Annotated in this window: 194 protein-coding genes (2 of these 194 only partly in view); 98 read left to right on the top strand and 96 right to left on the bottom strand. The window is 53.0% G+C overall.

The features are described from left to right. Both dusB and prmA read right to left on the bottom strand, forming a co-directional pair. A protein-coding gene (gene dusB, locus OCL06_RS02610) for a tRNA dihydrouridine synthase DusB (protein WP_262992341.1) crosses the window boundary here: on the bottom strand, positions 1–792 show its 5' portion. It extends 207 nt beyond the left edge of the window; the window shows 792 of its 999 coding nt (coding positions 1–792); it begins with the start codon at positions 790–792; its stop codon lies off the left edge, out of view. A 240-nt stretch (positions 793–1,032) separates the two neighbouring features. Beyond that, on the bottom strand, positions 1,033–1,917 hold the full coding sequence (gene prmA, locus OCL06_RS02605) for a 50S ribosomal protein L11 methyltransferase (protein WP_262992179.1): 885 nt from the start codon (positions 1,915–1,917) through the stop codon (positions 1,033–1,035). Positions 1,918–2,097: 180 nt separating this feature from the next. On the opposite strand from prmA, the gene OCL06_RS02600 reads away from it, so the two are divergent. Continuing rightward, complete coding sequence (locus OCL06_RS02600; protein WP_262992178.1) at positions 2,098–2,865, top strand: substrate-binding periplasmic protein; 768 nt, start codon at positions 2,098–2,100, stop codon at positions 2,863–2,865. Here OCL06_RS02600 and OCL06_RS02595 read toward each other — a convergent pair. Next, positions 2,849–4,366 carry a S10 family peptidase gene (locus OCL06_RS02595; protein WP_262992177.1) on the bottom strand — a complete coding sequence of 506 codons (1,518 nt, stop codon included), beginning with the start codon at positions 4,364–4,366 and terminating at the stop codon, positions 2,849–2,851. The two genes, OCL06_RS02600 and OCL06_RS02595, sit on opposite strands and share 17 nt — an antisense overlap. Before the next feature lie 208 nt (positions 4,367–4,574). Here OCL06_RS02595 and OCL06_RS02590 point away from each other — a divergent pair, with 208 nt between their 5' ends. Continuing rightward, positions 4,575–6,236 carry an amidase gene (locus tag OCL06_RS02590; RefSeq protein WP_262992176.1) on the top strand — a complete coding sequence of 554 codons (1,662 nt, stop codon included), beginning with the start codon at positions 4,575–4,577 and terminating at the stop codon, positions 6,234–6,236. Between the two features lie 27 nt (positions 6,237–6,263). Here the strand turns inward: OCL06_RS02590 and OCL06_RS02585 are convergent, their stop codons facing one another. From OCL06_RS02585 to OCL06_RS02575, 3 genes are all read right to left on the bottom strand, one after another. Continuing rightward, on the bottom strand, positions 6,264–6,557 hold the full coding sequence (locus OCL06_RS02585; protein WP_262992175.1) for a high-potential iron-sulfur protein: 294 nt from the start codon (positions 6,555–6,557) through the stop codon (positions 6,264–6,266). 201 nt (positions 6,558–6,758) lie between these two features. After that, positions 6,759–7,391, bottom strand: a complete 633-nt coding sequence (locus OCL06_RS02580; RefSeq protein WP_373318429.1) for a flavin reductase family protein — start codon at positions 7,389–7,391, stop codon at positions 6,759–6,761. 1 nt (position 7,392) lies between these two features. Then, complete coding sequence (locus OCL06_RS02575) at positions 7,393–7,584, bottom strand: zinc ribbon domain-containing protein (protein ID WP_262992174.1); 192 nt, start codon at positions 7,582–7,584, stop codon at positions 7,393–7,395. Between the two features lie 87 nt (positions 7,585–7,671). Here OCL06_RS02575 and OCL06_RS02570 point away from each other — a divergent pair, with 87 nt between their 5' ends. Together OCL06_RS02570 and OCL06_RS02565 are read left to right on the top strand one after the other, a co-directional pair. Beyond that, the gene (locus tag OCL06_RS02570) at positions 7,672–7,968 is read left to right on the top strand and encodes a hypothetical protein (RefSeq protein WP_262992173.1); all 297 of its coding nucleotides are present in this window, start codon (positions 7,672–7,674) and stop codon (positions 7,966–7,968) included. A gap of 51 nt (positions 7,969–8,019) precedes the next feature. Next, complete coding sequence (locus OCL06_RS02565) at positions 8,020–10,158, top strand: exonuclease domain-containing protein (RefSeq protein ID WP_262992172.1); 2,139 nt, start codon at positions 8,020–8,022, stop codon at positions 10,156–10,158. A gap of 106 nt (positions 10,159–10,264) precedes the next feature. Here OCL06_RS02565 and OCL06_RS02560 read toward each other — a convergent pair whose 3' ends face one another. Next, positions 10,265–10,702, bottom strand: a complete 438-nt coding sequence (locus OCL06_RS02560) for a hypothetical protein (protein ID WP_262992171.1) — start codon at positions 10,700–10,702, stop codon at positions 10,265–10,267. A gap of 228 nt (positions 10,703–10,930) precedes the next feature. Next, positions 10,931–11,875, bottom strand: a complete 945-nt coding sequence (locus tag OCL06_RS02555) for a hypothetical protein (protein ID WP_262992170.1) — start codon at positions 11,873–11,875, stop codon at positions 10,931–10,933. Between the two features lie 360 nt (positions 11,876–12,235). On the opposite strand from OCL06_RS02555, the gene OCL06_RS02550 reads away from it, so the two are divergent. Then, complete coding sequence (locus OCL06_RS02550) at positions 12,236–14,956, top strand: cation-transporting P-type ATPase (protein ID WP_262992169.1); 2,721 nt, start codon at positions 12,236–12,238, stop codon at positions 14,954–14,956. A 64-nt stretch (positions 14,957–15,020) separates the two neighbouring features. Here the strand turns inward: OCL06_RS02550 and accC are convergent, their stop codons facing one another. The 6 genes from accC to cutA all read right to left on the bottom strand — a co-directional run bounded on the left by accC (position 15,021) and on the right by cutA (position 20,615). Continuing rightward, positions 15,021–16,364, bottom strand: a complete 1,344-nt coding sequence (gene accC, locus OCL06_RS02545) for an acetyl-CoA carboxylase biotin carboxylase subunit (protein WP_262992168.1) — start codon at positions 16,362–16,364, stop codon at positions 15,021–15,023. Between the two features lie 14 nt (positions 16,365–16,378). Next, the gene (gene accB, locus OCL06_RS02540) at positions 16,379–16,843 is read right to left on the bottom strand and encodes an acetyl-CoA carboxylase biotin carboxyl carrier protein (RefSeq protein WP_262992167.1); all 465 of its coding nucleotides are present in this window, start codon (positions 16,841–16,843) and stop codon (positions 16,379–16,381) included. A gap of 13 nt (positions 16,844–16,856) precedes the next feature. Further along, a complete protein-coding gene (gene aroQ, locus OCL06_RS02535) occupies positions 16,857–17,297 on the bottom strand; it encodes a type II 3-dehydroquinate dehydratase (RefSeq protein WP_262992166.1) in 441 nt (146 codons plus the stop codon). A 202-nt stretch (positions 17,298–17,499) separates the two neighbouring features. Continuing rightward, on the bottom strand, positions 17,500–18,306 hold the full coding sequence (locus OCL06_RS02530) for a M23 family metallopeptidase (protein ID WP_262992165.1): 807 nt from the start codon (positions 18,304–18,306) through the stop codon (positions 17,500–17,502). A 122-nt stretch (positions 18,307–18,428) separates the two neighbouring features. Further along, a complete protein-coding gene (locus OCL06_RS02525) occupies positions 18,429–20,240 on the bottom strand; it encodes a protein-disulfide reductase DsbD (protein ID WP_262992339.1) in 1,812 nt (603 codons plus the stop codon). Between the two features lie 51 nt (positions 20,241–20,291). Further along, on the bottom strand, positions 20,292–20,615 hold the full coding sequence (gene cutA / locus OCL06_RS02520; protein ID WP_262992164.1) for a divalent-cation tolerance protein CutA: 324 nt from the start codon (positions 20,613–20,615) through the stop codon (positions 20,292–20,294). Positions 20,616–20,786: 171 nt separating this feature from the next. On the opposite strand from cutA, the gene OCL06_RS02515 reads away from it, so the two are divergent. The 4 genes from OCL06_RS02515 (at position 20,787) to OCL06_RS02500 (ending at position 24,470) form a co-directional block, all read left to right on the top strand. Then, on the top strand, positions 20,787–21,296 hold the full coding sequence (locus OCL06_RS02515; protein WP_262992163.1) for an FxsA family protein: 510 nt from the start codon (positions 20,787–20,789) through the stop codon (positions 21,294–21,296). Between the two features lie 265 nt (positions 21,297–21,561). Further along, positions 21,562–21,852 (top strand): co-chaperone GroES, encoded by a 291-nt coding sequence (locus OCL06_RS02510; RefSeq protein WP_262992162.1) that lies wholly within the window; start codon positions 21,562–21,564, stop codon positions 21,850–21,852. A gap of 42 nt (positions 21,853–21,894) precedes the next feature. Continuing rightward, on the top strand, positions 21,895–23,535 hold the full coding sequence (gene groL, locus OCL06_RS02505; protein ID WP_262992161.1) for a chaperonin GroEL: 1,641 nt from the start codon (positions 21,895–21,897) through the stop codon (positions 23,533–23,535). 374 nt (positions 23,536–23,909) lie between these two features. Beyond that, positions 23,910–24,470, top strand: a complete 561-nt coding sequence (locus tag OCL06_RS02500; RefSeq protein ID WP_262992160.1) for a hypothetical protein — start codon at positions 23,910–23,912, stop codon at positions 24,468–24,470. A gap of 184 nt (positions 24,471–24,654) precedes the next feature. Here the strand turns inward: OCL06_RS02500 and OCL06_RS02495 are convergent, their stop codons facing one another. The 3 genes from OCL06_RS02495 to OCL06_RS02485 are packed head-to-tail and all read right to left on the bottom strand — an operon-like array spanning position 24,655 to position 28,380. Beyond that, the gene (locus tag OCL06_RS02495; protein ID WP_262992159.1) at positions 24,655–26,871 is read right to left on the bottom strand and encodes a xanthine dehydrogenase family protein molybdopterin-binding subunit; all 2,217 of its coding nucleotides are present in this window, start codon (positions 26,869–26,871) and stop codon (positions 24,655–24,657) included. Continuing rightward, the gene (locus OCL06_RS02490; protein ID WP_262992158.1) at positions 26,861–27,883 is read right to left on the bottom strand and encodes an FAD binding domain-containing protein; all 1,023 of its coding nucleotides are present in this window, start codon (positions 27,881–27,883) and stop codon (positions 26,861–26,863) included. Before OCL06_RS02490 ends, OCL06_RS02495 begins: the two co-directional genes overlap by 11 nt. Continuing rightward, the gene (locus OCL06_RS02485; RefSeq protein WP_262992157.1) at positions 27,883–28,380 is read right to left on the bottom strand and encodes a (2Fe-2S)-binding protein; all 498 of its coding nucleotides are present in this window, start codon (positions 28,378–28,380) and stop codon (positions 27,883–27,885) included. The genes OCL06_RS02490 and OCL06_RS02485 overlap by 1 nt, the downstream gene beginning before the upstream one ends. Positions 28,381–28,746: 366 nt before the next feature. Between OCL06_RS02485 and OCL06_RS02480 the strand changes: the two genes are divergently transcribed. From OCL06_RS02480 to ppiC, 3 genes are read left to right on the top strand one after another with little or no spacing between them, the layout of a single operon-like run. After that, on the top strand, positions 28,747–29,184 hold the full coding sequence (locus OCL06_RS02480; protein ID WP_262992156.1) for a DUF2177 family protein: 438 nt from the start codon (positions 28,747–28,749) through the stop codon (positions 29,182–29,184). A gap of 56 nt (positions 29,185–29,240) precedes the next feature. After that, positions 29,241–29,792 (top strand): cupin domain-containing protein, encoded by a 552-nt coding sequence (locus tag OCL06_RS02475; RefSeq protein WP_262992155.1) that lies wholly within the window; start codon positions 29,241–29,243, stop codon positions 29,790–29,792. 41 nt (positions 29,793–29,833) lie between these two features. Beyond that, entirely contained in the window at positions 29,834–30,112 is a 279-nt protein-coding gene (gene ppiC, locus OCL06_RS02470) for a peptidylprolyl isomerase PpiC (RefSeq protein WP_262992154.1), read from the top strand. On the opposite strand, the gene OCL06_RS02465 is transcribed toward ppiC, so the two are convergent. After that, entirely contained in the window at positions 30,109–30,804 is a 696-nt protein-coding gene (locus tag OCL06_RS02465) for a hypothetical protein (RefSeq protein WP_262992153.1), read from the bottom strand. The genes ppiC and OCL06_RS02465 overlap by 4 nt on opposite strands. A gap of 343 nt (positions 30,805–31,147) precedes the next feature. Between OCL06_RS02465 and speA the strand changes: the two genes are divergently transcribed. Then, complete coding sequence (gene speA / locus OCL06_RS02460) at positions 31,148–33,058, top strand: biosynthetic arginine decarboxylase (protein ID WP_262992152.1); 1,911 nt, start codon at positions 31,148–31,150, stop codon at positions 33,056–33,058. 66 nt (positions 33,059–33,124) lie between these two features. Here speA and OCL06_RS02455 read toward each other — a convergent pair whose 3' ends face one another. After that, positions 33,125–34,219, bottom strand: coding sequence for a serine hydrolase domain-containing protein (locus OCL06_RS02455; protein ID WP_262992338.1), 1,095 nt, complete (start codon positions 34,217–34,219; stop codon positions 33,125–33,127). Between the two features lie 270 nt (positions 34,220–34,489). Between OCL06_RS02455 and OCL06_RS02450 the strand changes: the two genes are divergently transcribed. From OCL06_RS02450 to OCL06_RS02440, 3 genes are read left to right on the top strand one after another with little or no spacing between them, the layout of a single operon-like run. After that, on the top strand, positions 34,490–35,866 hold the full coding sequence (locus OCL06_RS02450; protein WP_262992151.1) for a DNA-3-methyladenine glycosylase 2 family protein: 1,377 nt from the start codon (positions 34,490–34,492) through the stop codon (positions 35,864–35,866). A 20-nt stretch (positions 35,867–35,886) separates the two neighbouring features. Further along, positions 35,887–36,342, top strand: a complete 456-nt coding sequence (locus OCL06_RS02445; protein ID WP_262992150.1) for a methylated-DNA--[protein]-cysteine S-methyltransferase — start codon at positions 35,887–35,889, stop codon at positions 36,340–36,342. Position 36,343: 1 nt separating this feature from the next. Continuing rightward, positions 36,344–37,237, top strand: a complete 894-nt coding sequence (locus tag OCL06_RS02440) for a DMT family transporter (protein ID WP_262992149.1) — start codon at positions 36,344–36,346, stop codon at positions 37,235–37,237. Here the strand turns inward: OCL06_RS02440 and OCL06_RS02435 are convergent. Beyond that, the gene (locus OCL06_RS02435) at positions 37,227–38,648 is read right to left on the bottom strand and encodes a sensor domain-containing diguanylate cyclase (protein ID WP_262992148.1); all 1,422 of its coding nucleotides are present in this window, start codon (positions 38,646–38,648) and stop codon (positions 37,227–37,229) included. The two genes, OCL06_RS02440 and OCL06_RS02435, sit on opposite strands and share 11 nt — an antisense overlap. Positions 38,649–38,856: 208 nt before the next feature. Between OCL06_RS02435 and glmU the strand changes: the two genes are divergently transcribed. The 4 genes from glmU to glmS all read left to right on the top strand — a co-directional run bounded on the left by glmU (position 38,857) and on the right by glmS (position 44,025). Beyond that, a complete protein-coding gene (gene glmU, locus OCL06_RS02430; RefSeq protein ID WP_262992147.1) occupies positions 38,857–40,218 on the top strand; it encodes a bifunctional UDP-N-acetylglucosamine diphosphorylase/glucosamine-1-phosphate N-acetyltransferase GlmU in 1,362 nt (453 codons plus the stop codon). A 102-nt stretch (positions 40,219–40,320) separates the two neighbouring features. After that, positions 40,321–41,349 (top strand): Gfo/Idh/MocA family oxidoreductase, encoded by a 1,029-nt coding sequence (locus OCL06_RS02425; protein ID WP_262992146.1) that lies wholly within the window; start codon positions 40,321–40,323, stop codon positions 41,347–41,349. Positions 41,350–41,422: 73 nt separating this feature from the next. Continuing rightward, positions 41,423–42,190: a DeoR/GlpR family DNA-binding transcription regulator gene (locus OCL06_RS02420; RefSeq protein WP_262992145.1), complete on the top strand. Its 768-nt coding sequence runs from the start codon at positions 41,423–41,425 to the stop codon at positions 42,188–42,190. A 2-nt stretch (positions 42,191–42,192) separates the two neighbouring features. Beyond that, positions 42,193–44,025, top strand: a complete 1,833-nt coding sequence (glmS, locus tag OCL06_RS02415) for a glutamine--fructose-6-phosphate transaminase (isomerizing) (protein WP_262992144.1) — start codon at positions 42,193–42,195, stop codon at positions 44,023–44,025. A 163-nt stretch (positions 44,026–44,188) separates the two neighbouring features. On the opposite strand, the gene OCL06_RS02410 is transcribed toward glmS, so the two are convergent. Together OCL06_RS02410 and OCL06_RS02405 are read right to left on the bottom strand one after the other, a co-directional pair. Further along, positions 44,189–44,869, bottom strand: a complete 681-nt coding sequence (locus OCL06_RS02410; protein WP_262992143.1) for a Fe2+-dependent dioxygenase — start codon at positions 44,867–44,869, stop codon at positions 44,189–44,191. 28 nt (positions 44,870–44,897) lie between these two features. Further along, positions 44,898–47,192 (bottom strand): TonB-dependent receptor, encoded by a 2,295-nt coding sequence (locus tag OCL06_RS02405; protein ID WP_262992142.1) that lies wholly within the window; start codon positions 47,190–47,192, stop codon positions 44,898–44,900. 303 nt (positions 47,193–47,495) lie between these two features. On the opposite strand from OCL06_RS02405, the gene OCL06_RS02400 reads away from it, so the two are divergent. Further along, a complete protein-coding gene (locus OCL06_RS02400; protein ID WP_262992141.1) occupies positions 47,496–47,891 on the top strand; it encodes a hypothetical protein in 396 nt (131 codons plus the stop codon). 177 nt (positions 47,892–48,068) lie between these two features. Here the strand turns inward: OCL06_RS02400 and OCL06_RS02395 are convergent, their stop codons facing one another. The 4 genes from OCL06_RS02395 to OCL06_RS02380 form a co-directional block, all read right to left on the bottom strand. After that, on the bottom strand, positions 48,069–49,961 hold the full coding sequence (locus OCL06_RS02395) for a family 16 glycosylhydrolase (protein ID WP_262992140.1): 1,893 nt from the start codon (positions 49,959–49,961) through the stop codon (positions 48,069–48,071). A gap of 230 nt (positions 49,962–50,191) precedes the next feature. Next, complete coding sequence (locus tag OCL06_RS02390) at positions 50,192–51,817, bottom strand: endonuclease (protein ID WP_262992139.1); 1,626 nt, start codon at positions 51,815–51,817, stop codon at positions 50,192–50,194. Between the two features lie 330 nt (positions 51,818–52,147). Further along, complete coding sequence (locus OCL06_RS02385) at positions 52,148–55,708, bottom strand: ABC transporter permease/M1 family aminopeptidase (RefSeq protein WP_262992138.1); 3,561 nt, start codon at positions 55,706–55,708, stop codon at positions 52,148–52,150. A gap of 12 nt (positions 55,709–55,720) precedes the next feature. Next, the gene (locus OCL06_RS02380) at positions 55,721–56,605 is read right to left on the bottom strand and encodes an ABC transporter ATP-binding protein (RefSeq protein WP_262992137.1); all 885 of its coding nucleotides are present in this window, start codon (positions 56,603–56,605) and stop codon (positions 55,721–55,723) included. A gap of 342 nt (positions 56,606–56,947) precedes the next feature. Between OCL06_RS02380 and OCL06_RS02375 the strand changes: the two genes are divergently transcribed. The 4 genes from OCL06_RS02375 (at position 56,948) to OCL06_RS02360 (ending at position 61,970) form a co-directional block, all read left to right on the top strand. Beyond that, positions 56,948–58,243 (top strand): OmpP1/FadL family transporter, encoded by a 1,296-nt coding sequence (locus tag OCL06_RS02375; protein ID WP_262992136.1) that lies wholly within the window; start codon positions 56,948–56,950, stop codon positions 58,241–58,243. Positions 58,244–58,489: 246 nt separating this feature from the next. After that, positions 58,490–59,569 (top strand): Gfo/Idh/MocA family protein, encoded by a 1,080-nt coding sequence (locus OCL06_RS02370; RefSeq protein WP_262992135.1) that lies wholly within the window; start codon positions 58,490–58,492, stop codon positions 59,567–59,569. 115 nt (positions 59,570–59,684) lie between these two features. Continuing rightward, positions 59,685–59,906: a hypothetical protein gene (locus OCL06_RS02365; RefSeq protein ID WP_262992134.1), complete on the top strand. Its 222-nt coding sequence runs from the start codon at positions 59,685–59,687 to the stop codon at positions 59,904–59,906. A gap of 165 nt (positions 59,907–60,071) precedes the next feature. Next, positions 60,072–61,970 carry an extracellular catalytic domain type 1 short-chain-length polyhydroxyalkanoate depolymerase gene (locus OCL06_RS02360; RefSeq protein WP_262992133.1) on the top strand — a complete coding sequence of 633 codons (1,899 nt, stop codon included), beginning with the start codon at positions 60,072–60,074 and terminating at the stop codon, positions 61,968–61,970. 172 nt (positions 61,971–62,142) lie between these two features. Here OCL06_RS02360 and OCL06_RS02355 read toward each other — a convergent pair whose 3' ends face one another. After that, positions 62,143–63,027 (bottom strand): LysR family transcriptional regulator, encoded by an 885-nt coding sequence (locus OCL06_RS02355; protein ID WP_262992132.1) that lies wholly within the window; start codon positions 63,025–63,027, stop codon positions 62,143–62,145. Between the two features lie 408 nt (positions 63,028–63,435). Between OCL06_RS02355 and OCL06_RS02350 the strand changes: the two genes are divergently transcribed. Beyond that, positions 63,436–64,056: a flavin reductase family protein gene (locus tag OCL06_RS02350; RefSeq protein ID WP_262992337.1), complete on the top strand. Its 621-nt coding sequence runs from the start codon at positions 63,436–63,438 to the stop codon at positions 64,054–64,056. A gap of 62 nt (positions 64,057–64,118) precedes the next feature. Here OCL06_RS02350 and OCL06_RS02345 read toward each other — a convergent pair whose 3' ends face one another. After that, the gene (locus OCL06_RS02345) at positions 64,119–64,565 is read right to left on the bottom strand and encodes a DUF2721 domain-containing protein (protein WP_262992131.1); all 447 of its coding nucleotides are present in this window, start codon (positions 64,563–64,565) and stop codon (positions 64,119–64,121) included. Positions 64,566–64,918: 353 nt separating this feature from the next. Between OCL06_RS02345 and OCL06_RS02340 the strand changes: the two genes are divergently transcribed. The 3 genes from OCL06_RS02340 to OCL06_RS02330 all read left to right on the top strand — a co-directional run bounded on the left by OCL06_RS02340 (position 64,919) and on the right by OCL06_RS02330 (position 68,828). Then, on the top strand, positions 64,919–66,940 hold the full coding sequence (locus OCL06_RS02340) for a TonB-dependent receptor (RefSeq protein WP_262992336.1): 2,022 nt from the start codon (positions 64,919–64,921) through the stop codon (positions 66,938–66,940). Between the two features lie 219 nt (positions 66,941–67,159). Then, complete coding sequence (locus OCL06_RS02335) at positions 67,160–68,452, top strand: NAD(P)/FAD-dependent oxidoreductase (protein ID WP_262992130.1); 1,293 nt, start codon at positions 67,160–67,162, stop codon at positions 68,450–68,452. 46 nt (positions 68,453–68,498) lie between these two features. Continuing rightward, positions 68,499–68,828 carry a DMT family transporter gene (locus tag OCL06_RS02330; RefSeq protein WP_262992129.1) on the top strand — a complete coding sequence of 110 codons (330 nt, stop codon included), beginning with the start codon at positions 68,499–68,501 and terminating at the stop codon, positions 68,826–68,828. On the opposite strand, the gene OCL06_RS02325 is transcribed toward OCL06_RS02330, so the two are convergent. Then, the gene (locus tag OCL06_RS02325) at positions 68,825–69,754 is read right to left on the bottom strand and encodes a LysR family transcriptional regulator (protein ID WP_262992128.1); all 930 of its coding nucleotides are present in this window, start codon (positions 69,752–69,754) and stop codon (positions 68,825–68,827) included. The two genes, OCL06_RS02330 and OCL06_RS02325, sit on opposite strands and share 4 nt — an antisense overlap. 106 nt (positions 69,755–69,860) lie before the next feature. On the opposite strand from OCL06_RS02325, the gene OCL06_RS02320 reads away from it, so the two are divergent. The 5 genes from OCL06_RS02320 (at position 69,861) to OCL06_RS02300 (ending at position 78,036) form a co-directional block, all read left to right on the top strand. Beyond that, the gene (locus OCL06_RS02320; RefSeq protein WP_262992127.1) at positions 69,861–70,361 is read left to right on the top strand and encodes a lactoylglutathione lyase family protein; all 501 of its coding nucleotides are present in this window, start codon (positions 69,861–69,863) and stop codon (positions 70,359–70,361) included. A gap of 191 nt (positions 70,362–70,552) precedes the next feature. Then, entirely contained in the window at positions 70,553–70,990 is a 438-nt protein-coding gene (locus OCL06_RS02315) for a hypothetical protein (RefSeq protein ID WP_262992126.1), read from the top strand. Between the two features lie 163 nt (positions 70,991–71,153). Next, on the top strand, positions 71,154–71,579 hold the full coding sequence (locus OCL06_RS02310) for an antitoxin Xre/MbcA/ParS toxin-binding domain-containing protein (protein ID WP_262992125.1): 426 nt from the start codon (positions 71,154–71,156) through the stop codon (positions 71,577–71,579). A 243-nt stretch (positions 71,580–71,822) separates the two neighbouring features. Next, positions 71,823–74,999 carry a family 16 glycosylhydrolase gene (locus tag OCL06_RS02305; protein ID WP_308445987.1) on the top strand — a complete coding sequence of 1,059 codons (3,177 nt, stop codon included), beginning with the start codon at positions 71,823–71,825 and terminating at the stop codon, positions 74,997–74,999. Positions 75,000–75,072: 73 nt separating this feature from the next. After that, on the top strand, positions 75,073–78,036 hold the full coding sequence (locus OCL06_RS02300; RefSeq protein ID WP_262992124.1) for a TonB-dependent receptor: 2,964 nt from the start codon (positions 75,073–75,075) through the stop codon (positions 78,034–78,036). Between the two features lie 229 nt (positions 78,037–78,265). On the opposite strand, the gene OCL06_RS02295 is transcribed toward OCL06_RS02300, so the two are convergent. The 3 genes from OCL06_RS02295 to OCL06_RS02285 all read right to left on the bottom strand — a co-directional run bounded on the left by OCL06_RS02295 (position 78,266) and on the right by OCL06_RS02285 (position 86,606). After that, entirely contained in the window at positions 78,266–80,338 is a 2,073-nt protein-coding gene (locus OCL06_RS02295) for a S8 family peptidase (RefSeq protein ID WP_262992123.1), read from the bottom strand. Positions 80,339–80,502: 164 nt separating this feature from the next. Further along, entirely contained in the window at positions 80,503–85,377 is a 4,875-nt protein-coding gene (locus OCL06_RS02290; RefSeq protein WP_262992122.1) for a PAS domain S-box protein, read from the bottom strand. Positions 85,378–85,643: 266 nt separating this feature from the next. Next, a complete protein-coding gene (locus tag OCL06_RS02285) occupies positions 85,644–86,606 on the bottom strand; it encodes an alpha/beta fold hydrolase (RefSeq protein ID WP_262992121.1) in 963 nt (320 codons plus the stop codon). Between the two features lie 98 nt (positions 86,607–86,704). Here OCL06_RS02285 and arfB point away from each other — a divergent pair, with 98 nt between their 5' ends. The 4 genes from arfB to OCL06_RS02265 all read left to right on the top strand — a co-directional run bounded on the left by arfB (position 86,705) and on the right by OCL06_RS02265 (position 89,521). Next, complete coding sequence (arfB, locus tag OCL06_RS02280) at positions 86,705–87,118, top strand: alternative ribosome rescue aminoacyl-tRNA hydrolase ArfB (protein ID WP_262992120.1); 414 nt, start codon at positions 86,705–86,707, stop codon at positions 87,116–87,118. Between the two features lie 193 nt (positions 87,119–87,311). Beyond that, positions 87,312–87,602, top strand: a complete 291-nt coding sequence (locus OCL06_RS02275; RefSeq protein ID WP_262992119.1) for a hypothetical protein — start codon at positions 87,312–87,314, stop codon at positions 87,600–87,602. Between the two features lie 83 nt (positions 87,603–87,685). Next, complete coding sequence (locus tag OCL06_RS02270) at positions 87,686–88,492, top strand: hypothetical protein (RefSeq protein ID WP_262992118.1); 807 nt, start codon at positions 87,686–87,688, stop codon at positions 88,490–88,492. Positions 88,493–88,618: 126 nt separating this feature from the next. Further along, complete coding sequence (locus OCL06_RS02265) at positions 88,619–89,521, top strand: hypothetical protein (RefSeq protein ID WP_262992117.1); 903 nt, start codon at positions 88,619–88,621, stop codon at positions 89,519–89,521. Here the strand turns inward: OCL06_RS02265 and OCL06_RS02260 are convergent. After that, complete coding sequence (locus tag OCL06_RS02260) at positions 89,518–90,792, bottom strand: S8 family serine peptidase (protein WP_262992116.1); 1,275 nt, start codon at positions 90,790–90,792, stop codon at positions 89,518–89,520. The two genes, OCL06_RS02265 and OCL06_RS02260, sit on opposite strands and share 4 nt — an antisense overlap. A 121-nt stretch (positions 90,793–90,913) precedes the next feature. Between OCL06_RS02260 and OCL06_RS02255 the strand changes: the two genes are divergently transcribed. From OCL06_RS02255 to OCL06_RS02245, 3 genes are read left to right on the top strand one after another with little or no spacing between them, the layout of a single operon-like run. Beyond that, positions 90,914–91,399, top strand: a complete 486-nt coding sequence (locus OCL06_RS02255) for an RNA polymerase sigma factor (RefSeq protein WP_262992115.1) — start codon at positions 90,914–90,916, stop codon at positions 91,397–91,399. After that, positions 91,396–92,136: an anti-sigma factor family protein gene (locus tag OCL06_RS02250; RefSeq protein WP_262992114.1), complete on the top strand. Its 741-nt coding sequence runs from the start codon at positions 91,396–91,398 to the stop codon at positions 92,134–92,136. The genes OCL06_RS02255 and OCL06_RS02250 overlap by 4 nt, the downstream gene beginning before the upstream one ends. 4 nt (positions 92,137–92,140) lie before the next feature. Next, positions 92,141–92,665, top strand: a complete 525-nt coding sequence (locus OCL06_RS02245; RefSeq protein WP_262992113.1) for a CC0125/CC1285 family lipoprotein — start codon at positions 92,141–92,143, stop codon at positions 92,663–92,665. Between the two features lie 57 nt (positions 92,666–92,722). Here the strand turns inward: OCL06_RS02245 and OCL06_RS02240 are convergent, their stop codons facing one another. Beyond that, a complete protein-coding gene (locus tag OCL06_RS02240; RefSeq protein WP_262992112.1) occupies positions 92,723–92,914 on the bottom strand; it encodes a CsbD family protein in 192 nt (63 codons plus the stop codon). Positions 92,915–93,596: 682 nt separating this feature from the next. Between OCL06_RS02240 and OCL06_RS02235 the strand changes: the two genes are divergently transcribed. Beyond that, a complete protein-coding gene (locus OCL06_RS02235; protein WP_262992111.1) occupies positions 93,597–94,085 on the top strand; it encodes a hypothetical protein in 489 nt (162 codons plus the stop codon). Between the two features lie 14 nt (positions 94,086–94,099). Here OCL06_RS02235 and OCL06_RS02230 read toward each other — a convergent pair whose 3' ends face one another. The 3 genes from OCL06_RS02230 to OCL06_RS02220 form a co-directional block, all read right to left on the bottom strand. Next, on the bottom strand, positions 94,100–94,618 hold the full coding sequence (locus tag OCL06_RS02230; protein WP_262992110.1) for an ankyrin repeat domain-containing protein: 519 nt from the start codon (positions 94,616–94,618) through the stop codon (positions 94,100–94,102). A 146-nt stretch (positions 94,619–94,764) separates the two neighbouring features. Beyond that, positions 94,765–95,955: an MFS transporter gene (locus tag OCL06_RS02225; protein ID WP_262992109.1), complete on the bottom strand. Its 1,191-nt coding sequence runs from the start codon at positions 95,953–95,955 to the stop codon at positions 94,765–94,767. A gap of 171 nt (positions 95,956–96,126) precedes the next feature. Further along, complete coding sequence (locus OCL06_RS02220; RefSeq protein WP_262992108.1) at positions 96,127–96,687, bottom strand: BON domain-containing protein; 561 nt, start codon at positions 96,685–96,687, stop codon at positions 96,127–96,129. Between the two features lie 403 nt (positions 96,688–97,090). Here OCL06_RS02220 and OCL06_RS02215 point away from each other — a divergent pair, with 403 nt between their 5' ends. The 3 genes from OCL06_RS02215 to OCL06_RS02205 all read left to right on the top strand — a co-directional run bounded on the left by OCL06_RS02215 (position 97,091) and on the right by OCL06_RS02205 (position 99,158). Continuing rightward, the gene (locus OCL06_RS02215) at positions 97,091–97,276 is read left to right on the top strand and encodes a hypothetical protein (protein WP_262992107.1); all 186 of its coding nucleotides are present in this window, start codon (positions 97,091–97,093) and stop codon (positions 97,274–97,276) included. 67 nt (positions 97,277–97,343) lie between these two features. Beyond that, a complete protein-coding gene (locus OCL06_RS02210) occupies positions 97,344–98,111 on the top strand; it encodes a sulfite exporter TauE/SafE family protein (RefSeq protein ID WP_262992106.1) in 768 nt (255 codons plus the stop codon). A 93-nt stretch (positions 98,112–98,204) separates the two neighbouring features. Then, entirely contained in the window at positions 98,205–99,158 is a 954-nt protein-coding gene (locus OCL06_RS02205) for a cation diffusion facilitator family transporter (RefSeq protein ID WP_262992105.1), read from the top strand. 48 nt (positions 99,159–99,206) lie between these two features. On the opposite strand, the gene OCL06_RS02200 is transcribed toward OCL06_RS02205, so the two are convergent. Then, on the bottom strand, positions 99,207–101,786 hold the full coding sequence (locus OCL06_RS02200; RefSeq protein ID WP_262992104.1) for a glycoside hydrolase family 3 protein: 2,580 nt from the start codon (positions 101,784–101,786) through the stop codon (positions 99,207–99,209). After that, a complete protein-coding gene (locus tag OCL06_RS02195) occupies positions 101,783–103,030 on the bottom strand; it encodes a sugar MFS transporter (protein ID WP_262992103.1) in 1,248 nt (415 codons plus the stop codon). Before OCL06_RS02195 ends, OCL06_RS02200 begins: the two co-directional genes overlap by 4 nt. A gap of 651 nt (positions 103,031–103,681) precedes the next feature. Between OCL06_RS02195 and OCL06_RS02190 the strand changes: the two genes are divergently transcribed. The 9 genes from OCL06_RS02190 to OCL06_RS02150 all read left to right on the top strand — a co-directional run bounded on the left by OCL06_RS02190 (position 103,682) and on the right by OCL06_RS02150 (position 116,737). After that, a complete protein-coding gene (locus tag OCL06_RS02190; RefSeq protein ID WP_262992102.1) occupies positions 103,682–106,636 on the top strand; it encodes a TonB-dependent receptor in 2,955 nt (984 codons plus the stop codon). Positions 106,637–106,798: 162 nt separating this feature from the next. Beyond that, complete coding sequence (locus OCL06_RS02185) at positions 106,799–108,370, top strand: tryptophan 7-halogenase (protein WP_262992101.1); 1,572 nt, start codon at positions 106,799–106,801, stop codon at positions 108,368–108,370. A gap of 11 nt (positions 108,371–108,381) precedes the next feature. Continuing rightward, on the top strand, positions 108,382–109,095 hold the full coding sequence (locus OCL06_RS02180; protein ID WP_262992100.1) for a SapC family protein: 714 nt from the start codon (positions 108,382–108,384) through the stop codon (positions 109,093–109,095). Beyond that, on the top strand, positions 109,095–110,099 hold the full coding sequence (locus OCL06_RS02175; protein ID WP_262992099.1) for a cupin-like domain-containing protein: 1,005 nt from the start codon (positions 109,095–109,097) through the stop codon (positions 110,097–110,099). The genes OCL06_RS02180 and OCL06_RS02175 overlap by 1 nt, the downstream gene beginning before the upstream one ends. 19 nt (positions 110,100–110,118) lie before the next feature. Next, the gene (locus OCL06_RS02170; RefSeq protein WP_262992098.1) at positions 110,119–111,594 is read left to right on the top strand and encodes a tryptophan halogenase family protein; all 1,476 of its coding nucleotides are present in this window, start codon (positions 110,119–110,121) and stop codon (positions 111,592–111,594) included. A 218-nt stretch (positions 111,595–111,812) separates the two neighbouring features. Continuing rightward, entirely contained in the window at positions 111,813–113,156 is a 1,344-nt protein-coding gene (locus OCL06_RS02165; RefSeq protein ID WP_262992097.1) for a GH1 family beta-glucosidase, read from the top strand. A gap of 18 nt (positions 113,157–113,174) precedes the next feature. Then, positions 113,175–114,500 carry a glycoside-pentoside-hexuronide (GPH):cation symporter gene (locus OCL06_RS02160; protein ID WP_262992096.1) on the top strand — a complete coding sequence of 442 codons (1,326 nt, stop codon included), beginning with the start codon at positions 113,175–113,177 and terminating at the stop codon, positions 114,498–114,500. A 60-nt stretch (positions 114,501–114,560) separates the two neighbouring features. Continuing rightward, positions 114,561–115,562 carry a LacI family DNA-binding transcriptional regulator gene (locus tag OCL06_RS02155; protein ID WP_262992095.1) on the top strand — a complete coding sequence of 334 codons (1,002 nt, stop codon included), beginning with the start codon at positions 114,561–114,563 and terminating at the stop codon, positions 115,560–115,562. A gap of 86 nt (positions 115,563–115,648) precedes the next feature. Further along, the gene (locus OCL06_RS02150; RefSeq protein ID WP_262992094.1) at positions 115,649–116,737 is read left to right on the top strand and encodes a methyl-accepting chemotaxis protein; all 1,089 of its coding nucleotides are present in this window, start codon (positions 115,649–115,651) and stop codon (positions 116,735–116,737) included. A 252-nt stretch (positions 116,738–116,989) separates the two neighbouring features. On the opposite strand, the gene OCL06_RS02145 is transcribed toward OCL06_RS02150, so the two are convergent. From OCL06_RS02145 to OCL06_RS02135, 3 genes are all read right to left on the bottom strand, one after another. Then, positions 116,990–118,318: an ABC transporter permease gene (locus OCL06_RS02145; RefSeq protein WP_262992093.1), complete on the bottom strand. Its 1,329-nt coding sequence runs from the start codon at positions 118,316–118,318 to the stop codon at positions 116,990–116,992. Continuing rightward, positions 118,315–119,013: an ABC transporter ATP-binding protein gene (locus OCL06_RS02140; RefSeq protein ID WP_262992092.1), complete on the bottom strand. Its 699-nt coding sequence runs from the start codon at positions 119,011–119,013 to the stop codon at positions 118,315–118,317. The genes OCL06_RS02145 and OCL06_RS02140 overlap by 4 nt, the downstream gene beginning before the upstream one ends. A 203-nt stretch (positions 119,014–119,216) precedes the next feature. Continuing rightward, complete coding sequence (locus OCL06_RS02135; protein WP_262992091.1) at positions 119,217–119,504, bottom strand: YebG family protein; 288 nt, start codon at positions 119,502–119,504, stop codon at positions 119,217–119,219. A gap of 98 nt (positions 119,505–119,602) precedes the next feature. Between OCL06_RS02135 and OCL06_RS02130 the strand changes: the two genes are divergently transcribed. Genes OCL06_RS02130 through OCL06_RS02120 form a run of 3 tightly spaced genes read left to right on the top strand, consistent with a single transcriptional unit; the run spans position 119,603 to position 121,822 of the window. Continuing rightward, positions 119,603–120,019: a S24 family peptidase gene (locus OCL06_RS02130; protein WP_262992090.1), complete on the top strand. Its 417-nt coding sequence runs from the start codon at positions 119,603–119,605 to the stop codon at positions 120,017–120,019. Then, on the top strand, positions 120,007–121,266 hold the full coding sequence (locus OCL06_RS02125; protein WP_262992089.1) for a Y-family DNA polymerase: 1,260 nt from the start codon (positions 120,007–120,009) through the stop codon (positions 121,264–121,266). Before OCL06_RS02130 ends, OCL06_RS02125 begins: the two co-directional genes overlap by 13 nt. A 52-nt stretch (positions 121,267–121,318) precedes the next feature. Then, on the top strand, positions 121,319–121,822 hold the full coding sequence (locus OCL06_RS02120; RefSeq protein WP_262992088.1) for an HAD family hydrolase: 504 nt from the start codon (positions 121,319–121,321) through the stop codon (positions 121,820–121,822). On the opposite strand, the gene OCL06_RS02115 is transcribed toward OCL06_RS02120, so the two are convergent. Next, positions 121,819–121,980 carry a hypothetical protein gene (locus tag OCL06_RS02115; RefSeq protein WP_262992087.1) on the bottom strand — a complete coding sequence of 54 codons (162 nt, stop codon included), beginning with the start codon at positions 121,978–121,980 and terminating at the stop codon, positions 121,819–121,821. The genes OCL06_RS02120 and OCL06_RS02115 overlap by 4 nt on opposite strands. 118 nt (positions 121,981–122,098) lie before the next feature. Here OCL06_RS02115 and OCL06_RS02110 point away from each other — a divergent pair, with 118 nt between their 5' ends. Continuing rightward, positions 122,099–126,115 (top strand): hybrid sensor histidine kinase/response regulator transcription factor, encoded by a 4,017-nt coding sequence (locus OCL06_RS02110; RefSeq protein WP_262992086.1) that lies wholly within the window; start codon positions 122,099–122,101, stop codon positions 126,113–126,115. Positions 126,116–126,651: 536 nt separating this feature from the next. Here OCL06_RS02110 and OCL06_RS02105 read toward each other — a convergent pair. The 3 genes from OCL06_RS02105 to OCL06_RS02095 form a co-directional block, all read right to left on the bottom strand. Beyond that, positions 126,652–127,101 carry a type II toxin-antitoxin system YhaV family toxin gene (locus OCL06_RS02105; RefSeq protein WP_262992335.1) on the bottom strand — a complete coding sequence of 150 codons (450 nt, stop codon included), beginning with the start codon at positions 127,099–127,101 and terminating at the stop codon, positions 126,652–126,654. A 14-nt stretch (positions 127,102–127,115) separates the two neighbouring features. Beyond that, the gene (locus tag OCL06_RS02100; RefSeq protein WP_262992085.1) at positions 127,116–127,445 is read right to left on the bottom strand and encodes a type II toxin-antitoxin system PrlF family antitoxin; all 330 of its coding nucleotides are present in this window, start codon (positions 127,443–127,445) and stop codon (positions 127,116–127,118) included. 346 nt (positions 127,446–127,791) lie between these two features. Further along, positions 127,792–128,976: a coiled-coil domain-containing protein gene (locus OCL06_RS02095; RefSeq protein WP_262992084.1), complete on the bottom strand. Its 1,185-nt coding sequence runs from the start codon at positions 128,974–128,976 to the stop codon at positions 127,792–127,794. 273 nt (positions 128,977–129,249) lie between these two features. On the opposite strand from OCL06_RS02095, the gene OCL06_RS02090 reads away from it, so the two are divergent. Continuing rightward, on the top strand, positions 129,250–130,002 hold the full coding sequence (locus OCL06_RS02090; RefSeq protein ID WP_373318428.1) for a CBM9 family sugar-binding protein: 753 nt from the start codon (positions 129,250–129,252) through the stop codon (positions 130,000–130,002). A gap of 24 nt (positions 130,003–130,026) precedes the next feature. Here OCL06_RS02090 and OCL06_RS02085 read toward each other — a convergent pair whose 3' ends face one another. Continuing rightward, positions 130,027–132,243, bottom strand: a complete 2,217-nt coding sequence (locus OCL06_RS02085; protein ID WP_262992083.1) for a GspE/PulE family protein — start codon at positions 132,241–132,243, stop codon at positions 130,027–130,029. A gap of 296 nt (positions 132,244–132,539) precedes the next feature. Then, a complete protein-coding gene (locus OCL06_RS02080; protein ID WP_262992082.1) occupies positions 132,540–134,474 on the bottom strand; it encodes a methyl-accepting chemotaxis protein in 1,935 nt (644 codons plus the stop codon). 683 nt (positions 134,475–135,157) lie between these two features. On the opposite strand from OCL06_RS02080, the gene rpsJ reads away from it, so the two are divergent. From rpsJ to rpsQ, 11 genes are read left to right on the top strand one after another with little or no spacing between them, the layout of a single operon-like run. Continuing rightward, entirely contained in the window at positions 135,158–135,469 is a 312-nt protein-coding gene (rpsJ, locus tag OCL06_RS02075) for a 30S ribosomal protein S10 (protein WP_006012796.1), read from the top strand. Between the two features lie 18 nt (positions 135,470–135,487). Then, positions 135,488–136,126: a 50S ribosomal protein L3 gene (rplC, locus tag OCL06_RS02070; RefSeq protein ID WP_262992081.1), complete on the top strand. Its 639-nt coding sequence runs from the start codon at positions 135,488–135,490 to the stop codon at positions 136,124–136,126. 18 nt (positions 136,127–136,144) lie between these two features. Next, complete coding sequence (gene rplD, locus OCL06_RS02065) at positions 136,145–136,750, top strand: 50S ribosomal protein L4 (RefSeq protein ID WP_262992080.1); 606 nt, start codon at positions 136,145–136,147, stop codon at positions 136,748–136,750. Next, positions 136,747–137,046: a 50S ribosomal protein L23 gene (gene rplW / locus OCL06_RS02060; protein ID WP_262992079.1), complete on the top strand. Its 300-nt coding sequence runs from the start codon at positions 136,747–136,749 to the stop codon at positions 137,044–137,046. Before rplD ends, rplW begins: the two co-directional genes overlap by 4 nt. A gap of 14 nt (positions 137,047–137,060) precedes the next feature. Next, entirely contained in the window at positions 137,061–137,885 is an 825-nt protein-coding gene (gene rplB / locus OCL06_RS02055) for a 50S ribosomal protein L2 (RefSeq protein ID WP_262992078.1), read from the top strand. A gap of 15 nt (positions 137,886–137,900) precedes the next feature. Beyond that, entirely contained in the window at positions 137,901–138,176 is a 276-nt protein-coding gene (gene rpsS / locus OCL06_RS02050) for a 30S ribosomal protein S19 (RefSeq protein WP_013785731.1), read from the top strand. A gap of 11 nt (positions 138,177–138,187) precedes the next feature. Next, a complete protein-coding gene (gene rplV / locus OCL06_RS02045; protein WP_262992077.1) occupies positions 138,188–138,520 on the top strand; it encodes a 50S ribosomal protein L22 in 333 nt (110 codons plus the stop codon). Positions 138,521–138,529: 9 nt separating this feature from the next. Beyond that, complete coding sequence (gene rpsC, locus OCL06_RS02040) at positions 138,530–139,231, top strand: 30S ribosomal protein S3 (protein ID WP_262992076.1); 702 nt, start codon at positions 138,530–138,532, stop codon at positions 139,229–139,231. Positions 139,232–139,233: 2 nt separating this feature from the next. Next, entirely contained in the window at positions 139,234–139,647 is a 414-nt protein-coding gene (gene rplP / locus OCL06_RS02035; RefSeq protein ID WP_262992075.1) for a 50S ribosomal protein L16, read from the top strand. Beyond that, positions 139,647–139,838: a 50S ribosomal protein L29 gene (rpmC, locus tag OCL06_RS02030; RefSeq protein ID WP_130638407.1), complete on the top strand. Its 192-nt coding sequence runs from the start codon at positions 139,647–139,649 to the stop codon at positions 139,836–139,838. Before rplP ends, rpmC begins: the two co-directional genes overlap by 1 nt. After that, positions 139,838–140,095, top strand: coding sequence for a 30S ribosomal protein S17 (gene rpsQ, locus OCL06_RS02025; protein ID WP_262992074.1), 258 nt, complete (start codon positions 139,838–139,840; stop codon positions 140,093–140,095). The genes rpmC and rpsQ overlap by 1 nt, the downstream gene beginning before the upstream one ends. A gap of 170 nt (positions 140,096–140,265) precedes the next feature. Here rpsQ and OCL06_RS02020 read toward each other — a convergent pair whose 3' ends face one another. After that, positions 140,266–141,357, bottom strand: a complete 1,092-nt coding sequence (locus tag OCL06_RS02020; protein ID WP_262992073.1) for a GGDEF domain-containing protein — start codon at positions 141,355–141,357, stop codon at positions 140,266–140,268. A 195-nt stretch (positions 141,358–141,552) separates the two neighbouring features. After that, positions 141,553–142,659, bottom strand: coding sequence for a glycosyltransferase family 4 protein (locus OCL06_RS02015; RefSeq protein ID WP_262992072.1), 1,107 nt, complete (start codon positions 142,657–142,659; stop codon positions 141,553–141,555). Positions 142,660–143,123: 464 nt separating this feature from the next. Here OCL06_RS02015 and OCL06_RS02010 point away from each other — a divergent pair, with 464 nt between their 5' ends. Continuing rightward, a complete protein-coding gene (locus OCL06_RS02010; protein WP_262992071.1) occupies positions 143,124–144,431 on the top strand; it encodes a 3-deoxy-D-manno-octulosonic acid transferase in 1,308 nt (435 codons plus the stop codon). 289 nt (positions 144,432–144,720) lie between these two features. Here OCL06_RS02010 and OCL06_RS02005 read toward each other — a convergent pair whose 3' ends face one another. Further along, a complete protein-coding gene (locus OCL06_RS02005) occupies positions 144,721–146,520 on the bottom strand; it encodes a cation:proton antiporter (RefSeq protein WP_262992070.1) in 1,800 nt (599 codons plus the stop codon). 260 nt (positions 146,521–146,780) lie between these two features. Here OCL06_RS02005 and OCL06_RS02000 point away from each other — a divergent pair, with 260 nt between their 5' ends. The 3 genes from OCL06_RS02000 to OCL06_RS01990 all read left to right on the top strand — a co-directional run bounded on the left by OCL06_RS02000 (position 146,781) and on the right by OCL06_RS01990 (position 149,200). After that, complete coding sequence (locus tag OCL06_RS02000) at positions 146,781–147,605, top strand: vWA domain-containing protein (RefSeq protein ID WP_262992069.1); 825 nt, start codon at positions 146,781–146,783, stop codon at positions 147,603–147,605. Between the two features lie 190 nt (positions 147,606–147,795). Next, entirely contained in the window at positions 147,796–148,509 is a 714-nt protein-coding gene (locus OCL06_RS01995; RefSeq protein ID WP_262992068.1) for a hypothetical protein, read from the top strand. A 112-nt stretch (positions 148,510–148,621) separates the two neighbouring features. Next, entirely contained in the window at positions 148,622–149,200 is a 579-nt protein-coding gene (locus OCL06_RS01990) for a hypothetical protein (protein ID WP_262992067.1), read from the top strand. 23 nt (positions 149,201–149,223) lie between these two features. Here OCL06_RS01990 and OCL06_RS01985 read toward each other — a convergent pair whose 3' ends face one another. Then, positions 149,224–151,143: a methyl-accepting chemotaxis protein gene (locus OCL06_RS01985; RefSeq protein ID WP_262992066.1), complete on the bottom strand. Its 1,920-nt coding sequence runs from the start codon at positions 151,141–151,143 to the stop codon at positions 149,224–149,226. Between the two features lie 324 nt (positions 151,144–151,467). Beyond that, positions 151,468–153,654, bottom strand: coding sequence for a M3 family metallopeptidase (locus tag OCL06_RS01980; protein WP_262992065.1), 2,187 nt, complete (start codon positions 153,652–153,654; stop codon positions 151,468–151,470). Between the two features lie 233 nt (positions 153,655–153,887). Between OCL06_RS01980 and OCL06_RS01975 the strand changes: the two genes are divergently transcribed. Next, positions 153,888–154,406, top strand: a complete 519-nt coding sequence (locus tag OCL06_RS01975) for a YgjV family protein (RefSeq protein ID WP_262992064.1) — start codon at positions 153,888–153,890, stop codon at positions 154,404–154,406. 15 nt (positions 154,407–154,421) lie between these two features. Here the strand turns inward: OCL06_RS01975 and purU are convergent, their stop codons facing one another. Then, positions 154,422–155,276, bottom strand: a complete 855-nt coding sequence (gene purU / locus OCL06_RS01970) for a formyltetrahydrofolate deformylase (protein WP_262992063.1) — start codon at positions 155,274–155,276, stop codon at positions 154,422–154,424. Positions 155,277–155,388: 112 nt separating this feature from the next. Then, positions 155,389–156,021, bottom strand: a complete 633-nt coding sequence (thpR, locus tag OCL06_RS01965; RefSeq protein WP_262992062.1) for an RNA 2',3'-cyclic phosphodiesterase — start codon at positions 156,019–156,021, stop codon at positions 155,389–155,391. Between the two features lie 77 nt (positions 156,022–156,098). On the opposite strand from thpR, the gene hrpB reads away from it, so the two are divergent. Then, entirely contained in the window at positions 156,099–158,681 is a 2,583-nt protein-coding gene (hrpB, locus tag OCL06_RS01960; protein WP_262992061.1) for an ATP-dependent helicase HrpB, read from the top strand. 41 nt (positions 158,682–158,722) lie between these two features. On the opposite strand, the gene OCL06_RS01955 is transcribed toward hrpB, so the two are convergent. After that, a complete protein-coding gene (locus tag OCL06_RS01955) occupies positions 158,723–159,949 on the bottom strand; it encodes a lytic murein transglycosylase (protein WP_373318427.1) in 1,227 nt (408 codons plus the stop codon). 246 nt (positions 159,950–160,195) lie between these two features. Here OCL06_RS01955 and mrcB point away from each other — a divergent pair, with 246 nt between their 5' ends. Next, positions 160,196–162,517 (top strand): penicillin-binding protein 1B, encoded by a 2,322-nt coding sequence (gene mrcB, locus OCL06_RS01950; RefSeq protein ID WP_373318426.1) that lies wholly within the window; start codon positions 160,196–160,198, stop codon positions 162,515–162,517. Between the two features lie 117 nt (positions 162,518–162,634). Here the strand turns inward: mrcB and OCL06_RS01945 are convergent, their stop codons facing one another. The 5 genes from OCL06_RS01945 to OCL06_RS01925 form a co-directional block, all read right to left on the bottom strand. Beyond that, positions 162,635–162,784: a hypothetical protein gene (locus OCL06_RS01945; protein ID WP_262992060.1), complete on the bottom strand. Its 150-nt coding sequence runs from the start codon at positions 162,782–162,784 to the stop codon at positions 162,635–162,637. A gap of 11 nt (positions 162,785–162,795) precedes the next feature. Beyond that, positions 162,796–163,077 carry a hypothetical protein gene (locus OCL06_RS01940; protein ID WP_262992059.1) on the bottom strand — a complete coding sequence of 94 codons (282 nt, stop codon included), beginning with the start codon at positions 163,075–163,077 and terminating at the stop codon, positions 162,796–162,798. A gap of 249 nt (positions 163,078–163,326) precedes the next feature. After that, on the bottom strand, positions 163,327–164,238 hold the full coding sequence (locus tag OCL06_RS01935; RefSeq protein ID WP_262992058.1) for a DUF808 domain-containing protein: 912 nt from the start codon (positions 164,236–164,238) through the stop codon (positions 163,327–163,329). Positions 164,239–164,484: 246 nt separating this feature from the next. Continuing rightward, positions 164,485–164,730, bottom strand: a complete 246-nt coding sequence (locus tag OCL06_RS01930) for a DUF4235 domain-containing protein (protein WP_262992057.1) — start codon at positions 164,728–164,730, stop codon at positions 164,485–164,487. Positions 164,731–164,816: 86 nt separating this feature from the next. Further along, on the bottom strand, positions 164,817–165,119 hold the full coding sequence (locus OCL06_RS01925; protein WP_262992056.1) for a hypothetical protein: 303 nt from the start codon (positions 165,117–165,119) through the stop codon (positions 164,817–164,819). Between OCL06_RS01925 and OCL06_RS16195 the strand changes: the two genes are divergently transcribed. Further along, entirely contained in the window at positions 165,096–165,326 is a 231-nt protein-coding gene (locus tag OCL06_RS16195; protein WP_373318425.1) for an EAL domain-containing protein, read from the top strand. The two genes, OCL06_RS01925 and OCL06_RS16195, sit on opposite strands and share 24 nt — an antisense overlap. A gap of 97 nt (positions 165,327–165,423) precedes the next feature. After that, on the top strand, positions 165,424–166,242 hold the full coding sequence (locus OCL06_RS01920; protein WP_262992055.1) for a MipA/OmpV family protein: 819 nt from the start codon (positions 165,424–165,426) through the stop codon (positions 166,240–166,242). Between the two features lie 115 nt (positions 166,243–166,357). Here OCL06_RS01920 and OCL06_RS01915 read toward each other — a convergent pair whose 3' ends face one another. The 3 genes from OCL06_RS01915 to OCL06_RS01905 all read right to left on the bottom strand — a co-directional run bounded on the left by OCL06_RS01915 (position 166,358) and on the right by OCL06_RS01905 (position 168,853). Beyond that, complete coding sequence (locus OCL06_RS01915; protein WP_262992054.1) at positions 166,358–167,563, bottom strand: M56 family metallopeptidase; 1,206 nt, start codon at positions 167,561–167,563, stop codon at positions 166,358–166,360. Continuing rightward, a complete protein-coding gene (locus OCL06_RS01910) occupies positions 167,556–167,948 on the bottom strand; it encodes a BlaI/MecI/CopY family transcriptional regulator (protein ID WP_262992053.1) in 393 nt (130 codons plus the stop codon). The genes OCL06_RS01915 and OCL06_RS01910 overlap by 8 nt, the downstream gene beginning before the upstream one ends. Positions 167,949–168,121: 173 nt before the next feature. Then, on the bottom strand, positions 168,122–168,853 hold the full coding sequence (locus OCL06_RS01905; protein WP_262992052.1) for a hypothetical protein: 732 nt from the start codon (positions 168,851–168,853) through the stop codon (positions 168,122–168,124). A 256-nt stretch (positions 168,854–169,109) separates the two neighbouring features. Here OCL06_RS01905 and glnK point away from each other — a divergent pair, with 256 nt between their 5' ends. The 3 genes from glnK (at position 169,110) to OCL06_RS01890 (ending at position 173,053) form a co-directional block, all read left to right on the top strand. Beyond that, positions 169,110–169,448 carry a P-II family nitrogen regulator gene (gene glnK, locus OCL06_RS01900; protein ID WP_262992051.1) on the top strand — a complete coding sequence of 113 codons (339 nt, stop codon included), beginning with the start codon at positions 169,110–169,112 and terminating at the stop codon, positions 169,446–169,448. A 26-nt stretch (positions 169,449–169,474) separates the two neighbouring features. Next, entirely contained in the window at positions 169,475–170,722 is a 1,248-nt protein-coding gene (gene amtB, locus OCL06_RS01895; protein WP_262992050.1) for an ammonium transporter AmtB, read from the top strand. A 258-nt stretch (positions 170,723–170,980) separates the two neighbouring features. Next, on the top strand, positions 170,981–173,053 hold the full coding sequence (locus OCL06_RS01890; RefSeq protein WP_262992049.1) for a catalase: 2,073 nt from the start codon (positions 170,981–170,983) through the stop codon (positions 173,051–173,053). 107 nt (positions 173,054–173,160) lie between these two features. On the opposite strand, the gene OCL06_RS01885 is transcribed toward OCL06_RS01890, so the two are convergent. Further along, entirely contained in the window at positions 173,161–173,982 is an 822-nt protein-coding gene (locus OCL06_RS01885) for a glycosyltransferase family 2 protein (protein ID WP_262992048.1), read from the bottom strand. Positions 173,983–174,303: 321 nt separating this feature from the next. Here OCL06_RS01885 and ggt point away from each other — a divergent pair, with 321 nt between their 5' ends. Both ggt and OCL06_RS01875 read left to right on the top strand, forming a co-directional pair. Further along, positions 174,304–175,989, top strand: coding sequence for a gamma-glutamyltransferase (gene ggt, locus OCL06_RS01880; protein ID WP_262992047.1), 1,686 nt, complete (start codon positions 174,304–174,306; stop codon positions 175,987–175,989). Positions 175,990–176,120: 131 nt separating this feature from the next. Next, a complete protein-coding gene (locus OCL06_RS01875; protein ID WP_262992046.1) occupies positions 176,121–177,038 on the top strand; it encodes a Dyp-type peroxidase in 918 nt (305 codons plus the stop codon). A gap of 38 nt (positions 177,039–177,076) precedes the next feature. On the opposite strand, the gene OCL06_RS01870 is transcribed toward OCL06_RS01875, so the two are convergent. The 4 genes from OCL06_RS01870 to OCL06_RS01855 form a co-directional block, all read right to left on the bottom strand. Beyond that, positions 177,077–178,189, bottom strand: a complete 1,113-nt coding sequence (locus OCL06_RS01870; RefSeq protein ID WP_262992045.1) for an adenylate/guanylate cyclase domain-containing protein — start codon at positions 178,187–178,189, stop codon at positions 177,077–177,079. Positions 178,190–178,210: 21 nt separating this feature from the next. Further along, on the bottom strand, positions 178,211–179,491 hold the full coding sequence (hemL, locus tag OCL06_RS01865) for a glutamate-1-semialdehyde 2,1-aminomutase (RefSeq protein ID WP_262992044.1): 1,281 nt from the start codon (positions 179,489–179,491) through the stop codon (positions 178,211–178,213). A gap of 3 nt (positions 179,492–179,494) precedes the next feature. Next, positions 179,495–180,508 (bottom strand): aspartate carbamoyltransferase, encoded by a 1,014-nt coding sequence (locus OCL06_RS01860; RefSeq protein ID WP_262992043.1) that lies wholly within the window; start codon positions 180,506–180,508, stop codon positions 179,495–179,497. A gap of 147 nt (positions 180,509–180,655) precedes the next feature. Beyond that, positions 180,656–181,309, bottom strand: coding sequence for a TetR/AcrR family transcriptional regulator (locus OCL06_RS01855; RefSeq protein ID WP_262992042.1), 654 nt, complete (start codon positions 181,307–181,309; stop codon positions 180,656–180,658). Between the two features lie 176 nt (positions 181,310–181,485). On the opposite strand from OCL06_RS01855, the gene OCL06_RS01850 reads away from it, so the two are divergent. The 3 genes from OCL06_RS01850 to OCL06_RS01840 all read left to right on the top strand — a co-directional run bounded on the left by OCL06_RS01850 (position 181,486) and on the right by OCL06_RS01840 (position 186,713). Next, the gene (locus tag OCL06_RS01850) at positions 181,486–182,649 is read left to right on the top strand and encodes an efflux RND transporter periplasmic adaptor subunit (protein ID WP_262992041.1); all 1,164 of its coding nucleotides are present in this window, start codon (positions 181,486–181,488) and stop codon (positions 182,647–182,649) included. A 1-nt stretch (position 182,650) separates the two neighbouring features. Next, on the top strand, positions 182,651–185,812 hold the full coding sequence (locus OCL06_RS01845; protein WP_262992040.1) for an efflux RND transporter permease subunit: 3,162 nt from the start codon (positions 182,651–182,653) through the stop codon (positions 185,810–185,812). Between the two features lie 202 nt (positions 185,813–186,014). Next, positions 186,015–186,713: a DUF2982 domain-containing protein gene (locus OCL06_RS01840; RefSeq protein WP_262992039.1), complete on the top strand. Its 699-nt coding sequence runs from the start codon at positions 186,015–186,017 to the stop codon at positions 186,711–186,713. On the opposite strand, the gene OCL06_RS01835 is transcribed toward OCL06_RS01840, so the two are convergent. Beyond that, a complete protein-coding gene (locus OCL06_RS01835; RefSeq protein WP_373318435.1) occupies positions 186,702–189,791 on the bottom strand; it encodes a hybrid sensor histidine kinase/response regulator in 3,090 nt (1,029 codons plus the stop codon). The genes OCL06_RS01840 and OCL06_RS01835 overlap by 12 nt on opposite strands. A 324-nt stretch (positions 189,792–190,115) precedes the next feature. Between OCL06_RS01835 and parC the strand changes: the two genes are divergently transcribed. Together parC and OCL06_RS01825 are read left to right on the top strand one after the other, a co-directional pair. Further along, entirely contained in the window at positions 190,116–192,407 is a 2,292-nt protein-coding gene (parC, locus tag OCL06_RS01830; protein WP_262992037.1) for a DNA topoisomerase IV subunit A, read from the top strand. 52 nt (positions 192,408–192,459) lie between these two features. Beyond that, a complete protein-coding gene (locus OCL06_RS01825) occupies positions 192,460–193,002 on the top strand; it encodes a heme NO-binding domain-containing protein (RefSeq protein ID WP_262992036.1) in 543 nt (180 codons plus the stop codon). 79 nt (positions 193,003–193,081) lie between these two features. Here the strand turns inward: OCL06_RS01825 and OCL06_RS01820 are convergent, their stop codons facing one another. The 8 genes from OCL06_RS01820 to rpe all read right to left on the bottom strand — a co-directional run bounded on the left by OCL06_RS01820 (position 193,082) and on the right by rpe (position 201,584). Continuing rightward, positions 193,082–193,888: a DUF1338 domain-containing protein gene (locus tag OCL06_RS01820; protein WP_262992035.1), complete on the bottom strand. Its 807-nt coding sequence runs from the start codon at positions 193,886–193,888 to the stop codon at positions 193,082–193,084. A 20-nt stretch (positions 193,889–193,908) separates the two neighbouring features. Further along, entirely contained in the window at positions 193,909–195,378 is a 1,470-nt protein-coding gene (gene astD, locus OCL06_RS01815; RefSeq protein ID WP_262992034.1) for a succinylglutamate-semialdehyde dehydrogenase, read from the bottom strand. Positions 195,379–195,393: 15 nt separating this feature from the next. Beyond that, the gene (astA, locus tag OCL06_RS01810) at positions 195,394–196,428 is read right to left on the bottom strand and encodes an arginine N-succinyltransferase (protein WP_262992033.1); all 1,035 of its coding nucleotides are present in this window, start codon (positions 196,426–196,428) and stop codon (positions 195,394–195,396) included. Positions 196,429–196,453: 25 nt separating this feature from the next. Beyond that, on the bottom strand, positions 196,454–197,662 hold the full coding sequence (locus tag OCL06_RS01805) for an aspartate aminotransferase family protein (protein WP_262992032.1): 1,209 nt from the start codon (positions 197,660–197,662) through the stop codon (positions 196,454–196,456). A 293-nt stretch (positions 197,663–197,955) separates the two neighbouring features. Further along, positions 197,956–199,122 carry an HDOD domain-containing protein gene (locus tag OCL06_RS01800; protein WP_262992031.1) on the bottom strand — a complete coding sequence of 389 codons (1,167 nt, stop codon included), beginning with the start codon at positions 199,120–199,122 and terminating at the stop codon, positions 197,956–197,958. A gap of 119 nt (positions 199,123–199,241) precedes the next feature. Further along, the gene (locus OCL06_RS01795) at positions 199,242–199,841 is read right to left on the bottom strand and encodes an anthranilate synthase component II (protein ID WP_262992030.1); all 600 of its coding nucleotides are present in this window, start codon (positions 199,839–199,841) and stop codon (positions 199,242–199,244) included. Between the two features lie 19 nt (positions 199,842–199,860). Further along, positions 199,861–200,868 (bottom strand): tryptophan--tRNA ligase, encoded by a 1,008-nt coding sequence (gene trpS, locus OCL06_RS01790; RefSeq protein WP_262992029.1) that lies wholly within the window; start codon positions 200,866–200,868, stop codon positions 199,861–199,863. A gap of 38 nt (positions 200,869–200,906) precedes the next feature. Next, positions 200,907–201,584, bottom strand: a complete 678-nt coding sequence (rpe, locus tag OCL06_RS01785; protein WP_262992028.1) for a ribulose-phosphate 3-epimerase — start codon at positions 201,582–201,584, stop codon at positions 200,907–200,909. A 384-nt stretch (positions 201,585–201,968) separates the two neighbouring features. On the opposite strand from rpe, the gene OCL06_RS01780 reads away from it, so the two are divergent. The 3 genes from OCL06_RS01780 (at position 201,969) to OCL06_RS01770 (ending at position 203,326) form a co-directional block, all read left to right on the top strand. Further along, the gene (locus tag OCL06_RS01780; RefSeq protein WP_262992027.1) at positions 201,969–202,634 is read left to right on the top strand and encodes a TorF family putative porin; all 666 of its coding nucleotides are present in this window, start codon (positions 201,969–201,971) and stop codon (positions 202,632–202,634) included. 195 nt (positions 202,635–202,829) lie between these two features. Next, a complete protein-coding gene (locus OCL06_RS01775; protein WP_262992026.1) occupies positions 202,830–203,129 on the top strand; it encodes a hypothetical protein in 300 nt (99 codons plus the stop codon). Continuing rightward, entirely contained in the window at positions 203,129–203,326 is a 198-nt protein-coding gene (locus OCL06_RS01770) for a DUF2970 domain-containing protein (protein ID WP_262992025.1), read from the top strand. The genes OCL06_RS01775 and OCL06_RS01770 overlap by 1 nt, the downstream gene beginning before the upstream one ends. A gap of 110 nt (positions 203,327–203,436) precedes the next feature. On the opposite strand, the gene OCL06_RS01765 is transcribed toward OCL06_RS01770, so the two are convergent. From OCL06_RS01765 to pilM, 10 genes are all read right to left on the bottom strand, one after another. Next, positions 203,437–204,339 carry a Dam family site-specific DNA-(adenine-N6)-methyltransferase gene (locus OCL06_RS01765; RefSeq protein WP_262992024.1) on the bottom strand — a complete coding sequence of 301 codons (903 nt, stop codon included), beginning with the start codon at positions 204,337–204,339 and terminating at the stop codon, positions 203,437–203,439. Between the two features lie 242 nt (positions 204,340–204,581). Then, positions 204,582–205,985 carry a sensor domain-containing diguanylate cyclase gene (locus tag OCL06_RS01760; RefSeq protein WP_262992023.1) on the bottom strand — a complete coding sequence of 468 codons (1,404 nt, stop codon included), beginning with the start codon at positions 205,983–205,985 and terminating at the stop codon, positions 204,582–204,584. Between the two features lie 86 nt (positions 205,986–206,071). Beyond that, positions 206,072–207,538: an SPOR domain-containing protein gene (locus OCL06_RS01755; protein WP_262992022.1), complete on the bottom strand. Its 1,467-nt coding sequence runs from the start codon at positions 207,536–207,538 to the stop codon at positions 206,072–206,074. A 75-nt stretch (positions 207,539–207,613) separates the two neighbouring features. Next, positions 207,614–208,681 (bottom strand): 3-dehydroquinate synthase, encoded by a 1,068-nt coding sequence (aroB, locus tag OCL06_RS01750; protein WP_262992021.1) that lies wholly within the window; start codon positions 208,679–208,681, stop codon positions 207,614–207,616. A gap of 23 nt (positions 208,682–208,704) precedes the next feature. Beyond that, entirely contained in the window at positions 208,705–209,220 is a 516-nt protein-coding gene (gene aroK / locus OCL06_RS01745; RefSeq protein WP_262992020.1) for a shikimate kinase AroK, read from the bottom strand. A gap of 292 nt (positions 209,221–209,512) precedes the next feature. After that, on the bottom strand, positions 209,513–211,282 hold the full coding sequence (locus OCL06_RS01740) for a type IV pilus secretin PilQ (RefSeq protein ID WP_262992019.1): 1,770 nt from the start codon (positions 211,280–211,282) through the stop codon (positions 209,513–209,515). Further along, on the bottom strand, positions 211,275–211,823 hold the full coding sequence (locus OCL06_RS01735) for a pilus assembly protein PilP (protein ID WP_262992018.1): 549 nt from the start codon (positions 211,821–211,823) through the stop codon (positions 211,275–211,277). The genes OCL06_RS01740 and OCL06_RS01735 overlap by 8 nt, the downstream gene beginning before the upstream one ends. After that, positions 211,820–212,431: a type IV pilus inner membrane component PilO gene (locus tag OCL06_RS01730; RefSeq protein ID WP_262992017.1), complete on the bottom strand. Its 612-nt coding sequence runs from the start codon at positions 212,429–212,431 to the stop codon at positions 211,820–211,822. Before OCL06_RS01730 ends, OCL06_RS01735 begins: the two co-directional genes overlap by 4 nt. 1 nt (position 212,432) lies before the next feature. After that, positions 212,433–213,014 carry a PilN domain-containing protein gene (locus OCL06_RS01725; RefSeq protein WP_262992016.1) on the bottom strand — a complete coding sequence of 194 codons (582 nt, stop codon included), beginning with the start codon at positions 213,012–213,014 and terminating at the stop codon, positions 212,433–212,435. Continuing rightward, positions 213,002–214,069, bottom strand: coding sequence for a type IV pilus assembly protein PilM (gene pilM / locus OCL06_RS01720; protein ID WP_262992015.1), 1,068 nt, complete (start codon positions 214,067–214,069; stop codon positions 213,002–213,004). The genes OCL06_RS01725 and pilM overlap by 13 nt, the downstream gene beginning before the upstream one ends. 139 nt (positions 214,070–214,208) lie before the next feature. Here pilM and OCL06_RS01715 point away from each other — a divergent pair, with 139 nt between their 5' ends. The 3 genes from OCL06_RS01715 (at position 214,209) to yghU (ending at position 220,218) form a co-directional block, all read left to right on the top strand. Beyond that, on the top strand, positions 214,209–216,857 hold the full coding sequence (locus OCL06_RS01715) for a penicillin-binding protein 1A (RefSeq protein ID WP_262992014.1): 2,649 nt from the start codon (positions 214,209–214,211) through the stop codon (positions 216,855–216,857). Between the two features lie 56 nt (positions 216,858–216,913). After that, complete coding sequence (locus tag OCL06_RS01710; protein ID WP_262992013.1) at positions 216,914–218,605, top strand: NAD-dependent malic enzyme; 1,692 nt, start codon at positions 216,914–216,916, stop codon at positions 218,603–218,605. Positions 218,606–219,360: 755 nt separating this feature from the next. After that, entirely contained in the window at positions 219,361–220,218 is an 858-nt protein-coding gene (gene yghU / locus OCL06_RS01705; RefSeq protein WP_262992012.1) for a glutathione-dependent disulfide-bond oxidoreductase, read from the top strand. Positions 220,219–220,258: 40 nt separating this feature from the next. Here yghU and OCL06_RS01700 read toward each other — a convergent pair whose 3' ends face one another. The 7 genes from OCL06_RS01700 to argC form a co-directional block, all read right to left on the bottom strand. Further along, entirely contained in the window at positions 220,259–221,131 is an 873-nt protein-coding gene (locus OCL06_RS01700) for an alpha/beta hydrolase family protein (protein ID WP_262992011.1), read from the bottom strand. Positions 221,132–221,231: 100 nt separating this feature from the next. Continuing rightward, the gene (gene argA, locus OCL06_RS01695; protein ID WP_262992010.1) at positions 221,232–222,542 is read right to left on the bottom strand and encodes an amino-acid N-acetyltransferase; all 1,311 of its coding nucleotides are present in this window, start codon (positions 222,540–222,542) and stop codon (positions 221,232–221,234) included. Between the two features lie 8 nt (positions 222,543–222,550). Further along, positions 222,551–223,933: an argininosuccinate lyase gene (gene argH, locus OCL06_RS01690; protein ID WP_262992009.1), complete on the bottom strand. Its 1,383-nt coding sequence runs from the start codon at positions 223,931–223,933 to the stop codon at positions 222,551–222,553. A 10-nt stretch (positions 223,934–223,943) separates the two neighbouring features. Beyond that, on the bottom strand, positions 223,944–225,149 hold the full coding sequence (locus tag OCL06_RS01685) for an argininosuccinate synthase (RefSeq protein ID WP_262992008.1): 1,206 nt from the start codon (positions 225,147–225,149) through the stop codon (positions 223,944–223,946). Between the two features lie 14 nt (positions 225,150–225,163). Next, positions 225,164–226,075, bottom strand: a complete 912-nt coding sequence (locus OCL06_RS01680; protein ID WP_262992007.1) for an ornithine carbamoyltransferase — start codon at positions 226,073–226,075, stop codon at positions 225,164–225,166. Beyond that, a complete protein-coding gene (argB, locus tag OCL06_RS01675; protein ID WP_262992006.1) occupies positions 226,072–226,863 on the bottom strand; it encodes an acetylglutamate kinase in 792 nt (263 codons plus the stop codon). Before argB ends, OCL06_RS01680 begins: the two co-directional genes overlap by 4 nt. Beyond that, positions 226,860–227,876: an N-acetyl-gamma-glutamyl-phosphate reductase gene (argC, locus tag OCL06_RS01670; protein WP_262992005.1), complete on the bottom strand. Its 1,017-nt coding sequence runs from the start codon at positions 227,874–227,876 to the stop codon at positions 226,860–226,862. The genes argB and argC overlap by 4 nt, the downstream gene beginning before the upstream one ends. Before the next feature lie 521 nt (positions 227,877–228,397). On the opposite strand from argC, the gene OCL06_RS01665 reads away from it, so the two are divergent. Further along, a complete protein-coding gene (locus tag OCL06_RS01665; protein WP_262992004.1) occupies positions 228,398–228,808 on the top strand; it encodes a methylglyoxal synthase in 411 nt (136 codons plus the stop codon). Positions 228,809–228,857: 49 nt separating this feature from the next. Here OCL06_RS01665 and OCL06_RS01660 read toward each other — a convergent pair whose 3' ends face one another. Then, positions 228,858–229,631, bottom strand: a complete 774-nt coding sequence (locus OCL06_RS01660; RefSeq protein ID WP_262992003.1) for a Spy/CpxP family protein refolding chaperone — start codon at positions 229,629–229,631, stop codon at positions 228,858–228,860. Between the two features lie 192 nt (positions 229,632–229,823). Here OCL06_RS01660 and OCL06_RS01655 point away from each other — a divergent pair, with 192 nt between their 5' ends. Beyond that, a complete protein-coding gene (locus OCL06_RS01655) occupies positions 229,824–230,525 on the top strand; it encodes a response regulator transcription factor (RefSeq protein ID WP_262992002.1) in 702 nt (233 codons plus the stop codon). Further along, positions 230,522–230,686 carry the 5' end (the start) of an ATP-binding protein gene (locus tag OCL06_RS01650; protein WP_262992001.1) on the top strand. Its footprint extends 1,194 nt past the window's final position, so only the first 165 of its 1,359 coding nucleotides appear in the window; its start codon is at positions 230,522–230,524; its stop codon lies off the right edge, out of view. The genes OCL06_RS01655 and OCL06_RS01650 overlap by 4 nt, the downstream gene beginning before the upstream one ends.

Genomic DNA, 230,686 nt, shown 5'->3' with positions numbered 1-230,686 from the left:
CGCAACGTGTTCATGTAACACCTGATGTTGTTCAGACAATAATGGAGGCGCCAGGTTCTCGCCGGTTTCCAGAAAATGCAGGATTTGTTTAAAAATCCATGGATTTCCCTGGGCACCGCGACCAATCATCACTCCGTCTGCACCAGTGTACTCAAGCACATGTTGTGCCTTTTCCGGAGACGTTATATCGCCATTGGCAATAACAGGAATAGACACAGCACCTTTAATGTCTCGGATGGTGTGATACTCCGCGTCCCCTTTGTACATACAGGCTCGGGTTCTGCCATGAACCGCCAGCGATTGTATGCCGTTTTGCTCTGCAATCCGGGCAATCTCTACCCCATTGCGGTTATCGGTATTCCAGCCGGTGCGTATCTTCAGGGTGACAGGTACGTCTACTGCATTTACCACGGCCTTGATAATAGACTCTACCAGGTCGGGGTATTGCAGCAGGGCAGAACCTGCCAGCTTCTTATTCACTTTCTTGGCGGGGCAACCCATGTTGATATCGATGATTTGTGCACCGTTACCTACATTAAATTGCGCTGCCTGTGCCATAAGCTCGGGATCGGCCCCAGCAATTTGCACTGAGCGAATACCGTCCTCTCCCGTGTGGTCCATACGTGACATCGATTTCGCAGTCTTCCAGACCCGCGGATTACTCGACAGCATTTCTGATACCACTAGACCGGCACCCATTCTTCTGCACAGTTGTCGAAATGGACGATCTGTAACGCCAGCCATCGGGGCCAACATTAAATTGTTTGCCAATTTGTACGGTCCGATTTGCATACTCATAACGACTTATATTGAACAGAAATTAAACACCCGGCTAAAACGGGGCGCTAAGTGTACGTGTTTTCGCAAGCCTTGAAAAGGCTAAAAATCACACAAAATTTGCATTTCGGGGCTTGACAGAATGATTTTCAGGAAGATTTTCAGAGGTTGTTAGAAAAGATGTTAAACCCTTGTGTGGCATGGGCTGGCACCGGACCTGTCAGGCCCGGTTGTACAGAAAATGTCAAGTGAAACTCAGGCTAATTTACGTACGCCGGACACCCGCGCCCAGTCGCCATCAATCGCGCTGGTATCCAAATCAAAATCGCGGGCATACGCGGCTTCTATTCGTGCTACCTGCTCGGCCAGAATGCCTGACAGCACCAGTTTTCCGCCTGGCTTACAATACGCCGTAATCACATCTTGCAATTCCAGCAGCGGGCCGGACAGAATATTCGCCATGACCACATCGGCCTGCAAACTGGGCTGGTCGTCCGGCAGGTACACCGATAAGCGGTCAGCCACGTCATTGCGGCGGGCATTTTCCTGGGACGCCTGTAACGCCTGTGGGTCGATATCAATGCCGGTGACATGGCCGGCGCCCAGCTTCAGGGCAGCCAGCGCCAGAATGCCGGAGCCACACCCAAAGTCCACCACCTGCTTACCGGTCAGGGACAACCCATCCAGCCAGCGTAAACATAAAGAAGTGGTGGGGTGGGTGCCGGTACCAAACGCCAGACCAGGATCCAGCATTACGTTCACGGCCCCGGGGTCGGGCACCTCACGCCAGCTTGGACAAATCCACAACCGCTCGCCGAACTGCATGGGGTGAAAGTTATCCATCCACTCCCGCTCCCAGTCTTTGTCTTCCAACGGGTCGAGCTTATGGGTAAAGTTGTTACCCAGCAGCTTTGATTGTGCCAACCGGGCAATAATACTTGGCATGTCGTCACTGGCATCAAACAAACCCACCACCTGGGTATCGGGCCACAACATGGTTTCACCTGGCTTGGGCTCATACACGGGGGTATCTTTGGCATCCACAAAGGTTACCGCCTGGGCGCCGTTGGCCGAGAGCATCGTACCGATACTTTCAGCGTGTTCTGCGGTGGCATTGATGCGAAGTTGTAACCAGGCCATGGGGATACTCGTTTAGGAAATTAAAGTGCAAATTGTAGCAAGAGCGGATGACTGAGGAAACGACGCTGTGCCGTTTCCCATGTAAAGGAACATGTTCGCAGTTCGAACTAGCCGATAGTTTAATGGTGTTACCAGGAAGGGGTTAATATAATAGTGTTCTGGTTCTCTACCTTGCAGTTTATGAGGCAAATACTCTTAGGGTTAATCTTCGCGCTGATATGTGCACCCACGGTGGGACGACAGATAGATGTCGTGGTGGGCTGGGATAAGCCGCCTTATGTGATGGCTGACACCCATAGCGGCTTCGAATTAGAGCTGGTTCGCCAAATTCTGCATGAGATAGGGCACGAGATGTACCCCATTTATGTACCTTTTGGCAGAACCACCCGGCTGGTCAATGCCCGCAGCGCAGACATTGGTCTGACTATCAATCCCCGGCACAACGTCGACAGTAAAATTCTCAGCGATGTCTACGTGGTTTATCAGAACGTGGCCGTCACCTTAGCGTCCCGCGAACTCAAGTTGCACGCCATTGATGATCTGGAAGAACACACCATTGCCGCGTTTCAGACTGCCCGCTTGGTGCTGGGTGAAGAGTTTAATGCACTCACCGCGGCGCACCGCGGCTATCTGGAAATGCCCGAGCAGCAACGGCAGGTCAGCTTGTTACTGTTGGGCAGCGTGGATGTGGCGGTGATGGATCGCAATATTTTCATGATGCTGAAAAACCAGCTACCCGCTGGCCGCCAGGTTGAGGTGGATGTGCACCCGTTGTTTGGCATCAGTCCGTATCGGGCTGCAATAGCCGATGATGAGCTGCGCAAGCAGTTTAACCGAACCCTTGCGCAGTTTATTGATGACGGTCGCTATCAGGCGCTGATTGATGAGTTCAATCTGGTAAACCTGATAGACAACCTGCCGACCCGAACTCTTACCGGTTCTCCATAAACGCCCGAATATCCCCTACCAGCTGTGACAACGAAGGCTCATGGATGTACATCATGTGCCCGGCTTCGTAATAATGCATGGCCACCCGATCATTATCGATACCGTGATGCTGCATGGAATATTCTGTGGCGAAGAACGGCGTGGCTAAATCGTAGTAGCCGTTGGCAATAAATATGCGGAAATCTTTATTCTGACGCATGGCTCGCGACAACGTGGGTGTCATGGCCAGAAACCCCTGACTACGGGGACTGTTGCCAACCAGCCAGTTCCAGTTACTGAAGACTTCACCAGACAGTACGTTGTACTTTTCCTCGCGCAGGGTATCCAGCTCGGTGGCCATATAGTGCTGCAGCGCTGCCGTGTAGGCACCATCGATGGCGTAAGACGACGGATCGGCCTCAAAACGGCTGCTCACTTTTACTGCATCCTCGCCGAGATACCGGCTGTCCAGCCGGCCCACCACCTGACCGCGGTCACGCAGCAGTTCCTTCATAAACCTGAATTCATTAATTCGCAGATCGCTCTGGCGCAGATAGGTTTTGCTTAAACCGGTAAACGCATGCAAAGACTCCACCGCCGCATCGACTTCGGCGTCAGTTGCCAGCCCACCTTTCAGCAATACTGTCGCGTACTCCTCCAGTGCAAACGTACGCACCGCCTCGAGGAATGCAGGCAGACTGTCGTAGCTGGCTTTATTGGGTACGGCATCGTGATACCAGGCCGTGGCTGCATACGTGGGCAGGAAGGTGATGTAAGGTAAATCATTGCCCTCGGTAAAATCACCGGTCTGGAAGTCCAGAATGGAGGAAATCAGCAATACGCCGTTGAGATCAATACTGCCCCAGCCTTCCTGCAATGACTTCACCATGGCCGCCGCGCGGGTGGTGCCATAACTCTCGCCGGCTAAATATTTCGGTGAGTTCCAGCGCTTGTTCTTGGTGATATATACGCGCACGAACTCGGCAAGGATATCGGCATCTTCTTTTACGCCCCAAAATGCTTTGCCTTCGGTGTCGCCCAGCGGCTTGGAGTAGCCAGTGCCTACCGGGTCAATAAATACCAAATCGGCAATGTCTAACAGACTGTCAGGGTTGGTTTTAATAGGAAACGGTGGCGCACCTACCTGCTGTGCGTCACTGGGCAGCACCACCCGTTTCGGCCCGAACAGCCCCATGTGCATCCACACACTGGAGGAGCCTGGTCCGCCGTTAAACACAAACATCAGGGGGCGGGTACTGCGGTTATCCACATCTTCACGAATATAGGCAATGCTGAAAATACTCGCCTCAGGTTCGCCCTTGGCATTTTTCAGGTGCGTATCACCGGCATGAACCGAATACTTCACGGTTTTGCCGTTAATTTTAGCCTTATGTTTGGTCACCGACATCTGTGCTTCGGGCACGGGCTGGGCCTTGTCTTCTTCGGCCTGGGCCTGCACCAATACCAGTGCACTTAACAGCAGCCAGAGGCTGGCAGGAAAAAAGTAGCGGAGTCGTATCATTATTATGTTTCCGTGTTATTAACAAACCAGGGTTTACCTCACCATGCCAGAATTGGGCAGTGGCAACAATTGCGGTACGGTAAAGGTAGCAGGATTTCCGACTGACGGTTGCCTGTAACGAACTCACCCGGCGGTTTGTGCGTAGTAGCAATTGGCTGCAAAAGCGGCTACTTTGAATTGTTCAATTCGCCTGACACAAGGAAAATCCATGGTTTGGAATTTACAGCAGGCCCGCTATCCCGGGCTGGTAGCGATGTTATTTATATTGTTGAGTGCCTGCGCGGCCACCCCGCAAACAACGCAAACTGACGAGCCTCAGGAAGCCGCGCCGTCAACCTGGCTGGATCGTAATGCCACAGAACAGGCGGCGGCCATTTTAGCCGGCGAGATGACATCGGAAACGCTGGTGCGCGGCTATCTGCGCCGCATCGAGCAATTGGACCCTAAAATTAACAGTGTCCTGGCGGTCAATCCGGATGCCTTGGCTGAAGCCCGGGCGCGGGACCAGGCGCTGGCCAACGGCGAGGTGGCAGGTCCGTTACACGGGATCCCGGTGCTGTTGAAAGACAATATTGAAGCTACCGGTATGGCTACTACCGCCGGCTCTATGGCATTAATCAACAATGATACCGGCCGCGATGCCCCTGTGGTGGCGCGATTAAAGGCGGCAGGTGCCATAATTCTGGGCAAAACCAATCTATCGGAATGGGCGAATTTCCGTTCAGAGTCATCGATAAGTGGCTGGAGTGCGATGGGCGGCCTTACGCACAACCCGCACCTGCTCAACCGGTCGGCCTGCGGGTCCTCGTCAGGCTCAGGAGCTGCGATGGCGGTGCGGCTGGCATCACTGGCAGTAGGTACGGAAACAAATGGCTCTATTATTTGCCCGGCCTCGATGAACGGTGTCGTCGGCTTTAAGCCCTCTGTGGGCTTGCTGTCACGCCGCCATATTGTGCCTATCTCACATACCCAGGATACCGCAGGACCTATGACGCGGTCGGTGCTTGACGCAGCCGTAATGTTCCAGGCAATGGCAGGGACAGACGCAAAAGATCCGGCTACTGTCGCGGCGCCTGAGTATCTTCCGCCCGCCGATACGGTGACCGACGGTAATCTTGAAGGTATGCGCGTAGGCGTGGTGCGTTTTCGTCAGGGCGACAACCCTCATGTTCTCAAAGCCTATAATGCGGCGCTGGATACACTGAAAGCCAAAGGTGCGGTGCTGGTGGAGCTGAATGATTTTTCTCAGCCAGATGCGTTCTGGCCCAGCTCTTACAAAGTGCTGCTCAGTGAATTTCACCACAATATTAACGAGTATCTGGCGGACTCACCGGCCGAGTTGCCGGCGCGGGATCTGAAAGGCCTGATGGCGTTTAACAACCAGACCCCGCGGGAACTGGCACTGTTCGATCAGTCTATCTTTGTCAAGTCGCTGGCGGCGCCGGCTATTGACAGCGACGAGTACCAAGAGGCGCTCTCACTGGTGCGCACCACGGCCCGGGAGAAGGGTATTGACCAGTTTCTCAGTAGTCATAATCTGGATGTGATCGTAGCGCCGTCCAACAGTCCGGCTTTCATGATTGATGCCATTTACGGTGATCATTCGCCGGTGGGCTTTATCGGTATAGGCTATCTGGCAGCTGTTGCCGGCTACCCGCATCTCACCGTGCCGGTGGCCGAGGTGAAAGGGTTACCTGTAGGACTTAGCTTTATTGGCGGGCAGTGGCAGGATATGCAGGTACTGCGCGCCGGGTATTTGTTCGAGCAAGCGCACACGTTTACGCCGGAAGTGCAAATGGCGGAAAGCCGGCTGCAGGAGCCTGGTCTGAAAGCGTTATTTCAACCGCTGTCATCTTCTGCTGACAACTAGCGGAGATACCAGGATGAGGCGTGAGCCTTATCCTGGTTTTTTCACCCACGCACTGCACCAGCCTTCGGCATTGACCAGTTTGCCCGGGAAAATAGCGCAGGGACGGTGTTGCTCTCCATCGCTGCCCTGAATGTACATGCAATTGGCGCAGTTCGACCCTTCCGTAGTGGAGGACGGCGTGTAATTCAGCGCTTTGGCCGTGGGGTCATCCGCTTGTAATTGCTCCTGTGCATTTGCACGCAAGGCGGTGCCACCAAGAGTCAGACCAATCACTGACGTGCTGGCCAGCTTCAGAAAATGTCGACGGTTTACGGGTTTCATTCAGTGCTCCCTGGTAGTGAAACGATAATGATTCTTTTTTCTTACCGCTTTAAAAGAACAAAACCCGCCAACAAGCGGGTTAATCATTACCTTATACTTATACCCGTTTTTCACGGATCGCGCAAAGCTGTGTCTTATTTAAACATACCGGGTAATGCCATGTAGCAGTTAGAGCTGATCAGCGGCGAAAGGTTCCCTGCGTCACTTGACCGCTACCGGTGTATCGGGTTTGGCATATTCAAAGCGCGCCAAACGGGTAGTGCTATGATAGCTGTCCAGCCCGGTGATCGCAGCGCTGCCCAGCGCCTCAATATCCACATAACCGTCCTCCGCTACGGTATTGTTGGCCAGGATCACTTCCTGAATATGGCCAATCACCAACACCGTTTTGTTTTCCAGGGTCAGATGCTGAGACAGACGTAAGCCTATCTTCACCCGGCTTTCCTGTACGTAGGGCGCCGCATGTGACTCACTGTACCAGGAGGTCAGGCCGCATTGTGCGAACTCGCTCACATCTGCATCGAAGCGGGCTGAAGTGTGGTGCGCTTTATCCACCCACTCGCTGCCCACATGGTTGATCGTATAAACGCCACTTTGCAGAATGTTTTCCAGCGTGTCGCGGACTACCGTATGCGGGCGCATGAGCATGCCCAGTAACGGTGGGTTCGCCCCCACATGGAACACTGAACTGATGATGGCCAGGTTTTCTGCTGCCTCGCTACGGGTGCCAATGACATTAGCGGCTTTCACGCCGGATAAACTGTTGATGAAATTAGCGCGAAACCGTTGCGGCATAGCGTCAAAATTTTCGGGCATAAATCGTGACGATGCCACGTCAGTCGTTTTCCCGCTCAGCCATGACCTGCAAATCGTCACCACTGCCGGTCACCGTCAGTTCAATAGGCTGACAGCATATCTGACAGTCCAGCACCTGGGTCTGGTTAACGTCATTTACTTCATCGACTTCCACATCATTGGGTGCCATGCAGTAGGGGCACGAAAAGCCCATCGGCCGTGTTAAGCTCATTACTCACCTGAATTGTTGATAGGGTTTACACTCCTTTACGCAGCTGCGCCGTAAACAGTTTGAAAGTCACCCGGAACCACTGAGGTTATGCAGCAGTCACCCAAAGTAGGGATATGCCCGTGTTGCCACCGCCGCACCCGGCTCACGGTTCATCATTTGATTCCTAAAAAAATGCATCGTCGCAAGCGGTTTAAAAAGCAGTACAGTAAGGCTGCCCTGAACGAAGGCATCGCGGTGTGCCGACAGTGCCACAATGGGATCCATCGGTTCTATTCTGAAATGGAGCTGGCGCAACGCTTCGGTAGTCTGTCAGCATTGAAAAACGATCCGACACTGGCAAATTACTTTGCATGGGTGGCTAAACAACGGATCAGGGTTGAATAAAGGCGCTGTATAAATATACACTATATGGGTAAATAGGAATATGAGCCACGCATGCGAAAAACCCTGCCGGAAAAATACTACCTCAGCCACTTTCATGAGTTTTTGCGCTTTTTTGAGGGGCAGAGCAAACACCTTCTGCACGCCCGAAGTCAGCAATTTATCGGCGATTTCAAAGCGCTGCCGGAAGATCAGCAATGCATTGTAGCCCGCGCCGCTAACCGTAAGTACGCGGTAGTCAACCGTGCCCACTTCACCTATGAAGAAATTCATCAGCCGCAGCAGCAACTGGATGCGCTGGTGGATACCGGGTGGTTTGGCCCTTTGTCACGGGCCCCCCTGCACGATGTGGCCGCTGTACTCACGAAAGCCGATATCATTGAGCTGCTTGGCTGTTATCACTCTACCCGGGGGCTGGCCTCCGCTACCAAGCCCGCCCTGGCCAGTCAGCTAAATAGCTATATTGCCGAGCAGGGCTGGCCAGCCAGCTGGTCTTGCGACCATTATTTGTATTGTGAGTTTGACGAGCACCTGCGTTTCTTGTTGTTTCTGTACTTCGGCAATACCCGTGGCCGCCTTAATCAGTTTTCGATGCGCGACCTCGGGATCATGCGCACCCGCGACGATTCCGCCAGCGGCGAGGCAGTCGCACGATTTGATGATGCCGATGAAGCCAGTGCGGCCTGGTATTATGCAAAGGAGCTGCAGGCACTCCCGTACGCGACACCAGCGCACCGACAGGCGTTGGCCGGAGCCTGGTTCCCGCCGGTAAACAGTGCGGTAGGCCAGCAACTTCAGGATAAATACTGCCTGAAGCTGGGACAGTCGCTACTGGACGAAGCGCCCGGGTTAGCGCTGGACGTACTGGCGCAGGGGGAAGGTGATAATGCCCGTGAGAAATGGCTGCGAGAGCTGTATAAGAGCGGCGATAAAGATACCGTGAAAGCGGAGCTTGAAAGCATTATAGACAACCCCGCGTCTGACACACTGCTGGCGTTCGCGGAAGATTTCTATGCCCGCAAATACCATAAAAAGCGCACCAGCGCAGTTACCGACATGTTGCGCAATGCCAGCCGGGTGTTAGCGCTCGATGAGAGTCAGAACCAGCAAGTAGAGCGGGGCGTTATCGCCTGGTATAAGCGCCGTGGAATAGCTGCGTGGCGCACCGAAAACCGGTTGTGGCGGGTGTTATTCGGACTCACTTTCTGGGAGTTGCTATACAACCAGGGGGCGCTGGTTAATGAATTTGATCGCCGGCCTCAGCCGCTGCGGCACAACGACTTTTATGCCCGTTATGGTGATGAAATTGAAGCGTTGCTGGCGAAGCTCGCCACGCCCGCGGATATGTTGCGGCACGTGACGCAACAGGCTGCCGCCCACTTTGGTAAAGTAAACAGCCTGTTTATGTGGAGCCAGCAGCTGCTGGAAACACCCAAAGTGCTGCTCCAGCAAGGCGACTACCCGGCCACCCAACAACTGCTGCGGATGATGTGTAAAGATTTTGCGTCACTGCGGGATGGCTTTCCGGATATTATGGTCGCCGACAACGGCCTGCGCTTCGAAGAGATTAAAGCCCCCGGCGATCAATTGCGGCGCAACCAGCTGATTTCTATTCAACGTCTGCAGCAAGCCGGATTCGATGTCACGATCACGCAGGTGAACTGGGTGCGCGACCCGCAGCAGCCCTATGCAGTAGTGGATATTGAAACCACCGGCGGCAATGCCAGCTACCATCGTATTACTGAAGTGGGCATTGCCAAGGTGGTGAATGGCGAAATTGTCGACCGCTGGGAGTCGCTGATAAACCCGCAACGGCGTATTCCGTCATCCATAACCCGCCTTACGGGCATTTCCGATGACATGGTGGCCGATGCCCCGTTGTTTGCCGAGGTGGCTGACAGCATCGCGGCCTTCACCGAAGACTGTGTATTTGTGGCGCATAACGTAAATTTTGATTACGGGTTTATTAAGCAGGAGTTTGCCAGGCTGGAACAGCCTTACCGGCGACCCAAACTCTGCACGGTCAGAGAGATGCGAAAGGCCTTCCCTGGGCTGCCCTCCTATTCTCTTGCTGCGCTCACTCAGCACTTTGGGATTGGAATGGATCGCCATCACCGCGCCTTGTCCGATGCCAATGCTGCCGCCGCACTATTGCTTATGACGCAGGAGGCCACGCCGGCAGACGTTAACTGAACGGGTGGCCGCAACACTAAGCATGTGGCACGTCATCCGAACGATTTACTACGTGGTTAATGTCCGTCTCATTACGCCCCCGGCGGCGCCAAAAAAAAATCACCCGCTACTTGTCGCTGGGTAAAGTAATGGCCGGTAACAACAGGCCAGTCAGTTGCTTACGCAGTGGGCTGGGAAAAACGCTAGTGTTGTCAGAGGCAATAATCTTCTGCGCCTGGGTAATGTTTGGCATTAACGACAGAAAGCGTGGGTCTTGAGTGTGAATGTGATGCACCTGCGTCATGATATCGTCAATCACCTCCATCGCCGGGCGGTGTTGATTGTTCGACAATTGTTTAGCAAGTGCACGTTTTACGAAGGCTTCCCACTCCGCGCGATAGCTGCCTTGCAGCCGCTCGGGGAAATCAGCCAGTTCGGCAATGTCCTTACCGATATCCTGATCTGGCTCAGTTTCGTCATACAACAGGCGAAGTGCAAACAGCACGTCAATGGTAAGCCGGGATACAGGTAAATGTTGGGTCAGTAAATGCACCCGCGAAGTCATGCTTCCTCCGTTACATCAGTGAGTGGCTTGCGCGATCACCTGTTAATTATAGCGAAAGTTGCTGTTTTTTTCAGCGGGATTAAAAAAACGTAATCTGCCTAGCCTGAACTGGGGCGGGGCTTGGGGCGTATATCACTACGCACTGTTAAAGTGTGTACGCGTTCTTGCTGTTTGGCCCGTCTTTTTTGGCGGGCCTTTTTTTGTTCGCAGCAAAACAGCCCCGTGGCTTCAGGGGTAATCCAGTGAGATGGCCACCCCGGTAAGTAGCCGGGTGGTGCTGTCTACGACGTCGAGGCGTACAAACCACTCCGCATCGTCGTGAACCGGCAGTCCGCCGCTGAGTTCAGCCGATATCCCGTGGCCGGTGCCCAGAAAGTCTTCAGTAAGCTCGGCGCGCGGACCAAACCCCTCACTGACGTAATTGTAATGGGCAAAGTATTCTAAAGGGTGTGTGCCTAACGTGAATTCGCCTGACAATCCGGCGATGGTTTTGGTGTTAGGATCGTCCAGCCGCTGCACCAGCTCCAGAAACAGCGTTTGTGAGTCGCGAAACTTCCAGCGGTACTCGCCCCGCAGAAAGTTACCTTCTCTGATGCGCTCCACACTGACTTCATAACTATGCCGCTCATCCAGGCGCGCGGAATATTCCAGCTCACCATAATTCAGTTCATCAGGGGCATCCAGTGCGTGGGCCGGATCGGTATTGTCCAGTTGGCCTGCCACCCATTCCAGCGCTGCGTTATTTTCTAATTCGAAGACCTGCCGTACGCCTTTAATCCAACCGTCTTTCGATAACCCTGACGACGACACCCGACCCTTGTAGGTAGGGATAACGCCCACCTCGGTTTTGCCGTGATCGCCCTGATAGCGCACAAATGCACGGCGCACATAAATATGTTCGCTGCTGCCATCGGCCAGCGTGTTGTGGGAAGAGCCAAAGTCGTCACCGGTCACCACAAAACTATTGATGCTCCAGCGCTCGGCACTGTCAAAGGTCCAGCTGGGATAGTAGCGCAGACGATACTGGTTGCGGTGGTCGCGGTCGGAACGGTCATCAAACCGGGCCTGAAGATCGAGATCATGGGAATACCCGGTGTTTGCCCATACCGCGGTGGCGGGCAGAAAAAGCGAAACCAGGGAGCAAATAGCCGTTAAAGACCAAAAACGTTGCATGCAGTGATAAACCTTCCTTGAGACTATTCCTGCATTATACGCAAATTATTTAAAAATCGATGAAAAAAGCCGGTGCACAGGCACCGGCACAAGGGTGGAATGTCCACCTGAGAGGGATAAACCAGGGAGGCTTACACATGAAAAACTTACCGGTAGCTGCCGCTACCCCAGTGACAGGAATATTACGCGAGCCTGCGGCACAGGGATATCCGTTAAAACTGATAGGCTTAATCAGGTTTTTTGAATCTGCTTCGGGCTACTGCCAGTTACCTAAATAACCGCCGACCACGTAAAAACTGTCTATAGTTTGGATAGACATAAATCCACACTGATAGCTGCTGATAGCGGCGGAGAGTATGTATGACTACCCAACAAGCCCGGCATGAACAAACCTGTGAGCAGGTTCTTTCGAGTCTGGAGGTCACCCCGAGCACCGGGTTGTCGGCTACAGAAGTCAGTGCCCGCCAGGCGCAATACGGGCCAAACCGGCTGGAGCCGGCTAAACAGACTACGGCGCTGATGCGGTTTTTACTGCAGTTTCACCAGCCGCTGGTGTATATCCTGTTGGGCGCCTGTGCCGTAACCCTGGTATTGCAGGAGTGGGTAGATTCTGCCGTTATCTTTGGTGTGGTGATTGTGAATGCCATCGTGGGTTACGTGCAGGAAGCAAAAGCGCTGAATGCGCTAAATGCCTTACAGGGGAGTTTGAGTCAGCACGCACAGGTCCTGCGAGAGGGTAAAAAAGCCACCATTGCCGCCGAAGATCTGGTGCCCGGCGACATTGTCTTACTGACGGCGGGAGAGCGGGTGCCGGCTGATCTGCGGTTACTGAAAAGCAAAGATCTGAAAATAGACGAGTCGGCCCTGACCGGTGAGTCACTGCCGGTAGAAAAAACCACGGCCCCGCTGTCCGGGGACATCGGGTTGGGTGACCGGATCAACATGGGCTATAGCAGCAGTCTGGTAACCTACGGCTCCGGTATGGGTGTGGTGACCAGTACCGGCACCCACACTGAAATCGGCAAAATCTCCACCCTGTTGAACGAAACCGAGACGCTGGATACGCCGCTCACCCAGCGTATAAAAGAATTCAGTCATCTGCTGTTGTACGCGGTGCTGGCACTGGCCGCAGTAACATTTATTGCGGGCTGGCTGCATGGTAACCCGTTGGTCGACTCCTTTATGGCCGCCGTGGCGCTGGCAGTGGGCGCCATTCCGGAAGGGTTGCCCGCCGCAGTAACCATTATGCTGGCCATTGGTGTGTCCAGAATGGCCAAACGTCACGCTATTATTCGGCAGTTGCCGGCGGTAGAGACCCTGGGCAGTACCACGGTGATCTGCTCGGATAAAACCGGCACACTGACAAAAAATGAAATGACGGTCACTACGCTGTGGTGCCCCGGTCAGCAGGCGAGAGTCAGTGGTACAGGCTATGCCCCTATCGGAAAATTTACCGCCGACGGTAACTCCATCAGTGTGGAGGACTATGCGCAGCTGAATGAATTGCTCATTGCCGGGGCGGCCTGTAACGACGCCAGTCTGAACGCGCCGGAAGAGCCGGGTGGTGTGTGGAGTATTATTGGCGATCCTACTGAGGCGGCCCTGTTAGCCTCCGCCCGTAAAGCAGGTATCACCGAGGATACTCTGCCCCCACGCATTGATGAAATCCCGTTTCGGTCAGAAACCAAGTATATGGCCACGCTGCACCACAACGAGGCAGGCACCTGTGCGTATGTGAAAGGCAGTGTGGAAGCCGTCACCGCGCGCTGTACGTTCCCTGAGCACAGCACGCTGACCGCAGAGGCGGTGGTGGCCGCGGCGGAGTCACTAGCGCGGGAAGGGTTGCGGGTACTGGCATTCGGACGCAAGCGTCTGGCGCAGGATAAGGGTGAGCTGACCACCGTTGATATTGATACCGGTCTGACATTTGTGGGCTTGCAGGGAATGATCGACCCGCCCCGGGACGAAGCCATCGAAGCCGTCGCCCATTGCCGCGCGGCAGGTGTAGAAGTGAAAATGATCACCGGCGACCACGCCATTACGGCCAGTGTTATTGGACAGAGTCTGGGGATTACCCACGCTGATGAAAAGGGCGTCACTCACACCGGCACGCAGCTGGATAATTACAATGAAGAAGAGCTGGATCATGCGGCGCTTACCGGCAAAATCTTCGCCCGGGTCAGCCCGGAGAATAAACTGGCACTGGTAACCAGTTTGCAAAAGCAAAATCAGGTGGTGGCTATGACCGGCGACGGAGTGAACGATGCACCGGCACTGCGCCGGGCGGACGTGGGCGTGGCAATGGCCCTCACCGGCACTGATGTGGCCCGGGATGCGGCCGATATGATGCTGACCGATGATAACTTCGCCTCCGTAACGGCAGCCGTGGAAGAAGGCCGCGGGGTGTACGACAACCTCAAGAAATTTATGGTGTGGACCTTGCCCACTAATGGTGGCGAAGCGCTGGTTATCATGACAGCAGTGCTGCTGGGGGTCGCGTTACCGTTATTGCCGGTTCACATTCTGTGGGTGAATATGACCACGGCAGTGTGTCTGGGGTTGATGCTGGCCTTTGAGCCTAAAGAGCAGGGCATTATGGCCCGGCCACCCCATGCGCCCAACTCGCCGATGCTGGATGGGGTGCTGCTGGTGCGTATTCTGCTGGTGTCATGCCTGCTGACGCTGGCAGCGTTTGGCTTATACCGCTACGAACTGATGCTCGGGGCTGCCGAAACAGCAGCCCGGACTGTGGCGGTCACCATGTTCGTGGTGGGTGAAGCATTTTACCTGTTTAACTGCCGCTCGTTACGGGTGTCGGTGTTCAAGGTGGGGCTGTTTTCCAATCGCTGGATTTGGATAGGCATGGCCACCATGCTGGTGTTACAGCTGATTTTTATTTATGTGCCCTGGATGCAGAGCGCGTTTCAGACTACCGGTATTGGTGTGATGGCGTGGTTGCGTATTCTGGCCGCCGGATTTGCGTTGTCGTTGGTGGTGGGGCTTGAGAAAAAGTGGCGGCAGACCCAGCGCCGGACCGCGGTATCCAACCCCCAGCCGTCACCGTCTGAGGAAATGCACTAATAGTATTGCAATAAAAAAACAGGCGCCATAAGGCGCCTGTTTTACATGTATCGGAACGTGGCGATTATGCCAGGCCGAGTTTCTTTTCCAGATAGTGGATATTGGTACCACCGGCAAAGAAGTTTTCGTCGGCCATGATCTTGCGTTGCAACGGAATATTGGTCTTAATCCCGTCAATAACCAGCTCGTCCAGTGCGTGACGCATTCTGGCAATGGCTTCATCACGGCTTTCACCGTAGGTGATCAGTTTGCCAATCATAGAGTCATAGTAAGGGGGTACGGTGTAACCCGCATACACGTGTGACTCCCAGCGTACACCCAGGCCGCCTGGCGCATGGAACATATTAATTTTACCCGGGCTGGGCACGAAGGTCTCAGGATCTTCGGCATTAATACGACACTCAATGGCGTGGCCGCGGATTTGCACCTGCGATTGCTCAATAGACAAGGGCTGGCCGGCGGCAATGCGTAATTGCTCTTTGATCAGGTCCACATTGGTAATCATTTCAGAGACCGGGTGTTCAACCTGGATACGGGTGTTCATTTCAATGAAATAAAACTCGCCGTTTTCATACAGGAATTCAAACGTTCCGGCACCGCGGTAACCCAGTTCAATACAGGCGCGGCGGCAGCGGTCACCAATTTTTTCACGCATTTGCTCGGACACGCCTGGCGCCGGAGCTTCTTCCACCACTTTTTGGTGACGACGCTGCATCGAGCAGTCCCGCTCACCCAGGTGGATAGCGTTGCCCTGGCCATCGGCCAGCACCTGGATTTCCACATGACGAGGGTTTTCCAGGAACTTTTCCATGTACACGGTAGCGTTACCAAACGCCGCGCCGGCTTCTGCCTGCGTGGTTTGAATGGCTTTAACCAGCTCGGCTTCGCTGCGTACCACCCGCATTCCGCGACCACCACCGCCACCGGCGGCTTTAACGATAATCGGGTAGCCAATGCGCTTGGCAATGGCTTTGTTACGCTCTTCGTCATCGGTCAGCGGGCCATCAGAGCCAGGTACACAAGGTACGCCGGCTTTTTTCATGGCATTGATGGCAGACACTTTGTCACCCATCAGGTTGATGGTCTCAGCAGTCGGACCGATGAAAATGAAACCGCTTTTTTCTACAGCTTCGGCAAAGTCAGCATTTTCGGCCAGAAACCCGTAACCCGGGTGAATGGCAATAGAATTAGTGACTTCGGCTGCCGCAATAATGCGCGGAATGTTAAGGTAACTTTCCGTGGCCGACGCTTTGCCGATACAAATCGACTCGTCTGCCAACAACACATGTTTAAGATTCTGATCCGCGGTGGAATGAACCGCTACGGTTTTGATGCCCAGTTCTTTACAGGCACGCAAAATACGCAGGGCAATTTCGCCGCGGTTAGCAATGAGTACTTTATCTAACATGATAATGCGCCCACTTACTCAATGATGAACATAGGTTGATCGAATTCTACCGGTTCCTGGTTTTCAACCAGAATTTCCTTCACCACACCGGCTTTGTCAGTTTCGATCTGGTTCATCATTTTCATGGCTTCGACGATGCACAGGGTGTCGCCAACTTTTACGCTTTGGCCCACTTCCACAAATGATTTCGCGGTGGGAGAGGACGCGCGATAGAACGTACCTACCATCGGAGATTTCACAACGTGACCGGTAGGGGCCGGTGCTTCAGCAGGCGCTTCAGGTGCCGAAGCAGCCGGAGCCTGAGGTGCCGCTTGCTGCTGCGGGGCAGCCGGTGGCGCGAAGCTGTAGTTGACTGGTGCGGCGCCGCCAGTGGGGCCACGGTGAATGCGCACTGATTCTTCGCCTTCGGTGATCTCCAGTTCGGCCACGCCGGACTCTTCAACCAGTTCGATAAGCTTTTTAATTTTTCTAATATCCATGATCGGTCTCTGTCTACTTTGTATTAGTCGGTAAATTTATTGCGGCTGTCAGTGCCAGTGAATATCCAATGGGACCAAGTCCCAGGATGACGCCGGCAGCCACATCTGAAAAATAGGAATGATGACGAAACGATTCGCGGGCGTGCACATTAGACAGGTGCACTTCAATGAACGGGATAGTCACACTCAGTAAGGCATCGCGCAGCGCAATGCTGGTGTGCGTGAAGGCACCCGGATTAATGATGATAGCGTCGGTGTTACCCAGGGCAGCATGAATGCGGTCTATGAGCGCATGTTCGGCATTTGACTGAAAATGCTCAAGACTGACGCCCGCAGACTCGGCCTGCGCCGTCAGATCATCCACCAGCGTTTGCAGGTTTTGATGACCATACTGGTCTGGTTCGCGTTGGCCCAACATATTCAGGTTCGGCCCGTTGAGTAACAAAATATTCATTAAAAATGCTGCTATCTTTCGAAAAGTCTATGGATTATTGCCATCTCAACAAATAATGCCGCTTATTGCACGAAAAAAAGCCACTGATCGACTCGTCATTTACAATTAACGGTTGATTATAGTCGGACTCGCAGATTTAGCAGCAAAATACTGGTCTAATCAGGGGATATCGGCGCAAAGTTACCGCTCTGTTCAGCGGGGATCAGTCGGTCAGTCTGCGCTGAAGCTGGGATGGCTGAAAAGTAATCGGCACCGACTGGTACTTGCCATGGGGTTTGGCCACGTAGACGCCAAAATGGAGGTGGGGCATGGACGAAAACCCCGTGTTGCCGGAGTAGCCGATAAGTTGACCGCGGGCCACACTGTCACCCCGGCTAACCTCAACGCCCTGATATTTAAGATGATAGTACTCACCGGTAGTCCCGTCCTCATGCAAAATAGCCACATAGTTGGCATGTTTAGCAAGTTTACGGGACGGCCCGCCCTTACGGCCATCGGCCTTGGTGGCAATCACCACGCCGCCCCGAGCGGCGAAGACCGGCGTTCCCACCGGCGCAGCAAAATCCACCGCATACCGGGATGCGCCGCTGTGGCTGTAGTTTCCGTTAAACCCCTGCACAATCTTGTAGTCTCCGACAGGTTGTAGCGGACTGGCATAGTGCACGTCCGGGTTGTGCCGGGCGTCCAGCCGACCCGGTGTCCAGCGCACACGCATCGAGTTCCAGAATTTGTCCGCGTGAGTGACCGGCCCCAGGACCTGACTGGCTTTGCCGTGAAGCGCCGCCGTGACATGGTGGCCCTCGGCGAGTTTGTCTGAATATACGGTAAGTACCACCGGCAACGTACTGGTGTTGGTGACCTTCAGCTGCGGACGGTCGCTGTCGTTACTGACAGACAGACAAAAGCGGTTATCGAAGCAGCCTTCTGCTGCCACGCGGGGGCTTAATATAAGCAGTACGACTAACAGTGGGTGACGCACCGCAGACAATAGTGAGGTAAGTATCGTCATAGTGAATTACCTGTTGCTTCAGACCGAACCCGGATAACCGGAATATGCCGGTGGCAGCATCGTCAGGCAGGCAAACGACACCGGCACACTCTTTATTACGTGCGCCGGTGGGTTTGGGTTACTTAAGGCTGGTTAAGAAACTGGTTCACATGGTCGGCAAAAGGGCCGGCGCGCATAAAGCCGGTTACCCGCGAGCGGGGTATTTCTTCGCCCTCGGTATTGAAGAACAAGATAGTGGGTAACCCCAGCACGTTGAATTCACGCTGAAATGCCAGATTCGAGGCGGTGTTGTCGGTAAGATCGATTTGCATCCATACCGTGTTGTCCAGTGCGGTGACCACTTCAGGGGACGGGAAGGTGTATTTTTCAAACTCCTTACAGGCCACGCACCAGTCGGCGTAAAGATCGACCATCACGGTTTTTCCTTCCGCATTGGCCGTCGCGATCTTGCTTTCCAGATCGGCAAGGTTTTTCACGACCACAAACGGCGGATGGCTATTGGTTTGTTCACCGGCACCGTTTGGCCGGCTGTCAGATGTGGCCGGTTGCGCGGATGTCAGCGCCGCCTGGCGCTGCTGGTGGCCACTGAACAGCGTTTGATAGCCCACCATGGCGCTGGCAAATAACCCTAAAAAGATAATCAGTGTGCGCACCCCTTTGGCGATAGAGGGCGCGGTACTCTGATTCATCACGCTGAAATAGGTGAAAGCGGCCAGTCCCAGCACCGCCCACAGCAGGTTGGTATACGCACTGCTCCACAACCGCTCGATAAATAACACGGCCACCGCCAGCATCATAAAGCCAAAGGTGACTTTGATGATGTTCATCCAGTTGCCCGCTTTGGGCAGTAGCTTACCGCCGGTCATACCAAAGAGGATTAGCGGGATACCCATCCCCAGACTCAGCACATACAAAGACACAAAGCCCAGCGTCATGTCGCCGGTCTGTGCGATAAAGAGCAGAATGCCGGTCAGTGGCGCAGTGGTGCAGGGCGAGGCCACCAGTCCGGACAATACACCCATGGTGAAGACGCCAGCCACATTGCCGCGTTTTTGGTCATTACTGAGCTGGTTGAGCCGGGATTGCCATGAGCTGGGCAGCTGTAACTCGTAGGCACCGAACATGGCCAGGGCCAGCAACCCAAATACCACGATAAAGGCGATAAGAATGGCGGGGTGCTGCAGCGCCGCCTGGAACTGCATACCCGCAGAGGCGACAATAAGCCCTAGCAGGGAGTAGGTGATAGCCATTCCCTGTACATAAATAAAGGATAACCGGAACGCCCGCGAGAGCTTTATCGACTTACCCTGACCAATGACAATGCCGGATAAAATCGGGTACATAGGAAACACACAGGGCGTGAACGCCAGCCCTATCCCCAGCGCCAGAAACAGCAGCAGGGTCAGCGGCAGGTTGTCACCATCGATGAGCCGGTCGGCCAGCGAATACTGCTGTGACTGGGGGGCGGGGTTCTCTCCCTGGCTGTCTGCGTCAGCGGCGGCTTCAGCCGCGCTGCTCACCGCACTTAAATACACCACTTTGGTGGTGGGCGGGTAACACAGCCCGGCATCGGCGCAGCCCTGATAGCGTACCTTTACCATGCCATCGGCCACGGCCTCTTCAATGGGCACGGTAAACGTCACGGAGTCGTAAAACACTTGAGTGACCCCGAAGAATTCATCTTCGTGTTCCACGCCCGGCGGGTAAACCGGGTCGCCCAGGGTGACGTTCTTGGTGGCCAGCTTAAACTGCTTTTTATACAGGTAATAACCGTCGGCAATATCGAAGGTGACCGTCAGCGTGTTGTCCTGCTGGGTGAAGTCGAATTCAAAGGCCTGATCGACAGGCAGAAATTCGGGTTCATCACTGAATAAATCGCCGAATTCGCCGTTGCCGACCTGTGCATTACCCGGTGCCGGCAAGGCCAGGCACATCAGGGTAAATAGCAGCACAATAAAATGTGGCTTCATGGATTGCGTTCCTGTTTACTGCGTGGGGGTGACAGTCTGGTTTATCCACGTCAGGTATTCCTGACTGCCGTTCACCTCGTTAATAACCAGCCATTCCGGTACGTCATAGGGGTGCAGTTCGCACACACAGGCGTAAGCATCGTCCACTCGCTGCGCGGTGGTTTTGATGATCAGCTGGTACTCTTCATCTTCCTGCATTTTGCCGTCCCATAAATAATACGAGGACACCGGCCCGCCCATATTGGCGCACGCGGCAATTTGCGAGGTAATCAGTTTAGCGGCGATGGCCGCGCCGGTTTTTTTGTCCGGCACCGTACACAAAATAATTGTTGCAGTCATACTTGCTCCTACAGACCTGACAGTCCTACGTATTCTTTCAAAAAAGAGTGTATCACGATAACCATTTATCGATGCGATAGGCCTGTTGATCCTGTTCACACGTACGTATGATTGTGATTAGCGAATTCTCCCCCATGTATTGAGGGGAATAAGACACAGCGAGGTATCAGGTTGCGCGTACTATTTTTACTGTTTGCCATATTGCCCATTATCGAGATCGCTCTGCTGGTGCAGGTGGGCGGGCTGATTGGTGGCTGGAACACTATTGGCCTGGTGATCATCACCGCATTTGTGGGGGCATATCTGGTGCGCCGTGAGGGCTTTCAGACGCTCCAGGCCGCCCAAAGCAAAATGCAGCAACACGAACTGCCCGGCAAAGAGATGGTAGAAGGGTTGTTGTTGGTGATTGCCGGAGTGCTGCTGGTGACCCCCGGGTTTGTCACCGACATCATTGGCTTTTTATTTGTGGTTCCCGGCAGCCGGCATCTGTTGGCGGCGCAATTATCGAAACACCTGAAAATGCGGGTGGTCACTCCCGGACAGTTTGGTCAGACCGGTGGCTTCGGCCAAGGCCCCTCAGATCCCTTCGGGCAGCGTCACCAACCCGACGACGGCGACGTCTTTGAAGGCGAATATGATGATAAAACTCAGCAGGACGACCCAAACAAGCGGCTGAAATAGGTTACGGCGGGCGCCGATGCGCGCCCGGACTGCCAGCCCCCGCCTGCAACGATATTTATCTTTCAAATACTTACCCGCGATTGAAAAATTTTTTCATTTTTTTCACTAAAAACCCTTGAGTTTGTCAGGCCACTCCCCCATTTATCCTCGCAGAACAATTTAACGTCCGGCAACGGACATTCCTAGGTATTCGGCGAACAATATTGTGCGTCGACAAACACAACGAAACTTGACTTGAGTAGTTGAATTTTCAGGAGATTTGAAAATGGCAATTCGTCCTTTACACGATCGCGTCATCATTAAGCGCGCAGAGCAAGAAAGCAAGTCTGCTGGTGGAATCGTACTGACCGGTTCTGCTGCAGAAAAATCTACGCGCGGTGAGGTTATTGCTGTAGGTAATGGTCGCATCCTTGAAAACGGCGAAGTTAAAGCTCTGGATGTAAAAGTAGGCGACACCGTTATTTTCAACGACGGTTACGGCGTGAAAACAGAAAAGCTGGACGATCAGGAAGTACTCATCCTGAGCGAGAGCGACATTCTGGCGATTGTTGAATAATCCACCCCTTATCCGTTTAACGCATTTAGAGGAATATTAAAGATGGCAGCTAAAGAAGTACGTTTTGGTGACGACGCTCGCACAAAGATGCTGAAAGGCGTGAACACCCTTGCTAATGCAGTAAAAGTTACTCTTGGTCCTAAAGGCCGTAACGTGGTTCTGGACAAGTCGTTCGGCGCCCCTACTATCACTAAAGACGGTGTATCTGTAGCCAAAGAAATCGAGCTGGAAGACAAGTTCGAGAACATGGGCGCGCAGATGGTTAAAGAAGTAGCGTCTAAAGCAAACGACGAAGCCGGTGACGGTACCACGACTGCTACAGTACTGGCGCAGTCTATCGTAACTGAAGGTCTGAAGTCTGTTGCGGCAGGCATGAACCCAATGGATCTGAAGCGCGGTATCGACAAAGCAGTTATCGCTGCAGTTGAGCAACTGAAAGCCTTGTCTACTGACTGTGCAGACAGCAAGTCAATTGCCCAGGTAGGTACTATCTCCGCTAACTCTGACTCAGAAGTGGGTGAGATCATTGCGCAGGCAATGGAAAAAGTAGGCAAAGAAGGTGTTATCACTGTTGAAGAAGGCCAGGCCCTGCAAAACGAGCTGGACGTGGTTGAAGGTATGCAGTTCGACCGTGGTTACCTGTCTCCTTACTTCATCAACAACCAGGAAAACGGCACTGTAGAACTGGACAACCCGTTCATCCTGCTGGTTGATAAGAAGATCTCTAACATCCGCGAATTGCTGCCTACTCTGGAAAACGTAGCGAAAGCCGGTAAGCCTCTGCTTATCATGGCTGAAGACGTTGAAGGTGAAGCACTGGCAACGCTGGTTGTGAACAACATGCGTGGCATCGTGAAAGTAGCTGCGGTTAAAGCACCTGGTTTCGGCGACCGTCGTAAAGCCATGCTGCAGGACATCGCTACCCTGACTGGCGGTACTGTGATTTCTGAAGAAATCGGTCTGGAGCTGGAAAAAGTTCAGCTGGAAGACCTAGGTTCTGCTAAGCGCGTTGTCATCAACAAAGACAACACTACTGTGGTTGACGGTGTGGGCGACCAGCAAGCGATTGAAGGCCGTTGTGCACAAATCCGTGGCCAAATTGAAGAATCAACGTCTGACTACGATAAAGAGAAGCTTCAGGAGCGTCTGGCGAAACTGTCTGGCGGTGTAGCGGTTATTAAAGTAGGCGCTGCCACTGAAGTTGAAATGAAAGAGAAGAAAGACCGCGTAGAAGACGCGCTGCACGCGACCCGTGCTGCCGTTGAAGAAGGTGTAGTACCTGGTGGTGGTGTTGCGCTGGTACGTGCTGCCTCGAAACTGGCAGACCTGACCGGTGACAACGAAGATCAGACTGTAGGTATTAAGCTGGCTCTGCGTGCAATGGAATCTCCACTGCGTCAAATCTCTATCAACTCAGGTGCAGAAGCGTCTGTGGTAGTTAACGAAGTGAAGAACGGCGACGGCAACTACGGTTACAACGCAGCTAATGACACGTACGGCGACATGCTGGAAATGGGTATCCTTGACCCAACTAAAGTAACTCGCTCTGCGCTGCAATTCGCTGCCTCTATCGCTTCTCTGATGATCACCACAGAAGCTATGGTAGCTGAACTGCCAAAGGAAGAAGCAGCCCCGGCAATGCCTGATATGGGCGGCATGGGCGGCATGGGCGGCATGATGTAAGCCACCCAGGCATTTGCTTGAACGAAAAGGCGCTCTTAGGAGCGCCTTTTTTTGGTTCACTCGCCGCAGCAGCGTACTGTCATTTACCTTGCACTATTCAGTGCTCAGCAGCCGCACCAACAAACTAGGTGTCGTAACAATTATGCACTGCAGCAAGCCTGTCTGTTTACTAATCCATACGGTAGTCTGTCGCAGTGGTAACATATTAAAAGACTTATTCTTCCCATCGCTCATTGCAATATTCTTAATGTAAGTAATACTCTTACTTCCACCCACTATTAGCTCTTCGCAAAACGAAAAGTGTTGTGTAGGGGAGTATGCCGTCCTAGTACCTTTAATTGTGAATTGCCCATGCACGCTAGGAAGGAATAATCATGAAAAGCTTGTCTATAGTGCTGCCACTCGTCGTCACTGCTGTCTTGCCGGTATCCTCTATTGCTGACGAATCGAAACAAACAAAAATTGAACGCGCCATGTCTGCGGCGCCCTCATCAATAAGCGAAAACGCTACGATAATTGACACCGATGGTACGTTATTGAAACAAGGTACCAACGATTGGACCTGTCTACCCGATACCATGCCAGGTGATAAAGCACCCCTGTGCAACGATGAAACCTGGATGAAGATGATGCAAGCCATTGGCAGTAAGAGTGATTTTGTGGCTGACCGAATTGGTATTTCGTATATGTTGCAGGGGGAGCCTAAGGGCTCTGGCGTGAGTAATGCCACACCGCATCATGCAAACCATAAGCATGCCGAAGACTATGTGGAAACGGGGCCGCATCTCATGATTATTGTGCCGAAAAATTTGTTGCAAGGCATCCCTACCGACCCCAACTCCGGCGGACCTTATGTAATGTGGGGTGACACCCCCTACGCGCACATTATGTTGCCGGTGTCTTTAAAAGGAAAGCAGGTGGTTACCAATAAGTAGCGCTCTGATGCTATCTCTGTATTGCGTAAAGTAAACAATAATCAGGGCTAATTTGGCAGTCGGCTACGGCGCGCGACCAATCGCTTGCTGCCAACGCCCCGGTTTTTCCGAAAGCCCCCTTTTTCAATTCACAGGTAACAAGCTTACAAGGTCTATCGCCCGAGAATACTTTTTAACAACGATTTCAGCGAGTCTCTGATAGCTGTTTTACAATTTTATCCGGGGTGATGGGAAAATCTCTTACCCGTACGCCTACCGCGTCAAACACTGCATTGGCGATGGCGGCACCGGAACCCGTGATCCCCAGTTCACCAATGCCTTTGCTGCCCAGTTTACAGGCCTTGTAATCTGGCTCTTCAATCAACTGTAAAGTGATGTCACCGATATCCCGGTTAACCGCGATATGGTATTCGGCAAAATCACAGTTAACAAAGCTGCCGTCGCGGGGATCCTGTTGTAAATCTTCCAGCAAGGCATAGCTGGCGCCCCATATCATGCCGCCTTTTAGCTGCGATCCGGCGGTTTTACGGTTAAGTATCCTTCCGGCGGAAAAGGCACCATGCTGACGCAGGATCCTGACCTCGCCAGTAATGGTATCCACCTCCACCTCGGCAAAATGGGCGGCGCTGCTGTACTGGACATATTCGTCGTTACCTTCATCCGGCGCGACTGAGCCGGTGACTGTTAACGGGGAGTCACTGTTCAGTAAGTGGGGGACAGCATGCTGCTGTTGGGTTTGTCCCTCACCGAATATCACGTTGTCACCCGCCAGCTGCACCAGCGAATTACCCCGCGCGAGGCCGGCCAGTTCGCACAGTTTTTCTGATAAGGCTTCACAGGCATTGAGCACCGCCGTACCCGCACTGGAGGCGCCGAACGATCCCCCTGATCCGCTGGAGGTCGGCGAGTTACTGTCACCTAAATCAATGGTGATCCGGTTGGCGTCCACCTTTAAATGTTCCGCCACAATTTGGGTAAGAATGGTGTAGGTGCCGGTGCCAATATCCGTCATGTCAGTATGCACCACCAGCTCACCATTCGGATGCAGGGTGAGACTGGCTTCGCTTGGCACAATCATGTTCATACGCATTCCCAGCGCGACACCAAAGCCGTTCTTTCGGGTGCCGCGGGTACGGTAGGTGCGTTCGTCCCAGCCAAATTGTGCCGCGCCTTCCTGCAGGCAACGGTCAAGATTGTTGGTTGAGAAATCTGCACCGGTAATAGGGTGTACCGGTGCAATGTTATTGCGCCGGAAGGTCACCGGGTCGATATCCAGGGTGCGGGCCAGCTCGTCTACGGCTGATTCAAAGGCCAGCGAACCAATGGCGTCTCCCGGCGCCCGGACAGAATCAATCATGGGCGAGTCGACTACTTTTACCCGGTGCTGGCTGTCGATGGCGGCGGCCTGATAATTGATCCGTGCTGCGACACCTGTGCCTTCGGCGAACGCATAATCTTTGGCCATGGGCATGGCACTGTGATGTCGGACGCCGGCCAGTTGTCCCTCATCCGTAACGCTCAGCGCCATGTGCTGAATACTCTTGCCCCGGTGAGGCGCGTTATGAAACACCTGACGCCGGGTCATGGCGACTTTTACCGGCCGTTGCAGCTGCAAGGCGCCAATGCAGGCCAGAATCGCATCGTTATGTAGCCCCAGCTTCGAGCCAAAGCCACCACCCACGTACGGGCTTTTTATGCGAATTTTGTCAGCCGGCAACTTAAATGTGGAGGCCAGACAGTCTACGGCACTGGCCAGGATCTGAACGCTGGCCTGCACCTCAAGCTGCTCGCCATCATAACTGGCAATACAGGTATGCGGTTCCATTGCTGCCGACACCTGATTCGGCGTGGTATAGGTCATATCAAAACGCTGATGATCGGCCAGCGCGGCGTCAATATTGCCAATCCCTGCATCGGGGTCGTAACCGCCATCATCATCCTCAGGCACAACCTGGGCTTCCTGGTGCTCACTTAGCAGGCTAATGGGCGCCGGTGTGATGGTAAATTCTATAAGTTGTGCGGCGTAGCGGGCCTGCTCCAGGGTGTCTGCCACCACCATCGCTATTGGAAAACCTGCATAGCGTATGGTGGTGTCGTTGAGCATAGCCCGGCTCTGACCGAACCGGCCCATGTCCTCGGGGCTGCCAAACGGAGCCTGCTCAACAGAATTAAGGTGGGTGATGACGGCGTGCACACCTTCCTGAGATTCTGCCCCCGAGGTATCCAGGTGGGTCAGCGTGCCACTGGCAACGTCAGCGCCCACCACCCAACCAATTAATGGCGGGCTGGCAAACTGACTGTCGCCGGCATAATTCGCTTTGCCTGTTACTTTCAGCCGCCCATCGACCCGGTTCATTGCGGCACCTATTCCCTGTGACTTGTGTGTGACGTTAGCGGGCATACATAGCTCCTTCGTGACTGGGGTGGGCGCGCTGATGGTCGCTGGCCTGGTTTAGTACATGAGTCAGGGTGCGTCTGAGCACAGGAACTTTATAGTCGTTACCGCCATAGCTCCGGGCGTCTTTCAGTTCAGCCTCCGCGGCCTGAGCAAACAATTCGGGTGAGGGCGGATTGCCAAGCAGACACGCTTCCGCCTGGTGCGCATGCCAGGGGCGGGGGGCCACGCCGCCCAGTGCCAGGCTTACTTCGTCAATCACGCCCTCATTCACACGCAGGGTGCAGGCAACGGAAACCAGCGCAAACGCATACGAAGAACGGTCCCGCACCTTCTGATAAATATGTGTGCCGCGGGGGACGGTATCAATACTGACTGCGGTGATCAGGTCGTCGTCTGCCAATTGGGTTTCCACATGGGGCGTGTCGCCGGGCAACGTGTATAACTCACGCACCGGCAGTTCCCGGCGCACACCGGCGGCGTTACAGATATGCACCCGAGCATCCAGCGCGACCATGGCGGTGGCCATGTCCGACGGGTGGGTGGCAATACAGTGTTCAGAGGTGCCTAAAATGGCATGAATGCGGTTAAAGCCCTCTTTGGCGGCACAGCCACTGCCCGGCTCACGCTTGTTGCAGGCTTTGCTGGTGTCATAAAAGTAGTAGCAGCGGGTGCGCTGCAGCAGATTACCCGCCGTGGAAGCGCGGTTACGCAACTGCACGGTAGCCCCGGCCAGCAGCGCCTGGGCCAGCAGAGATAAACGGGGATGCTTATACGCATAATCGGCCAGCGCGGTGTTGGTCACCATGGCACCAATCACTACCCGTCCGTCATCCTCGGTAATCTGGTTGGCTTCATCAAAGCCGGATAAGTCGATAATGTGGTCAGGCCGCTCGATCTGATGTTTCATCAAATCTACCAGGTTGGTGCCACCCGCCAGAAACCGGCTATGTTTGAACGAAGCGACCTGGCTTAGATCCTCAGCGTGCTGTAAGGAAAATACACTAAACGGTTTCATCAGGCCTCCGGCGTGCTATCGGTACTGGTGACAGCCTCTATAATGTGTGGGTAAGCGCCGCAGCGACATAAATTGCCACTTAGTCGTTCTTTTACATCTTCCAGCCGGGTGTAGTAGGCATCAAACCATACCGCCGACGGACGCTGCTCCTGAAGTTCGCGCTGGGCGGCAATACCCGCACATATCTGCCCGCTGGTACAGAATCCGCACTGAAACGCATCATTATCAATGAAGGCCTGTTGTAACGGGTGGAGGTCATCGTTGTCTGCCACCCCTTCAATGGTCACCACGGCTTTGCCGGCTAACTGGAAAGTGAGTAACAAACACGCATTCATGCGCTCCCCGTCGACCAGCACCGTGCAGGCACCACACTGGCCGTGGTCACATCCCTTGCGGGCGCCGAACAATTGTAAATTTTGATGCAGAAAGTCGAGTAGCGTCGTGCGCGGATCGCTGGGGAGCGCGTACTCCTGCTGGTTGATCGTGATGCTGGACATGCTGAATTCCTTAATTCATGTCAGCCCCTTGCGTCAGCGCAGTGCACCGGCACCCAGAGGCAGTAGAAAACAAACATCAAATTAAACAGGAGTACTGCACTGCTCTTCTGTTGCGGTGCGCCGATAGCGATGAATACCCGGCGCAGGGTGATGTGTTGCTTTTACGCGCTCCGGCCCGATTGGTTTACCCTGATAAGTAAAAGTGCCCACTAAGGCGTAGTGGCAGGCCACAGCATGGGTGGTCATGGCATTGTATGTTGACCGGGTTGCATGATCCGGTGCCGGCGGTGGCAGGTACATACCTGCTGTGATTATTCCCGGAGGCGTGCCACACTGTGGAAAGCCTTTTACATGGAGCGGTAACCTATGCTTGCCAACATCAAATTATTTGCTGCCAGCATCATTACGGCGATGCTGGCTATATTGCTGTGTTTTGGCGTAATGGATTTACTCTGGCTTGGCTGGATTGCCGATGCCTGGTACACCTCCGAACTGGACGGCATGTTGCGTGAACATTTCATCACCTGGCCGTGGCTGGTGTTTTACTTACTCTATGGCGGCGTGGTGTTTGTGCTGGCTGTGGTGGCCAACCGCGATAAGCCGTGGCATTACGCCGGTATTGATGGCGCCTTACTGGGGCTGGCCAGTTATGGCGCCTACAACCTGACCTGCTACAGCATACTGGAGGGGTTCACCCTGTTTATTATGTTGGTTGACTGGGTCTGGGGGACATTTCTGACCGCCTGCAGCGCCATGGCAGGCTGGTTTGGTTTTCAGGCCGCGCGCCGACACGCCAATAACTGATCATTCCTGACAAAGTTGCACTATGCTGAATAGGCACTCATTCGAAGGAGCCTGTGATGCAACGTTCAACTCTGGCAGTTCTGCTTTTTATTGTAGCCGCGCCCTGCGTGGCGCACCCCGATGATGTCAGCCGGGCCAATGACGACAACCGGCTGGCGTTCCCCGGCCACGACACCCATATACTGGTCACCAGTGTCGCGTCTGAGTCGGCCACCGCAGTACTGGAACTGGCGGTTCCGGCCAAAAGCGTAGGCGCGCCACCCCACCGGCACGCCAAAGAAGATGAGTTCTTTTATGTGCTGGAAGGCGAGGTCGCATTTTTTACTGCTGACACCACCCACACGCTGAATGCCGGTGAAATGATCACCTTGCCCCGGGGCAACCTGCACGGCTTTTATAACAACACCGACGCCCCGGCGCGGCTGCTGCTGGTGGTCTCCCCCGGCCAGTTTGCCTCTTTCTTCGACGCCGTGGTGATGACATTACGGGACGAGGGTAAGACTGCGGATGTGGGCGCCGTGATTGCCGAACAGGCCGCGAAATTTGATGTGACCATTGAGATGCAGGCATTGCCGGAGGAAGCCAAAAAGCTGCTTAAAACACCCTAAATCAGATACAATAGCTGCCTTAGTCTCTGTTGGAAAAGACCATGCCTACTGCAGCCGCCATACATATTCTGGTAAAAACCGAGCGGGAAGCGAAAGACCTGCTCGTTCAGTTAAATAAAGGGAAAAACTTCGCGACACTGGCGAAAAAGCACTCGTTGTGCCCCTCTGGCAAGCGGGGTGGCGAACTGGGCGAGTTTCGTCGCGGGCAAATGGTAAAAGCCTTTGACGATGTGGTATTTAAAAAGCCGCTGTTACAGGTGCATGGGCCGGTTAAGACCCGGTTCGGCTACCATCTGATTAAAACCCTGTATCGTAATTAAGCTCGGGGCCACTTCTCTCCGCACACGCCATCCTGCGTGAACTGTGCGTACGGGCTGCCCTGCTCGTGAATAGCACGGGTAAGCGCCGCCCGGTGGTCTACTTCAATAAACGGCTCCGTCGCCGGCTGCCCGGCCTGATCCAGCTTATAATACTGTGACGAAAAGTCGGCCAGGTACAGCCGCTGAGGCTGGCCCAACTCGGTCAGTCGCACCCGGGTGACCGCTTTAAAGGTGTGGCTGCCGTGGGGCAGGGTCAGAAGCTGGCGATAAAAATACCCCTGGGCAGTCTGACGCTGAGAAAACACATTCAAGGTACGAATAAGCTCGGCTAAGTCGATGGCTTCCCGCTGCAACATGAAATCGTGGTGGGTATGATCGGTATTCGCGTCAGTCCCTGCGGTATAGGCTTGTCTGACGGCCAAATCAGTTAAGTATTCCTGACCTTCGGGTGCGTAGTCCCGCAACGCTTCGGTATTCATTTTAACGTAGTAATCGCTGATCCCGGCTGGCACCACATCGAACAAACGCAGGTCCGGGGTGACCTTGTCCCGCTCTTCAGGATCCTCGGGGCCTCGCATCTCGCAGCGTTCAGCAATTATGTAGTAATACTCGCCGGCGTCCATAGCCGCCGCGCTCTGGCCCAGGGTGATGGTTACCAGTAACGCCGTGATTAGCAGGTGATAGTGACGCACATGTTACTCCGGAGATTATCTGTGCGCGCAGTGTAACCTGTTTAGACCGGTGCATGCGAGTGGATAAAACGCCCACTGACACTGAACTTTTCAGGGCTTATCAGGCTACCAACAAGGCAGTAGCGCGACACCGGCCGCGCAGAATTTTATGCATCGGGCCGGTGAAATTGTAGGCCGTGGGTATGAGAGTGAAACCACCGTCAGACAGCCAAAAATATCTGCGTAAAAAGCGCCGATTTTCATAGCGTCTGTGCATGGCTTGACTATAATACGCGGCATTATTGGTACCAGGGCACAGCACGCTATCAGGCGGTAACAGACTGTGCTAACAGAGGTGAATACATTGTCAGAATGGAACATTGAAGAAGCCGAACGCGTGTATGGCGTTTCTCAGTGGGGCGGCGGTTATTTTCGCATTGGCGAAAAGGGCAACGTTGAAGTTACCCCCGTCCCGGAAGACACCAGTATCAGCATTGACTTCAAGGCCGTAATTGACGAGATTCGTGAAGAGGGCGTGCAATTTCCGGTAGTGGTGCGGTTTCACGATGTGCTGCGCTCGCAAGTCGCCAGCCTTAATACTATTTTTCGCACCACCATTACTGAAGCCGGCTACAACGGCCAGTATCAGGGCGTATACCCGGTTAAAGTGAACCAGATGCGTGAAGTGGTGGAAGAAATTGTTGAGGCCGGTGCGCCCTTCAATTACGGGCTGGAAGCCGGCTCGAAAGCCGAGTTGCTCACCGTTCTGGCGATGAACACCAATGAAGACTCCCTCACCATTCTGAATGGCTACAAAGACGATGAATTCATGCGTCTGGCGCTATTAGGGCGCAAACTGGGCCGCAAAATTGTGGTGGTGGTAGAGAAATATTCGGAACTGCTGTTGCTGGTGAAAATCGCCAAAGAGCTGAATATCGATCCTATCATTGGCGTACGCGCCAAAATGACCGTAAAGGGTCGGGGCAAATGGGAAAGCTCTGGCGGAGAGCGGGCGAAATTCGGCCTGACCATCACTGAAATTATTAAAACCGCCCGGTACCTGGAAGAGCAGGGTATGGCGCACTGCCTGAAACTGCTGCACTTCCATATTGGCAGTCAGCTGACCGATATTCGCGCCGTTAAAGAAGCCATGACCGAAGGAGCCCGCATTTATGCTGATCTGCATAAGATGGGCTTCCCGCTGGATTATGTGGATGTAGGGGGTGGTCTGGGTATCGATTACGACGGCAGTAACTCCACCAATGAGTCGTCGCGCAACTACAGCATGCAGGAATATGTGGCTGACGTAGTGTATGGCATGAAAGAAATGTGCGACCTGGAAGACGTGCCCCATCCTACGCTGGTCAGCGAAAGTGGCCGCGCCATCACGGCCCATCACAGCTGCGTGGTGACCGAAATTGTCGGTGAAATTAAGTCTAACAGCGCCTCCATCGATACCGAAGTCAAAGACGGCGAACACTTCTTTGTGAAGAATATGCGTGAGCTGGCCGAGACCCTCGACCAGCAGGACAACATGCAGGAAGTGTATAACGATGCGTCGCAGTACAAAGAGCAGGCCCTGGATGCCTTTAAGCTGCGGGTGCTTACACTGGAAGAGCTGGCCAAAATTGAAACCCTGTACTGGCACATCATGAGTCATTTGCATGCCTACTATGCCAATGAAGAGTACGTGCCCGAAGAACTGCAGGAACTGGATTACAGCCTGTCGTCACAATACCTGTGTAATTTCTCGGTATTTCAGTCGGCGGCCGACACCTGGGCCATTGACCAGTTGCTGCCGGTGGTGCCGCTCACCCGCATGAATGAGCGCCCTGAGGTGAACTGCTCGCTGGTGGATATTACCTGTGACAGTGACGGTAAAATTGATCAGTTCACGGTAGGCCGGGAAATTACTGATGTGCTGCCCATGCACAAGCTTAAAAAAGACGATCCTTATTACGTGGGGCTATTTCTGACAGGTGCGTATCAGGATGTGATGGGTGACATGCATAACCTGTTCGGACGTCTGAACGAAGTGCATATCTACAGCTATGATGACGATCCGCAGGATTTCTACATTGAAGAAGTGGTAAAAGGCTCTTCGGTGGAAGACGTCTTGTCGATTATGCAGTACAACCCGAAGGCCATGGCCTCGGATATGAAGCGCATGATTGATAGGCAGATTTCTAACGGCACATTCAATCCCCGTGAAGCGGTGCGCTGGAACGATTTCTACGAAAACTGCCTGAGTGGCTATACCTATCTGAAGCCCTAATCGGGGTCTGGCGGGGGCTTCGTCCCCCCCGAATGCTGAGTGGCTATATCTGTTTGCAGTGCAGGATTATTGCTTCCGGTTAGCGAAATAACGCTTCCAGAACTCGGCAGTCGTGGTGTTGATCATGTTCGATTCGGCATTCATCAGCATCACGTAACCGGCACCGGTTTCCGGCGCAAACGCCACATCGGCCCGATACCCTTTCACCCAGCCGCCGTGATAGTTAATGCGGTGACCGTCGAAGTCATAAATACGCCAGCCCAGCCCGTAGTGGGCATTATCTAAGTGGCCCCGCCAGCCCCGGCGATAGGTCTCACGCTGGGTTTTCACCCGCGGCGTGGTTACTGTGTCGATAATTTCCGGGGTGATCACCGTGGGGAACTCCCCCAGCAACGCCTGCAAATACACCGACATATCACGAATACTGGCATTTACCCCGGCGGCCGGAGTGAACCGGTAATAGTTGCTTTCTACCAGTCCTTCACGCCAGCGGTTGCGGGCAATGGCAATGTGGGGGCGAGCCCATTCTTCAGACGCCAGCAGTGCCCCTTTACCGGCGCTGGCAGTATTCATGCCCAGCGGAATAAACAACTGAGTTTGCAACTGGCGGTGATACGAGGTGTTTTGGTTCGTCAGGTAATACTCAATGGCGCCAAATAAGGCGTTCTGGTAGGTGTAGCAGTTGCCCGGTGCGCACAATGGCTCCAGCCCGCCCAGCTGGGTCAGTACCCGGTGTAGCGGGTAGTCGGCTTCAATCAGGTTGTCATAGGCGTTGGGCATAAAGCCTGACGATTGGCCAATGATATGCTGCAACTGCAACGTGTCCATGCCTTCACCGGTAAATTCGATAGAGGGGGTCAGCTCGCTGATGGGCGTGGTAAGGGGCAGGCGATCCTGCTCGTGTAATTTCGCCATCAGCAGCCCGGTAAAGGTTTTTGAGACCGACGCTAACCGGAACACGGTGGTCTCGGTAATGGCCTTGCCGCCACTGTGGGTTTTGCCATATGTGTAGACGCGGGGGGATTCACCCTGCAGGTAATAGACAAAGGTGTACCCGGGCACCCGGTATTTTACCGCCTGGCGTTTGACGTAGTCCGCATAGTTGTCAACCCAGTCGGCTGCAGCGGGTGCGGTACTGACCACGCACCACAGACTCAGCATCGCGAACAGGGCGCGCACTCGGGGGGCAATTCTGACACACGGCGTAGGCAAACTGGCTCCTGAATTATTATTATAACCGTCTGTGAACAGCGCGGCGTAATGGGCGACTGCGCTATTATGCGTAGCAGGCCTGTTATAATCAACTTAAGCGCGCGAATGCCCGGTTTGGCCACACCTTGCCAGAAAAGTTCCCAGTGAGTGCCGATTTTGTCGCATACATGAGGGGTAAACGGGTTATCATTAGGTTATGTACAATCACGTGGATAGCTTATGACCTCTGCCCTGCCCGCCACTGTCGAACAGCAATATGCCCGCGCCCGTCTCAGCCGTGACCGGCGGTTTGACGGGGTATTTTTTGTGGCAGTGACCTCCACCGGTATTTTTTGCCGGCCGGTGTGTCCGGCGCGTCTGCCGGCAGAGCGAAATGTACGCTATTTCACCCATGCCACCCACGCCCTGCGCGAGGGGTTCAGGCCCTGCCTGCGCTGTCGTCCTGACAGCGCCCCGCAATCATACGCTTGGCTGGGTGTTACGACCACGGTGCGCCGGGCCGCGGCATTACTCAGCGAGATCCCGGCCGCCCCGGTGGCGGATATTGCCGCACGACTGGGTATTTCAACCCGCTACCTGCATGTGCTGATGCAACGCCATTTCGGGGTGGCACCCAAAACGTTTCAGATCATGCAGCGGGTGCTGTTTGCCAAACAGTTACTTCAGCAAACCGAACTGGGCATGGATGACGTGGCCGTCAGTGCCGGCTTTGCCAGTACCCGGCAGTTACAACGGGCAATAAAGCAGTACTGTCAGCTAACCCCTGGTGACTTGCGACGCGGGCAGCCGCAAACTGGCGGCGGACCGTCACTGACCGTTTTGCTGCGTTACCGGCCCCCGTATAACTGGCCGCAGGTGCGCGACTTTCTGAAAGCCCGCGCCATTGAGCAGGTTGAACACGTGGGTGAGCAGCATTACCGGCGAAACCTTGGCAGTGCGGACGGCGACGGTACTCTCACCGCAGAGCATCTGCCTGACATGCACGGGTTTCGTGTGACCTTACAGCTGGCTAACCTGTCTGCCGCGCACCGGGTATTGAATACCCTGCGCAGGGTGTTAGATTTAGACGCCGAGCCGGGGCTCATTGACACCGCACTCAACCAGGCCGGCCTGCCCACCGCAGCCCGTACCGAGGGGCTGCGGCTGCCCGGCTGCTGGAGCGAGTTTGAGGCCGGCTGCCGGGCGATTGTCGGACAACAGGTGAGTGTGAAAGCGGCTATCGGACAGGTAACGGCGCTTACTCACGCGCTACAGAGCGATGATAAAGCACCGATGACCTTCCCCACTCCAGAAGCCGTAGCGGGCGCTGATTTAGCCTTTCTGAAAATGCCCGGGGCACGGAAACGCGCATTGTCAGCCTTTGCTGAGTATGCGGCAGCCACGTCAGCAGAGTTTGACGCTGAGGCGTTACTGGCCATTAAGGGGGTAGGCCCCTGGACGGTCAATTATGTACGCATGCGCGGGGCTTCCGAACCAGACATTTACTTACACGGCGACCTGGTGGTACGCAAGGTGGCCAGCCGCTTCGCGCTGCGCCCTGACGAGGCGGCACCGTGGCGCAGTTATTTAACCTTACAGTTATGGCATCTGGCATGATGGCCATCAGGACAGACTCTATGTATACCCAACATTTTCGATCCGCGTGCGGCAATGTTACCGTCAGTGCCAATGATGACGGCATTACCGCGGTGGCGTTTACCGGTAACCAAGCGCCGGCAGCCCGACCAAGCCCGCTGACTCAGCAGGCGTGCGAACAACTCACCGCTTATTTTGCCGGGCAGCGCAATACCTTCGATATGCCACTGGCGATGCAGGGCACCGACTTCCAGCGCCAGGTATGGCAGGCACTGCTGACTCTGAATTACGGGGAAACCGCCAGTTACCGGGATATTGCCGAGCGCATTGGCAACCCCAAAGCGGTACGGGCAGTGGGGCTGGCCAACAGTAAAAACCCCATTGCCATCGTAGTGCCCTGCCACCGGGTAATTGGTGCCAGCGGTAAACTGACCGGCTATGCCGGGGGACTGGAGCGCAAGCGGTACTTACTCAATCTTGAAGGGGTGGCGGTATAATATGGCAGTAAAACACGTGGCAGCATTGCTGTTGCTGGGGGCCATCTGGGGTGCCTCATTTATTTTTATGCGGGTAGCCGCCCCTGAATTTGGCATTTACGTGCTGGTGGAAGTGCGCACCGTGCTGGCCTCTCTGGTGTTGTTACCGGTACTGCTGATCGCCGGTGGCTGGCGGGATATGTTTGCCCAGTGGAAAGCTATCGCGCTGGTGGGCGCAATTAATACTGCTATTCCGTTTGTGTTGTTTAACTATTCCAGCCTTCATCTGGAAGCTGGGGTAAACGCCATCCTGAATGCCACAGCCCCCATGTTCGGTGCGTTGGTAGCGTATGTGTGGCTGGGCGACAAACTGCGCCGCTCGGCCATCTTCGGGCTGGTTATCGGGTTTGTGGGCGTGGCGGTGATCAGTCAGCAGAAAGTCGGCACTGGCGGAGTCAGCCTGTTACCCATTCTCACCGCGTTACTGGCGACAACCTGTTATGGCCTGGCGGCCAGTATGATGAAAAAATGGCTGAGCGGGGCCCGCCCGCTGACAGTCGCCACCGGCAGTCAGCTGGTGGCCTCGGTAGTCTTGCTGCCCTTCGCCCTCACCACATTACCCGAAGCGATGCCGTCGAATACGGCGTGGCTGAATGCCGTGGCGCTGGCCGTCTTCGGCACCGGCATTGCGTATATTCTGTATTTTTATCTGATTGCCAGCATCGGCCCGGCGCAGGCGATTACCGTGGCCTATCTGGTGCCTCTGTTCGGGATTGTGTGGGGACTGATCTTTCTGGCTGAACGACTGTCGTGGCAGGCTATGGTCGGCGGCGTGCTTATCTTAACCGGTGTGGCGCTGACCACCGGCGTGGTACGGCATGTGCGCCAACGCCGACAGCTGCGGGCTAATCAATAAGCTGCACCCGCACCAGATTACAGCCATCGCGCCGCGCCTGATACAGGGCATCTTCTGCGTGGGCGGTGACCTCATTCATGGGGCGTTTGCTGGCGGTGAACGATACGCCGAACGAGCCGGTGATTTGCAGTTGCGGATGACTGCTCAGTGGCGGTGACGTGGCTAGTCCGTGACGCAGGTTCTGGGCAATCTCGGTCGCTTCATGGGGGCCGGTACCAGGCAGAAACACGATGAACTCTTCACTGCTCCAGCGCCCGACAATATCGTTCTCACGGGTACTGCTGGTAAGGAATGTCGCTACCTTATCCAGCACTTCATCTCCCACATTGCGGCCGTAGGTGTCGTTAATCACCCCGAAATTATCAATGTCTACCAGGATCACACTTACCGACTCGTGGTGGGTGATGATGTCCTGGTACATGGGCGCCAGATTATTGCGATCCGGCAGGCGGTTGGCGTTGCGTACAATCAGCTCTGGCTGCATGTCCTGACGGAAATAATAGAGCAGGTTATAAATGAGCAGGAACAGCGAAAACACCACTATCAGCAGCGTAACCACACTGAATATAAAGGCCTGGGAGATTTCTGCCTGGCGCTCATCCAGTGGGCTTAACAGGTAGACGGTCCAGTCAAACTGGTTCAGTTTAACTTCGGCAATCAGGTATTCTTCCTGATCGATGCTCACCAGCTTATTGTTGAGCGCCTGTAAATTCTGAACGTCCAGCGGCAGGCTGGCATACCAGGGCAGTTCGGTAAGGTTGGTAAACTCGGAGTAAGAGGCCACTAAGTCGGGGTCAGAGGACAGCATGATGTCGCCGGCTTTATCTACAAACAGAAAGTCGTAGCCGTATTGCTGCTTGTAGGTTTCAAACACGCTTATAAAGCTTTTCAGGCTTTTGCCAATTCCAAAGAAGCCCAGAAACCGGCCGTTGTCGTTAAACAGTTTGATATCAATATAAAAGTGGGTGTCTTCCCACTTACCAATGTCGGCTACCGCCGGGGCATCCACGTCTTTGTATTTGAAATACCAGCTGACTTCGCCTTCTTTCAGTGCCAGCGAGGTGCCGTCGGAGTTGTATTGCATGCGGGCATCTTCGCTGGCCAGGAAGAAGGTCATGCCGAACTCATCTTCCAGCCGCGCAAGGGTCTCGTAAACTTCGTCTTCGTTCAGCGTGGGCGCTTCCAGTAAACTTACCAGTTGCCGGGATTTCCCAAGCGCTTCAGAAATATGCAGGGGTTTGAGAAGCTGTTCAACAATTAATGAGATGGCGGGCGACAGCGACTGCTGCTGAGCACGACTTTGCTCTGCAACAATTTTTGAAATGCTGAAATGCACCAGGGTAACAATGGCTATCACCACTACCGCAAAGAGCAACAGAATACTTCTGTGGAGAGTCCTGAAAGCGTTCACTAAATTGCGCACTCCTTGGCATTTCTGAACGAAATTTTTTTGTTATACGCAAAAGTATACCTGCACAAATCCCGAACTACCAGCTATCCAATAGTCGCACGGAGAAGGGCAATTCACGGCGCACAGCGGATGCCCGCTGACATTGCTGACGGCCTCATATACACTACCGGCAATGTTTATCTCGCAAGCGACAAAGTAAGGATTTCGCATGGCATTTTCAGTGGTTATTCTGGCGGCCGGTAAAGGCACCCGTATGAAATCGGCGTTGCCTAAAGTGCTGCACCCCATCGGGGGGCTGCCAATGGTGCAGCGTATTATTAACACTACTCAGGCAATGGATGCCGACCGGATTCACCTGGTGTACGGGCACGGCGGCGATCAACTTAAAGCCACCCTCACCGGCGACAACCTGAACTGGTGTCTGCAGGCCGAACAGCTGGGTACCGGTCATGCCGTGCAACAAGCGGCTACCCACCTGCGCGATGACGAAGATGTACTGATCCTGGTGGGCGATGCACCCCTTATTCAGCAAGCCACGCTGGAACGCCTGCGGGCAGTGAAAGCCAACTGCGACCTGGCGTTACTGACCGTGGAACTGGATGATCCTACCGGTATGGGCCGGATTGTACGTGACAATGACAACATCACCGCCATTGTGGAGCACAAAGATGCCACTGAGGCGCAGCGGGCCATTCGTGAAATTAATACCGGCATGATGCTGATGAACGGCGCCGATCTGAAACGCTGGCTGGGTGAACTGAGCAACGACAACGCTCAGGGCGAATACTACCTGACCGACGTGATTGCGATGGCGGCGGCCGAAGGCAAGAAAATTCAGGCCGCACATCCTGACACGCCGGTAGAAGTAGAAGGCGTAAATAACCGCGCTCAGCTGGCAAATCTAGAGCGCGCATTGCAGGCCCGTCAGGCACACGAGCTGATGATGAATGGCGCGACACTGGCGGATCCGGCGCGGGTCGACATTCGGGGCTCGGTGACCACCGGTCAGGATGTGAGTGTTGACGTAAACGTGGTGTTTCAGGGCACCGTCACGCTGGGTAACAACGTGGTGATTGGTCCTAACTGTGTGCTGACAAACTGTGACATTGGCGACAACACCGTGATTGAAGCGCACTCGCTGGTAGAAGATGCCCGGGTTGCAGCGCGCTGTTCAGTAGGGCCGTTTGCCCGTCTGCGCCCCGGTGCAGTCATGAAAGACGGCAGCAAAGTGGGTAACTTTGTGGAAATGAAAAAAGCCGTGCTGGGTGAAGGTGCCAAGGCCAATCACCTGACTTACCTCGGCGATGCTGAAGTGGGCCCCAATGCCAACATTGGTGCCGGCACCATCACCTGTAATTATGACGGTGTGAATAAGTCGAAAACCCTTATTGGCGAAAACGCGTTTATTGGCTCTAACTCCTCACTGGTAGCGCCGGTCTCCATTGGTAGTGGTGCCACGGTAGGCGCGGGTTCTACTATTACCGGCGAAGTGGAAGCAGACGCCCTGGCAGTCGCCCGCGGCAAACAACGTAATATTCCCAACTGGCCCCGTCCTCCTAAAAAGAACTGATCTTCAGCTGTTCTTCCGTACCGGGCGCTTCCGCGCCCGGTCTGCTACTGGCCGGTAGGGCACTGGTCAGCTATTCTCTGTTAAATCGACCCCGGAGCACCTATGGCACTTTCAACTCTGCTGGTGGGCTTTGGCTTTTCTGCCACCACCTTTCATCTCCCCTTTCTGTCCAGTTTAAATGAATACACAGTCACCGGCGTGGTGTCTTCCCGCCCACAAAACGTGGCCGACCAGCTCAGCGATACACCGGTTTATGCCAGCCTTGATGAAGCGCTTGACGCCGCTTCGTTCGACCTGGTGATTATTACCACCCCAAATCACCTGCACGCAGAGCAGGCCCGGTTAGCCCTCCAACACCGCTGTCACGTGCTGGTAGAAAAGCCCTTTACGCTGACCGTAGCCGATGCGCAAGCGCTGGTGGCGCTGGCTGAAGACGCGGGGACCTCGCTGAATGTGTATCAGAACCGCCGCTTCGATGACGACTTTCTGACTATCTCGGCCCTGTTGGAGCAACAGCGGTTAGGCGAAATAAAACAACTGGTTAGCCGGTTTGACCGCTTTCGTCCGACCCCGCGGGATCGCTGGCGGGAAAATGCCGGGCCGGGCAGCGGTATACTGTGGGACTTAGGCCCGCACCTGGTAGATCAGGCACTCCAATGGTTTGGCGTGCCGGACGCGCTCTACGCCGATGTAGATATTCTGCGTGACGGTGGGCAGAGTACCGACAGTTTCGATATTACTCTGTATTACCCGACCCATCAGGTGCGGCTGGGCAGTTCACCATTTCAGGCGGCTGAAACGCTACGCTTTGATGTGCAGGGCACTGCTGGCAGCTTTCGCAGTATGGGTATGGATCCACAGGAAAATCAGTTGCGCAGCGGCATGCTGCCCGGCCACGCTGACTTTGGTAAACGCCCGCCCGGTGGCTTCGGGCAGATTTGTAATGCGCAGGGTTGCGCGCCCGAAACCTTCGAGTCCGGTAATTATACCGGGTTTTACCGCCAGCTGGCCGCCGCAATTAATCAGGGTAAGCCTGGTCCAGCGCCTGCCATCACTGTGGTAGACGTCATCAACCTGTTGCAGATGGCCGAACAGTCAGCGATGGCCGGCAAGAAAATTAATGTTTCATAAGCACCGCAAAGGTTGCTTTTTGAAAGATGTTACAGTTTAATATATTTCATATCGCAATAAATGATGTTTCGAAATGAAAGTTAGCAGCGCAGCGGCCCGCCGTCAGGCCATTGTCGACAAAGTGAATCAAAGTGGTTTCGTGGCAGTAGATGCACTGGCTGCGAGCTTCGCTACCTCGGAAGTGACTATTCGAAAAGATCTCACCGTGCTGGCTGAACAGGGCGCCGTGGTACGCCAGCTTGGCGGCGCCGCCCCGGTGCCGCAGGTTGGAACAGCCAGTCCGGCGCCGGTGGATGCTAAGCAGCATTTGGGTGAAGCCGCGGCGGCGCTGGTTGCCCCGCATCAGAAGCTGGTGGTTGATTGTGGGACCACCGTGTTTTCAGTAGTGCCGCAGCTGGCCCGGCATGCCGGGCTAATTGTAATGACCAACTCGCTGGCAGTGGCCAATGTGCTTACCGACAGTGAAGCGGAGCCCACCGTATTAATGACCGGCGGCACCTGGGATGCGCATTCGCAGTCATTTCAGGGCGCCATGGCGGAACAGCTGGTCAGCGCCTACAGTTTTGATATTGCCTTCATTGGTGCTTCTGGCATCGACGTCGCCCGGGGCACCACCACCTTTAATGAATTAACCGGGCTCACCCGCGCGATGGCTGACGCGGCCGACAAGGTGGTGGTAATGGCGGAGTCGTCGAAGTTACGCAATAAAATGCCGAATGTAGAGCTGGCCTGGGATAGGGTCTCTGTATTAATTAGTGATGACGGTTTGCCTGATGCCGATCGTCAAAGAATCGAACAGCAAGGCGTGGACGTGATTATTGCCGCGCCAAAAGGAGTATAGATATGTGTGGAATTGTTGGCGCCGTTGCTGAACGTAACGTAGTAGAAATTTTACTGGAAGGGTTAAAACGTTTGGAATACCGCGGCTATGACTCAGCCGGTGTCGCCTTGCTTCAGCAGGACGGCACTCTGACCCGTCTACGTCGTACCGGCAAGGTACAGGAACTGGCGGATGCAGTAAGCAGTAATGACGCGCTGGGCACCACCGGTATCGCGCATACCCGTTGGGCCACGCATGGCGGTGTGACTGAAGAAAATGCTCACCCGCATTTTTCCAGCGACCGGGTGGCCGTGGTGCACAACGGCATCATTGAAAACTACATGGCATTGCGTAAATCGTTGAGTGAGAAAGGCTATACCTTTACCAGCGACACCGACACCGAAACCATCGCCCACACAGTAAACGAAGAGCTGAAGGCCGGTCATTCCCTGCTGGCCTCGGTACAGAACGCTGTCCAGCAGTTTCACGGTGCCTATGGCACAGTGATTATGGATAAAGAAGATCCATCACGGGTTGTGGTAGCCCGTTCAGGCAGTCCGCTGGTAATTGGTCTGGGACTGGGCGAGAACTTCATTGCCTCAGACCAGATGGCGCTGTTGCCAGTAACCCGTCGCTTCATTTTCCTGGAAGAAGGCGATGTGGCCGAGATCACACGCCGCGAAGTGATGGTGTTTGATAAGCATGGCGACCCGGTTGAGCGTGAAGTGGTGGAGTCTAACATCGAGCACGATGCCGGAGACAAAGCCGGTTACCGTCACTATATGCTCAAAGAAATCCACGAGCAGCCTACCGTGGTACGCAACACCCTGCAGGGTCGGGTTGACGATCAGGGCCTGGCTGCGGATATTTTCGGCCACGGCGCCGATGAAATCCTCAGTAAAGTGCAGCATGTACAAATTATTGCCTGCGGCACCAGCTACCATGCTGGTATGACCGCCCGTTACTGGCTGGAGCAATACGCCAATGTGTCGTGCGGGGTAGAGATTGCCTCTGAGTTCCGTTATCGCAAATCGGTAGTGCATGAAAACAGCCTGTTGGTGACCATTTCCCAATCAGGCGAAACAGCCGATACGCTGGCCGCGTTGCGGCTGGCAAAAGAGCTGGGATATATGGCCAGTTTGACCATCTGTAATGTGCCCGGCTCCTCATTGGTACGAGAGTCTGACCTGGCCTTTATGACCCGCGCAGGGGCAGAAATTGGCGTCGCGTCGACCAAGGCGTTCACCACCCAGCTGACGGCATTCTTGATGCTGACACTGGCGCTGGGCGAGCACCACGGCCTGAGCCTGGACGACAAAGCGTCTATTATCAGTGCGCTGCACAGCCTGCCAGCCAAGCTGGAAGAAACGCTGGCGATCACCCAGGGCATTGAAGACCTTGCCGAAGAATTCGCCGACCGGAACCACAGCCTGTTCTTAGGACGGGGCGAGCAATACCCGATTGCCATGGAAGGGGCTTTAAAGCTTAAAGAAATTTCTTATATTCACGCTGAGGCTTATGCCTCCGGTGAACTCAAGCACGGTCCGCTGGCGCTGATTGACGAAGAGATGCCGGTAATTGTGGTGGCGCCGAACAACGAACTGCTGGAAAAACTGAAATCCAATGTGGAAGAAGTGCGTGCCCGGGGTGGCCTGATGTACGTGTTCGCCGACAAAGATGCGGCGTTTGTCAGCGATGAAACCATGCGCGTCATTAATGTGCCGCATTGCGAAGGGCCTATCGCGCCGATCATCTACACCATTCCGCTCCAGCTGCTGTCGTATTACGTAGCGCTGATTAAGGGCACGGATGTGGACCAGCCCCGGAACCTGGCGAAATCGGTTACGGTGGAATAAGGCAGCGGCGTAAGGTAAAGCCTGTTTTGGTTTAACGCCTTCACAAATGAAGAAGCTCCCGGTTTGAAGGGAGCTTTTTTGTATGCACCGTACCGCGCTGAAATAAATCGTTATTCACCCCGTGCCCGCGTCAGGTGAAAAGGTACGAGTTTGATTATTACACCTACACCGCGGCGAAGTGCCGGATAAGGTTGTGATAAACGTGATGCAGCTCATCGAGCTCCTGGCGATCTGCATTGCCACTGTTTATCAGTGACTGAATGCTTTGATCGAGCTGATAAAGGGTTTCGCGAATGTGTGGGTCCGCCACCATACTCTGCATCCAGGTGATGGCCGCAATGCGTTCGCCGCGGGTGACCGGCATCACTTTATGCAGACTGGACGAGGGGTACAAGACTGCACTGCCGGCCGCGCATTTAACCCGTTGCTCACCAAATCCGGTTTGTATTACCAGCTCGCCCCCGTCGTAAGTCTCCGGCTCAGTCAGAAACACGGTCATGGACATGTCGCTTCTGAGTACCTCAGGGCTGTGGGGAATGCGCATTATCGCTGCATCAACGTGATCCCCGTAGGTTTGCGACTGGGTGTAGCGATTAAAGCAGGGCGGGAAGATACGTTGGGGCAGCGCTGCAGACACCACCTGCGGATGATTACCCAACTTGGCCAGCAATGCATTGGCTAACTGCTGGACCTGGTTGTGCTGCGCGTCTGCCTGACCGTTATTTTTAACCCCGGCAGCCATGCCCATGGCGGTGTTTTTACCATCCTGAAAGGGGACGCTGGCCAGTGCATCACGGAAGTACTGCACCTCGTCAAGGGTGAGCAGGTTATCAATAACAATCATCTTTTCACGTCTCTCTTTTCGCAGTGCGTTAAAACTGGTAATTCACAGTCGCTGTGAGATTACGTCCATCGCCGATATACATAAACGCCCCCGACCGGTAGGCCGCGGTCCAGTACTCTTCATCAAGGGCATTGCCCACATTCACGCGGAAAGTCAGGGAGTCTGAGTGATAGTAGTTGGCAAACAGGTTTACGACCCGGTAATCCGGTACGCGAATGCTATAGTCACCGGCACTGGCATCGTAGCCTGCCGCAGTGTCTGGCTGGCCACCATACATTTCAGACTGGTAACTGTAATCGCCGCCGAAAGCGAACTTGTCATTGAGCTGGTAGCGCAGTTGCAGGTAGAAGCTCTTATCCGCAAAGTTACTCAGTGCCAGGCCGATATTGTCAGGGTCGTAGGAGTCGAGCACCTCTGAGTCCATGATAGCGGCCGACGCCTGGATGCTGAACTTGTCGGTCACATCGCCACTCACGCCAAACTCAACGCCTTCAACGCGGTTTTCGCCGGTGTTCAGCGTACCTAAGGTGGAATAGGCATCGCCAACGCTTTCGTGTACCTCGCTTTTCGTGATCCGGAAAATGGCCGCATTGGCGCTGAGTTTTTCATTAAAGAGCAACCACTTGGTACCCAGCTCAATGTTTTCAACCTGCTCAGGATCGGCTTGTGCGGCTTGCTCGGGGGTGCCGCACAGGCCGCCATAACCACAGTTGGCGCCCAAATCTGACTCGCCGCCGTTAATGTTGGTGGCGGTGGCATAGGAGGCATAAATATTTCCGAGGTCGGACAGCGCATATACCAGTCCTAAGTGACCGTTGTATAACTCGTCAGCAAATGTATAAAGCTCGGCTGAGGTCTGGTTGCTGTAATCGTAGCTATCCACGCGCAGGCCAAAGAACACGTCCAGCGCCTCGGTTACCGCAAAGGTATCCATGGAATACAGCGAGTAGGTTTCAATGTCGTACTGCGCATCGGTATCGCCCCGGCTAATTACTTTACCCATCAGGCTGGTTATATCTTTCACCAGATCACCGTTGGCATCGGTAATACAATAGCTTTCCGCGACACCCCGACGGCCACGGGTTAAACAGTTTGCTTGGTTGGCATAGCCGACATTAAATACGCCGTTATCGACTGCCTCATCGGTATATTCAAAACCGAAGACGAGCTGGTGGTCGAACCCGGCAAAGGTAGTATCCCAGAACAGATTAAACTGTGTGGTGAGGTAGCCTACATCCTGCCAACCATGATGGTTACTGATACGGAGCGTATCCGCACCCGGCGCCAGCGGATCGCTGTCGGCCCTGGTAGTGCCACTCATCCCGGTAGTTACATAGGCATTCTCGGTATTGCCGATGCGGGTGGCATTGTAAAAGCGGACGTTATCGCTGATGTCATATTCAGTGCGCAGGGTAAACGTGGTGACTTCAGACTCCATGAAATCTTCTTTCTGCGCATAGACCGGAATATCTTCCAGCGGCTGGCCTGCGTCACGGTCAAAATAACTGCCCAAATCTGGTTTGTCTTTCGCGTTGAGGTAATACACATCGCCGGTAAACGATAAATCATCGGTGGGGTGATTCACATAGGAGAGTTGCAGCCCGTCGCGGTCGCGCTCAATGCCCTCACGGCCCGGCTTGTCTTCTGATGCCAGAAGCCCGTTTAAGCGGATAGCGCTGTTGTCAGTCAGCGTCTTGTTCAGATCCAGTGTCAGACGGGTGTGTTCATCGGTGCCTGCCGCCGCATCGATGCGGCCGAAGCTATAGCTGGTGGACGCCTGCTTGGTTATGGAGTTCACCGCGCCGCCGGAAGAGCCGCGCCCGGCGAAGGTCGCACTCGGCCCCTTAGTAATTTCCACCCGCTCGGTGGCGAAACTTTCCCGGGTAGTCATGCCCGGGTCACGCAGCCCATCGACGAACACATCACTGCGTGCCTCATGGCCACGGATAATGTAGCGATCACCAAAAGCATTACCATTCTCGCCGGTTCCCAAGGTCACACCGGCCTGGGCCGCCAAGATGTCTTTAAGGTCAGTTTTGCCACTTTCCTGAATTTGATCCTGGGTAAGAACACTAATGGTTTGGGGGGTATCGACGAGATCGGCTAAGCGACGGGGATCACCCGACTTACTGTAACGGTAAACAGATTGCTGAACACCGTGAATACGAATAAGCTCAATGGCCTCGTTATTCTCTGTGACACATTCTGTTGCGCTGGTATCGGTGCACGCAATATCACGTTCCTGTGCAACACTGACGCCGTGACCAAAGGTAAGCGCGGCGGCGATGGTCGATGCGCCCATCGACAAGTTTTTATTCTTCATTAGAGGGTCCTGTGCTGGTGAGTGTGGAGGGAAGTATAATTAGCAGAACCCATCAAGTAAATACAAATGAGAATTATTATCAGTTGCATTTCTTCAAAGAGTGTTAAGTAATTTGCGAAGTACGGTGGCTGGGGGAGCGTGTCTGGATGTTACCGCTTATGCCAAACGCGGGCAGATTATTTTTTAAACGGCAGCATCTATTAGTCCGCAGATAGTCTATGCTGTAACTGCGCAGCATGGTGCGTGATGTAAGTCCCTGCCCAGCGTAGGTTAATTTATTAAACATTAAACGGAGTTATACAGATGATGATTAAAAAACAAATAGCACTTACGCTGTTATTAACACTGCTTGGTGTTAGCGGGTGCACTGAATCTCAGCAAGAATCCAACGAAGAAATGAAGCAGGAAATGGAAGAGCAAATGGAAGAGGCCAAGGAGGCCACTGAAGATGCTTATGACGATTCCATGGAAGCAGGTTCTGACGGTTGGGAAGAAACCAAAGACAATACCAGCGAAATGTATGAAGATGCTAAGGACCTCACCACAGAAAAATATGAAGAGGGCAAGGGAAAAGCTTCTGAAATGATGGAAGACGGTAAGCGTAAAATGGAAGACATGAAAAAGTCAGCCGCCGAGAAAAAGCGCGAAGCCTGTATTAAGATGAAAGAAGAGATGGGTGGTGATGTGGACGACTGCTAGGTGATTTTGTACATCTTGGGTTATCGTGACAGCCTGCACGGATAATATTCTCAAAGGAATACTTGCAGCGCACTATTAGCTGCGATGGCCGAATGGGTTGTTGAGATTAAAAAAGGGAGCCGCAGGCTCCCTTTTGTTGTTTAGAAACGTTCTGCCATAACGCGGCTGGTTAATGAGTTAATTACACAGCCCGGTGCTGTTAGCTTCATCCAGTGGCAGGCTCCCCGAAGCCGAGGTTACACAGAATGTAGCCGACACGTTCCCTGACAGGGTGGTACTGGTGTTAAGAGTAACTGTACCATCCGCGCCTGTCGTGCCGCTGGCTGTTTCATTCCAGTTGCCACTGAACTGGCCTGATACATTGGCCCCTGCTACGGCCGCGCCGGTATTATCCAGCACAGTGACTACCGCCTGAGCCCGCTTATTACCTTTCCCTGCGCTAACTACGCTGGTGGCTACGTCACTGATCACCATGGTGGTGGCCGTCTCGCCACCGCTGTCGCTTCCATACAGAGCCAGGTTATCCAGATAGTAGGTGTCTGCGTTGTTACTGTTAGGTGCAATCAGAATGACCATATCCGTCACATCCGTTGCTGACGTACCGCCATCTATTCTGTCCTCCAGGGTAAATTTCAAACGCTGCCAACCGGTAACGGCCTGCGTATGCGCGATAAACTTTGAATGTCTGCCGGTAGGGTAGTTATCAGGCGTGGCCTGTGAGCCGTCTTCAAGCTGAATGAGGATCTCCTGCTTACTGGGGTTAGGCATATAAACATCAAGGTAGAAGGCTTCGTTTCCTGCTATCAACGCAGTGGCGTCGGTAATCACCGTGGTACTGCCGGCAATGACATCATAGGCCGCTGTGCCGTTTCTTACATATTCCAGTACGGTGGGCGAACTGTTAGTTGTATCGTTCAATGGGTTGGGCACTTCGGTAAATTGCCCGTCCCAGTAGGTGTAGGTGATGGCGCCCTCGGTTTCAAAATCATCAATGTTGGATTTAATACTCAGTTGCGGTAGTACGTGTACGTCCATGGCCACATCGAAATTCCCGCAACTGTTACTAATGGAAGCGCTTACAGTGCCGCCCTGAGTAGTCCAGTTTACATTCAGAGACTGGCTGCTGCCGGTCTCTCCGGTGGGCGCATTCCAGTTATAGCTGCTGCCGGTACCCGCTTCATCCACAATCGTATAGGTAGCCTGGGAGTTGGCATCGACAATATGTGGGCCCTTCAGCGAGGGTTGCGCAAAGTCATACACCCGTACGTAATCAACTTCCATGGTTTGCGGTAGCTGACTGTCATCCACCACACCGCCTATACTTCCGCCCACGGCCATATTCAGCAGGAAGTGATAGGAATAATTATCAAAGGTCCAGAACGCCGGGTTGCTGAGGTCGTCAGGGGTTTTCACTGAATACAAAATGTCATTCACATACCAGCGGATCTCACCCGGTTCCCATTCTACTGCGTATTCATGGAATCCATCTGACCAGCGATCGGGCTGCTTAATAATACGTCCGCTGGTCCATTCGTTATTCGGGTACGGGTCACCATAGTGAATAGTGCCAAACGCGATCATGTCTGCTTGCCCGGTGGCTTCTAAAATGTCGATCTCACCGCTCTGGGGCCAGCCCACGTCCGGGTTGGTAGGCAACATCCAGAATGCCGGCCACATGCCCGTGCCATCGGGTAATTTGATACTTGCCTCAAAACGACCGTGGGTCCACTCGCCACCATTTGGCATGTTGGCGGTGCGGATCCGGCCGGAGGTATACTGACTGCCTTTTACCCGCTGTTTTTTGGCAGTAATAGTCAGTTTTCCGTTAGCTACGCTGATATTTTCAGCCTGATAACTTTGTAATTCATTGTTACCCCAGCCGCAGATCCCGTAACTACAGCCGTCGCCCAGCATAATTTCCCATTTAGAAGTATCCAGTGTGGTGCCGTCAAACTCGTCCTGCCATACAGGAACCGGGTTCTGACAAGCCGCCGCGATGGCGGTCTGGGTGAACAGAGTGCTACTTGCTAACAACAGCGAAACACTCGTTCGCTTGAAGGTGATGTGCATGATGCGTCCTCATTTTTATTAATACTAAAGTTCAACTTCGCGTGCTCTCGGATTAAATGTAAGCGCTTCCAGTGATTATGTAAAACCATTGTTTAATAAATGTTAATAATTGAGTGGTGGTAGGAGGAGTTGAGGGGGGCGTTTGGATTGGCGAAGCGGGTGGAAAGCGAAACCAGCGGGCACAAAAAAGGGAGCCTTAGGCTCCCGGATATCGACTGGTTACGTGAAGATTAATTCCCCCAGATCTCCGTGACCAGTTCGGGGTGATCCACAAACGGGTTGCGGTTGCCCTGAAAGCCGTATGCCGCCTCATTGCGGTCAATTTCTTTCTGGCTTACCGGATCCTGAACGTGCCAGCTTTTCAGCATGGCCAGCAGCCAGTTTTCAAATACCTGGTTACTGGTGCCATTGAGTGATGCATCGCCGTACGTACTGTGACTTTCCCATCCGGCTATCACGTTTTCATAACGGGTGGCCATGTAGAAATACGCCCGGGCAATATCGCCTTTAAACTCATCAATCGGTTCAAATACCGTGCCTGAATAACCCAGTCCACTCGTCGCACTGCCCAGTTTCGAGCCATTCGCTGACGTGAACGTGGCGCTGGCCACTTCACCATAGGGGTAGCTGCTACGTTTAGAGTTCACGTAACCATCAGTGGGGAAGATATGATGAATATCGGTATTCATAGGCGCCACTGCACCACCAAACCAGCTGCGCGGAAACCCGTGTTCGCGGTTGTAGCAGTCGCTTTCGCCGCTATAGTTACCACACTGGTCGGTACCGGCAGTAAAGATGTACGGATCGGCCCCGCCAGGTTGCTCCGAGTAGATATCCAGAATACTGCCGTCATTCTCGTAATAGCTGTCGCGGCCATAGGACAGATAAAAATCCCACAACGCCGAGTAGCTCTGGGTGGTGTGGTTATCAATAATGTTGTGCAGTTCGGTTTTTAGCGCATAGCCGGTCAGACCGTCTGCCGTGGCGTAATAACCTGACAGGTTAGCACCGCTGCCGCCGCTGCCTCCTCCGGTACTGCCAAGGGTGAAGTTAGTCACATCAGCACTGCCGAAGCTGCCGCCGGAGGCCAGCGTATCGCCGGCAATGGTCAGGCTGTAGCTGCCATTGCCGTATGAACAGCAAATACCGTCGCCATAACTGTCAGACACTGTCAGGGTGTAATCACCGTCGGCCAGACACACATCTTCGCTGTAACTGGTGTTACTGCTGTAACCGCTGCCTGATGCTACTACCTGACTGCCTGAGTCGGTAATTTGCCAGCTGGTCTCGCTGCCGTAATCGTCGGTGGTGAGGGCAAATTCGCCGGCATTGTTGCTGCATGTGCCGCCCCCGCCGCCGGTGGTGCTGGTGGGTTCAAATAAATCTACGTACACCAGTTCGTTGCCATCGAAGCCGGAGACATCATAAAAGCGCAGCCCCACTTCGATGGTGCCAGTGCTGGCAGGGGTATAGCTGTAGCTAATTTGCTGCCACTGGCCGGTTAACGTGGGCTCTGAGTAATTCTGGTAGCCGTCCACGTACAGCCGTGCGCGGATGCCGCCTTCGGTATGATATACCCAGGTACTGAATGTATAGTTCTCACCGCCAGTAACACTGACAGACTGACGGAAGTCAGTACTGCTTTGCGACCCGGTGGTGACTGTGATTGCGGCGGCGCTGTTGCCTTCATAGCTGGTGGCCGACTGGCTTACGCTGATACCACTGTCGATGGTGGTCCAGCTGTCAGGGGAGTTCCCACTCCAATTTTCGAAAGTTCCATTCTCTACCTGGGCGCTCACCTGCGCACTGAGGGTGACAGCGGTAAGCGCACTTAACATTGTTATGGTTTTTTTCATGTTAATTCCTGTGGTTAGAGGCTTGGTAGGTCAAGCGCCGATAAGGTGCCACAGAAATATGACGGTTGCATGACTATTTCCTGAACAACTGGTCAGGTATTACGCTGTGCGTTAAATTATAATCTATTGATTTTATGGGTTTTTTAATTTAACTGGGGTTGGTTTGTAACATGTTGAAAAAATAGCGCCAGTGTCTCAGAGCGAGCCGGCCCGATACGGCAAAGTAAGTCAGCTCAGCAACCGACTTGGTTACGCGTGTAACTACTGTCGTTTCTCCTGGAATAAAAAAACGGCACCAGAGGTGCCGTTTTAATCGTTATATAACAAGCTTTATTTGAGCTTCAACACATTATCGCCACTGTCCCGGTCAATCAGTTTAATAAACGGATCGATACCCGCAAACACCGGCTTTTTGTCCAGCGTCAGGGTGATAATATTTTCACCGGACTCCAGCTTGTGCTTCTCGTTATAGAGCACTTCGGTGTCACCACTGAGGTCTTCCGGATCGCCGGTGAACAGCGCCACGTCTACCCATTCGTTCAGCGTCCCTTCCTGTTCGCGGCCATCGCCGTCGGCCTCGAAGCGGGCTGCTGATACGGTCAGGCTGACCTGATACCGGCCATTGTCAGTCTCCACGGCCTGCGCGGCCAGCATTTTCAGGTCGTACAGGGTAATCCGCTCGAACAGGTCACTGATGAAGGCCTGTTCATCGGCTGTGGCCTGGGCATTGAGTGCTGCCTGCAGGTCCAGCGTAGTGGGGTACGGGTTATTGCGGTACTGAAAATCGTTAAGCAGATTTTGCAGCGCCAGATTAACCCGTTCCTCGCCCAGCCTGTCAAGAATGGCCATCATCACTATCGAGCCTTTGCGGTAGTGAATGTACTGCTGACTTTCGCTGCGCATAAAGGGCATTTCAGCCAGCAATTCGCCGCCGCGGTCGCGCAGGTAACGATCTAGCTCGTACTTCAGGAACTTACGCATTTTTTCTTCGCCGTAGCGCTCCCGCAGTACCATGATGGCACTGTACTGAGACAGGCTTTCGATAATAATCGACTGGCCCTGTACGTTGGCAGCGCCCACCTGGTGTCCCCACCACTGATGAGCGACTTCATGCGCTGTGACATAGTACACATAGTCAATGTCTTCTGGGTCGCGCAGGTCCGCCACAAAACCGATGTCTTCTGAGTAGGGCACGGTGTTGGCAAAGCTCTGCGCAAAGTCGCGGTAACCCGGGAACTCGATAATGCGCATTTGCCGGTGCTGATACGGGCCAAAGGCGTCGGTGAAGTAATCCAGCGAGTCTTTCACGCTCTCGATCATCACGTCCACATTCCAGTGGTGCTCGGGGTGGTGATACACCTCAATATTCACACCGTGGTGGGTATCCTTCTTCACTGCATGACGGGCAGACAGGTAAGAAAAGAAGTTCACTATGGGTGCATCCATTTTGTAATGGAAGTAGTTACGCCCGTTTTCCTGCCATTCCCGCTGCAGGTAACCCGGTGCGATGGCAATCTGATCGCCAGAGGTGGACACGGTGGTTTCGAAGTCGATAAAGGTGACACCTTTGCCGAATCCGCTTTCTGCATAGTGTTCACTGTCCTCGAGTTTGTGCGCACGAGGACGGTCGGGTAGCTCCCGCTTACGCCGCTCATGCCGGTCGCTGATGAGGTACTGAGTATTAAAACCAAACGCCGGGAACAGCGAGTAGTTATTAATAAAGGTGCCGTTTTCCGCCACTTCAAAGTCGAAGCTGTTGTCTTTAAAGCCCTGATGCGCACGGGTCACGCTAAGGACGCCGTCGCGGGTTTCACCGGGTTGCAGAGGATCTTCGAACGTAAGCCAGGCGCTGTTGAGGCGCTCAACCCGCTCTGTCACTTTAGCGCCGGGCACAGTGAAATCCCACGCTGACGTGTGCGGCGGCACGGATATCAGCGCACGGGTGATGGCCGTATCCGATGGGTTGCTAAGCGTGACATCGGCTTCAGCCTCTATCCGTCGCTCCTCCGGATAAATATCCACCGCGGCGTTCACCCGGGTGATCACCGGAATTTCATCGTTTTCATACTGGGCAAACTGACGCTCGTACTCTGCCTGTAACTCATAGCGCTCGTCGCTGGTCAGGTAAGTATTCAGCACCTGGGTGTTATAGTGAATGTAGCCACCGGTAGCCACAAACACTAACAGACTGGCGGCCAGCGCGGTTTTACCTGCCCCACCCAGCTGGTAACCCAGCAGCCGGAAACGGTGCTTCAGCGACACTTCCGGGCCCCGTTGCCACAATGCATAGCCCAGGGTGAACAGCGCCACAGACAGCGCGCTCCAGTACAACATGTACCAACCGAAAGGCGCCAGGAACCAGCCGTAACCGTTCAGATCCGAATAAGGCACACTGGGTGTATCGGCAAAGCTCCACATGTTGTGCTCAAGACCCAGCTCGGCAAACACCAGACTGACAATAAAATACGCAACGAACAGCAGCATCCCGACAAACTTGTTGGGGCTGAGTACCTGAATAAAGAACGCCAGCACCGCCATTAATGCCCACGGCAGCCATTGCAGCACATAAATACCCACAGCATAGGTGCCGAACTCAAAATTGAAGTAGCCCTGAGTGATTTGATAAACCACCGTAAAGAAGATACCAATAGTAAACAGCACCGCCAGTACGGCCCACATAGCCAGCAATTTAGATACCCAGAACACCAGGTTAAACGCAGGCGTGGAATCCACGATATCGCCCATACCCGAGCCGCGCTCGCGCCAGACAATTTCACCGCTGTAATACGTCACCACAATAATCAGCATTAAACCGTAGCTTTCGGTGATGACTTCTACCATTTGCTGGGTCAGGGGCCAGTCGGGGGTACCATAGAGCCCGCCAATGGGGACAAAATACAGCGCGCTAAGGTTAAACAGGCTGAAAATCATCAGTACGATCAATGCCGGGCTGAACAACACCTGCCCCATTTCAAAGCCAATGCGGGTGAACAGCTTATTTAGCTGACCGCCAGCCCGGGACTGAACCTTGAGGTTAAGGCGCTCGGGCGGTGCCATGAGTGCGGCTTTGCTGGGTTTTTCCTTGCGGGCTTGTTGCTGCCAGCGCAGGCTGAAAATATTGCCAAATACAGTAAGGATAAGAGTCCCTACAGCCAGCCAGAGCAGGCGGTTTTGGAGCAACACGCCTTCCATGGCTGCCATCTGGGTGTTTTTATCAAATACGGTCCAGTAGCGGCTCACCTCAGCAAAGGTGCGCAGACCGAAGGGGTCGCTTAGCGCGCCGAACATTCGGTATTCCGGATCAGAAGTGAGAACCCCGCCAATTACATAAAAGATAAACAGGCCCATGGCGACCAGATAGGCCCCCATCATGGAGCGTAAGCGTTGCGCCACGGCGTAGAAGATCATCCCCAGTGCCAGCATGCTGGGCACGGAAAAGTACACAAAGGTGGTGACATAGAAGCTCAGATTCGTCGGCCCGAGCCGTTCCTGATCGACCCAGGGCATTAACGACCCCAGTAAAATGCCCAGCGGCACCATGGCAAAGACCAGCAGGCTTACCAGATAGGCACCGCCAAAGCGGCCAAGGTGGTAGGACAGCGGGGTGATGGGCCGGGTATACACCAGCTCACCCATGTTGCTGGAATGATTGCGGGTCGCGGTACCCGCCACAAAATTAACCAGCAGAAACATGGCAAAAATGCCCATGATCAGTGTGGTCTGGGTAATGGCGTACGAGCCGTTGTAAAGCACGTTGCCCCCGCCGCCAATGCGCACGCTGTCGGTGGCAGTGGCGAGAAACGGCAGCAAAAAGAACACCATCAGGGTGACATAAAAAGAGGGCTGGCGAGGGTAATATCGCCATTCAAAGGTCAGACTGTTAACAAACATGGTTACTGCTCCTTAGGCTGCGGCCGCCGCTGCACGCTTGTTATGCAGCGTAGAGAAGTAAACATCTTCCAGGTTAGCCGGCGCCTGCTCGAAGCCGTCTGGCGGGGTGTCGGCCATGACATGGATCACATGCTGACCGGCAATCAGACGGGAAGAAATGATACTGTGTGCCTGCTCCAGCTCCTGATATTCCTCTTTGCCCACCTGTTTGCGCCAGATCCGGCCGGTGAGCCCATGAGTCAGGCTGATGGGATTGCCTTCCAGCAGAATTTCACCATGACCTAATACTGCCATTGACGGGCACAGCTCAGATACATCTTCCACGATATGGGTAGACAGAATAATGACTTTTTCTTCCCCCAGACTGACCAGCAGGTTGTGGAAGCGGTTGCGTTCCTCAGGGTCAAGGCCGGCGGTGGGCTCATCCACGATAATCAGGTCCGGATCCCCTAACAGCGCCTGGGCGATGCCGAAGCGCTGTCGCATGCCACCGGAGTAGCCACTTACGGCTTTATCGCGGTGTTGCCACAGGTTGGTGTGAACCAGTAAGCTTTCCACGGCGTCTTTACGTTCGCCTTTATTATTCAGCCCCTTTAATACCGCCAGATGATCCAGCAGTTTTTCGGCACTGATGCGCGGGTAAACACCAAAATCCTGGGGCAGATAGCCAAGCCGCTGACGCAGCGCATTCGGATCGGCCAAAACGTCAATGTCGTCAAACCGGATACTGCCGGTATCCGGGGTTTGCAACGTGGCAATGGTACGCATAAGTGAAGATTTGCCGGCGCCGTTAGGGCCAAGCAGGCCGAACATTCCTTTTGGAATAGACAGGTTAATCCCGTTCAGAGCTTTTACCCCGTTCGGATAGGTTTTAGTCAGGCTGGAAATGTTTAGCATGAGCAGTCCTTTGTTTCGTTATCGTTATTGTACAAGGTCTAGCCTACTCGCCCTGTGGCTTATGCAGTAGCACGTAGTTGTAACAAAGTGCAAAAAACGCCCTGTATACATCCCTGATAAATTACAATTCGTTGAAATTTTGCGCTTAAATGTTGCGATAATGTCAAATATGGAGGTTAAATCTTCATTTTTGTTAATGAGGCAATTGAAATGTTGCTGGTCTGTCCTTTAGAATGGCCGGCCGTTTTTTCTGGTCGGTGCCATGCATCCTTTGGGAGGCAGCAAGGACACCGTAAATGCTTTTTGCGTGCCCCGGCGCACGTCTTTAACAACAAGTGGTCTATGAATAAATCAGTCTTATTATCCTCTTCTCTATGTTTGGCGCTGGGCAGTGTTTCGTTCACCGCACTGGCGGCAGGTTTTCAGGTTAACGAACACAGTGCCAATGGCCTGGGCCGGGCCTTTGCCGGTCAGGCTGCCATGCCCGAAAATGCCTCCGTGCTGGCAACCAACCCTGCCGCTATCGGGCAGTTCGATGCGCCTCAGTTAAGTGGTGCCCTGAACCTCATCTTGCCTAATGTGGACATTAACGGTGAACTGGAAACCCAGGTGGGCGAAGCCCGCATTCCGCAAACCGCCAACGAAGATGACATCGCCGAGAGCGCTGTTATTCCTTCGCTGTTTTACGTGAGCCCGGTGAACGATAAAGTCTCTGCAGGCATTGGTTTGTTTGCAAACTATGGCCTGGCGTCCGACTACAGCGACGATTTCAATGCGCTGCACTTTGCCGATCGGGCGGAAATCATTACGTTTACTATTAACCCGGCCATGTCTTACAGCCTTACTGAGTCGCTGGATATTGGTCTGGGACTGAGCGCCACCTATTCGGAAGCGGAAATCAGCACTGCCACGCCCAAGGCTATTGAAGCAGTCAGTCAGGGAGCGATTCTGGGTAACGCAGAAATCCTCAAGCTGGAAGGTGATGACTGGGGCTACGGCTGGAATGTAGGCCTGTTCTGGCAGGCAACTGACGCCACTGACATTGCTCTGAGCTACCGGGCTGAAACCAAGCTGGAGCTGGAAGGAGAAGTCAGCTCTGATCTGTTCCCGGCCCTGAATCAACCTGGCTCACTGGATTTAAACCTGGCCGCCATTGCGGAACTGGCAGTGAATCATACGCTGAACGACCAGTGGTCGGTACAGGCGAGCCTCAATCACACCGAGTGGAGCACTTTCGATAAGCTGGAAGCCGAACTTGAAAGCGGCATGGTACTGCCTATCAAAGAAGAAGACTTTGAGAATACCTGGCGCGCCAGTGTGGGTGCTACTTATCGGTACAGCGATACCCTGACCTTACGTGCCGGCTATGCGTACGATGATGGGGCGGTCTCTTACGCCCACCGGTCACTGAGCATTCCGGATACCGACCGTCACTGGGTGTCTGCGGGCGCCACCTGGCAGGTCACCGACATGACAACCCTGGACGCTGGGTATGCTTACATTAAAGGCCGTGAAGCCGATGTAAAGCAACAGCGTACTCTGTCCACGGAAACCCTGGGCAACGTGGTTAGCGACCTGACGGCTACAGAACACGCGTCAGCACACATACTGAGCGTGCAGGTCAACACCCGCTTCTAAGCGTCTTCGGTCATCAATAATTGTTGATAAAGCCCTGCTCACGCGGGGCTTTTTTATGCGTACGAATTAGTGGTGTCAGGCTTTGTCGTTTCGTCTGATAGCCGCTGCCAGAAGACGTACAATGCAGGTTAAGACAGTCTCTGCGCCATCTTGGTGTAGCTACGCAACTGGCCATACCCCCGCAGCGATAAACCTGAACCAGCCGGCCGTACGTATGCAAGCTAAACTCACCGTTATGAGGCCGTCATGGACGCACTTTCCCGTCGCCGCTTTTTGCAGCTGGCCGGCGCCACGCCCCTTATCGCCCACCCTTTTTTGAGTCACGGGGCATCGACCCGCAAAGTAGGGGTGGCCTTGCTTGGGCTGGGCGGCTACAGCAGTGGCCAGCTGGCGCCTGCGTTACAGTTTACCCGGTACTGCGAACTGCGCGGCGTCATTACCGGCAGTCCCGATAAAATCCCGCGCTGGCAGCGGCAGTACAACATTCCCGACCGCAATGTATACACCTATGACACCATGGCCGAAATAGCCAATAACCCGGATATTGATGTGATTTACGTGGTGACCCCCACCGGCACCCACAAGGATTTTGTGGTGCGCGCAGCCAATACCGGTAAACATGTGTGGTGTGAAAAGCCCATGGCAATGAATGTGCAGGAGTGCGATGCCATGATCGCCGCCTGCCGCAACAATGGTGTGATGTTGTCGATTGGCTACCGGATGCAACATGAACCTAACACAAGGCGAATGGCGAGCTATGCCTCATTGCAGCCATACGGGCCAATGACAGGGCTGGAAAGCTTTGCCGGTTACGGCGGTAACGGGCGGGCACAGAGTAACTGGCGCATGCAGGCGGACATGGGCGGCGGCGCGCTGTACGACATGGGTGTGTATGCTATAAACGGCGCCCGGTTTATTACCCGCCAGGAGCCGGTAGCGGTCACCGGCCGCCTATTCAAAGAGCATCCGGCGTTCATTGAGGTGGACGACACCACGCTGTTTACGCTGGACTTCGGAAACGGACTGGTCGCGGATTGCGGCACCAGTGTAGTGAAGTCGTTCAATTATCTGAAAGCCAGCTGTGCGTCAGGCAGCTACCAGCTTAAGCCCATGCAGTCTTATTCCGGGGTGGAGGCGACCACCAGCGATGGCAAACACTTTCCGGCCATTCCGGGTAAACAACAAACCCTGCAAATGGATAATGATACGCTGGCCATTCTCGGACGGGGGCCTGCGCTGGTTTCTGCCCGCGAGGGCCGGCAAGATATTCATATTGTAAATGCTATTTTTACGGCCGCCCGCACGGGCAAAGCCGTGTCGCTATAACAGGAGGCGGGCGGGTTCGCTGAGAAGATTAAATTTTTCAGCTCAGGACCCTGCCGGCAATCTGCCAGCCAGCAAGCTGCGTAAAAAGTGACAGGTAAGTTATTGAGGTCGCATCATGCAAAGCTTGAGTTTCCGAAAACCGAAGTCCCGTTTCCGACGACGTCGCCATGTGGATGTACGCCGTCCCTACCCTCAGCCTGCTTCCGATAACGCCGCTACTGAAGAGCGCGCGTCCCCCCGTAAAGTCTATTTATACAAACCCAGAGGCCGCCGCACCAGCCCACTGGTAAACAAAGTGTCGAAATCATTCAGTTGGCATACCGTGGGTGTGAACTAACCGGCATATTATGGCTGGGTTCATCCCGCTCATCTGCCAGGACCTGTGGAAAAGTCGCTGCCCATCCACGGCACCGTAAAGCACCCACAGTACGATAGTACTAAAGTAATTTTCATACAAATAGTCAACACTGAGTTTACGTTAACTTAACAATTGGAGGCGTAAATGAAGTGGGAAACACGTTTGCTTGGGCTACTTTGTATGGCCTGTACGATGCTGCCCGCATATGCCGGTAGCTGGCAGAATAATCAGTCGGTAGGCGGCTTTAACCGGGTGCACATTTACACCCCTGACGGGCAGTCTGCGATAGGCAATGGACGGGCGTTGCTGGTGGTGTTGCATGGGTGTACTCACTCTATCGATGCGTACCTGACCGCGAATCTGGAAGCCGCAGCCGAGACCTATGGCATGGTAGTGGCAGTGCCTGATGCCATGAACAAAGCCGGGTTCGGTTGCTGGTCATACTGGCAGGGCGCCAAGTCGCGTAGCGCAGGGGATTACAAAAATCTTATTTCACTGGCCAATACCTTAAGCGCAGATGGCAATTACGGCATTGATGCCAACCAGATTTACATTGCCGGGTTGTCCTCCGGTGCCGCGTTCGCTAACACCACTGCCTGCATCGCACCGGATGTCTTTGCCGGTATGGGGGTAAGCGCCGGACCCAGTATCGGCACCAGTTCAGGGGGCGCTATCGGTAGCTGCGAACAAGCCAACGTGGCGTTGCGCTGTGAGCAATACGCAGGGAGTTACAGCAGTTACTTAGAGACACAGGTCGCCTCTATTGCCCATGGTGATGCCGACACTACGGTAGATCAATGCTATAACCGCCAGAATGCCGAAGGCATGGCACAGGTTTATGGGGTATCTGAGTTACCGGGCACCAACGTCATTGGCAGTGGCGGGCGCACGGCGGATGAGCATGTCTGGCAGGATGGCCGGGTGTCGATGCTGTGGCTGAACGGCGTCGATCATGCCTGGTCCGGTGGCGCGGGTGCGTCTGGATCCTATGTAAACGGCCAGGGTATCAACTACGCCCTGTATCTGGGTGAGTATTTCCTGCACAACAATGCCAGGGTAGATCGTAACCAGCCGCCGGAAATTCAAAGCCTTGTGGTCACAGAGTCAGACCGCCGGGTCACTGTCGCCGGGCAGGCCAGCGACGCCGAAGGCACAGTTGCTGCGGTGTTTGTACAATTGCGTGATGATGCCGACAACCTCTACAGCTATGAGTCGCAGAGTGTCACGAATGGTGATTTCTCTGTCACCACGCCGGTTTTACCGGATGCTTTGTACTTTGTCAGCGTGAATGCCGCCGACAATGACGGCGCGGTTTCTGACACCATCACCGACAGTATTCGGGTAGGACCGCCCCCGCCGCCGACTGCCCCTGAACTCCGTAACGTACAGCTGGTGACAGATGGGCAGTGCGCGACGGTCAGCGGAGAAGCTGTGGATATCAATCAGGATCTGGCCACCGTCACTGCCGCCTTTGAAACAGTCACGGTGAATGCACAGCTGAACGGGCCCGCATTTACCGCCAGTGCCTGTGAATTACCCGGTAAAGAGCAACAGGTCACAGTCACCGCCACGGATAGCAGCGGGCGTACCGATGCCACGGTAATTACTTTTCAGATAGACGCAGGTGTGGTGGCCACCCTGGACACCCACATCGCCGATGGCCGCCTGGACTATACCAACTACGCGAATTGTTACCTGGAGTACGGCAGCGCACCCTTCAAGCTAGATGAGATCGCCAGTGGCGCACAGCAATGTCGCTGGGAAGACGATGATAGCAGCTGTACGGGCCCGGTGCAGGCGTGTCGCAACGGCGGCGCTGATGGTGACCCGGGTGCAGGAGATGGTGATACTGTTACCTGTGCCACCTATACTACCGCTAATTACTACCACAAGGTGGCCGGGCGGGCGTACAGCACAGGGTATTACTATGCTCCGGACTATTTTGCGACAGGCTCTGATGATCCGCTAAGCGGCTCAACATGGGGCAACAGCACCTTATCGTCAGTGGATGGTGAAACCTGGGTAAGTGGCAGTTGCCCATAAGGCAGCTGGTTAAGTAGCGTTGTGGGTGGGTGTCTCAATCACCGGGACACCCACCGCGCAACCGCCTTATCGAACGGTTAATTTGATGTGCTATTTGCTTACTTGCCTGCCACTACTAAGCATTAAATAATGCTGGTAAGTACTCACTTAATTGGTCAACACCGCAAGCGTGCTAGAACGTTGAGAACCAGTTTTGCAGACACGCCCGGGCCGCTTCAATTTTAGGGGGCACGGCATCATGCTTGGGCGCCACGGCATACACACTGTAATCGGGCAATTGCCAGTCTGGCAGAATGCGCTTCAGTGAGCCTTCCTGTAAGCAGTGGCGCACTTCGGGCTCTGGCAACACTGCATACCCTATCCCGTCTTTCGTCAGCTGAATCAGCGTTTGCATGGAGTTCACATCCAGCGGCGACGCCGGTAGTGGGTACGTACGTCCGTCGCTGTGTTTGGCTACGTACTGCTCAAGATGACGGTGCACAATATGGCAGTGCGAGGCGAGCTCGTCCGGGCTGGTCAGGTCTGAGCTGGCCAGTGGGTGGTTCCCCGCGACACATAAAATCCGGTCCCAGGTCGCCAGGTGCCAGTTCGTAAAATTACTGTCGGGCATCGGCGCAAAGCACAGCAGTAAGTCCCCACCGGATGCAATCATGTCAGTAGGCTCGTCGGTAAGGGTGAGCGAAATGGACAATTTGGGAAAATCACGACTCAGCATGTGTAAGGGCTGGCTAAGCAGGCCCCCGCCGAACCCTTCCGGGGCGATAATCTTCAGCTCGCCGGTAGGCACCTGCTGCAACTGCTCAATTTCCCGGTGTGCCTGGGCTGCCGTCGCCAGTAATTCCTGGCTGGTGCGATAGTAAATCCGGCCGGCCTCGGTGAGATTCATGTTACGGGTGTTGCGGTTGAACAGGCTCATTCCGATATCCTGCTCAAGCTTTCTGAGCTGTTGGGAAATGGCCGACACGGTCATATGCAGTGATTTTGCGGCGGTGCTCATGTTGCCGGTGTCAGCCACTTTCACGAAGACCTGAAGCGAGCGGAGAAGTTTGACATTCATATTGATTCATTCCCTTAAAACAAATTTGGTTGCCTGTGGCAGAGGAACGCTTTGTTGGACACTCACCAGCGCAAATCGTTGACCACCCGGCTGAGAAAACCGGATTATTTTCAGCAAATAGCCAGGCTTACCGATGCCGCACGCCATTAACTACTGCATGCTCTGAAAAGGCGGCGTGGACCGGGTGAACTTTCCTGTTGTCGACGGGCTACGCCAGCCTGGATCGGCGGTGGTGTACCCGGTCTCCCGGCTCAGACTGACGTCTGTTGTTTAGCAGGTATTACTTTAAATCAGCTGCAGAAAAATCACAGGACACCCATCGCGAAAGTCAGTCGGTTGGTAGCTGTAAAGATGGTCAAAAGCCACGTACCATGCGTAGAAGGGCCATAAACAAACAATACGGTGCTAATTACAGTGGATTATCATTACTACGAACCTGCGACGGGGCATCAGCTGCCTCATGATCCGTTCAACGCCATCATCGCGCCCCGGCCAATAGGCTGGATTTCTTCACAGGACAGCTCCGGGACACTCAATCTGGCCCCTTACAGTTTTTTTAATGCGTTCAATTACACGCCCCCCATCATTGGCTTTTCCAGCGTGTGCGATAAAGACAGCCTGAATAATATCGCTGAAACAGGCGAGTTTTGCTGGAATCTGGCGACTACCGAGCTGGCTGCCGCTATGAATGAAAGCAGCGCATCGTTGCCGGCGGACGAAAGTGAGTTTACCCACGCCAACCTGACCGCGCGGGCCTCCAAAAAAGTACAGGTGCCACATGTGGCGCAGTGTCGGGTAGTGATGGAGTGTCGAAAAACGCAGATCCTGCAGCTTACCGACGCCGAAGGAAGTGCGTGTAATACCTGGATGGTGTTTGGTGAAGTTGTGGCGGTGCACATCGACAAGCAGCTGCTGCAGGACGGCATCTATCAGACAACCCGGGCCCGGCCGCTGCTTCGCGGGGGCGGCAGCGGCGATTACTTTACCATTAATGACGACAATAAGTTTGTGATGCCGCGACCCGGGTAACATCACGACAACGTGCCGGGCGCAGTGATGCATCGCCCGTTAACGCAAAAAATTTACGTGGTTTAGCGAATGGTTCTAACTATATTGATGGTTTTGGTGGCCAGGCGGACTTCCACCAGAAACACGACCAGAGACGAAATCAACAGCCCCATCGCTAATACAAACAAGGTAACGACCAGCAAGCGCAGATTGATATTCCACAGCTCACCGGCGAACAGGCTCATGATGACGCTACACACCATCAGGCCAGAGGCCACACACAAACCAATTGCCCAGTTAATAACTGTTACCCGGCGCCACAGCACCAGTATTTCGTGGCGGCGTACGCTGCGTACCTGGTCGTCTGCCGTGAGGGTATGCACGTGGCGCTCTGCAACCCGCACGCGGTCAGAAATGCGCCCCAGCCGTCCTGACATGACGTTCAGAAAGCCGGCAATGCCGGCCAGCAGGAAGACGGGTGCGACGGACAGTTCAATAAGCGCTGACAGGGACGTAATGAGTGTGGGCATAAGTTCGTTGAGCTGGTGACCATGAATGTAGTCAGCTTAATTGATTGTGTGTGAGAACGCATCCGCAAATAACGACAGCGGGCCTTGCCTGAGCCCTTTTGATGGTCAGGGGGGGACGCGCCGTGCTTCATCCAGTCAGGCAGTCTGTTTGTCGTAGTAATCCATAATGGGAGAGGAAATTAGGTACAGTGACACATGGGTACGCAGTAGATGCGCGGGTGACCGCGACGTCGGGATGAGATTTTCAGAATAAAGGTTTAACTATGAGTAAGCAGAAAGGCGTGTTCAGGTGGCAAAGCTTCAACGCGCTGAGCAGGGTGCAGGCAGGAAGCATCTGTCTGTTGGTCAGTGTGATGTGGCCGGCCAGTGCAGCTGACGTGCCCGACGATATTGAGCGGGTGACCACCACCGGCTCGCGATTTGCGCAGCCCTCAGGTAGCCAGCCGGTGGTGATCAGCGATGTGAATAGTGCTGAGCTTGCGCTCACCTCGCCTGTCCACATTGAGCAGGTGCTGAAATATATTGCCGGGGCGGGTGTGCAGCGCGGCAATGGTCAGGAGTATTTGCCTGCGCTGCGCTCTCAGGTTTTCACCGGGGCGGGCGCCTGTGGCGGGCTGTTGACAGCAGAAGACGGGATCCCACTGCGGGCAGCAGGGTTTTGTAATATCAATGAATTGTTTGAAGCACACACCGAGATGGCGCAGCGTGTTGAGGTGCTTAAAGGGCCGGGCTCGCCATTGTACGGCAGCAACGCGGTGCACGGGGTGATTAATGTGATCACGCCGGACACCACACAGGACGCCGGCTTACTGGGCGTCGATTATGGCTCGTATGGATATACCCGGGCAAAGTTTCGGCAAGGCAAAGATTTTGGCCGCAGCGGCGTGGGCATAAACGCCAGCGTCACCCGTAATAGCGGCTACCGCGAAGAAGAAAGCGTGCATCAGGAGAAAGTTAATCTGCGTCATCGCTTCGACGGGCAACAGATTTCACTGACCAGCGGACTTACCTATACCAATCTGGATCAGGAAACCGCAGGCTATATCACCGGTTTTGAAAGCTATAAAGACTCAGCTATCGCCAGCAGTAACGAGAACCCCGAAGCATTCAGAAAAAACCGGTCGCTGCGGGTATGGACCAATGCCGAGTGGGCGTTAGGCGAGGACAGACGCGTGTCGGTCACGCCGTACGTGCGGGATCAGGACATGGCCTTTCGCATGCACTTTCTGCCCGGTACACCGCTGGAAGAAAATGCCCAGCGGGGCATGGGTATCCAGTCATTATACGAACAGTCTTTAAGTGAAACCTGGGGGCTGAGTATGGGTGTGGATGCCGAATATACCGACGGTAGTCTTACCCAGTTTCAGGATACGCCCACCCAGGGCTCAGACTTTCTGCAGGCCACTGTGCCGGAGGGGCAGCACTATGATTATGACGTCGAGGCCACGCTGTGGGCGCCGTTTGCATCATTGCGCTGGCAGCATGAGGCCTGGCAGGTCACCGCAGGGGCACGCTATGAAACCATGCATTACGACTACACCAATAACATGCTGGCGGGGCGTACCCGGGACGATGGCAGCACCTGCGGGTTTGGCGGCTGCCGGTACTCTCGTCCGCCCAGCGGCACCGATACATATCACAACCTGAGCCCTAAATTTGGCGTGAGTTATCAGCTTTCTGCACACACGCAGCTCTACGCCAACCTGTCGCGCGGCTATCGGGCTCCGCAGGCTACCGAACTGTATCGCTTGCAGCGTGACCAGCAGGTCGCAGAGTTAGACAGTGAAACCGCCACTAACGCGGAGTTTGGGGTAAAAGGCCGGGTCCAGGCGTTCACGTATACCTTATCTGCCTATCACATGCGCAAAGACAATGTGATTTTCAGGGACAGCGACTTTTTCAACGTCAGTGATGGCGAAAGCCGCCACCGGGGCATCGAAATAGAGCTGGACTACAGGTTTTCCACCCAGTGGGACCTGGCACTGGCGGCCAGTCATGCGCGCCATACCTATGCCCACGATCAGCTCTCCGGCGGGGTGAATATTAACGGTAATGATATTGATACTGCGCCACGCAACCTGGTCAACGCCCGTCTTGGCTGGAACCCGTTACCTGATACCCGGGTGGTACTGGAGTGGCAGCACATGGATGACTACTACACCGATCCGGAAAATCAGCATAGTTACGCCGGTCATGATCTGCTTCACGTCAGAGCCAGCGCCAGTCTGACCGATGGGCTTACCGCCTATGTCAGAGTACTTAACCTTACTGACGAGGCCTACGCAGAACGGGCCGACTTCTCCGGTTTCAGTGGCGATCGCTATTTCCCGGGCCTGCCCCGTCACGGCATGGTAAGCCTGGAGTATCGGTGGTAATCTAACCTGGCGTGTCAGGGGGACGCCCTCCTGACACCAGTCATCTCAGCCATGCTGTGATCTCAGGCCACCGTATGGCTGAAATGATTGACGTCTGTGCCAGTTACTACAGGTAAGCCATCGCAATGGCTTGCGTCACCTTTTTGTCTGTCAGTCATCGGCAATTGCCACCTACTGTGGCGATGCGTTACCTGTACTAATTGGCAAATGGAATGACGCATGAAAAAAATTATTGTAGTGGGCGGAGGTGCCGGCGGTTTAGAGCTGGTTACCCGGCTTAGCCGCACATTGGGCAAGCGCGGTGACGCCGATATTACGCTGGTAGATAAAAACCGTACCCATATCTGGAAGCCGTTGCTTCACGAAGTAGCAGCCGGCGTCATTGATAAACATTCCGATGGCGTTGATTACGCGATGCATGCGGCCCGTCACCATTATCAGTTTATGCCGGGTACCCTCACCGGGATTAATCCTGACGCACGCACCATTGAACTGGCGGCTTTGTGCGACGAAGACGGTGACGAGATCCTGCCACCACGTACTCTGGAATACGACGAGCTGGTGCTGGCAATAGGCAGTGTGTGCAATGACTTTGGCACGCCCGGCGTGGCGGAACATTGTTATTCATTAGACTCATTGCAGGGCGCCGAAAAATTTCACCGTGCCCTGCTCAATCAGCTGCTGCGTATTAATCAGGGCAGTACCGATAAATCGTCTCTGCATGTGGCTATTGTAGGGGGCGGTGCCACGGGTACCGAGCTGGCGGCCCAGCTGCATCACATCGCTAATTTGGCGAAAACCTATGGCATGCCTGCGATGTCGGCTGAACGTCTGAAAGTGTCGATTATTGAAGCCGGTGACCGGATCCTGCCCGCCTTGCCTGAACGCATTGCCGACTCGGCCAGACAGGCGCTGCTCAAACTAGGGATTGAGGTACTGGAAGGCACCATGGTGGCCCAGGCCGATGCGAATGGCTTTACGACCAAAGCTGATACCCGTATTGATGCCGACATGATGGTGTGGGCGGCGGGCGTCAAAGCCCCTGACTTTCTGACCTCAATGGATATTTTTGAAACCAACCGCGGCAACCAGATCCTGGTAACACCTACGCTGCAAAGTACGGTCCACGATAACATCTTTGTGATTGGTGACTGTTGTGGTATCAAACAGGAAAACGGCCAGTGGGTGCCCCCGCGGGCGCAGTCTGCCCACCAGATGGCCTCGGTCGCGGCTACGAACCTGATCCGTCTGTATGACGGCAAGCCGCTTGGCCATTTCCAATATAAGGATTACGGCTCGCTGGTACACCTGAGCAAGTACAGCACGGTGGGCAGTCTGATGGGCTCGCTGGCCAATTCCAGCATGTTTATCGAAGGGCGGCTGGCCCGGCTGGTCTATGTGTCGCTGTACAATATGCATCAGTTAGCTGTGCACGGCAAAGTGCGCGGCGTGCTGAATATTCTGGTGCGCAAACTAAGCAGTGCGCTTAGCCCGCGACTTAAGTTACATTAATCAGCGTAATGCGTCGGTAGAATTGTTAGGGCAGGAGGACAATAGCATGGTGTACTGGATTTATCTGGCCGTGGCCATTGTGGCGGAGGTGGCCGCCACTTCTGCACTTAAACTCAGCGACGGTATGACCAGACTCTGGCCGAGTTTGTGGGTGATCGCGGGCTACAGTGTGGCTTTCTATTGCCTGGCCCAGGCCATTAAAGTGATTCCGGTGGGAATAAGCTACGCGGTCTGGGCCGGTACCGGTATTGTGCTTATTGCCCTGATAGGTTGGGCGCTGTTCGGCCAGAAGCTCGATCTACCCGCCATCGCCGGTATCGGCCTGATCCTGGCCGGCGTGGTGATGGTCACGCTGGTGTCAGACAGCGTGCATTAGGTAACAGCGGTGCCAGTACTGTGATGCCCGTCATCGGCCAGGTGTTCACCCAGCAGCGACATTATTGCATCAAATCGCGCGGGTAACTGCCGGTTCTTGCGATACACCAAATACAAGGTTTCGGCAATCAGCGGGATATTACTCATGACGCTTAATCGGTCCCGGTAAGGGCTTGCCACCAACACGCTGTAAGGTAACACGGCAAAGCCCAACCCCTGTGAAACGGGTAACAGGATATCGTGGATCTGATTGACAAACCCGCGGGTGGGCAGAGTTTGAAAAGCCACGCTACGCAGGGTATCGGACTCACTATGATCCAGATAAAGCCGGGTGTAATAGTCGCTGTCGGGATGGCGAATGATCCCCAACTGTTGCAGGTAGTCCGGTAACAGTTGCGCGCCCTGAGGACGATTTGCCGGCACAATGATGGCAATGGACTCGCGACCAATTTTTTTGGCAGTAAACTGCAGCGCATCCGGTTTTTCGGTCACCACCCCTAAATCAATATCACCCTGCGCGATGGCACTAAGAATAGACTGGTACGGTGCCGCCTGCAGCTGCATGGTCAACCCAGGATGCTCAGCCTGGTGCCCCAGCAAGTGCCGGTATATTCTCAGCGCCGTGGAGCCGGAGCAGGCAATGCGACAGTCGCCACTCACCGGATCATCTTCCCCTAACGCCTGCAACAGCTTCTTTTCTTCTTCAGCCACCGCCAGTGCATGGCGGTACAGCAAATCCCCCTGTCGGGTTAAATCGAACCGTTTGCCATAACGGTTAAGCAGGGAATAGCCACACACTTCCTCCAGCTTCTTAATATGCTGACTCACCCCGGGCTGAGTCATAAACAGGGTGGTAGCGGTTTTAGTAAAGCTACCGGTATCGGCCAGTACCCGGAACGTCTGCAACCAGACTGGATTAATCTTCATAAAATTACATTATCAAATTTAAAAATATTGATAATTTATCATTTTGTTTCTCTTGGCGTAAGGTACCCGTATACAAAATTCGAACTGTAACCAAAGGGGGTTATTCATGACACCGTACCCAAGAACGTTTTCACATATCGGCTTGTCTGTTCCAGATGTAGAAGCTGCCGTAAAATTCTATACCGAGGTGCTGGGCTGGTATCTCATTATGAAGCCCACCGTCATTGAAGAAGACGACAGCGCCATTGGTGAAATGTGCACTGACGTATTCGGAGCAGGTTGGGGCTCGTTTAAGATCGCCCATCTGTCCACCGGCGACCGTATCGGGGTAGAAATATTCCAGTTTAACGGTCAGGAAGATCCGGAAAATAACTTTGAATACTGGAAAACCGGTATTTTTCATTTCTGTGTACAGGATCCCGATTTGGAAGGCCTTGCCGAGAAAATTGAAGCGGCCGGCGGTAAGCGTCGCATGAAAGAGCCACGTTACTATTACCCAGATGAGAAGCCATACCGCATGATTTACATGGAAGACCCGTTTGGTAATATTCTGGAAATCTACAGCCACAGCTATGAATTAACCTATTCCAGTGGCGCTTACGAGTAATATCGGTGAATGGCACGGGTAACCGTGCCATGCATTTTCTGTTTGGTTAGCCAATCTTTACACGCAGGCGCGTAACAGGATTACTGGCTGGTTTGGCAGGCTATGGATCGCAGACGATTATTCAATATCTGCTGGTACTGAGAAACCCGGTTGGCTACTGACTGTTACTGCTATAAGTCTCTTCTGAAACGATGAAATTTATCCACGGTGAATATAATCTGACCCTGTGCGGCGAACATCTGATAACGCACGCGTATGGTCCGTGGAATCTGGAGTGCGTGTACGCCTACACCCGGGATTATGTGCAGGAGGTGGCGCCTGTTTACGGTGCCCGCTGGGCAGACATTACAATTCTCGAAGGTGAAAGCCTGATGGTGCCGGCGGCTGAGGCGCGCTTGCGTCACGGCATTGCCATTGCTGCAGAACATGGTCTGGCATCAGTCGCGCTGGTGTTGGAAAACTCCTCGGTGCGTAACAGCACCCGCGCGCAATTAGATAATATCTATGAAGCGCATTCGCTGCCTCACCGGTTCTTTGATCACTATCAGGACGCACTACAATGGAGCCTGCAAGCCGGCTACGCACTGGATAGGCGCGCTGAACGGGTTCATTTTCAGAAGAACCGCTAATTTTTCTCGGCTGGCTCAGTAACTGCTCATCACTAACCCATTGTGGTCGCATCCAATTACTAACCAAAACACCCGAATAACGCCTTATTAACAATTGTGGAATGTATTTCGCAAGGGATAGGCGGTGTTACGTTGTTTTATCTGCAAAGCAAGGGGAAATTCTATGACCGTCGCTGCCACACAACCCGCTGTCGTCATGAAAGCATTCACCTGGGCTTATGAAGAACTGGGCTGGAATAACGTGCAAGCTGCTGATTTTTTAGGCATATCAGAAACCGCACTGGCGCAGACCTCGCTGGTGGGGTTTGATACCGATGCTCACGAGGCGGCGCTGCAACTCGCCTTCATCCGCATGTATCATTTACTCTATGCTATGTCAGATGGTGACACCGAAGAGATGCGAGCCTGGCTGGTTCGCTATAATCCGCATCTGGGCACTCACCCGGAAGCACTGTGCTCCTCGCTGGCAGGAATAGACAGCATCAATGACTATCTGGAGTCTTCACACACCAGCACGCCCCCGCCGGCCATGGAGTTTGCCTTGCCCCGTCGCAAGACGGAAAAAGAGGATGAATTCATCCATCGCTAGGCGCTGCTTCAACCCATCTGTAATCTCAAAATGAGGGTCGTCTCCCCGACAGGGCGACCTTACGCTCATACTAAAGTACCTGATCAAAATTTAAGTAAAGTTATTGTTAAATATTTTTTCCTCCGCTATATTTGGTTAACAAGTTGTAAGCGCTTACAGAATTTTTAACGAGATTTTGTAAGCGCTTTCAGTGGTGGGTGCTTTTTAACAAAGTGTGCAGATTACATTTCGGGGCTGAAAAAAATGAAATACACAGCAACTCAACTTTCCCGGCTGGTGACCGCTATTGCAGCGGCAACGCTTGTCGGGTGTGGTGGTGGAAGTGCGGAGACTGAGTCCGACTTTACCGCCGTGGATGCTACCGCACCGGTTTCTGACTGGGAACTGGTTTGGAGTGACGAATTCGATGGGGACACCATCGATGACAATAAATGGACGCATGAAGTCAACTGCGAGGGAGGCGGTAACAATGAGAAGCAGTGTTACACCGATGATCCGGCCAACTCTTATGTCGCTGATGGCAATCTGCACATCGTGGCCCTACCTTCTGAGGAAGGTGCTCCTAAACCCTACACATCAGCGCGACTGAATACCCGGTATAAAGCAGACTTTAAATATGGGCGCTTTGAAATGCGGGCCAAGTTGCCGTCAGGTCAGGGCAGCTGGCCGGCATTCTGGATGTTACCGACTGATTACGTGTATGGTGGCTGGCCAAAATCTGGCGAGATCGACATCGTTGAGTCAGTCAACTTAAAGGCGGCCCGGGAAGACGGCACGCCTGAAGATTTTGTATACGGCACCCTGCATTACGGTCAGGACTGGCCAAACAATGTCAATTCAGGCAAAGCCTATGAGCTGCCCAATGATATGAATCCGGCAGATGGCTTCCATACCTATGCAATCGAATGGCAGGAAGGCGAAATTCGCTGGTATGTCGATGGTTACCTGTATCAGACTCAGCGCCAGTCAGAAGTGCGTTACAACAGCAAAGGTGAGGCTGTTGGTCTGGCCCATCGTGGCTGGTTCGCCGAATACTTTGACCAGGGCAGTGGTGAGTTAACCACCCACTGGGACAGCGCACCATTCGACCAGGAGTTCCACTTACTGCTGAATCTGGCCGTAGGCGGGAACTGGCCTGAAAACGTCAATGAACTGGGTATTGATGCTGACGCCTTCGCTGAAGGACAAACCTACGAAATTGATTATGTACGGGTGTATCAGTGCGCCTCTGATTTTGACACAGGCAGAGGGTGCGAAACGGTGCGTCCGGGCTACGAAAGCCTTGACGATGCACTGGTAGAAGGCAAAGCGCCAATCCCTACCCCGCCCTCAAGCGGCATCCCACAAAACCTGACTATTTTTGATGGCACCCCAAATCCAAACTGGGCGGCCTGGGATTGCTGTGGCGGTTCTACGCCTATGCTGGTAGACGATGCCGACCGTGGGGATGTGTATGAATTTTATGTAAACGATGCACCCACCGTTAACGGTTTCATTACCCGCAGCGAGTTTTTGACTGATCCGGAAGGGCAAGCCAGCCCGTTTGATGCGTCACCCATTGCTGAGAACGGCAGTATCAGCTTCGACATGAAGGTGGTAAGCGCGCCCACAAATCCGGATTCTACCTGGATGTTCAAGGTAGAAAGTAATAACAATACCACGGCCGTGGAAATGCCTTTGGCTAACAACCCGGCTGGCACGACGCCAGTGGTAGGCGAGTGGGTAACCTTTGAGTTTCCACTGCAAATGCTGGCCGATGCCGGGCTGGACCTGTCCGCTATTGATGTGATTATGGTGTTCCCTGCCTGGGACACGGGCTCGGGTGCAGTTTATCAGCTGGATGATGTGCAAATTGCGCAGGACGGCGTCAGCTTCCCTGAGCTGGTGATCTTCGAAGACGAAGAAAATCTCGACTGGCCCATGTGGGATTGCTGTGGCGGTTCTACCCCCACCGAAGAAATGGATGAGGATCCCGATCACGGCATGGTTGCCCAATTCATGGTAGGTGCCGATCCTACTGTAAATGGCTTTATCACCCGTCCGGACGCCGGTGGCGGTAACAAACCATTTGATGCCACCAGTATCATTGAAGAAGGCGTTATCCAGTTTGATTTGAAAGTCGTGGATGCGCCGGCTAACCCGGATTCAACCTGGTTGTTTAAAGTTGAGGCGGATAATGCTGCGACGGCGGTGGAACTACCCCTGACCGAAAGTCAGGAAGGTGTGGCACCGACTACCGGTGAATGGCAAACCTACACCTTCGCGATCAGCGACCTGGTAGCAGCCGGTCTGGACGCGTCAGCTATTGACGTGCTGATGATCTTCCCTGCCTGGGGAACGGGCGAAGGTGCATTGTACCGGGTTGATAACGTTAAAATTTACTACCCTGATGCGCCCTCACCGTCAGTACCTGGTTCGCTGACATTGTTTGCCGACAGCGCTGCTGACCAATGGTCTATCTGGGATTGCTGTGGCGGCAGTACGCCTACCGAAGAGCAGGATGACGATGCCCACGGCACAGTGGCGCAATTCATGATTGGTGCAGCACCGACCGTTATGGGATTCCTGGCCGATGATGGGGTGTATCACGATGCATCAGCGCTGCTGGAAAACGGCGTGGTACAGTTTGAAATGAAGGTTGTCTCAGCACCGAATAATCCGGACGCAGAATGGTTCTTCAAGATTGAGTCGGGCGATGCGGCGACCGCAGTGGAGTTACCGCTGAGCGCGAGCGTCGAAGGGCACACCCCGCTGGTAGGCCAGTGGCAGACCTATACCTTTACTTTGCAAACACTGTTTGATGCCGGTCTTGATATCAGCAGCATCGACGTGGTGATGGTGTTCCCTGGCTGGGGTACAGGTGAAGGTGCGGTGTATCGTATCGATAACGCGATTATCGGTGTGCCTGCGCCGCCTCCGGAAGGCGAGATCACCCTATTTGCCAATACCGCTGCCGAGCAGTGGTCAATCTGGGATTGCTGTGGCGGCTCTAAACCTACCGAAGAGCAGGATGATGAAGCCCACGGCACTGTTGCAGAATTTGTGATTGGCTCAGCACCTACCGTGATGGGTTTCCTGGCTGACGATGGCGTATATCACGACGCTTCAGCCATTCTGAACGGCGGTGTGGTTCAGTTTGAAATGAAAATCGTAGATGCCCCTGTTAACCCTGATGCCGAGTGGTTCTTTAAAATTGAGTCTGGCGACACGGCCACGGCAGTGGAGCTGCCATTAACGGCCAGCGTCGAGGGTGAAGCACCGGTGGTCGGCGAGTGGCAAACCTATACCTTTACCTTACAGACGTTGTTTGATGCCGGCCTGGACATCAGTGCTATCGACGTAGTGATGGTATTCCCTGGCTGGGGAACCGGCGAGGGGGCCGTGTACCGCATCGATAACGCAATAATCGCCGCACCATAGCCGGACGGCAAGGACTGCAGCGGGGTGATGTGCCCTGCTGCAAGAACTGAATGCTTATATGAGAATGATAAACATGACACAGCATACATTTACCAAAACCCGTCTGGCGGCGACCCTGGCGGTGGTGCTCAGCACCGGTGTCCACTCTGCGGTGGCACAGGAAAGCACCGACAGTGATAACCTTAACGATAATGCCCAACCTGTCGAGGTGATTGAAGTACAAGGCATTCGTGGCAGTTTAATTAAAGCCATGGATATTAAACGTTCTAACAACGGTGTGATGGACGCTATTTCTGCTGAAGAAATGGGGCGCTTTCCAGACACTAATCTGGCCGAGTCCCTACAGCGTATTACCGGTGTGTCGGTAAGCCGTTCAAACGGTGAAGGCAGTCAGATTACCGTGCGGGGCTTTGGACCAGAGTTCAACCTGATTACCCTGAACGGACGTCAGATGCCGGGTACCGGTTATACCCGTTCATTTAATCTGGAAAACTTATCTTCTGAAGGGGTTTCAACCCTGGAAGTGTTTAAGACCGCACGGGCTGCGACGCCCAGTGGTGGCTTAGGTGCTAACGTGAATATCGTTACCACCAAGCCTTTGAATAACCCGGGTCAGCGTTTTTCTGTAATGGGTAAAGCCATTCATGACAGTTCAGTGGAAGAGGGTGACGAGGTAACGCCAGAAGTGGCCGCGGTGTACAGCAACACGTTTGCTGATGACACCCTGGGCTTGGCCGTTTCATTTTCTCACCATCAGCGGGATTTCCAGCGTCAGCAGGCCAACGTCCAGGGCTGGCAGGCGAACGTAGCACTGCCGGACTCACCGAGTGGCACAGTGATCGACCCGCGTGCCGTGGACGATGAAGGCAACCGTATTGGTAACCACTTCTTCCCCAAAGACATGAACTACGGCATCGACAATGTGGAGCGTGAGCGTACTAACGCGCAGGTCACCCTGCAGTATGCGCCCACGGATGCACTGACCTTTACCGCAGATTACACCGCCAGTAACGCCGTGACCGGTGTCAACAGCATTGGCTGGGGGATCTGGAATGAGTTTGGCGGTAACATCAACGGCTATGAGCTGGACGAAAACGGCACCGCCGTTTATGCCGATATTGCCGGTAACGACGGTTCATTTACTGCCGCAAAGAACACTACAGAAGTGGATGCGGAATCTATTGGCTTTAACGTGGAGTGGATGGTCAGTGACGACTTAACTTTTTCACTGGATTACCACGATTCCAGCAACGAAGCTGACAATGGCGCAGATCCGGGCAGCGGTAATGCCGGTCAGGTGATCCTGGGTTCTGATCAGCTTATCAGTAAAGTTTATGATTATCGCAACGGCGAAATTCCACACGCGTACATCAACTGGGCGAACGGCACGACGGTGCTGCAACCGGGTGAAATTGATTCCAACTTCAGTCAGTTTATTCATTCACCGGGTAAGTCTGAAATAGAACAGCTGCAGCTGGACGGTCAGTGGTATAACTCGGCGTTCGATATTCCCATGGTAGAAGTGAAGTTCGGGGCGGCCCGCACGGAACAAACCATGGGTGGTACGACGGCGTGGAGTGGTCTGCGCGGTGGCCCGGGCTTTAATCCCTCGTTTACCGAAATATTCCCGGACAGCATGTTCACGCTTAACAGCACGGCGGGTCTGCTTGATCAATTTGCCGGTGGTGGCGCTGACTTACTGCCCTCTTATTATTACACCTATGACTTCGACGAGGCCGTGGCGCGTCAGATGGCGTTCCTGACTGAGGCATTGATGGGCGACAACGTGTATGTGCCAGATGCTTACTTTGATGGCATCGACAGCGAAAGCTATGTGGAAGAGGTGACTAACAGCATCTATGTGCAGACTGACTGGGAATTTGAAGTGGCTGACTTCCCGGTAACCCTGAATGTGGGTGTGCGGTATGAAGAAACGGAAGTTACCAGTACGGTGCGCCAGCGGGTAGAACAGCAGGTGAACTGGGTGAGCCCGTCAGAATGGATCATGCAGTATGAAACCGGTGGCAGTGACAACTTCCTGGTGTCGGAAGGCGATTATGACGTATTCCTGCCTATGTTCGACGTGCGCGTAGACATTACCGATGATCTGATTGGTCGTGCTTCCTGGGGTAAAACTATCTCACGTGCACCACTGGGCGCACTGGCCGGTGGCCGGGCGTTGAGCGGCAGTCCCAAGCCAGGTTCACGGACCGGTGGTCAGGGGAATACTAATCTGCTGCCGTTCGAGTCTACAAACCTCGATTTCGCGCTGGAATATTATTACGACGAAGGCAGCTATGCCTCGGTTGGTTACTTCCGCAAAGACGTAGACAACTTTATCCAGACCCAAATCACCGAAACCACTATTGAAGGCTTGCACGATATCTTTAATGGCCCACGCTACCAGCAGGCCATTGCCGATATTGAGGCACGTGGTGATCAGGCAGACAGCAATGCGATTTATGAGCAGATGCTGGCGAACGGTCATGGCAATGCCGATGGCGTGATCATGCCTGATGGCTCGGACCCGTTGATTGTGTGGAACATCAGTCAGCCTACCAACACCGACAGTAAAATGGTGGACGGTTTTGAAGTAGCGGTGCAGCACCTGTTCGGTGAGTCTGGCTTTGGTATCGGTGCTAATGCCACCTTTGTGGATGGGGATGTCGAGTTTGATGTAGACAGCCTCACTCAGCAGGCACCGCTAAATGGCCTGAGTGACTCGGCTAACGTGCAGCTGTATTACGAAAAGCATGGCTGGTCGGCGAAAGTGACGTACGCATGGCGCGACTCCTATCTAATAGGTGTCGGTCAATCGCAGGGCTCTTCGGATGCCCCACCGCAGTTCGCACGCACTTATGGCCAGTGGGACGTAAGCGTTCACTACGATATTACAGAAGATCTGACGGTGTTCTTTGAAGGAATTAACCTGAATAACGAGACCGAGCAGGGATACGGCCGTTATGAAGAGCAGTTCCTGTTTGCCCGTCAGTATGGTCCGCGTTATGCGCTGGGCTTGCGGTATATCTTCGAATAACACGTTGTAATGCCGGTGGGTGTCCTCACCGGCTTGTGTACCCTGGGGGTTATTGCCAGAGCTTTTGCTCTGGCTTTTTTATATATGGGACAAACATTGCTGGTCATGAGGGAGAATGTCCCTGCAGGGGTTTGTGACCTTAAAAGTACAGCGTCAGAGACTGGTGGTATGAGTCACAACATAAAAAAAAGCCCGCCAAAGCGGGCTTATTAGTTAGAGTTACATGTCGTTACTGCGCGGTAGTGATATCCGTCGTAATTTCAAACGGGGTTGCGACGCTAATGTATCCGGTAACGCGCAATTGATAAGTACCCGGTTGATCAGTGAAGTATTGAATGACTTCAGGGTTTTCCAGCGATGCGCTTGAGGCAACTTCTTCACCAGCGGGATTAACCAGATAGAAATCTAAATCAGCAACGCCTGACCAGCTCAGTGTGGTTGTGAGGCTTACATCATTTTCTGTGATTTCAAGCGGGAACTCCTGAACTTCCAGGTTCTCAGCTGACGCACCCATGGTGCCGTTATCTACCTGTTGGCGCTCAGAGTAAGTCAGGTCGCTGTCTACGGCTGTACCGTCCACATCCATTCGATCAAAGTACATATATTTATTCAGCATTCTGACTTCCAGGTCGTGTAGACCTTCACCTAATCCATCGAATACTACTGCAACATCTTCCGGTGAATTTTTCGAGGCTGAGGCACTGTATACGGTGGCTACACCCATAGACTGGCCATCCGAAATAAGCTCTACCGATGCAGGTTCGTCGTCTTTAACCAGGAAGTGCAAACGGACCCGATCACCCCGGACAGTAGCAGTGAACGATGAATTCGCACGCTTGGTTTTATGCACCGTGTTTTCAAATGCATGCTCATTATCTTTGTCGTACCACTTTCCGATATAGGTCAGGAACTCACTGGTATCATCAACGCTGGTCCATTTACCCTGACTTGCCCACAACGTATTGCCATTAAGGAAGTCGACGCGATTACCAATTACAGAGTCAGCTTTTTCTACCGCGGCACGGACATTTATATATCCTGCACCCACTTCATGTGGGGCATAATCCATCGGATCCGCTGTTTCTTTAATAATTTGCTCAATCTGATCAGGCGACAGCTGCGGATTTACTTCTAGTAAGAGCGCGGCTACCCCTGCCACAAACGGCGTCGCCATGGAGGTACCACTGATAGTATGGTAGTACGCATAGTATTCAGGATGATCCGGATCGGCAACCGGACCTAATGCGCCTATTGCGGTATTTGGTGCGCGGGTAGAGGTAATATTCTGCCCAGGCGCAGTAATATCAGGGAGTTTGTATTCACTGCCTGCGACGCCGCGGCTGGAGAAATCAGCCAGTGTTTTATCGCTGGTGCCGGCCGCCACGTTTATTACCCATGGGGCTATTGCATACTGGTTCAGCGTGTCTTCTTCCGGTCCTGAGTTAGAGGCTGCAAAGCTGACCACCATGCCATTTTTATAGGCTTCAAAAGAAGCTTTATTAATAGGGTTATTAGGATCGAACGATGCGCCATCACCGCCACCCCAGCTATTGGTAATAATATCGATGTCCAGGCGATCCTGGTTCGCGATGGCGTAATCAAACCCGAGCAGGGCGTAAAGAATTGACACGCCTTCTCCCGCACCAAGGCCAACCAGGCTTGAATCCGGGGCAATACCTGCATGGTAATTAGGGCGACGCTCATCATCGGCTGATACAGCCCCAGTACCACCCACTGTGCCGGCAACATGGGTGCCGTGGCCTGAACTGGTATCACTGTTAGGCACACCTTCAATAAATGCGTTGCGGCCGCCTGCTAAGTCCAGGTCGCCGACAATTTTTACGTTTTCTACCGTTTTACTACCTAATTCAAGATCGGGGTGCGTGGCATCCACTCCGGAGTCAAGGACAGCAATCGTCACGCCTAATCCCGTAACGTTATAGACATCCTGGACATAGTGACCGCCAGTAATCTGGCCCGAAGTATAGTTTTTATATTCCAGTTGCGCGTCAGCATAAATGCTTTCTACTGACGGATTGTCAGCAAGCGCTTCAATCTGCGATTTTGTGAGCGTAGTGCCGGCCATGGGCATTGATTGCAGCGCAAGGTAAGGTACGTTCAGGGATTGCAGTACTGAGTTTACGTCTTGTTTATCGTTCATCGAAACGATGACATTAAACGGACCTGCTTGTGTTTCTAATGATTTAGATAGTTCTGGACCGATGAGGGCATCGGCACTTGCAAGGCCTGAACATAGCAGTCCTGACGCAATGAGGCTGAGTGATAAAGTAGGGTTTTTCATTTTCTTACTCCAAGAGAGTCGGGATGACCCGTTAAAACTGACAAACTATGGAGCATAAAAAAATGGGGGGTTACCCCCAGACTACTATTTAATCAGATTGTAGACCTTTTTCACTTGTTGCTGATTAGGCGCTGCTCACTGATTTAAGCTTCACCGACAGCGAATTAACTGACCAGGTGTGAATAGATGACCCTTAATGTTTTTTGTAAGTTTTGTCTGGCGATAGGCCAGAATATGGAAATGTTGTCGACATTTTTGGCTTCACAGTCGGCCTGCAATCGCGTGGCCATATCATTGAGCGGTTCAGCCGGAACGGTATTCAGCACGGTAGTCAGTTTGCGGGTAGCTAATAGCATACTTTTTGTGTCACCGTCGTTCACAGCCTGGTCGGTTTGGGCTACTGCGGCTGACAAGTTTTCCATAAGTGATGTCAACGACTGTGCCAGCGAGCCAACTTGCTGCTGTTGCTGTAAATAAGGCAATAAATCAAACCACACGTTGGCGTCTGCGGGCATGGGTAAATTAGCGAACTCGGGCACGTCTCGCTGCGGTTCGCGTTCACCAGCTTCTTGATGAAGCTGGGCTTTTTGAGCATCTACCAGGACTTTTTCCTGTTCAGCCAGTTTACTCTTGCTGTCGTTAAGCTGGGTTTGCGCCTGAGATAATGCGGCTTCTTTGCTAGAGAGCTGTGATTTACTTTCTTGCAGTTGTTGTTCCAGCGCCTGTAGCTGAGAATTCAGCTCGCTTTGACTGGAGTCCTGTTCCTTCAGCGACGCCCGGGTTTTGGCGTAGTCGGCTTCCACGGCGGCAAGCTTTTCGGTTAACTCACGCTGTTGCTTGCTCAAATCCTCAATATGCTGCTCGCGGGCGTGCAGCGTGGCCTGTTGCGCGGCTACTTGTTCCTGCAATTGCTGCTCGTGTGCCTCGCGCTGGCCTAGCTGCTCATTAAGTGCGGCTGCTTCCTGGCGAGCAGATTCCAGAGCTGCCTGCAGCTTATTTTCTTCTTCGCGCGTCAGTGAAACTTTGCCCTCGGCATCACTTAACGCCTCGCGGCTCTGCGAGAGTTGCGACTGCATAGCGGCATTCTGTGATTCAGCTTGCTGCAGTGCTGCCTGCAATTGTTTTTTCTGCGCCTCAATTTCTTCGTGATGCTCACGCCATTGGGCGTCATTGCCAGACATCATTTCCTGTTGTTTGGCAGCGCGTTGGGCCACATCCGCGAGTTCGGCCTGCAGTTGCTCGAGTTTGTCCTGCTGGGCTTGTCGGCTTAACTTTTCTGCTTCCATCTGCGCTTCACGATCCTGAAGAGCCTGATGAGCAGCTTCCAGTTCGGCCTGCTTATTGGCTAATTCTTCAGCCAGTCTTTGCTGCTCTCGGCTCCGCTCAGCCTCGCTGGCCGACATGGCTTGCGTCTGTTCCGTTGCCCGCGCTTGCATAGCAGACATTTCTGCCTCAAGTGAGGCCAGTTTTTCCTCCTGCGCCAGCCGCGCCTGCTTTTCCTCTTCCATCAGACGCTGACTGGCGTGTAGTGCTTGTTGTGCTTCGTCCAGCTGTTGTTGTCGGCTTTGCAGGGCTTTTTCCAACTCGGCTTGTTCGGCGCGCCGGGCCTCATCGGTATCCTGAATAGCCTGTTGCTGCGCTGCTGAGGCGCTCTCCAGGTTTTGCAGTTCTTGTTGCAGGTTATCGAAGATAGCTTGCTGGCGCGCTTTTTCGGCTTTTTCCGCTTGGGTTTGTTGCTTGGCATCCTGCAAGAACGTCTGAGTATCCTGAAGTTGCTGTTGCTTTCGTTTCAGTTCTGCCTGTAGGCGGGCATGCTCTTGCCGATGCTCTTCGTTAAGTGCCGCCAGTTTTTGCTGCTGCAGCTCTGCATTGGCTCTGGCCGACTGCATTTCCTCTTCCAGCTGGTCCAATATTTTCTGCTGGCGGGCTTGTTCATCTGTGGCGGTTTGGTTCTGCTCGATAGCGGCCTGAAGATTCTCAGTAGTTTCTGCTAACTGAGTCTGTTTTTCCTGCAGTGCACGCTGTAGCTCTTCATGCTCGGCCTGACGCTGCGCTTCCCTTTCTGCCATTTCTGCTTGCTGCGTGGCCGCACGTTGCTGCGCTTCTAGCATTTCCCGCTGCAGTCTCTCCAGGGTTTGTTGATGACTGGCCTTCTCTTGTTTGTCCTGTTCCGCTTGTTCGCGAATAGCAGTCAGGGCAGACGCTGTTTCTTCCAGCTGGGTTTGTTTAGCGGTCAGCTCTTTTTGCAGTTGTTCGGCGTGCGCCTGCATGTCGCCTTTTTCCTGTTGCGACATGGCTTCGAGCATTTCCATCTCATGCTGTAAATGCTCAATATTACGGGCTTTAGCTGATAATTCTGCTTCTGCTTGGCGACACGCCAGCTCGATTTCACGACGCTGACGCTCTGCTTCAGCACTGGCTTTGCGCTGATTGTCCAGCTGCGTTTTGAGTTTGTCTGAGGTATCTTGCGAACTGGTCAGTTGCAATTGCAGCGCGTTAATTTGTTCGCTGACGTCGGCTAACTGAGTGTCTTTGTCGGCAATAGATGACCTTAGCTCGTCTATTTTATCCCGGTAGCTGTCCACTTCTGTTTGCTGTTGCTGCTGAGCGTCTTTTAACCGCGCTGTTTCGCGGCGACTTTGGCTTAGCTGATCCTGCGCCTGTCGGTATTGTTTCTCACTGTATTGAAGCTTGTTGGCTATTTGATGGCGCTGAGCCTCCAGGCGGCCAACCTTGGCGCTGGATTGCGCTAATTGTTCCTCCAGCTGGCTATTGGCGCGCTGAGATTCAGCCAACAAGGCTTGGTTCTCCTGATACTCTCCCTGCAAACTCGCTAAATGCGCGCTTACATCCTCATGGGCCTGCTGCAGGTGGGTAATAGTCGCCAGCTTTTCCGATAAATCATCTTCTGCGGCATTGAGCTTTTGTTCGGCGCTGGCCAGGCTCTGCTCTGTTTTCGCCAGTACGGCCGCCCGCGCGGATAGCTCGTGCTGACTTGACACCAACTGCTGCTGGGTTTCAGCGACCTCAAGTTGCGCAGCATCCCGTAACTGTACCGCTTCCTGGCGCGCCGCGTTCGCTTGTTCCAGTGCGCGCAAATCCACCCACAGGCAGATAATCGACTCCAGTTCTCCGTCACGCACTAACGGTATCAAGGTTAGCTCACTGGGCAATGTCTGATTCTGATAACGGTGCTGCCAGGTAAAGGTTTGCACCTGGCCGTGGGTGCGGGCAATAGTCAGTTTACTGGTTAAGGCGCTGACATCCTGTTCAGGCGCATTGAGTAGTGGTGCATCTGGGCCAACTCCCAGTAATTCATCTTCATCCTGAACCCCGAAAAAGGCACAGGCGGCGGCATTGAGGTGTGAAAACCCGGTTTCGGTCAGCACCGCTACCGGGATGCTTGCATACTTCAGTAATCGTTCGAAGCGGTTATTTAAGTAGTCCTGCTCATCCCGGTCTGCTACCCAACACACGAACTGTTCCGGGATCTCACTGATTTTGCTGGCATACATGGTGGCTGACACGGACCCATTTGCTCCCTGCACGGCAACGGGCAGTTCCGCAAACCTATCCTGACGCTGTAATTTACGCAGCGCATCACCGGCCTCATTATCTTTCGCAAACAGATCTTCGAAATGCTGTTGGCACAGGGTGCTGGGAGAGGTGTCGAGCTGGTTAGACAGCGTCTGATTTACTTCCACAATGGCATGTTCGGCATCGAAAATCGCCACGCCCATGGGGGCGTGGTCGATAAACGCGCGCAGGCGTTGCTGTGATAACTGATGTTGCTTGTCTAACCTGACCTGCTCAGAAATATCTTCAGCAATGACTAACAGGCCAGACTGGATGCCGTCCTCAAATATCCCTTGAGTATGAACTCGCAGTGTTTTTTGCTGTTCGCCAACGGTGATAGGCAGGGTTGTAGTAGAGGAGGCCATATTGGCTGGCCGTGTGTGCAAGGCGGTGAAAGCGTCATCAAAGCAGGGTAATTCATCGATTGCTTTGCCCTTAATGCGCATGGGATCCAGCCCGAATGTACTGGCGAACTGTCGGTTACACTCCTGCACGCGATGATCAGCATCTATCAGGTAGCAAGCGTGAGGAAGTGTGGAGGTGACAGCCTGAAACCGCTGAGTGGCCTGGCGCGCCTGAGTCTGTTGCGCTTGTTCACCAGCTTTACTGGTCACAGTCAGATGTATTAGCTGACGGCTGTCGTGCGGGCCGGTATACGGATATGCAGACAGCCTCACAGGAATGAGACACCCACGTCCCTGCAAGGAAATTTCAGCCGCATCGTGTCGACCTTCCCGGGCGGCATCCAGAACCCGGAGCAGTGTTGATTTGTGCCCTTCGGTAGAGATGAGTACAAGTTGGTCGGCCGCAGTCACGGGCGACTTAAGCTGATTGCTGAGCCAGCGACTGACAGTGACGGTATTGTCATGGTCACAAACCGTGATCACGCCAATATGCTCATCGTCCCAGAGTGTCATCAGGTGCTGATGAAGCGCGTGGCTATCGTCAATACTTTGCTGCAGCCTGTGAATGTCGTCAAAAATTAACTGCCCGGTGCAGCCAGTAAGTTCCGGCAATTTGGGTATAACTCGCACCCGGTACTCACGGTTGCGGGCAGGCAAACAAGTATGCAGACTTTGCTCTTTAGCACCGCGAAGCGCTTTATGAAGTGGCTCGGAAAGTGTCTCAGGAAGGTAGTTGTCAACAGACTTTCCTGCAAGCGACTCTGCTTTCTGCCCGAGTATATAAGCCGCCATCCGGTTGGCGTACAGGATACGATAGTCCTGATCGTAGAGTACGATGCCGCTGGCTAGGCTATCAAATTGGGCCTGGGCTTGAGTGAGTTGTTGCTGGTGCTTTGACAACGACCGTTGCAGGTGACGGTTTCTCAGCCAGTTGCTAATACAAAGAATCAAAAGCGTGACCAGGGTTGCTGATGCCGCCCAAAAAACCGCAGAAAATAACCAGCCAGGTAATGACTGTACTTTAGCCGTCACCGCGATCGCGGGCATTGGGGCGAGCATAAGCCATCCACACAGCGCGGTGTATATCAGCGGAGTGGAAAGGCGGCCGGAAAGCGTCATGAAAGGTCCGTATCTTTACAGTTACAACTGAATACCAGTCTAACCCTATACCGCACCATGCGGGGATGTTGGGCTAAGCGAAAACGTATAATATTTAATTCCTTTTGTCGGGGGAGTGAGACTGGTCACGGGGGCTCTCCGGGCCTTAAATAAATAGGTGGGTGTCCTGGTGAAGAGTGAGTGTCCTGACATGAGGTGGGTGTCTGTTAGTCCGCAGGGTGGCTGGATGGGAATGCACGGCGGGCAATGTCATTGATAAATTCCACGCATTGCGTTGGCGCTGTCATCGGGATCATGTGCCCCCGGTCGGTCAGATGCTCGGTAATAAGGTTGGGGAGTGCCCGGGCCAGACACTGGGTGTGGTAACCGGGGTTTAAAATGCGGTCCTTTGCGCCGAATAGCACCCCGGTCGGGCACCGAATAGTGTGATACAGGCGACTCTGCTGACGCAAACTTCCTTGCATAACAGCCACATCGTTAATGGCTTCATAGCAGGCATTCGAATGCATAGACAGCGCGCCGCCATATTTTAGGGCGAAGTCTGCTGGCACCGTGTCAGGGGCAAATATGGCGTCCAGATTGCGCTTTGCGTTACGTAACCGGTAAGGGGTGGCCAGGGTCGCACTGAGTAAGCGGCGGGTAGGCGGCCCGGGGATGTACAGCCTGCGCATAGCCCCGGAAGCGTCGGGTAAAGGGGCTGTCAGCGGGCATAATAACGCTAATCCGGCACACTTCTCAGGAGCCAGTAGTGCCATTCGCAGTGCCACGGCACCGCCCATGGAGTGGCCTACAATCAGTGCCCGGTTCACCTTTATATGCGACATCCATTCGAGCAACATGGTAGCCTGAACCGCAAAGTCGGCATCTGTTGCCGAGAGACGGGTGGCATGACCCGAGCCCGGCCGGTCTACCGCATAGACCCGGTAATGTTTGGCAAGGGCGTCTTCTATGCCAGAAAAATTGTGTAAGTTGCCAGACAGACCATGAATAAGCACCACAGGAGGGCCGCTGCCGGATTCCTGCCAGTGAATAGTGCCGCCTGTTACCGGTAATAATTGTCCGGACGGGGGAAAGTGCTGGCGGATCTTATCGTCAACTTTGCGGGTATAAAGCCAGGCTGATACGATTGCTGCCAGTATCAGGGCTAACGCCCCGAGGATAATTACCATAACACGCTCCATGATGATGCGCTGTATACGTGCGCCCCGCTGCTAAAGATTGCCGGCAGTATGGGCGAGCGGTTTTAAAAACCAAGCAGGAGTACTCCATGATCCAAATCACCGCCGCGCTGCAGTTAGATGAGCGAGAGGTTGAAATGACAGCCATTCGCGCCCAGGGCGCAGGCGGGCAGAATGTGAATAAAGTCAGTAGCGCAATTCATCTGCGTTTTGATGTGCAGGGTTCGTCTTTACCTGATCAGGTAAAAGAACGCTTACTGCGCTCCAGAGATACCCGGCTTACCACGGATGGGGTATTTGTGCTCAAAGCTCAGTCTTACCGTACCCAGGAGCAAAATCGGCTGGATGCCATTCAGCGACTGGCTCACTGGATAGCGGAAGCGACGAAAGTGAAGAAGAAGCGCAAACCCACCCGTATCAGTAAAGGGGCGAAGATCCGGCGCAAAGATGCAAAGCAAAAACAAAGCCGGCAAAAAGCACTTCGCAAAAATCCGGATGTTTAACTACACTTTCGCCACAGTTTTCAGCGACCTATTTCACTTAACAGTTTAAATCACTGCCCTGTCATACCCAGGTATTAATCGAAAGTATAAAAAAGTCTGGGTAGCTAATTGCAGTGAGTGGTTGCTTACTGGTACAATTTGCGGCGAATAATTTAGCGCCAGGATGGTGCTGACCGGCAAGGACAAAGGAAACATGACACGCGCTAATCTAATCCCCTCGGTGTTGTTCGGAGCAATTCTCGCTTCTATCATCATTACTTCACCGGAGGCACAAGACATACAACTACCACAGATTGATCAGCAAAGGCTGGAGTTTAGCGATACCCCCCGCTATCCGGAGCCTCATCATGGTCGTCTTAAGTCGCCATTATATGCACCTGCAGATGTCACGGTGCCGTATCGTCATGCCCGCGCCACACTGCACAATGTCCCTCCTACCCTGGCGGTTTCACCGCGGCCCGACTCTGCGCTGCAAGCCGGTTAAACAAAAAATTTAAAAAAGTTTGGAATAAACCCGGACGCTGATCCGTTACCTGAATGTCTGATTTGACAAACAGGAGACGAATCATGAAAAAACTAACACTTTCAATTCTAATAGCTTCAACACTTGGCGCAGCTAATGTATCAGCGCAATCTGTAACGCTGTCGGCTGAGACAAGCGCACAAACAACTACTACCGCTTCCACCTCTGCTAATGAGTCGTCGGCCGGTATGACTGCCAGTAACTCGGCCAGCGCCGAGGCGCAGGGTACTACAGAGACTGGTGGTGAGACGGCCTCTGAGACCAACACCGCCACATCCACCGACACATTGCTCAGCAGCAACTCTGACACTTCAGGTGAAGGGGAGCTGGCAGGTGACGCGTCACAAAACCTGACAGCCAGTGCATCATCGCTACTGAATGTTGCCGGAAACCAGAACGCGGAAGCGCCGGATACCCCGGATGCAGAAGCAGCGACGGAAAACGGGCAGGCAGCGTTAACCCAGCAGGCCAGCAGCTCAGCTGAAGTGGCTACCCAGACGGCCTCGTCGCTCAGTGCGAATGCCAGTGGCATGGCCGCAGGGGCGCTAGAGGTTGCCGGCGATGCGTCTGCAACAGTAAGCGGCAGTGCGCAGGCGCTGACCAGCGTAGCGGCCGACACTGCAGCACAAACTGCCACTGATGCGGTAAGTAATGCCAGCATCGATGGGGCCGCCTCAGGTGCCGTCAACGAGGTGGTGGGCGCTACGGTGTCCTCAGCAGTGGAAGCGACCGCATCACAGGAAGTTGCGTCCAGCGTGGATGGTCAGGTTACCGAGCAGGTGGCTACCACCGTCAATAGTGCAGTCGATAACTCAGTAAGCGGCAGCATCAGCGGTCTGATTGGCCAGTAACACCACCTTGCGGGTTGCGCTTTCTTGACCCGCTCTTTCTGTCTTGTGAGCACCGCCCCCATGCGGTGCCCTTTCTCTTTAAGTAGTGGGTGTCACCCTACACAGTTACGCACCCGGGAGTTTGCTATGCGTAAATCCATTGTATGTTCATTATCCTTGTTGGCAGCGGCCGGCGTAGCGCCTTTATCAGCCAATGAAACATTGTCGTTTTCCGGTGAGGTATTTGGTGGTTATGGTTACGATGATAACGTCAGCGTCAACGAACTGGAAACCAGCACGCGCGAGGGGGATTCCGCCTGGCATTATGGCGCCGCAGGCAAGGCAACGTTCACCCCTGCCAAAAAGTGGCAATTTACAGCTGGCGCCAAACATCAGGCCACACGCTATCAGCAACAGGAAGACTTTGACCTGGCCATAACTACGCTGTCAGCCACCGGCAGTTACCAGGCTGACGGGGCGAAAGTGGGCGCCCACCATTATTATGCCGATGCGCAGTTAGGCGATTCCGGTTTTATGACCTATAGCCAGTCAGGCATGTCACTGGGAAGAGGTTTTGCAGAGGGTAGCGGATACTGGCGCACCAGCCTGGATCATATCAATAAGACCTTTGATACACTATCAGAGCGGGATGCCACGGCTAAGGCATTACGTACCGATGCATTCTGGTTTTTCGATGCGTCGCAATTCATCCAGTTGGGGGTAGTACTGCATGATGAGGATGCTGAGGACGAGCAGTTCAGCTATCAAAGCCCCACCCTCAGTGTAGCGTATCAGCACCCGGTCAGCATCTTCAGCAAACAGGCTAAGATTGATGTGTCTTATTCCTATTCTCACCGTCAGTATACGGCTACCGAGCTGCAACCTGAGCGTGAGGATCACCGGCGTAAAACTGAGCTGACGTTCACACTGCCCCTGGCCTCGTCACTGGATATTTCACTGGCCGCCTCCCACGGCAACTACCAGTCCACCAATGTTAGTGCCGATTATCAGGAAACCAAAACCGAGCTGGAAATGCGCTGGGCGTTCTAATGAACCCCGGCGTCGATTACCCCAAAGCCAAACACGGGGTCTCGCCCCGGCTCACCAAGATCCCGTGCTCTCTGCTGTAACTGCGAACGCGCCTGAGCCGGCGACAGCCCTTCTGTACGCAGGCAGGCCAGTCTGGCTGCCACGACCGGAGCGGCCATTGACGTGCCGGTTTCGCTGCCTAGCTGGCCGTCCGCGCGCGCCGTTTTAACAGATACGCCCGGCGCTGCGAGTTCGACATATTCCCCCTGATTTGCCCAGCGATAAATAGTGTCATTGCTGTCGACTGCGGTGACGGCAATCGTCTCGTCATAGGCGGCCGGGTAGCGGGGTAACGCGGCCGGGCCTTCATTTCCCGCTGCTGCGGCTATCTGAATACCGTTTTGACTTAGCTGGCCGACGGCTTGCGCCAGCAGCGCGTTAGCCGGACCGGTAAGTGACATATTGATGACCTCCACCCCCGACTCTGCCAAATAGTTTAATCCTTCCAACAGTGCCATTAGTGTGGCCCCCTGACTTACCGACGAGCGCGAATAAAATACATTGGCGGCAATCAACTGACTCTCGGCGGGCATAGCCGCTGCCGCCAGGCCCGCGACTGCTGTGCCATGAGCCACGCTATGTGGGACTTCGTCAGGCAAAAAACTGCGCTGGGTTACTGCAAGATGGGATAGCTGTGGATGATTCTCGGCCAGGGCGGTGTCCACCAGCCCCAGACGAACCGGCCGTGCACAGCGAGCCCTCTCAGCTGGCTTCGCGGCCGCAGATGTTTCTTCACCGGCCTGGGTCAGATAGATATGGTGTTTTACCGGGGTCACTTCCACGCTATCGGGCAACACATTCTGCAAGGCTTTCAGCGAGGTCAGTGAGGCACTGACCCGGATGCGCAGTACGGTGAGCGACAGGGCGGGCAGGTAACGGCTTGAAAGGGTATGGATGTCCGGGTGTTGAAGCCGGGGGTGCTGCTCACCCGGGGCGTACAACAACCACTCACGGGCCACCACTAGTTCACCATTGGTGTCCCGGGCCTCATTGATAATGACATCCCCGGCCAGATCAGTAATTTGTACAAGTTCTGGCACGTTTATAATCTTTTCCGGAATTTCTCTGAGGGTGTCAGTCACGTCGTCAGGTTTGGGCAGTCTCCGCTCCGCTATATCCGGAATGGAGCGGCTAACCGCGTCCACAGGCGAGATGACCTGCTGGGGCAGGCGCAACTGCGCGCCGGCGTGAAGTGATAATGTGAGAGCAATAATTAACAATAATGATTTCATAATGACCATGCTACGCTAGCTTGAATGCAGGGGTAACGGGTGGGCATAAAAAAAATTCCCCTTGCGCGGGAATAAATCGCTGGCTGGCCCGTTATCGTTAAAACAGTCAGGAAAAGACAGTATGAAAGATACACTAAAAGAGATTTTGCCGTCATTGCGAAAATTTGCTTTTTCGCTGACCGGTAATCTGCATGACGCGGATGATCTATTGCAAAATACGGTTGAGAAACTGCTGCAGAAGCCCGTACCTGATGATGTACCCGTACTGGCGTGGAGTTTTCGTGTTTGCCGTAATTTGTGGATTGATGAATATCGAGCCAACAAAGTGCGTCAGGCTGCGGTCAATAAACCAGAGCTGCAGGAGCCGGTACAGCATGATGCCGAGAAAATTACCGCCAGCCTTACGCTGCGTCAGGTGACGGATGCCATGGAAGAATTGCCTGATGACCACCGTGACGTGTTGTCCCTCGTGGCGGTGCAGGGCATGAGCTATCGTGAGGCTTCGGAAGTCTTATCGGTTCCCAGTGGCACAATAATGAGCCGTCTGGCCCGTGCCAGAGCACGTCTGGCGGATGTCCTTAAACTTACCCCGGAGGCCTTTTCATGAGCGTAGATGATGCAATGTTATCCGCATTTTTAGATGCGGAACTGGTGGAAGCCGAAATGGAACAGGTTCGGCAAGCGCTCGCGGAAGACCTGACCGTGGCCGACCGGCTCGCCGCCCTGGCTAACGTCGATATGGTAGTACGTCAGGCCGCGGAAAAGGCTACCGAGGCACCGATGCCGGCCGCTGTGCTGGCGTTACTGGACACCCACACCACGGCACCTACAGAAAAGTCAGCCGATGTGGTGGAGTTGAGCACCTGGCAACGACTGCGTAAGCAGGTGTCGGTACCGGTCTCGCTGGCTGCAGGCATAGCGCTGATGGTGGGTCTGAGTGTATTTAACACCGCTCAGCATTCACCGGACGTCACTTGGGAGAATGTCGCACAGGTCATGGATACTAACCTTACCGGGGAGACATATCAATCAGACAGAGGGGCACAGATTACCCCTCAGCTGTCGTTTCAGAATGGTGACGGTGAGTTCTGTCGACAGGTAGAGGCACAATCTGAAGCTGAACTAAATCAATGGATTGGATGTAAAAACAATCGGGGAGACTGGGTTCAGGTAGCCCATATCACCTTGCCAGCTACCAGTCAGCAAGGGGAATATCGCACCGCCAGTGCCACGAAGGCCCTGGACGATGTACTGGATACCCTGATGGCATCATCGCCGATGAACCGTAGTCAGGAACAGCAAGCAATACGTAATCACTGGCTGGCATCGCCAGCAAAGGAGTAGAAAGATGAGTAAATGGTTTACATTGATGGTAGTGATGGTGGGTCTGACAGCCTGCGCCAGCCAGCCGGACTACCGGGAAGCAAAGCGGGGCGGTTATGGCTATTCTGAGAGTAAGCTTAGCGACTCCCAGTATCGTATTCATTTTAAAGCCCGCGGCAGTGACAAGTCCCGCGCGATGGATTACGCCATGCTACGGGCGGCAGAAGTCACCCTGGAGAATGGCTACGACTGGTTTGTAGTGACGGACCGCGAAACACTGGTGGACAAAGAGACAGTGCAGTCGAGCCCACAGGTAGGCTTCAGTCAGCGGTATACCCAGGTACGGGAATGTGGGCTGGTAACGTGCCGCACCACGTCATACCCGTCTACGCAGTTCTCCACCGGCATTTTTGTGGGCGGTTCGGAGAAAAGCGAAATTGAGAGTATTCTGAGTATTGAAACCGGTAAAGGGACACGTCCTGACGGCGGCTCAAGCTTTGATGCCCGCGATGTCCAGGAAAACCTGGCACCGCTGGTGGAAGAAGAGTAAGACACAAAAAAAGGTTGCCCACGGGCAACCTTTTCTATTCAGAGTGACGGATAAAACTTATTTCAGAAAGCCATCTACGTCACGTTCGGCTTCATCCCGGCTCTTACCGTAATTCTGCTGAATTTTACCTACCAGCTCTTCACGACGGCCGTCGATTTGATCCAAATCATCATCGGTAAGCTTGCCCCATTTCTGTTGCACCTTACCTTTCATTTCCTTCCAGTTACCTTCGATACGATCGTTATTCATAGTTCCTCCTATGCGTTCAATGGCTGCATGTACGTCCTATGCCATATAAATGCAGCAACCTGCATACCACAACGCGATTTTAAAATTAAAACAGCCTAAGTTGTTGAAAATACATAATTCTTTTTCGGTGCGGTGTGGAAATCTTTGATGTTTGGCCGTAGGAATAACCTGCACTTTTTACAGGTTCGTCTGAAAAACTACAGGCTGCTATTAGTCGCAGGTCAAGGTAAAGAGAAGAAGGGTAACTGCTGTGGGTGTCTTTGACGCGGGTGGGTGTCCTGCAAGAATGTGGGTGTCCCGTTGTCAGTGTGGGTGTCCTGGAAATAGCGGGGTGTCGGGGGGAACGAAAAAGCAGGGGCCGGAACCCCTGTGGGGATAAACACTAGGAAAAACACTTTGGAGACGTAAGTTCACTCATCAGAGTGGCTTAGCTGAATAAAAATTAGCAGCAGTCTGTGTTGCTTTCCGCAGCTGGTTTTATATTCGGGTGTCGCCGGTCATACTTATTACCCGATCTTCCGGGCTATCACCGGCATATGCGTAAAGTTTTATATCAAGGGGACAAATTCGAGCTGTACAGATTAAAAAACACCCAACTGACCGCAGCCGGCTTTACTTCGGTGGATCATTTAAAACGTGTTTGGCATCATGAGCGGCGTAAGAAAGACGGGGGAGTGATAGCATGCTGCGAACCACACTCATATTGCTAAGCGCTGCGGCGGTTATGTCGTGTTCACCACGGCCATCATATGAAGATGTCATCAGTACGTTTCGAGACAATAAAGCCACCTTCACTATGATTGCGTCAAAAGCCTGCGATATTGCCAAGGAAGAAGGCAAAGCAAAGTATGAAGTTTCACGTGCAAAAGAAAAAGAAACCGCATTACTGGATATGGCTCAGTCAGTCTCAGTGAATGCTATTCATGTGGAACATAAAGAAGAGCGTTGTTACTTGTCGATGCCCGTGTGGGAGACGCAAAAAGATAACGTGGAAAGCCAGTTTGCGTATCGCTACAACGTAACGTCACCTTCTCCTTACCTGCAACAACAGCATGATTATCAGAATGTAGTGCAGGCGGTTGAGCAAAAGAAGCCGAACAACCTGCAATTCGACATGCAGCTGTCCAGTAAATGGTTCTTTACCGTCAGTGCGCGGCATCAGTCAGAGTAGTTGCTCTCCAATAACTAACGATAGCGCAACGTCGGGCCATCTTCACGGGCACCTGCATCAATCAACAATGCGCGCATCGTCTGGCTGTTAGCCTGGTTTAGTGGTGTGCGCCACACTTTACCGCCGGTTGTCTCAGCATTCACACCAAGGTTAATATCTGCCCCCGCCGCTATGAGCTGACGCGCGATACTCACCCGGTCAAGACGACTGGCGGTGATAAGCGCCGTTTCATCCCCGGCAACCACCTGGTTTACCTCCGCGCCCTTTGCCAGTAAAAAGCCGATCATCGCCGGATGATCACTCTTAGTTGCCACAATAAGGGCACTGCCCTCCAATGGAACGGGCTGATTGATATCCGCCCCCTGAGCGAGCAGCGCCGCTGCTAGTTCAGTATTACCCAATGCTACCGCGCGGGTGAGCGGTGTGCCATCGCCGGGTGTAATCGTTTGGCTCCCGCTGACTGTGTGTGTTGTAGGCGCGGTATGATTAGCCCGCACATGGTCGGTGGTTATAGTAAGCGCAAATGTCGCCAAGCAAATTCCGATGAAAAAGCTATGACCCAGCGTACCGGGGCTTTTGCTGTAAGAATGTCGAGTCTTTGGCATGAGCGTGCTATCCGTTTGTGAGATAACAGGTATGTCGCTCGCCAACTGAGATTAGTTTAAACGGGTAAAATTTTTTACGCTGACCGAAAGGCCTGTAGCTTCAGTGAGGCCAGCAGGGTAAACAATAACACCATAGCCGCGGCCACCATAAAGGGATATCGTTCATCGACGCCATAAAACAAGGCGGCCACCGGTGGGCCTACAATGTAGCCCATGGCCGGGGTGGCGGTAATCATGCCGGTAACCGTGGCCTGGCGGTCGGGATGACACCGGCTGGTAGCCGCAGCTGCAATGGACGGATACGCCATACCCATGGCCAGACCCATAATAACCATGGCGGCGTACAATGCCCATAAAGACTGGTGGAAATACATAAGCAAGTACGCACTACACAACAGTGGCATGGCTATCTGAATCAGTTTTTCCGGTGCCACGTGAGTGCGTTGGACCACAGCTAACTGGATACCCAACGACGATATGGCACTGAGCATCATAGCCAGCCCCACGCCCTGAGCGGCTTCCACGGTTGATGCCTGATAAATATCGATAAGGAAAAACCCCAGCGTTTGTTGCAGCATGGCCATGGCGCAAAAAACGCTGGCACATAACGCAATCAGCAGTGCGGTGAGTGGTCGAAGCGAGGCATTGCGTACCTGATGATGCCGATCCCGGTCGCTGGTGGCTGGCGAAGGAGGACTAGCGGGCAGCTTTTTATACACCAACGTCAGCGCGATTACTGTGAGCAGCAACACGGCATACAAGGGAGTGAGCAAGCCAAAGCCCACCAATGCGCCGGCAAAGGTTGGCCCCAGGATCTGCCCTAAATTATTGGCTGAGGTCACTTTACTGATAGATTTAACACGTTCAGACGCAGGGCTGATGGCAATGGTATAGCCCACAGCAGATGGCGGAGTGGCAGACATCACACTTGACTGCAGGCTGCGGGAAAGCAGCAGTGCAAGAAAAAGTGCGGTACCGGCAAAGTAGCCGTTTAATCCCAGTGTCCATACGACGGCAAACAGCAGGGTGCCCAGGGTGTATCCGGTTAAGCCGAGCATCAGCAAGCGGCGATGCCCGCGGCGTTTCGCCACTCTGCTCCACACGGTCGTGCCCAGCGCAAAAATACAGGCTGAGCTGGACATAATCACCGATACCTGAAATTCCGACAAACCTGTTTCCCGGCCCAGGGACGGCAAGGTAGTCAGCACCACACTTTGTCCTATGGCGGTGGCCAGCAACGCAAAAAACAGGATTTTGAAGGGCACGTTACACAGGCTCCGTCAGAACAGGGGAAAAATTCGTCGCTATTCTACACCGTCCCACAGAAAAGCCTATGCCAGTGAGCCGGCGAATGACAGACAAAAAAATGCCCGCTAAGGAAGCGGGCCAATATCAGAGGTAATGATAAGGCCCCGAACAGGCCTTGAGGGGAGTGGTTAGCCGTCTATTGACAGCTCACTTACTACGTCATCGACGTCATCAGTGTTCTTTGCAATGGCAATCGCCAGATCCCGTTCACTGTTGGATCTCACGGTGCCGGAAAGGGTAACAATCCCTTGTTTCGCTTGGACTTCAATGTCAGTGCCAGAGAGCTGATCTTCCAGTAGCAAGCGAGTCTTAATTACTGTTACTACTTTTGCATCCTGTAAATCTCGTGTGAACGCGTCCCAATCTCCATCAAAATCATCTGGCGTTATTACAGACAAACGGTTATCAACCGATTTAACACCTTCTAGCGACTTGACCAGTTCCGTGGCAAGCGCTTTATCGACTTCACTGTCGACCTTTCCTGTAAGGATTACTATTCCGTCCCTGACATCCGTGTTTATGTCGAAGGTATTGAGTTGACCGTTGAACAGGAGCGTTGCTTCCGCTTTCCCATCAATCCATGCATCCCTGGCTGACGCTTTCCATTTATTTCCTTGGCTGTCAGCTAGTACTGGCGAAGACAATGCCAATGCTGCAATCGTTGCAGATACGCTTAAAAAACGTGTCATTGCTGTCTCCTGTTCGTCGTCTGTACTTATATGTATGCCAACTCCATGCCAACGGGGTGAAGTTAATTTAAGTTACTGATAATTAATAATTATATATTTTAAATGATTGAATTGTTCACACTGTGAAAAAGGTAGTGAGTAGAATTTTCTCAATAGTATGTCGTTTCTTACAGACACGACTTAGACAAAAGTAGTGGGTGGTTGGGTGTTTGCCACACCGGATAGAGAAAGCCGCCAGCGACACGAATTTTTACGAATATTTTTCATAAGCTGCGCGGCTTTAGGCCATACTTGTTGTAGGGCGCGGCTGCCTGCTGCCATCCTAGTAACAAGCGAAGTCTGCGAGTAATTAAGATGGTCCGGCAGTACGACAGCGTGCCCGGCAATCGACTGGAGGGAAATTATGGTGTCGAGAATAGCTGTAATTGTGCTGTGTTTACTGGCTGCTATTGGTTGTTACGTGGTCGGCCTGCGGGCAGGTATAGTGGTATTTGTGTTACTGGGCGTGGTGTTTGAACTGATATTCTGGCTACGGTTGGCCAGTCGCGACCGCCTGGAAGGCAAACCTGCTCACAAAGAGCGCTCCTGAATTTTGATTCCACCTCTTCATAACACCAGGTAGTCGTGTTTTTTATTCTGCTACAAAACTGCATATTATGTATGACACTCTGCTGACGCTGTTTACTGCCGGCCATCAAATCAGTGGGCTGGTGGCGGCCGGCCTTATATTGCTGGCAGCATTGACCTCGCTGATGACTGCCAGCCTGGGTATTGGTGGGGGCGTGTTACTGCTTGGGGTGATGGCCACCGTGATGCCGGTAGCGGCGCTCATTCCTGTGCACGGGTTGGTTCAGTTTGGCTCTAATGCCAATCGGGCGGCGCTTACCCGGCGCCATACCGACTGGCGGATGGTGGGCTGGTTCTGCCTGGGAGCAGTGGTGGGCGCCAGCGTGGCGACGCTGCTGGTGATTCAGTTACCTTTGCAAGTTATTCAGCTGGCTGTCGCCCTGTTCATCCTGTTTCTGGTATGGGGGAGCAAGCCTAAAACACGTGAAATGCGTCCGCTGGGGCGGAGTCTGGCGGGTGCTATTACGACATTTTTGAGCATGTTCGTCGGGGCAACCGGACCACTCGTGGCGGCATTTGTGCATCGGAACGGCTATCACAAGCTGCAAATTACCGCCACGTTCGCCAGCTGCATGACCTTCCAGCATTTACTCAAGCTGGGTGTTTTCAGTGCTGTGGGGTTTCACTTTCTGCACTGGTTGCCGTTACTTGTAGCTATGATAGCAAGTGGTTTTGCAGGTACCTGGCTAGGCCTCAAATTATTAAACCGAATATCTACTGCCGGTTTTGTGAGAGTGTTTAAGTGGTTACTGACGTTGCTGGCGCTGCGCTTGCTATGGTACGCGCTGGTCGGCTGATATTCTGTTACAACGCCTTTATTCATTACACGCCCGGTAGTGCCTCTGCTATGGTGTAAGAAGATACCAGTTAAGATTACGGGGCTATTCTTCATGCATGGCCATCATCAACATGATCACACAGAACACCGCGATACGCAGCGGATTGGCTTTGCGTTCTGGCTGAATGCCTGCTTTACCATGATTGAATTTATTGGCGGCTGGCTGACCAACAGTGTGGCGATCATGGCGGATGCCGTCCATGATTTGGGTGATACCCTGTCACTGGGTCTGGCCTGGTTACTCGCGCGGCTGGGCCATCAGCCAGCTACCCACCGCTATACGTACGGCTTTAAAAGGTTGAGTTTGCTGGGCGCATGGATAAACAGCATCATTCTTGTCGCCGGTTCGGTGTGGATTTTATCTGAGGCGATCCCACGGCTGATTGACCCGCCTATGCCCCACACAGAGGGCATGATTGGCTTAGCCGTTCTCGGCATTATTGTTAACGGCATAGCGGCGTACCGCTTACATGGCGGTCATTCCATGAATGAAAAAGTGCTGAACTGGCACCTCATTGAGGATGTTATGGGCTGGGTCGCGGTGCTGATTGTCTCGATTGTACTGCACTTTTATCGCTGGCCCATACTTGATCCGCTGCTGTCCATTGGGTTCACGGTGTTTATTCTGATCAATGTGGCGCGCTACCTGGTGCAAACCTTGCGGTTATTTTTGCAGGGCGTACCTGATGATATAGAACAGCAGGCACTGACGAATGCTTTGCTTGACGTTGAACATGTGGACGAAATACACCACCTTCACTTATGGTCACTGGATGGTGAACAGCATGTGTTGACCGCACATCTGGTGCTTAACGTAAATGCCGACGGCTCCTTACTCAGAGAACTCAAAAGTCAGGTCAACGCTCAGTTGGCGCCGTATAATTTGTCACATACCACCATTGAGTTCGAGTTGCCGGGCGAGCCATGCCGGGACGACAGTGACGCGCTGCATACGCATTCTCACAACCGTCCTCATGTGCATCAGAACATTGAGCCTACAGAATAAAAAAAGGGAGCCAATGGCTCCCCTTTGTACCTCTTATTAACTAAACGACTACTGACAATCTGGCAGTGTGTCTTTCGCCACATTGGCTTCCAAGCGGATATCCGAAACCACGATGTGCGCGCCCTTGGAGGCAGTCAGCGCGAACGGGGAGAAGGTTTCTGCGAAGCTCGCTCCTTTCTCCGTCAGACAGCGGGTAGGCACCGTCACAGTCTGCCAGTCTCTCGTATTTTCCATATAGGCTGACAACTTCAGCGCCATGTCACAGCTTTCTGTGCAGCCTGCGGCCAGCATGATGTCATTAGTATTAGCCAGCGCTTTCACTTCCATAACCAGCGCCGAAGCGTCGGCAGTATAATCCCGCAGATCTTCCGGGAACGGTGCGTAGAAACCGATAGTCGCCCGCTGTTGCCAGCGCATATCCAGTGAGTCTTCTTGCACATTACGGTCGGTGGTACGCACGCTTGCGCTTTCTGTTTCTACCAGATTGCTTTGCATCACAGTATCACCGCTGGCATCTTTAATGGTCAGTTGCCAGGGCTTCTGGGTGCTAAGTACATAAATATCGTGACTCGCCGGCCCGGTATTGCCTAATTCACCACGATCTTCACTCAGCGGATAGCTGGTCTTGTCGGCGTCACCGTATTCCAGTCCATAGCCATAGGCAAACAAAGGCGTTTTACCATCACCACGATTCACGGTGGCCTGCGTCGGCAGCGCCGGCCAGGAGAACGACAGTTTGCCACTCATTGGGTAGGCAACGTCGCCGTCGGCGTCGGTGAACAAGACATCCGCTACGCCCTGACCTTCTGAACCAGGCAGCCAGGCTACCACAAAGGCATCGCTGGCATTCAGTTCAGGGTTAACCCACAGTGGGCGACCGGTGATGAACACAGACACCACAGGGATCCCTTGTTCTTTCAGAGATTTCAGCAGTGCCAAATCAGATTTCTCGCCCCGCTGAAACTCGACATTCGACAGGTCGCCATTTCCTTCCGCGTACGGGTTTTCACCAAATACCACAATGGCAACATCTGGTTTGTTGTCAAAGCTGCCATCTTCTGACAGTACGGCAGTACCACCTGCCGCATTCACCGCCGCTTCGATACCCTGATAAATAGAGGTCGCACCCGGGAAGTCGCTGTTTTCGTTACCGGTGCCCTGCCAGGTGATAGTCCAGCCACCTGACTGCTTGCCAATATTATGTGCAGCATCACCCGCCACCAGCACATTGGTGTCTGGGGACAGCGGCAATAAATTATCCTGGTTTTTCAGCATAACCAGTGATTTACGTACTGCTTCCCGTGCCACTGCGCGGTGTTCGTCTGCGCCGATCAGCTCGGCGTTAGCAGACAGCGAACGGTTGGCAGGTGAAGGTAAGTCGAACAAGCCTACACGCACTTTCACGCGCAGCACCCGGCGCACTGCATCATCAAGCCGCTCTTGTGGGATCTCACCGCTTTTCACCTGCGCGATGGTATTTTCGTAAAGCGGTTTCCAGGCACCGGTCGGCACCATGAAAATGTCCAGACCAGCGTTAATAGCCTGCGGGCAGCTTTCGTTCGTACAGCCTTTTATCTGGCCGTGACCGTTCCAGTCGCCAACCACAAAGCCGTCAAAGCCCATTTTGTCTTTAAGGACATTAGTAAGCAGATACTTACTACCGTGGATCTTTTTACCATGCCAACTGTTAAATGAAGCCATCACTGACTGAGCGCCGGCATTAAGGCCTTCTACATAGCCCTGAGCATGAATGCGGTAAAGGGTTTCTTCATCGGCAATGTTATTGCCCTGGTCGTCGCCACCTTCGGTGCCGCCGTCGCCCACAAAGTGCTTAACCGTGGAAATAACGTGAGCATCGTCAATGTTGCCGTCACGGATATCACCCTGTAAGCCAGACACGATCGCACGGGCATACTTACCTACAATTTCCGGATCTTCGGAGTAACTCTCGTAGGTCCGGCCCCAGCGATCATCACGAGCGGTGGCCACCGTAGGGGCAAATATCCAGTCAATGCCTGTGGCCCGCACTTCCTTGGCAGTAACCGTTGCAATCTTATGGATAAGCTCGGGGTCGTTCATCGCACCCAGGCCGATATTGTGCGGAAACAGAGTCGCGCCCACGACATTATTGTGGCCGTGTACCGCATCGGTGCCCCACATGGTAGGAATGCTGATCCCGTCCAGGCTATCGTCTACCGACGCCTGATACATAGATTCAGCCAGCGCCACCCAATCTTCCATGGTGGCGTGTTTGTCATTGTTCGGAAACGCACCGCCGCCGTTCAGATAGGAGCCGAAGCCATACTTGCGCATGTCTTCTACTGTTACATCACGAATTTCAGGCTGAATGATTTGCGCCACTTTTTGTTCCAGCGTCATGCTGCTAAGCAGCTCGTCTACGCGGGCTTCTACGGCGTCGCTGTTTTCGGTTGAAAAAGCGACCTCGGGCCAGTAGTCCGGTACCTTGGCATCCGGGCTTGGCGGCAATGTGCGCGCGGTATCAGTCTGGCTTTGCGCAGTCTGCTGATTTGACGATTGGGTCGCGGTGGACGCCGACTCGGGCTGACAGGCCGCGACCAGCAAGGTCGCAGTCATTGCAGCTACTGAGCGTTTCCATGTAAATGTCATGCGTTTGTCTCCTGATTTACTACAGGTTTTGAGCCTACAAGGCCGTAAAAAGCAATATAGATATAACAAAGTAGTGGCAACAGGAACGACACCTGCAGACCGACAGTGTCGGCCAACACACCCTGTAGCAGCGGAATAATGGCGCCACCAACAATAGCCAGGCACAGCATGCCAGACCCGTTTGCGGTTTGCTTGCCCAGTCCCTTCAGTGCCAGGCTGAAAATGGTAGGGAACATAATCGAGTTGCACAGGCCCACAGCAAGGATAGACCACATTGCCACTTCACCTGAACTGGATACTGAAATTGCGATAAGAATGCACGACATTGCACAGTTGAACGCCAGCAACAGCCCCGGCTTAACTTTCTGCATTACCACCGCACCGATAAAGCGGCCAACCATAGCTCCGCCCCAGTAATAGGCAAGATACCGCGAGGCCTGCCCTTCGGTCATGCCCATCACGTCATTCGACACGAAATAGTTAACCAGGAAGCTGCCGATAGACACTTCAGCGCCCACATATAAGAAGATTGCCAGAACGCCCAACGCCAGATGGCGAATTTTCAGCACGCTTTGGTCGGCGGTAGTGGGGAGGTCGGCTTCATCAGCCTTGGTGGACGGCAACGCAACCTTCACCATCACAATGGCCATTACAATAAGCACCGCGGCCATTGACAGGTAAGGCGCAATAACCGAACTGGCCTCGACCTGGGTTTCAACCCCTTCATGAGCAGAGAACAATAATGCCCCCCCGATGATGGGTGCCACTGTGGTGCCCAGTGAATTAAATGCCTGTGTCATGGTAAGACGGCTGGAGGCGGTTTCAGGGTCGCCCATAATGGTAACCAGCGGGTTGGCAGCCACCTGCAGAATAGTTACGCCGGAAGCCAGTACAAACAACGCCAGCAGGAACATCCAGTACTGCTCGAAGTACGCTGAAGGAATAAACATCACACAACCGATAGCCGCAGTTAGCAGACCAATACCAATGCCCTTCTGGTAACCCACTTTACTTACCAGCTTACCGCCGGGTACAGAAATCAGGAAATAGGCACCAAAGAAGCACGACTGAACCAGCATGGCTTTAGTGTAGGTTAAATCGAATAATGCTTTGAGATGCGGAATTAACACGTCGTTCATCGCCGTGATAAAACCCCACATGAAGAACAGGGAGGTGAGTGTCCACAAAACAAAATGCGATGTTTTGGGGTGGTTCTGCGAAACAGCCTCAGCAGTTTGAGTCATAGTAATTATCTACCTAAGTGTTGGGCATGGGGGCAATGAATGCTTACCGCCAGCTCATATGCTGTGTGAGACGATATGAGGCATGCACATGCAGTTGTTAACGACTTGTTGGCTAGTATAGGCACGAGCATGTAAAATGCAAGCGCTTACATTTAATTTTGAATGCGCTTACAAAATGCCGGCCTGTCATTTCCCACCCCGTGCAACATATCAGTGGGATAAGCGTGCAACCCGACGCCTAACTTAAAATTTAAGTTTTTATTAAGCTACTTCCTGTCGAAATCACGCAGAGCAACTATGCTGTACAGGCTACAGCTGAAATTTGTACAAAGAAAACACAATTTTTATCAGTGTAAAAAAGAGGGTTAATGTATTGGTTGTACAAAATTTAACAATTAACAAGTTCAAAACACTTGCATTACAAACGGATCCTACGTATTTTGTAATGAAAGCGCTTACAGGTATCTAGTGGTAAATTGTAAGCGCTTTCATAGCATTCAGAGTTATGCCAACTGGTGGCATAAATCAACGTAAACCAAAGTGAAACAAGTCGCCGGTTACGAGCAACACACCGCCATCACGTGATAACAGCGTGCCAGAAAGAGCGGAGCTGCAACTAACCCATTACTTATCGCACGGCTGGGGTAACACATGAAATCAAAAACATTTAATAAAACGCGACTGGCAAGCAGTCTGTCGCTTATTTTAGGCGCCATGGCAACTATGCCTGCGCTGGCTCAGGACAATGATGACGGTGAAGTTACCGCCGGTAACTTTGAAGTTATCGAAGTAAGTGGTATCCGCGAAAGTTTAACCAAATCCATGCTGACGAAAAAAGCTGCATCGGGCGTGGTTGATGCTATTTCGGCAGAGGACATCGGTAAGTTCCCCGATACCAACCTGGCCGAGTCGCTGCAGCGTATTACCGGTGTGTCTATTGACCGCTCAAACGGTGAAGGCAGTAAAATTACCGTGCGTGGCTTTGGTCCTGACTACAACCTGGTTACGCTGAACGGCCGTCAAATGCCTGCCGCGAACCTGGAAGCAACCGGCGCTTCATCATCGCGCTCGTTCGACTTTGCGAACCTGGCTTCGGAAGGCGTGTCTGCCATTGAAGTATATAAAACCAGTCGTGCGGCACAGCCAACCGGTGGTATCGGTTCTACCGTTAACCTGGTTACTGCGAAGCCACTGAGCAACCCTGGCCTGAAAGCCAGCGTGGGTGTGAAGGGCGTAATCGACCAGTCTACTGAAACAGGCAGCTCGGTGACGCCTGAGCTGTCGGGTATTTACAGCCAGACATTCAATGACGATACCTTCGGTATTCAGCTTATTGGTTCTTATCAGGAACGTGATGCCGGCGTAAACAGTGCGGAAACCGGCAACGGTTGGTACACCATTAAAGGTGACGGCGGCGACTGGGGTTCACTGCCTCGCGACGGTAGCTTTGAAAATATTCCGGGTCCAAACGACGTGTACTCCGTACCACGTAACCTGGCGTACAACGTGGATGAATTCCGCCGTACCCGTATGAACGGTCAGCTGACTCTGCAATACGCACCTACCGACGACATCACTACCACCCTGGATTACACCTACTCAGAGCTGGAAACGCAGACCATGCGTCAGCAGATCTCTACCTGGTTTAATGGTGTGCCTGCTTACGGTGAATACACCCCGGGTACCAATGAAGAAGGTTCGGTGATGGGGCCGGTGATCTATGCAGACAATACCTGCTGCGATATCGGTCTGGGCACCAGCGACTATGGCGCGGTGAATGAAAACAAATCACTGGGCTTTAACGTTGAGTGGATTGCCAGCGACAACCTGACACTGGAACTGGATTACCATGACTCGCAAGCTGAAGCCGGTCCTAAAAATGATCTGGGCAGCAACAACGTAATCAGCGGCGTACAATTCGACCGTGTACAAACCGAAGTGGACTATTCTCAGGACTTCCCGGTCATGAGCATTGTGTATGCTGATGGCGTAAACGGGTTAGATCCAAGCCGTATGCTTACCTCGGGCACGTCGTTCCGTAACAGCTACATGAAATCAGACATCAACCAGCTGCAATTCCGGGGTAACTACTACTTAGACAGCGGCATTGTCACCAGCATTGATTTCGGTCTGGCCGGCACGGAAGTTGAAAACCGTTCAGCTTACTCAGTTGCACAGCGCGATACGTGGGGCGGCTACGGTGCGCCGGAAGATTATCCGGATGATATTTTCATGCAGCGCGATCTGCCTGGCCTGTTCGATGACACACTGGGCAGCAATGGGGGCGATCTTGAACCCTTCTACTACGCAACCAGCATGCAGGATTTCCTGAGCGCGATTTCAGCGGTTGCTGTTGCCAATGGCGATACACTGGGCCCGTGTGGCACAGAGCTGTGTATGGATCCTAACTACCAGGTTGACCGCCGCACTAAAGAAACTATGTGGGCTGTATACGGCCAGGCGAATCTGGAATTTGAAATTGGTCAAATGCCAAGCTGGTTAACTGTAGGTCTGCGTTACGAAGATACCGAGGTAGAATCTGCAGCTCAGGTACCTGACATCACCGGTCTTGCGTGGGTCGGTGCCAACGAATTCAGTGTGCTGGACGACGGTTTCACCTTCACGAACCTGGATGGTGGCTACGACCACTTCCTGCCTTCTGTAGACTTTAAGATGGAAGTCGTTCAGGACTGGTTTGTACGTGCGTCTTACAGCAAAACTATTACCCGTCCCGGCTATTCTGATATTCAGGGTGGTCTGACAGTGAATCAGCTGGCCCGTGCCCAGGAAGGTTCTGGTACTGCCGGTAACCCTAACCTGCTGCCGTTCGAGTCGACTAACATCGACCTGGCTACCGAATTCTACTACGGCGAAGGCAGCTACGTGTCAGTGGCTTACTTCGACAAAGAAGTAGAAAACTTCATCGGCACCAATACTTACACAGATACCTTGTTTGATATTGCTACACCAATTGGTGGCCCGCGTTATCAGGAAGCGGTAGAGGCTTTAGGCACTGATGATGCTGCTGAGGTTCGCCAATACTTCTTCGACCAGGGTTACGTCAATGCAGATGGCCAGATTGTCGGCATCGACGGTGAAGATCCGTTGTTACCTATTCGGGTAACCCAGGCGGTGAACTCTGACGATTCCCGTTCGGTTGACGGTTGGGAATTTGCCGTACAACATCTGTTCAGCGACACCGGTTTCGGGGTCATCCTGAACTACACCATGGTAGACGGCGATGTTGAATATGATAACTACAGCCTGGCTACACAGTTTGTGTTGCTTGGTCTGAGTGATACAGCGAACGCGGTACTCTTCTATGAGAACGATGACTGGGAAGTACGTGCGGCGTGGAACTGGCGTGATAAGTTCCTGACCAGCACCACAGACGGTAATGGTCTGGCGAACCCCATCTATACCGAAGAGTACGACCAGCTTGACCTGAATGTGCGTTATCAGGTGAATGAAGATCTGGAAGTGTTCGTTGAAGGCATTAACGTTACGGGTGAGTACCAGCGTACGCATGGTCGTCATCCAAATATGCTGGTTGGCATATATGACGTGGAACCACGTTATAACGTAGGTGTGCGCTACAGCTTCTAGTCCCGGAAGTTGTAGGTCAGGAAGGCGCTGCCGTAAGGATACGGCAGCGCAGTCCGCTTTTATCCGTTACACTGAGTAGCAAACGGGATTTCGACCGTCGCCAGACGTGTCGGAAATCTGCCCTGACCACCATAGGTTCAGCGCAGACGACGGGGCAACGCTATGAACTCGCAAAATAATCCAGAATTACAACGTCATGTTGTGGTAGTGGGCGGAGGCGCAGCCGGATGGCTGACAGCTGCCATCATTGCTGCCGAACATAATGTAAAATCCAACCCCCATGTTTCTGTTACCCTGGTAGAATCGCCTGATGTGAAGATCCTCGGCGTGGGTGAAGGAACCTGGCCTACCATGCGCGACACCCTGCGCAAGATTGGTATTGCCGAAGACGATTTCTTATTGCAGTGCGATGCGTCTTTTAAACAAGGCACCTGCTTTCGCCAGTGGGTGACTAATACGGACGACGACTGCTACTACCATCCTTTTGATTTGCCAGCCGGTTTTTTCGATGCTGACATCGTGCCCTGGTGGCAAAGTACCCAGCCGAAAGCCCGCTTCGCCGAATTGTTTTCCACTCAGCCCGCGTTATGCGCTCAGCATAAAGCGCCCAAGCAAGCGCAAACACCGCCCTATGCGGCCGTGGCAAATTACGGCTATCATCTGGATGCCAATAAGTTTGCTGAGTTGCTTAAAACCCACAGTATAGAAGCGCTTGGCGTTCGTTATGTGCGCGACCATATTGATATTGTCCATACCGATGCCACCGGCGTCATTACTGAATTACAGGGGCGTGAGGGCGCAATAGCAGGTTCGCTGTTTATTGATTGCAGCGGCTTTGCGGCACGCCTGATTGGCCAGCATTACAAGGTCGATTTAGAGCCTGTTACAGCACTGAAAAACAACAGTGCCATGGCGGTTCAGGCACCCTACGCGGACAGTACCACGCCTATTCAGTCAGCCACCGTATCTACCGCGCGACAGGCCGGCTGGATATGGGATATTGGTCTGCCTACCCGCAAAGGGGTAGGCTATGTGTATAGTAGCGAACACACGGACGATGAGATTGCCCGCGCGACGCTGCTAGAGTATCTAAAGGCAGATGCCGCCAGCGCCCCGGTCCACGAAGATGCTATTCGCAAAATTAGCTTCACGCCGGGTTACCGCACTACGCCCTGGTTACACAATTGTGTAGCCGTGGGGACGTCGGCGGGATTCCTTGAGCCGCTTGAGGCTTCTGCACTGGTGATGATTGAACTGGCAGCCAACGACATTGCCAGGCTGCTGCCAGCCCCCGGCGCGCATATGACGCTGGCGGCCGAACAGTTTAACCAGAAAATGAATGCCCGCTGGGCACGCATAGTCGATTTTCTGAAGCTACATTATGTGCTCAGTGAACGCCGGGATACGTCGTACTGGCAGGCCATGACAGATATTGAGTCGGCCTCCCCCCAGTTACAGGCCTGGCTCACACTGTGGCAAACCCGTCCGCCACACGCGGATGACTTTATTTACAACAACGAAATTTTTCCGGTTGCCAGCTATCTCTATATTCTATTCGGAATGGGGTATAAAGGGCAGGTAGACGAGGGTCGGTTCAACCAGGCGCGCCTGCGTGCGGCAGAATCGGCTATCCGTCATTCGCATCAGCGGCAACAGCAACAGTTGACCGGGCTGCCGGACAACCGTGCACTGCTCGATCAGCTAACAGCCCGGGCAACTCACCAAGCCAGTTAATAGGAGTGAACATGGCCAACCATGCGCTACTGAACAATGTTCAACACAAAGATTTAAAAGTCATTACCACGCACTCGGCCGACTACGGTGACAACATGATGTGCGTGCCCGTGTATCCGGTGGAACTGCGCCACGCACAGGCGCATTACCCGCTGATGTTTGCCAAAGATGCCAATAACCAGTTCCAGTTGGTTGCCCTGCTTGGCCTTGAACAGAATGAAAATTTGTTTCTGGACGACGATGGCTGGAAGGCTAATTATAAGCCGCTGTTAATTGAGAAAGGCCCGTTTTTAATTGGCCGCAACGAGCGGGACGGCGAACAAACGTTATCTATCCATATCAACTTGGATGATCCCCGGGTAAACGAGAGCGAAGGACAGCCTATATTTTTGCCCCACGGCGGGAACACCGATTACATCGACAATATCGCCAACGTACTCAGTACTATTCATCAGAGTCAGGACGAAGTGGCGGAGTTTATTGCTACCCTCAACGAACTGTCACTGATTGAAAGTTTTGTGGTTGATATAGACCTGGACGGCTCGGGCACCCATCGTCTCTCCGGCTTTTCTACGCTGAACGAAGAAAAGCTGAAAACACTGGATGCCGACACCCTTGGCCGACTGCACAGTAAAGGCTATGTGGCGCTGATATATATGATTATTGCCTCTATGTCACAGCTGCGGAATCTGGTTGAACGAAAAAAGGCACGCGTGGCCAAGTGATGAACCAACCCGTACTTGCAGAGCACGTTGGCAACCGGGATGAGCTGACTGCTGCATTGTCCGGCTGGACGACGCCCCGCGCGTTGCCTGGTCTGGTGGCCGACTGGCCGGTAGTGCAGGCGGCCCAGGAAAGCGATGACGCGCTGGTGCAGTATCTGGCACAGTTTGACCGGGGCGTCACGGTAGACTGTCTGGCATTGCCCCATCAGGAAGACGGGCGAATGTTCTATAACGACGACATGTCGGGGTTTAATTTCACCCGCAACCGTCAGCCTTTCCAGTCTGCTTTGCAACAGATGCTGGCGCTGGCAGAGCAATCCGAACCGGACTCGCTATATGTGGGCTCCACTACGCTGGACACTTGCCTGCCGGGCTTTGCTGAGGCGAACCCCATGCCGCTGGATGCATTAGCGCCACTGGCGACCTTGTGGATTGGCAATAAGAGTCGTATTGCCGCCCATTATGATGTGCCGGATAACCTTATTTGCGTAACAGCGGGTAAGCGTAAGGTGACACTGTTTCCGCCTGAGCAGGTAGAAAATCTGTATGTGGGACCTTTGCATTTTACACCGGCAGGACAGGCCATCAGTCTGGTGGACTTCAAACACCCCGATTATGACCGGTTTCCGAAGTTTGCCAAGGCGCTGGAACAGGCCCTGGTGATAGAGCTGGAACCCGGCGACGCGCTGTATATACCTTCAATGTGGTGGCATCACATTGAAGGGCAGCAAACCATGAATATGCTGGTGAATTACTGGTGGCGACAAACGCCCGCTTATCTGGGGCGCAGTGAAAATGCCCTGTATCACGCCCTGCTGGCACTGAACAATTTGCCAGACAGCCAGCGTCAGGCCTGGAAGGCCCTGTTTAATTATTATGTATTTGGTGAGTCGTCGCGCCGTTTTGACCATATTCCAGAAAACCGGCAAGGCCCGTTAGGTGATGTCGACGAGCCTACGTTGCGCCAGTTCAAAGCCTGGCTGGCGAATAACCTCAAGCAGTAACAACTATCAGGTAGCAGTGATGACTGAGACGAAAAGACAACGTGTAGTAATTGCCGGCGGTGGCACCGCAGGCTGGATGGCCGCCGCCGCATTTACCCGCACGCTGGGCCGACAAGTGGATGTGACCCTCATAGAAAGCTCTGAAATTGGCACAGTGGGGGTAGGCGAAGCCACCATCCCCACGCTGGTATTTTTTCATAAGCTGCTGAAAGTGAATGAACAGGAGTTCATGGCAGCCACGAATGCCACCTTCAAGCTGGGTATTAACTTCGAAAACTGGAAAGATCTTGAACACGCCTACCTGCATGCCTTTGGGGTGACGGGGAAAGATTGCTGGGCCGCCGGCTTTCAGCACTTTTGGATGCGCGGCCTCAAAGAAGGGCTGAGCAGTGATTTTGGTGATTACTGCCTGGAGCGCAAAGCGGCGGAAGCCGGCCGGTTTGCACACCTGCCCAACAATGGGCTTAACTATGCGTACCACATTGACGCCACTCGCTATGCTGCCTTTTTGCGCGAACTGGCCGAGAAAGAAGGGCTGACCCGCATCGATGCCAAAATTGAGGATGTGACGGTGCGCGAGCAGGATGGCTTCATTGAGAGTCTGACGCTGGATAATGGTCAGGTGGTAGAAGGGGATATCTTTTTAGACTGCACCGGCTTCCGCGGTTTACTGATTGAAAAGGCACTGCATACCGGTTATGAAGACTGGTCACACTGGCTACCCAATGACAGCGCCGTCGCGGTGCAAACCGAGTCGGTGGATGACCCTATTCCTTACACTCGCTGTATCGCTCATGATGCTGGCTGGCAATGGCGTATCCCGTTGCAGCACCGGGTAGGCAATGGCCTGGTGTACTGCAGCAATTACCTGAGCGATGAGGCAGCCATTGATAAGCTGCTGTCGAATATCGAGGGTAAACCGTTGAACGAGCCTCGCGTGATCCACTTCCGCACTGGCCGCAGGCGCAAACAATGGAACCGTAACTGTATTGCGCTGGGCCTGGCCAGTGGCTTCCTTGAGCCGTTGGAGTCCACCAGTATTCATCTTATTCAGCAGGGGATCGTGAGGTTACTGCGCATGTTCCCAGTTGACGGGGTAATAGAAGAGGACGTGAACGAGTTCAACGCCCAGGCAGACTTCGACATAGAGCACATCCGCGACTTTATTATTCTGCACTATCATGTCACCAACCGCACTGATACACCGTTCTGGCGGCACTGCCGGCAGATGGATGTACCGGCGTCACTACGCCACCGTATCGATCTGTTTAAGAAAACCGGACGGGTATTCAGAGAAGGCAGTGAGTTGTTTGACGACTCCTGGCAGCAGGTGATGATTGGCCAGGGGCTGATGCCGGAGTCTTACCACCCTATTGTGGACAGTATGAGCCGGGAAGAGCTGGAAGGCCTACTCACGCAAATTCGCACACAAATAGACCGCACGGTGGATAAACTGCCCAAGCATCAGGATTACCTGAGCCGCTTTGGTCAGTAAGCATCGCTTGCCCGTCAGTCACTGCCGGGCAGTTTGTGATAAAAATGTTAAAGGCTTTCATGGGAGCGCTTACATTTTATGTTATACTCCCTCTTATATTTACGTACGCCGGCTTATTTCCGAGGCGCTTTGTAAGCGCTTCCATGTCCCGGCAGAGTGTGCTGCGACGCGCTGCACCTTGTCATTAATCCGTTTACCTGTAGGAATGCCTGACACTCATGGATATTACTGCGAAACCCGGAACCCCTTTTGCTGACCCGTCTTTCACCATGGGTGTGGCAACCTCATCGTTTCAGATTGAAGGCGGTGCAGACAGTCGCGAACCCTGTATATGGGACACGTTCTGTCAGCAGCCCGGTAAAATTGCCGATAAAAGCGATGGTCTGGTAGCCTGCGATCACATAAATCGCTGGCGTGAAGACATCGACATGATCGCGTCGCTGAACGTGGACGCTTACCGGTTTTCCATAAGCTGGCCGCGTATTATCCGTGCCGACGGCTCAGTAAATCAGGAAGGCCTGGATTTTTATATCGCCATACTGGATGCCCTGGCGGAGCGTGATATTAAAGCATATGTCACCCTTTACCACTGGGACCTCCCTCAGTATCTGGAAGACGAAGGTGGCTGGCTAAACCGTGACACCGCCTATGCTTTTGCTACCTACGTTGATGTTGTGACCAAAGCGTTTGGCGACAAGGTGTTTTCCTACGCCACCCTGAACGAACCGTTTTGTAGTGCTTATCTGGGCTATGAAGTCGGTATTCATGCGCCGGGCAAAGTGGGCAAAGAATATGGCAAGAAAGCCATTCACCACTTACTGCTGGCACACGGCCTGGGTATGCAGGTGTTGCGCAAAAACGCGCCCCAGACAGAAAGCGGTATTGTGCTAAACTTCACGCCGTTTTATCCGGCCAGTGACAGCGAACAAGACAAAGCTGCCACCCAGCTAGCGCACGTACATTTTAACGACTGGTACATTCGTCCTATCATCGAAGGCGAGTACCCGGCATTGCTGAACGAGCTGCCAGAGGCTCATCGCCCCGTTATCGAAGACGGCGATTTAGAGATTATTGCGCAGCCTATCGATTTCCTGGGTGTTAACTACTATACCCGTGCCAAGGTAGAAGATAACGGCGGGGAAGATCCTCACCAGCTGGAGCCACCGGCCGATTGTGAAAAAACCGCGATGGGCTGGGAAGTCTATCCGCAGGGACTCACCGACTTATTGTTGCAGTTGCACCGTGACTTCACGCTGCCCCCGCTGATCATTACCGAAAACGGCCTGGCCAGTGACGATCATATGGTTGATGGCGTGGTGGATGATCAGCAGCGTTTACGCTACCTGCAAACCCATATGGACGCAGTAACAGAAGCGGTTCGTCAGGGTGTGAACATCACCGGCTACTTCGTGTGGAGCCTGATGGACAACTTTGAATGGGCACTGGGCTATGAAAAACGTTTCGGTATCGTGTATGTTGATTATGCAACGCAAACACGCACGCTGAAAAACAGCGCCTTGTCGTTGCGTCGTATGTTAGCTCCCCGCAAACAAGCAAAATAACAAACAGGCGTAGTGGGTATGGTTAGTTCACGGGAAAAAATTGCCTACGGGCTGGGCGACACCGCCAGCAACTTTATTTTTCAGACGGTGATGCTGTTTCTCACCTTCTACTACACCGATATTGTCGGCCTGTCGCCCGCCGCGGTGGGCAGCATGTTCCTGATTGTCAGAGTATTCGATGCTGTCACCGACCCCATGATGGGAGCGCTTGCCGACCGTACGCGCACCCGCTGGGGCAGTTACCGGCCCTATCTGTTATGGCTGGCACTACCGTTTGCGATATGCAGCGTGATTGCTTTTACGTCCCCGCCATTGCCGGAAACCGGTAAATTTATCTATGCTTTTGCCACGTATGCGCTGCTGATGCTTATGTATACGGCCATTAATATTCCGTACTCGGCGCTGGGCGGCGTAATGAGCGCCGAGGCCAATGAACGGGTGTCTATTCAGTCGTACCGGTTCGTATTCGCCATGGGCGGCGGTTTGGTGGTCACCCTGTGTATGCTGCCGCTGGTGGAATACTTTGGGCAGGGCGATGATGCGCTGGGCTATCAGCGCGCGATGATGCTGATGAGTCTGGTTGGCATGGGGCTGTTTCTGGTGTGTTTTGCCGGTACCCGGGAGCGAGTGAAGCCGTCGAACGAAGATGCTGTGCCCTATAAACAGCAGATGAAAGCGCTGTGGAAAAACGACCAGTGCCGGGTCCTGTGTGTGGTGGCCGTGCTGCTGCTTACCGGCATGGTGCTGCGTAATACTCTGGCCATTTACTATGTGAAATACGTCCTGCAACGCCCCGACGACGTCACCCTGTTCGTCACAGCAGGCATGATCGGCAGTATTATTGGTTGTGCGCTGGCAAATCCGCTGGCCCGCCGTTACTGCAAAATAAAAATGTACACCTTATTGCAAGTCCTCAGTGCGGGCATTTGTGTGGCGAACTATTTTGTGGCGGCTGATGCCTGGGTGTTGGCGGTGAGTCTGCACTTTATGTGGGGCCTTATCCTGCAAATGGCCACCCCCCTGTTATGGGCGAAAATTGCCGATGTGGTGGATTATGGCGAGTATAAAACCAAAGTCCGCATGACCGGTGTTACCTACTCCACCGTGGTATTTTTTATTAAGGTGGGCCTCGCTATGGGCGGCGCGATGGCTGGCTGGTTGCTGGCTTACTACGATTATCAGGCTAATGTGTACGATCCCAGCGTAGCGCAGGGTATCGTAGTGTCGTTCTGTATATTACCGGCCGTGGCATCATTAGCGGTTGCGATAATCATGCGCTGGTATACATTAGACCACCATAAAGTGGCGGCAATTCAGCAACAACTGACATTAGAACGCCAGTAACGACCCAACGGTGGGCAGACGTATCGTGAGGCAGGCGATACCAGCAGGAACACGGAATACATGGTAACAATAAAACAGGTCAGCGAAGCAGCGGGCGTCTCCTCTGCCACTGTTTCGCGGGTAATCAATAATACCGATACAGTCAAAGAAAAAACCCGTCAGCAGGTGCTGGCCGCCATGGAAAAGCTTGGCTACCGGCACAACGTCATTGCCGCATCGCTGGCGTCTAATAAAACACATACCATTGGTTATGTCGTACCTGAGCTGCACGGCTCTTTTTTCGGCACCATGGTAGCCGGCTCAGAAAAAGTCTTACGCAGAGCCAACAAACACATGTTTGTGGTGACCGGCCACTCCGACGAAGCGCTGGAGAAAAAGGAAATTGAAGCCTTGCTCAGCCGTCGCTGCGATGCACTTATTTTGCATGTGGAAGCGGTGAGCGATGCGTATCTGGTGGAACTGGCCAGCCAGGATGTCCCGCTGGTGGTGGTTAACCGTTATATAGAAGCCATTGGCGACCGGTGCATCAGCCTGGACAATGTGACCGGCGGTTATATTGCTACTAAGCACTTACTTGATTTAGGCCACCGTGATATCGGCTACCTGTCGGGCGCGTTGTTTAAAGCTGATGGTATCAACCGTCTGGAAGGGCACAAGCGTGCGCTGGCCGAGGCGGGTATTAATTACAACCCTAATCTGACCTACGAAGGTAACTTCCAGGCGCACTCTGGTGAAGCAGGCATCGAGGCGCTCGAAGCGTCCGGCTGCCATTACACTGCCGTGGCCTGTGCCAACGACGAGATGGCGTCAGGTGCCATCAATGCGCTACGTAGCCACGGTAAACGGGTGCCGGAAGATGTCTCAGTAATCGGCTTCGATAACATCGACTTTGCCAGTTATCTCACGCCTAAACTCACCACCGTTGATTACCCGGTGAGGGAAATCGGCGCCATGGCGGCTAACTGGATCCTGGACCAGGTGTATGGCAATCATAAGGTGGTACTGGAACACATTCTCACGCCGAAACTGATCGAAAGAGGCACTACCCGGGCCTGTGACTAGTATTTAATTACTATTGGCTAATAGCCATAGCAGGCTATTACCTGCTAAAGTGAATTTTCGAAAATAATAATTCTACTGGAGACACTATGCTGGTCCTCAAGTCTACTTTTGAGTCTAAGGCAAATGCCTTAACCGACCTGCAACAGGAGCACACCCGCACGCTAGAGCGCTTGGCACAACTGGAAGCTGAAAACGCTGCCCTGCAGGAAGAAAACGCAGCCCTCATTGAGGCAAGCCAGCAATACCAGGCCAATTCGCTGAATAACGGTATGCTGGATGCATTGGGCCAGGTAAGTGGGATCCGCGAGTCGGTATTGTCTGCTTATCAACAGATTCAGGACGAAAGTACCTCTATTGCAGATATTCAGAGTTTATTCGACACCTCGTCGACCTCTCTGAAAGACATTATCAGTGCTATGAACGCCCTGAGCGAACGCATGACACAAATGAGTGATCGCATTTCCGGGTTGTCGGATACCGCCGATAATATCAATAAGTTCGTCTCCACCATCACCAGTATTTCCGACCAGACCAATTTGCTGGCCCTTAACGCGGCCATTGAAGCGGCCCGTGCCGGTGACGCCGGTCGCGGTTTTAGCGTGGTGGCCGACGAAGTCCGTGCACTGGCCAATGAAACCAACAAATCAGCGAACGAAGTGGCTGAGCTGGTGCAAGGGATTATTCAATCTACCCGTGCCGCGGTGGGATCAGTGTCGGAGCTACAGGAAAACAACGCGCACCTGTCAGAGGGCGTGAATACCCTGAATACGTCCTACGATAAAATGGTACAGCACTGCGACAGCATGAGCACCACCATCAAAAATGGCTCGCAGGAAACCTTTATTCAGACGCTGAAGCTGGATCACGTCGTGTGGAAAAGTGACGTGTACGCTGTGCTGTGCGGTAAGAGCAACAAGTCAGCTGGCGAGTTCGCCGATCATACCTCTTGCCGGTTAGGCAGATGGTATAACGAGAATCAGCACGACAGCATGGGTAAGACAGACGCCTTCCGCCGTCTTGAGAAGCCCCATGCAGAAGTGCACCGTGCCGGCATTCAGGCTATTGAAGCCGCCAATGCAGGCGACACGGTTAAGCGCGATACCCTGATTAAACAGATGGAAACCGCCAGCCGTGATGTAATGAATCTGCTGGATTCACTGGTCAACGCACACTAACAACTTATCCGGTCGGCAGCCCGGTAGTGGCTGTTGACTCACTCCGATTACTCTTCTATTAGCCCATGCCCGGCTCACGGCAGGTGCCTGTTCAGCCACGCGCCTTGTTTCGCTCACGCTCATTAGCCGTGGATGTGGTTGCAAACCGCGTTAGCCAACAGCACATGTCTGTACCCATTCCCTTAAATAACCCGCTCAACCTGATGGCTCTATCTGCAATACCAGCTACATACCGTCTACATCAGCCGCCACTTAGCGGGTACTCAACCCCGCGTGCAGCGCGCTCCGATAGGCCGCGATAGCGGGAATAAAGCTACACACCCAGGTTGCAGCCAGCACACACCCCACCACTATGGCACTTTGCAGCGTGAACAAACTGCCCGTGACCACCAGGCCATAACTGGCGTTCAGCCAGTCGGCAAACACCACCAGTCCCAGCGATACCGCTGCAAAGGATACCGCGCAGCCTACCGCAGTAATCAGCAGGGCTTCTGCCTGAATTAACCATAAGATTGTGCCCGGCCCGGCGCCTATTGCGCGCAGTACGGCAATCTCCTGACGGCGTTCTCGCATGGTTGCCAGTAATAAGGTGATAAGGCCAATCAACGATGAAATTAAAATGAGCACGGAAATTCCTAACAGCAACTTTTCCACGTTACTCATCAGGCCCCACAACTGCTTCAGGGCCACGCCGGGCAAAATAGCCAGCAGGGCGGCATTGCCGTAATTGTTGATCTGATGCTGTACCTGTAGGGCGGCGACGCGACTGGACAGGCCTAAAAACAGCGCACTGATCGACGACGGCGGCGCCTGCGACAGGCTCTCGCCGTGTGTGTCCTCCGCGCTATGGTCGTGCTCATCATGGTGAGCGTGATCATCGTCAGCTGCCTTGCTACCGGCATCAGGCTTTTTAAACGGTGAGCGGCGTAGCGTATTCTGCGTTGGTGAACTGCCGTGTACCGACTCCATGCCCTGCAGTGTCACATAGACCCCCTTATCCGCCGGTGTGCCTGTGGGGTTAAGGATCCCGCTAATGGTAAAGGGGTGTGACTCGTGGTGCTGAAAACTGACTTCACCCAGGCCATGGGATATTACAATTTTATCGCCCACCTGATAGTTCAATTGCTCGGCTACCTCGGCGCCGATAACGGCATGGCGATCGCTGGTAAACCCGTTGCCGGTAGAGAAACTCAGCGACTGTTTGTCACCGTATTTGAAATGCTCAAAGTACGCATTTGACGTACCCACCACCCGATAGCCTTTATGTGCATCACCCAGCGCGATGGGCACTAACCAGTCTACCTGCGGATGGTCTTCTAGCCAGGCCACGTCCTGCCAGTCGACCCCCTGGGTGGGATTGCCCATTCGAAACACAGAGTACAGCAACAGATTAAGCTGGCCGGTGGGTGCGCCAACTATAATATCTACCCCGGAGACGGTGCGGGTGAAGCTGTCTCGTACCTGACCGCGCACATACTCTACGCTTAGCAACAGGCTTACACTGATCACTATGGTGAACAGGGTGAGCAATACCGAGGTTTTGCGGTGCTTCAGGCTGGCGGCGGCCAGTTGCAGGATCATACTTTCCCCTTAGCCTGATTCAGCGAGGCCATGTCGATATGCGATTCAAAGTGGTGTTTCAGGCTGGTGTCGTGACTTACAAACAGCACGGCGCTTTCGCGGGCGTTGTCTATCAGCAAGTTCATAAAGCGGTCGCGGGCGTTGGCGTCTAACGCCGACGTGGGCTCGTCCACTACCAGCACTTCAGGCTGGTTCACCAGCGCGCGGGCAATAGCCACCCGCTGCTGCTGACCCACACTCAGGGTTTCTGCTCTGGCTTGCAGCACGGAGTCAGGTAACTGTAGGGCATCTACCAGTTCGGCAATACGCTGGTTCAGGTCGGGGCGTTTATTTTTGGCAAAGTACGCCGCCGCGGCAATGTTCTGCTGCACGGTTAAATAGCCAATTAAATTGAATTGCTGAAATACCACGCCAATGTGAGTGGCGCGCAAATGGTCACGTTGACGGGCCGGAGCGGAAGAAAAGGGCTGGCCGGCCAGGGTGATGGTGCCGGTGTTGGGCACCAGCGTACCGGTAACCAAATTCAGCAGGGTACTCTTGCCACTGCCCGACGCCCCGCTCACGAAGGCATGCTCGCCGGCCGCTACCGACCAGGCCGGAATATCAATAATGTCAGGGCCGTCAGCCGTATAGGCGAAGGTCACCCCGTCCAGAACAATAACCGGGGGTGCAGAGGTTGGGTGTGGGGAGGCCAAAGGTATTCCTTATTTCCGCTACAAAAACAGGGCAGAGTACTGCAATGCCCGTAACACTGGTTACGCGATGAGCAGCTTTGCTGTTCACCTTACGCGCCGGCTAGTGTTATAGCAGGAGAAAGGGCGGCATATCAAATAGGTAACACGCACGCGCAGCCGCACAATGGCGACGCGCGTGGCGCGAAGACGTACCTACCGGGGTGTTAGCCGTTGGCCTGCAGCTTTACCACTTCGGCCTGCTCGTCCTCAAGCACGCTATCTGCAGTGGCGCCCTTCAGTACCTTGGCGACCTTGTCTTTATTTTTCGCCAGCATGATCGACAGTTCTTCAGCTACACCGGCATCTAATTTAATGCCCTTTGCCTGGATAAAGGTGGCCAGATTATCGGCCGCGTCCAGCATCTTATCGTATTGATCAGCCTCTTTTTTATCGGTAGTCACCAGCTTCTCTACCCCTTTATGTGTTACTACGTATTGCGTGGTAATTGCCATGGAGCGTCTCCGTCTCTGCGAATTTCATTTTTACTGTACAGTAAATTACTGTATAAATAAACAGTGTCTTTCATGTAGTGAAGAAAGTGAGGTTTACCATGCTGCAAGTCATACCGGTGCGGGCGCAAGCCGGCATCAGCGGGTTCGAGTCGCCGGCAGCAGAATACCGACAACTTGGGCTGGATTTAGACGAGCTGTTAATAGAGCACCCCAGCGCAACCTTTATTGGGCAGGCCCAGGGTGATTCCATGACCGGGGTGGGGATTTTCGATGGCGACCTGCTTATAGTGGATCGCGCAGCCAGTACCACCAGTCTGGATGTGGTGGTTGCCAATTTGAACGGCGGGTTTGTGTGTAAGCTGTTCGACCGTAAGGCCATGGTGTTGTTGTCGCCGGGGCAGGATCACCAGCCCTATGTGCTCAGCGAGGGCGATATATTCGAAGAGGAAGGCATTGTAGTACGCTCGGTGCGGATGCACCGGTATGTGAAGTGGTTAAGCCAATGTACGCGCTAGTCGATGCCAACAGTTTCTATGCCTCGGCAGAGAAAGTGTTCGACCCCGCCATACGCAACCGTCCGGTGGTGGTGCTGACCAATAACGACGGGTGTATTTGCGCGTTATGCGATCGGGCGAAGCAACTGGGCGTGAAGAAGTTCGGCCCCTATTACAAGGTGCAAAAGTTTTTACAGCAACACGGTGCCGTGGTGCGCTCGTCCAACTATGAACTGTACGATGATTTGTCGAATAAAATGATGTGTATTGTTGGCGCCTTCGCACCCGATATGCACGTGTATTCTATAGACGAGTGCTTTCTGAACTTTGGTAACTGGCAGCCCTCTGCGGGCTGGATGCACTATGCCAACGACATCAAGCAGGCAGTATGGCAGCAATTACGGTTACCAGTGGGGGTGGGGCTGGGCACCACTCCCACGCTGGCGAAAGCCGCCAGCCATGCCGGTAAGCGGCTGGGGAATAAAAACGGCCTGGCGGTACTCGACACTCCACAGCGTATTCAGTCTATACTTTCGCAAATGCACGTAAGCGATATATGGGGCGTGGGTAAGCGCATTAGTGCCCGGCTGGAAGCCCAGGGCATAAGCACTGCCTGGCAACTGGCGCAGTGCGACCCTAAGAGTATTCGCAAACAGTTCTCGGTAGAAACCGAGCGCACAGTGCGAGAGCTTAACGGCACGCCCTGCATTGCCTGGGATACAGAACGCGCCAACAAAAAACAAATTTACTCTACCCGCGCGTTTGGCGAAAAGGTCACTAGCCACAACGCATTGCGAGAGGCGCTGTGCTGGCACGCCGAAAAGGTGGCCGAGAAGCTACGCCGCCAGCAAAGCAGTGCCGTTACGCTTACCTTATTTGCACATGCCAACCCATTTGCCAGTGAAGGGCATTACCACAAGGCTATTCAGCATAAATTTGCCCATCCCACCAGTGACACCCGTGCGCTGGTACAGGTCGCCAGTCAGGCCAGTGTTACTTTATTTAAAGCCGGTGTGTTGTTTCATAAATGCGGGTTAGGGGCCATAGAGATTGTTGATGACGACTTGGTGCAACCCGATATGTTTTCGCAACTTTCCCATAATCCAAAGTTAATGGCCTGCATGAATTCGATAAACAGAAAATATGGAAATTCGGCCATTGGCTCAGCTGCAACTGGCATTCAGCGCAGCTGGAGTATGAAACGTAACCATTTATCACCCCAGTTCACCACCAACTGGCAACACTTACCAAAAATTCACTGTAACTGAGGCCGCCTTGCTGGCACAGTCACCAAAGACGAAAATTTGAACCGGGTGACGTGTGGATCTTACCAACATTAAAGGCGTTATTTTTGATTTGGATGGCACGTTGGTGGAGTCCAGACTTAACTTTACCAGAATGCGCGACGATGTCGGCTGTCCTCAGGATCAGGATATTCTGGAATTTGTTGAGGCGATCACCTGCGCAACCACCAAACAACAGGCACAAGAGCGCATTCTTCAGCACGAACTGGAAGACGCTGACACCGCCAAATGGTTGCCACTGGGCAGAGAGATGGTAGAAAATATACTGCAACATCAGTTGCCTATGGCCATAGTGACCCGCAACTGTCGGCAAGCCACCACCATTAAATTGCAGAACAACCAGGTGCCCATAAGCCTGGTGCTCACCCGGGAAGATGCCCCACCCAAACCGGACCCCACTGCCCTGCTACAGATAGCCAGCCAGTGGCAATTACCGCCTGCCCATTGTTTGTATGTGGGAGATTTTATCTACGACCGCATGGCGGCAGAGAATGCCGGCATGCGGTGGTGGTTGGTTTAGATCTTAACCGCGGGATCCTTTGGATTCTTGGGATAAGGACCTTTATAAAAATACTCATCATATTTCAGATTGCAGCAGCTTGACCCGGCTCCAGTTACCAACAAGATTTCCTCCTCATCTAAAACTTTGGTTGAATTTTGTTCTTTATTATCTTCCATTTTATGCTCTCATAGTTGTATATTTTATATAAATGCCGTGGCGCTTGTTTCCGCGCATGGTTAATTGAACACGTTGAATGCTCACCTTCATTCAAAATAAGGACCGGAGATTAAACTAATGAGACATGGACTGTTTATATTGCTGGTCTTTGTTACGACAGGCTTTGCTTCTAAAGTGTGCGGAAGCATCTCAGACTTTATCAAATATCAGAACAGCATAGACGGGCACTCGCTTGGGATAGTGAGAGCTATCCATGTAGATGAATCAAAAATTTGGATTGGTGGTGAAAACGGGCTCTATGAAAAGGTCGGTGCAAATGCAAAAAAAGTGGGCAAGGAGGGAAGTGTCATACGTAACGGTTACATTACAGATATTGATAACTTTAACGAGTCACAATTACTTATTGCTGTCTTTGGGAAAGGTCTTTATCTCTTAAATAAGTATAGCTACCAAGAAACGCCATTCATTAATGGGAAATCTGAAATTTTAAACGCAGCTTGGACGTCTGTTGTTTTTCCTGACAAAGTAGCGGTGAGCACCGTTACGAACATATTCCTAATTGAGAAAAGCTCTGCAAAGATCATTAGAAACTTTAGGAAAGAGGGGATAGTAAATCAGGATAAAATTTTAAATTTATCAGGAAATTATGACGGCTCAATTTTGTGGTGGTCTGATAAGAAAAAGGGACTATTTCAGTACGATACTACCAAGGATACGTGGAAACATCTTCCCCTATCAAGTTTTTCAGATGAAGTAAGAAGAATTTCATCTCTAAAAATGCTTGATGACAAAGTATATGTAGGAACAAATAGAGGACTTTTTTTAGTGGATAGAAGCATGACAGTTGAGCGTTATTATCCACTGAAAATTGAAAGTGAAAATAGTAGCAAAAAGTATGAGTATTCGGTTGAAGATATAGAAATATCTTCAACCGGTGAAGTTTGGGTTGTAGGAAATAAAATATTAAAGCTTGATAAATTCGGTAATAGTGTGCTACCTCCCTTAAGCCTCCCTAATTACCTTAGGAGTAGAGGAGACTTAAATCTAAGTCAAGTGGATTTTGATAGAGACGGAAATGTTTTAATTTATGATTGGCAGAAAGGTTTAGCAGTAGTTGCACGGAGATCAGAGGTTATAGATCTTTTATACGTAAAAAATGAGGTCTTCAACGAATATATAAATGATGTTTATGTAACTAAAGAAAAAGGTTTTTTGTTCACATCTTCGTCGTCGTTATATTCGTTTTCTTCAAGCGGAGAATTATTAAAAAAATATGAATTAGATACAGACTATGACTTATATGTAATGGGCGAAAATGAATACGAATACAAAATCATAGACGAAGTTGGAAATAAATTTAAAATTAACCCATTAACTGGCGGTATTCTTAGAGTTATCGATAAAACAACTTACAGTGGAAAAGTTATTGATGCAACAGTGGTTGGGGAAAATATAGAGTACGTTATATCAGAATCAATTGAGGGAGAAGATTTATTAATAACATCTGGAAGAGAGACCACTATAAAGAGCTTTAAAAAGGCATCAGTAGTTTTAGGGTCTGATGACCAGCAAGCGTTTATCGGTGTTGATGGGGACGGTATCTATAAGTTGTATACTAATGGTGATCTAGTAAAAATATCCCCGAATCATGATTTTAGCCTGCAGAATATTATTTGTCTTACACAAATAAACAATAATTTGCTCATTGCTTGCACTTCTGGTGGCGGATTGGTAGAGATCGATCTTAATAGCGGAAGGTCAGAACGTCTAGAATATTTTACAGAACCTAATATTAGAGGTGTAGCGCAAGTTTCAAAAGATATACTTGTTGTAACGACGAGCAACGGTCTTTTCATAATCGACAAGGAACTTAAGTTACATAGAGAATTAGGTCCAGATTTTTCTATATTTAATTCTGACTACGAATATGACGGTGTAGCGAGTAACGGGGAGATTACTTTAATAAGAGGGGACGAGTTTAATTATATTTTGAATAACACAGAGCTACAAAATTTTTTAAGAACAAATAGTTTTAATAAGTCCGCAGCATATTTTCAGGAAATGCGTACGTTTGACGAAAATAGACGAATGCTCACGCCAGTGGTTGATAGATTTTCTAAAGCAATAGCATCGGGCACAGCAATCCAACTTAGCAGAGAGGAGTTTTTATTCGAGGTCGATATAGTTAACCCAGCACAACTGCTTAACGGACAGGAGAGACTTCAATATAGACTTCTTGGTTTATCAGAAGAGTGGAATGATACGGAAGGTCCTAATGATACAGTGACTTACTCTACCTTAGATGCTGGAAGTTATGAGCTTCAACTACGGGTGAACTCTCCATGGAAAGGGTCTCTAGCCAAGTCAGCTTCATTGCATATAGTGGTGCCACCGCCGATATGGTTGACCTGGTATGCATTTTTTACTTATGCCCTTTTGGCTTTAACTATGGTGTTACTGTGGAAAACTAAGTTAAGGTCAAAGCTAATATTTATCAGCGATTTATTTTCAGTGATAGTTAACAACAAAGAGTTTGTTTTTCAGAGAAAAGATAATTCTATGATGAATACTATTAATGAAAAACAAAAACTACTTAGCAATATTTCTCACGAGATGCGCACACCGGTAATGCTTATCAAAGGGCCACTTGAGTTGGCGTTAAAAGATGCCAAAAGTAATAAGGCTGTTTGTGAAAAAATAAACCGAGCACTTAGCCAGACGGAGCGGCTTGAGTGTCTGATAAACCAGGTAATCCATATTGAAAAGCTAAGTGACTTTTCTAATATGCCAGTTGCTAAATGCGTTGTGAAGAATGCTATAAATAGCACCGTAATTCAGTTGCAACCATTCGTGGAGAAAAAGCGCCAAGTTATTGATGCTACAGTAGAGGGCAACATTAAAATTATGTTGCGGGGGGATTCACTGGAGAAAATTCTTTCCAATCTGATAACGAATGCCAGTAAATACTCTTCAGAGGGGTCGTTAATTAAGATTCGTGCCCGACGCTCGCGAAATGATTTGGTCATTAGGGTCACGGATGAAGGGGTAGGTATCGCCCCTGAAGATACCGAGAGTATCTTCACTCGTTTTACACGAGTCGGTAGCAACGAAGAGTGTGGCTCTGGAGTTGGTCTAGCGATGGTACGAGAAATAGTGAAAGCAAACGGTGGTCACATTGTAGTTAAGAGTAAACTTGGGGAGGGCAGCGTGTTTGAGGTAACGATTCCTTTCAAAGGACTCGTGGGATGGAACCTACTGGGAGTTGACTGGATAAACATCAACGATGCATCACAAACGGGTCAGGGAAATGAACCGGCCAATGTTGATGAAGAAAATGCCCTTATTGAGAATAGTGCGGTCATACTAGTAATAGAAGACAACCGTGATATGCGGGCACACTTGTTTGATATTTTTAAGCAACACTATCGGTGCGTTACTGCCAGAAATGCCACTAATGCTAGGGATTTGATGGCAGTATACAAACCTGACTTAATCGTAACAGACCATGTAATGCCCGACACGAACGGCGTAGATTTTATTACAGCAATCCGTGCAGAAAAGAGTAATTTCGTAATACCTACAATCTTGTTGACGGCAAAAGCAGAAGTTAAAATGCGTGCATTAAAAGCGGGAATTGATGATGTTATCGAAAAGCCTTTCGACCGACGTGAATTGCTAGTGCGTGTTGAAAACCTGCTGGCTTCCAAAGAAAAAGTACAGCAGTATTTTGAAAAAAATGTGGAGAAAGAACAAAACTCTACAGAGGTACCCGTCTTCCTCAGTCGCAAAAATCTGGAGTTTCATACAAACTTCATGGCGGTAATTGAGAAAAATTACTCTAACGATAAGTTCGGACGTGCTGACGCGGCCGCGGCCCTATTAATAAGTGAGCGGCAATTAAATCGCAAAGTCTCCGAATTGTTCGATTGTCCGTTCACGGAATACCTGCGAAATTACCGCCTTGATAAAGCCACTATTTTACTTGCCGAGGGCGAGGTCATTACAGAGGTAGCGTTTGCGGTAGGCTTTGGCACCCCATCTTACTTCAGTAGCAGCTTTCGAAATAAATTCAACAAGTCTCCCACCCAATACCAGGTAGAGGCCCGTGCGGCGATGGTGGCGGAGAAAACCTAGCCGTGATGCGACTGGCTAAGTATTCTGCAATCGCTGTGCATTACGCGCGACTTCTTCCTGAAACTAAAACCAGGTTACCTTGTGATGGAAATCCGAGCATTGTAATGAAAAATGTGAATCACGAGCCATTCTGCGTATATGGACAAGCGCTTTAGAAATAGAAATTTGTACACCAGCAGCACTCAACAAACAGGTATCTAGTCGTACCCAATCAATATAAAGTGTGTGATGGTTACCTCGCCGGGTATAGGCAGTTTTCTTTCCTACTAACGTAACAGAAGAATAAATTTAACGCGTATCGACATTTATTTTTATTGAGCAAATTTGCGCGTTAGGTATTCAATTATTCTCAGAGAAATTAACGCTTTGAAATCTAAACTTTAGTAGCTCATACTTACTTTTAAATTTCTATTTTAGGAGCAAAGTGTGTTGGTCTAAAATTGGCAATATTCTCTTTTATATCGGTCGAAATAGCCCTCAGTATTGTGTAATTCAAGCCTCTTACACTGTTTTTTTATCGAAAAACAGCCTACAGCTCAGCTTTTTTTTGCTTCGCTTAAAAGCTGATCCCAATCATTGGGAGGGTTTCCTGACGCAATCATTTGAGCAAACACCTTATACGCATCACTTTTACTTCCGTATGCTCGTCTACATTTTTCATCATTGACCCAAGCGTATACGATCAACTTAGATTTGACATGATACCTGAAAAAAAGACGGTACTGCTGAAAGAACTTCGCCCTAAACCAATGCTTATTCTGAGCGCCTAAAGTTTTACCCTGCCTGTATTCGGGCAGCGTCGGATCTTGCGGTATAGTTTCGAAGATAATCTTGTAAATGGCTGCTAACCGCTTTGTAGCGTTCTTGTTTTTATATCCATGGGGATCTTTTGCTTTCAGTGCCTCTACTTTCTCACGAAGCGATTGGACTTGTTCCACAAATAAAGGATGTGTATACAAAGTCCACCCGTTGACGACTATGGGCATGCTTGCAGGCAAGTTTATTCATCCTCGTCTGATAACGGCGTATCCAAATCAAATTCAACACCTGCTACCAAGTCGCTTACACTATTGCGCAAATCTTCCCCCAGTGGCTGCAAATTTGAGGGGTTTTTCTTAATATCATGTTCTAAAAAGGCAAGAAATTCGCCCAATACTGGGTCGACTTCTTCTTCTGCGAGTTTAGTAATTAAAACACTGCCATCAGCCTGAATTGAATACTTTATTTTGTCTTTTTTCTTCAGGTGTAAAGCTTTACGAACAGGGCTGGGTACAGTTGTTTGAAAACGCTCTGTAAGCGTTGATTCAGTCTCTAATGTTACGTTAGCCACAAGCCACCTCCGAGTGAAAGGATGGTCACATCTATACCGGTTGCTATTAAATATAATACGCTATGCACGACAATGCAAATGCATTGCCTGCTATTTGAATAGCCAGTATCGTTCAATGCGGACGGATGTGTAATGTGGTACACACCGTGAAGCTTGAACAACGTTTAGATTTGCGTGCAAGGAATAATACCAAAACCTGATATCTCCCGAACCTGCAGAATACAAGCGCCGTTATCGAGCATAATACGCCGTTGCATGTTGGAACAGAGAAACAGGAGTACTACCAATTAAAGCCTAAAGGAAGATGCCCGTGCCGCAATGATGGCGGAGAAAACCTAAGCGCAAATCAACTCACCTGATCAATAAAGTGCCCCAGCCGTGAGGCGGCTGGCTGGGTATTCTGCAATCGCCGTGCATTACGTTCCACTTCTTCCTGCAGGCTTTCACGTACTTCGTTCAGTTCTGCATCCAGTTGCTGGTCGGGCAGCAGTTCACTGGCGGCCTGCTGGCGTAATAACGCTTCTAAGGCCTCGGCTTCTTCCCGCAGTGTTTCAATTAGCTCTTCCGTGCTTAGCGTTGCCTGTTCGTCGTCAGCTTGCTCTATCAGGCTTTGCGTTTGTTCAGAATATAACGCCTCCAGGGCGTCTTTTTCAGCAACTACCTCACTGGCTGCCAGTTCGCTCTGGGGGCCGGGCTGGGTAGCAGGGTTAATTTCTGGTTGTGCCTCGGTGTCAGGTGCAGCCTGTGGTTGTTGTTGCAGCTGGATATTTTGCTGTTCAGCATCTAGCGCGTCTCGTTGCAGTTGCAAGGCTTCTGCGCGGGCTTCCTCAACGATACGCCGGGTGGTAAGCAACTGGCGCTGCTCGCGGTTTTCAACCTGAGTGAATATGGTTTCCCGCTGACGCTGTTCCCGTTCGCCAACGTCTTTCTGTATACGACGGGCCAGTTCTTCGTCTGCCAGATCGGCTTCATTAGCAATGCGCTGCTGGCGCTCTTCCCGCTGGCTTACTTCCTGTTGAACCCGGGCCTGCACCTGCTGTTCACGCTGTGTAGTGTCGGTTCTATCGGCGCGCTGGGTAGCAGCTATTGCACTTGCCGGTTCGCCGGGAAGTATATCGCGCTGGGTTTGCTGCGCCTGCTGTAGTTCATTCTGCTGTACGGTAGCGGTGCGAACCTGTTGCTGATCACGCGGAGGAAACTGGGGTTGATCCGCAGGAGGTTGCTGCGGCTGTGGCTGCACTGTATTACCGGTAAGCTGATTCAGTTGCTCACGACGTTGCTGGGCGCGGTTTTCGGCTTGCTGCTGGGCAGCTTCACGGCGTTCACGCTGGGCACGCAGGGCCTCCAGGCGGGCTTCCAGTTCTGCAATTTGCAATCGCTCGTTGGGCGCAGCCGCTTCGTCCCGGGCATTGTTATTGCCGTTTGGGGTAGTATCAATTTCACTGGTTGGCTGAACGCGATTACGCTCTTCTTCGTTCGCCATTTGCTGCACCTGAATAATCACATCAGTGGGTAATGCACTAACCGTCATGTTAACCTCCAACCTGCCCCACACGCTGACGCGTGTAGTGTGGTTTTCGCAGTTTGCCTCATCCTCTCTCGTGGTTTACGCACGCATATTTGATGCCAAAACGAGCACTCGCCCTCATGCCAACATGGGGTGAAGGAAATTTGTATAAAAAAGAATCAGCTGGAAATTGGAATAGAGACTGCAAATAGCGCTGAATGCGTTATGCTGCCAGACACACGCTCGTAGTGGGCTAGTAGATCGTGTAAAATTTACACAGTGTTATAAGGAGCCGTGGTGAAATTCTCAATTATTGGCGTCATACTGGGCGCAGCCCTCAGTACTTCTGCCCAGGCGAAAGCGCCGCAATCTGTACCTTATACCCCGTCGTCATTAACCATCGATGGCGCAGCTGAGGAGCCTGCCTGGCAGCAGGCTGACTGGCACGAACTCAGTCATCATATTGTGGGCGAAACACCCACCCCCGCCGACTTCTCAGGACGTTACAAGCTGCTGTGGGATGAGCAGTACCTGTATGTCCTCGTGGAGGTCATCGACGACGTATTGTACGACCGTTATCCCAATCCGCGGATCCAGTACTGGGATGATGATTGTTTGGAAATTTTTGTGGATGAAGATGCCTCCGGCGGAAAGCACTTGTATAGCCATAATGCGTTTGCCTATCACATCGCGCTTGACGGCAACGTGGCGGATATCGGCGACACGGCGAACGACAACCGAGGCGTCATTCTGCTGAACGATCATCTTGATAGCGCGTGGCAACGGGCTGACAGCACGCCGTATGCGGTGACCTGGGAAGTCGCGCTGAAGTTATATCCGGACTCGTTCACCACCGCCACACCCGGCGAACCGGTAACGCTGACAGCAGGGAAAGAAGTGGGCTTTATGCTGGCCTATTGCGATAACGACAACAGTGAAACCCGTGAACACTTTATGGGTTCCCATGCTATCGCGCCGGTGGACGGCGACAAGAACCTGGGCTATATCGACGCATCCGTGTTTGGGCGGCTAAAGTTAGTGAAACCCTGATCGGGAAGGGCAGATTGTTGGCCGCTAGTCGCCGCCAACAATTTGTACCTGTGCGATGTCGGTATCGCCTTTCAGTACTTTATAAATAGCATCTTGAATAAGGGTACGCATGCCATCGCTCATGGCTTGCGCTTTCATTTCAGCCACGCTGGCTTCCTTGTATATCATGGAGCGCAATTCCGGCGTCATCCCCAGTAGCTCGTGAACGCCGGTCCGGCCCCGGTAACCGGTATCACCACATTCATCACAGCCTGCCGCTTTATACAGCTGTAAGGGCTGAGGCAAATTCAGTTCAGCCAGAAAATCTTCGCCGTACTGGCGCTTAATAAACGCAAGGTCGTGCTCGGTGGCGGTATATTTCTCTTTGCAGTTGCCGCACAGGGTACGGATAAGCCGCTGAGCCAGGATCCCTACACAGGCGTCGGAGAAATTTACCGGATCCAGCCCTAAGTCGAGCAGACGGGTAATAGTTTCCGGCGCTGAGTTGGTGTGCAGCGTGGATAGCACCATGTGACCGGTCAGCGACGCTTCAATACCCGCGTGAGCGGTTTCTTTGTCCCGCATCTCACCAATCAGAATAATGTCGGGGTCGGCCCGCAGAAAGGCGCGCAGGGCGTTGGCAAAGGTAAAGCCAATTTTCGGACTAACCTGTACCTGTTGCAGCCCTGGCTGGGTGATTTCCACCGGATCTTCTGCCGTCCAGATTTTCTTCTCCGGGGTGTTCAGATACCCCAGAATGGCGTGCAGGGTGGTGGTTTTACCCGAACCGGTGGGACCCACAACCAGCAGGATACCGTGAGGCTTTTTAATCATTTCTTCCAGGCGTTGCATATTGCCCAGCGCCAGGTTCATTTTGCCGATAGGCATGGCACCACCCGAGGCAAGAATACGCATGACCACGCCTTCGCCGGCCACGGTGGGAATAGTGGCTACCCGCACTTCTACCAGCTGGCCGCTCATGCGAAACGCCAGTTTACCGTCTTGAGGTACCCGCTTTTCGGCAATGTTGAGGTTGGCCATAATCTTAATACGGGCAATCACGGCGTTATGGTGTGAGTTGGGGACCTGACTCATGTCACGGCAAACCCCATCAACACGCATGCGCACCCGGGTAGGGGCGTTTTTTTCCGGGTCGATGTGGATATCTGAGGCATTCAGACGTTTGGCGTCGTGCAATACCCGGCTAACCAGACGCACAACCGCCGGCGCGTCGTCCGACAGTTCGTCTACCTGATCATCATTGTCTTCCGAGGTAGAGCCAATTTCATCCAGAATTTCGCTCATTTCACCCGGCGCGTTGCCGCCACCGCCTTCACCTAAGTATTGCATTACATGGTTAGGCAGTCCTACGGCAATATCATAGCTGTCGATACCCAGCGCGCTCTCAATCTCCATCAGCAATGCGGCATTGTTGGGCTCGGCCATCAGCACAATGGGTTTATCGCGGACATCGGCAATCACGGCCACAAAGTTACGCTTCAGGTATGACAGGTTCAGCCGGCTGTCACTTTGGTACAGGTGATACTTGTCCGGCAAGTAAGATAAAAACGGCACCTGGTAATGAATAGACAGCGAGTTACCAATTTTATCTTCGGAAATACGGTGCTCAGAGGTAAGGCGCTGAATGACCTGACGCAAATCGCTGGAAGACTCTACCAGCTCTTTCAGGGCCTTTTCACTGATGGCATTTTCATGTAGCAGTAAATCGAAGGGGTTGTTGGTGCCACCCAGTTCAAAGCGGAATTTTGCACCAAGAATGTTGGCCAGCTCCTGCGCCAGTTGCAGATCATCGTCGTTAAAGCTGCCCTGCTGCTTATTAATGATTTGCATAACGCCCATCATGACACCGGCGTTCAGAATAGGAACACAGAGAATATTGGTGGTCTTAAAGTCACTGGTTTTGTCGAACTTGTCTGCAAAACGCAGACGCGGGTGAATTTCTTTAAGCTCGGCAGCGTTGTACGGGTCGGCTATCATTAACGGCAGCTGCGCCAGCGCCACATACCCGGCAATCGACATCGGGCTGATGGGCACCTTTATTTCGAGGGTTTCTTTGCCGGTTTTAAAGCGGGCAACCAGATCCTGATGCTGACGACGGCGCTGGAAAATACTCATGCGCTTGGCGCCAAACATTTTCAGAATGATGGGTTCCAGTTTGCCGTACGCATCCATTAACGAAGAATGGTTGCTGAGAATACTTTTTATTTGGTCCAGTGAGTGCTGACTGCTTGTGTCTAACATGCTTATCCGACTAACGCTGCCTTAATTGCTTCGAAGTATCATACTGTGATCATACGTTTTTTAAACGACTTTCCCTGCGTATGCACATAATTAAGTAACTCAAACGCGTTTGGATTAGTCAGTTGTTCTGTGACCATAACCCTTTCATTCGCGAAGTACCAGTGACGGGTCGGGAAACTGTGCCCGAAGACAGGAGCCATTAATGAAACGCTTGCGTACTGTTTAAGCGTAAAGCAGCGAGCCATACCCGCTGCTTGGTTTCGGTGGTTGAATTTATTCACGGCCAGCTGAAGCGGTTAACGGGTTTTGTAGCCGCGCAGCTGCTCGTTAATAGCTTCGGCCAATTCGGCCACCCGGTGGGCCGATGTATTGGTGCTTTCTACAAACTGCGCGTTTTGCTGCGATGATTCACGGATGGTCTCTACATTCATGCTCAGCTGCTCGGTTACCTGGCTTTGTTCCTCAGCCACGCTGGCCATTTCCACGTTGGTGCTGCGAATTTTATCAATCTTCTCAGTCAGACTGGTGATGCCGCTGGCCGTTTCAGCGCTCTGGGTGGCCACCTCTTCGGACTGCTGCGCGCATTCCAGAACTGAATCATCAACTTGCTCCACGGCTTGCTGTACCTTGGCAATGTTCGACTGAATTTCTTTAATCGACTCCTGGGTGCGCACAGCAAGCTGACGCACTTCATCAGACACCACCGCAAAACCCCGACCATGCTCACCGGCACGGGCCGATTCAATGGCTGCGTTTAAAGCCAACAGGTTGGTTTGCTCTGCAATGCTTTCTATTACTGACAGCACATTGTCTATGTTGCCGGACAGAACAGTCAGCTCTTTCGAGCGCAGGCTGGTGTCGGTCAGCGCCCGGCGCTGTTGCTCGGCCAGCGATGTAGTTTTGGTTACCAGTTCGCGGGTGGCGGCGGCTAAATCAGCAATGTCTACTGACATGGTTTCGGCTTCAGCTGCACTTTGCGCCACTGAATGGGCGGTGGCGTTAAGCTCGTTGATGGCGGTAGCCACCTGTTCGGTTTCTTCAGCCTGTCTCTCGGCGACATCGTGAGACTGTGCAGCAGTGGCTGTTAATTGCTCACAACTGGTAGCAATAGAATGAGATGCATCAGAACTTTGCGCTATGGTATTGCGCAGCTTTTCCAGCAGGGCATTAAACTCCAGAGATATCTCGTTTACTTCCCGTATATTACCGCGCTCAAAGCGCTGGGTGAGATCGCCTTCCGCACTGGCTAAGGCATGGATACGGTTACTGAGTTTCTTAAGCGGCGCCGACACTGATTTGCGCACCAGGACCACCAATATGGCAATCAATACCAGGGCGCCAATTAACAGCATAATCACCAGGCGACTGAGTTCGCCTGCCACAATACTGTTTACTTCATCTTCGGAATAAGCCACGTCGATGGTATAGCGCCATGGGGTAAAGGGGTAGGTTTGGTTTTGCCAGTGTGACGAGTCATCCAGATTGATACGGGATAATTCGTTATCGGTGAGGTTATCGCTGTGTGCGCGCACACGACCTTTGTCATCGCGTAGCACAACAATACCATCGTTCAACACCCGGGAGCTTTGTACCGTGTCTTTAAGCCCGGCAATGTCGGCGTTATAGCCCACATACCAGATACCAATTACGGTATTCGTGGCGTCGAGAATAGGTTTATAAGCGGTAATATAGGGCTTGCCTAATATATCAACCTGCCCGATGAAGGTGTCTTTATTACGGATACTGGCTATTGCCAGGCCGTTCGGGTCTAGTCGGGTACCGGTCGCACGCTTACCATCTTTAATGACATTGGTTGCCACCCGAACGTAGTCATTACCCTGACGTACAAAGAGCGTCGCGGTGCCGCCCAGCAGCTGAGTCACGCTATCCACAATTTGGGTATTACCGTTCATGGGCGTATTGCCGAAATACAATACCGGTGGGTTACTGCCGGATTGCAGGCGGGGGGCGCCGAGTTGGGTGGTCTTTTCTACCAGGGTATTAAGCGATGCCTGTACCTGCTGGGTCATCAGTGAGTTAGTGGTAGTAAGAATACTGATCAGTTCGTCTTTGATGTCTTGTTGTTCTTCGCCAGCCCTTTGTTCAATCTCGCTGTTGGTACTGCTGACCAGATAAATAGTGGCAATGATGCCAAGTAATAAAATGACTGCACTGACTGATAATATAAGTATACCGCGTATGGAATATTGTCTTTCTGCGGTGTTTGACATGCTTGCCCCCCATCTGATGAATACACTGACAGGTAACCTGCTTGGCCGTTACCGGCACTTACCTTTTAAACGATACTTTATTAATGTTAACTAACGGCTGATCGTTAGCTATAGACCAATCTAAATAGGTCGGACGTGTAAAGGCTCACGCTTTATAAGGTGATGAAGGCAGCAGGTAACTTCACACACAGGTTGCGCTTATTGCTTTTACAGCCCGGTTAACGGGAGATTCTGAGAAAACTTAATAGTAAATTGAACAACCTGAAAAGAATGGTGTTGCGGATACGCTGACAGAAGTGTGGAGAACTTAGGAATAAGCGGGCTGAGGGGCGGGAATAAAGGCAGACTGACATTAACACTATAGTTTTAGTGACCATAAAGTGCGCAAACCAAAACAGATCATAATTTACGCAGCAAACAGCTTGCGTTACCCCTGAATCTCTGTATAATCCGCGCTCACTGCTCAATACGAGCAAGAAATTTTTAGCCGCGACCTCACTGCTTTTAGGGTGGTTGCCAATGTAACGGAAGCCGTCTCTAAGACTTAAACCTGTTGCTGGCGTGCTAGAAAAAAGAACAGGGTTCCGATTGGGAACCACCGGTTTACGCACATCTTTTCTTCCCAACTACAAAAAGGGAGAGAAAAGGTGAATTTTTTTGTTCTTTCGATTGGAGCTTAATCGATGCCAAATCAAAGAATTCGTATTCGTTTAAAAGCGTTTGATCACAAGTTGATCGATCAGTCTACGGCTGAAATCGTTGAAACGGCGAAACGTACTGGTGCTCAGGTCAGCGGTCCAATTCCTCTGCCTACTCGCAAAGAACGCTATACAGTGTTGACATCTCCTCACGTGAATAAAGACGCACGTGACCAATATGAGATTCGTACTCACAAGCGTTTGGTAGACATCATTGAGCCAACTGATAAAACAGTTGACGCGCTGATGCGTTTGGACTTGGCTGCCGGCGTTGATGTTCAAATCAGCCTGGGCTAACAAGAGAGGGTTATAACAATGGCGATTGGTCTAGTCGGTCGTAAAGTGGGTATGACTCGCATCTTCACTGAAGATGGCACGTCTATCCCTGTGACTGTTATCGAAGCGACCCCAAACCGTATCACTCAGTTACGTACTGAGGACACAGACGGTTATCGCGCTCTTCAGGTTACTGCTGGAACCAAGAAAGCGAACCGCGTTAACAAAGCTGAAGCAGGTCATTTTGCTAAAGCAGGCGTTGAAGCTGGTCGTGGTCTGGTAGAATTCCGCCTGGAAGACAACGAAGGTGCCGATTTTGAAGTTGGCGGTGAAATCACCGTAGAAATCTTCAACGACACTAAGAAAATTGATGTCACCGGTACATCCAAGGGTAAAGGTTTCGCGGGTGCAATTAAGCGTTGGAATTTCACAGCGCAACGTGCAACTCACGGTAACTCTTTGTCGCACCGTGCGCCTGGTTCAATTGGTCAAAACCAATCACCAGGTAAAGTATTCAAAGGCAAGAAAATGGCTGGTCAGCTTGGTAACAAGCAAGTGACTACGCAGTCTTTGGAACTGGTTCGTGTTGACTTAGAAAACAACCTTATCCTGGTTAAAGGTGCCGTACCTGGCGCAACAGGCGGCGATGTAATCGTTAAGCCTGCTGTTAAAGCGTAACGTCTGGGGAGTGAACTGATGGAATTAACATTGAAAGATGCGCAAAGCGCTCTTGAAGTATCCGAAGCGACCTTTGGACGTGATTTCAACGAAGCCCTGGTACACCAGGTAGTCGTTGCTTACGGTGCAGGTGCTCGTCAGGGTACAAAAGCGCAGAAAACGCGTTCAGAAGTACGTGGCGGTGGTAAGAAGCCATGGCGTCAGAAGGGTACTGGTCGTGCCCGTGCCGGTACAATCCGCAGCCCAATCTGGGTTGGTGGTGGCCGTGCATTTGCCGCTAAACCACGTGACTTTGACCAAAAAGTTAACAAGAAAATGTATCGTGGTGCGATTAAGAGCATCTTGTCTGAACTGATTCGCCAAGACCGTCTGGTTGTGGTTGAGAAGTTCGGTGTTGACGCACCTAAGACAAAATCTCTGATTGCTAAGCTTAACGAATATGAACTGAACGATGTTCTTATCGTTACGCCTGAAGTTGATGAGAATCTGTTCCTGGCCGCGCGCAACCTGTACAAGGTTGACGTACGTGACGTAGCAGGCATCGACCCAGTAAGCCTTATCGCATTCGAAAAAGTGCTGATGACTGCTGATGCAGTTAAACAACTTGAGGAGGCGTTAGCATGAACGAAGAACGTCTACTGAAGGTGCTTCGCGCACCACACGTTTCAGAAAAGTCGACTATGGCTGCTGAAGCAGGAAATACAGTTGTATTTAAAGTGGCGAAAGATGCGAACAAGGCGGAAATCAAAGCAGCAGTTGAGAAACTGTTCGAGGTTGAAGTTAATTCAGTTCGTACTGTGAACGTTAAAGGTAAAACCAAGCGTCACGGTATGTCTTTCGGTAAACGCAGCGACTGGAAAAAAGCGTACGTTTCGCTTAAAGAAGGTCAGGACATCGACTTTGTCGGTGGCGCTGAGTAAGAAGGGGATTAGAAATGCCATTAATGAAAGCTAAGCCAACTTCTGCCGGTCGTCGTCACGTTGTTAAGGTTGTTAATCATGACCTTCACAAAGGTGCACCTTATGCACCCCTGCTGGAAAAAAACAGCAAATCTGGCGGTCGTAACAACAATGGTCGTATAACAACTCGTCACATCGGCGGTGGTCACAAGCACCACTACCGTGTGATTGACTTTAAACGCAACAAAGATGGCGTTCCTGCCAAAGTTGAGCGTTTAGAATATGATCCAAACCGTTCTGCTAACATTGCACTTGTACTGTATGCAGACGGTGAGCGTCGTTACATTCTGGCACCTAAAGGTATTAAAGCTGGCGCAGAAATCCAGTCTGGCACACAGTCGCCAATCAAAGCTGGTAACGCTATGCCTATGCGCAACATGCCGGTAGGTACCGTTGTACACGCTATCGAAATGAAGCCTGGCAAAGGTGCACAAATTGCACGTTCTGCTGGCGCTTACGCTCAGATCCTGGCGCGTGACGGAAACTACGTCACTCTGCGTCTGCGCTCTGGCGAAATGCGTAAAGTATTGTCTGATTGCCGCGCCACTATTGGTGAAGTCGGTAATGCAGAGCACATGCTGCGCTCACTGGGTAAAGCCGGTGCCACACGCTGGCGTGGTGTTCGTCCTACAGTTCGTGGTGTTGCCATGAACCCGGTAGACCACCCACACGGTGGTGGTGAAGGACGCACTTCAGGTGGCCGTCACCCAGTTTCACCTTGGGGTACTCCTACTAAAGGTAAGAAGACCCGAAGCAACAAGCGTACTGATAAACTTATCGTACGTCGTCGTAACAAGTAAAAGCGAGGATTCACCATGCCACGTTCTCTCAAGAAAGGTCCATTTATCGACCTTCACTTGCTGAAGAAGGTAGAGGCTGCAGTGGAAAAGAACGAGCGTAAACCAATTAAAACCTGGTCACGCCGTTCTATGATCATCCCAGATATGATTGGGTTGACCATTGCGGTCCATAACGGTCGCCAGCACGTTCCTGTAATTATCAGTGACGAAATGGTAGGCCACAAGTTGGGCGAATTCGCGCCAACGCGTACTTACCGCGGCCATGTCGCGGATAAGAAAAGCAAACGTTAAGGGATAGGAAAATGGAAGCATTAGCTAAACATCGTTTCGCCCGCACGTCGGCTCAAAAAGCACGCTTGGTTGCGGATCAGGTTCGCGGTATGCACGTAGAGAAAGCCATCGAGCTTCTGACGTACAGCCCGAAGAAAAGCGCAGCGCTGATTAAGAAAGTTTTGGAATCTGCTATTGCAAATGCAGAGCACAACGAAGGTGCGGACATCGACGAATTAGTTGTTGCCAAAATCTTTGTTGATGAAGGCCCAACTATGAAGCGAATCAAGCCACGTGCGAAAGGACGTGCTGATCGTATCTTTAAGCGTAGCAGTCACATCACTGTGGTTGTAGCGGATAACTAGGAGTAGATAATGGGACAGAAGGTACATCCTACAGGTATACGCCTGGGTATCAGCAAACCATGGACTTCTACCTGGTACGCTAATACCTCAGACTATGCAGATAACCTGTATAACGATCATCAGGTACGTCAGTATCTGACAAAACAACTCAAGAACGCTTCACTGTCGAAAATCGTTATTGAGCGCCCTGCGAAGAGCATCCGTGTAACTATTCACACTGCTCGTCCTGGCGTTGTAATCGGTAAGAAAGGTGAAGACGTAGAAAAGCTGCGTAACCATGTATCTAAGCTGGCCGGCGTGCCTGCTCAGATCAACATTGCTGAAGTACGCAAGCCGGAACTGGACGGTCAGTTAGTAGCTGACAGCATCTCCAGCCAGCTGGAGCGTCGTGTTATGTTCCGTCGTGCTATGAAGCGTGCGGTACAAAACGCAATGCGTCTTGGTGCTAAAGGTATCAAAGTTGAAGTTAGCGGTCGTTTAGGCGGTGCAGAGATTGCCCGTACTGAATGGTATCGTGAAGGTCGCGTTCCGCTGCACACTTTCCGTGCAGACATCGATTACGCAACCTCAGAAGCGTCAACTACCTACGGTATCATCGGCGTTAAAGTATGGATCTTCAAAGGTGAGGTTCTGGGCGGACTGCCTACAAACCAAGAGCAGCCTCCTGCTCAACCTAAGAAGAAAGGCCGCAGCGCTAAGCGAGAGGGCTAATCATGTTACAACCTAAGCGTACGAAATTTCGTAAACAGCATAAAGGTCGTAACCGTGGTCTTGCTGTTGCTGGTAGCAAAGTAAGCTTCGGTACATATGGCCTTAAGGCAACTGGCCGTGGTCGCATGACTGCGCGTCAAATCGAAGCAGCGCGTCGTGCTATGACTCGTCACGTTAAGCGTCAAGGTAAAATCTGGATTCGGGTTTTCCCTGACAAGCCAATTACTGAGAAGCCTCTTGAGGTTCGTCAAGGTAAAGGTAAAGGTAACGTTGAGTACTGGGTATGCCAAATTCAACCTGGTCGTGTTCTGTATGAGATGGAAGGTGTTCCTGAAGAACTGGCACGCGAGGCGTTTGAACTGGCAGCGGCAAAACTGCCATTTAAAACAACCTTTGTAACTCGGACGGTGATGTAATGAAAGCGACTGAACTGAAAGAAAAAAGCGTAGAAGAGCTGAACGCAGAGTTGTTAAACCTGCTACGCGAACAGTTCAACTTGCGCATGCAGCACACAACCGGTCAGCTTGAAAAAACTGACCAGTTGAGAAAAGTGCGTCGTAACATCGCGCGTGTTAAAACCATTCTGACTCAAAAGGCTGATGCGTAATGACTGATCAAAAAATTCGTACAGTACAAGGTCGTGTGGTTAGCAACAAGATGGATAAAACCATCACTGTTATGGTTGAACGATTCGTTAAACACCCTATCTATGGGAAGTTCATCAAGCGTTCTACTAAGCTTCACGCCCACGACGAAAATAACGTAGCCAACAAGGGCGATACTGTCACTATTCGTGAGTGTCGTCCAATGTCTAAGAGCAAATCTTGGGCCCTGGTTGACGTTATTGAGAAAGCCGGCGTTTAATCGCTAGCTTTATCGAATGAGAAAAGGCGCTGTCCGTAAGGTCAGCGCCTTTTTTATTGCTTGCAATGAAGTACTGTAGTTGAGACAGCAAATCGTCCTTCAGATAGCTACTGGTGTGCTATCAGGGTAAACTGAGGTGATGGGGGAGCCGCTTGCCATGCTTTACTATTTTAGCTCTTATCTGGCATGCACGTGATGTAGAACGTTTGCCGGCCTCGGTGTTTCGCCTCATACAAGTTTTTGTCGGCCTGACTAATCAGTGCCTGTAAGCTGGTTTTCACATCCGGTTTGCTGACTACCGCGCCTATCGAGCAACCCATAACGGGGTGAGATGCACCGTGCGCATGTGGCAGAGCACGCTCCTGCCACAAATTCAGAACGGCTTCACACTGCTGAGTCACTTCCTGCTCGTTCAGGCCGCTGACCATCACCATAAACTCCTCACCACCATAGCGGCCCACTACATCACTCTTGCGCTGAAAAACCTCATTCAGAATGCCAGCCTGCATCATTATCGCCTCGTCGCCTTGCTGGTGACCAAAGGCATCGTTGTACTTTTTAAAGTCATCTAAGTCGGCCATGATCACGCCAGTGGTCAGCTTCTCTCGTTTGCACAACGACAACAGGTACTCGGCACCTTCCATAAGTGCGCGGCGATTGAGCAAGCCAGTGAGTTCATCCCGGGTACTGAGAACAACTAGCCTGGCATTGGTCGATTTTAACAGTGCCATGGCGTGATCCAGCCGGTACCTTGCATAACACCCTACAAACAACGAACTGGCTACAAAGCCAACTGCCAGCATCACTCGTTCGCCGTAAACCGGGCTCATGTACATTAACAGGATAAAGCCAACCACATTAATTACTGCGGCAATCAGCGAGAGCCGGAAGGGCACCCCTAACGCAAAAATGCAGTAGAAGGTGTATAAAATGGTGCCTTCATAGGCGAAGGAAAATCGCTCGGTTACCCACGCATAGTGCAGGAAGCCGTAATTTACGTAGGTAAACATGACCAAAATTACGGCGAATAATGTTTCTTTTATCTGATTAAATTTATGCCACCATGTTAACGCTAAGGCGAACACTACCAACGGCAGCTGGAGTCCGAAGCGGTTAATTAGATAGGCGGTGTATAAGGACTCCGGCAACAGGATAAGATCGGCAAACACGAAAATAGAAACAAGCACCCCGCCAATCAGCAAGGCGCCTCTTAACCGGGTTATTTCATAAGGTGATGTCACACTGGGGGTGGTACTAAACATGTGTACCCACCTGTTTTGGGATTGTGGGGCAGCTTGCAACGCGGACAGGCATTACTTCATCACAGCAATCATTTAAAACGTCGTATGTGGCCAATACATCAAAACACATTTAGGGGCTGGAACTTACAGCCTATGCTACGAATCGTCCCTTGGCAATATGCGGTGATTAAAGAGTGTTAAGGTTCATAACATGTGCTAATCACTCTCGCGTTCCTGGTTGGTCAGCACCTGTTTATACAGAGCATAGTAGGCCTCTGCCATAGCCTTCGGGGTAAAGTGTTCCGCTACCCGCTGGTACAGATTCTCTCCCAGTTGCTGGCGGCGGTTCGGGTTTTCCAGCGCCAGGATAATCTGTTCACCAAGTGTATCGGGGGCGCCGACATCGACATGCACGCCGGTTTCGCCGTCTTCTATCACCTCAGGAATACCTCCGGTGGGGCAGGCAATAACCATGCGCCGGCAGGCTCCTGCCTGGAGCAATATGGTGCCTAGGCCTTCGGCGTAAGCTGGGTGTACCACTACATCTACGTTTGGCAATATCCGTGGCACCAGGTCAGAGAACCCACATAATTTCACATGCTCATTAAGCTCATACCGGTCAATAAGCGACTGGTAACTATCCCGCTGGGGACCTTCACCAAAAAGTAAGCACGTTACCTTGTCGGCCGAGGCCAGCACATTGCGCATACTTAAAATGAGGTCACCCTGCCCCTTGCGATCCACCAACTGAGCAAAGTTGGCTACAACCTGGTGATCACCGGGTACGTCGAATGTTTTGTTCAGCCACTCCCGGTCGGCCTCGTAGGGAAAATCCTCAATATCCACGGCAGAGTGGATAACCGGCTGCAAAACGTCATCTGGACAGCGCTTGGTAACTGCAGCTTTTACACCTTCAGATATGCTGACAACTGCTTCAAACTGGGAATACTTAATATTGGACAACGCCGATTCGGTGGTATCGATGCGCCGGGTACAAATTGCGGGAACCTGTGTAATTTTGGAGGCTATGGCCCCCCAGACATCGCTGCCGTGCCGGCTGTGGATATGCAGCAGATCCGGTTCAATATCACGAATGAGTTTAGTGAGGTGCTGCACAACCCGGGCGTCGATATCGGATGAGTAGGGCACGGGATGAACCTTGCACCGGCCTTTCATTTCGCGCCCAATGGCGCTGTCTTCCGGGCACGCAAGATGCTGCTCGATATCGTCATACTGGTCGAGTGCCGAAATCAGGTAATCGACCTGTTTGGCACCGCCATACAGATAACGCCCAAACTCCAGGTGTAAAATCCGTGTCGTCACAGTGTCTCCGCCAGTTGCTCGGCTCAGTTGCCGTTGTGAGTTGTTTGCATTTTCCCTGCCATTGCCACTGGCAATAGCGTAAATAATAGGAAGGGGACCTGCGCGGCGCGCTGCCCCACGCTAATAACTACGTAGCAGCGGACAGGCAGATCCCCTTTTCCGTTGAATAACGTGCCGCAAACACAAAACAGTTGTAGTCCACAGCGGCGGTATTAATCTACAGAAGAGGCGGAACAGCGGGGCACAACCGTGCGCTAACTGCTAGTCTGACGCTGGCCCACACAGTTTCGGTTGGCGAGTCTGCCCCACACCATTACAATGACAGCAACAATTGAGCCTTTAACTACCAATGATGAGGTACAGTGTGGTCTGTGTCAGTGTAGATCAATACAGTTCACCCGGACGAGACGCCTCTCGCACCCAACAGCTTTCGTGCTTCTGGGTAACATCAAGAAGTGACCTTTATGACGCAGCCTGAATCGCATTTTCGTCCCACCCTGTTGCAGTCGCTCAGCCGGTGGCTGTATACCGGCGCCCTGACGGTAGCGTTGCCGCTGGTATTCATTCATTTGCTGATACGGGGGGCGTTAACCCACGGCCAACAACGGTTTGAACGCTTAGGGCTGGTCGCCCGTCCCCCTAAGCCGGGCGGCTATTTGTTTCACTGTGTCTCCGTCGGTGAGGTGGTAGCGGCATCGTGCCTCATCAAACGCATCATGGAACGGGAACCCGAGGTAGTGATTACCGTAACTACCACCACGGCCACCGGCTCGGCACGGGTGAAAGCTATTTTCGGTGACAGCGTGCACCATTTTTACCTGCCGTACGATTTACCGGTGTGTATGTCTGCCATGCTAAGACGGGTAAAGCCCCGTGCGGTACTGATCACCGAAGTTGAGTTATGGCCCAACTTCATACACACCTGCTGGCGACGCAGCATTCCGGTGATGGTGATTAATGCGAGGATGACCGACCGCTCCGCAGTGCGGTACGGCAAAATACGCGGGCTGTTCAACCCCATGCTGCATAAAGTGGCGCACGTCTGCGCCCAGGGCGAGCGAGACTACATCAATTATAAGGCGTTGGGTATGCCCGACGACCGTCTGACACTAACCAATAATATCAAGTTCGATCAGGCGGTAGGTAACGTAACCAACGCGGGGCGTTTTCTTAATTTACACAAAGGAACACGGCCTGTGCTGGTAGCGGGCAGTACCCATGATCCGGAAGAGCAATTGCTGCTGGAAGTGCTGCCCGCGTTACAGCAACACAGTCCTAACGCCTTGCTCATTATTGTGCCACGGCATCCGGAGCGATTCGACACGGTAGCCAGGCTGCTGGATCAAGCCGGGGTGAGCTACTGCCGTAGTTCTGTGACAGAACACATTGATGATAACTGCGAAGTGGTGCTAGTCGATGAGATGGGTAAATTGCATCAGGCGTACGAAGTGGCTACGTTTGCATTTGTGGGCGGCTCGGTGGCGCCCCGTGGGGGTCACAATGCCCTGGAGCCGGCCTCAGCCAGTGTCCCGGTCATAATGGGTCCCCACACCTACAATAACCCGGTAATTTGTGAGTATTTGCAACACACCGGCGCATTGACGATTATCGAAGATGCCGCACAGATGGCCCGGGTATGTACGGCCTGGCTTAACGACCCGGAGCAGGCCAGGCAGGCAGGACAGGCCGGGCGGCAGGTGCTGCAAAGTAATCGCGGTGCACTGGATGCGACGCTCAGCTGTTTCGATGCGGTGATGCAAGGCCGGCGCTAAGGCGTTGTTAACTATAATAATTGTTCGAAAAACGAACCCCTCAGTGGTGCAGAAGAAGTAGGGTTGCACCGAAATGAGGTGGGGTAGTTGAACCTCTGTGAGTTGAGAAATGGTTAATTCATTGATATATATGGTTTTATCAATAGTGGCCTGACCGTTGCAATATCTTCTGTGACGCTGTGGTGATCGCAAAATCCCAACAATAAAGCCGGCTAACCGGCGCGACATTACACGTTCTCCAGGGAGAGGCACCCTGTCGATAATGGCAGGGTGCTGTTTTCCTTCAGCCTCAGACCGGCTCTTCTTCCGGTACAATTAAACTGATAATCCGCCAGCCGGCTTCCGGTTGCAGTTCGTCATCGGTCAGAAACGTGTGTATTCGGTTGTCCTGATCCAGCCCAATGAGCGGGGTAACGCGCGCGCCATACGTTTCAAGATAATCCTCGTAGGTAAACTCCTCAGTTATACGGGTGGTTTTGACGGTGCCCCCCTGAGAAACAGCGCTCGCCAGGTAACCGTAGGTCACCCCCTCATCAAACAGGGTGAGCTTCTTGGCGTAATGCTCGCCTACCTGATGACTGGGACGGGCAGCCTGTTCATTACTCGACAGCCCCCATACCTTATTTTTACCCATGGTGTACTCAAAGTGATACGCAATCATGGGGTTGAGCTGTTTATAAGGCGACATGATCAGCACCGTGCCGAACGTACTGAGCTCTAGATGGCGGGCGGCATGATCTGACATCGGGTTACCAAAATACACCGGAATATCCATCATCCGTGCGGCACGAATAGCATCCCAGTTGGTGTCAGCAATGCACACCGAGATCTCCTGCTGCATCATTTCTTTGGCCATCATGCGGCTAAACTTGCTGCCACCAAAAATCAGGAAGCCGGTTGGCGCAGGCGCCCGCATGTTAAGTAACTTCGCTACCGACCGCGCTGACAGGCTTTGGACAACCACCGTAGAAATAATCACCAGAAAAACGATGGGCACGATAATTCCGGCACCCTCGTATCCCAATTCCTCCAGCTTGAGAGAAAATAATGCGGAAACGGCTGCAGCCACAATGCCCCGCGGTGCAATCCAGCTGAGCAGGGCCAGCTCCCGCCAGTTAAGGCCGGTACCAAAGCTTGAGGCAAGCACTGACAAGGGGCGTGCAATAAACATAATGGCAGCCAGCACAATCAGTACACCCCAACCAATTTCCGCCACACTGTTTAAATTAAGGCGACTGGCCAGCAATATAAACAAGCCAGAGATAAGCAGTACCGACAGGGTTTCTTTAAACTCCAGGATGTCTTCTACATCCACGTTTTTCATATTGGCCAGCACCATGCCGGTAATAGTGACGGCTAACAGTCCCGACTCGTGAGCCACGTAGTTCGAGGCGGCGAAGACCCCCAGAATAATAGTGAGTACGGCGGTATTAAGCAGGTAATGCGGGATCCAGTTTTTCCGTATACACAGGCCCAGCAGGTAGCCACTCAGGAAACCCAGAAATACCCCAATGCCGATGGTTTTGCCGAAGGTAAACAGGGTATGGGAAATGGCCGAGCCTTGCGACGCCACAATAAACTCAAAGGTGAGTACCGCCAGCAACGCACCAATGGGGTCGATAATGATGCCTTCCCAGCGCAGAATGTTGGCCACATTAGTCTTCGGGCGTACGGTGCGTAACATAGGCACAATCACAGTAGGACCGGTGACGGTGACTATCGCGCCGAACAGGAAGGACAGTTGCCAGGAAAGTTCCAGGGTGTAGTGGGCGGCTACAGCCGCGACCAGCCAGGTAACTACCACCCCCACCGAACACAGGTTACGTACCATATTGCCGTGTCCGGCGATGTCATTAAATTTAAGGGTCAGCGATCCTTCAAATAAAATAATTGCTACCGACAAGGAAACGACCGGGAAGAAAAGATCGCCAAACAGGGCATCGGGGTCAAGAACACCGAAGACCGGGCCAACCAGAATACCGACGATGAGCAGCGGCAGAATAGCAGGCAACCGTATGCGGTATGCCAGGTACTGACAACCAATGGAGAGCAGTCCTACCATGACCAGAGAAACGAGCGGATCAGACAACTGGGAATTCCTTTTTGTAAACGATAATGACAGCTAACCAGTACAGATAAGCGTACCGCAATCTGTTGCCAACGTGGTTAGATTTTATTCTTTATACTCATTAAACACTTAGCAATTCGATTAAGATCAACGCAGATGCCTTGCTGTTTGATTTATAAACAACGATAATGAGCCCAAGAACATAAATTAACAACATCGTTATCTCTCGACGCCATAGCTTTCCCTAAGCAGATGTCTGTCGGTAGTAGAGGCATTGTAGTATGAAAAATCTTATTTCGTTGGTTATTGTGACATTGCTGGCGGTGTGGTCCGCGAAGGCTGACGCGGCCTTAATTCAGTCTGATATCGTCATCTTTATGGATGAATCGGGCTCAATGGGTAACGATGACGATGGTGGCAATTACACCAACCGGCTTACTTCCAATATATTTTCTAACCTTAATTTCTTTAATAGTTCGCTTACCGAAAGAGACATCGAGGCACATTACGCAATCGTAGGCTTCGGTGGTGCCAGTGGCATCCGCTTACTGACTGATAATTTCGTAAGTGCTGCCACTGCAATGAATGACGCCAAGGCAATTGAGAATACCGGCAATGAAGAGAATGCTTTTGACGCCGTGGGTGTGGCTCTGGATGAAATCTGGCTGTTTAATGATCCTCTTTTAACATTTACCCAAGGTGCGCTGAAAAACTTTATTTTGTTTACTGATGAAGTTGATAACTCGCAATTTGCCTCTCAGGGTGACGTGAGTGGATGGCTAGACCAGCACGAGACATTTTTTAATACCGTATTACCCGGTGGCGAGAACTCGCTGTTGACCGAATTTACCACCCTTGCAAATACCACCGGCGGCAATGCTTTTGATCTCAATAGTTTGCTTACTGACAGTCAACAGGCAGCCCAAGCCTTCATGAGCAACTTAGGGCAGGTCAAGGCGAACGAACTGGTCTGTCAGAATAACCCCAACGCATGCATGGTCACAGTGAGTAGTCCTGCGACCAGTGGATTGCTGTTATCAGCATTCGCTGCAGTCCTGTTCTTCGGCAGGCGAAAGGTGGCGGATACCCGCTTTGTATGCCGCTAGCACCAGCATGAGAGGAGTGGGCTTTACACTATCTAAAGTCCGCTTTCTGAAATTAACAGTCCTTTGGATTTCTGGTTTACTGCTATTCACCGGCTGTGCTTACTCTATTCCCGAATCACAACCTCCCTTAACCATAGCTAAGCAACACGTTTTACCAGCAGAGTTAGCTGAGTCGTCGGGGCTATATTGTTTGTCGGAACGGGCATACAGCATTAACGACTCCGGTAACGCGGCTACGGTGTTTACCGTGGATGCCAGCGCCCGGATTGTGGACACCCACACATTAGCAGAGGGCAATTACGACTGGGAGAGCATCACTGCCAGTCCGCAACACCTGTATATCGGCGATATAGGCAACAACAAGGGCACCCGCAAACGGCTGACCATAGAGAAGCTCAACCGTGAAAGCTTTGACCATGAAGCTACCCTCCACATCCGGTATGCCAGGAATACGCCGTCACATAATGTGCCTTATGCTCACGACTATGACGCCGAAGCGATGGTGTGGCATGACAATAGGTTACGGATATTTTCGAAAAGCTGGGCAACGCGTAAGGCGCATGTGTACGAAGTGAACACTGACTTACTTCAGCAAGAGCTAACGGCAGTGGCAACCATAGAAGGCTTGCCCGGGGTCATTACTGGCGCTGACTGGGATGACGGTCGGCAGCACTACGTGGTAGTGGGGTATGCCAGCGACCCGTTCGGTAACTTCGATACGTTTCTGGCCGAAGTGAGCGCGCAGTTTAACGTCCTGAATGTGTGGTCCCTACCCGACTATGATCAGGTCGAAGGCGTGTGTGCGGCCGCCGATGGCAGCTACTGGGTCACTCAGGAGGCCACCGAAAATCAACCCGCTTTGTTATTTACCGTCCACAGTCCTACACCAATTACAAAAAAGTAATAATTAATCCACAGGCATTAATCCGAATACGCTATTAACGCCGTACCCTGATTATACTTTGCACAACATTAGGTTTTTCGTGCAAGGAATGCATAGTGGAAGTGGTGATCAAATGGGACAACGTTACTGTGGAATTTTCGGCTTACTGATGATGGTAAGCCCTTTAACCAACGCAGACGAGCTGGCAGACAGAGCAACCGCCTGGATGTCCGACATATTTAACAGCCAGCATGTGCTGGAAGTTGATCTCACAAAACAAAAAATCCGCTTTAACGGCTGCAAACAAAAAGCTTATCAGCTTGCCTTCTCGCAACAACTCACCAAACAATTCTCTGTTGAAGCGAACCTCCATTATGACAAGGGCGAACTCAGGTTCGGCGTGCTGCGCCAGAAAGTGTCATCAAAAGCGGTGGAAGTCATATCCTGGTGGCACACCGACACTCTGCGCCTCGGGCTGGGACATAAGGTCATTACCTCCCACAAAATGAGCTCACCAATGACCGAATCGCTGTCGTTACCCACCAGTCAGGCACTGGGCGTGCATCTGGAAATGCCAGGCATGCGCGCCTCTCATAATCTGGCGTTATCACTGCAACGGGAAGTCTGGGAGGTGGCCGATTTTGCTGGTGCGGCAAACGGCACATCGTTGCGCGACAACCAGCTCAATCTTCAATACGCCATTGCCTTTTAGAGGCAAGGTTCATCGGCGAGGCTTTAAAGCCTGAACTGCTCCACCTGACGGGCTAAATCACGCGCCAGTACATCCAGCTGCTCACTGACGGTAACTAATGCCGATGCACGGGCCAGAGTGTCTTTGCTGTTATCACTGATTTCATGCACTGTTTCGCTGACATTATTAACCACTTCAGACTGCTGCTCGGTGGCAGCCGCCACCTGGGTGTTCATGTCATTGATATCCGCGATACTGGCGGCCACGTCCTGCAGTAGTTCGTCAATGCGGCTGGCAGCGGCCACCACATCGTCGGTTTGCTGCCGGCTGGTTTGCATCTGTTGAACTGCAGCTTGTGAGTCCTGCTGAAATTTATCCATTTTGGTCTGGATCTCATCGGTGGCGTCGGCGGCCCGTTGTGCTAATGACCGCACTTCATCGGCCACAACCGAAAACCCGCGGCCATGATCGCCGGCGCGGGCGGCCTCAATCGCGGCATTCAGCGCCAGCAAATTGGTCTGTTCGGAGATACCGCGGATCGTATCCAGAATACCGCCTATAGCCGTGGTGTGATCGTCCAGTGACTGTATGACGTTGGCCACCCGGCTGATTTGTTCTGACAGTGACGAAATTGCCGCTACCGCATTGCCGGTGATCTGGCGGCCTTCCTGCGACGTGCTGGTTGCAGTACTGGCCTGTTGGGCAGCCTGGGTGGCGGAGCCTGCGACATCGCTTACCGTGGTACCTAATTCGGTGAGCGCAGAGGCCACATGAATTGTACGATCATGTTGCTGTTGACTGATTTGTTCAGTATGACGGGACTGACTGGCCACTTCTCCGGCTGATTCGCGCAGACTTTTGCTGGTCTCCGCCACATGGCTAATCGTTCCATGCAGATGGTCGGTGAACGCGTTGAAGCCCTCTACCAATTTTGCGGTTTCTTTCTGCTCCGGCACCGGCAGCCGGGTACTGAGATCCCCTTGACCCTTGCCTAACGCCTGGAAGGCGTCAGCAAGTCGCTCAAGAGGCCGGGTGATACTGCCCGCCAGCCAGATGCCAAGCAGGGCAAACAAAACTGCTACCAGCACTGACCACAACACAATATGGCGGCTGGCGGTTTCCAGCTCATCATAGAGCTCTGCCTGGGGTACCTCCGCCACGACATACCAGCCTGCACTGGCAATGTAGGTGCTGGCAAACAGGGTGTCTTCACCGGGTTCGGTGCTGTGTTCCAGGGTGAACGATTGCTTACTTAGCAGGCTGCTGGTGGCAGGACGTCCCGCCAATTCATCGAGAGTGGTATCTCCTACCAGGCTGTCATCGGGGTGAGCGATGATTCGGCCCTGACCGTCGACCATAAAAATAACGCCGGAGGTGGCCAGCCGCACATCGTTAAGAATGCCCACCAGTTCGTCTACTGACTTAGCGACCCCCGACATACCGCGGCCGTTAACCTGTTGATAGTTAGCGAACAACCGGTAACCGACGCCGGGTTCGTTGTACAGACTTAGCGACACAGGTTCGCCACTGTCTTTATAAGCAAAAAACCAGCCGTCGGCTTTATCGTTCTTCAATACTCTTAGAAAGCCGTCCTGATTCCAGTATTTATACGTTTGACGGTCCACAAACGAGGCCACGGTGAGGTCGTTAAACGCCACCAGATCGCCCAGGTACTGCACCAGCTGACGCTCACCGGCGGGGTTGGCACCGGCCGCAGACCAGGCCACCACATCCGGGTTGGTGGCAATACTGTGTGCCACGGTTTTCATCACACTGACTTCTTTGTCAATGCGGTTACCCACCTGCTTTACCATGGCCGGGAGCTGCATTTCCTCCAGATTTTCGGTGATGAGGTCGCGGGCAATCCACTGACTGATAGAGCCCACCAGAACGGTAGACGCAATCACCGCCACAATCAGGGCCGAAATAAGTTTTTGTTTTATGCTGAGTGAGCGGAAGTTCATATTTTTACACCATAACTGCCAGGGTTATTGCCGGAAACGCGATACCCGTATCCTCAGGGAATAGTTGAGTATTGTTGGCTTTTCTGGATTTCGCGACATCTTGCTTTGCTTATCGGCGTACGCGGCCATTTCTTGACAATTAGCGAGGTGGATTTGTCAGATGCAGGCCGGGCAACGGGTGATGGAATAATGCCACCCGGGTACGGGTAAGTAAATACGTGCTAACCGGTAAGCGGGTTGCCATGCATTGACGGTGAGGATGGGCAGGGATAAAAAAAGCCGCCTGATTAGGCGGCTTTCATACGTTTATCAAAACGGCAGCGTTTATTCGCTGTCAGAGTCGCTCTGACTTTCTTCTGGTAACGGGAAGCCCCGGTCACGCATTAACGCTTCTACTTTGGCATCACGGCCGCGGAACTTACGGTACGCTTCGGCCGGATCCATCGCATTCCGCACGGAGAACAGATATTTCACCAGGCGATCGCCCACTTCCTCGTCGTAAAAACCACCCGGCGCTTCTGCAAAGGCTTCTGAGGCATCAGCTGTTAATACTTCTGCCCACATATAACCGTAGTACGCCGCTGCATAACCCTCGCCGGAGAATACGTGACCAAAGTGCGGACTGCGGTGACGCATCACAACCTCTTCCGGCATATCCAGCTTCTTCAACTCTTCACGTTCAAAGGTGTCAGGGTCAATTTTGGCAGGATCGGTGGTGTGATATTTTAAGTCCATGATGGCCGAGGCCAGGTATTCAGTGGTCTTAAAGCCTTCGTTGAAGGTCGAGGCTTTTTTGATCTTCTTCACCAGCTCGTCCGGGATAGGCTCACCGGTTTCGTAATGGACCAGGTACTGGTCGATGACTTCGTCGGTGGTTAACCAACGCTCAAGTAGCTGTGACTGAAACTCGGTGTAGTCACGTACGCCTGAGTGGGAAGTGGGATACTCTACGTCAGAAGCCAGGAAATGCAGCGCGTGGCCGAATTCATGGAAATACGTTTCGGCGTCATCCCAGGAGATCAGGGTAGGCTCGCCTTCTGCGCCTTTCACAAAGTTCGAGTTGTTAGAAGACAACACGGTTTTCTTGCCATCAAAGGTAGTGTACGAACGGTAGGTAGTGGCCCACGCACCAGAGCGCTTACCCTGACGGGCGAACGGGTCGAGATACCACAGACCTATGTGTTCACCGGTGGCTTTGTCGGTTACTTCCCACACTTTTACGTCGGGGTGGAAAACCGGTACCTTGCCTTCTTCAACCGGCGTAAAGTTGAAGTCGAACAGACGCCCGGCTACGTAAAACATAGCCTCACGCAACTTATCCAGTTGCAGGTACTGTTTCACTTCATTGGAATCAAGGTCGTACTTCGCTTTACGCACTTTTTCCGCATAGAAGCGATAATCCCAGGGCTGGATAGTAATGTCCGCGCCTTCCTTATCGGCAATGGCTTGCATGTCAGCCACTTCTTCCTCTACCCGGGCGATGGCGGCTGGCCACACCTTCATCATCAGGTCCATGGCATTTTCTGGTGTCTTCGCCATACGATCTTCCAGACGCCAGGTCGCATAGTCTTCGTAACCCAGCAGCTCAACGCGTTCGTCGCGCAGAGTAAGAATTTGCTTGATCAGCTCATTGTTGTCGAACTCATCGGCATTGTCGCCACGGTTATAGTAGGTGCTCCAGACTTTTTCACGTAACTCGCGGTTAGTAGAGTATGTCAGGAACGGATCCATAGACGAGCGGGTGTTCGCAATGGCGTATTTACCGTCATCGGTTTTTATCGCATTGATAAACGATTGCGGCAGGCCATCCAGCTGGTCTTCAGTGATGTACGTCACATAGTTTTCTTCGTCGGCCAACACATTGTTGGCAAACTTGGTGTGCAGGGTAGCCAGCTCATTATTAATTTCTGCGTAACGCTTTTTGGCTTCGCCGTCCAGCGTGGCACCGTTACGGGCAAAGTTGTTGTAGATCATCCATGTAATGCGCTGTTCTTCGTCGGTCAGTGACTTCAGCGCATCACTTTCGTACACGCTTTTCACGCGTTCGAACAATTTCTCGTTTTGGGTGATTTTGGTAAAGAAAGCTGACAGCTTGGGCGACATCTCTGCCTGAATTTTACGGAACTCAGGGCTTGATTTATTTGAACTCCAGATACCGTAATAGGTAAACACGCGATCCAGCTCTGCACCGGCCCGCTCCATTTCGACAATGGTGTTTTCGAAGGTCGGAGCGTCCGGGTTGTTTGCGATGGCCTCAATTTCTTCGAGTTGCAGTGCCATGGCTTTTTCCAGCGCCGGCTTAAGGTCTTCCAGCTGCATTTGGTCAAATGCGGGAACGCCGCCATAGGGGCCTTTAAATTCTTGTAGCAGCACATTCTCGTACTTGGCCGACTGCGCTGATGCCACCGGGGTTTCCGCCATGGTCTGCGACTCTGAAGAAGGTTGTCCGGAACACGCGCCCAGGGCCATGACTACCGCCACGGCTGTCACCGAGGTTTTAAACTTTCCCATGTTATTTCCTGTCATCGTTATCGTTGTAATAAGGGTCGTCGTTATACTAGAGGATGGGCGGCACGAAAGAAATGCGTTTTACCGTACAAAAAAGCTAAATACCGTGAGAATTTGGTTCTGAACCCGTTCTGCCCGGCGCCTGAAAATTCATCAAATTGTCATGCTTTGTCACTTGCCCACAACCCCTATGGAAGCTAGACTGCGCGCACTTTTTAGCTGGCCCGGGAGGCACCATGCACGAGCTTATTTTTCATACGCTCCCCGTTATTCTGGCAGTATTGTCTTTCTGGTCAAATACTGAACGTAAACTGTTGCTTATCAACCTGGGATTGTGCCTGACAATCGGCACCCTGCTGGGCGTCCAAGAGGCCTGGGGCGGTGTACTTGTGATGACGGTAGCCGGGATGAGTACCAGTTACCGCCTGATCACCCATAAACTGGTATCCGGCCGGCTGACATTGGGCTTAATTGTGCTGATGTCGGCAATGATTGGCATGATTAACCAATACACCGGAAACACCGGCATGCTGGAAATTCTGCCGCTGCTCACCTTTATCTTTTACCGCTACGGTGAGCTGCACTGTCGGGAAGGAGGTTTACGGCTGTGTATGGTGGCGGGCTCCGGCATCTTTACCGTGTACGCGCTGATTAACCATACCTGGGGGGTGGCGATTACCGAATCGTTGTTTGCTGCATCCAACTTATGGTTTTACCTGCAGCTACGGCGGCGGGTACGGCACGCCGCCATTTGAATACGCCGTTAAGTCTCAGGCAAACACCACGGTCTTGTTGCGGTGTATTATCACCCGGTCTTCCAGGTGATAGCGCACGCCATGGGCCAGCGCGGTAACTTCACAGTCCTTACCTTTGCGTACCATGTCCGTGGCTGTGTCGCTGTGACTGATACGCTTGACACTTTGTTCAATGATGGGCCCTTCGTCGAGATCTGCGGTGACATAATGACACGTGGCACCAATGAGTTTTACCCCCCGGTCGTACGCCTGCTGATAGGGCCGGGCGCCAGCGAAGCTGGGCAGGAAACTGTGGTGAATATTAATGGCCTTGCCTGCCAGTTGCTGACACAGTGAATCAGGCAATATCTGCATGAAGCGGGCAAGCACCGTAAGATCAATGTTGTATTCGTTCAGCAAGGTCGCAATTTGTTCGAAGGCGGCGTCTTTTCCCTGCCCTTTAAAATCTATCCAGTGGAAGGGCACTTTATACCAGTCGGCAAATTGCTGCATTTGCGGATGATTCGAAATAATGCAGGGAATGTCACAGTGCAGCTCGCCGGTATGCCAGCGATGCAGTAAATCAACTAGACAGTGGGATTCCAGGCTGCCCAGCAGTGCAACACGCTGGCGGTGACGGCTGTCGGCCAGTTTCCATTGCATCTGGTATTCATTCGCAAGGGGCGCAAATTCGCTGAGAAAGCTGGGATAATCAAGCTTGAGTGAGTCCGCCCCAATTTCATGGCGCATGAAAAAGCGACCGGTTTGTTGGTCGGTATGATGACTGGCTTCCACGATGGTGGCGCCGTGATCGGCCAGAAATTGTGACACACTGGCCACCAGGCCAACTTTGTCGGGGCAGTCGATAACGAGGCGATAGGTTTGTTGCATGATGGTCTTTACTTAACGGGCAGACTGGTTGTTTTAGCGGGGTTCAATGCAAATGTAAAGCGCCATGCCCCCGCGGCTGGTCGTCGTTTAACAGGCCGCTGACGGCAGCGGATTAAATCAGACCCCGGCGAAGTTTTTCCCGTACCGACAACTGATGGCGTAACTGCCAGGTGTGCCGGATAGGGTAGGTCACCCCGGTTGGCGTAGAGACCGACTCAAACAGATGAAAGTCGGCGAAGTGGCACTGAATGTCCGGAGTCATCAGCGGTATGGGCAACGTGGGACCGGCTTTGCGTACCAGGGTCACATGTGGCTTGTATTCTTTGCCCTCCACATGCAGTCCTGCGGCCCGCGCAGCTTTACGTACGCCCCGCGCCAACTCGAGTAATTCCTGAGGGGGCTCGGTGGGCGCGGCAAACAGAATTTTTGGGCCGTTCCACACTCCGGCAGTGTCCAGGTGCAAATCAAACGGCTGATAGGTCAGGGCATCCATTTCGGCGATTAAGGCCTCATGCTGACGGGGGGTAATAGCACCCAGAAAGCACAGGGTCATGTGTAAATTTACCGTAGGCACCGCGTAAGGTTGCGCAGTGACGGGCGGGGTGTTTTTGCCGCCGCGACGCTTTTTGGCTGGCTGCTGAACCAGTGCTTCCCGACGGGGCACGTCAGGCAGCGCCTGTTCACGCCAGCTCTCCAGTGCCATTTTGGTGTTGCCGGCAAGATCCAGTCCGATAAAACTGCGCATGGGAATTCTCCTGTTACTCTGAACCTGGCTCGATACAGCGACGCCTGCCCGGTGCATCATTACTACGGTGAGAGTACGTGTCAGCACGTCAAATGGAGCAGACGGGTGACGCCTGCCACAGCGACCGGTACAATATGCTATACGATGTACATCAATGGCTGTCCATGCTACCTGAAACCCTGACCCGACTACCAGCGGCTAGCTTAGTTACGCCCCTGCAAGATGCGCTGGTGCGTAACCACGTGATTATTGGCGCGCCGCCGGGGGCGGGGAAGTCTACCGTGTTGCCGTTGTCGCTGCTGCAGAATAAATCCGGCGGCAAAATACTGCTGATGCAGCCGCGCCGTGTGGTGGTGCGAAATCTGGCCGGGTATCTGGCCTCTTTATGTGGTGAAGAACCCGGCGGCAAAGTGGGCTACCGCATTCGCGGTGAAAGTCAGGTAGGCCCGAATACTCAGCTGGAAGTGATTACCGAAGGTATTCTGGCCCGGATGATCCAGTCAGACCCTGAACTCACCGGGGTCAGTACCGTCATTTTCGATGAGTTTCACGAACGCAGTATTCATAGCGATTTTGGTCTGGCGCTGGCACTGGAAGTTCAGCAGGGGCTACGGGAAGACCTGCGCCTGCTGGTAATGTCAGCCACGCTGGAAACCGACGCCGTACGCAGTCTCATTCCTGAGGCTACGGTGTTATCTACGGAAGGTCGTACCCACCCGGTAGAACTGCGCTATTGCGGAAACGTGCAGGCTGCTGCCCTGCATGATCAGGTAGCCAGACAGGTGCGTCAGGCTGTAACCGAACATGACGGCGATGTGCTGGTATTCCTGTCGGGACGCGGCGCTATCGGCCGGGTGTCCTCACAAATTAGCGATCTGGCCGAGCGGTACAACATAGTAGTGCACACACTGTCAGGCAGCATGGATAAAGCTGGTCAACAGGCCGCTATATTGCCCGACCCGCAACAGCGTCAGAAGGTGATCCTAGCCACCAATATTGCCGAAACCAGCCTGACCATTGAGGGAGTCACGGTGGTTATTGACAGCGGGATGGAAAACGAAGCCCGCTTTCATCCCGGCAGCGGCCTGACCACGCTTTCGGAGCAACGAATATCGCAGGCTTCGGCGGTTCAGCGAGCCGGGCGTGCGGGGCGGCTGCAGCCAGGTGTATGCTATCGGATGTGGGCTGAAACTACCCAACATCGGCTGGCCCGGCATCCGGCACCCCAAATTCTACGCGAAGACGTTACTGGACTACTGCTGGATGCCTTGTGCTGGGGCAGTCCGTTGACTGACCTGCCGTTACTCACCCAGCCCACCGAGGCCCAGCTGACCGTAGCGATGGATAGCCTTACCGAACTGGGTGCGGTGGATGATAATGGTACGGTAACCCGCTATGGCCGCGCATTGTCGGCACTGCCTTGTCATCCTCGGCTGGCTCACATGTTGTTACAGGCACTTAATCAAGCCCCCTCACTCAATGTACCCACTCTGCCCGCAGCGGCCGCATGGGTGGCTGCCGCCTCAGATGAGGGCTTGTCGGGCTCCTCTGCGCGTCTGTCAGATTCCCTTATTAAAGCCCCACCGCCGGTCATAAAGCGCTTACGCCGCCAGGCTGAGCGTTACTGTAAACAGGCAGGCATTCCAAAACATGATTTGGATGCGGCGCGCCAGGACAGCAACGCGCTGGCAATGGCCACGGCACTGGCGTATCCACAGCGGGTAGCTTACCGGCGTGGCAGCAGCTATAAGCTTGCTTCTGGCAAAGGGGCAACCCTGACCGGACATCCGCAGGCTGACTGGCTGGCGGTACTGGATGGTCAGCAAATAGGCAGCGAATTTCGTATCCGGCTGGCAGAACCCATTGGCGAAGTACAGTTGCGCAGCCTTTATCCTGAGGCCTTTTCGCAGCGTAAGGTGGTGCGTTTTAATGACGAACGTCAGTGTATGGAAGCCCGTGAGGTAACCGGGTTTGGCAATATCGATATCACCAGTGAACCCACAGGCAAGGTACCGGCTCAGGCCTGGCGGAAGGCCTGGTTGTCATGGCTAAGTCAGCGGGAGGAGTCTGCCTGGCCATTGGGCGAGGCATTCTGGCAATGGTGGCACCGCGTACAACTGGCGGCCAGCATTGAGTTGCCGCAGCCGCAAGCTTATCAGTCGCCAGATCCCTGGCCAGTCGCGCTGGATCTGCTGTTACCGGCTATTACTGAACACCTTGCCGGGCGTCTGGGGTCTTGCCGGACCAAGGATGATTTAGCGGCTTTACCCTGGGCACAGGCTGCCCATCAGACCCTCAGCTGGCCTCAGCAACAGGCACTGGATTCGTTATTGCCGGAATCGCTGACGGTCCCCAGTGGACAACAGCACCGTTGTCGGTACACCGCAGATGGCACGGTGGTGCTGGCGGTACGGATGGGCGAAATGTATGGGCAGACTGCGCCGCTGACCGTAGCCGGTGGGCGGGTGAAGGTGATATTGGAATTATTGTCGCCAGCCCGAAGGCCATTACAGACCACCTCCAATCTGGAAGCGTTCTGGCAGGGCAGCTACCGGGAAATTCAGAAGGAAATGAAGGGGCGTTATCCAAAGCACTTCTGGCCGGATGATCCGGGCTCGGCAACCCCGACCACCCGGACCAAAAAAGCCATGGGCCGATAATGACAGAGATGTCTGGCTGGCAGAACCAGCCAGGCAAGGCGTTAGCTGTCTGCTTCGGTTTGACTGGTTTTCACGCCCAGCGATTGCATCACCTGCATGCTCGGGAAGCCATCGGCAATCAGCGACTGCTGTAACTGGTATTCGCGGATCCCTGCACGGGTGGCCGGCCCGATAATGCCGTCGGGTTTGCCCACATCGTGGCCGGCGGCGTTCAAAGCCTGTTGTAGCGCTATGATATCGTCACGGGAATAGGCCGGTAACTCAGGCAGTGGCGCGATAAGCGGTGCCGCCCCGGAGATACGATCAGCCAAATGACCTACCGCAATGGCGTAAAATTCAGAATTGTTCCACCGCATAATGGTACGGAAATTCTGGTAGGCCAGAAAAGCGGGCCCGTTGTGCCCGGCAGGCACGACGACGTAGGCGGTCATATCGGTTCTGCTCAGCGGCGAGCCATCAGCCCGGGTCAGCCCCAGCGCCTGCCATTCTGCAAGGCTGCGACGATTTTTGTAGCCTGATAAGCGATAATCGAATCCCTCCGGTAGCTGCACTTCACGCCCCCAGCGATAGCCAGGCTGCCAGCCCAGTTCGGCCAGAAAATTCGCCGCCGACGACAGCGCGTCGACTTCGCTGTCCCATAAATTAGCCTGCCCGTCTCCGTCGCCATCTACCGCGTAATGGGTATAGGCTGAGGGCATAAACTGGGTGTGGCCCATGGCGCCGGCCCACGACCCCACCATGTCTTCCTGTTTCAAGGCTTCACGCTGCATGAGCTTAACGGCAACCAGCAGTTCCTGGGTAAAGTACTTAGAACGGCGCTGATCGCAGGCCAGCGTGGCCAGCGAGTCCAGAACCGGCATCTTGCCTTTATACGAGCCGAAGTTTGTTTCCAGCCCCCAGAACGCCAGCAGATAATGGGGCGGGATCCCATATTTTGTATGCAGCTGATGCAACAGCACCTCGTGCTTGTCAAACATCTCACGACCTTTGTTTACCCGCCAGTCGGTGACCCGTTTGCTGAAATAGCCGGGGAATGTCTGCACGAACTCTGGCTGGCTGCGATCCAGCTCAATGACTCTGGGCTGATACTCCAGCTGACTGAAAATAGTTTCGGCGGCCTGGGGATCGACGCCTTCGCTTATGGCTTGTTTAGCCAGTCGGGTCGTACACTCGGAAAAGGTTTCAGCACTGGTGGCGGAAAAAGAAAACGCGGCAGCGAGTAATGGAATAACAGCTGCACGGTGTCCGCCTGAAAACATATGACGCATAAAATTCATCCTGATAGCAGAGAACCTCATGCTAACGCAAACGCGGCGGGCCTGGCGAGTTAATTCGGCGCAAAACACAGCGCTGTTGCGCCGACCTCTTAAGTGACCAGCCGCAAACCAATAACCCCTGCTGGCCGTATACTGGTGCCAATGGGAACACAGACGCGGTAGCTTTTTTGCGACACTGGTAATGTAGCGCAGAAACCCGCAGAATCAGGCCTGCGAATAATCATCATGGGACGGTAAGTGGCTAAGAAGCAATCTAAAGCGAAAACGAAGCAAAAACAGCAGCCAACGAAAAAACGCTCTGTTTGGTTCAGTCTGGGAGTGCGGCTGTTTATAGTGGGCACCGTGCTGATGGCGGCATATGTGCTGTATCTCGACGCACAAATAAAGCATTCGTTTACCGGCAATAAGTGGGAAGTGCCGGCGCAGATCTATGCCCGCCCGCTGGTGCTGCAGACATCACAGGAAATCACCCCGAAAGAAATCATTGATGAACTGGAATTGCTCGGTTACCGCAAAGTATCCCGTGCCGATAGCAGTGGTGAATACAGCTACCGGAACGGGGTGCTGACTGTTCAGCGCCGGGCGTTTCAGTTTCCGGATGGCGCGGAGCCACTGCGTCACGTGCGTATAACCTGGGATGACCGGCGTATCAAGGCACTCACTGACCTGAGCGCCGATCGGGGGATAGGGGAAATTCGCCTGGAACCCTGGTTGGTCACTCGCTTGGTCAGCAGCCGTCGTGAAGACCGTATGCTGGTCAGCTTAGATACCGTGCCGGAAATGCTCCCCAAAGCCCTCACGCTGGTAGAGGATCAGGACTTTTATGATCACCACGGACTGGCGCCGCTGTCGATTCTACGCGCGTTAATGGCTAATATTGCCGCTGGCCGCACGGTGCAGGGTGGCAGCACCCTGACGCAGCAACTGGTTAAAAACTTGTACCTGACCCGTGAACAGTCGCTGGTGCGTAAGGCCAAAGAAGCGGTGATGGCCATTATTATTGATGCCCGTTACAGCAAAAGCGAAATTCTGCAGGCCTATCTGAATGAAGTGTTTCTTGGTCAGAACGGTAAGATGGCGGTCCATGGCTTCGGTCTGGCCAGCTATTTCTATTTTGACCGTCCCGCCAATGAACTAAACACCCCCGAGATTGCCACGCTGGTGGCCATGATAAAAGGGCCGTCTTACTATAACCCGAAACGCTATCCGGAGCGGGTGAAAGAGCGCCGGGATCTGGTACTACGCATTTTGTTTGATGAGAACGAAATCAGTCGCCAACAGTACGAACAATATATAAACCAGCCCCTGCAACTGGCCAGCGGCGCCAGTCTGGCCAGCGGTAAGCATCCGGCGTTTATGAGTCAGGTGCGTCGTGAACTCAGTGACATTCTGGCCGATCCCACCCTTCAGGATTCCGGCCTCAAAGTATTTACTACGCTGGATATCCACGCCCAGCGCCGCGCTGAACGCGCCGTAAAACAAACCCTCAGTGGCTTGCAGCAAGATCGCAAAGCCGAGTTGCAGGCGGCCATGGTGGTGACCGATATCAGCTCAGGCGAAGTCAGGGCTATTGTGGGTGGTAAAGACGCAGAGTATGCGGGGTTTAACCGCGCGCTGGAAGCCCGCCGGCAAATAGGTTCGCTGGTGAAGCCAGCGGTGTATCTCACCGCACTGGAAGATCCTACCCAGTTTAATCTGGCTACCCCTATTAAAGATGAGCCCATCACACTGAAAAGCCGTGAAGGGAAAATGTGGTCGCCGCAGAACATCGATAAAGAGTTCCGGGGGCAGGTGCCGTTAATTGAGGCTTTAACCCGCTCGCTGAACGTGCCCACGGTCAACCTGGGCATGGCACTGGGGCTGGAGAATGTGGCCAACACTATTGAACGGCTGGGCGTTACCTCCCCTATCCAGACGGTGCCTTCGCTAACCCTTGGGGCAGTGTCGCTGACACCCTTTGAGACTAACCAGATGTACCAGACGTTGTCGAACAATGGCCGCTATATCCCGCTTCATACGGTGACCGATGTGGTGACCTCAAAAAATGAACTGCTGTGGAAGAAAGCCGAGTTTTTTGCCCAGCGTACGGACGAGGCGGCCACCTACCTGTTGAACTATGCCCTGTACAAGGTAACGACAGAGGGCACGGCCACCCGTATCACCCGGCAGTTCCCCCGCGTCAATATGGCAGGCAAAACCGGTACCACCGATGATTACCGTGACAGCTGGTTCAGTGGTTTCGATCGTAACAATGTAATTACGGTGTGGGTTGGCAATGACGACAACAAGCCTGTGAACCTTACCGGTGCAGGCGGTGCTCTACCCGTGTTTGTGAATTATCAGCAGTTACAGGAGCCTAAATCGTTGTCCCGCCGGTTCCCCAACGGGCTGGGCATTGCACACTTTGACCCGGAAACCGGCGCGGTGGTGGTGGCGGGCTGTCCGGGCAGCATGAGTGTACCAGCCATCCTTGACGTGTTGCCGCCTGCGGAACAAGACTGCGAAGGTAAACCTGTGAAAGATAAAAGCTGGTGGGAGAAGCTGTTCGGCGCTCGCTAGCAACAGTGATGAGCGGGTAAAAAAACCAGTGCGACAAATTGCGTACGCACTGGCACCCATGAAGAAGAGGCCGGGCTGGCGACTCGCTGATACTGTGTTATATCAGCGTGAAATGCGCTAGCCCGAAGGTAAGGCCTTACGGGAGTAAGGTTGATGCGTAGCGATGCGGTGCGCCAGCGCGCGCACCCCATTGATAATAAGTACCCCTGCCACATACGCCGCTACCGGGGCCAGTGCCATCAGTAAGACGGCGGTGGAACTGATCATGACAGTAACCTTTATGCGTCGTTGTTGTCGTTCAGCTCGCTTTCTTTAATATCCTGGATAGTGACATCAGCCACCAGTTCAGCGGCGTTCGCTTGCGGATCAAAGTGATGGCTAACGGTAAGGACGTCACGGATAACCCCCACATTTAACTCCTGGGTGGTTTCAGATACCGACTGGGCCACCAGGTTATGGGTAACAGTCTCCAGTCCGGTAGGTGCCTTCTGGGCAGCCATAGTCGTGGTCGCGGCAGCAGACAGGACCAGTGCAGTTAGTAATTTGCGGTAAGTAAACATAATTTTCTCCTGAGTTGGTGTTAAAAACTGCACTATTTGAATACTGCGTGACAGTTATCATTTAAGTCGCAGTCACTATTGCGATAGTTGTGCCAGTCAGGAATAAAATTTTATCTATTTGATTTTATTGGGTTATTTTATTTCGGGTGTCAAAGGCGTGTAGGCAGGGAATAATTGAAAAACTAAAATTTAGCGATTTTCACACCGGTATTAGTGAAAATCGCAAATTAGGATAAGTTGTCTGTATACTTACTGGCGAAACCGGTTAACGGCCGACATTACGCCAACAATAAGGGAGCCGGCGAGAAACCCTGCAAGGCCATCAAACACAATACTGCCGAGCAGCGGCCATACCGGCACCCAGGCCAACACGACTTCGCTGATATGGTGGATGACCCCAAGGTTGTGGCTAAGAATGCCGCCGCCTACCAGAAACATGGCCACCGTGCCCACAATGGCCAAAAACTTCATCAGCAGCGGAGCCGTAATGAGTAAACCCCGGCCCATGAAACGCTGGGTACCGCTGTAACTGCCATTCAGCGACTCGCGTAGTAAATACAGGCCCACGTCATCCATTTTAACGATGCCGGCAACCAGCCCGTATACCCCTACGGTAATGGCTACGCTGAGTGCACACAGCACGCCCACCTGAGTCGCGAAGTCGGCGCCTGCAATACTGCCCAGCGCAATCACAATGATTTCGGCAGAAAGAATAAAATCGGTGCGGATAGCGCCTTTTATTTTATCTTTTTCCAGCGCCACCAGATCGATGCTCTCGTCGGCAAGCTGGGCCAGGGTGGCGTCACGTTCGGCCTGGGTATGAGAAGGAAACAACCGGTGCAGTACTTTCTCTGCACCTTCAAAACACAAATACAGCCCGCCCAATACCAGCAACACCGTGATAAGCACCGGTACAAAGGCACTGATCAGTAAGGCGGCGGGAACTAAAATTACCTTATTCAGAAATGAGCCTTTCGCGACGGCCCACACCACCGGGAGCTCCCGGTCGGCCTTTACCCCGCGTACCTGATCAGCGTTCAGCGCCAGATCGTCACCCAGCACACCGGCGGTTTTCTTCGCCGCCACTTTCGACATGGCTGCCACATCGTCCAGCATAGTGGCAATATCATCGAGTAGGGCAAGTAAGTTGGCAGCGGCCATAGGAAATCCGTAAATTAGGTTTTTGCCAGAATAAACAGCCCGTTGTGTGTTGGCAACAGAATTGACTCTGCTTCTGGTAGTGGCCGGTGTTTTACTTAAATACCTCAGATGAGGTAAACACGATCCATTGCATAGACTGGCTATGTGTTTGCCTTTTTAGTAACACTGACTCGGGCCCTGAATCTTACCCTCATGCGGTATTTTTTAGCGTATCAATCCTGCGTACTCTACATGGTATCTGAGACGTTATTTAGATTTACGCTTGTCTATTACATACTGCACCGCCATTCTAGCTAGTCCGGCCCCGATGCCTGACACAACTGCCCATGTTACGGCCTCTTTCAGATCAGTATTTTCGCTTTCTTTGTCTTTTGGTGCTGGTTCGTTGGTAACTTTTTCCCACGATTTCTGTAACGTTTTCCTCGCTAGAATGCCCGCCGATGCAGCGGCAAGACCTACGCCTACAGTCGTAATTAGTTGTTTATCACTCATAATCTTCTCCATTGTTCACTGATGGCTGAGTTGTTTTCTGGTAACGTTGTAAATCCACACAGGGCTAACCGTAAGCTATGCAGCAACTAATGTACCGATAAGGCGCTGTCTGACTCGAACAGAATAATAAAACACAGTGGTATAGCTGCCCAGCCCGGTGACCGGTCTGATGGCAGCTTAGTGACCGGCTTGTCGACAAACGCTTCAAAATCACTCCGCTCACGACATTGCAGGGTGCCTCCGGTAATCCCGCTGAGCAGCGTCAGTATCTGATTGGTGTTCGAATCACAATTCACTATCACGGGCTTCGTCTGTCGGGCATTCATCCCGGCGTCGATTGCGGGTCTGGACAAGTCATTGGTTGTGTGACACTGGTCAGACGGACTCACCCTCATCTCGGTCACATATCACCAGGAGAGTTTATTCCTTTGGCCGAGCGCAATGACCTCATCATGGATCTGACTTGCTGGGTGTTGAGACAAGTTTGCGTTGATCAACAAACAATGCAAGATGTTGGGCTAACTGAAAAAGTAGCCATTAACTTGTCGCCTCTGCTCCTGTATCGGGATAATAGGGCTGAACACATACTGGCTTAGCCGCCAATAAGCAAAGTGCCTGGACAATACTTTCCATAAACTTCAGCTAAACTTAGGAGAGATGGTTTTATCAACCCTAATCCGAGTGACACTCACCATGAAAAGCTTATTGTTAACGGTTGCCCTGCAAACTTTTTTCTGCGCAGCGGTATTTGCTCAACAGGCCACTACGGCCCTGGTTCCTTTACCTTCGGTTGAGGATTTTACTAACGGAGAAGATGGCTGGAGTCTTGGACTCGGCCTGGGAGTGGAATACGAATCTGCCTACGAAGGGTCGGATGAATTTGGGGTAGAAGTCGACCCTGCGGGTGCGCTGCAGTGGCGTAAAGGTGACAATATTTTCTATTGGGCAGGTGAGGCGCTGGGGTGGCGAGGTCTGCGTGATGATAAGTGGTTATTCGATGCCGCCGTTGCTTTCGAGGAGGGACGTGAAGAAAGCGATTCCGATGATGGTCGCTTAAATGGCCTCGGCGATGGTGATGAGGGGGTCGAAGTTGTGCTACAAGCGCGTCGGGCGCTGGCTGCTGACTGGCGTTACTGGTTAGATGGCCGCGTGGTAACGGGTGAAAATGGCAGTTTAGGACTGTTTGGGTTGGGGTATCGCTTCGGTGAGCAAAATGACGGCTCTGGCTCTGAAGTCGCGTTAGTAGCGGTTTATCATGACAGTGACTACGCCAACAAAGATTTTGGTATAAACGAACAGCAGGCTGCTGCCTCAGGACTGAATGAAACGCAACTGAGTGGCGGATTCCGCTCAATTGGTTTCAACTATAACTACCGTAATTTCATCAATCAGCATTGGCAGGTATTCGGTGAAATAGTGTATGAGCGCTACAGCAGCGACATTGCAGATAGCCCAATTACCCGCAATAACTATGAAGCCGAAATAGGCGTCGGGTTCATCTATGTGTTTTAGGCTTTGCGCCAAATAATAATGTTGTCTTTCAAGTTGGTATTTTATCAGGGGAGCTTAACGGGCAATGTGATCGAAAATCCGCCCAGCGAAGACTGGGCGGGCTTACGAGAATGGTCTACTGTGAGTATACGCTAATTTTCTCTAGCTTAGATTGCGTGTCCTTTTCCTCATCATCTGGTCCAAGTTTAAAGTCAAGCTGAACCAGCAGGCCGCTTTGTCGCTGTGGCTGCCCTCCCTGTATGCGGGGCTTATATTGCCACTGCGACAAGGCTTCTTCGGCACTGCTATCGAACACGCCTGCAGGGTGTGATTTCACGATGTGAATATTGTCGGTGTGCCCGCTCTCTGTTATGTCAAACTGCAACACGACGGATCCTTCCTGATTGCGGGTGAGCGCCCCATCGGGGTAAACCGGAGAGACCCGCTTAACTGGAGCGGCCTTGTTTATTTTTGCAGCGTCAATGTGCTGGGTAGGTAAGTTCGCCAGTGCTGCACTTGCTGTCACTGTTCCTAATATCAGAAGTGAGGCGAAGGCAACGGCTTTATTGGTAACGCCAGGTCGTTTAATTAAATTGAGTCTTTTCAGCATTGTGCTTTTTTCTCCAAAAGTAGGGTAGAAACCCACAGGGGCGGATGAATGCTCGGCACACTGCACAAGAGCCTTTGCATACAGTAATTTGTCGGCGTCAGGTTTTGTCGCTAATACTTGCTGGTCGCACGCAAGCTCCTGATTTATTCTGAAAGAGCGAAGGGCAAGCCACACCAAGGGGTTGAACCAAAATAACGTGGCCACGCATAGCGCTAAGAAATTCCACAGGCGATCGAACCGGCGCGCATGTACCCGCTCGTGTTCAATAATTAATTGTTGTTGGCGAGGGCTGTATTGGGTGCTGAAATTCTCCGGCAGTAAAATTTTTGGTTGTACAAAACCAAATAATAACGGGGAAGAGATGGCCTTACAGTAATACGTGGCCCGGTGGTCACCCTGAGAGACGCCCACAGCGCGGGCCAGTCTCACGTAATGCACAGCAACAAAGGACAAGACACTAACCGCCCCAAGCCCCCAAATTGTGCCAAACAGGTTTAGTTGCGTCACCGAAGCCTGCGGCGTGACGCCTACCACGTAGCGACTGAAGGTACCTGAGACTGCCGGCATATCGGGGAGCGGTAAGTTGCCAGCCAGAAGTGTTAAGGGGACCGCAAGCCATAGCACATAAGCTAAACGGGCGCCGAGTTTGGGTGTGCCGATGTGCTCCAGTACCATGAGCACAATCAGCGTGACGCTCAGCAGCGCTTGTTGCTGCACTAGCCAGTCAGTCATTGTCTTGCTCCCATTTTTCAATGAGCGCTTTTAGCTCATCCACATCCTGCTTGGACAGCGCATTTTGTTTGGCGAATCCGGCTACCATAGGTGCAACTTTCCCTTTGAACACGCGACTGACAAAGTTTTCAGCTTCTTTTTTGGTGTACTCTTCACGAGCAATCAGCGGGCTGTAAAGATACTGGCGCTGTTGCTTTTGATAGCTAAGTACCTGCTTCTTAACCAGGCGCCCTAAGAGGGTTTTAACGGTTTTTTCATGCCAGTCTTTACGGGTATTCAGTCGCTCTACTACTTGATTAGACGTGGCCGGATAGTCGTCCCACAACACATCCAGTACATCAAATTCTGCGGGTGAGATGTCGGGTTTCTTGCTGTTGCTGGTCATGCACTTTCTCATCGATTACAAGTGTAGTCTGTATTTAAAATTACACGTGTAATCTGAATGCGCAAGTTTTTTAATCAACTTTTTCGATCTGGCAGAGTGACATGAGTGAGATGAAAGGCTGGCGAGACAAATAGACACTGACTAATGGACCGCGCTCTAGCTCCGTAGATCGTTTATCTGTCTGATGGCAGCTTGGTAACCCGCTTGTCGACAAACGCTTCAAAATCACTCCGCTCACTACATTGCAGGGTGCCTCCGGTAATACCGCTGAGCAGTGTCAGTACCTGATTGATGTTCGAATCACAATTCACTATCACGGGCTTCGTCTGCCGGGCATTCATCCCGGCAATGCCCTCGCGACTGTCGTTTAATACTGGCTGCGTTTGAAGCCGTCGCCGGGTGTCACCTGCCTGTGCCGCATCCTGCTGGAGTGCTTGCTGGTATTGCTGATTAATGACTGCCCGGGCAGCGTCCAATGATGACAACCTGGGGCGTGTTGCGGCCTGTGAGTCCGCTGGTGGCGCTGCAGCAGGTTTGTTTGCGGGAACTTCTGTAGGAACAGGCTCGGATACATTCTCTGTGTGCTGGGTCGCCGCCGGTGTCTCGTCGGTATTGATCGTGGCTGCCGGCGGTGTCACTGGTTGATTAACCGCCTTGGAAGCTTCGGGTTCAGTTTTTTGCGGAGCAGGTTGGGGGGCAGGCGGCACAAACACTAACCTGGCGCGGATCGGCTCAGATTTCACGGGCGGGGGCTGGGGCGCAGAATGAAAAAGCGCAATTGCAACCACCAGGGCGCAATGAGCCAGCAGCGAACAGATGAGCAGTCTGGTCGCTGGTCTGGTCGGCGAGGTGGGCCTTTGCAGGTACTCAGGTGCCTGAAATTCGGTGCTTATTGTTTCATCCATGGTGAATAAAAGACTCGTTTGACTGGCGAAAGGTTCCCTCGGTTATCCGGTCACTTCTGCAAATGAAGGGGGGATGCATCAAAACGGTGCGACAAACCCCTCATGCACGGCAGTGGTGCAAAAAAACATCGGGTTTGCTCGGTGATTTCAAATAAATGCATGATTTAAATGGCTATTTATTTGTGGCACAGGTCTTGTGTTAGTGGTTGATAAGTCACGTCACGTGCAACATAACCATTATTACTGGGAGCAACTCATGAAACTAGTCACAGCAATCATCAAGCCGTTCAAGCTGGATGATGTTCGTGAAGCCATCTCTGAAATCGGTATTGACGGGCTGACCGTCACCGAGGTGAAGGGCTTCGGACGTCAGAAAGGACATACTGAGCTCTATCGTGGAGCAGAATATCAGGTGGACTTCCTACCGAAAGTGAAGCTGGAAATTGCGGTACTGGATGATCAGGTTGAACGCCTGGTAGAGAGCATCGTGAACGCGGCCAAAACCGGCAAAATTGGTGACGGTAAGGTGTTCGTTTACGACCTTGAGCATGCGGTACGAATTCGTACCGGTGAATCTGACAGCGACGCTTTGTAAGCCACCTCACACACGCGGAGTATACAATGGAAATCACGTTTGAACTTGGGTATGCCTTAGATACCTTTTACTTTTTGATTTGCGGTGCGTTAGTCATGTGGATGGCAGCCGGTTTTGCCATGCTGGAAGCGGGTCTGGTTCGCGCCAAAAACACCACAGAAATATTAACCAAAAACATCGCGCTGTTTGCTATTGCCTGCACCATGTACATGGTGTGCGGTTACGGCATCATGTATGGCGGTAGTGACTGGGTACCTTTCTTAGGCGGTATTACCGGCGACGGCGCCACCGGCGTGGCGGAAGATCCGGCTACCTACGCTCCGTCAGCAGACTTCTTCTTCCAGGTGGTGTTTGTAGCCACTGCTATGTCGATTGTGTCTGGCGCAGTTGCGGAGCGCATGAAGCTGTGGGCATTCCTGGCCTTTGCCGTGGTCATGACTGGCTTCATTTATCCCATGGAAGGGGCCTGGACCTGGGGCGGCGAAGCCGTATTTGGCTTGTACTCACTGGGTGATCTTGGATTCTCTGATTTTGCCGGCTCAGGTATTGTCCATATGGCAGGGGCCGCAGCGGCTTTGGCCGGGGTATTAATTCTGGGCGCTCGTAAGGGTAAGTATACTGCGGACGGTAAAATTAACGCCATTCCGGGTGCCAATCTGCCTCTGGCCACGCTGGGTACCTTTATCCTGTGGATGGGTTGGTTTGGCTTCAACGGAGGCTCGGTATTAGCCACCGCCACCGTAGAAAGTGCCAACGCTGTTGCTATCGTCTTCATGAACACTAACGCGGCCGCCGCAGGTGGTACGGTAGCGGCACTGGTGGTAGCGCGGATCCTGTTTGGTAAAGCCGACCTGACAATGGCACTTAACGGCGCGCTTGCCGGTCTGGTTGCCATCACGGCGGAGCCATCCACTCCTACGCCCCTGCAGGCGACACTGTTTGGTGCCCTGGGCGGGATCTTAGTGGTATTCAGTATTGTTACGCTGGATAAACTGAAAATTGATGATCCGGTAGGTGCCATTTCGGTGCATGGTGTGGTTGGCTTGTTGGGCCTTATTTTGGTGCCGTTCACCAATGACGGCTCAACTATGGTCGGACAGCTGGTGGGCGCGTTGACCATCTTCCTGTGGGTATTTGTGGTGAGCCTGGTCGTATGGCTGGCGCTGAAAGCCATCATCGGCATACGGGTTTCTGACGAGGAAGAGTTCGACGGCGTGGATGTCAGCGAATGTGGCCTGGAAGCGTACCCTGATTTTACCGGCGGACGCAGCTAAGCAGAAGGGTCATACCTGCATTTATAAAGTTTGTTATAAGCCCCGTTTAATACGGGGCTTTTTATTATATGAAGCCCTTAGGGTACATAGCTGCAGCATACGGTTTTACCTGCCTGGGCACGGAATAAATCCTTAATCTAAAAAAGCGGGCAGGCTTAATAGAGAAAAAGAATTAATCGAATGTAATCTGCCGTCTGTATGAGACCCAGACACCATAGTGGAGTAGGTGTCTGTGTTTTCAATTTTAAGGATCACCCAATGACTGAATCATTTAAATATGGCGACGGTAAAGGCCATGGCGGGGAGCTACATCAGAAACCAGGCAGCGACAAGGAAGTCATGACCACGGCCCAGGGGTGCCCGGTCAGCGACGACCAAAATTCTCTTAAAGGGGGCAAGCGTGGGCCCACACTAATGGAAGACCACGTACTAAGGGAAAAATTATTCCACTTCGACCACGAACGCATTCCTGAGCGGGTGGTACATGCCAGAGGCTACGGCGCGCATGGTTACTTTGAAACCTACGACCCCATTCCTGAATTAACCTGCGCAGATATGTTCCAGCGTAAAGGCGAAAAAACACCGCTGTTTGCGCGTTTCTCCACGGTGGCCGGAAACAAAGGGTCTCCGGATCTGGCCCGGGACGTGCGCGGATTCGCGGTTAAGTTTTATACCCAGGAAGGTAACTGGGATTTAGTAGGTAACAATATTCCGGTGTTCTTTATTCAGGATGCCATGAAGTTTCCTGATCTCATCCACTCAGCCAAGCAAGAACCGGATCGGGGGTTCCCGCAGGCGCAAACGGCCCATGATAATTTCTGGGACTTTATCAGTCTGTCACCCGAATCCATCCATATGATCATGTGGGCCATGTCAGACCGGGCTATCCCACGCTCACTGCGGTTTATGGAAGGCTTTGGCGTGCATACGTTTAAGTTTGTAAACGCCAGTGGCGAAGAAAAATTCGTTAAATTCCACTGGAAGCCAAAACAGGGCATGCAATCGGTGGTGTGGAACGAAGCCCTGAAAATTAACGGTGCGGATCCGGATTTTCACCGGCGCGACCTGTGGGATGCGATTAACGCAGGCGATTACCCCGAGTGGGAGCTGGGCGTTCAGGTGTTTGACCGTGAGTTTGCGGATAACTTTGAATTTGACGTACTCGACTCGACCAAGCTGATCCCGGAAGAGCAGGTGCCGGTTCAGAAAATTGGCAAAATGGTGCTCGATCGGGTGGTTGATAACTTCTTTGCCGAAACCGAGCAGGTGGCGTTCTGTACGCAGAATATCGTGCCGGGCATCGACTTCACAGAAGATCCGCTACTGCAAGGACGTAATTTCTCCTATCTGGATACCCAGCTTAAACGCCTGGGCGGACCGAACTTTACCCACATTCCGGTGAATGCACCGAAATGCCCTATGCGGCATTTTCAGCAGGATGGCCACATGGCCATGCATAACCCGAAAGGCCGGGCGAACTACGAGCCCAATTCCTGGCCCCGGGGGGAAGACAACCCACGGGCGTGCCCTGAGCATGGCTATAAGAGCACTGAGGAACCGGTGTCTGGCAGCAAGTTACGCTACCGTTCGGAAACGTTTGCTGACCACTACAGTCAAGCCATTCAGTTCTACCAGAGTCAGACCAGCGTGGAGCAGCAGCATATGCAAAATGCATTTGTGTTTGAGTTGTCCAAGGTAGAGCACAAGCCTATTCGAGAACGGGTGGTGTCACATCTGTTAAATGTCGACAAGCAACTGGCGAAAGGCGTGGCCGAAGGACTGGGGTTACCGGAAATGCCGGCACCCGCAGAAGCGGCAATGTCACCGCGCACCGACCTGCCGGTGTCTGATGCCCTGAGTATTCTTAAAAATGCTCCTGATAGTTTCAAAGGCCGCAAGCTGGGTATTCTGGCCACCGATGGCATTGAGGACGGGATCCTTGATGGCGTTCTCAAGGCACTAAAACAGGAAGGCGCCATGCATGAAGTGGTCGCGCCAACGGTGAATGGCGTCACCACCTCAGGGGGCAAGCATATTGAAGGTGATCAGGTGGTTAACGGCGGCCCCTCGGTGCTGTATGACGCGGTACTGGTACTGACCACTGAAGACGGTGCTAAAATGCTGGCAGAGATCCCCGAAGCCAAGGATTTTGTCATGGATGCATTTGCGCACCAGAAATTCATTGGTTATGTGGACGACGCCAAGCCGCTGTTTGAAGAAACTAACCTGCTTAAGCAGTTAGACGATGGGTTTATCAAACTTTCCGCCTCGGGTGCAGATGAGTTTATAAAAACACTACGCCAACTGCGTTACTGGCAGCGTAATCCATAATTGCTGTAAGGCGAGCACAAAGCCGGCGCTTAACACGCCGGCTTTTTTATTCGCGAACGAATTTGTCAGCCTGGGTTCAATACGGGCTCCACCTCACCGCTGACCGGTTAACAGACGGCGGCGCTAACGAACTGCTGCATTTCTTTCGCGGTAGGCACCCGGCATATTCGTAATCCCGTCTCGCTGAAGTCAGCATTTATCCAGCCAGCCTGCGCGAACTTTTCCAATTGATGCTGCATGGGGTAACTGCCCCAGCGCGCCCGGTAAGACGCGGCGTTGTTTACAATGTCGAATAAGTGATTTACCGGCGGATCGAAACGCTCATGGTACTGATGCAACACACCCTGTGGTACCTGTAAAAATACCAGCTTGTGCTGTTCACACCGGGTGGCAAAGTCAGCGTCGCTGACACCGTATCCAATATATTGCTCATCGAACCCGCCGACCGCCTGAAAGTCATCCAGTTGCATGGCAAAGGCCCGGGTGGAGAAGTTGCGCCCGGTGGCGGCGCCCAGCCCGGCGGGCGAGGCCTGGCGGGCAAGGTCGGCATAATTCACCTGAGTCGGTACACAGGGCAAATACGCCACCGGTGTGGATACCAGCGAGCCTGGTTCGCATACTGCCAGCATGTGTTCAAACAAGGTGGGCGCCACCAGGCAATCCACATCTACATACACAAAGGTGGAGTTGGAGCAGGCGGTGATGCCGCGGTTACGTGCTTTGGCTATAGGTAGTGTCTCACCACTTACAAATTTGTGTATCAGGGTAAAACGGGTACTGGTGAGCAGGGAAGCTTTACAGGGCGGGCGCATCCACACCACAATCACTTCACTGGGCTGGTAGCTGGACTGTTCAATACTGGCAATCAGATTCGCAAGTTGTGGCACCCTGTCTTTAACAATGGTGACTACACTGAAGGTCGGTTGCATTTCTAAATTCCTCCCGGGGGACACCGGCATAACCACAGCGTTCTCTGTGTTAGCGGTGGTGTTTACAAACCGTGATGAATATAAGCGAATTTCAGGCCACCGTAAGAGATGTAGCAGGGCAAGGTGCACTTTCCAAAAGTAAGGTTTAAAATCAACACCTTAAGAGGATGAGTTGCAGCAAGGGTAGGGGCATGAAAAAGAATGTTTCAGGGCGGATTGCACTATTTTGGCGCAATGCGGTCATTGGCGAGGCGAGGGAGTGCTTCTCTGTGTGCCGGTGCCGCGCTATGCTGTAACAAATAATAAAGTAAGGTGGGAATGATGGGGTTTCGAGTAATCACACTGGTGGCACTGCTGTGGGCGGGTGGTGCAGCAGCTTACGACCGGATCACCGGTGAAATGTTCGCCAGTCGCGCGGAAGTGCTGGCTCAGCATGGCATGGCAGCAACCAGTCAACCGCTGGCCACGCAAGCGGCGCTGAACATATTACGGCAGGGCGGAAATGCCATCGATGCTGCGATAGCAGCGAATGCCGTGCTGGGGGTGGTTGAGCCCACAGGCAGCGGTATTGGTGGCGACTTATTTGCCATTGTATGGGATGCCGAAAAACAGGCGCTGACGGGTTTGAACGCCTCGGGTCGCTCCCCGAAGTCCCTGAAGAAAGCGCATTTTGCTGAGCAGGGCATGAATAAAATCCCTTCGTTTGGCCCATTGCCGGTATCAGTCCCCGGTGCCGTTGATGGCTGGTTTGAGCTGCATGAAAAGTACGGCTCGCTGCCCATGACCACCATTCTTACCCCGGCTATCGAATATGCCCGCAACGGCCACCCGGTGAGCGAAATGGTGGCGTATTACTGGCAAATGAACGTGGATAGAATTGGTGAGTACGACGGGTTCGCTGATGTCTTTATGCCCCATGGGCGGGCACCGCGCAAAGGTGAAGTGTTCAAAAATCCCGCGCTGGCAGCCACTTATGAAAAAATTGCCACCGGTGGCCGGGATGCGTTTTACAAAGGGGACATTGCCCGCACCATGGCCGCCTATGTGCAGGAGCAGGGCGGCTTCTTAAGCTATGACGACCTGGCCTCCCATACTTCAGAATGGGTGGAGCCGGTCTCCGCCAATTATCGGGGGTATCAGGTGTACGAGTTACCCCCTAACGGCCAGGGGATCGCAGCGCTGCAAATTCTGAATATTCTGGAACGTTACGACATTGAAGGTATGGGATTTGGATCGGCCGACTACATTCACACTTTTGTGGAAGCAAAAAAGCTGGCCTTTGAAGATCGTGCAAAATTCTATGCCGATCCGGCATTTAACGATATCCCGGTAGACTGGTTAATTTCCAAAGAGTACGCCGCCAAGCGCCAGCAGTTAATCGACCCGAACAAAGCCGCTACCCGGGTGGACGCCGGCGTTTACGAAGGTGACACTATCTACCTTACAGTGGCGGATGAAGCGGGCAACATGGTCTCGCTCATCCAGAGTAACTATCGCGGGATGGGATCAGGGATGACCCCGCCGGGGCTGGGTTTCGTCCTGCAAAACCGGGGCGAATTATTTACTCTGCAGGATAACCACTTTAATGAATATGCACCGGGTAAGCGGCCCTTTCATACCATTATTCCGGCGTTTGTTACCCGTAACAGTAAACCCTTTTTAAGTTTCGGCGTCATGGGCGGCGCTACCCAGCCGCAAATGCATGCGCAAATTCTGGTTAACGTGATTGATTTTGGGATGAATCTGCAAGAAGCGGGCGACGCGCCACGCATTCTGCACGCCGGCTCAAGCAGCCCCACCGGGGCGCTGATGCTGGACGGGGGCGTGGTTACCATGGAATCGGGAATCGACGAGAAGGTTCGCCGTGAGTTGCTGGAGCGTGGGCACACGCTGGAGAATCGCCTGGGAGTATATGGCGGTTATCAGGCGATTGGCTGGGATCCGAAACAAAAAGTCTATATTGGCGCCTCAGAAAGCCGAAAAGATGGACAAGCAGCAGGCTATTAAGCCACACTTACTTGTAGGCAAACCGTTTACCGCATGACGCCCGCCAACCGGGCGGGCAGTCAGGTGTGATGACGGTACGCTGAACCTGGGAATTACCATAACAACAGCCCACCGGGCATACACGGAAACGGATGACGCAACCACAAAAAGGCGTTTGCGCTGAGCCCAACCTGCATGCGCAATATTTACTGCTTAACGTCATTGACGATGACAGCCAGGCGGTGCGAGCGAAATTAGCGCGGGTCCTGGAAATATTCGATCATTACGAAAACGAGCATTACGAAGCCATGGTCACCGGCATGATTGCCGTGGGAGCCAATTACTGGCCTGAGTTATACCCGGGGCTCATTCCCACAGAGCTGACCCCGTTTCCTGATATGCAGTGTGAAGATCGCAGTGCACCAGTGATGCCCTGTGACCTGTTTATTCAGATCCGTGCCGACCGGCTGGACATTTGTCATGCTATTGGCATTGAAGTGACAGAGCTGCTGCGCATTCATACTGAGCTGGTGGAACAGGTACGCGGCTTCCGGTATCTGGATGGCCGGGATCTCAATGGCTTTCTGTATGGCGCCGATAACCCCAGGGGCATGCAGCGGCGTGCAGTCGCCATTATCGGAGAGCAGGACAGTGACTTTGCGGGTGGAAGCTACATTCACGTGCAGCGCTACCGCCATGACTTACGTCGCTGGCACGCGTTGTCGTCCCGTCAGCAGGAACAGATTATGGGCATGACCCAGGAACATAATCTGCCCAGCCCGGAACAAAACCCCTCCTCGCATTGTGTGCGAGCCAGTGCTAAAGCACCGGAGGATAAACTACCCGGTCTTCTGAAACAGGGCATGCCGTATGGTGACATGGCGGAGCAGGGGTTATTCTTTGTCAGCTGCGGGGCGAGTTCCCAGCCGTTTAAAGCCATGCTGCACAGTCAGATATACGGCCCCGGTGACGGTGATTATGATCGCTGGCTGGATTATACCAGTGCCGAAACCGGCGCTGCATTCTTTGCGCCATCGGTGAGTTTTATTAAGAAACAAGCGAAGATCTAGAAGGCCGCCAGCCCCTCTAAATCTGGAGAAAAACGGGTCTAACCGTGATGAGACATCCCGGCGGTTAAGTCTGCTGACAGCGCACCATCCCAGTCTGTCGGTAAGTCCAGATGCCGGTATATTTCACACATCGCCAGATGATGAGCAGTCACTACGTCGTTGGGAAAAGCCGCTTGCGCGGCATTGAAATGTTCGATGGCACTATCCCATTGCTGCAGTTTACGACAGCGCACCCCGGCGGCAATATGTTCACTGCTGGCCAGACGCTGTTCGCGCTCTGACGGCGGTAAATGATCCAACACTTCATAAATTTCGATAGGCGCCTGGCGACCCTTGACCCGCACCCAGTCCAGTAAGCGCGTAGTAAAGCCTGTACTGCTCTGCACGGTACTGAGCAGCTGGGCACTCACCACAATATCCGCATTGTAGCGCGGCGCCAGTGACTCCAGACGATAGGCGATATTCACACTGTCACCGATCACCGTGGTATCCATTCTGTCGTCTGAGCCTACGGTGCCCAGGATCACCGGACCGAAGTGAATGCCCACTCCCACGTTAATGGCAGAGTACCCGCTGTTGTTGCGATGCTGATTATATATTGCGAGGGCTTTGCGCAAATCGATTGCCGCATGCAGCGCGTCTCTGGCTTTATCCTGAGGCATGCCGCCGGGATGATCGAATAACGCCATAATTGCGTCACCGATGAACTTGTCGATAAAGCCACGGTTTTGGTGAATGGGGCCATTCATGCGCAGAAAATAGGAGTTCAGGAAGTTCATCAATTCCTGTGGAGTCATCTGTTCTGATAAGCCGGTAAAGCCCCGAATATCGCAAAACAGAATAGCCACCTCATCTTCGTCAGCATGACCCAGCTCGAGGTGCTGTGACCCCTGTTTGGCAAGGTGATCCACAAACTGGCGGGGCACGAACTTCTGAAACGTGTGACTGAGACGCATGGCTTCATCGGCCTGCTGCTGGTAATGCCGGGCTTTTTCTTCTGCCGACAGCTGGGCAGAGCGGCATACCAGCCTGTCTGCACATTGCTGTGACGAAGAGGAGCCACGCCGGCCCACCAAAATAGCGGTGACCACTACACTGTACGCTGCCAGCAGCAGTCCTGCTGACAGTAATACCCAGGTGGTGAGGGTCACGTTATTGCGCTCTGCTGACAGTTATAAACGGGCAAAGGCCTTGTCAGCGGCTTCCAGCGTGCGAGCGACAATACTTTCATCATGCATTTTCGACATGAAGCCTGCCTCATAGGATGCCGGGGCCAGATACACACCTTCATCCAGCATGGCGTGGTAGAACTTTTTAAACTGCTCGCCGTTGCAGTTGATAGCCTGCTGATAGTTGGTGACATGCTCTACCTCAGTGAAGAAAATACCGAACATGCTGCCGGCGATATTCGTCGATAAGGGCACACCATGTTTTTTAGCCTTCTCTGCCATGCCGTCTAGCAATGCCTGGGTATTGGCAAAAATAGACGGATACATGTCTTCAGCTTGAAGCTGCTCCAGGGCCGCCAGACCGGCCGCCATTGCCACCGGGTTACCCGACAGCGTACCGGCCTGATATACCGGGCCGGTGGGTGAAATGTGGGTGATAATTTCACGACGACCACCAAAGGCGCCTACCGGCATACCGCCGCCGATGACCTTACCCAGACAGGTTAGATCAGGCATCACATTATAGCGCTCCTGCGCGCCGCCCCGGGAGACCCGGAAACCGGTCATGACTTCATCAAAAATCAGTACACTGCCGTATTCGTCACAGATCGCGCGCAGACCTTGCAGGAAGCCTTCCACCGGCGGGATGCAGTTCATGTTACCGGCCACCGGCTCGGTAATAATGCAGGCAATATCGTCGCCATGCTGTTCAAACACTTCCCGCACGCTGTCCAGGTTATTAAACTCTACCGTCAGTGTGTGGTGTGCCACGTCAGCGGGGACGCCGGGGGAGCTGGGCACGCCCAGGGTCAGTGCACCTGAGCCGGCCTTTACCAGCAGAGAGTCGGCATGACCATGGTAGCAACCTTCAAACTTTACAATTTTGTTCCGGTTGGTGTAGCCCCGCGCCAGGCGGATAGCACTCATAGTTGCTTCCGTGCCACTGTTGACCATTCTTACCATTTCCATGGAAGGCACCATGGCGCTGACCTTTTCAGCCATGTACACCTCGGCTTCGGTAGGAGCACCGAACGACAGGCCAGAGTGCGCAGCTTTAATGACTGCCTCACGGATGGCGTCGTTATTGTGACCCAAAACCATCGGGCCCCACGACTGAATGTAGTCGATGTACTGCTTGCCGTCGGCATCCCAGATATAGGGACCGTCGGCCTTTTCAATAAAGCGTGGGGTTCCACCTACGGCTTTAAATGCACGGACCGGTGAATTTACGCCGCCAGGAATGGTTTTCTGTGCGCGTGCGAAGAGGGCTTCAGATTTCTGCATGGTTTAACTGCTCTTGTTGCTGTGCCAAACGACATCACGTTCGTATTTTGAGACGAGATCTTCCACCCCAAGCGTAAGCGCAAACAGCGCCATGCGTACCAGCACGCCGTTGTCGGTTTGCCGGAATATCGCCAGGTTAGGATTCACATTGAGATCGATGTCTAATTCGTTGGCTTCCATACGGCTGTCCCGGGGAAGCGGATGCATGATGACGGTCTTTGACTGAAAATGACGGGTGTAAATTGCCTGATTCAGGCGAAACTTACCTCGGTAACGGTTGGCTTCTTCCTGCGAAGGAAACCGCTCTTCCTGAATGCGGGTCTGGTAGCAGATATCCGCATCCATATTGCCTTCCAGCTGATCGGTGATGGTCAGCTGGTGTCCGGCATCTTTAATGGCGTCCACAATGGGTTGTGGCATGGCCAGTTCGGCAGGTGAAATCAGTGTAAAGCGAATATTTTTAAACAGACAAAGCAGACGAGACAGGGAATGCACGGTCCGCCCGTAGCGTAAGTCGCCGATCATGGCGATGTGCAGGCCGTCTATTCCTGCGCCGTGGTAATTCAGCTCACGCTTAATGGTGAACAGGTCGAGAAGCGCCTGTGTCGGGTGCTCATTGGCCCCGTCACCGCCGTTAATGACCGGTACCCGGCTGCCTTCTGCAAATTCGCTGACCGACCCGGCTGCCGGGTGGCGCATGGCAATGATGTCAGAGTAGCCGCTTAGCACCCGGGCGGTATCAAACAGCGACTCACCTTTGGCCAGCGCCGAGTTATCCATGCCGGTGGTTTCGCGGACTTCCCCGCCCAGCAGGTTAAAGGCCGTACCGAAGCTTACCCGGGTTCGGGTACTTGGTTCGAAAAACAGGTTGCCCAGGATCGCGCCATTGAGCACCGTGGTACGCTTTTCACGTCGGGCGTAAGGCTCCATGGAGTGCGCCACAGAGAACACTTTTTCTATTGCATCACGATCGAACTGATTAACCGAAAGAATATGGTTGCCGGTAAATTCTGTCATGACCTTCTCATTGCCAACTGAAATCGCCGCATAGTTTAGCAAAAAGGCCGGATACTGTAATGCGTTATGGCTGTGGCGGCGCAATTAATGTGTGCGGCACAAACGGTGCTGCGCCCGCGGGTAAACATCCGGTAATGCCGTAAACCGTTATGTGGCCGACGGCAAAGCGGCCTCATACAGCCGCAGCGTTTTGCGTACCGCCTGGCGGACATGCTGGGTTATCCCGGTTTCGCTCATGGGGGAGGCCAGCGCAAACAGGGAGCGAATGTGAAACTCCCCCTTCAGTAAGCCGAAATAATCAATGGCCAGCTGACGGGCCTCTGCCGGCGGCAGAGTCTGGTCACTGGCTTTTTCGAATACCCGGGCGAGAACGTCAATACTGGCTTTGGGTCCTGCTTCGTAAAACAGCTCCGCCACATGTGGGTTGTTGGTGGCCTCAGTAATGACTACCCGATACATAGCGATAACCTGAGGATCATGAAACAGGCGCATAAACTGCACGCCGACCTGTTGCAGACATTCACTCAGCGGTAACTCACAGGTATTACTGTCTGCCAGACGTGACGGGTCCAGCTCATACGTGCGGCACTTGGCTTCAATGGCCGCCACATATAGGGCGTCCTTGCTGTCAAAATGCGAGTATACGGTTTGTTTAGACACCCCGGAGTGACGCGCGACCTTATCCATCGACGTGCCTGAAAAGCCCTCCTGCAGAAACAATTCACTGGCAGCCGTTAAAATCTGCTGGCGTTTCTGCTCGCTTTTGGGGCGCCCGACCCGGGGCGTAATGACTTTTGACACAACAAACACCTGCTGAAACTTTAATTATCAAACTAGACGGTCTAGTATTTATAATTTAGCATACTGGCCCAACCACACAATGTACAGAAGCTGCTGTGCATATGATGAATAATTAACGTGCGACATGCCGCCTGCCCTCAGCTGGCTGGGGTGGGTGTCGTTCAGGACAACAATACATGGTAAAACTCGCTATCTCTTCCCAGCGCTTCTGGCCGGTACAGAAAATGGGGCAGCTCTGGCTGGGCCTGGCAGGCACGTTCGTGGCGCTCGTGGTGCTGCTGATGTCAGCCGGGAACGGGCAGGCGGTCACTGACAACCTCGGCGAGAAAACTGCTCAGGTAACCACTCAGTCGTTGCACCTGCAGGAGGGGTTCGCCATGCCGGTGCCGGTATACGGATTGGTTGAGTCGCCCCAGCGCACCGATATTGCCTTTGAACGCAGCGGCCTGCTGGCCAGCATGAATGTTGAGGAAGGTGACGAAGTCACTGCCGGTCAGCCCTTGGCGACACTGGATTTAGCGCGATTGAACGCCCGGGAAGCCGAGTTGCAGGCTACCCTGGCCCGCGCCGAAGCAGATGCCCGACTGGCAGAGCTGACGGTGGAGCGGCTACGCACGCTAACAGCGCAACAGGTTGAGTCCGCACAACGTCTGGACGAGGCCAAGGCACGATTGGCTGCCAGCAACGCCCAGCTTGCAGAGGTGGCCGCGGCCTTGGAGTCGTTGCAGGTAGAACGGAATAAGTCGCGTCTGGAAGCGCCGTTCGCAGGCACCATTACCGCCCGCTATGTGGACCGTGGGACGGTGGTCGATGCGGGGACGCCGGTCGTCAGGTTGAGTAGCCGGGAGGCGCTACAGGTGCGCTTTGCGCTACCTGCGGACACTGCGCTGGCAGCTACGCCGGGCACCACCTTGCGGGTAAAGGTAAACGAGTCGGTGGTAGATGCCACTGTTACCCAACGTCTGGCAACCCGGGCCCGCGCCACCCGCACAATTGATATTCTCGTAGCCTTACCGGCGGATGCCGGTGCCATGCCCGGTGATATGGTCAGTATGTTGGCCACCACTGAGCGTAGCGAACGTGGTGCCTGGGTGCCGGTCAGCGCACTCAGTAACGGTTTGCGCGGCTTGTGGCGGCTGTTCGTGGTCAGTCAGGATGACCAGCAACCATTGCAGCTGGAAGCCAGAACCGTGGAAGTGATTTATACCGACGGAGAGCGTGCCTTTATTCGCGGTGCGGTGGCGGACGGTGACGAGTTTGTCACCCAGGGCACCCACCGGCTGGCCCCCGGTCAGTCAGTGTCGGTGACCAAGCGCCCGACACCGGTAGCAGGTCTCTGATATGACCGAACCACACCACAGCGCCGCTGGCCCCTGGTACACGGTATTCTACCGGCGCGGACACTTACTGGCGCTCAGCTTAATAATTGTGCTGGTGGCCGGGTTGTCGGCCCTGTCTACTCTCCCCCGGCTTGAAGATCCCCGTATCGATACCCGCAATGCGCTGGTGATCACCCAGTACCCGGGCGCATCCGCGGAGCGCGTGGAGGCGCTGGTCACTGATGTACTGGAAGACCGACTGCGTGAAATTTACGAGATTAAAGAAATACGCTCTACGTCGAGGGCGGGGATCTCCATTATTACCCTGGAGACCCAGGACTGGATAGAGAACTCCCACAACGATGCGTTGTTCAGTGAGATCCGCGATACATTGAATGCCGCCGCCAGCGCGTTTCCGGCCGGGGTAGCAGCGCCTGTCTTTGATGAAAAGCGGGGCGCAACCGCGTTTACGTTATTGTTGTCGCTTACCCCTGTATATCCTGATACTACACCCATCACGGTCACCGCACGGCTGGCTGATGAACTGGCTGATCGTATTCGTAGCGTACCCGGCACCGAGTTGGTGCGTATTTATGGCGCGCCGCAGGAAGAGATTGCTGTCACTGTTGCTCCGGCCAGACTGGCCGCCACCGGCCTCAGCATTCTGCAAGTCAGCCAGGCCATCGCCGCCGCCGACCCTAAATTACCGGCAGGCACCTTATACACCGAGGCGCAGCAACTGCGTCTGGATATGCGCGGCGCCCTGGATGGGGTGAGCATGGTAGGACACGTGCCCCTGCAAAATGACGATGGCCGTTATCTGCGGGTAAGTGACGTGGCCAGCGTAGCGCGAAGCTGGCGCACGCCGGTTCAGGATATGGCGTTGCATAACGGTCAGCAAACCGTGTTTGTGGCGGCCAGAATGCAAACCACCGTGCGAGTCGATGCATGGACAGAACAGGCGCTGGAGGCGGTGTCGGCATTTAATGCTGAATTCGCCGGCTCCATGACCGCCAATGTGGTGTTTGAGCAGAACAAGTATACCAATGAGCGGCTATCCGGCCTCACCGAAAACCTGGTCATGGGGTGTATGGTGGTCATGCTGGTGATTCTGGTATTTATGGGCCTGCGGGCATCGTGGATAGTGGGTCTGGCATTGCCGCTGTGTGCGTCGTTTGCGCTGTTTTCACTGAGTTTTTACAACGAACAAATTCATCAGATGTCTATTTTCGGGATGATCATTGCTATCGGCCTGTTAATAGACAACGCCATCGTGATCACCGATGAAATTCGTATTAAGTTACAGAACCCTGATAACAGCCGCTTACAGGCACTTACGCTCAGCGTGCGGCATTTGTTCGCGCCCTTGCTGGCCTCTACACTCACCACCATCCTGGGCTTTATGCCTATCTTTTTACTGAACGGCAACATCGGTGATTTCGTCAGTCCCATTGCCATCAGTGTGGTGATGGCGCTGATAGGCTCACTATTTTTATCCCTGACATTAATTGCTGCGCTGGCCGCCCGTTATCTGCCACGTAACGGTGAAACATCGACGCGCTGGTGGGCGCAGGGCATCCAGACCCCCGCGCTGTCAGCGGCATTTAATGCGGTACTGGCTGGCTGGATAAAGCGGCCGGCGCTGGTGCTGCCGGTAATTATCCTGGTGTGCCTGAGTGGGTTCTGGCTGTCATCCACACTGCCGAACGTGTTCTTCCCCAGCGCCGATCGCGACCAGTTTGAAGTTTACGTATGGACAGGCGACGGCAGCAATATTCAGCATACCGCAAAGGTGGTCAGCCACATTGATGAAGCAATACGAGCCCGCGCGGAAGTGAAGCAGGTGACGTGGCTGGTGGGCGGTTCCGCGCCGTCGGTGTATTACAACCAGATTATGAAACGGGATAACACCCCCAACTTTGCCAATGCTGTGGTGACTGCAACCTCCGTCGGGGCCGCGTCACAGCTTATAGCCTCGCTGCAGGCGGAACTGGAGTCTGACTATCCTGAGGCGCAGATTGTGGTTCGGGCGTTCGGTCAGGGGCCTCCCATCGACGCGCCACTGGAAGTCAAAGTGATTGGTACTGATCTGGCGCAGCTTAATGCGCTGGGGCAGCAAGTGCGCGGTCTGATGGCACAGGTGCCGGGTGTGACTCAGTCTAGGGCATCCATTACCCTTGGGGAGCCGGAGCTGGCCGTGCGCACCGACAGTGAAACTACGACCTTATCCTCGTTGTCACTGGCGCAGCTGGCCGGTCAGCTGCAGGAAAGTCTGGCTGGCCGCACCGGTGGCTCGGTACTGGAAGGCACCGAAGATATTCCGGTGCGTGTACGCTTCGAAGATTCCGTACGCAACGGAATATCTGGAGTGGCAGGCATGCCGGTCATGAGTCAGGACGGAACGGGCACCCCCCGCTGGGTGCCGTTACATGCCATTGGCGACCTGGCACTGATGCCCAGTCTGAGCGGCATTACGCGGCTGGAAGGTGAGCGGGTGAACCGGGTGCAGGGCTATCTGCTGCCCGGGATCCCTGCCGTGGATGCCAGTAACGCGCTGCGGGACCTTATTGATAAGCATATTCAGTTGCCCGCCGGCTACCGTATTCAAATGGCGGGCGATGCTGATGAGCAAAAACAGGCGCTGGGACAGCTGGCCACCTATGCGCCGGTGCTGCTGGTACTCATGCTTACCACACTGATACTTACCTTTCAGAGTGTGCGCATGGCGTCGGTCATTGGCATGGTGGCGGTGCTCTCGGTGGGATTAGGCATGGCCAGTTTGTGGATTTCTGGGTTGCCGGTAGGCTTTAACCCCTTACTGGGGTCGGCCGGTTTGATTGGCGTGGCTATAAATGGCTCAATTGTGGTGATCGCCGCAATTAATGCGAATCCTGCTGCCCGGCAAGGCGCAACCCGGGCGATTGTTGAAGAAACCATGGGCTGTAGCCGGCACATACTGTCGACCACCTTCACCACCGTCGGCGGGCTTATCCCACTACTGCTGTTTAGCGAAGGCAGTTTCTGGCCGCCGCTGGCTGTGGTTCTGGCTGGGGGAGTGGGTTTTTCAGTCATGCTGTCACTGGTATTTACGCCCACCCTGGTAGCATTGTTTCATCGCCAACGCCAGCGCCGCCAACCACAGCGTATGCCGGGGCTGGCAACGCCCGGCACTCTCGCTGGCTGAGTTTTATCATGGCCACCGGCTGGTACATGCCGGCGCAGCAGTATAATCTATGCGGTCTGTCTGCTCGTACTAGTGATTAAGATGCGAAGCAATAATTCCAAGCCCAGGCGCGACCAGCGATGGTGGCAAACCTCCTGCCCGTTTTGTAATCGGGTGCGGCTGTACGTGCTGTGGGCAGTAATCATGTTGGTGGTGTATTTGTATGTCTGGAACTGAGTCTGAGCCTATTTTTATTCGCGCCAGCGCGAAGCGCAATGGCATCACCAGCGTGGTGATAGGCCTGGCTGGTTTGTTAGTGTCCGCGATGTGGCTGGCCCTGGCCCCCGACTGGCTGTTTCTGGCCGGGGTGTTTCTTACCAGTGCCTCTATTGTAGCGTTGCTGATAGGCTGGTTTAAGTTACGTGAACCTGACCACAGTATTGAAATCTCCCCGCAGGCTATTCATTACCATCACCGGCTGGGCAACTGGCACCTCGACTGGGACAATGTGCAGCGCATTGACTGCCCGCGGGTGCGCAAAGGGCTGGACCATGTCGACTTAGAAGCGATTGGTTTTCGCATAAAAGATTATGCGCCGTTTCTGCGCAGCGTGTCACCGCGACTCGCCACCCACCTGCTAATGGAGCAGCGGCCACTGTTGTTTCAGAATGACGACGCCAACTGTCCCTCGGGCAGTTGCTACAGCGAGACCATGTTTGATGACAAACAGTTTACCCTGAGTGATGGCGAGGTGTTGACTGGCATCAAGGCCATGCTGGCTAATCGCATGACTCAGTTGCGCAGCCGATTAGGATTCGATGTGTTCGTGTCAGCATCAGAACTGGATCGTACGCCAGCCGAGTTTTCCTCCCTGATGCGGCAGTGTCAGGAAGCGCGAATGAACGCCGTGTCAGCCGAATGAGGTAGTGATTGATTCCAGATGGTCACTGGCGGCGACCAGTACGGACTCCGCCTCTACCATAAAGCCGGGTAGCTGTTCGGCAACCAGGAAGTGCTGCCCCAGTTTCAGGGCGGTCTCCAGTTCACTGGTTAAATGTTGAAGTTTGGGCAAGCCGGTGTAACAACACGCCCCATGCAGGCGGTGCACTTCGGCTTTCAGGCTGGTGTAATTGCGGTCGTCCCAGGCATGTTTAATCACATCAACGGAGGCCGGCAGTAGATTGGTGAAGTCCCGCAATAACTCTTCCGCTGCATTGGCATTCTGATTGGCGCGTTTTAATGCCAGTTGCCAGTCCAGCGTAGGCAACGCCATGGCCGGTGCCGACACCGGCTGACACCAGCGCCGGATAAGATCCAGCAAGGTGCCCAGTTCTATGGGTTTGGGCAAATAGTCGTCCATCCCGGATGCCAGTAATTTTTCCTGCTCTTCTTTAAACGCGTGAGCGGTGACCGCAATAATAGGAGTGCCCAGGTTCAGCGCTGTCTGACGGATAGCCCGTGAGGCCTGCAACCCGTCCATACCCGGCATTTGTACGTCCATCAGAATCAAATCATATTCGTGGGTCTGGCAGCAGTTCACCGCATCCTGGCCACTCATTGACGTGGTGAGGGTGATGGGCGAGTCACTTAGCCAGGTATCCAACAGCTTGAGGTTCATGTCCATGTCGTCCACCGCCAGGATCCGTGCCCGCGGGAGCGCGTCAATCTTATCCTGCATGGGATTACGCTGTGGCTTCATCTTGTGGTTAACCAAGTCATCCAGTTTCGACAGTGACATAGGCATACGCAGTTGCGAATGGAAATACTGCGTCAGGCTGGGGTACTGATTAAAAGGCTCACCGCCGGAGTACCACAGAATGCGTTTCTTAGCCGAAAACTGCACCAGTTCACTCAGGTACTCATCCCGTTTATCAGTTTTGGTAACCGGCGTGACGGCCATCAGGTAATCGGCGTTCATATCCAGCGTGCGCAGGTAGGCCAGTGATTCCACCGACGTGGTGCTGGCACCTAAATGCTGCATCAAACGGGCGCTGGCCATGCGGGTAGCGGGAACAGGGTCGAAAATGACCACTTGCTTGCCGATCCAGTCAGGATGCGGACCCAGTGAATACTTCTGGCTAAGCTGGTTGGTTCGCAAAGTCACTTCGAATGTGCTGCCCACGTTGGGGGTACTTTTCAAAGTGAGGTTACCGCGCATCAGTCGCACCAGTTCACGACAAATCACCAGCCCCAGCCCGGTACCCTGATAACTGCGGTTCAGCGCATCATCCACCTGCGAGAAGGCATTGAAAAGTTTCTTCTGATCCTGACGGCTGATCCCAATCCCGGTGTCTTTCACCTTGATATTCAGCTCATGGATGCCGTGAGGCAGGGCGCGGCCACTGACGGCCAGTGTGATGGTGCCAGACGAGGTGAATTTAAGCGCGTTACTGAGCAGGTTATTGAGTACCTGCTTAATACGATAGATATCGCCAATCAGCTTTTCGGGCAGCGGCTGCAATTCAAATACAAACTCCAGACGTTTACCGTGCGCGGTTTTCGACATGATTGTCACCATCTCTTCCAGCAACTGGTTGGGCGAGAACGGCTGGTTGTTGATTTGTAACTTGCCGGCTTCAATTTTAGAAAAGTCGAGTACGTCGTTCACAATGCTCAGCAGGTTATCTGCCGCGGTACTGATAATGCGCACTTGTTCCTGCTGATCAGTAGGCAGTGCAGACAGGGTCAGTTCACGGCTGAAGCCCAGAATGGCATTGAGTGGCGTGCGGATTTCATGACTCATATTGGCCAGGAATTGCGATTTGACGTTACTGGCTTTAATGGCATCCTTACGGGCAATATCCAGACGCGCATTCTGCTCCTCAATGAGCTCCATGTTGTTGCGCAGATCATTGGTGGCCTGTTCCACTTCGCTTTGCAGCTGACTGCGGCTTTTCTCCATTAACGCCAGTGAAAACAGCCCCGCTTCCAAAAACACCCCGACCTGGAAACAGTAGGCAGTGAAGGCATTGGACGGCAGCACCCCCACCAGACTCAGCATACCAATGATGGCGCCCCCGGCCAGCATGGTCCAGGCGAAGATAAAATAGCGGGCGGGCTGAAAACGGTTAGCGTATGCCTCAAAACCTGCATAAATATAACTGCAGATAGCGAGCATGCCGACACCATACACCAGGTTATTCTTCCACACCGGCGGAAGCAGGCCGGTCAGACAAATCAGTGCTACACCGATCTGCGCCACCAGCATGCCTACCACAATCGGGTGGGCATGGCGCGCATGCACCCGCGTATCAAGGAAGGTCATGGTGAATATACCGGATGACAGGCCGATAATTATGAAGATAAGCTCGGTATGGCCCACGAACCACAGGGGCAAGCCGTCATCGACCAGTAAGTGGACATGCCCACCCCATATGAACTGCCACAAAATGACCGCCAGAATATATCCAACGTAGGCAACCAGGCTGGGCTCACGCACATTCAGGTACAACACCAGATTGTATATGGCTAAAATAACCAGGCCGCCGTAAAACAGCCCCCACAGAATGCTGTCCCATTGTACATAGGCACTGTGCATGCTTTCTGGCTGCAGGGTGAGCGGCACAATTAAGCTGGACGAATTGCTTTTCACTCGTACGAAGACGTCTACCGGCGTTGACTCCGGTAGCTGGATCCGCATGGTGGGAATACGAAATAACTGTTCTTTTTGCGCTTTACCCTGATGGCTCTGGGTCACCTTATTGCCTGCCACCACATAGAAATCGACGTTATCCAGCTGGCTAAAGCCAACGGTAAGCACCCAGTCGTCTATACCACTGACATTTTTCAGCGGCACATACAGCCACAAGGCTTCCTCCTGAAAACCGAAGTTGGGGTTGTCGTCAGGGTAGGGGATAAAGTCGCTTTTGCGCCGTTGTACGTCACTGATGGTATACGGGCTGCCCGTCTCGGGCAGGTAGCGGAAGTTTTCGTACAGGCTGATTTCCTGCTGACCGCTGTACAGGGTTAGCGGGGTGGCCGCGCAGGCAGGTGCGGCCATGAATAGCAGCAAAATACTCACCAGGATAATTCGGATAGCAGGCATCGGGTGGTTGTCGGTATACAAATCAGTCAGGACGAATTGCTATTAAACCACCCCTTTGCCGGAATGTACAAAGGTGTAGGGGCGAGGGCGAATGAGCCGTATTGCACTAACGCAGGGATTGCCCCACAATAGCAAGCAGGTCAGCGCCACGGGCGTGCCTTCTCAGGGGGGGCATACCGCTTGGCAGACCACCGCGCACGCAGTCAATATACCCGGTTTTTTCCGGGGCAGACAATCTGCTGGCATTGGTAGTAGCAAATAACAATATGAACAGACTCCATGAGCGATCAGATAACAATTAATCGAGACGGCATCGAGCAGTTGCCGCTACGCCGGTTTACCGAAGACGCGTATCTCAACTATTCGATGTACGTGATTATGGACCGGGCGCTACCGAATATCGCGGACGGCCTTAAGCCGGTACAGCGGCGGATCATTTACGCTATGTCTGACCTGGGCCTGAGCGCCAGTGCCAAGTACAAGAAATCGGCACGGACGGTGGGTGATGTGTTAGGTAAGTTCCATCCCCACGGCGATTCCGCCTGCTATGAAGCTATGGTATTGATGGCGCAGCCGTTTTCTTACCGCTATCCGCTGGTGGATGGGCAGGGGAACTGGGGGGCACCGGATGATCCCAAGTCATTTGCTGCCATGCGTTATACCGAAGCCAGGCTGTCGCGCTTTTCTGAAGTATTGCTAAATGAAGTGGCCCAGGGCACGGTGGATTGGATCCCGAACTTTGACGGTACCTTGCAGGAGCCCAGCGTACTGCCAGCCCGTCTGCCGCACATTTTGTTAAACGGCGTAACCGGCATTGCCGTGGGCATGGCCACCGATATTCCGCCGCATAACGTGCGTGAACTGGCCAATGCCTGTGCCATGCTTCTGGATAACAGTCGCACTGAACTTGGTGAGCTGCTGGAAATCGTCCAGGGCCCGGATTACCCCACCGACGCGGAAATCATTACGCCCCGCGAAGATATTGCCAAACTCTATGAAACCGGCCGTGGTTCATTGAAAATGCGGGCGGTGTATATGGAAGAGGCCGGTGACATCATTGTTACCGCACTGCCTCATCAGGCGTCAGGCGCGAAAGTGCTGGAGCAGATTGCCAGCCAGATGCAGGCTAAGAAACTGCCTATGGTCAGCGACTTACGGGATGAGTCAGATCATGAAAACCCCACCCGACTGGTGATCACCCCCCGTTCCAACCGGGTGGATACTGAACAGCTTATGCAACATCTGTTCGCCACCACTGATTTGGAAAAGAACTACCGGGTGAACCTGAACATGATTGGCCTGGATGGCCGTCCCAAGGTAAAAGACCTGAAAACCATCCTCTCTGAATGGCTGGTTTACCGAAAAGATACCGTCACCCGCCGGTTGCAGTACCGCCTTGATAAGGTGTTGGCGCGATTGCACATTCTTGAAGGTTTGATGATTGCGTTTTTGAATATAGACGAAGTCATTGAAATCATCCGTACTTACGATAAACCCAAACCTGAATTAATGCAGCGCTTCAGCCTGACTGACACGCAGGCAGAAGCCATTCTGGAACTGAAACTGCGTCACCTGGCTAAACTGGAAGAAATGAAGATCCGCGGTGAGCAGGACGAGCTGGCTGCAGAGCGGGATAAATTACAACAACTGCTGGGTTCAGAACGTCGCCTGAAAACCCTGATTAAAAAAGAAATTCTGGCCGACGCGGAAAAGTATGGCGATGATCGTCGCTCGCCGCTGGTGGCGCGCAGTGAGGCGAAAGCCCTTTCCGAAAAAGAGCTGGTGCCCTCCGAGCCAGTCACTGTGGTGTTGTCAGAAAAAGGCTGGGCGCGGTGTGCCAAAGGCCATGACGTGGATGCCGAGGCACTGAACTACAAAGCCGGTGACAACTATTGCTCCAGTGCCACCGGACGAAGCAATCAGCCCGCCGTATTTATGGACTCGTCCGGACGCACCTTTGCCTGCGATGCCCACGGGCTGCCGTCGGCACGAAGCCAGGGTGAACCGCTTACCGGCCGCTTCAGCGTCGTAGCCGGCGAGCGTTTCGAGCATGTGTTAATGGGCGCAGACGAACAACGCTTTTTAATGGCTTCCGACGCGGGCTATGGTTTTGTGGGTAAGTTCAGCGATATGGTCAGCAAGAACAAGGCCGGTAAAGCCTATCTGTCATTACCAACTGCAGCAAAAATATTAAAGCCAGTGCCGGTTATGCACATTGAAACCGATTGGTGTCTGGCGGTGTCCAATGAAGGACGCATGCTGTTGTTCCCGCTGAGGGATCTGCCGAGTCTGGGCAAGGGCAAAGGGAATAAACTTATTAATATTCCGTCGGCGAAATCCCAGTCTCGGGAGGAATACGTCAAAGCCCTGGCTGTGGTGCCGGCGGACAGCTCGGTGAAAATTGTCGCCGGCAAACGCAGTATGACGCTCAGTCCGGCCGATCTGGAGCATTATCAGGGTGAACGGGGACGACGTGGTAATAAACTGCCCCGAGGCCTGCAGCGGGTTGACAGTGTCCAGGTGGCCGCCCCGGCCAACAAAGACCCAGAGCCAGCCGGCACCAGTGACTAACTAATCGGCGTGGCGGGTACCGTGGGCCCGTCACTGCAACAGGAGCAAACCTATGCTAGGTATGGTATTCAGATCCATGGCCCATATGCTGGAAAAAAAAGTCTCTGACGATTACGCGAAGGAGATTTTTGCCGCGGCCGGTGTCGGCAGCCCCGGTTCGTTTGAAGCTGACAAATCATATCCTTTCACTGACATGCAGAAGGTGCTTAGTGCCCTTGAAGACAACACCGGGAAAAGCAGTGAGGAGCTGTTGCATGACTTTGGGTACTATTTGTTTAACCGGCTGGTAGAAGTGCACGGACAGGTGCTGTCCGGGCGCAATTCCTTGCTGGAGGTGCTGGAGTACCTGGATACCGATATTCACAGCCAGGTGCGCGAGCTTTACCCGGATGCTGACTTACCTAAAGTAACGGTCCTTTCCCGCACTGATAACGCCATGCGGCTGCGTTATTGTTCCAAATACGACCTGTACGCACTGGCAGAGGGGTTTCTGGATGCCGCAGCTGACCATTACAGCACTGCCATTGAACGCGAGACTATCGCCTGTTCAGAGCCTCACACCTACCAGTTCAGTCTGACGGTGGTGTGTCGCTGACGTTTTAGCGTACTGGCGCTTCTCAACCATAAAAAAAGCCGCATATGAATGCGGCTTTTTGATGACTGCTTATCCGGGGTTACTTGGCATTGGTGCTTTCAAAAATTTTGTCGGCAGAGGCCGCCACGAATCCCTGATAAAGTTTGCCGTTGGGCATTTCATAGCGCTGGGCAAACTCATAGAAACAACTGGGAATAGCCAGCGTTTCTTCACCAAATGCGACATCTGCGCGGTCGGCCATGGTCGATGATTGCGCCAGATGAACATCCGGACCGCCTTTAATTTCACCGCCCGATGTATTCAGCACAAAGCCTGCTTCTTTCAGCAGGGTGTTCACGTCAGTCAGCGAATGGGTTTGCGTAAGATGATTAACGCTAACCGTAAAGTGGTTAGCGCGGAAGCCCCACGCTGCCAGCCAGGCCGCATACTCTGACTCATTTAACAGAGTATCGTAGTCGGCTTTGGTGATGTCCCAGTGACGGCCGGAGTACAGAAAGTTATCTTCCTCGACCACCTCAGGGTTCATCTGCCCTACGAGCTTATGAATAATTTCCTGAGCCTGTTCAGACAGCTCATCTACCCGTAGCTCGCTGATAAACACTTTAGGCTGGGTGTCATCCGGATGCTCAAAGTGCTTAGCATCCAGTTTCTTCGCTTCAAAGTCGTACTGGCCTTTCTCTTCATAGCCCAGGGCAAGAAAGTGCGCGGCCAGCTTGTCTAACCGGGTTTTATCCAGCTTGAAGGTACGAAACGCCACGTGGTCGTTAACAATTTCGTCGCCTGACTCTTCGCCCAGCAATAATTTGTGGATCTTGTGCGCAGACGGCGTAATAGTCACGTAGTCGTCCCACATATGGGAAAATAAAGTGTCAATGTTGCTATGCATAAACAAACTCCTTGTGCTGCTTACAGCGTCAAACCAGGCGTCAGTGAGCCAGGCAGGGTGACCTTATCTAACTCTACAGACGCTACCGGGTAGGCGCAGTAGTCGGCTGCGTAGTAAGCGCTGGCGCGGTGGTTACCGCTGTCGCCGATGCCGCCGAATGGCGCTGCACTGCTGGCACCTGTAATAGGACGGTTCCAGTTCACAATGCCGGCACGGATACGCTGGAAGAAGTAACGGTAATCTTCTTCATTGTCGCCAATAAACCCTGCTGACAAACCGAAACTGGTGTTATTGGCTTCAGCGATAGCAGCATCGAAGTCATCGTAACGAATGACTTTAACCATAGGGCCAAAGTGCTCTTCATCCGGTAATGACGCCAGTATGTCGGTGACGTCAATAATACCCGGGGTCGCGAAGCCCTTATTTTCGTCTGGCTGTTCGAGGCGAACCAGTACATTGGCACCAGCCTTTTCAAGCTCCGCCTGGGCATCGACCATCAACTTCGCAGCGTGAGCAGAAATCATGGCACCCATGAACGGCTGATCTTCTGCGTCGTAGTCACCGACTTTGATGTTGCGGGTCACTTCGATGAAGCGCGCCAGCAGTGCATCGCCTTTGTCCCCTTTCGGGATAAACAAACGGCGGGCACAGGTGCAGCGCTGACCAGAGGTCACAAAGGCTGACTGTACGATGTCGTGCACCGCGGCGTCAGTGTCTTCCACATCTTTCACAATCAGGGGGTTATTACCGCCCATTTCCAGTGCCAGGATTTTGCCCGGATGACCAGCAAACTGCTCGTGCAGGATCTTGCCGGTGCGTGAACTGCCGGTAAAGAACAGGCCGTCAATTCCCTGATGTGATGCCAGCGCTTTGCCGGTTTCTACTTCGCCCTGAATCAGGTTCAGAACACCGGCTGGTAAGCCAGCTTCATGCCAAAGCTTCACCATTTCCTGGGCCACCATCGGGGTCAGGTCACTGGGTTTGTATACCACGGTGTTACCCGCCAACAGGGCAGGGATGATGTGGCCGTTAGGCAGGTGGCCGGGGAAGTTGTAAGGGCCAAATACGGCAACCACACCATGGGGCTTATGACGAATAAACGCCTGACCTACTGGCATGGGGTTTTCTACGGTGCCGGTACGCTCGAAGTAAGCCCGCTCTGAAATGCCGACTTTGCCCATCATGGCAGCCACTTCGGTAGCAGTTTCCCACTCAGGTTTACCGGTTTCACGGGCAATCACTTTGGCCAGTGCCGGTTTGTTTTCTTCCAGCAGCTTGCCGTAGTGTTTAATGATTTCAAGCCGCGCTTCTACGGTTTTCGCAGCCCATTCTGGCGCTGCATCGCGTGCCGCGCTGATAGCCGCATCCACCTGGTCCGGAGACGCTGAAACGCCTTCCCAGATAACCTCGTTTTTAGCGGGGTCGACTGAAGTGAGTGGGTGGCCTTTACCGGCTTGCCATTCACCATTGATATAATGTGTAGTTTGCATGTAGGGCTCCTGTTATTAGTTACTGTATTTCACCGGAGCGAACCGGACCGCGTCACCTTCCTTAATATTCAGTGCCGCAGCTGCCTGACGCGACAATACCGCGACTTGCTGCTCTTCACTGACCGTCATTTCGGTGGCGACGGCTCTGAAGTCTTTCACCGAGGTATTGATGATATAGCATGTCTGCCCCTGGGCAGCGGTCTGGTCATCAATCACCACGGGTAACTTGCGGCTGGCCTGTGCGGTACGCACATGGCTAAGATTCGCTTCCACCGTCGGGCCGGCGTCAAAAATATCGACGTAGCCACGGCAGCTAAACCCTTCTTCCTGCAATAATCGCAGGGCTGGACGGGTTTTATCGTGCACCTGACCAATAACGGCCTGAGCTTGCTGGCTTAACAGGTTTACGTAAATGGGGTATTTAGGCATCAGTTCGGCAATAAATACTTTATTACCAATGCCTGATAAATAGTCAGCGGTAGGGAAATCCATGGAGAAGAAATGTTCTTCCAACCACTCCCAGAACGGCGATTTGCCATTGTCGTCGCTGACGCCGCGCATCTCTGCAATGACGGTTTCTGAAAAGCGCTCACGGTGTTCCATCATAAACAGAAAGCGGACTTTCGACAGGAGTCTGCCGTTCAGACCGCCTCGCGCACGTTCACGTAAGAACAAGGTACAAATTTCCGTCACCCCGGTGTAGTCATTACAGAAGGTGAGGATCTCTGCGGTATTGTGTACCTTCAGCTCCCGGGAAGAGTGCACCACTTTGCCCAGGTGATAGTGATAGAAGGCGTCATCCAGGCCTACTGCCGCCTCGATACCACTGGTTCCCACCACCTCACCGGTGGCGGTATCTTCCATAACAAAAAGGTACGACTCGTTACCCGGCTGTGTGACCGCTTTATTAAACGACGCTTCGGCACGGTCAATCTTATTGTGCAGCAGGGTGTCGTTGACCGGCAATGACGTAAAGCCAATGCCGGACTCTTCAGCAATGTCATACAGCGATGCGTAATCCGCATTCGTGATTGGGCGAATTATATTCATGTTCGCTGACTCAACAGTTAGAGAATTACTTGGCGTTTACAACACGCGCCACGGCACGTTCAAAGCGGGCAAGCCCTTCTTTGATGTCTTCGTCTGGAATGATCAGTGACGGCGCAAACCGCACTACGTTCGCACCGGCAATAAGACACATCAGATTTTCTTCGGCTGAAGCCATCAGGAAATCACGGGCGCGGCCCTGGTAGTCATCGCTTAATGCACAACCCAGCAGCATGCCTTTACCACGTACTTCACTGAATACATGGTATTTGTTGTTGATCTCTTCCAGTAGTTCACGGAACAGCGCTTCTTTTTTCAGTACGCCTTCCATCACTTCGGGGGTATTTACGATATCCAACGCTTTCTCGGCCACGGCACAGGCCAGCGGGTTACCGCCGTAAGTGCTGCCGTGCGTGCCAGGCTTCAGATGCGCAGCGATTTCTGTGGTGGTTAGCATGGCGCCAATGGGGAAGCCGCCGCCCAATGATTTCGCGGTAGTCAGAATATCTGGCGTTACGCCCAGACCCATATATGCATACAGATGACCAGTGCGGCCTACACCTGACTGAACTTCATCAAAAATAAGCAGCGCATTGTGCTTGTCACACAATTCACGGACGCCACGGACAAAGTCTGCGTCGGGTGGAATGATGCCGCCTTCACCCTGCAACGGCTCCATCATTACGGCACAGGTTTTGTCAGAAATCAGGGCTTCAAAAGCCGCCAGATCATTGTAATCGCAATGGTCTACTGCGCCAGGCTTAGGGCCAAAGCCGTCTGAGTATGCTGCCTGGCCACCTACTGTAACCGTAAAGAAGGTACGGCCATGGAAGCCTTTGTTAAACGCAATGATTTGATTTTTATCTTCACCGTGCTTATCCAGCGCAAAGCGACGGGCCAGCTTGAGGGCGGCTTCGTTGGCTTCGGCGCCGGAATTAGCGAAATACACTTTATCGGCGAAAGTCGCGTCGGTGAGCTTGGCGGCCAGACGCATGGCGGGTTCGTTGGTGAACACATTAGACAAGTGCCAGAGCTTGCTGCCCTGATCCTGTAGTACACCTACCAGCTCGGGGTGACAATGACCCAGTACGTTTACGGCAATACCGCCGGCAAAATCGATGTACTCTGCACCGTCCTGGTCCCATACACGAGACCCTTCACCCCGGACTGGCACCATGCCGGCAGGGTTGTAGTTGGGTACCATGACTTCATCAAATGTTGCGCGAGTTACCTTCATCTTTTTTACCTCTATGTGAGCGCGAGCCGATATGTATTTAATACCTGCACCACGCGTACAGTGATCGGATTAGCTCAATATTATGCCATTTATTAACCAGTTTGTCTCCCCAGTGCATGGCCGAAGCCCTTGATATTCAAGGGTTCTGGCTTAATTTGCAGGAAAAGTGAATAACTATTTAAGAAAGGCAGGTTAGCAGCGAATGGTGGTATTGGCGTTACAGGCGATCGACTCAGCAACGGACAGGACGTTGGGGGGAGCGGGTCGCTGTCTGCATGAATATCCACAAAAAATTAAGCGTCTTCGGTATTCGAGGTGACCGGTAACTGGAAAATGTTTACACCTCTGAGTACTTCCAGTGACCCGGAGGGATATTTGGGCTGCTGGCGAATTGCGTCTTTGATTTCGTCTTTTTCCAGCACTTTCGAGCGATGGGCCATGCGCACCTGAGTATACAGCCGGGACTGACGAAGCAACTCTACCAGCGAGCCTGGTGTGCTTTCCCCATCAGTGGCAATGGTCCGCATAGCTTCTGCAATACCCAGCCGCTTAAAGTGCATGTGCTCAAAGATATCTGCTGTCACTTTCTCTGCGTATTCATTTTGTAGCGCTATCAGATAGTTGGCAGAGGGACGCAGCTTTAGTAGCGCATCGTGGAGGTCCCGTTGACGGTTGCTCTGCGCCTCTTCGAGCATGCGCCGCTGGACCTGGTCAAACAGTCGAAAATACAGCCGGATGATGGCACAGCGTCCTAGATTAGACAGCATGCCCAGAGTGTAGGCCTCGGTAGGACGAATACTGCCAAAGCGACTCAACTCACGGGCGGTGACCGCCGTGCCGTACGCATAGTTCAACAACTGGTGCTTGATGAGGGGGTACGGGTCGGTGATTTGTGGAATAGCCCGGCGTAACACCAGGGCGGGCAATAAAACCCGTAAATTCTCAATGCCCAGGAAGCTCAGTGCGGTGCGCATGGACTCCACCACAATGACCCGTCCTTTAGAGTCACGTCGGCGGTGGGTCGGGGAGTTAACAACCTGCATGAGTTCGTCATACAGCCACGGCTGGGCGGCCGCAAAGGGTTCTATTTTTGATACCGAGGTGGCTTTTACCGACATGACATCAAGCATTGCCGGTGTGTCTTCCGACAGCGACAAGGTGCGGCGGTATACGTTTTCGGAGTTTTCCAGTTCAGCGTGTAAATCGGTAAGGAGCTGCTCGTGGAGGTCGTAGCGTACGCTATCCAGGTAGGAGGCATCATGCTTTGCCTGTAACTCTTTGTTCTTTATCGCCACCTTTTCGACATTGAGTAACTGACGGCGGGCGTCACCCTGCTCAGACTCTTCGAACAGCACTTCACCGGGGCCTCGTTTGCCAATCATCTTCATTACGCGAGCCGGCGCAATTAACAAATTGTCGAAGCGTTCATTAAAGGAAGGCTGCGATGGCGATTCCGTCATCGTATACGGGCTCCTGCTCGTCAATGCCGCCAACTCTTCTGGTCAACGTGCATAATTTTCATCCTGTTTTTTTAAATACTACTCTGTTTTATCGGAAAAGGTGAACAGACCTGAACATTTTACGCAATTTTTTGTGTAATACGGGCGTGATGCAGGAAATTATCCAGAATTTGATGGCCGTATTCTGTCAATAAAGACTCTGGATGGAACTGCACGCCCCAGATGGGGAGCGTACGATGGGACAGCGCCATAATTTCCCGGTAGCCGTCGGCGTCTTCGCACCACGCGTCTACCCGCAGGCAGTCAGGAAGGGTGTGCGGCTCCAGCACCAGCGAATGATAGCGAGTAGCAGTGAAGGGAGAAGCCAACTGCTGGCACAGCCCCTGGCCGCGGTGATAAACCGGCGAGGTTTTACCGTGACGGATTTCCCTGGCGCCGGTGACTCTGGCCCCGAATACCTGACCAATGGCTTGATGGCCCAGACACACACCCAGCATGGGGATGTGTCCCTTGAACCGTTCAATGGCTGCCAGGCTGATGCCAGCATCATCCGGCGTACAGGGGCCGGGCGACAGCACCAGCTGGTCCGGCGCCAGTGAGGCGATGTCCGGCAGCGATATTGCGTTATTGCGCACCACTTCCACCTCACTGCCCAGCTCACGGAAATACCGCGCCAGATTGTGGGTGAAAGAGTCAAAATTATCGATGAGCAATAACATGCGGAGTTACCGTGTCAGCTTAAGGCTTGGTGATAAAGCCAACGGCATCATAGACCCGCTGCAATGTCTCTGTAGCGCGGGCTGAGGCTTTATAAGCACCGGCTTTCATGACGCTGTCCAGGTAGGCGCGATCTTCCCGCAGGGCAGTGAAGCGCTGTTGAATAGGCTCTACCAGCGCGACCACCGCGTCAGCGATATCGCCTTTCAGGTGCCCATACATTTTATCTTCGTATTCGGGCACCAGCGCTTCTACCGACTTGCCGGTGGCCAGTGACAACAGCGTGAGTAAGTTGGACACGCCGGCTTTTTCTTCAGGATCAAAATAAATACGCGCCTGCTCGTCAGAGTCAGTGACGGCGCGTTTTATTTTCTTGGTCAGTTTTTTCGGCTCTTCCAACAGGCCAATAAAATTATTGGGGTTGGTGTCCGATTTGGACATTTTGCGTTCTGGCTCTTGCAGGCTCATGATGCGGGCCCCGAATTCTGGAATATAAGGCTCCGGAAGCGTCAGCACATCGCCGTACAGATTGTTAAACCGGGTGGCGATATCGCGGGTAAGCTCAAGATGCTGTTTTTGATCTTCGCCCACCGGTACCTTGTGCGCACCGTAAACCAGAATGTCAGCCGCCTGCAGCACCGGATAACTGTACAGGCCCACATTGATATTGTTGACGTTCTTGGCAGACTTGTCTTTAAACTGAGTCATGCGGTTCAGTTCGCCCATCTGCGTATAGCAGTTCAGTACCCACGCCAGCTGTGCATGCTCCGGGACATGGGATTGCACGAACAGGGTGCTGCGTTGCGGATCGATGCCGCATGCCAGATACAGCGCCAGGCCATCCAGGCAGGCGTTATACAACGCTTCTCTGTCCTGGCGAACGGTAATGGCGTGCAAGTCTACCAGCATATACAGGCAATCGTGATCATCCTGCATGGCAACCCACTGCTTCAAGGCACCCATGTAATTACCGAGGGTAAGTTGACCTGAAGGCTGACAGCCGCTTAATACAATGGGTTTGGTGCTCATGGTGATAAATACCTGCTGATAACTGAGTTACAAATTAATTAGGCTTGTGATACGGCGGCAATTTCACGGCGCATGGCGTCGATAACCTCGCCGTAATCGTCGGCGTTGAAAATGGCGGATCCCGCGACGAACATATCGGCTCCGGCCTCGGCAATCTCGCGAATGTTATCGACTTTTACGCCGCCGTCAATTTCTATTCGAATATCTCTGCCACTGGCCACAACCCGCTGCTTCACCTGACGGAGCTTATCCAGGGTGGAAGGTATAAACGCCTGGCCGCCGAATCCCGGGTTTACCGACATCACCAAAATATGATGTAGCTTATCCATAACATGGTCGAGATAGTGCAACGGGGTGGCGGGGTTCAGTACCAGCCCCGGTTCACAGCCGGCATCCTCGATGAGCTGGAGAGACCGGTCGACGTGCTGTGACGCCTCAGGATGAAAACTGATATAGCTGGCACCGGCTTCGGCAAATTGTTCGATCAGGTCGTCCACCGGACTTACCATCAGGTGCACATCAATCGGCGCGGTAATGCCATGCTTACGTAACGCTTCACAAATCATCGGGCCGAATGACAAGTTCGGCACATAATGGTTGTCCATTACGTCAAAATGAATAACGTCAGCGCCGGCCTCCAGCACCGCTTCGACTTCATCGCCCAGTCGTGCAAAGTCTGCCGACAGGATAGAGGGTGCAATCATACACTTGTTCATGAATCATCCTTTTTAAGTCAGTCAGTGCAGGGGCACTGACGGGAGGCACACTGCCAGAATAGTAGCGCACCCGCGATGTGGATCGGTTTTGGGTAGAAAAATGCACGAAAATTGTACCTAAATCTGGCGGTGTACTAAAGTGAAAACCGTGCACCGAAAAAGGGCTTGTGCCTTTTGCTGGTGCAAATTTAAGCAGGGAGATGGACAGGCAGATTTCAACGCGAAATTTTTAATGGGCAAAAAAGTTAGCATAATCAGTTGCTTATGGGGTTTGTTCTGGCTGTGAAAATTGTGGCAAGCGTGGGCATTAGATTTGCGTAGTTCGGTTATAAAAAGACAGAAACTTTACGAACAGCAAGTTAGTTAATCCAACGGAGAGCACACATGAAAACAGTTAGATTGTCAGCGCTGGCGCTGGTTATTGCGTCGACGGCAGGTTTGGGACAGGCACAGGCTGCCGTAGAAGCTAATATTGGGGTCACCAGTAATTACCTTTGGCGCGGAGTCACACAAAGCATGAACGATCCGTCTGTCTCTGGTGGCTTAGATTACTCTCACGAGAGCGGCTTTTATGCCGGCACCTGGATTGGCACAATCGATTGGGGCAACGGTAGTGGTACGGAGAACGATTACTACCTGGGCTATAGCGGAATGTCGGGCGATTTCGGCTATGACGTCGGGTATATCCATTACGTCTATCCCGCCACCGGTTATGAAAATTCCGACTTCGGCGAAGTATATTTCAATGGTAGTTACATGGGGCTGGGCTTTGGTGTGGCTTACACGGTGGCCTCCGATGTCGCTGACGGCTCATTGTACGACAGTGGCGACATTTATTATAACGTATCCTATGGCTGGGACTTACCAGAGGAATTTGGTCTGAGTATGACCTACGGTTATTATGATTTTGATGCCGGTGATGACTCTGACTACGGACACTTCCAGGCGGATCTGTCGAAAGGCGACTTCACACTGACTGTGTCCAAAGCACAGCAAGAGTCCGGCGACGATGACACTAAATTCGTTGTAAGCTGGGGTACCACATTTTAATGTAAACTGAATGCCCGATTGTGCCCCCGGCGGTAAGCAGTACCGGGGCGTGCTGTCGTCGTGCCACTGTAGCAAATAACGGGTTCGCGGCGTGCAGAGGGTACAGTTTTTCAGTTTCTCTTAAAGAAGTGGTTGTTGTTCGCAAAGTTAGTATTATAATGAGGTTAAATTTTAAGCGGTATTGGTGTGTTCAGGATGACGATTAAAACCAGCATGACAATGATGGCATGTGTAGCTGGCCTCGGCTTAGCTGGCGCTGTTACGGTGACAGAGCCCGAAACCGTGTGTGAGTTTCAACCCGAGCAGCAGTTCGATGCCCGCTTACCCGCCAGCCACATTCAAAACCAGTGCAGCCGTGTCAATATGGGTGAAGTCAGCTGGTTATCCTGGGTGGCCGGACGTTCCCTTTCCTACGATTTCCATTATCTGGATTTACTGGAGTTACTGCACGATGACAGTAACGACGGTGACTTATCTTCTCCGCAAGGTGAGTAGTGTCAGGCTCGACTAAGCCCGGCCTGATCGCGGTTATTCTGAGTGTATTGGCCAGCGCTTTTGGGGTGCAGAGCCAGCAAAATTACCAACGAGATTTTAATCAAGCTTCCCCGCTGACGTATATCATTGTAGGGGTAGTGTTTGTGGCGCTGTTTGTCGTGAGCTTGTTACTGTTCGTGCGCTGGCTGGTGCAGTAGTGACGGCAGCCCGTATCTGACCCCCGCCAGTGGTGAGTAAGCGGACTCGTGCAGTGCTTCCCTTATTGAAACGGCAACGCAGTCACCGACTTTCCAGACTCAGTGGCCGCTTAGGTCAGCGTAATGCGAGCCGCATTGGCCGCTACAGTTTTCGGTTTTTTCTTGCGACGACGAGGTTTCACCGGGTTTTCGGTAGGTGGGAAGAACGCCAGAATTTCAGCCGCCGGCTTCCGTTTGGCGCCATTTTGACTGATTGAACGTTTTACCGACAGCATACTGAAGTCGGCACCCTGGTAAAGTTCCCGGGTCACCGGCAAGTCATGGTTTGATATCAACACCGGAATACCACGCACTGCAGATGCGCGATGGGCCAGCGTGGCCAGCTTGTGTTGGGCGTCGTGGCCGAAACTGCGGGCCGCATAACTGGTAAAGGCGGCAGTTTTGCTGATGGGGGCGTAAGGTGGGTCGCAATACACCACATTGCCACGGCGGGCGCGGCTAAAGACTTTCTCAAAAGGTAAGCAGGTAAAAGTCGCCCGTTGCGATTTTTCTGCAAAAAACAGCATTTCGTCTTCGGGGAAGTATGGCTTTTTATAGCGCCCGAAAGGGACATTGAATTTGCCACTCAGACTGTATCTGCACAGTCCGTTGTAGCCATGCCGGTTAAGGTACAAAAACAGTACCGCCCGATAATAATCATCAGCAGTGCCGTTAAATTCTTCCCGTAAACTGTAGTAGCGGTTTTCTTCGTTGTTGCGCGCAGTGAAAAACTGCCGGGCATCATGAATGACGGCGTCTGGCTGTTCTTTGAGAAAATTGTACAGATTGATGAGATCGGCATTGATGTCGTTCAGCAGGTACTTTTTGTACTGGGTATTCAGAAATACCGAGCCGGCCCCGACAAACGGCTCAATCAGTTTGTTGGCCTGAGGTAATCTGGCTTCAATGTGTTCTACCAGACTGTACTTGCCACCGGCCCACTTAAGGAAGGCCCGGTTTTTCTTATGCATCATGCTCTATTAACACTACCCGCGCGGAATGGAAGCGGTGGCTTTCTGAAGTACCAGAAGGTGCTGAAGCTTGTCATGCCAATTGCGACAACCAAGACAGGCACGACCTAACCACTCTTATGAATCAGGATTGTATCTGGCATCGGAGATCGCGACAACCTACAAACTCCGGATGCTGGTTTTTTTTGTGTTCCAGCGGGGAAAATACGGTGAATACGCGCCCAGTGCATGAGTGTATGTAACGCCTATGCCACACTAAGGGTCTTTTGCGCAGTACGAATACAGTTTTTACCGGCGGCTTTGGCGGCGTACAGGGCTTTATCAGCCTGTTTTAATAACGTGCTGCTGCGGGTGCGGGACTTCGGTACCACAGTAGTGACCCCTATGCTGGCGGACACATAGACGTCGCTTCCATCATCAAGCTGCACACTGGTTTCGGCAATACGGTGACGGATACGTTCCGCAATTGTCTGGGCATCGTTACTGTCAGAGCCAGGCAACACCACCGCAAATTCCTCGCCGCCTACACGGGCCGGAAAGTCGGTTTCTCTGCTCAGCGTAGTGGTGAGTGTTTTGCCAATATGACGAATGCAATGGTCACCATTATTATGACCATGACGGTCGTTAAACTGTTTAAAGTTATCTACGTCCAGCAGGATCAGGCTAAGGGGGGATTTGCTGCGTTTACTGCGTCTGAGCTCTTCGTTAAGCCGCAGGTCAAACGCCCGGCGGTTGGCCAGGCCGGAAAGGCTGTCAGTGGAGGCCAGCTCATACAGGGTTTCATTTTGCTGCATAATCTTGTGGTACAGCTGAATGGTTTCTACCAGCAGCGCGAAAAATACCGCAGAGGATGAAATCAGGCTCAGGATGCGGGCGGCATACCACCCCAAACTAAAGCGGGAGCCAGAATAAATCGCTACCATTCCTTCACAGGTGGCCGCCAGTAAGGCAATGACCAGCCACGCGTAAATACCGGTATTGAACCTGCCTTTAATGACAATGATAGCCAGTGCAGTGAGACACAAGCCAATATTAAGGGGACCTATAACATCCAGCAGCGTGGCGGAAAAAGCGGTCGTGTCCTGCAGCAGAGAAGGAAATTCGAACCAGCCGAACAGGGTAGGCACAATGGCTAAAAATGCCAGCACCAGCGTACCGCCCAGCAGTAAAGCTGACCAGCTGCCAAATTCACTGATGACTACCGGCGCTCTGCCATTCAGCAACATCGCAAGGGCAATGAATATGGGAAACCCAAGGTGCCAGAAGGTCCAGAGCCAGGCAGCCGTGGACGGGGAAGTGGCAATCATAGCGACATCGTTAAAGGCACCGGCCAGTAAAGCCACCTGAAAAGGCGCAATCAGGGCAACCCATAAATACGCCATTGCCAACAAACCAAAGGTAAGGTGACCGGTCTTTCTGAATTGTGCAAACAGCAAAATTGCACTGAATGTTTCCAGCATGACCACTGCAGTGCCATACGCCCCTAAGAAGGCGCCCGATGGCTCCCCAGGTAACTGTCCGTAGATCACAGAGAGGACGCTGATAGCAATGATAACCAGCGCGCTGGCGGCCACAGTAAGATACTGACCCCGGCCAGGCTGAATGTTCAGATTGTCGCGGTATCCCGATTGATTACGATGACGCGTCATGGTGTGCTGGTGAGTTCTTTTATTGTAAATATTAAAAAAACTTTACGTTAACCATCACCCAGACGATCATCTTTTTTGGAGGGCTGCTACTGCTGTGTCAGGCGTATTTCGGACAGAACCTGGTCGGCACGTTTCACAAACGCCTCCCCTCGCCCCGGATACTGGGGGAGAGCGCTTAATGCGCCTTTTGCTTCGGCCAACGAACCAAACGGCTGGTGAAAAACCAGTACGTACCAGTCGCCGCCATACCGCCGGGTCTGATATACATGGGTAAGCTTGCCAAGCTGATTATCAGTGACAAAGTCGTTCAACAGCTGGCGATCCTGCAACCCGGCCAGTTGCAGCAAAAAGTCATCCGAACGCAGCTTGCTCACCAACAATGCATTATCCGAGGTTGTCGTCTGAGCGACAGTCTCAGCCGGCGCTGCTTCTGTGTCAGCCTTTGTGGCTGCCGACGACGCCTTAGCTGTGAGGGTGTCCACGGCGGGTTTTTCGCGGACAGGGCTGTCATTTTGCGGCGTGACTGGCTCCGTTGAAGCGTCCGTCGGCACTGTTTGCGGTTGGCTGGCGAGGACGTCTTGTTGTGCATCTGGCGTTGCGGGAGCGTCTTGTACCGCGGGGGCCGGAAGTGCAGCGACGGCTTGCTGCCAGTCGGTGACCAGTTCGCCATCGTTCCCGGTGCCACTATCTGTAGCAGCGGTCTCAGTGACCGGCTCACTGGCAGGGATTATCTGAGGTAGCGCAGGTTCGGCAACTGTGTTGCGCGGCTCGTTGGCCAGCGATGAAAAGGCTGAGCCGGGAACGACGCTGTCAGTGGATGCCGGGGGAGCGGCTGACTCCAGCGGCGCGAAGAGTGTGCTGATGTCCTTGCCATACTGCCAGGCAATGAGGCCTGCAAAAACGCTCACGAACAAACAGCTTACAGCTACCCAGAACCATGTTGAGCGCAAGGTCGCGGATCCTGGTGAGCCTGACTTCCCGTACCGGGCAGCCATATGCTGCTGGTAGCCTTCGCGCTGACGCGCCAGCAGTTTGTCCAGATCTGAATCAACCGGATCGCTGTGCACGGACTGGCTGGAAATGAGCAGCGGGGTGTCGGTGTTTTTGGCGGGCAGCCATTGCTTGGCTTTTTCTGCCCACAGGGTTTCGCCAAACAGTAACACATTCAGGTGCTGCTTATTGCCCCCAAACCGGCTCTGGAGTACGAGATCCCACAACTCCTGCAGCAGACTGTCAGGTATAAACTGTGCCTGGGTGATGGTAACGAGGATTGGGCCTTCATGCTGGTTCAGAGAGGCCAACAATTCATTCAACGGGCGGACATAGCTGCCCACGACCTGCCCCAACAGCTGACGGCACAGTTGCCGACGATAATCGGTAATGTCCATCGCCTCATCGGCACTCACAAAGGCAATTTCGGTGTCTTCGTGTTGCTGAAACACAAAGGCTTCCAGCGTGCGTTGTTGCTGCGAAATAGAGTCACCGCTTACAAAAATAAGCTGCGATGAATAATTTACCAGATATTCTAATCTATCATGCAATTCAGAGTGCATGAGCGTGTCCTCAGAAAGCGCGTCATGGTCGCCGGGAAAAACCCGTGTCGTAAGATAACTGCAGCCGGGCTGGGATCAGGCGAGAATGGCAGTCAGAATGTCGTCACTAACGTCTTTAGTGACAACTGCATGGCCAATATGCCGGGGTAAGACGAAACGAATATTACCGGCTTCAACTTTTTTGTCCCGCCGCATATGCTTCATGTAGTCAGCTTTGGTCATGGACGTCGGGCCGCTTACTGGCAGCGCAAACGCCTCAAAGAGCTCGCTGACCCGCCGGGTTTCCGACGCGGTGAACCAGTCCAGGTGCATTGCTGCATTACAAGCAATTATAGTACCAGCGGCGACAGCTTCGCCGTGTAACCAGTTACCATAGCCTTGCTCTGCTTCAATAGCGTGACCAAAGGTATGGCCAAGGTTGAGTATGGCACGCAGACCGCCTTCCCGTTCGTCTTTTGCCACTACATCGGCTTTTATTTCGCAGCAGCGCCGGATTGCTGACACCAAGGTGTCATTGTCCAGGGCTTTCAGTGCGTCAGTGTTGTTCTCCAGCCACGCAAAAAAGTCACTGTCATAAATAATGCCGTATTTGATCACTTCCGCCATGCCGGCAGCAAACTCACGGTCGGGCAGGGTGTTTAAAGAGTGGGTGTCGATGGCCACTAACACCGGCTGATAAAACGACCCAATCATGTTTTTACCCAGCGGATGGTTGACCGCAGTTTTACCGCCTACTGAGGAATCGACCTGGGAGAGCAGAGTGGTGGGCACCTGTATAAACGGCACGCCACGCTGGTAGGTGGCGGCGACGAATCCGCATAAATCACCAATGACTCCGCCCCCTAATGCAATCAGGGTAGTATCCCGGGCAGCATTCATTTCCAGCAACCGGGTCATCACCACCGCAAACTGATCCAGCGACTTATACTGTTCGCCATCGGGCAGGATAATTGTTTCTACCTGTTTGCCGTCACAGCCGGCGATGACCTGCTCAAGATAAAGGGGAGCCACAGTCTCGTTGGTCACAATGACCGCCAGCGGGCCTTTTATATAGGACGTAAAAAAGCCGGGCTGCGTAAGCAGTCCGGCCTCGATAACGATAGGGTAGCTACGCTCTCCAAGTTCCACAGTTAAGGTTGACATGGGCGTAGTTCCTTATGCGTTAGTTATAAACCAATTTTACCAATGATTTGATTTGCGACCGCGCGTGCCGACTGGTCGTCAGTGTCAACAATGTAATCGGCCACTTCTTCGTACATGGGGTTACGTTCTTCCGCCAGGTCTTTTAACACCTGCTCCGGATTGCCATTTTGCAGAAGCGGACGACGCTTGTCCCGTTGTGTCCGGGCAACTTGTTTGTCGATGGTGGTTTGCAGATACACCACGATACCGCGCGCAGACAGCCGGTTACGGACTGATTTGTTCACGACTGAACCGCCACCGGTAGCAAGCACAATACCCTGCTTGTCCGTCAGATCGTAGATGACGTTTTCTTCGCGCTTGCGGAAACCATCTTCACCTTCAAGGTCGAAAATCCAGGCGATATCAGCACCGGTTCGACGCTCAATTTCCTGGTCGGAGTCATAAAAATCTAGGTGAAGCTCATCTGCCAGGTGTCTGCCTATCGTGCTTTTACCCGCACCCATAGGACCAACCAAAAAGATATTACGTTTTTCAGCCATATTTGCTTATATCACAACTTTTCTAGTGTTAGGGGTGGTGTGCTATGAAAACTCGGTCTGGCCACCCATTCTTGCGTGCTTATTTATCTGTCCAATAAGCACCATGCCTTAACCTCGCTTTATTTTCGAGGCGGGGATTATCTCAGTTTCCTGCAAGGGCTTGCAAGTTTTGTTATCGTCAAATTTAAAAGCACGAATTATCAGCAGCTTACAAATGTAATTTGCTGTAAAAAGGGCGCTTAATAGCGCCCTTTTGTTAAATCCGTATTATTAGCGGAAGTCTGGCTGTCTGTCAGAGCGTTTCAGCCACAATTTTTGGCGTAACAAATATCAACAGTTCCCGCTTCTGATAAATTTTGGCGGTGTTCTTAAACAGGTTCCCCACTACCGGCAGATCACCAAATAACGGCACCTTGGTTACGTCGTCGGTATTAATTTGCTGAAAGATCCCGCCAAGCACCACAGTTTCGCCGTTCTCTACCAGCACCTGGGTTTTGATTTCCTGCGTATCAATAGCCACCGCCGGACCGGTTGAGGTCGACACGGTTTCGCCGCGGGTATCCTGCGTCACTACCAAGTCTAGTATAATTCGGTTATCAGGGGTAATGTGCGGCGTTACTTTCAGGCTCAGTACCGCTTTTTTGAATTCCACCGAGGTGGCGCCGCTGGATGTGGCCTGCACATAGGGAATTTCCGTGCCCTGCTCAATGTAGGCTTCCTGCTGATTTGCCACGGTAATTCTTGGGCTGGCAATGATTTCCCCCTTATTTTCAGACTCCAGAGCAGAAAGTTCCAAATCCAAAATAGTGCCATCCACCAGGCTGGCAACCTGGAAACCAATCCGGCCGGCCGGACTAATCACTGGCAAATCTACATTCAGGCGGTCGCCAATCGCGGGCACGATACCACTATTGATGGTATCTGCACCTTGCAACGAACCGGACACCCCGTTGTCATCCTGACGGTCACTGAACCCCCAGCGAACCCCCAGCTGCTCGTCGGCATTGTCACGCACGGTGACCATCCGGCTTTCAATCAGCACCTGTTTTACCGGTATATCCAGAGAATTCACCATAGCCCGGGCTTCGTCTATCGACTCCTGGGTATCACGAACCAAAATCGTATTGGTACGCTCATCCACTGTCACCGAGCCGCGCTCAGACAAAATCCCCCCTTCTGAGGATTTCAGAATGGTCGCTAAATTAGCCGCTTTGGCGTAGTTCACCGTGATGCTGCCCGACTTCAGCGGAGTCAGGTCTGAGACCTGCTTTTTAGACTGCAGTTGTTGGGCTTCACGGGCGGCCAGTTCCTCGGAAGGCGCAATTAACAGAATGTTGCCTTCCAGGCGCTTGTCCAGTCCTTTCACTTTCAGGATCATGTCCAACGCCTGATCCCAAGGCACGCCGGATAAGCTGATGGTGACATTGCCGGACACGGTATCGGTCGTCACCAGATTAAAGCCGTTTACCTGGGCAATGATTTGCAGCACTTTACGGACCGGCACATCCTGGAAGTCCAGTGACAGCGGTTCGCCGGTATATTTGCTGGTTTGGTTCAGCTCGGCAATTTGCTCATCACTCATCGGCTCAATTTCGATGCGCAGTGTGGTGTCTTCGATGCTGTGACGCGCAAAAACCTGACCGTCGTATTTTAATTCTACCCGGCTGGCTTCATCGTCTTCAAAGGTTTCAATGGTTGACACGGCGGTGCCAAACTGAGACACGTCCAGTTCAACCAGTTGATCGCCTGCTAAGGTAACACCGGGCAAGGTTACTGTGAGCTTACCCTGTGATTCAATCAGCTGCGGGACGGCACCTGTGGTATCAAAGGTGATTAACGTGACAGCGGTGTCGTTCCCAGTGCGGGTAAAGTCGATGTCCGTCAGCGTGGCGCTGGCATTGGTGGCGGCTTTATAGGGGTCAAGCAGCGGGGTGTCTTCCTGTGCGCTCACCGGTTCGGCAAACACCTGAAATAACAACATGGCAATGGTGGCGCCGCCCAGCCAGGTCCACCTGCTGCGGCGTCTGTTCAGTTTCTTATTAAAAATATAGCGTTCAGACATTACCATTTTCTCCTGCTGTCGCAGTTTGCGTCAGCGTCGTTTCTTTGCGTTGCCAGCATCCAGCGCCGTCTGGCAACAATTGTTCAATGACCACTTCATTGGCTTTGACGGCTTTGACTTCGCCGTGAAACAGGCCCACATGGCTGCCAACGGAAGCTTTATAAAGACCGCCGTCGTTGGTTTTAAACAATGCCCAGCGCTTACCCTGTGAGGTAAAATTGCCGGCCAGGGCCAGTGCGTCGAGGCCGTATTCTTCGAGTTTTTCTTTCTGGCGACCAAAGTCTGGTTGCAGACAGTTGGCTTTTTGTACAACTTCGGTTTGGGTGGCCTTATTCCGTGGCCGCACAAACGGACTGCGTAAGTCCTGTGCGGCATAGACAAAGGCCGGTTGTTCAGCAAACTCAGGGTAGGGCTCAATGGAGACCTGCGTGGTTTGTTTGACCTGTTGGGTGTATGTCACCAGGTCGTTAAGCTGGGGCGAGCAACCGGCTACCAGACCAATGGTACCGGCGACTATTAGCAGCCGCGTTAGTGCGGTCATTGGGCACCTCCGGCTGTATCGGTATCATTTGCCGTGCGATAGGTCTTCGCCTGTAACTGCAGTCGTAACTCACCCTGCTGATTTTCAATCGTGAAATCATGCAGGGTAACAATACGCGGTAAATCAGCAATTTTCGACACAAACTCGCCAAAATTGTGATAACGGCCAGTTACTTCCATCTCAATTGGCAGCTCGGTATAAAACTCTTTGGGAATTTCCTGTTGCCAGTTGAGCATTTTAAAATTCAGCCCGGACGTGGTGCCCACGTAGGTAATATCATCGAGCAGCCCCGGCGTTTCGTTGCTGGTCGGTAACGACTTCAGCATCGACGAAAAATCTTCTTCGATACGGGCCAGCTGATCCTTGTAAGCTTCCAGGTTTACGGCAATGCGGTACTTTGCCTCAAACTGCAGTTTCAGCTCCTGCTCTTTCGCCTCGGCGGCCTCAAGCACAGGCAGTTTAGGGCTAATCAGTAAATAATAGCTGAGGGCGCCGATCACGATAGCGACGAACGCCGACACCACAATTTTGATTTCCCGTGGCCATACTGCAATTTGCTCGAAATCCAGCTCGTTCAGCTCTTTGAGTTTCGCGACATCAAATTTCATGTTAGTTAGCCCCTTGCGTGCCGGTGGGTTCTAAAGGGGCAACAGCCGGACTAATAGTAAAACGTAGCGTGAAGTCACTTACCGCGTCGCTGGCTGTGGTATCAGCCACAATTGAAGACAGGTCGCCGCCGGTAAATACGGCCGAGGCCTCCAGCTTACGCATAAAGTCAGATAACCGGTTATTCGACTCACTGATGCCTTCTATTTCAATCATATTGCCCGCCCGGCGCATTGACTTAAAAGACACCCCGGGTGGCACCACACGGGCCAGCTCGTCGAACACAGAGGGCGCAATATTACGGCTGGCCTGTAACTGCTCAATCAGCGCCATACGTTGCTCAATGGCACTTTTACTTTCTTTTATTTTCTGAATGGCGGCAATTTGTGCATCGAGCACGGCAATTTCAGACTGCAGAAACGTGTTCCGGGCGTTCTGGTTGCTGATTTGCTGATCGATAGCCTGACCGATGAACCAGAACAGTAATCCTACAATTGCCGCCACGGCCACCAGGCCCGCCAGATATTGTTGTTTTTGATGCTGGCGCTGTTGTTCCCGCCAGGGCAGCAGGTTTATATGTGCCATGGTGTAAAGCTCCGGCTTGCCAGTCCCGCGGCAATTGCCAGCTGCGGAGCGATTGTCGTCAGGTGTTCAGCATCCAGTTTCGGATTAATTGTCATATTGGCGAAGGGATTAAAAATTTCCAGCTCCATGTCCAGATCGTGTTGCAGCGTTTCTACCAGCGGCGGCAATACGGCCGCACCGCCGCTCAATAAGAGCTTCTGCGGGCGCTCAGCCTGCAACGTGGTCATATACATCTGCAATGCACGGTTAATATTCTGCAATAAGTTTGCGGCGAACAGCGGCAGGGTATCCTCTACCCACGAAGCCGGCAGGCTGTGGTCTAACAGCTGTCGCTCCGCTTCATCGCGCTCCAGCATATGAATGGCCGCCAGGTCGCTGATTAATGCGTTAAGGCCAAAGTTATGTTCTTTGCTGTACACAATATTGCCATTATCCCACACACATACCTGCAGTAACGAGGCGCCCACATTAATGCAGCATACCCGTGAACCTTCATCCACCCCCGGATGGAAAAAGTCGATAGCATTACCCAGTGCGTAACCTTCTACATCCACCACTTTGGGCTCATAGTTGGCTTCACGTATCAGCAGTAGGCGCGCATCAACCTGGTCTTTATGTGCGGCGGTAAGCAGCACATCAACTTTGCCTGTATGGGTGGCACTTTCGCCCAGTTCTTCAAAGTCCAGGTAGACTTCTTCAAGGGGATAGGGGATCAGGCTGTCAGCTTCGATTTCTATCTGACTTTCCATTTCGAAGTCGTTTTGCTCTGGTGCCATATAAACCACTTTACTGATCACCGAGCTGCCGGCTACCGCCACCGCAGCCTGTTTGGCTTTGGCATTAAGCACCTTCTTCACTTTCTTAAGGGCCACGCTTAACGGCTCATAATCCTTTATTTCGCGCTCCTGAAACGCACTTTTCATAATAGGTTCGCAGGCGTAGGCCTGCAGGACATAACCGTCGCCGGACTGCTCAAGTATCACAGCTTTTATTTGACGCGTGCCTATGTCTACGCCCACAATGGGGGGCATTTTTTTCTTAAACAGCGATTTCATGTGCTGGTGTCCGAATTCACAGATTACTTCTCTACGTTAGGATATTACGCAATTTTTTCGTTTTTTATGGTTCTATTAACGACACATACGTATAAAAATATAAGTCATGTTGGCTAACTCGCCTTGGTATCATTAATTCGTGAAGTACATTAAGCCCCTCTTTTTTATAACAATCATCCTTGGCATTCTAGGTACCGCAACGCTGGTTGGTATTTATTTTTATATCAAACCAGACCTGCCCAGTGTCACTGTCCTGAAGGATGTGCGTTTGCAAACGCCTATGCGTATCTATACGCAGGATGGTCGCCTGATCTCCCAGTATGGCGTAAAACGGCGCATTCCGGTGGAACTGGACAACGTACCACAGCAACTCATTGACGCGGTGCTGGCCACAGAAGACAGCAGGTTCTATGAACACAAAGGTATAGATCCTATCGGCATCGTGCGGGCAGCCATTAATTTAGCTGTTACCGGCGAGAAGCAACAAGGTGCCAGTACCCTCACCATGCAGCTGGCCCGGGGCTTTTTCTTAACCCGCGAAAAAACCTATATACGGAAAATAAAAGAAATATTTATTGCGCTGCACATGGAGCAGGTGCTGACCAAAGATGAAATTCTGGCGCTGTATCTGAACAAGATTGAGCTGGGACATCGCGCATTTGGATTCGGCGCGGCCGCGCAGGTGTATTATGGCAAGCCGTTATCAGAACTGAGTCTGGCCCAGCTAGCCACCATTGCCGGGCTGCCTCAGGCACCGTCGGTGCTGAACCCAATCAGCAGGCCGGACCGCTCAGTGGAACGACGTCGTATTGTGTTGATGCGAATGCTGGACGAAGGGTTTATCACCCGCCAGGAGTTCGAAGAAGCGGCCAATGCGCCTGTGACGGCGCGTAAACATGGCGCCGAAATTGAGGTGGACGCGCCGTATCTGGCCGATTTAATTTATTCCGAAATGGTTGAAGTGTACGGTAAGGAAGAAGCGGAAACCGGTGGCTATCAGGTTTACGCCACCGCCCCTTCAGATTTGCAGCGCGCCGCCCAGCAGGCAGTATTACGTAACCTGCACGACTACGACGAACGTCACGGTTACCGCGGGCCGCTCATGCATTTGTGGGGCGACCAGCAGGAGGCTACCGATGCGGAAGCGGAGGAAGCCAAGCTGACTGACGGGCCAACGCCCCGCAACCGCAAAACAGACTGGGATGAAGCGAGTCTGGTGGAAGCACTGAAGAAAATAGAACGCATTTATCCGCTGGTACCTGCGGTGGTGATGACGGTAGACGAACAGTCAGTAACCACGCTCACCGTGGACGGTGAGAAGATTACCGTAGCCTGGGAAGGGCTGGACTGGGCCCGCGAATACATTACGGACAGCCGTCAGGGCAACGAGCCGGAGACGGCCAGTGACATATTGCGCGAAGGGGCGGTGATATATCTTCGTCAGCAAGAGGGCGACTGGCGCCTGGCACAAATGCCGGAAGTCAGTGGCGCCTTTGTGGCCATGGATCCCGATAACGGTGCGGTGCGAGCCGTGGTCGGAGGATACAGTTTTTATAAGAGTCAGTTTAACCGTGCCACGCAGGCAAAGCGTCAGGTAGGTTCGAACATTAAACCCTTCGTATATTCTGCCGCCATAGAAAAAGGGTATACCCTGGCCTCAATTATTAATGATGCCCCCATTAACCAATGGAATGCCGCTACCGGTGTGGCCTGGCGGCCGGAGAACTCGCCCGCTGAATATGATGGGCCGATCCGCATGCGAAAAGCACTGGGCAAGTCGAAAAACGTGGTCTCCGTGCGCCTGTTGCGGGGCGTGGGATTACGTGAAACCGCCGAGCACATCGCCAAGTTCGGGTTCGAAAAAGATGATATTCCGCTAGATGAAACCCTGTCGTTGGGATCCGGCTCGCATACCCCGCTGGAAGTGGTGCGGGGCATGTCGGTGATTGCCAATGGCGGCTTTCTGGTGCGTCCCCACTTTATCGACCGCGTACTCGATGAAGAAGGCGAACTCCTGTGGCAAACGCAGCCGCTGTGGGCGTGTGACCCCTGCACCGACAACGATGGCGAAGAAGGCGGTCTGCCAGAAGATGATGTAGAGGCCATGCTGGCCGCCCAGCTCAATCAGAATGGCGTGACCACAGATAAGAAAGAAGCCGAACAGAAGGTGCCGGCACCCCAGGTGATTTCTGCCCAGAATGCCTTTCTGGTGGCCGACATGATGCGGACCGGGGTGCGCGCAAATGGCAGCTGGAACAAGAAAACCTACTGGCTGGGTACAGGCTGGCGCGCCCGCAACCTGCTCCAGCGCACTGACATTGCCGGTAAAACCGGTACTACCAACGACTCCCGGGATACCTGGTTCAGCGGTTTCCACCCCGATCTGGTAGCCACCGCGTGGGTGGGTTTTGATAACCCTAACCGTCAGTTGGGGCGGGCAACCCGTAACCAGAACCTGATAAACCGCAATCCGGAGAAATTTAACTGGATAGGCAACGCGCTGATCGGCACCGAAGATGGTGCCAAAGCAGCCGGCCCGGCTTGGATCCGCTTTATGCAGGAAGCCCTGGCCGATACGCCGCATACACCCATGCCCATTCCGGAAAATATTGTGCGTGTACGGATTGATCGTACCAGTGGAAAGTTGACCCGCCGCACAGACCATACGACACTATTCGAATACTTCATTCAGGGTACTGAGCCGAGCGTGTACGTACGCGACGACGAAGTGATAGATCCTGCAGTAGAAGATGAAAACGAAACGCCCGAGCCAGAAGAAATATTCTAAAACACACGTGCAGGCCCGGGCACCACAATTTGCCTGAAAACACACTCGGAAATTCCATGTCAGAAGAGTCAAATCGCTATCTGTATATCCCTCACTCCGGGCCGTCTCTGCTTGAGACTCCCCTGCTGAACAAAGGCAGTGCCTTCACCGCCCGTGAGCGTACCGCTTTTAACCTTACCGGTTTGCTGCCACCCCGTTACGAAAGTATTGAAGAACAGGTTGAGCGGGCGTACATGCAGTACCGCAGCTTCGACGACGCGCTGAACAAGCACATTTACCTGCGGGCTATTCAGGATAACAACGAAACCCTGTTCTATCGTCTCATTCAAAAACATATTGAAGAGATGATGCCGATTATCTATACGCCCACCGTGGGCGATGCCTGTGAACAGTTCTCAGATATTTACCGCAGTTCCCGCGGGCTGTTCCTGTCTTGGGAAGAGCGTCATCAGCTGGATGACATCGTGCGTAACGCAACCAAACGCAAGGTAAAGGTCATTGTCGTTACTGACGGCGAACGCATTCTGGGGCTGGGCGATCAGGGCATCGGCGGGATGGGGATCCCCATTGGTAAGTTGTCGCTGTATACCGCCTGTGGCGGCATCAGTCCAGCGTATACACTGCCGGTAATGCTGGATGTAGGTACTAACAACGAAAAACTGTTAAACGATCCTATGTATATGGGCGCCCGTCACCCGCGCATCAGTCAGGATGACTACGACGAGTTTATTGATCTGTTTATCAAGGCAGCCAAAAGCCGCTGGCCTGAAGTCATGATTCAGTTTGAAGACTTTGCGCAGCCCAATGCCATGCCCATCCTGAACCGCTATCGCGACAGTATCTGTTGCTTTAACGATGATATTCAGGGCACAGCGGCGGTAACGCTTGGCACCATTCTGGCTGCCTCCCGTACTACCTCACGCAAGCTTTCTGATATGAAAGTGGTCTTCGTGGGCGCAGGGTCTGCCGGATGCGGGATTGCAGAAATGCTGGTGCAGCAAATGCGACAGGAAGGGTTAAGCGACGCCGAGGCCCGCAAACAGGTCTTTATGGTGGACCGCTACGGCCTGCTAACTGAAGGCATGGAAGGGTTGCGTGACTTTCAGCAGAAATTGCAACAGAGCAAGGCTGACCTGGCTGACTGGACCTACAGTGGCGACTATGCCTCGCTGTTGGATGTGGTGCATTGTGCCAAGCCTGACATCCTGATTGGGGTATCCGGGCAACCGGGCCTATTCACCGAACAGGTTGTACGGGCAATGAAGCAGGCCAATGACCTGCCGGTGATATTCCCGTTGAGTAACCCGTCACGGCATGTGGAAGCGCGGCCTGAGCAGGTTATCGAATGGACTAAGGGCGAGGTGATTATCGCCACCGGCAGTCCCTTTGAACCCGTGGAGTATGAAGGGCGCACGTTCCCGATAGCGCAATGTAATAACAGCTACATATTCCCGGGCATCGGCCTGGGTGTGATAGCGTCAAAGGCGCGCCTGATCAGTGATGAAATGTTGATGGCAGCCAGTAATGCGCTGGCCGATGCGTCTCCGCTGGCCAATACCGGCAGCGGTGCACTGCTGCCGCCACTCACCGAGATTGCTGAGCTAAGCAAGAAAATTGCATTCGCCGTGGCAAAAGTGGCCATGCAGCAGGATCTGGCGCTGGAGATGACCGACGAAGCACTGCAGGCCACCATCGAGAAAAACTTCTGGGAAGCAGAATACCGCCCTTATAAGCGGGTTAGTATCTGATTCTTTTCACCCAGGCTGTCCGGCACTGCCGGGCAGCACCGTGTATTCTGCGCGTACGCGTACCGAGCTCCCCACATTCACCTCTCTCGCCACTGTCGACAAATTGCGTCAGTGACAGCTTGTTCTGTTGATTGCACGATTTACTCCCGAGCCCTTTTATTCACACACGTTGCTCAGGGCGTTCCTGCGAATTAAAAATTCTGTTTTTTCAGCAAATTGGACTCTCCATTTACTTCTGAAACAGACACCGTGAAAAAAGTGTAGGCAGTGTGCAACATTTTCTTACTTAGCCAAAAGTCTATAGTAGGTTAAATTTATTTAACTTACTGAAATTACATTGAAAATAGGGTTTGGCACACAGCTTGATAGGTATAAGGTGTCAACGCGGAAGCGTTTCAGATTCAGCCCGAATCTGTGTAGCAGTTTAGTATAACCACTGGCCCAAGGCGGGTGGTATCGGCGGCACATGCAGCCGACAGGAACAACGGCAGGGCAGGAGGCCCGGCTCAGGAATATGCCCACTTTACATTGCGGCAATGAAGCTCTCACATTGTTGCGTGAAAGCTGGGCATCTACATTAAAGCCAGTGGTCTGAGCCACTGGTTACAGTTTGCGGACAATGGATTGCCCGCCTTTTATTACCGAAAAGCAGATGCTCTGGCATCTGCTTTTTTTGTGTCTGCGGTCTGGCTGCGCAGCAATCTGTTTTCCCTGACTGGCGTATAACTGTGAACATTGTTTAGCAGGGAGTTATCATGACGAAGAAACAACAGTACACGCCGCCTAAGGTGTGGAGCCAGGATGATGACGATGGCAGTAAGTTCGCCAAAACGAATCGCCCGGTCTCAGGCCCCACCCATGAGCAACAACTGCCGGTAGGCAAACATGACCTGCAGCTTTACTCCATGGCCACCCCTAATGGCCAGAAAGTCTCCATCATGCTGGAAGAGTTACTGCACGCCGGTGAGGCAGACGCTGAATACGATGCCTGGATGATCCATATCGGCGAGGCCGATCAGTTTTCCAGTGGCTTTGTGGACATCAACCCAAATTCTAAAATACCGGCGCTGGTGGATCGCAGCCAGAACCCGCCGGTGCGGGTGTTTGAGTCTGGTTCAATTCTGCAATATCTGGCGGCGAAATTTGACCGTTTCGTTCCCGCCGATCCCATAGAACGCACGGAATGCCAAAACTGGCTGTTCTGGCAGGTCGGTTCGGCGCCCTACGTGGGGGGCGGCTTCGGCCATTTCTACAGTTATGCTCCCTACCCAATGGAGTACCCCATTAACCGCTTCACCATGGAAACCAAACGACAGCTTGACGTTTTAGACAAACATCTGTCGTTTAACGAATATATGGCGGGGACCGAGTACTCCATTGCCGATATGGCTATCTGGCCATGGTACGGATTACTGGCTCTGGGGAAGTTATACGACGCGGCCACGTTTCTGCAGGTAGATGATTACACCCACCTGCAACGCTGGGCCAAACAGGTGGCCGAGCGCCCTGCTGTCAAACGGGGTGGCATTGTGAATAAAACCTGGGGGGATGACGGTCAGCTGAAAGAGCGCCACCAGGCCGAAGATATTGATAAGGCACTGAAAGGGGCCTGAATCATCTGACATGCCTCGCCATGGGCATGCCAGAACCTGTTTAACCGGCCAGTCTGGCCGGTGGCAGGTGTTGTTCGAAAAAGTCTGCTGCCAGTGACCATAGGGGCTTACACTGGCGGGAGAAAAACCGCATGTGGCCAATCTGATCGACACCGTGTGTCTGCGGGTCAATGATTTTCAGCGTAGCGGGCATGTTGCGGTAAACGCGCAGCATGTCGCGGGCATTCTTTTCACAGGCGATCGGATCATCTTTTGCCAGCACCCAGAAAGCCGGACACGTAATACTGTAGTAGTGATGACGAGTCACTTCCTGCCCAAATGCGGTTTCTACGTAGCCCTTACCATTACACCATTGTTGCCACTGACGTGCCACGCCCGCCGGTAACGGCTCGCCCATGCCCACCCAGTGTGATTTAGTATGCCCGAACAGCCGGTTGGTCAATGGGATAAACAGATTCATGAAAAAGTGGGCTTTCGGACGGTAGTGCCAGCGCATATTAGCGAGCCGGCCAGACGAGCTGCCGAACGTAAATATCGCGGACAAATCACAGGCGCCCGGCATCAGGCCAGCTAACTGCCCGCCTGCACTGTGACCGGCCAGAAAATGAGGTAGCCCGGGAAAAGCCTGTTGCAAAGTTTGTAAAACAGCCTGCATATCCAGCTGACCCCACTGGACCAGCGTCGCCTTACTGTGTTGAACCGGCCCGTTAAGGGAATCGCCGATACCGCGATTATCGAAGGTCATAACCGTAAAGCCCAGCGCGCAAAGATAACTGGCGAAATGGGTATAAAACTGGCGCCGGATGCCGGTGGCCGGGGCGATCATCACAGTGGCTCTGGGGCGCGGTGGCGTGAACAGCGTGGCAGCCAGTGGGGTGCCATCCTCACACTCGATAAACAAATTCTTTTGCATATAACTCGGTCAACCTGTCTTGGTCAGACCAGTTAACCGTATTTCAGCGCGCATGACAAGACGGGCGCGGCGGGTTGCACACCCTGCCGATGACTGACACTCAGAGACTGAGGGTAAATATTTTTGAGTTGCGCTGATAGTTATACAGTTCTTTTTTAACGGCCGGCAATGCCGCCACATCCGCTTCAACGAATCCCTGCTCCAGAAACCAGTGCGCCGTGACGGTGGTCAGTACAAACAGCCGGCTGATACCGGCTTCGGTGGCGCGCTCACGCACGGCCTCCATAATACGCTCGCCACGGTTTTTGCCGCGGTAATCCTGATGGGTGGCCACACAGGCCAGCTCGGCACAGTCATCATCGGGGTACAAATACAGGGCGGCGCAGCCAATAATCATGCCGTCGCGTTCAATGACAATGAACTGATCAATTTCATTTTCCAGCCGCTCCCGTGAACGCTTGACCAGCACCCCGCTTTCTTCCAGTGGCTTGATCAAATTCAGGATCCCGCCCACATCGTCAATGGTTGCCACCCGCAACTGTTCGTAATGATGTTCCATGACCAGTGAGCCCTCACCGTCGCGGGTGAACAGCTCCTGTAACAAAGCGCCGTCTTTTTCATAACTGATACAGTGGGCACGGGGAATACCAGCGGCCACGCTGGTGGTAAGCGCCCGCAGTACCGAGGGCTCGGTAGTAATATCACCGCTGGCAATGAGCTGCTCCAGTTGCGGCCTTTCTATGGTGCGCAGCAATTTGCCCTGCCGGTTGAAGATGCCGTCATAGTTGGAAAACACGATCAGTTTGTCAGCTTTCAGTGCCAGCGCTGCTTGCGTGGCCACGTCTTCATGGGACAGGTTAAACACCTCACCGGTGGAGGAATAGCCCATCGGCGATAGCAGCACAATAGAGCCATCATTAAGGTGGTCAGTAATGCCGGTGGTATCAATACGCCGCACCTGGCCGGTGTTCTCAAAGTCTACTCCACCGCGTACGCCCATCGGCTTCGCGACTACCAGATTGCCCGAACACACCCGAATCTGGGAGCCATGCATGGGCGAATTTGGCAGTCCCATGGTCAGCAGCGCTTCAATTTGCGAGCGCACTGAGCCGGCAGCATCTTTCACACATTCGAGCGTGAGTTTATCGGTCACCCGCACGCCTTCGGCAAAGCGGCCTTGCATGCCACGCAGCGCCACCCGCTGATCGATTTGCGGTCGCGCGCCATGCACTACCACTACCCGTACCCCTAAGCTGTTCAGCAGGGCAATGTCGTGAATAATGTTGGCAAAGTTAGCATGCTCAATAGCTTCGCCACCCAGCATGAGCACAAAGGTCTTGCCCTGATGGGCATTGATGTAAGGCAGCGAGCTTCTGAACAGCTTTATGCCATCGTGATGGGCCAGCACCATAACCTGAGTTATCCCCGCTTATCCAGCTGTTCAAGTTCCTGATAGAGTGCCTTGGTAACCGTTTCGGCACTGGTTCCGCCGAGGATATTGCGCTGGTTCACACCATACTCCAGTTGCAGAACCGGATAGACATCCTCGTCGATGTGCTCACACACAGACTGCAAGTCAGTAAGCGGTAAGTCTTCAATCGCACAGCCTTTATCGATAGCCAGCAGAACCACCCGGCCGGCAATATCATGGCCAGTTCGAAACGGGATCCCTTTACCCACCAGATAGTCGGCCAGCTCCGTCGCATTGGCAAAGCCCTGCGCGGCGGCCTGCCGGCAGCGCGCTTCATTCAGCGCCGTGGAATCCAGCACTTCGCTGGCAATGCACAGACAACAATGCCACTGACTGACAGTGTCGATAGCCCCCTCTTTGTCTTCCTGCATGTCTTTGTTGTAAGCCAGTGGCAACCCTTTCATGGTAACCAGCAAGGCTTGCAGGGCACCGAACACCCGCCCGCATTTACCCCGCATTAGCTCCAGTGCATCCGGGTTTTTCTTCTGCGGCATTAAGGATGATCCCGATGTCACGGTGTCACCCAGTTGCAGAAAGCCGGCTTCTCCGGAGTTATAAAAAATCATGTCTTCGGCCAAACGTGACAGGTGCATCATGCTGGTAGATGCACAAAACAACAGCTCCAGTACGAAATCACGGTCTGAGACGGCGTCCAGGCTGTTCAGGCAGGGTCCGTCGAAGCCCAGTTCTTCAGCAATGGCGTAGCGGTCTACCGGGTAGGTGGTGCCGGCCAGCGCACCACTGCCCAGGGGGCATTGGTTGAGGCGGCCTGACAAATCACTGAGACGGCTCAGGTCCCGTTTAAACATTTCCACATAGGCCAGACACCAGTGTGCAAAATGAATGGGCTGGGCCCGCTGCAGGTGGGTGTAACCGGGGATAATGGCCTGTTGATGCCGGGAGGCCACACTCAGCAGTGAGCGGATCACGCCGTTAAGATCCTGTTTCAGAGAAGCAACATGCTCTCGTACCCACAGCCGGAAGTCGGTGGCCACCTGATCGTTGCGGCTGCGACCCGTGTGCAGCTTACGCGCCGTATCGCCAAGGCGGTCGATAAGGGCCGCCTCAACGAAGCTGTGGATGTCTTCCTCACCGCTGGCGGCGAAGTCGAGCTCACCGGCGCGGGCCTGCGCCTGCATTTCGGTGAGTGCCGTCTCCAGTGCCTGCTGTTCGTCCTGACTCAGGACTCCGGCTTTGGCCAGCGCCCGCGACCAGCTGATAGAACCTTGCATATCCTGCACAGCCATCACCTGATCAAAGGGCAGGGAGTCGTTGACCTGCTTAAACATACTGCTGCTGTCGCCGGCGAACCGGCCGCCCCAAAGTGCCATGGTGTGCTCCTTACTGCTGTTTTTTCAGTGCATCGATACGGCTGGAAAGACTGAACAACCGGATAAAGCCTTCGGCGTGTTTCTGGTCATAAACGTCATCGGCACCAAAGGTGGCGAAGTCTTCTGAGTACAGGCTGTTGGGCGAGCGGCGCTGGGTGACGGTGGCCTGACCTTTATAAAGCTTCACCACAATCTCGCCGGTAACTTTCTGTGCGAATGAGGCAGCGCCTGCCAGCAGGGCATCGTTGAGCGCGGTGAACCAGCGACCGTCATACATGACATGCGCAAATTCCAGTCCCAGCTGTTCCCGGTATTTGAGGGCGGCCTTGTCGAGCACCATGGTTTCCAACGCTTTATAGGCTTTCATTAATACCGTGCCGCCGGGAGTTTCGTAGCAGCCACGGGATTTCATGCCCACCAGGCGGTTTTCTACGATGTCGATGCGGCCCACACCATGGGCACCCGCCACCGTATTTAGCTTTACCAGTGCCTGATACGGCGACAGCGGCTCGTTATTAACATGCGTCAGCTGGCCTTCGTTAAAGGTCAGGGTAACCCGCTCCGGTGTATCCGGTGCATCTTCCGGATCCACGGTCATGGTCCAGACCTGCTTGGAAGGCTCCTGCCAGGGATCTTCCAGCTCACCACCTTCATGGGAGATATGCCAGGCATTGGCGTCCCGACTGTAAATTTTCGTCGCTGAAGCGGTGGTTGGGATGTCCCGCTCGGCCAGGTACGCCAGCAGGTCTTCACGGGAAACCATGTCCCATTCCCGCCAGGGTGCAATCACGGTCAGGTCGGGGGCTAAGGCCGCAAAGGCACTTTCAAAGCGCACCTGATCATTGCCTTTGCCGGTACAACCGTGGCTGAGTGCGTCGGCGCCCACTTTGCGGGCGACTTCTACCTGGGCTTTGGCAATCACCGGTCGCGCCATGGAGGTACCTAACAGGTATTCACCTTCGTACACGGCCCCGGTTGTCAGGGTCGGGTAAATGTAGTCGCGAACGAACTCTTCTTTGAGGTCGACGATGTGACATTCGCTGGCGCCGGAAGCGAGGGCTTTTTCATGCAGCCCTTCCAGCTCTTCATCGCCTTGTCCGACATCGGCGGCAAACGCCACTACTTCACAGTTATAGTTTTCTTTCAGCCACGGAATAATGGCTGAGGTATCCAGGCCACCGGAATAGGCCAGTACAATCTTGTTCACGTTTTGCATTACGCGCGGTCCTCTCAGGAGCTCAGTAAGTGAGTTAATATGGCATTCTGGCCATGCATTCTGTTTTCGGCTTGCTGCATGAGCAACGAGCAGTCGCTGTCAATCAGTGAGCCGGTAATTTCCAAATCCCGATGCGCAGGCTGGCAGTGCATGACATGACTGGCACCGGTGGCCGCCATCAGGGCTTCGTTGACCTGATAGGGCATAAAGGTTTCTTTAATCGCCGACAAAGGAGTGTCATCGCCCATCGACAACCAGGTGTCAGTGTAGATGACATCTGCACCTTCTGCCGCGCTCAGATCATTGCTGGTGGTCACCGTGGCGCCGGTTTGTGCTGCCAGCGTGCGGGCGTGAGCAACAATGCCTGCGTCAGCTTCATGCCCCGGCGGAGTCACCACAACCTGATTGCAGCCCAGCAAGGCACCTACGATCAGCAGTGAATGAGTCACATTATTGCCATCGCCAATATAGGCCATGGTCCGTCCCGTGGTGTTGCCGAACTGTTCGAATACGGTGAGGTAGTCTGCCAGCCCCTGACAGGGGTGGTAACGATCGCACAGGGCATTCACCACTGGTACCCGGGCGGCTTCACTAAATTGCAGTAAGGTATCGTGGGAGTAGACTCTGGCCACGATTGCGTCGGCCCAGCACGCCAGGTTTGCCGCCATATCCTGGGCATCTTCACGGCCTACCAGTTTGCCGGCCTGACTGTCCAGGTACACCATATGGCCACCCAGCTTATTAATGCCGATTTCAAAACTGACCCGGGTACGCAAAGACGGTTTTTCAAACAACCCCACTACCGACTTCCCTGCCAGCACCTGGCTGTAACTTGCCGGAGAGTGTTTAATTTCTGATGCCAGTGCCAGCAGCCGGGTCGTTGCCTCGGGTGTCCAGTCGGCAAAGGTGAGCAGATCCTTTTTCATAATGTGTCTCCTGACGGCAGTGGCGAAGGGAAGACTTGCGTGCCGGTCGCGTGGTTAAGTATTTCAGGAATGGCGGCGTTCCAGCTGGCAATGGTCACCGGCCGCCCCAGTGTGGTAGCAGCCAGCAGAGCGGCGTTTACTTTCACCAGCATGCCATCGGTGATCACCCCCTGGTCTGCATAGGTTTCAATGCCCGCCGCATCCAGTGTGCTGATGAGCTGCTTATCGCCATCCAGCACCCCGGTGACGTTTGACAGCAGTAGTAATTCGCCCTGTACCAACTCAGCAATTACCGTAGCGGCCTGGTCAGCGTTAATATTCAGGAGCCGGCCCTCGGGGCTGCTGCCGATAGAACTCACTACAGGTAACAGGCCCTGAGCCAGCACGGATTTAAGCAGGGCCGGATCGGCAGCAGACGGGACACCCACCGCACCGAAGCGCGCATCGAGGGGCTCACATGTCACCATATTGCCGTCCAGCAGCGACAGGCCCACTGGCGTGCAGCCCGCCTGCAGTGCAGCGGCACACAGAGTTTTGTTGGCGCTACCTGCCAGTGCGCCACAGATGTAGGGCATATGTTCATCAGGGGTAACCCGCAAGCCGTCAATTTTGCTGCTACTAAGCCCCAGACTGGCCATGAGGGTTTCGACCAGCGGACCACCGCCATGCACCAGTATGACCGGGCGGGTGGCCAGTACTGTCTGAATGCTGGTCAGCAAGCGGCTCATGGCTGCCTGATCGTCCAGCAAGGCACCACCTACTTTAATGACTATCGGGGTACGTTTCATGAGTGCGTCAGTCCTGTCTGAATAGAAAAGTTACACATAAGATTAGCGCACTGAACGGCTTGTGCAGCCGCCCCTTTCATGACGTTATCAATGGCCGTACCGATGACCGCATAGCCGGCGGTCTCGTCCACCGTCCAGTGGACGTCAGCGAACGGTGTGTTGGCCAGGTCGTCTACTTTAGGCATGCGGTCGCGTAAACGTATCAGCGGCTTTTCTGCATAGGCATCCACATAGGCCTGACTGACCTGGTCCGCAGTGACACCTGCTGCCAGTTTGACCGTGACAGTGGCCAGAATGCCCCGTTTAAAATTACCCAGATGCGGGGTGAAGATGACAGGCGTACCCAGATACGCTTCGATTTCTGGGGTATGCCGGTGACCCAGTACACCGTAAGCCTGCAGACTCACTTCACAGAAGCTGTTGGTCAGGCTGGCTTTGCGACCGGCACCGCTGACCCCGGAGACGGCATTGATCACCGGGCGCACCTGCGGATCCAGTAAGGTCTGTTCGGCGAGAGGCTTCAGCGCCGTTAATGACGCAGTCGGATAACAACCGGGCACGGCTACAATGTGCGCATTTCGAATTTCGGCGGGATACCATTCCGCCAGTCCGTACACGGCTTTATCCAGACTACTGCGGGCGGTATGCGCAAACCCGTAATACTGCGCAAACACTGCGGTATCCTGCAGACGAAACGCCCCGGAGAGATCCAGTACTTTTGCCTTGCCCGATGCCAGCGTCTCCATCCAGTCGTGGCTGGCTTCGTGGGGCGTGGCCAGGAAGATAATATCCATTTGCTCACTGAGGGTGACCAGCCACTCGTCTGACAAAGGCTGCAGCTGATAAGGCAAATGTGCATAGCTGCCGTGCAGTGCGGCAATCGGTTGATGGGCATCGGCGCTATGCTGAGACACAAACGTGTGCGCCAATTGCATACCAGGATGCTGATGGATCAGTTGAACGAGTTGTGCGCCGGTATAGCCACTGGCGCCAATAATGGCAACATTAATCATAATTTTGACTGACGAATAGGAAGTAAAAAAATCACCTTTTACCTGAAGTTTTGAGTTAAGCCGGTAAGACCGGTATTAACTACTGCATCAAAACCCAGGTAAAAAGTGCGCTACGGTACGGCAAACGCACGCTAGTAAATTCGTCGCGGGCACTGCACAGTGTAGCCAGCCAGGGGAGAGTTATCTTGTATTGGGAGATCAGCCTGCCAAAAGTCGGCGGTTGATTGCTTCATTCCATCTGTCCTGTAGTGCATTTCAAGGGTGGCTTCGCTACCCGTCGAAATATTTAATCTGCTAAGAGAGTGACAGTGTAGCTTTATGGAATATTTATGCAATAAAAATGTATAATTATTTTACCTGGTCGGGGCAGTGTTGTTTCGCGACAGGACAGCCTTGTCAGTTGACAAGCGTATTGCAACGGGTAATGATGCCCTCAGACTATAATCGGCCAGTATGCAGGCAGAAAAGGGCACATCTGCTCTTTGAGACGCATCGGCCAGAGTGGATGTGAGACGCGTCGCATGGAAAAATCAACCATAGCCCTGGTGGCACATGATCACAAAAAAAGTGAATTGCTGGAATGGGTAAATACGCACATTGAGATCATGAAGCGCTGCAATATTGTCGCCACCGGCACCACCGGTGGGATGATTGCGGATAATACCGGACTGGCAGTTACCCGCTACCAAAGCGGTCCCTTGGGCGGCGATCAGCAAATCGGCGCCCTGATTGCCGAAGGTAATCTGGACGCGTTGTTTTTCTTCTGGGATCCGTTGAATCCGGCGCCCCATGATCCGGACGTAAAGGCGTTGCTGCGGCTTTGTTCGGTGTGGAATGTGCCGGTAGCCTGTACCCCGGCTACCGCGGATTTAATGGTCACCTCGCCCCGCTTCTTATCGGCGGAGCATGTGCCGCATAAACCCACTTACTAATATAACGGTGACAGGCCATGGCGGCCTGTCAACAAATGCAGATTCGCCGCTACCCTCTTCTGGGGTGATGGCGGTGCTTCTTCTTGGCGCCGCGTAACACCTCCAGTTCCTGTCGCTGGGCGTCAGTTAAAACTGCCAATAGCCCGGCCCGATGGCTGGCACGTGCAACCGCGGCCTCAATAAACGCCAGCTGATAGCTTTCAGCCAGCGTGTACCAGGCAGCTTCACTAAAGTCTGCGCTGCGTACGAGGGCTTTTTCCTGGGCTTTGAACTGGCGCATACGGCTTCGAATTAATTCAGCCTGGCTGAGGAAAGCCGACTGCAACTCCGCCACCTGCTGCTCCTGTTGCTCGCTCAGAGCCAATAACCCAAACGGCCGGGGCAACGCGCTGCCATGTTGTGACTTGATGCGCTGGGCCCGCTTGCTGTGCCGCTCAATGTCAGCCTGCTCCAGCGTGTTCTGTTGGTCAGGCGTCAGCAACTGATAAATGTTGTGACGAAGCTGTGCCTGCTGAAATTTCTTTTGCTTCCAGTTGTCTGCGTTGTCGAGCAATTTTGCTCTGAGTGTTTCTGCATCCGGCGTGTCATCTGAAAGTCGCCGGGCGTGCTCAGCGTGCATATTGCCGTGCTGAGAGTGATTGTCAGCACGGACGGCCTTCAGCAATGCGCGCACTTCCTGTTTTTGCTCAGCACTGAGATCCAGTTGCTGGACCGCTTTAACGAGCGCCCGCTGTGTATCATGAGGGCTGTGTAGGCGCGCCTGGGTGGCAGTACTTACAGTGATACCGGCAATAGTAAGGGCGAGTAGTAAAGGTTTCATCATCATTCTCCTGAAAAGGTGAGTAAATATCACGGTGGTTATCTTAGGCCGGATCAACGCAAAGAAGGGTCAGCAGTGTGTAAAGCTTGTGTAAAGGCTGAGCCGGGGTTTTGCCAGCACAGTGAAGTCGTCGTATTCTGTCTTCCATGAATCACTATCCAGGCGGCAGGAAATTAATCGCCGGTACAGGAATGTATGCACAGCAGTAATGATCAGGCAATTTTAATTATTGATGACGACCACGAGCTGAGTCAGATGCTGCAGGCATATCTGCAGGGCATGGGCTACACAGTAAGTGTGGCACAGGATGGAAAAGCCGGCTTACAGGCGGCGACCACAGAGCATTTTGATCTTATCTTACTGGATGTGATGATGCCGGAGATGGACGGGTTTGATGTGCTGAAACATCTGCGGGTTACCCACACCACACCCGTGCTGATGCTAACCGCCCGGGGCGATGACTACGATCGCATTCTGGGACTGGAGCTGGGAGCTGACGACTATCTGCCCAAGCCATTTAATCACCGCGAGCTGGCGGCTCGTATCAAAGCCATCTTTCGGCGCCTCGCGCTGACTCAGCATACCCAGACCCAGCAGGATTTGCAGGTAAACGGTATATTGCTCAGCAGCGCCCGTCAGCAAGTCGAGGTGAACGGCACCCCACTGACCCTGACCGGCACCGAGTTCGCAATTCTACAACTGATGATGACCCAACCGGGGCAACTGGTCTCGAAGCAGGAAATCAGTCAGCGGGCGCTGGGCAAAAAACTCATGGCGTTTGACCGTAGTATCGACATGCACGTCAGCAATCTGCGCAAAAAAATGGCCGCCGTTGCAAGCGACGACAAAATTAAAACTATCCGCGGCAGCGGGTATCTGTTGCGCACCGCATCATGAGCTGGCTGGCGCGGTTAAATCCAGCCCAGCGGGTAGTGGGGCGGGTATTTCTGTGGTTCTGGGCGACCTTTCTCGTTACGGCCATGCTGGCGCTCTGGGTGGGGCGCACCTTTATGGACGACGTCAGGGTGGGCACACCCACGACGCAGGAGATCAGTGAC

It is taken from the genome of Alteromonas salexigens, assembly GCF_025628895.1.
In the GTDB taxonomy this organism is placed as follows: domain Bacteria; phylum Pseudomonadota; class Gammaproteobacteria; order Enterobacterales; family Alteromonadaceae; genus Alteromonas; species Alteromonas salexigens.
This window is presented reverse-complemented; position numbering and strand designations above follow the sequence as displayed.

What these genes read in the sequence shown, in the direction of transcription:
- prmA (WP_262992179.1), bottom strand. Translation starts at nt 1,917, where the DNA reads ATGGCCTGGTTACAACTTCGCATCAATGCCACCGCAGAACACGCTGAA.
- OCL06_RS02600 (WP_262992178.1), top strand. Translation starts at nt 2,098, where the DNA reads ATGAGGCAAATACTCTTAGGGTTAATCTTCGCGCTGATATGTGCACCC.
- OCL06_RS02595 (WP_262992177.1), bottom strand. Translation starts at nt 4,366, where the DNA reads ATGATACGACTCCGCTACTTTTTTCCTGCCAGCCTCTGGCTGCTGTTA.
- OCL06_RS02590 (WP_262992176.1), top strand. Translation starts at nt 4,575, where the DNA reads ATGGTTTGGAATTTACAGCAGGCCCGCTATCCCGGGCTGGTAGCGATG.
- OCL06_RS02585 (WP_262992175.1), bottom strand. Translation starts at nt 6,557, where the DNA reads ATGAAACCCGTAAACCGTCGACATTTTCTGAAGCTGGCCAGCACGTCA.
- OCL06_RS02575 (WP_262992174.1), bottom strand. Translation starts at nt 7,584, where the DNA reads ATGAGCTTAACACGGCCGATGGGCTTTTCGTGCCCCTACTGCATGGCA.
- OCL06_RS02570 (WP_262992173.1), top strand. Translation starts at nt 7,672, where the DNA reads ATGCAGCAGTCACCCAAAGTAGGGATATGCCCGTGTTGCCACCGCCGC.
- OCL06_RS02565 (WP_262992172.1), top strand. Translation starts at nt 8,020, where the DNA reads ATGCGAAAAACCCTGCCGGAAAAATACTACCTCAGCCACTTTCATGAG.
- OCL06_RS02560 (WP_262992171.1), bottom strand. Translation starts at nt 10,702, where the DNA reads ATGACTTCGCGGGTGCATTTACTGACCCAACATTTACCTGTATCCCGG.
- OCL06_RS02555 (WP_262992170.1), bottom strand. Translation starts at nt 11,875, where the DNA reads ATGCAACGTTTTTGGTCTTTAACGGCTATTTGCTCCCTGGTTTCGCTT.
- OCL06_RS02550 (WP_262992169.1), top strand. Translation starts at nt 12,236, where the DNA reads ATGACTACCCAACAAGCCCGGCATGAACAAACCTGTGAGCAGGTTCTT.
- accC (WP_262992168.1), bottom strand. Translation starts at nt 16,364, where the DNA reads ATGTTAGATAAAGTACTCATTGCTAACCGCGGCGAAATTGCCCTGCGT.
- accB (WP_262992167.1), bottom strand. Translation starts at nt 16,843, where the DNA reads ATGGATATTAGAAAAATTAAAAAGCTTATCGAACTGGTTGAAGAGTCC.
- aroQ (WP_262992166.1), bottom strand. Translation starts at nt 17,297, where the DNA reads ATGAATATTTTGTTACTCAACGGGCCGAACCTGAATATGTTGGGCCAA.
- OCL06_RS02530 (WP_262992165.1), bottom strand. Translation starts at nt 18,306, where the DNA reads ATGACGATACTTACCTCACTATTGTCTGCGGTGCGTCACCCACTGTTA.
- OCL06_RS02525 (WP_262992339.1), bottom strand. Translation starts at nt 20,240, where the DNA reads ATGTGCCTGGCCTTGCCGGCACCGGGTAATGCACAGGTCGGCAACGGC.
- cutA (WP_262992164.1), bottom strand. Translation starts at nt 20,615, where the DNA reads ATGACTGCAACAATTATTTTGTGTACGGTGCCGGACAAAAAAACCGGC.
- OCL06_RS02510 (WP_262992162.1), top strand. Translation starts at nt 21,562, where the DNA reads ATGGCAATTCGTCCTTTACACGATCGCGTCATCATTAAGCGCGCAGAG.
- groL (WP_262992161.1), top strand. Translation starts at nt 21,895, where the DNA reads ATGGCAGCTAAAGAAGTACGTTTTGGTGACGACGCTCGCACAAAGATG.
- OCL06_RS02500 (WP_262992160.1), top strand. Translation starts at nt 23,910, where the DNA reads ATGAAAAGCTTGTCTATAGTGCTGCCACTCGTCGTCACTGCTGTCTTG.
- OCL06_RS02495 (WP_262992159.1), bottom strand. Translation starts at nt 26,871, where the DNA reads ATGCCCGCTAACGTCACACACAAGTCACAGGGAATAGGTGCCGCAATG.
- OCL06_RS02490 (WP_262992158.1), bottom strand. Translation starts at nt 27,883, where the DNA reads ATGAAACCGTTTAGTGTATTTTCCTTACAGCACGCTGAGGATCTAAGC.
- OCL06_RS02485 (WP_262992157.1), bottom strand. Translation starts at nt 28,380, where the DNA reads ATGTCCAGCATCACGATCAACCAGCAGGAGTACGCGCTCCCCAGCGAT.
- OCL06_RS02480 (WP_262992156.1), top strand. Translation starts at nt 28,747, where the DNA reads ATGCTTGCCAACATCAAATTATTTGCTGCCAGCATCATTACGGCGATG.
- OCL06_RS02475 (WP_262992155.1), top strand. Translation starts at nt 29,241, where the DNA reads ATGCAACGTTCAACTCTGGCAGTTCTGCTTTTTATTGTAGCCGCGCCC.
- ppiC (WP_262992154.1), top strand. Translation starts at nt 29,834, where the DNA reads ATGCCTACTGCAGCCGCCATACATATTCTGGTAAAAACCGAGCGGGAA.
- OCL06_RS02455 (WP_262992338.1), bottom strand. Translation starts at nt 34,219, where the DNA reads ATGCTGAGTCTGTGGTGCGTGGTCAGTACCGCACCCGCTGCAGCCGAC.
- OCL06_RS02450 (WP_262992151.1), top strand. Translation starts at nt 34,490, where the DNA reads ATGACCTCTGCCCTGCCCGCCACTGTCGAACAGCAATATGCCCGCGCC.
- OCL06_RS02445 (WP_262992150.1), top strand. Translation starts at nt 35,887, where the DNA reads ATGTATACCCAACATTTTCGATCCGCGTGCGGCAATGTTACCGTCAGT.
- OCL06_RS02440 (WP_262992149.1), top strand. Translation starts at nt 36,344, where the DNA reads ATGGCAGTAAAACACGTGGCAGCATTGCTGTTGCTGGGGGCCATCTGG.
- glmU (WP_262992147.1), top strand. Translation starts at nt 38,857, where the DNA reads ATGGCATTTTCAGTGGTTATTCTGGCGGCCGGTAAAGGCACCCGTATG.
- OCL06_RS02425 (WP_262992146.1), top strand. Translation starts at nt 40,321, where the DNA reads ATGGCACTTTCAACTCTGCTGGTGGGCTTTGGCTTTTCTGCCACCACC.
- OCL06_RS02420 (WP_262992145.1), top strand. Translation starts at nt 41,423, where the DNA reads ATGAAAGTTAGCAGCGCAGCGGCCCGCCGTCAGGCCATTGTCGACAAA.
- glmS (WP_262992144.1), top strand. Translation starts at nt 42,193, where the DNA reads ATGTGTGGAATTGTTGGCGCCGTTGCTGAACGTAACGTAGTAGAAATT.
- OCL06_RS02410 (WP_262992143.1), bottom strand. Translation starts at nt 44,869, where the DNA reads ATGATTGTTATTGATAACCTGCTCACCCTTGACGAGGTGCAGTACTTC.
- OCL06_RS02405 (WP_262992142.1), bottom strand. Translation starts at nt 47,192, where the DNA reads ATGAAGAATAAAAACTTGTCGATGGGCGCATCGACCATCGCCGCCGCG.
- OCL06_RS02400 (WP_262992141.1), top strand. Translation starts at nt 47,496, where the DNA reads ATGATGATTAAAAAACAAATAGCACTTACGCTGTTATTAACACTGCTT.
- OCL06_RS02395 (WP_262992140.1), bottom strand. Translation starts at nt 49,961, where the DNA reads ATGCACATCACCTTCAAGCGAACGAGTGTTTCGCTGTTGTTAGCAAGT.
- OCL06_RS02390 (WP_262992139.1), bottom strand. Translation starts at nt 51,817, where the DNA reads ATGAAAAAAACCATAACAATGTTAAGTGCGCTTACCGCTGTCACCCTC.
- OCL06_RS02385 (WP_262992138.1), bottom strand. Translation starts at nt 55,708, where the DNA reads ATGTTTGTTAACAGTCTGACCTTTGAATGGCGATATTACCCTCGCCAG.
- OCL06_RS02380 (WP_262992137.1), bottom strand. Translation starts at nt 56,605, where the DNA reads ATGCTAAACATTTCCAGCCTGACTAAAACCTATCCGAACGGGGTAAAA.
- OCL06_RS02375 (WP_262992136.1), top strand. Translation starts at nt 56,948, where the DNA reads ATGAATAAATCAGTCTTATTATCCTCTTCTCTATGTTTGGCGCTGGGC.
- OCL06_RS02370 (WP_262992135.1), top strand. Translation starts at nt 58,490, where the DNA reads ATGGACGCACTTTCCCGTCGCCGCTTTTTGCAGCTGGCCGGCGCCACG.
- OCL06_RS02365 (WP_262992134.1), top strand. Translation starts at nt 59,685, where the DNA reads ATGCAAAGCTTGAGTTTCCGAAAACCGAAGTCCCGTTTCCGACGACGT.
- OCL06_RS02360 (WP_262992133.1), top strand. Translation starts at nt 60,072, where the DNA reads ATGAAGTGGGAAACACGTTTGCTTGGGCTACTTTGTATGGCCTGTACG.
- OCL06_RS02355 (WP_262992132.1), bottom strand. Translation starts at nt 63,027, where the DNA reads ATGAATGTCAAACTTCTCCGCTCGCTTCAGGTCTTCGTGAAAGTGGCT.
- OCL06_RS02345 (WP_262992131.1), bottom strand. Translation starts at nt 64,565, where the DNA reads ATGCCCACACTCATTACGTCCCTGTCAGCGCTTATTGAACTGTCCGTC.
- OCL06_RS02340 (WP_262992336.1), top strand. Translation starts at nt 64,919, where the DNA reads ATGTGGCCGGCCAGTGCAGCTGACGTGCCCGACGATATTGAGCGGGTG.
- OCL06_RS02335 (WP_262992130.1), top strand. Translation starts at nt 67,160, where the DNA reads ATGAAAAAAATTATTGTAGTGGGCGGAGGTGCCGGCGGTTTAGAGCTG.
- OCL06_RS02330 (WP_262992129.1), top strand. Translation starts at nt 68,499, where the DNA reads ATGGTGTACTGGATTTATCTGGCCGTGGCCATTGTGGCGGAGGTGGCC.
- OCL06_RS02325 (WP_262992128.1), bottom strand. Translation starts at nt 69,754, where the DNA reads ATGAAGATTAATCCAGTCTGGTTGCAGACGTTCCGGGTACTGGCCGAT.
- OCL06_RS02320 (WP_262992127.1), top strand. Translation starts at nt 69,861, where the DNA reads ATGACACCGTACCCAAGAACGTTTTCACATATCGGCTTGTCTGTTCCA.
- OCL06_RS02315 (WP_262992126.1), top strand. Translation starts at nt 70,553, where the DNA reads ATGAAATTTATCCACGGTGAATATAATCTGACCCTGTGCGGCGAACAT.
- OCL06_RS02310 (WP_262992125.1), top strand. Translation starts at nt 71,154, where the DNA reads ATGACCGTCGCTGCCACACAACCCGCTGTCGTCATGAAAGCATTCACC.
- OCL06_RS02305 (WP_308445987.1), top strand. Translation starts at nt 71,823, where the DNA reads ATGAAATACACAGCAACTCAACTTTCCCGGCTGGTGACCGCTATTGCA.
- OCL06_RS02300 (WP_262992124.1), top strand. Translation starts at nt 75,073, where the DNA reads ATGACACAGCATACATTTACCAAAACCCGTCTGGCGGCGACCCTGGCG.
- OCL06_RS02295 (WP_262992123.1), bottom strand. Translation starts at nt 80,338, where the DNA reads ATGAAAAACCCTACTTTATCACTCAGCCTCATTGCGTCAGGACTGCTA.
- OCL06_RS02290 (WP_262992122.1), bottom strand. Translation starts at nt 85,377, where the DNA reads ATGCTCGCCCCAATGCCCGCGATCGCGGTGACGGCTAAAGTACAGTCA.
- OCL06_RS02285 (WP_262992121.1), bottom strand. Translation starts at nt 86,606, where the DNA reads ATGGTAATTATCCTCGGGGCGTTAGCCCTGATACTGGCAGCAATCGTA.
- arfB (WP_262992120.1), top strand. Translation starts at nt 86,705, where the DNA reads ATGATCCAAATCACCGCCGCGCTGCAGTTAGATGAGCGAGAGGTTGAA.
- OCL06_RS02275 (WP_262992119.1), top strand. Translation starts at nt 87,312, where the DNA reads ATGACACGCGCTAATCTAATCCCCTCGGTGTTGTTCGGAGCAATTCTC.
- OCL06_RS02270 (WP_262992118.1), top strand. Translation starts at nt 87,686, where the DNA reads ATGAAAAAACTAACACTTTCAATTCTAATAGCTTCAACACTTGGCGCA.
- OCL06_RS02265 (WP_262992117.1), top strand. Translation starts at nt 88,619, where the DNA reads ATGCGTAAATCCATTGTATGTTCATTATCCTTGTTGGCAGCGGCCGGC.
- OCL06_RS02260 (WP_262992116.1), bottom strand. Translation starts at nt 90,792, where the DNA reads ATGAAATCATTATTGTTAATTATTGCTCTCACATTATCACTTCACGCC.
- OCL06_RS02255 (WP_262992115.1), top strand. Translation starts at nt 90,914, where the DNA reads ATGAAAGATACACTAAAAGAGATTTTGCCGTCATTGCGAAAATTTGCT.
- OCL06_RS02250 (WP_262992114.1), top strand. Translation starts at nt 91,396, where the DNA reads ATGAGCGTAGATGATGCAATGTTATCCGCATTTTTAGATGCGGAACTG.
- OCL06_RS02245 (WP_262992113.1), top strand. Translation starts at nt 92,141, where the DNA reads ATGAGTAAATGGTTTACATTGATGGTAGTGATGGTGGGTCTGACAGCC.
- OCL06_RS02240 (WP_262992112.1), bottom strand. Translation starts at nt 92,914, where the DNA reads ATGAATAACGATCGTATCGAAGGTAACTGGAAGGAAATGAAAGGTAAG.
- OCL06_RS02235 (WP_262992111.1), top strand. Translation starts at nt 93,597, where the DNA reads ATGCTGCGAACCACACTCATATTGCTAAGCGCTGCGGCGGTTATGTCG.
- OCL06_RS02220 (WP_262992108.1), bottom strand. Translation starts at nt 96,687, where the DNA reads ATGACACGTTTTTTAAGCGTATCTGCAACGATTGCAGCATTGGCATTG.
- OCL06_RS02215 (WP_262992107.1), top strand. Translation starts at nt 97,091, where the DNA reads ATGGTGTCGAGAATAGCTGTAATTGTGCTGTGTTTACTGGCTGCTATT.
- OCL06_RS02210 (WP_262992106.1), top strand. Translation starts at nt 97,344, where the DNA reads ATGTATGACACTCTGCTGACGCTGTTTACTGCCGGCCATCAAATCAGT.
- OCL06_RS02205 (WP_262992105.1), top strand. Translation starts at nt 98,205, where the DNA reads ATGCATGGCCATCATCAACATGATCACACAGAACACCGCGATACGCAG.
- OCL06_RS02200 (WP_262992104.1), bottom strand. Translation starts at nt 101,786, where the DNA reads ATGACATTTACATGGAAACGCTCAGTAGCTGCAATGACTGCGACCTTG.
- OCL06_RS02195 (WP_262992103.1), bottom strand. Translation starts at nt 103,030, where the DNA reads ATGACTCAAACTGCTGAGGCTGTTTCGCAGAACCACCCCAAAACATCG.
- OCL06_RS02190 (WP_262992102.1), top strand. Translation starts at nt 103,682, where the DNA reads ATGAAATCAAAAACATTTAATAAAACGCGACTGGCAAGCAGTCTGTCG.
- OCL06_RS02185 (WP_262992101.1), top strand. Translation starts at nt 106,799, where the DNA reads ATGAACTCGCAAAATAATCCAGAATTACAACGTCATGTTGTGGTAGTG.
- OCL06_RS02180 (WP_262992100.1), top strand. Translation starts at nt 108,382, where the DNA reads ATGGCCAACCATGCGCTACTGAACAATGTTCAACACAAAGATTTAAAA.
- OCL06_RS02175 (WP_262992099.1), top strand. Translation starts at nt 109,095, where the DNA reads ATGAACCAACCCGTACTTGCAGAGCACGTTGGCAACCGGGATGAGCTG.
- OCL06_RS02170 (WP_262992098.1), top strand. Translation starts at nt 110,119, where the DNA reads ATGACTGAGACGAAAAGACAACGTGTAGTAATTGCCGGCGGTGGCACC.
- OCL06_RS02165 (WP_262992097.1), top strand. Translation starts at nt 111,813, where the DNA reads ATGGATATTACTGCGAAACCCGGAACCCCTTTTGCTGACCCGTCTTTC.
- OCL06_RS02160 (WP_262992096.1), top strand. Translation starts at nt 113,175, where the DNA reads ATGGTTAGTTCACGGGAAAAAATTGCCTACGGGCTGGGCGACACCGCC.
- OCL06_RS02155 (WP_262992095.1), top strand. Translation starts at nt 114,561, where the DNA reads ATGGTAACAATAAAACAGGTCAGCGAAGCAGCGGGCGTCTCCTCTGCC.
- OCL06_RS02150 (WP_262992094.1), top strand. Translation starts at nt 115,649, where the DNA reads ATGCTGGTCCTCAAGTCTACTTTTGAGTCTAAGGCAAATGCCTTAACC.
- OCL06_RS02145 (WP_262992093.1), bottom strand. Translation starts at nt 118,318, where the DNA reads ATGATCCTGCAACTGGCCGCCGCCAGCCTGAAGCACCGCAAAACCTCG.
- OCL06_RS02135 (WP_262992091.1), bottom strand. Translation starts at nt 119,504, where the DNA reads ATGGCAATTACCACGCAATACGTAGTAACACATAAAGGGGTAGAGAAG.
- OCL06_RS02130 (WP_262992090.1), top strand. Translation starts at nt 119,603, where the DNA reads ATGCTGCAAGTCATACCGGTGCGGGCGCAAGCCGGCATCAGCGGGTTC.
- OCL06_RS02125 (WP_262992089.1), top strand. Translation starts at nt 120,007, where the DNA reads ATGTACGCGCTAGTCGATGCCAACAGTTTCTATGCCTCGGCAGAGAAA.
- OCL06_RS02115 (WP_262992087.1), bottom strand. Translation starts at nt 121,980, where the DNA reads ATGGAAGATAATAAAGAACAAAATTCAACCAAAGTTTTAGATGAGGAG.
- OCL06_RS02110 (WP_262992086.1), top strand. Translation starts at nt 122,099, where the DNA reads ATGAGACATGGACTGTTTATATTGCTGGTCTTTGTTACGACAGGCTTT.
- OCL06_RS02105 (WP_262992335.1), bottom strand. Translation starts at nt 127,101, where the DNA reads ATGCCCATAGTCGTCAACGGGTGGACTTTGTATACACATCCTTTATTT.
- OCL06_RS02095 (WP_262992084.1), bottom strand. Translation starts at nt 128,976, where the DNA reads ATGACGGTTAGTGCATTACCCACTGATGTGATTATTCAGGTGCAGCAA.
- OCL06_RS02085 (WP_262992083.1), bottom strand. Translation starts at nt 132,243, where the DNA reads ATGTTAGACACAAGCAGTCAGCACTCACTGGACCAAATAAAAAGTATT.
- OCL06_RS02080 (WP_262992082.1), bottom strand. Translation starts at nt 134,474, where the DNA reads ATGTCAAACACCGCAGAAAGACAATATTCCATACGCGGTATACTTATA.
- rpsJ (WP_006012796.1), top strand. Translation starts at nt 135,158, where the DNA reads ATGCCAAATCAAAGAATTCGTATTCGTTTAAAAGCGTTTGATCACAAG.
- rplC (WP_262992081.1), top strand. Translation starts at nt 135,488, where the DNA reads ATGGCGATTGGTCTAGTCGGTCGTAAAGTGGGTATGACTCGCATCTTC.
- rplD (WP_262992080.1), top strand. Translation starts at nt 136,145, where the DNA reads ATGGAATTAACATTGAAAGATGCGCAAAGCGCTCTTGAAGTATCCGAA.
- rplW (WP_262992079.1), top strand. Translation starts at nt 136,747, where the DNA reads ATGAACGAAGAACGTCTACTGAAGGTGCTTCGCGCACCACACGTTTCA.
- rplB (WP_262992078.1), top strand. Translation starts at nt 137,061, where the DNA reads ATGCCATTAATGAAAGCTAAGCCAACTTCTGCCGGTCGTCGTCACGTT.
- rpsS (WP_013785731.1), top strand. Translation starts at nt 137,901, where the DNA reads ATGCCACGTTCTCTCAAGAAAGGTCCATTTATCGACCTTCACTTGCTG.
- rplV (WP_262992077.1), top strand. Translation starts at nt 138,188, where the DNA reads ATGGAAGCATTAGCTAAACATCGTTTCGCCCGCACGTCGGCTCAAAAA.
- rpsC (WP_262992076.1), top strand. Translation starts at nt 138,530, where the DNA reads ATGGGACAGAAGGTACATCCTACAGGTATACGCCTGGGTATCAGCAAA.
- rplP (WP_262992075.1), top strand. Translation starts at nt 139,234, where the DNA reads ATGTTACAACCTAAGCGTACGAAATTTCGTAAACAGCATAAAGGTCGT.
- rpmC (WP_130638407.1), top strand. Translation starts at nt 139,647, where the DNA reads ATGAAAGCGACTGAACTGAAAGAAAAAAGCGTAGAAGAGCTGAACGCA.
- rpsQ (WP_262992074.1), top strand. Translation starts at nt 139,838, where the DNA reads ATGACTGATCAAAAAATTCGTACAGTACAAGGTCGTGTGGTTAGCAAC.
- OCL06_RS02020 (WP_262992073.1), bottom strand. Translation starts at nt 141,357, where the DNA reads ATGTTTAGTACCACCCCCAGTGTGACATCACCTTATGAAATAACCCGG.
- OCL06_RS02010 (WP_262992071.1), top strand. Translation starts at nt 143,124, where the DNA reads ATGACGCAGCCTGAATCGCATTTTCGTCCCACCCTGTTGCAGTCGCTC.
- OCL06_RS02000 (WP_262992069.1), top strand. Translation starts at nt 146,781, where the DNA reads ATGAAAAATCTTATTTCGTTGGTTATTGTGACATTGCTGGCGGTGTGG.
- OCL06_RS01990 (WP_262992067.1), top strand. Translation starts at nt 148,622, where the DNA reads ATGGGACAACGTTACTGTGGAATTTTCGGCTTACTGATGATGGTAAGC.
- OCL06_RS01985 (WP_262992066.1), bottom strand. Translation starts at nt 151,143, where the DNA reads ATGAACTTCCGCTCACTCAGCATAAAACAAAAACTTATTTCGGCCCTG.
- OCL06_RS01980 (WP_262992065.1), bottom strand. Translation starts at nt 153,654, where the DNA reads ATGGGAAAGTTTAAAACCTCGGTGACAGCCGTGGCGGTAGTCATGGCC.
- OCL06_RS01975 (WP_262992064.1), top strand. Translation starts at nt 153,888, where the DNA reads ATGCACGAGCTTATTTTTCATACGCTCCCCGTTATTCTGGCAGTATTG.
- purU (WP_262992063.1), bottom strand. Translation starts at nt 155,276, where the DNA reads ATGCAACAAACCTATCGCCTCGTTATCGACTGCCCCGACAAAGTTGGC.
- thpR (WP_262992062.1), bottom strand. Translation starts at nt 156,021, where the DNA reads ATGCGCAGTTTTATCGGACTGGATCTTGCCGGCAACACCAAAATGGCA.
- OCL06_RS01955 (WP_373318427.1), bottom strand. Translation starts at nt 159,949, where the DNA reads ATGCGTCATATGTTTTCAGGCGGACACCGTGCAGCTGTTATTCCATTA.
- OCL06_RS01945 (WP_262992060.1), bottom strand. Translation starts at nt 162,784, where the DNA reads ATGATCAGTTCCACCGCCGTCTTACTGATGGCACTGGCCCCGGTAGCG.
- OCL06_RS01940 (WP_262992059.1), bottom strand. Translation starts at nt 163,077, where the DNA reads ATGTTTACTTACCGCAAATTACTAACTGCACTGGTCCTGTCTGCTGCC.
- OCL06_RS01935 (WP_262992058.1), bottom strand. Translation starts at nt 164,238, where the DNA reads ATGGCCGCTGCCAACTTACTTGCCCTACTCGATGATATTGCCACTATG.
- OCL06_RS01930 (WP_262992057.1), bottom strand. Translation starts at nt 164,730, where the DNA reads ATGAGTGATAAACAACTAATTACGACTGTAGGCGTAGGTCTTGCCGCT.
- OCL06_RS01920 (WP_262992055.1), top strand. Translation starts at nt 165,424, where the DNA reads ATGAAAAGCTTATTGTTAACGGTTGCCCTGCAAACTTTTTTCTGCGCA.
- OCL06_RS01915 (WP_262992054.1), bottom strand. Translation starts at nt 167,563, where the DNA reads ATGACTGACTGGCTAGTGCAGCAACAAGCGCTGCTGAGCGTCACGCTG.
- OCL06_RS01910 (WP_262992053.1), bottom strand. Translation starts at nt 167,948, where the DNA reads ATGACCAGCAACAGCAAGAAACCCGACATCTCACCCGCAGAATTTGAT.
- OCL06_RS01905 (WP_262992052.1), bottom strand. Translation starts at nt 168,853, where the DNA reads ATGGATGAAACAATAAGCACCGAATTTCAGGCACCTGAGTACCTGCAA.
- glnK (WP_262992051.1), top strand. Translation starts at nt 169,110, where the DNA reads ATGAAACTAGTCACAGCAATCATCAAGCCGTTCAAGCTGGATGATGTT.
- amtB (WP_262992050.1), top strand. Translation starts at nt 169,475, where the DNA reads ATGGAAATCACGTTTGAACTTGGGTATGCCTTAGATACCTTTTACTTT.
- OCL06_RS01890 (WP_262992049.1), top strand. Translation starts at nt 170,981, where the DNA reads ATGACTGAATCATTTAAATATGGCGACGGTAAAGGCCATGGCGGGGAG.
- OCL06_RS01885 (WP_262992048.1), bottom strand. Translation starts at nt 173,982, where the DNA reads ATGCAACCGACCTTCAGTGTAGTCACCATTGTTAAAGACAGGGTGCCA.
- ggt (WP_262992047.1), top strand. Translation starts at nt 174,304, where the DNA reads ATGGGGTTTCGAGTAATCACACTGGTGGCACTGCTGTGGGCGGGTGGT.
- OCL06_RS01875 (WP_262992046.1), top strand. Translation starts at nt 176,121, where the DNA reads ATGACGCAACCACAAAAAGGCGTTTGCGCTGAGCCCAACCTGCATGCG.
- hemL (WP_262992044.1), bottom strand. Translation starts at nt 179,491, where the DNA reads ATGCAGAAATCTGAAGCCCTCTTCGCACGCGCACAGAAAACCATTCCT.
- OCL06_RS01860 (WP_262992043.1), bottom strand. Translation starts at nt 180,508, where the DNA reads ATGACAGAATTTACCGGCAACCATATTCTTTCGGTTAATCAGTTCGAT.
- OCL06_RS01850 (WP_262992041.1), top strand. Translation starts at nt 181,486, where the DNA reads ATGGTAAAACTCGCTATCTCTTCCCAGCGCTTCTGGCCGGTACAGAAA.
- OCL06_RS01845 (WP_262992040.1), top strand. Translation starts at nt 182,651, where the DNA reads ATGACCGAACCACACCACAGCGCCGCTGGCCCCTGGTACACGGTATTC.
- OCL06_RS01840 (WP_262992039.1), top strand. Translation starts at nt 186,015, where the DNA reads ATGTCTGGAACTGAGTCTGAGCCTATTTTTATTCGCGCCAGCGCGAAG.
- OCL06_RS01835 (WP_373318435.1), bottom strand. Translation starts at nt 189,791, where the DNA reads ATGGCCGCACCTGCCTGCGCGGCCACCCCGCTAACCCTGTACAGCGGT.
- parC (WP_262992037.1), top strand. Translation starts at nt 190,116, where the DNA reads ATGAGCGATCAGATAACAATTAATCGAGACGGCATCGAGCAGTTGCCG.
- OCL06_RS01825 (WP_262992036.1), top strand. Translation starts at nt 192,460, where the DNA reads ATGCTAGGTATGGTATTCAGATCCATGGCCCATATGCTGGAAAAAAAA.
- OCL06_RS01820 (WP_262992035.1), bottom strand. Translation starts at nt 193,888, where the DNA reads ATGCATAGCAACATTGACACTTTATTTTCCCATATGTGGGACGACTAC.
- astD (WP_262992034.1), bottom strand. Translation starts at nt 195,378, where the DNA reads ATGCAAACTACACATTATATCAATGGTGAATGGCAAGCCGGTAAAGGC.
- astA (WP_262992033.1), bottom strand. Translation starts at nt 196,428, where the DNA reads ATGAATATAATTCGCCCAATCACGAATGCGGATTACGCATCGCTGTAT.
- OCL06_RS01805 (WP_262992032.1), bottom strand. Translation starts at nt 197,662, where the DNA reads ATGAAGGTAACTCGCGCAACATTTGATGAAGTCATGGTACCCAACTAC.
- OCL06_RS01800 (WP_262992031.1), bottom strand. Translation starts at nt 199,122, where the DNA reads ATGACGGAATCGCCATCGCAGCCTTCCTTTAATGAACGCTTCGACAAT.
- OCL06_RS01795 (WP_262992030.1), bottom strand. Translation starts at nt 199,841, where the DNA reads ATGTTATTGCTCATCGATAATTTTGACTCTTTCACCCACAATCTGGCG.
- trpS (WP_262992029.1), bottom strand. Translation starts at nt 200,868, where the DNA reads ATGAGCACCAAACCCATTGTATTAAGCGGCTGTCAGCCTTCAGGTCAA.
- rpe (WP_262992028.1), bottom strand. Translation starts at nt 201,584, where the DNA reads ATGAACAAGTGTATGATTGCACCCTCTATCCTGTCGGCAGACTTTGCA.
- OCL06_RS01780 (WP_262992027.1), top strand. Translation starts at nt 201,969, where the DNA reads ATGAAAACAGTTAGATTGTCAGCGCTGGCGCTGGTTATTGCGTCGACG.
- OCL06_RS01775 (WP_262992026.1), top strand. Translation starts at nt 202,830, where the DNA reads ATGACGATTAAAACCAGCATGACAATGATGGCATGTGTAGCTGGCCTC.
- OCL06_RS01765 (WP_262992024.1), bottom strand. Translation starts at nt 204,339, where the DNA reads ATGATGCATAAGAAAAACCGGGCCTTCCTTAAGTGGGCCGGTGGCAAG.
- OCL06_RS01760 (WP_262992023.1), bottom strand. Translation starts at nt 205,985, where the DNA reads ATGACGCGTCATCGTAATCAATCGGGATACCGCGACAATCTGAACATT.
- OCL06_RS01755 (WP_262992022.1), bottom strand. Translation starts at nt 207,538, where the DNA reads ATGCACTCTGAATTGCATGATAGATTAGAATATCTGGTAAATTATTCA.
- aroB (WP_262992021.1), bottom strand. Translation starts at nt 208,681, where the DNA reads ATGTCAACCTTAACTGTGGAACTTGGAGAGCGTAGCTACCCTATCGTT.
- aroK (WP_262992020.1), bottom strand. Translation starts at nt 209,220, where the DNA reads ATGGCTGAAAAACGTAATATCTTTTTGGTTGGTCCTATGGGTGCGGGT.
- OCL06_RS01740 (WP_262992019.1), bottom strand. Translation starts at nt 211,282, where the DNA reads ATGTCTGAACGCTATATTTTTAATAAGAAACTGAACAGACGCCGCAGC.
- OCL06_RS01735 (WP_262992018.1), bottom strand. Translation starts at nt 211,823, where the DNA reads ATGACCGCACTAACGCGGCTGCTAATAGTCGCCGGTACCATTGGTCTG.
- OCL06_RS01730 (WP_262992017.1), bottom strand. Translation starts at nt 212,431, where the DNA reads ATGAAATTTGATGTCGCGAAACTCAAAGAGCTGAACGAGCTGGATTTC.
- OCL06_RS01725 (WP_262992016.1), bottom strand. Translation starts at nt 213,014, where the DNA reads ATGGCACATATAAACCTGCTGCCCTGGCGGGAACAACAGCGCCAGCAT.
- pilM (WP_262992015.1), bottom strand. Translation starts at nt 214,069, where the DNA reads ATGAAATCGCTGTTTAAGAAAAAAATGCCCCCCATTGTGGGCGTAGAC.
- OCL06_RS01710 (WP_262992013.1), top strand. Translation starts at nt 216,914, where the DNA reads ATGTCAGAAGAGTCAAATCGCTATCTGTATATCCCTCACTCCGGGCCG.
- yghU (WP_262992012.1), top strand. Translation starts at nt 219,361, where the DNA reads ATGACGAAGAAACAACAGTACACGCCGCCTAAGGTGTGGAGCCAGGAT.
- OCL06_RS01700 (WP_262992011.1), bottom strand. Translation starts at nt 221,131, where the DNA reads ATGCAAAAGAATTTGTTTATCGAGTGTGAGGATGGCACCCCACTGGCT.
- argA (WP_262992010.1), bottom strand. Translation starts at nt 222,542, where the DNA reads ATGGTGCTGGCCCATCACGATGGCATAAAGCTGTTCAGAAGCTCGCTG.
- argH (WP_262992009.1), bottom strand. Translation starts at nt 223,933, where the DNA reads ATGGCACTTTGGGGCGGCCGGTTCGCCGGCGACAGCAGCAGTATGTTT.
- OCL06_RS01685 (WP_262992008.1), bottom strand. Translation starts at nt 225,149, where the DNA reads ATGCAAAACGTGAACAAGATTGTACTGGCCTATTCCGGTGGCCTGGAT.
- OCL06_RS01680 (WP_262992007.1), bottom strand. Translation starts at nt 226,075, where the DNA reads ATGAAAAAGGATCTGCTCACCTTTGCCGACTGGACACCCGAGGCAACG.
- argB (WP_262992006.1), bottom strand. Translation starts at nt 226,863, where the DNA reads ATGAAACGTACCCCGATAGTCATTAAAGTAGGTGGTGCCTTGCTGGAC.
- argC (WP_262992005.1), bottom strand. Translation starts at nt 227,876, where the DNA reads ATGATTAATGTTGCCATTATTGGCGCCAGTGGCTATACCGGCGCACAA.
- OCL06_RS01665 (WP_262992004.1), top strand. Translation starts at nt 228,398, where the DNA reads ATGGAAAAATCAACCATAGCCCTGGTGGCACATGATCACAAAAAAAGT.
- OCL06_RS01660 (WP_262992003.1), bottom strand. Translation starts at nt 229,631, where the DNA reads ATGATGAAACCTTTACTACTCGCCCTTACTATTGCCGGTATCACTGTA.
- OCL06_RS01655 (WP_262992002.1), top strand. Translation starts at nt 229,824, where the DNA reads ATGCACAGCAGTAATGATCAGGCAATTTTAATTATTGATGACGACCAC.